The sequence below is a fragment of the Brevibacterium sp. UCMA 11752 genome (genome assembly GCF_021532235.1).
In the GTDB taxonomy this organism is placed as follows: domain Bacteria; phylum Actinomycetota; class Actinomycetes; order Actinomycetales; family Brevibacteriaceae; genus Brevibacterium; species Brevibacterium antiquum.
Window position 1 is genome coordinate 1,092,692 of sequence record NZ_JACBOS010000003.1, and the last position, 230,686, is coordinate 1,323,377.

Here is a 230,686-nt window from a genome sequence, read left to right on the forward strand (position 1 = left end):
ATGCAGGAGAAGAAGGGCGGCTTCACGATCCCTGCGGGTAAGTCCCTGAGCCTCAAGCCCGGTGGCGATCACATCATGGTCATGGGGTTGGCGAAACCGATCAAGCCAGGCGAGGAGATCTCGTTGGAGCTCGTCACCGCCGATCAGCAGAGCTTCCCGGTGACCGCCATCGCCAAGGACTATTCGGGTGCGCAGGAGAACTACGCCCCGGGCGAGGCCGATGACGAAGGCGACGGCGCCGACCATAAGGACATGGACCATAAGGGCATGGACCATAAGGGCATGGACCACGACGAGATGGACCGCGGGGACAGCGGTGACCACTGAGCCCGAGTCCAGAGGCGCCTCTTCTGATTCTCACGGCTTCAGCCGCCGACGCCTCATCGCATCGGCAGCCGCGGCCGGAGGGACGGGAGTGGTCGGCGCCGTCGCAGGCTTCGGTGTGGGACGGTCCGGTGCCGACGGCCGTGCCGAGGCCGCGCCGTCCCGGGATCTCAGCGGAGCCAACGGCCCGGTCACCGAACCGTTCTACGCCCCTCACCAGTCCGGGGTGGAGACTCCTCCGCAGGCTCATGCGCACTTCCTCGCGTTGACGCTGAACCCCGGCATCAACGCCGCCGAGGTGGTCCGCTGGCTGCGCCTGCTCACCGCAGATGCCGCCGCCCTGACGCAGGGCAGCGGTCCACTGGCCGACTCCGAACCCGAACTCGCCCACGATCCGGCGCGACTGACCATCACGTTCGGATTCGGCCGCGGCCTGGTGAAGCTGGCGGGGCAGAAAGCCGTGCCGAAGTGGCTGGGCCCCCTGGAGAAGTTCCCAATCGATGATCTCGATCCCGACCGGTGCACCGGAGATCTGCTCCTCCAGATCTGCGGTGACGATCCGCTGACCTTGGCACATGCTCGAAGGATGCTGTGGAAGGATTCCCGGACCTTCGCCGAGGTGGCCTGGCAGAGGGATGGGTTCCGCCGCTCCTACGGCAGCAAAGCAGAGGGAAAGACCCAGCGGAACCTCTTCGGACAGTTGGATGGGACAGCCAACCCCGGGTCCGGATCCGAAGACTTCGCGCGCATCATCTGGGGACAGGGCACCGGCCGGGAAGATGCGGTGTACTCCGCGCGCGGGGAACCGCCGGACGACCTCGGCGCGCATCTGCCTGAGTGGATGCGCGGGGGAACGACTCTGGTGCTGCGCGATATCGCGATGAACCTGGACACCTGGGACAAGGCTGACCGGCCGGCACGCGAGTTCGCGACGGGACGGACCCTCGATCAGGGTGCACCGCTGTCAGGAACTGACGAGTTCGATGCTCCCGACTTCACCGCGGTCGACAAGCGCGGCCTGACGAAGATCTCGGCGGCTTCGCATGTGGCCAGGGCTCGCGATGGGCTGGGCCCGGAGACTCAGATCCATCGGCGAACGTTCAACTATGAGACGGGCGCGGGGGAGGGGGCCGGGCTGCTGTTCGCTTCGTTTCAGGCCGACATCGACCGGCAGTTCCTGCCGATCCAACGCCGCCTCGCCGAGGTGGATCTGCTCAATGAGTGGACCACGCCGATCGGGTCGACGGTGTGGGCGATTCCGCCAGGCATCACAGAGGGAGAGTACATCGGGCAGAGCCTCTTCGAGGGGTGAATCGGTTCAGAACAATGGGCGAGGGAGTGCATCCTCGAACTCGAGCAGCCAGCGTTTCGTGGCCAGCCCCTCGCCTCGACGGCCGCCGGAATAGCCGCCCAAACCGTCGCTGGCTACGACTCGATGGCAGGGGATGACCAGCGGGAGTGGATTCAGGCCCATGATGCTGCCGATTGCCCGTGCGGGGATCCCCGTCCGGCTGCGCCGGGCAAGCTCGCCGTAGGTGACGGTGGTGCCGGGCTCAACCGTCTCGTCGAGAGTGGTGAGCACTGTCCGCGCGGTCGCGGAGATCTGTCCCAGGTCCAGGGGCAGATCGAAGGTGGTCAAGGTTCCGTCGAAGTAGGCGCGAAGCTGTCGCAGTGCTTCGCCGAGAAGCGGGTCAGTGTGGTCAACGTCGGGTCCAGCAGTACCCAGACCGGTGTCGCCGAGCTGGCCGGATTCTGTGTCCGTTTCTCGCCAAGTGACTCGAGTGATGGATCGCCCGTTGCTGGTGACGGTGATGGGGCCGACCGGAGTGCCCGTCGTCGCTTGAGAAGAATCATCCTCGGCATGGAACTCGTGCGAACTCATCGTCACGCATCTCCTCCCTGTTAGTGCAAAGGTAGCGCACTATTGCGGCCGGGCCATAGTGCACTGTGAGAGTCACAGCGCTGAGCTCGTTCAAATTCAGCGAAAGACCCTCCGGCTCATGTGAATGAGCCGAAGGGTCTTTCGAAAGGGTTGGATCACTTCTCTTCGTCGGTGATCTCACCTTCATAGGCGTCTGGGTTCGCCTTCAGCCATTCTGTGATGGCCTTGTCGCCCTTGTCCTTGTATTTGTTGACGACCAGGTCTTCGAGGTCGCCGTACTGAGCATCATCGAGCTTGATCTTGCTGATGTAGTCAGCAGCCTCGGAGAATTCGTCGCTGAAGCCCTTGGTGGCTGTGAAGTGAAGCTTCTCAGGATCACCCATGGCACCCTTCGGGTCCTTGAGGTCCTTGACCGGGTAGGCATTGTTCGCCCAGAACGGACGCCACAGTGTGACGACAATGTCCTCTTCGGCGTCGGTGGCGTTGCCGAGCTCGGTGAGCATGGCTGCGGTCGAGGAGGTGACGAGTTCGTACTCCTTGTCCAAGCCGTACTTGGGGATCATTCCCTTCGTCGCCTTGGTCAGACCGGCGCCGGGCTCGATGCCGATGATCTTCCCGTCGAAGTCTTTGCCCTTGCCCTTGAGGTCTTCGATCGAGTTGATGTCCTTCATGTACTTCGGCACCGCAATGGTGAGCACGGCGTTGTCGTAGTACGCGCCGACGTCTTCGAGCTTGTCGCCGTACTCGTCCATGTACTGCTTGTGCGTGACCTCAGGCCACGACGAGGGGTACATGTCGACATCTCCGTTGGCGACTCCGGCATAAAGGACAGCAGCGTCACTGAAGGTTTCGGTCTCGACGTTGTAGCCGAGCTTGCTGAGCTGGTTCTCCAGCAGCAGCGAGACGCTCTGGCCATCGGTCCAGCCGGTGACGTAGCCGAGCTTGATATCGCCCTTGTCTCCGCCGCCTCCGTCGTCCTTCGCAGCTTCCTGCGAACAACCGGTCAGGGCCAGGCCGAGAGCTGCCACTCCGGCGACGAATGTGGTGAGGAATCTATTTTTCATTTCGTGTTCCTATTCTCTTGTATTCGACATCTTCTGTCCGTGATGGCTTGGGTCGTTCAGGCTTGCGCAGCGACGGCCTTGGTCTTCGCCTTGCGCTTGCGCATCATGGCGACAAGCGAAGTCGGAAAGTCCTTCGCAGTGCCCAAAGCCGCGGTCACTCGATCGAGGTAGACCGCGATGATGACGACACCGAGTCCGGCCTCGACGCCAAGGGGCAGGTTTTGAGTGGCGACGGCCTCGACGACGTTCTTGCCCAAACCGTCGGCACCGACGAACCCGGCGATGACGGCCATAGCCAGGGCGAGCATGATGACCTGGTTGATGCCGGCCATGATCGTCGGCGTGGCCAGAGGCAGTTGGACGCCTCGGAGAATCTGACCCGGTGTGGCTCCGAAGGATTGACCGGCTTCGACCGTCTCCGAGTCGACTCCGCGGATTCCAAGTTCGGTGAATCTCACACCGGGAGGGAGAGCAAAGATCACGGTTGATACGAGTCCGGGCACCACGCCGATGCCGAAGAAGGTCACAGCCGGGATGAGGTAGACGAATGAAGGCATCGTCTGCATGAAGTCGAGCACGGGCCGGATGGCGGAGGATGCCCTGTCGTTCCTGGCGGCCAGGATGCCGACCGGAACCGCGATGACGATCGCAATGACTGCCGCGATGATGACCAGTGCCAGGGTCTGCATCGCCGGCACCCATTGGTCCATCGTCATGATGAAGAAGAGTGTGATCAGTGTGCCGATCGCCATCTGCCAGGACCGCAGGAGCCAGCCGATAAGCGCAAGCAGGACGATGATGACGAACGGATGGAGGTCGACAAGCACATTTGTCAGCGTGTCGATGAGGAAGTTGAAGAGGAAGGTGACGAAGTCGAAGAACCACGAGACGTTCTCTTTGAGCCAATCGAAGAGGGTATCGACCCACGCTCCCACCGGGATTCTGATGTTCTCCATTAGAGATCGCCCCTCCCACTTGCCGCACCGGCTTCTGACGCATCATCTGTCTCGGCGAGGATTTGGTCGATGAGTCCGGTGTCCACTGGTGCAGTCCACTCCAGGCTGTCGTCATCGGGGGTCTGCTCTCCGTCTCCGTTCTGGTTGCCCAAGGCGGCGAGCAGGGTCGCTCGAGGGACGACCCCGACGAGATGCCCTTCGTCATTCGTCACCGGTACAGGAAGAGGGGTCTCCGAGGACGGTAGGAACAGCTCGATGAGCAGATCCTCGGGTGATGCTGATGTCGACATCGGTTGGATGATCTCGTCCAGAGTCTTCCCGCCGTTGCGGAGATGGTCGATGCAGTCGCGATCGCTGACGACACCGAGGAATTTGCGGTGGCGATCGGTGACGTAGATCGCCGAAGCGTTGCTCTCACGCATGTTGCGCAGAGCGAGTCGAGGCCCGTTCTGGTTGGTCACGACCTGTCGTGCCTTTTCCATCACGTTGCTCGCTGTCAGGACACGGGCACGATCGACGTCGTGGACGAACTGTGCGACGTAGTCATTGGCGGGATCGGTGAGGATCTCTTCTGGTGTGCCGACTTGGACGATGCGCCCGTTGCGCATGACTGCGATCCGATCACCGAGGAACATTGCCTCGTTGAGATCGTGGGTGATGAAGATGATGGTCTTCTTGAGCTCACCCTGCAGCTCCACGAGCTGCTCCTGCATCTCGCGTCGGATGAGCGGATCCAGGGCAGAAAATGCCTCGTCCATGAGCAGGATGTCGGTTTCGGCGGCGAGCGCTCGTGCCAGACCCACACGCTGCTGCATGCCGCCGGAGAGCTGCTCGGGGTACTTGTCTCCCCAGCCTTCGAGGCCGACGGCTTTCAGCCAGCGGTCAGCGACTTCGTCGCGCTTTGCCTTCTCCGTCCCTCGGATTTCAAGTGCATAGGAGGCGTTGTCGCGAACCGTCCGGTGCGGGAGCAGCGCAAAGTGTTGGAAGACCATTGAGACGTGTTCGCTGCGTACCTTGCGCAAAGCTGCCGCATCGATCTTGGCGATGTCTGTGCCCAGGACTTCGACTGACCCCGTGGTCGGAGCCCACAGCCCGTTGAGTGTGCGGATCAGAGTGGACTTGCCCGAACCGGAGAGTCCCATGACGACGAAGATCTCACCCGCTTCGACCTCAAAGCTGGCATCGATGACCGCTGCTGTGCCGAGCTTTGTGAGTTCGTCGCGATCTGCACCTTCTTCGAGACGCTTGACGACTTCCTTCTGGCGCTTGCCGAAGACTTTGTACACGTTTGACGCTTTGACTACGCTCACGTGATTCCTCCTTACATTCTTGAACTTCCGCAAGAACGAGAGGCTTCACCCCCGTTTTTCGATGCGGTGGTGGTCGATCCGAACTGGTTGGATCGCACACTCGCCTCACCGCACACGGATATCTCACTCCCTATTGTAGTTTTGTTCAGGGTTTTCGGTACAGGCTTTGTCGATAGAACGCGGTGTGGCGGACTTGACGACCGCTCTGACCAGGGACGATGTGAAATCATGCGTTACTTGATTGTTACAAACCGCTCTTGAGGCATATAGGTATGGCCTTATCCGATTTGTTACACAATGCGGATTTTTGATGGTGAACGAGGTTGGCAGCTCTCCGGGGAGATGCGGCCGTGAGCCAGGGCTATTCAGGAACGTGAGTCAGGGACTCTTCCGGAAGAGGTGTTCAAGACCCAGCGCTCAGGAACCCAAGGATCTCAGGGGTGACCACCTCGGCGAACTCTTCGAAGAAGCCATGCCGACCACCAGGGCAGATGCGGATACGAGAGTGCGGTATGCGCTCATGCAGAAGGTGGGCGTTGGCGACGGGATTCATGAGGTCGTCGTCGCCGTGGACGATGAGTGTCGGTGCAGTGATCTCCGGCAGGCGCTCCCACGCATTGTGACGGGCACTGATGCGCAGATGAGCCGCGGACTCCTGGGCGGTCATCGTGTCATCGCCGAGGAGTTTGCTGTACCTCGGGGCCGCGGTCCAGTTCGGAGTGTAGAAAAGTGAGAACAGGTACTGCGTATGTTCACGACCGCGCAGTCGCGCCAGATTCTGGCCCACCTCCCGGGGCCGTCTGACGGAATTCGGACCTCCGGGTGTTGTGCACCCCAGAACCAGCGCGCCGACGCGATCAGGGAAGTCCACGGCCAGCATCTGAGCGACGCGGCCACCCATCGACGTCCCGTAGACGGCAGCGCGGGTGATGCCCACGTGGTCGAGAACCTCGGCGGCGTCGGCGGCGAAGCTTGCAGTCGAGAGTTCATTCAGTTCACCGCGGCTGCCGCCGGTGCCGCGGTAGTCGAAGGTGACGGTGCGAAACTGAGGTTCGAAGTCCGAGCGCAGTTCGTCCCACCATTCGTGAGAGTTCGACTGCCCGGGGAGAAGGAGCAGGGCTGGTGCCTCCGGTGGGCCGCTGACCTGGATCGCGAGCGGAAATCTGTCTCGAGCGGTGATGGTGAGCTGGTCCCTGGTCTCCACGTGGTGTTCCTCTTCGCTGGTGCGCCGACCCAAGCACCTAGGCTGGGGCCATGAAGCAATTGCCGTTCCTCAATGATGCCGCAGATCCGCAGCGCCCGGCCATCATCGTTCCCGTCCAGGCAACCTCGGCGGAGGACATCGCACGGCAGTGCGGCGCCATCGCCGATACAGCTGTCGTCGATGTCATCGAATGGCGCATAGACTCCGTGATCGGCTGCGTCGCGGGTGAGAGCAGCCAGGGGACCGTCGCGATTGATCCCCAAAGGCTCGCCGAGGCGGTCCTGGGCTTGGCGGTACACGTGAGCACGGCTGGACTGCCGGTTCTCATCACACTGCGGACGGGGTTCGAGGGCGGCAGCGCCGAGGTCAGCGAAGACGTCTACACAGAGATCATCAGGGCTGTCATCACTGGACTGCCTGAGAAGTCCGGGATATCCGAGGCGCCGGATGGGGCTGCGGGTGTCACGTGGGCACTCGATGTCGAAATTGATCGCCGAGGTGCGGCAGAGCTCATTGACTTGGCGCATGACCAGGGCCTGTCGGTGGTGGCCTCACACCACAACTTCGCCGGAACGGACTCGGCAGAGGCATTGGCAGCCACATTCACCAGGATGGCTGCGGCCGGGGCAGATGTGGCGAAGATAGCGATGATGCCGGTGACCCGTGCGGATGTTGCGGAGCTCCTGCGAGCCACCGCGCTCGCCGAGGAGAATCTTGAGATTCCCGTGCTCGGAATCTCGATGGGTCAACTGGGCAGAACCAGTCGCGTCATGGGTGCGGATTTCGGAAGCTGCGCAACGTTCGCACAACTGGGGCAGGCGTCGGCACCCGGCCAGATCGCCGTTGCGGATCTGGCCGGGATCATCGACTCGCTCTACGGCTGAAGGGCCAGCGGGACTGAGTGATCAGCGATGCCGACTGGTCAGTCGACGTCTTCTTCGATCTGCTTGCGGAACTTCTTGGGCAGAGCGTCGTCGCCGAAGCTGTTGCGCACGGTGCTGGCGGCGATGCGCTGCACGACGAGCTGTGCCACTGCCACGCCGACACCGGAGACGATGGTCCAGGCCAGAGCCTCGGACATCGAGATCTCGTCATCGACGGGGTTGTTCGGTGCTGGTCGTTTGGTCGCCTTCTCCCAGGTGAAGGTCAACGCCTTTCGAGCCGCGAATGCTGCCACGATGGGCGCTCCGACGCCGATGACCTGCCATGCGAGCTTTCCCATGCTCGTGTCCTTTCGTTAGACGCTGTGCCTGCGGCGATGATGCGCCGCGCAGATGTCGCTGGGGTGCGAATCCGTACGTGACCACACTAGCGCAGGAGACCCATTCATACGCAGGAGGCAGAACTTCATACTTTCGAGGGATGTGGCGCGCGCATGCGAGCGATAGATTGAAGCTTCAGCGCACGAGAGGAGCTGGAATGCTCAGCAGATGGAAAGTCGCGGTCATCACCGGGCTGTTCGCCTTCGGCGCGCTGAGTTTCGTTCTGGGCCTCTTCCCGCTGCTCGCCGACATCTTCTGGATCCTGTGGTTCGCCGGCTGCGGAGCATGCATCCTCGCGCTGGTCCTGACGGTGGTCGTGCCGTCTCCTCGGTCCGCAGCGAACCGGCACGCACCGAGGTCTTCGGCAGCGGATTCGGCCGACGGCGTCAGCCCGCCATGATCAGTCTCTGAAGCTCCGCTGTCAGCTCCTCGTCTCGCGGGATGGGGTTCCCGTCAAGCTGATTGAGTGACACGGCCGTGCGCATCGACGACACATACCAAGCGCCATCGGCCCCGACCACCTCGCTCAGACCGAAGTCCGCATATTCGGCATTGAGCCCGAGCTCTCCGGCATGGTCGAAGATCAGGCGCTGGGTCGTGCCCGAGAGCAGACCTGCTTCCGGATTCGGCGTGAGGAGTCGGTCGCCTCGGCGAATGATGAGGTTGGAAGTCGGACCTTCGAGGACGACTCCATCATGGGAGACGAACAGGGCCTCGTCTGCGCCCTGCTCCGCCGCGTATCTTCCGGCGGCCTGGTTGACCGCATAGGACAGGGTCTTCGCCCCGATGAGCAGCCAAGGTGCCTTGCTTCCCAGGTAGGCGTCGTAACCGCGATCGAGGCTGACGGCGGAGATGCCCTGTGCGCGTGCTCGCGTGATCTTCTCGTCGACGGGAACGTTGAAGGCCCAGCCACGTGGGCTCTGGCTTCCATCGGGGTTCTGGGTGCCGCGTGACAGTGCGTAGCGGACCCCGAACTCGGTGAGGCTCGGATCGGCCGCGCGCACCTCGGCGATCACGGTATCGAGCCCGCGGCTCCACAGCTCCGGTTCCGGATCGGGCAGGCCCAGCGCCGAGGCGGATGCGCAGAATCGTGTGAAATGGCGATCACGAGACACCACGGTCACGCTGTCGCCGATGCGCACGAGAACGGTCTCGAAGATGCCGTCACCGCGATGGGCCGACAGGTCCGTGACGGGGAGCTGCGGGGCACCGAGATCGGCCACCTCGACGGTGGACGCGGCTGGGTCGATCAGGACAAGTGCATCGGTCATACGGACAGTCTAGGTTCTCGGAAAACCTGCGCCGAGAGGATGCCGCGCTCAGCCTGTGCGCAGCAGAAGCCGTGGTCAGCCTGCGCTGACGCCGAACAGGAGGCCGAGAGCGTATGTCACGGCTGCTGCACCGAATCCCACTGCCAGCTGTCTCAGGGCGCGGGGTCCCGGAGCGGTTCCGGAGAGCAGGCCGACGGTGCCGCCGGTGAAGAGGAGTGCGATGCCGACGAGGCCGGCAGAGAGGAACACGGCGGGCAGGCCGGACATGCCGAAGATATAGGGCAGGATCGGGATGAGGGCGCCCGAGGAGAAGAAGGCGAAGCTCGACAGCGATGCCCCCAAGCCGGTGCCCAGCTCGTCGCGGTCGACGCCGGAGTCGAGGCTGGGCAGCTGAGGAGCCACGTTCTTGTTCTTGGCTGCCGCGATCGTCCGATGTGCCCGAGCATCGGCTTCAGGGGAGTCCATGCCCCTGGCGCGGAAGACGAGAGCGAGCTCGTTGGCGTCGATGTTGAGATCGGCCAGTGCATGGCGCGATTCAGGATCCGGCGTCGAGGCATCGAGCAGCTCGCGCTGGGACCGCACGGAGATGTACTCCCCGGCCGCCATGGACAGGGCTCCGGCGAGCAGGCCGGAGACGCCGGTGAGCAGGATGACGTGGTTGCCCACCCCGGCGGCGCCGACACCGAGGACGAGCGCGAGGTTGGACACGAGCCCGTCATTGGCGCCGAAGACCGCGGCCCGGAAATTGCCCGACAGGCGGGCCCGGGAGCGGGCGGCGAGAGCGCGCACAACTTCGGCGTGGATCCGCTCGTCGGCGGCCATCTCTGCCGATGCCGCCTCGTCGTCGTCGTAGGGTGAACTCGTCTCCGACTGCTGCGCCAGAGCGAGAATGAAGACTGACCCGAACATCCGACCCAGGAACGCAAGGCTCAGGGTGACCAGGTCGGGGGCCCGCTTCTTCTGCGCATGCTCGCCGAGGAGGTCGATCCAATGTTCCTGATGCCGGGATTCGGCGGTGGCCAGAGCGAGGAGGATCTCCCGATCTTCGCCGGTGCGACGATCGGCCAGATTGCGGTAGACGCGCTCCTCAAGCCGCTCGTTCGCAAGATACCGCTGCCAGCGTCTGATCGTCCGGCGGTCGGGCTCATGGACAGCGCCGGGGGGTGTCGATTCGTTGTTCATCACTGGTCAGATTCTACGTGGAGTAGGCATTTGAATTCAACACTTGCGCAATCGACGAAGTGTGGGTTGTTATCGATTCGTTACCTCAACGACCCGAGGGATGGACTAGATTAAAGCTCAATGTGAGTTGTGTCACCGTTTCGTTATAGATGTATGTATTTCGTTACCAATGGCGAAGACATTGCGAAACGTGAGAATCAAGCTTCCCCTTGAGCTCGACCGGTTGCCACCGCTGCTGTTGCGAACTTCTGACAGCAGCGATGGCAACCGGTCAGCGCTCAGCTATTCGTGTGCTGCGATTACCCCGTGGGTGACGTTCGGTCGACGACCGGGCGCGGTCAGAGATGCCCGCTCGCGAACGTGTGCGAAAAGCAATCATGGTTCGTCTGGCACCTGAGGAGCGAAAGGAACTCCATGAAGTTGCGTACCAAAACATGGTTGGCGGTCACCGCCGCCACCGGTCTGGCTCTCGGCGGATTCAGCCCGGCACTGGCGGCTGGGAACGCGGGACCGACCGAGCACACCGATATGGGCGTCACCGGCGACGCCGTGATGGATCATCTGCAGAAGATCTCCGATATCTCGACCTCCCACGCCGATGAGGGGTTCCGCGCGTTGGGGACTCCCGGCTATGAGGAGTCGGTTGAATACGTCGAACAGACGCTTGAGGCAACAGGTGCCTTCGACGTCGAACGGCAGGCCTTCGAGGTCGACGATCAGACGTTCGGCGAGGTCGCGGTCAGTGTTGACGGCGAGGAGGTCGAGGCCACCCCGGCCAGCTACACCGAGGGCACCGAAGAACCGCTGACCGATCTGTCGGTGGCGCTGCCGGTCGACGATGACTACAGCGACCTGGACGGCGGTCAGCTGGGCTGCGCGGCCAGCGACTTCGATGACAGCGCCGAGGGCGCACTCGTCCTCGTCGCCCGCGGCACCTGTTCCTTCGGAGAGAAGACCCAGGCGGCCACGGATGCCGGAGCCGCAGCGGTCATCCTCTACAACAACGACACCTCTGCCCCCGATGAAGCACTCAACGCCACCCTCGGCGAACGTGTCGAGAACGGAGCGCCCACAGTCGGCGTCAGCTACAACGTCGGCAATGATCTGCTGACAAAGATCGAAGGTGCCTCCGAGGAAGAGCCGCTGCTGGCGGACTTCACTCTCGAAACCGAATACACCACCTCGACGACCTGGAACGTCGTTGCCGAGACCAAGGCCGGCGACCACGACAACGTCCAGATGTTCGGCGCCCACCTCGACGGTGTCCGCGAAGGTCCGGGAGCCAACGACAACGGGTCCGGCTCAGCTGCACTGCTGGCCAGCGCCGAGGCTCTGGCCAAGCAGCCGACCGAGGCCGACAACGCCATCCGCTTCGGCTGGTGGGCCGCAGAAGAGGTCGGACTCGTCGGTTCGACCCACTACGTCGAAAGCCTCGGCGACGCCGAGCTCGCGAAGGTCAAGTCGTACATGAACTTCGACATGATCGGCTCCGACAACTACATCGTCGGCACCCTGGATTCGGACGGTTCCGATGTGCCGATTCCGGACGGCGTCAATGTGCCCGAAGGGTCGGCGGAACTCGAGAAGATCTTCACCGACTACTTCGCCGATAATGATCAGCCCAACGTCGGAACCGACTTCTCCGGCCGTTCGGACTACCAGGCCTTCATCGACAACGGCATTCCAGCCAGCGGCCTGTTCTCCGGTGCGGATGGAACGAAGACGGAGCAGGAGGCCGAATGGTTCGGCGGAACCGTTGGTGACAAGCACGACACCAACTACCATCAGCCCACGGACACGATCGAGAACGTGAGCCAACAGTCTCTCGACATCTTCGCGCCGGCCATCGGCTATTCGGTGCACACACTCGCATACGATCTCAGCGATGCGCCGGACCCGACCGATCCGCCGACCACCCCACCGACGGATCCTCCGACGGAGACTCCTACCGAGACGCCGACGGATGACCCGACGGAGGCCCCGACGGATGATCCGACGGAGGCCCCGGGCGAGCGGAGTCTGAGCATCGATCCGAAGACGATCGACCAGGCTGACTTCGTCGGTGAGAAGGGCGTCCAGGTGGCAGCTGCCGGCTGTACCCCAGACACCACCGCCACGATGACCGTGGAGCCGCAGAACGGTGAGATCGAGACATTCGAGCAGACCGCGACGGCAGATGCCGATTCAGTGGCCAAGTTCGGCGTACGCGGTCTCGACGAGTCCAAGGCCGCAACCTACGTCGGCAAGTACGAGGTCACGGTCGACTGCGAGGGCGGTGACCCGCTGTCCGGTTCGTTCGAGGTCCTCGCGGAGGACAGCGATGGCCCGGGTGCCGGTGATGGCGGCGGAGACCTGCCGCGCACAGGCAATGAGGCCCTGCCCCTGGTGATCTCGGCTGGTGCACTTATGGTGCTCGGCGTGATCATGACAATGGGAGCTCGCCGCCGCAGGGCCTGAGCATCCCCCGAATGCCACGCGGGCCGGTGACTGAAAAAGTTCACCGGCCCGCGTGCCCATTCACAGCCTTCAGCACCTGCTCATCTTGGTCAGGCAGAATTGGCTCGTGACTCCCAAACTCTTCTTCAAGACCTTCGCCATTGCAGAGACCATCACCTGGACTCTGCTCATCATCGGCATGATCCTCAAGTACACCCATATCACCGAGATCGGGGTGCGCATCGGCGGCGGCATCCACGGGTTCGTCTTCATCTGCTTCGTCATCGCCGTCATCGGCGTCGGCACCTCGCAGATGTGGAGCAAGAAGCGCATCGCCACGGGCCTGGCCTCGGCCATCATTCCCTACGCCACGATTCCCTTCGAAAGATCCGTGGAGAAGACCGGAGCACTGGAGGGCGGCTGGGGACTGGGCGCGAACGGTCGTGCCCCGCGGAACTGGTTCGAGAAGCTCACCTCCTGGGCGATCCGCTCACCATTCCTGGCCATCGGTGCGGGAATCATCTTCGTCATCATCATCTTCAGCGGACTGCTGTTCCTCGGCCCTCCCGGCGAATGGGGCAAGTGAACCTCGCATAGCCTCGGTGGCCTGTCCAGGACACGGCGGGCCTGTCCAGGACATGCAGACTCGCATAGGATGACCACAACGGGCGCCGTGGTCTCACTGCGCCTGGTCCCTTCCAACCCAGAATCTCGGAAAGGCTCATGTGGATTTCATCCTGGGCGCCGTAGTCATCGGTGTCATAGTCATCATCGCCCTGATCGCGTTCTTCGTGATCATGCGCTCGATCAAGATCGCCTCCCCGTCTGAGGCGCTCATCATCACCGGCCGTAATGCCAGCAGTTCGGGTGGCACCGGTCGCATCATCATCGGTGGGCGCTCAGTCGTCTATCCGATCGTGCAGAAGGCCTTCATCCTGTCGCTGTCCTCGCGTCAGATCGCCGTTGCGATCGACGGCATCTCGATGAACGGCATCGCCTTGCGCCTGCACGGAGTTGCGCAGGTCAAGGTGGGTGGCACCGAGGAAGACGTGCGCAAGGCAGCGCAGCGCTTCCTCGATCAGCAGGATCAGATCGAGCCCTACAGCACAGAGATCCTCTCCGGTACGCTGCGTGCCGTCGTCGGTACGCTGACCGTTGAGCAGATCATCCAGGATCGCGCTTCCTTCGCCTCGCAGGTGCAGGAGGAATCCGCGCACTCGATGAACAATCAGGGTCTGGTCATCGACACATTCCAGATCTCCGCGGTCGAGGACGAGGGCAGCTACCTGAAGGACTGGGGCCGCCCACAGGCAGCCGAGGTCGCGAAGAACGCCGCCATCGCCGAGGCGAACGCCAGTCGCGCCTCGGCCGTCGAGGAAGCGCTGCAGAACGAGTCAACCCAGAAGCAGCAGGCCCTGACAGATCAGGCAATCGCCGAACAGCAGCAGCAGCTCGCGCTGCGGCGTGCGGCGCTGAAGGAAGAAGCCGATCAGCGTCAGGCGGGTGCCGATAACGCCGGTCCGCTGGCGAACGCGGCGGAGAAGCAGAAGCTGCTCGAACGCGACCGAATCGTCGCGAAGGAAGCCGCAGAGCTGCGTGCCGAACAGCTCGATGCGGAGGTCAGGCGTCCGGCCGATGCGGAGCGGTACCGCCAGCAGGCAGAGGCCGACGCGCGAGCCTACGATGTCGAAGCCCAGGGCCGAGCCGAGGCAGCCGCCGAGCTGCATCGTCGTTCGAAGGACGCTGAGGCTATTCGTCTCGAGGGCGAGGCTCAGGCCGATGCGATCAGGGCGCGCGGTGAGGCAGAAGCTGGAGCCCTCCAGGCGCAGGCCGAGGCCTACAAGAAGTTCAACGATGCCGCCGTGCTGTCGAAGGTCCTCGAAGTTCTGCCGACCATCGCCGGCGAGCTCGTCGCGCCCTACGCGAACATCAAGGACCTCTCGATCGTGTCCACCGATGGTGAGTCCAAGCTCGCGAACTCGGTATCGAACAACCTCGCTCAGGTACTCGAGGTCGTTCGCGGCACCACCGGAATCGACCTCAGCGATCTGGTCAGCAAGGCCCAGAACCAGGGCGGATCGAAGTCCGCGACCGGCTGGGGCCGCGATGACTCGACCGAATCCGACGACGCGGGTGACTTCGCCGGGTCGGGTTCTAAAGGCGGTGGAGCCGACGACAACGATCAGGTCGTCGAAGGCGAGATCTCCGAGGGCCACGGCGGCCAGCCGGGTCGCGGAGATCGCTCGGGCCGCGGAGGGGCGAAGCCCACTGGTTTGGGAGATCCCAGTGCATGGTCGAGTGGGAACTTCGACCCGAAGGACTACCTCGACGAGAACGGTGAGCTCGACCTCACCCACATCGGCGATGACGTGAAGAAGGCCACCGGAATCGATGTGCAGTCCTACATCGCCGAGGCGCTGCGCCGACGCGACGGCCGTGACGGCGATTCGGACGGGCAGGGCGGTCCCGACAAGAAATAGTCTGTGCCGTGATCGGCATTCACACAGCCCGGCTGTGACCCGCGAGCAGTGTGCAGAATTGATGCGTACGTGCTTGGCAGCAGATGCCGGGCACGTACGCTTTCTGCGTCTGCGTCTGCGTCTGCGTCTGCGTCTGCGTCTGCGTCTGCGACCGGGGCCGCTGCCCTGGCCCGACTCGGCGGCAGTTGGAAGTCGGAGCGGGATGGGCGGCGGAAACCGGTATGCCCTGAGCTCGGGTGATGAGACACTCATTCATAAAGACATACGCATATGTTAATGTGATTGCGGAGGAGGTTTCCATGGCTCATGATCACTCGCACAGCTCAGGATCGCGTCGACGGTTGGCGATCGTCTTCGGCATCGTCCTGGTGATCTTCGTCTTCCAGGTGATCGGCTCGATCATGACGGGCAGTCTGGCGCTGTTGATCGACACCGGACATAATTCCGTCGACCTCATCGGAATCGGGATCGCACTCTTCGCCGCCACCTTGGTCCGCAAACCGCCGAAGGGTCAGAAGACCTGGGGGTTTCGCCGAGCCGAGGTGCTTGCCGCCGGGGCGCAGGCGACTCTGCTGCTGGGACTCGGCGTCTACAGCCTCATCGAGGGCATCCGTCGCTTCTTCGTCCCGCCCGAGGTGCCGGGCCCGGAACTGATGGTATTCGGTGCCGTCGGACTTCTCGGCAACATCGTGTCGATCATCATCCTCAGTTCCTCCAGAGAACAGTCACTCAACCTCAAGGCCGCATTTCTCGAGGTCATCGCCGATGCATTGGGATCCGTCGCCGTCATCCTCGCCGCCGTCTCCATCTGGCTCTTCGACTGGACCCGCGCCGATGCCGTGGCAGCTCTGTTCATCGCCGCGCTGATCGTCCCCAGGGCCTTCTCCATCCTGAAGGAGACCGGATCGATTCTGCTTGAAGTCGCCCCCAGGGAACTCGACCTCGAGAAGGTCAAGATGCACATTGAGGGAGTCGAGCACGTCCAAGAGGTCCATGACCTTCACGTGACGCGCATCGATTCGAACCTCCCCGTGCTCACCGCCCACGTGGTCCTCGCTGACGAGTGCTTCTACGACGGACATGCCCCGCGAATACTCACCGCGCTCCAGGAGTGCCTGGCTGAGCACTTCAAGGTCGCCATCGAACACTCGACCTTCCAGTTCGACAGAGCGAAGGACGCGGCTCAGGAGACGCACACCCACACCTGAGGCCGTCTTGGACGGTGGCTCAGCTCGTTCTGTGGCTTTGCCTGCAGGGCTCACTTCGCAGCGGACGGAACCGAAGTCTTCGCGTGGATCTCCTCGAGCTGAGCGACGATTGCCTCCGTCATCTCAAGTGTGTTGGAATCTCCGCCGAGGTCGCGTGGGAGGATGCCCGCGCCGGTCACGTTCTCAATGGCCTGTCGAATCTGCAGGGCCTCGGCGGTCAGCCCGAACTGGTCGAGCATGAGGGAGGCAGACGAGATCGCTCCGATCGGATTGGAGACTCCCTGCCCCGCGATGTCGGGTGCCGAACCATGGACGGGTTCGAACATCGAAGGAAATCGCTTCTCAGGATTGAGGTTGGCGCTCGCAGCGAGCCCAAGGCTTCCGGCCAAGGCTGAGCCCAGATCGGAGAGTATATCGGCGTGGAGGTTGGAGGCGACGACGACGGAGAGGTCCTCTGGGTGCAGGACGAACTTCGCGCTCATGGCATCAACCAAAACGCTTTCGGTCTCCACGTCCGGGTATTCCTCGGCGATTCGGGTGAAGACCTCGTCCCAGAGCACCATTCCATACTGCTGCGCATTCGACTTGGTGACGCTCGAGACCTTTTTGACTGCTCTTGTCCGCGCCAAGTCGAAGGCGAACCGGATGATTCGTTCGCAGCCCTTCTCAGTGTGCAGGCTGGTCTGCAGTGCAACCTCATTGCCGGGGCCGCGACCGCTGAGGTTGCGGCCTCCCATGCCGGCGTACTCGCCTTCACTGTTCTCTCGGACGACGACCCAGTCCAGGTCGGTGTCATCGGCTTTTCGCAACGGGGACTCGACGCCGGGCATGAAGGTCACTGGGCGAATATTGGCCCACTGGTCGAAGGGCTGCGTGATCGCGAGGCGAAGGCCCCACAGGCTGGTGTGGTCAGGGACCTCGCTCGATCCGACGGCGCCGAAGTAGATGGCATCGTGTCCCTGCAGCTCCTCAAGGCCGCCTTCAGGGATGTAGTGTCCGTGTTCAAGATAGTACTCGGAGCTCCAGGGATACTCGGTGACGTCGAAGGCGATTGTTCCCTCCGAGAGCTTGGCGACAGTGTCGAGGACCCTCAGCCCGGCGGCGACTACCTCACCGCCGATGCCGTCACCGGGGATGGAGGCTATGGAGAATGTCTGCGTCTCGGTCATTGTTCGTCCTGGTTCTGAGGGGCAGTGGGTCGTCTCCATTGAGCAGGGAAAACGTACATAAGTCCAAGACTCAATAGCAATCCCACGTATAGGTCGAGACTATGACCCTAGGTCACGGGCTGATTCGAGGAAGCGTGCGGCTGCGGGTGTCAGGCCCTCCTGGCGCGCAATGGCAGACACGTGAAGCGAAGGTGCACCTGTGATGGAGTGCAGGCGGACCTGTCCGGCGTCCGCGAACGTCTGCCAGGAAGCGGGTAGTACAGCGTGGCCGATGCCGGCTTTCACTAGCGGCAGGATCGATGTTCGATGGGTGACCTCCGCTGCGATGTCGATATCAATACCGGCGGCGATCAGCTCGTCGACATAGGCTCGCATGAGGGACCCTTTGTGCGAGACGACCAGCCGCGTCCCCGAGAGGGGTTCGGGACTCACCGACTCGGTGTCGGTGAACTGGGAGACCTCGGAATTGTGGGCGAGCATCAGCGGCTGATCGGCGAGCTGGATGACCTGCAGGTCATTGATCTGCAGCGGATCCCGTCCACCGAGGAATCCGACCTCCGAGCGACCATAGCGAACGGCTTCGATCGTTTCATCAACAGTGAAAGTGCCGTTGAGGTCGAACGCGATCTGTGGGTGGGAACGGGCGAAGGTCGCCATCAGGGTTGTCAGCGGTTCGATGCTCGGAGAGGGCATGGCGGCGATCTGGATCCGACCGGACTGGAGTCCGCGCAGGCCCTGCACGTGGGCCTTGGCAGTTTCGAGATCGCGGACGACGAGTCGGGCCGGCCCCTCCAGTTCCTTGCCCGCCTCGCTCAGGCTGACAGTGCGACCGATGCGGTGAAAGAGCGTCACGCCCAGTTCTCTCTCGAGGCCCTTGATCGTCTGCGATAGCGAAGGCTGTGCGACAAGGAGGGTCTCGGCTGCCTTGGTGAAACTCCCAGTGTCGACGACGGCGAGAAACTGGCGAAGCTGACGAATGTCCATAGGCATATCCTATTGGTTGCATTGGAAATGAGCCTTGGACTATTTCGCCGCGGTCCGCCAGGGTGAGACCAAAGCGATGAAAGGACCAATGACGGTGAATATTTCGCATGAACGCGGCAAAGGCGGCTCGTCGATTCTGAAGACAGATGTTCGCGAAGCACTTCTGGGAGGCAAAACCTTCCGAAGTTTGAGCGAGCAGAAGCTCTCGCCTCGGGAAGAGAAGTTCGAGCGGGCGAGGATGACCTCCGGGTTCGTGCTGGCGCCATTGGTGGCCATCGTATTTGCCCTCATACCCATGGGTCTGACCTACCAGCAGCAGATGTTGGCAGCGATCCTGCTGGCTGTCATCGTTCTCTGGATCACGGAGCCGGTGCCGATCCCCATAGGAGGACTGCTCGGTGTCGGCGCAGTCGTCGTCTTGGGAATCGTTCCCGCCGCCGATGCTGTCGGACCCTTCGGGTCATCGACGATCTTCACCTTCATCGGCGCCTTCATCTTGGCGCAGGCGATGCTGCACCACGGGATAGCTCAGCGGCTTGCGCTGACTGTCCTCTCGCTTCCTGGAGTCGGCAAATCTGTTTACCGGGTCATCATCGCCTTCGGACTGATCACCTGCATTCTTTCCGCTTTCGTCTCGAACACGGCAACGGTGGCAATGCTGATGCCGACCGCACTGGGAATCCTTGCTGTCATCGCGGAGCTTATGCAGGAACGTGGAATCGTCAAACAGGACTTCGACCCGCTGCGACTTCGGGTCGGCGCCGCCCTGCTGCTGATGCTGGCCTACGGCGCCAGCGTCGGAGGACTGCTCACTCCTGTCGGTTCGCCGCCGAACCTTATCGGGCGTGGGCTGATCGAGGAAGCCACCGGCACGAAGATATCTTTCGGTCAGTGGATGGCTGTTGCTCTTCCCATCTGCATTGCGATGTTCATCATCCTCGCGATCGTGCTGCTGCTGTTGAACAAGCCGGAGATCCACAAGATCGAAGGTGTCGAAGAGTACGTACGAAAAGAACTGGCGGAACTCGGCCCCGTCTCTCGGGCGGAGAAGAACACATTGTTCGCCTTCGGCGTCACAGTCGTGCTGTGGCTGCTGCCTGCGTTCGCCGCATTGTTCACCGGCACGGATTCGGCCATCTACGATTTCCTCGACTCCCGGCTCGACGAGGGCATCGTCGCCGTGATCGGAGCTGCTCTTCTGTTCATCCTTCCGGTTGATTGGAAGCGCCGCGAACCTACCTTGACGTGGACCCAAGCAGCCAAAATCGACTGGGGAACCATCATCCTCTTCGGCTGCGGGATCATCTTCGGTTCGCTTCTGGCTGACACCGGCTTGGCCGAAACGATCGGTACCGGTTTCGCGGATGGCATGGGCGTCACCAGCCTGTTGGCGATCACCATCGTCTCTGTGGTCTTGGCGATTCTGATCTCGGAGACGACGTCGAACACCGCGGCGGCTGCAGTCATCGTCCCGATCGTCATTCCGCTGTGTCAGGCAGCGGGCATCGACCCCTTCGTCCCAGCCATGGCTGCCACCTTCGCTGCTTCCTTCGGCTTCATGCTCCCGGTCTCGACTCCGCAGAACGCGATCGTCTATGGCACCGGCGCAGTTCCGATCACGAAGATGATACGAACGGGATTCTCCTTCGACATCATAGGTGCCATCCTCATCGTCGTGCTGGTGCCCGTCATGATCGGAGTCGTCGGTCTGGGATAGTAGCCATGAGATATGAGTTGCGGAGGCACGACGGTCGCTTGAACGCACAACGGTCGGTAACTCCTGGTCGAATCCGCTGCTTCCTGCGACCAGGAGTTACCGACTGTTGAGTTCAGAACACGGGCACACGTACACCAGGGCGCCGGCGGCTCAGCTCTGCGGCAGGATCTGCAGCGAGTCGGTGCGGAACTTCTCGAGCTTCGCGGGGTCGATCGAAACGCCGAAGCCGACACCTGTGGGCACGTCGACCTTGCCGTCGTACATGACGATCTCTTCGGTGATGTCCTCGCGGAAGAAGCGATTCGATCCGGAGATGTCTCCGGGCAAGGTGAAGCCGGGCAGCGATGCCAGGGCGGCATTGGCGGCACGGCCCAAACCGGTCTCGACCATTCCGCCGTGCCAGACTGCTACACCATGTGCGGCGCAGAGATCATGGATCTTCTTCGCCTCGATGAAGCCGCCCACTCGCCCAGGCTTGATGTTGATGACGGCTGCCGCACCCATGGAGATCGCATCTGCGGCGGCTTCAGCGGAGTCGATCGACTCGTCCAGACACATCGGAGTCTCCATCAGCTTCGCGAGCTCGCCGTGCTGGCGGATATCGGCCTCTCCCAAGGGCTGCTCGATGAGGAGGAGGCCGTACTCGTCCAGCCTGCGCAGGTGGGAGGCATCGACGAGGGTGTAGGCGGCGTTGGCATCGACCTGGAAGCCGAAGTCATCGCCGAAGGCCTTGCGCACAGCGGCGATTGGGGCAATATCCTTACCCGGCTTGATCTTGAGTTTGATGCGGGCATAACCCTCGTCCAGATACCCGCCGATGACCCGGACCGTCTCTTCGACAGAATCCTGGATCCCCACAGAGACTCCGGAGGGGACGGAGTCGACGACGCCGCCCAGGTAGGTCTTGAAGGACTGGTCGTTGAGTTTGAGCTGGGCCTCGATGACCGCCATCTCCAGCGCCGACTTCGCCATCGGGTGACCGATCACGTGACGCAGATGCCAGGCCACGGTCTCCGCGGTCAGATCGTCGACGTCGAAGAGGATCGGAGCCAGCCACCGCTTCGTCACATCGATACCCGAAGCCACGTACTCAGAAGAGTAGAGCGGGGAGATCATCGCCACCGACTCACCCCAGCCCGTGATCTCACCCTTCGGGGTGTCGAAGGTGGCCTCGACGAGGTAGCAGTCCTTCTCCGTCTCCCGCATGAACGAGGTCTCGAAGGGGGTGACGAGGGGAATGGACACCTGGTGGAGAGTGACCGAGTTGAGTTTCATGCGCCATGCACCTTCTTTGTGTTCGGGGCTGATGATCCTGTGGCCCAGCCTATAACCACTCGCAGGACCACCTCGGCGGGCATTGGAGTATGGGACAGCGGTGGGCATCCGAAGTGCGGAACCCGCCGATTTCGGTGGACCAGAATGGTGGGTTCCAGCGGTGAGATCGACATGAGTCTCCCGCGGAATACTCCGACAGGATTCCTTGTGGCCGCCCGCGTCTCGCAGCACCCGTCTCACGCGCCGGTCTGCCGCTGGAGCGCGTGCGCCCGACATTGGTACTGTGAGTCAAAGATCCTGCTCAACTCAAGGGAGAGCTACGTGAACGACTACCTGCGGTCGCTCAAAGGCCGGAAGCAGAAGTGGTTCGGACTCAAACTGCCAGTCAAGGCTGCACTTGCGCAGCCGTATCTCCACCCGATGCTGAGGACGGTGGCGCCCCACATCAACGGCATCAAGGTCGGCAGGCTCCCCGCACCGATCGGACTCACCGAGGTTCGCGGGCGTGCCGGAGGCGCCGGCTTCTACCTCGTCGATCCGTTCCGCTGCGAGATCGCCAAGGAATTCTACTGGGGCAAGGGCCGCCGGACGGAGGCAGAGGACGCCTTCGCGCTCGACCTCATGGTCGAACTGTCCCGCGACGCGGACGTGTTCCTCGATATCGGCGCCTACACCGGGGTCTTCACGATGGCGGTGCTGGCAGCGAATCCGACCGCGGTCGCCCACTCGTTCGAGATTATCCCCGCCGTCGTCACCGGGTTGGAGAAGAACGTAGCGCGCAACCACCTCGGCGATCGGGTGACTGTTCATCCGACGGGCGTCGGCAAGCCCGGCACCACGATGCAGGTGCCCACCGGCGACGGAGGATCGGCATTGCCGTCGTTCTATGGGACCGGCATGGACTTCGACTCCGGTGCGCAGGTGCGCTTCACCTCGCTCGACGAGCTCCTCCCGGATCTGCCGCCCGGCCGTCCGCAGGTGACCGTGAAGATCGATGTGGAAGGTGCGGAGAATGACGTCCTCGACAACGGTCGGGAACTGTTGGGCACACTGCAGCCGGACATCCTGTGCGAGGTCCTCGACGACCGGGCACAGCCCGAGCAGCTGATGCGCATCCTCGACCGCTTCGACTACCACTACTACCTCGTCGGCGACGACCACCTCAGCGCTCATGACGAGATCGTTCCCGACCCGCATTTCCGCGACTGGCTCTTCACGACGAAGAACCCGGAGGATATGCGGGTAGCGGGCTACCCGGTCAGGTGACCGACCAAGTCAGCGCAGCGCGCTGAAACTCGCTTCAGCTCTGCGGCGAAGGCTGGTCTCAGCCCTGGAGCTGACCAGTGAAGTCAGCCCTGGAGCTGATCGGCGATGAGGGCAGCGAGCAGGGCTGTGCGCGGGGCGATCTCAGCGATGACCGCGTGCTCATGCTCGGCATGCGCTCCATCGCCCACAGCACCCAGGCCGTCAAGTGTCGCAATGCCGTCACCGGCGGTGAAGTTGCCGTCCGAAGCGCCGCCCACGGACACGCCCTCCGGAGCGGGCAGGCCGAGCTCAGCAGCCAGGGCAGTGGCACGATCGAAGAGTTCAGCCGACTGCTCACGTTCGAACGGCGGACGGTTGACTCCGCCGATGACCTCGATCGACGAGCCTTCCAGCTGCGGGCGGGTGGCGAGTTCACGCATGGCTGCATCGACTCGATCGAGTTCGGCAGCCGTGCGTGCACGCACATCCACATCAACGCGCGCCTCGGCGGGAACCGTGTTCGAGGTGGTGCCCGCACTGACCACGGTCGGGACCACAGAGGTGCCCGCTGAAGCATCGGCAAGATCTGCGACAAGGGGCAGGTGCAGGGCCAGAGCCATGCCCGCGTTGATCCCCTTCTCCGGTTCGAGCCCGGCGTGAGAGGCCTTGCCCGTGAACACGAGAGTGTAGTTGCTCGTGCCCTTGCGCTCGAGCTTGAGCGCACCGCCGGCGCTCGCCTCCATCACATACACGGCCTTCGCCTCGGCCGCCTCGGCGCGAATGAGATCGGATGACGAGATCGACCCGATCTCCTCATCACCGGTGACCAGAATCGACAGTCCCTCAAGGGCTCCCTCGCCGAGGTGCTCGCGCAGAATCGCGCTCGCGTGGATGCTCATGATCGCCCCGGTGAGCATGTCGAAGCTGCCCGGACCGCGCAGAATCCCCTCGTCGGTGGAGAAGGGCTTGCGGTCCAAGGTCCCGTGCGGCCACACCGTGTCCTGATGGTTGAGGAGGACGACGCGGGCCGGGCCCGAACCGAAGCGCAGGCGCACATGGGCGGTGTCATCAACGGTGATGACCTCAGCGGTGGCCCCGAGGCGCTCGTGCAGCAGTTCGACGAAGTCCTGGGCACCGGCGGCCACGGCTGCTTTGTCGTGTGACGGTGTCTCCTTCGTGATGACGCGTCTGATGTCTTCGAGGATGAGTGGGAGACGGTCGGCAGCCTTCGATACGAGGTCAGCGGACTGGAGATCTGAGGATAGTGAGGTGGTCATGCGCCGATTCTACGATGTGGCCTGCAAGGGCGGTTGCGGCGTCCGCATCATGCGACGTGGCTGAGCCTATGCGGGTCGAGAAAAGTCGGACTTCGCACACGCGCAAACCGGGTCAGTCTGTGGTTTGCTTGACCCATGGGTGAGGCAGTCAATTCCAAGCGGTACACGCCGGAAGAACGCACGCTGTATCGGGAGAAGCTCGCGGAGAACCTCGAGCTCTTCGACACGTATCTGCGCCATGCGGAGTTCAAGTCCGCGGGCACGATCGGTCTGGAGCTCGAACTCAACCTCATCGACTCCGACAATCAGCCGAGCCTGAACAACACGAAGGTCCTCGAGCGCCTCGACGACGAGTACCAGTCGGAGATCGGCGGGTTCAACCTCGAACTCAACCACCCGGTGCTGCAAGTGGCCGGGCGTGGGCTGAAGACTCTGGAAGCGGGCGTGGCGCACCGGCTGGGCAAGGCCCAGAAGGCCGCCGAGGCGGAAGGGCTGAAGGTCGCATCGATCGGGACTCTGCCGACCCTGAGCACCCAGTTCCTCACCGAAGAGACATGGATCACCGAAGAGAATCGCTACGAGGCGCTGAGCAACTCGATCGTCGACGCTCGGGGCGAGTACGTCCGCATCGAACTCGACGGCGAGGAGAAGTACAAGCACGAATTCTCCGATATCGCCCCGGAAGCATCCTGCACCTCGATGCAGCTGCACCTGCAGGTCGCACCCAACAAGTTCGCCGAGGCGTGGAACGCCTCCCAGGCGATCGCGGCAGCCCAGGTCGCGATGAGTGCGAACTCCCCACTGTTCGTCGGTCGCAAACTCTGGCACGAATCCCGGATTCCGGTGTTCACCCAGTCCATCGATACGCGCACCCCGGAACTCGTCAACCAGGGAGTTCGGCCCCGAGTCTGGTTCGGGGAGCGCTGGATCACGAGCGTCTTCGACCTCTTCGAGGAGAACGTCCGCTACTTCCCACCGCTGCTGCCCGAGATCAAGGACTTCGTCGAGTTCAGTTCGGCCGATGCTCCGAAGCTCTACGAACTCAACCTGCACAACGGCACCGTGTGGCGCTGGAACCGACCCATCTACGACTCCTCGGACTCCGGAGCCCATATCCGTGTGGAGAACCGACTGCTCCCGGCCGGCCCGACGCCCGTCGACATGGTCGCCGATGCCGCTTTCTACTACGGTCTGGCCGAATTCCTCGTCGGAGAGAACCGCCCCGTGTGGTCTCGGATGTCGTTCAAGGAGGCGGAGGAGAACTTCTTCGCCTGCGCCAAGGACGGCATCCATGCGCGCGTGACCTGGCCGAAGATCGGCCACATCGATGTCGCGGATCTCGTACTCGATGTTCTCATTCCGCAGGCGCGCAGGGGGTTGAGCCGATTGGGCATCGACAAGGACGTCATCGAAGAGTACATGTCGATCATCGAAGGCCGGGCCGAGAAGCGGACCAACGGTGCGACCTGGCAGCTGAAGATGCTTGACCGCTTGGCCCCGAACAGTGCGCCGGACTCGCCGGAGCGCCGCGAGGGACTCAAGCAGATGATGGACGCCTACGTGGCGAACCAGGCTTCCGGCGAACCCGTCCACACCTGGGACGTGCCCATCTGAGCGTTTGCCTGTCCGAGCATTCGTCCGACCGAGGCGATGCGGGCCCGCTGCGGCGCAGCCACCAACGGCGTCGCGCGCATCCGACATCGCTTAGGTGGTCGAAATGGTGCGGTCGTGAGCAGCGCAATGCGTCCAAAATGACCACTTAGGGCCCAATCAGGGACGGCCGGCCTCATGAAGGGGCAGTCAGAGGCGTTCCACCTCGACGAAGACGATGTCGTCGGTGCCATCGGGATTCGAGACCTCATGTTCGGATCCTGCGGCGCGTGTGTAGCTGACTCCTGCTTCGAGGTCCGCGACGATCGACGTGCCATCCGAGTTCCGCACGTGCATCGCATCGGTGACCATCGGAATGACGACGTACTCAAACTCATGTCTGTGCATCGGGATGACCCCATCAGGCTGGATCGTCCACCTGGTCACGCGGAAGACTCCGTTGTCGAGCTGGACCTCACCTGTCGAACCGGTGTTCTCATCGCTCATGATTGACACTCCTTCTGGTCGTCGCTGATGGTCTGCTCCTCACCCTAGCCTTCAGCACAACAGCATCCCAGCCCTGCACGTGACCCGCGGCACACAGGAACCGCCTCGACGGTTAGCATGAGCAGTATGCGATACCCCTATGCTGACATCGACGATGTCGAAGACGATATCCGCGAAACCATCCTGGCCGTGTCAGAGAAATCGGGCTTCGTGCCCAATGTCTTCCTCTCCCTGGCCCGGCGGCCGGCCGAGTTCCGAGCATTCTTCGCCTACTACGACGCTCTGATGGAGAAGGAGACCGGGAACCTGACCAAAGGTGACCGGGAGATGATCGTCACGGCCACCTCGGCGGTCAACAACTGCCTCTACTGCGTCGTCGCCCACGGAGCCGTGCTGCGGATCATGGAGAAGAAGCCCCTGGTCGCAGACCAGGTGGCCGTCAACTACAGGCAGGCCGACATCACCGACCGTCAGATGGCGATGCTCGACTTCGCGATGACGGTCTGCACAGAGCCCTGGGCGCTGTCCGACGCTGACTTCGCGGCCCTGGCCGAACACGGGTTCGACGACGAGGACGCCTGGGACATCGGTGCCATCACCGGATTCTTCGGCCTGTCCAACCGCATGGCACACGTGGGCGGAATGATGCCCAACCCCGAGTTCTACCTCATGGGCCGCGTCCCGCGCGAGAGGAAGTGACCAATGACCATGAGCACTCAGACGAGCGCACCCCGCGTCTCTGACCGGGCCGGACTCGTCCAGCCCTTCGCCGCCATGAATATCGTGGCCAAGGTCCAGGAGATGTCGCGCCAGGGCCAAGACACCATCGCCATGTGCCTGGGCGAACCGACCCAGGGTGCACCGGGGCCGGTGCGCAGGAGAGCCGCCGAGGTGGTCACCGACGGCACGAACCTCGGCTACTCCCGGATCTTCGGCATCCCTGAACTGCGCACAGCCATCGCCGGGCACTACCGCGACTGGTACGGCGTTGAGGTGCCCACGGAACGCATCGCCATCACCACGGGTTCCTCCGGTGCTTTCCAAACGGCCTTCCTGACCTGCTTCGACGCAGGTGACCGCGTCGCGCTCGCCCGCCCGGGCTACGGCGCATACAAGAACATCCTCGCCGCATTGAACTGCGAGATCGTCGAACTCGACTGCGGTGGAGACCATGGCTTTCAACCGACCGTCGAACTCCTCGAGCAGGCACATGCGAAGGCCCCGCTCAAGGGACTCATGCTCGCCTCGCCGGCGAATCCGACGGGGACGATGATCTCAGGCGACCACCTCGGCGAACTCATCTCCTGGTGCGCGGAACACGGTGTGCAGGTGATCTCCGACGAGATCTATCACGGCATCAGCTACATCGGCACGCGTGGTGAGACCGCGTTGGCCCATGATGACAATGCCATCGTCATCTCCTCGTTCTCGAAGTACTGGGCGATGACCGGATGGCGGCTCGGCTGGGCTATCCTGCCCGAAGAGCTGACAGATGCTGCCCAGAACGTGACCGGAAATCTCTCGCTGTGTGCCCCGGTTCCCGCCCAGTATGCGGCCGTGGCGGCCTTCACGGAGGAGTCCTATGCCGAATGCGAGGCGGCGGTCGAATCCTTCGCCCGTGCCCGCAAGCACGTTCTCGACGCCACTGCTGACCTGGGGTTCTCCGATATGGCCCCGCCCGATGGGGCGTTCTACATGTATGCCCGCATCGACGAGATCCTGCAGCGGTCGAGTGACGACATCGTGACTGCGACCGATTGGTGTCAGGCGCTTCTCGACGCTACCGGAGTCGCCTTGGCTCCGGGTGATGACTTCGACTCCCTCAACGGGTCGCGTTCGGTGCGGCTGTCGCTGGCTGTCGGTGCGGACAAGACCGCCGAGGCGCTCGACCGGATCCTTGACTTCATGCGATGACCCCGAACTCGGCCGCGGCCCATGGCGAGGAACCGCCCGTACAGCCGCCTGCGCCCTCGGGGTCACCAGCCGCCTCAGAACCGTCGCCTTCAGGGCTGCCGACACTGGGCATCATCGTGTCAGCACTGCTCCTGGGTTCGGCCGGTCTGTTCGTCATCCTTGCCGAGGCGAGTGCTCCGACCGCGGCATTTCTGCGCTGTTGGATCGCTGTCATCGTCTTGGCGCCCTTGGCGATCCTCGAGCTCCGACGCCATGGGCTCCTGCCGTCCAGGGCCCTCATCGTCGCAGCTGTCTCGGGTGCGGCACTGGGCATCGACTACGTGCTGTGGGCCCAGAGCGTCCTCGATGCTGGAGTCGGCGTCTCCACTGTCCTCATCAGCATCCAGGTCATCGTATTCCCGGCACTGGTATGGGTCTTCGGAGGAACGCGGCCCGGGTGGCTGTTCATCACGTGCATTCCCATCATGATCATCGGCATGCTGCTGACCGGAGGCGTCTTCGGCGCCGATGAGGGAGCGGCGAATCCGGTGCGCGGCGCGATCTTCGGAGTGCTCTCGGGAATTCTCTACGGCGTCTACATCTTCGGCATCCACCACTGTCGGAAGGCGGCACCGAACTTCGTGGTCGCGCCCGTGGCGGTGGGCACCATTGCTGCGGGAGTGATGACAGCGATCGCCGGTGTCGCACTCGGCGGGCTCGACTTCGACCTGGGCTGGGACGGGTGGGCGTGGATGGTGGCGCTGGCCGTCTTCGGCCAGGCTCTGTCATGGGTGCTGCTGAGCATCTCGAGCCCGCTGGTGACGGTATCGCGGACCGCCGCCCTCATGCTGCTCCAACCGCTGTCGGCAGTGGTCCTGGGGTCGGTCATCGCCGGAGAGCGGCTGCAGTCGCCGCAGTGGATCGGTGCGGTGCTGGTCGTCGTGATCGTCTGGATCGTCGGTGGTGGACCGGAGGCACTGCGCAGACGACGCTGACGTCGGGGCGAGGCCCGAAGACTTGTTCAGTGCTCGTGACCTTCGACGGTGTGGGCCAGAGCGTCGAGGATGATGTGAGCGACGTGGTCGTCCTTGAGCGAGTAGTAGGCTTCGCGGCCGATTCGGTTGACTCCGACGAGGTGGAGGCCGCGCAGGAACTTCAGGTGTTGGGAGACCAAGGGCTGCGAAAGCTCGGTGGACTCAACGATGTGCGTCACTGTCGCCTCACCGTGGGCGAGAACCAACAGCATCTTCAGCCTCGATGGTGTGGCCAGTGCCTTGAATAGGTCGGCGGTCTCTGAGATGGCTTCGAGATTGCCCTCGGGGTTGCGCAGGAGCTGCTTGACTGCGGCATTGACCGGGGTGGAATCTGAAGTGGAGGCCATGGATAGAGATTACCGGAAATTCTGCGGCGAACTCACCGTTCAGCTCAGGGCTTCGACGTCGTCCTGACTGCCGATGAGGTCGTCGGCCAGAGACTCCCACTGCTCATAGGCGTCAGGCAAGGCGGACCGTTGGACGGCCTGTGCCGCCTCGGTGGGGGCCATCGTGTGCCAATCATCGATCTGTACGAGTCCCGGGTTCTCGATGTCCGGGTTGATTCCGTAGAAGGACTTCGTGGCAAAGATGGGGTCGTTGAGGCGCTCCGGTTCACCCCAACCCTGCGACGGGCGCTGCTGGAACAGACCGATCGAGTCGCGGTCACCCGAGTCGAGGTTCCGCAGCGAGGATTCCTGGAGCGCGGTCATGAGAGCGATTCTGATGGCACGGTCATCGAAGTCGCCGCCGCGACCGATGCCGATGATCAGTCGGGCATTGTCGATCTGCTGTTCGGTCAGTTGATTCACTGAAGCCATCTGCATCTGCCTGATCGTAGTCGAGCCGAACGAGACCGGTGAGTTGATGATGACGACGGCAGCAAGGGCCAAAGCCGCCACCGCTGCCCCGAAACCGATCAGGGCACCACGAAGCACGGACCGAGAGCCCTTGCGGTGTCGAGTCGTTCCAGCCATGAATATAACGATAATGCAACAAACTGAGGGATGCATGTGTCCACGCCGTGCCTTTTGTCACAGAACGGTCACGGAAGTGAACTTTTTTGTGTACCTCGGAGGCGATGCTACCTGTTCCAACTCTGCGACATCTCCTCGGGGCGAATCGACCAGCGTGCTGACTAAGATCGGATCATGATCTTCGTGAGACGACGCAACCCGAGATCTCGACTCTTCGGATGCCTGGTGGGTGTGATCGCGGCAGTCATCATGGTGGTCGTTGTCATCGCAGTCGTCGCCGCAGTGGTTCTTGTGGGCGCTGGCACCGACAGGTCGGGCGGGAACTCAGACGCGGACTCGGGTGGGCGCGACGCACCGAGCGGCGCCCCGGCCTCCCGCGGGCACTGGTCCAGCGGCGGCTGAGCAGCCGCGCGGCTGGGTTGCTTCAGCTCTCAGTCCTGCTGCCGGCGACTGATCGCCGGGGCAGTTCTCGAGATGGTGGTCTTTCGTTTCGCCATGGCCTTGACCTTGACACGATGTCAAGGGCTTCACTGGTCTCAAGGAGGTGGGATCAATGACCAACCCACACAGCACCACGCAGACATATGAGGGCCAGGAGCCCGTCATCGCGGCCTTGGCGTCGTCGAACCCGCAGCAGCGACTGCAGGCGGCGCTGTCCGTCGGAACCACTGCCGAGGACCGCCACCTCGGCGCTCTCATCCAGCGGTGCAGAATCGAACCGGACTTCTTCGTTCGTGACATGCTCACCTGGGCGATGACTCGGATGCCCGCCGAGGCGACCGTGCCGCTGCTCATCGCCGAGCTGAGCTCCGATGTGCCGCAGGCCCAGAGTCAGGCACTGCACACTTTGTCGAAGATCGGTGATCCCCGCGGCTGGGAGGCCATGGACCCGGGAGCTATCGGAGACAGGCTGATCGCTCATGCCGACACCGAGGTGGCCCGCAGCGCGTGGAGGGCTGCCGTGGCACTTGTCCCCGGTGGTGACCGAAAGCGGTTGGCATTGTCCCTGGTCACACAGCTTGGGAAGGGTGACATGGAGACGCAGAAGAGCCTCAGCCGAGCCCTCGTCTCTTTGGGTGAGGATCTCGTGTCAGTGCTCGATGGAAGACTGCAGGCAGAGGAAGAAACAGTGCGGACACACGCCGTGGCGACCCGGGACATGTTCACCGATCCGGACGCCGGCTTCGCTCACGCCTTGAGCGAAGCCAAGCGCGTGGTCGCACTGGGGTCCGAGGCGTCAGCATAGGTCGATTTTGGGAAGGGTCGGCCGAGGCGGCACTGCCGGGCGGGGCAAGCTCGCGCAGTGCTGCGTGCGACACCTCGGACTCCTTTCTCATGAACTGGATGCGGCTGATGGCGCAGCCGTGACAGCGTGAGCTGTCTATAGTGGAAGCGGGAGAGGGGTGCTGATGCTGATCGGCGAGGTGGCCAAACGGTCAGGCGTGAGTGCCCGCATGCTGCGGCACTATGAATCCTTGGGGCTCATTGATCCCAGTGAGCGCACCTCGAGCGGGTATCGGGAGTACTCGGCAGCCGATATCGGACGCATCTTCCACATCGAAGGGCTGCGCAAGCTCGGAATGTCGCTGGCAGAGATCGGGACTCTCCTCGATGATCCTGCGTTCGATCCGCGTCGTGTGATCCGCGAGCTGGTCGAGACGTCGAGGCGACGCATCGCAGCCGAACAGGAGCTGCTCTCCCATCTCGAGCGCATCGACCGTCTCCACCATGCCGACGGGGAGGCACTGCTGCTGACCATCGATCTCATGCGCTCCCTGGAATCCGGCGACGTGATCCAGCGGCATAAGGCGGCACTGGGCAGCGGCGTCGACGGTACTGTGCCCGTGGAGTCCCTGTCGGCGGCCGCTCTCAACGAACCTGTGCTCAATGCTGCCGGGGCCATGCGCTGGGCCTTGGCCAAGTCGGGACCCGAAGCGGTCCGCTATCTGGCGAAGGGAATGGGCGACCTCTCCGTCGACGTCCGTCGCAACGCGCTCCAGGCGCTCGACGAGATTCGTCGCAATACAGGCAAGGACGAGCTCGGGCCCGTCGCTGAGGCGACCATCACCGAGGCCCTGCGCTCCGGACTCGGCGACACTGATTTTCAAGTGCGCAGCGAGGCCGCACTCATTCTGGGGCAGATGGGCGATCTCGCTGCAGTCGCGGATCTGCTCGAAATCGCGATGGAGGGCCCTAAGGACATCGAGGCCGCCGAGGCGCTCGCCGCCTTCGTCAACGAAGCCCCGGAAGCAGGGGAGCGTGCTGAGGTCGCGACGCGGATCATGTCGGATCTGCGTCGGCATGCGCGGTCCCCAGAGGCGGCTGTGCGGTTCCGAGTGCTGCAAGTCCTCATCGAGATTCCGGGTGCCCAGGTCGATGATTTCATTGCCGAACTCAGCACCGACGAAAATCTTGAGGTCGCGGCGATAGCGACTGCGACCCTGAATCGTCGCCGCGATCATTAAACTTGTCCCATGACGTCCGGAACCACGACGCCCGAGCCTGGGCCCGACCGCTCGGATGCCTCGTTGAAGCGACGACAGAGGCAGCCGTTTGCGTTCCGCCGTCACCGTTTCACCGTCACCGGGGTTCTCGATTACCTCTTCTTCCTCTTCGGGGGTGCATCGTCAACGTGGTTGGCGATGCTGATCCTGTTCGAGGGGTTCTCGCTCGGGTGGTGGCAGGTGCTGACGCTCCTCGTGTTCTGGGGAGTGGTCTCGTACCTGGCGCTTCCACGGCTGCATCGCATCCTCTCCCAGATCTACGTCCCGAACTATTTCATCGGTCGGGCCCGAACCTCGGACGGACTGCTCGGTGACCCGGTCAACCTCGCATGGCGCGGTGACGAAACGCAGATCCATCACGCGATGAAGGCTGCGGGCTGGATACTTGCCGATGGCATCACACCAGCCTCAACCTGGGAGATCATCAGATCCACTCTGACGCGGAGAAGCTATCCCAAAGCTCCGGTGTCGCCCCTGCTGCTGTTCGGCAGGCGCCAGGACTTCGCCTATCAGCAGGAGGTCGACGGCGACCCCGGACAGCGCCACCATGTGCGGTTCTGGAAGTGCCCCACCGGTTGGATGCTGCCCGGTGGGCATCAGGCGGACTGGTTGGCGGCGGGCACCTATGACAAGAGCGTCGGGATCTCACTGTTCACCCTGCAGTTCACCCACAAGATCGAAGAGAACACCGACGTCGAACGTGACTACATCGTAGACACGGTGGCTTCGGCCGATGAGGCGATCGTCGTCCAGCACATTGAGGACTTCTCGACCGGTTATCACTCACGCAACGGCGGTGGCGACGCGATCATCACGGACGGGGATCTGCCGATCATCGAAGTCACCGAGGTGGCCGCCGACGAAACAGATACTCCTGACCGACTCGAACTCGCCCTCGATGCGACTCAGATCTATTCCGACGCACGCTCGGTCAGAGAAGTGACGAAGACCCTGTGGCACAAGCGGCCGCTGCAGACGGTCGTCGGTGCCGCCCTCGTCCTGGTCCTGCTCATCTTTCAAGCGTGGGATGTGCTGGGCACAGTGCTCGACTGGGATGGGCTGCGCACCGAGGTCGTTGACTACAGCGAAGACATCGAAACCCTCGCCGATGAAACCGCAACACGAATCGTGGCAGGAGTTCTCATCGGACTCAGCCTCCTCATCGGGTGCCTGCAGGTGATCGCGAGCATCTCCGTTTTCCGCGGCAGCAATCGGGCTCGACTGTGGATCCTGACTCTTTCCACGGTGTCCGTGATCGTGTCGATGACGAACTACTTCACGGGAGACCGCGATCTCGCGACCAACATGTACGCGCTGACGACGATCGCGATGCAGGTCGCCGTGCTGCTGTCGCTGTCCAGCGATTCCTCGCGGCTCTTCACTCGCTTCAGCACCGCGGAGCTGCGGGCCGAACGTCAGGAACAGGCACTCGAGGACTGAGTGCCGGTTCCGGGCTCACCGGCACAGAAATACCTGGACTGAGCAAGAAGCTGTGTATCCTGACGGCGACTGCATTACGGCGGGGCGAACCTGCCGACGGAACCGGACACCAGCGAAGAGGCGGAACCCCATGACCGAGCCGACATCCAACTCAACTGCTCCCACTGAGTCAGCTGCTGCCACCGACGCGAAGGTCTTCGACACGATCGACGCAGCGCTCAAGGTGGTCAGTGCGGAAATCGAGATCGCCGCACCCGCCTCGGAGATCTTCGAGCTCATCGCGGACCCTGCCCGCCAGCCCGAATGGGACGGCAACGACAATCTGGGCACAGCCGCCCAGGGACAGCGGCCGACCAGCGCCGGCGGATCCTTCATCACCACTTTGACCAAAGGCGTGGATCGAGAGAACCATATCGTCGCCTTCGAGGAGGGCAGGCTCATCGCCTGGAAGCCCTCGGAGGTCGATGGTGAACCGTTCGGCCAGAAGTGGACATGGGAGATCGAAGCGGCAGGAGAACGCTCAAGCCTGGTTCGCCAAACCTATGACTGGACCGAGTTGAGAGACCCCCTGCGACTGCCACGCGCGCAGTCGACGACGTCCGAGAATCTCTTGGCGTCGCTTGAGAGACTCAAGACGCTCGCCGAAAGCTGAAGCGAAAAGCTCCTCACCGAGGCCAGGCATCTGCCAAGCGTGAGAGCAGCTGTGCCAGGAGCGCACGCTCCTCATCGGTGAACCCGTCAAGGGCCAGGTCGACACTCTCACGTTGGGCTCCCCGGAACCTGTTCGAGATCGCTCGCCCCTTCTCCGTCAGCGCAATGAGAGTGCGACGGGCGTCATCGGGGTCGGCTTCACGTTGGAGCAGCCCCAGTTCGACGCCCTGTGACACGAGGCGGGAGGCGCGAGGCTGGTCGACGCCGATGGACTCGCCGATCGCACTGACGCCAAGTGATCGGCCGGCCTGAGCGAGGGCGATGAGCAGTCGCAGCTGCGCTCGCCCGCCGAGGTGGGCGCCGAGTCTCCCTTTCCAGTCGTGTTCCTCCTCGTGCCGACCGCGACCGAATGGGACGTCGCCCCGTCCTGGACCGCCGAACCCGGGATGGCCACCGAAGCCTGCCGCACCGCCCGGAAGTCCGAATCCGCGCGGACCGCCGCCGGGGCCGCGCCTCCACTGCAGGCGCGTCAACGCCTCGGCGATCCTCTGACTGGCATTGTCCGTACCCTGATCGCTGTCTCCCTGATTGCTCATACTCCGATTTTACATGTTGATTGACATGTACCTGAAATGCATGTCATGCTACATGTACATGTCAGATGACAAGCAAAGGAGATGACATGAACTCGCACTACAACAGCGAACAGAATGACAGCACCACCACCAGCACCACCACCAGCGACAACAGCACCACCACCAACAGCGGCCAAGAAGGTCGCGACGACCGTGCAGACGATCGTAGTGAGAATCCCAGTCAGGAGAGCATGAATATGAACGATGGAAACGAATTCGACGAGGCAGGCCCCGCCGAGGGTGGCCATTCCGAATTACGTGACGAGACCCCAGAGTTGACGGACCTTCTCAAGCAGGCGAGCCGTCTGCTGCGCCGAACGGCCTTTGCCGCAGGTGCGGCGGGGGAGTTCGGAAGCCGCGGCCAGGCGATCCGTGAACAGGTCGATGCCGTGATCGACGAGGCGCTGTCGGATGAGGAGCTCGAATCTCTGACAGAGAATCTGGGCAAAATCGTTGACGCGTTCGACGGGAATGCAGGCGGCGCAGGCGATGAATGGAATGATCGCCGAGACTTCGCCGGTCGGCGCGGCTTCGGACCCGAGTTCGGACCCGAGTTGGGACGCGGGCTCAAACATGGATTCGGTCCTCGCCGCGACCGGGGGCAGCGTCCTGAGTGGGCTTCGCGTGGTGGCTGGTACTCACCCGAGGAATGGGGCGAAGACATGGCAGACGAAGGCCGTTTCAGCCACCACCGAGGTCATGAAGAGTGTGGACCAATCACTCACGGCGCCGACCACCGAGGTCGCGACCATCGTGGACATGGCCACCGCGCTGGCAGCCGACGCCGAGGCATGGGCAGGATGGTCGGGGCTGCCTTCGACCACGGATTCGCAGCAGGCTACAAGCGCGGCGTCCGGTCCTGAACGCTCAAGGACTCAGAGCATCAAGGGCTCAGCTGCGCTGGAGCACCGACTCCAACGCCTCGAGCACTGCAGGGTCCTCAATCGTCGAGGGCACGGCCGGGGAGTCGACTCCGTCGGCGATCTCGCGCATCGTCTTGCGCAGGATCTTCCCCGACCGAGTCTTCGGCAGGGCAGAGACGATATCGACCTGCTTGAAGGCGGCGACGGGGCCGATCTCCTTGCGCACCAGCGCCACCAGTTCGGCGATGACCGCATCCGGATCGGTCGCCTCGGCGGAATCACCGAGAACGACCAGTGCGCGCGGATTCTGTCCCTTCGTGTCATCGTGAACGCCGATCACGGCGGTCTCCGTGACCGCAGGATGAGAGGCGATGACGGCCTCGATCATGCCCGTGGACAGGCGGTGGCCGGCGACATTGATGACATCGTCGGTGCGGCCCATGACGAAGACGTATCCCTCTTCGTCGAGGTAGCCCGAGTCGCCGGTGAGGTAGTAGCCGTCGAACGCGGACAGATACGAGGACACGAATCGGGAGTCGTCGCCCCAGACGGTAGCCATCGTTCCCGGCGGCAGGGGCAGCTTCATGACGATGAGGCCCTCCTCGCCGGCCGGCATCGGCTTACCGGTCGGATCGAGGACTTCGACCTGGAAGCCCGGCACCGGCTTCGTCGGGGACCCGGCTTTGAGGGGGAACTGAGTGAGACCGAGCGGATTGGCCGCGATCGGCCAGCCGGTCTCCGTCTGCCACCAGTTGTCGACGACGGGAATGTCCCGACCGGTCGCCTCGGCGAGGATCTTCGTCGTCCACTCATAGGTGTCCGGGTCGAGGCGTTCACCGGCGAGGAATGAGGCCCGCAGGCTGGAGAGGTCGTACTTCTTGATGAGCTCGCCGTTCGGATCTTCCTTGCGGACGACGCGCATGGCCGTCGGCGCCGTGAAGTGAACGTTGACCCCGTGGTCTTCGATGATGCGGAAGAAGGTGCCCGCATCGGGAGTGCCGATCGGTTTGCCCTCGAACAGGACCGAAGTGACTCCGGCCAGCAGCGGCGCGTAGACGATATAGGTGTGGCCGACGACCCAGCCGACGTCGGATGCGGTGAACATCGTGTCGCCGGGATTGAGTCCGAAGATATTGGGCATCGAGAATGCCGATGCCACCGCGTAGCCGCCGGAATCGCGCACGATGCCCTTCGGCTTGCCCGTCGTGCCGGAGGTGTAGAGGACGTAGAGCTCATCGGTGGCCAAGACGGTGACCGGATCAATGCCCTCGGGAGTGTTCGCGAGCAGCTCGGCGTAGTCGAGATCGTTCTCGCCCATCTCGCAGCGGTGCTCCTCGCGTTGGACGATGACAGTGAACTCAGGTTTGTTCTCGGCGATGTCGATCGCCTCGTCAACCATGGGCTTGTACTCGAGGACGCGACTCTTCTCTACCCCGCACGAGGTGGAGATGACAGCCTTCGGTGAGGTGTCGTCGATGCGAACAGCCAGCTCGTTGGGGGCGAATCCGCCGAAGACCACCGAGTGGATCGCGCCGAGGCGGGCGCAGGCGAGCATGGCCACGGCGGCCTCGGGGACCATCGGCATGTAGATGATGACCCGATCGCCCTTGACCACGCCCTTGTCGGACAGCGCCCTGGCGAAACGGGAGACCTCGCCGAGGAGTTCTGAATAGGTGATCGTGCGAATCGTGTCGGTGACCGGCGAGTCATAGATGATGGCCGCCTGATCTCCGCGTCCGGCCGCTACGTGGCGGTCGACGGCGTTGAAGCACACATTGAGCTCGCCGTCGGGGAACCAGCGGTAGATGGGAGCGTTCGCGTCGTCGACTGCGCGAGTCGGTTCGGTGACCCAGTCGATGTGTCGCTTGGCCTGGTCGAGCCAGAACTCTTCAGGATCGGCATCGATGCGAGCGATGACATCGTCGTAGCTGGGGGATTGGTCCTGTGCGATCGTGTTCATGGTTCCATTGTGACTCATGGCACAGATCCGCACAGGGGGCGGGCGGGCCGATTTGGTGGTCCGTGATGGTTGCGCGCGAGCTGTTGAAGGGCTAAGGCGACAGCTGAAGGGCTATACAGCGACAGCGTGTCCTGGCGGGGAGAGCGTCTCCTGAGCGCACATGGTGAGACGGCGTTGTTGAAAATCTCCCCTGTGCCACACTGACGCCATGACGCAATCACATGACAGCACGCAGAAGGTAGCAATCGTCACCGGAGCATCGTCGGGAATCGGCGCTGCCACAGCCGCCGCGCTCGCGCAGGACGGCTGGCAGGTCATCGTCGCCGCTCGTCGCAAAGACAGGATCGAGAAGGTGGCTGCCGACATCGGAGGCACTGCCATCGAACTCGACGTCAGCTCGGATGATTCCGTCGCCGCTCTCGCCGCCCAGGTCGATCGAGTCGATCTGCTGGTCAACAATGCCGGCGGTGCCAAGGGACTTGACCCAGTGGCCGAGGCCGACCTCGAGGACTGGCAGTGGATGTTCGACGTCAACGTCCTCGGCACCGTCAGAGTCACCAAGGCCCTGCTGGACAAGCTCATCGCCTCCGAAGGCCACATCATCAACACGGTCTCCATGGCCGCCTTCACTCCCTACGCCGGCGGTGCAGGGTACAACGTTGCGAAGTTCGGCGAGGGCGCACTGACCCGTGTGCTGCGCTTGGAACACGTCGGCGACCCCATCCGAGTGACCCAGATCGATCCAGGGCGGGTCGAGACCGACTTCTCCCTCAACCGGTTCAACGGCGATGAGGACAAAGCGGCCAAGGTCTACGCGGGCAAGCTCAACCTGTCCGCCGACGATGTCGCCGAGTCGATCCGCTGGGCCGCCTCCCTGCCGAGTCACGTCAACATCGACCACATCCACATCATGCCGCGCGACCAGGCCTGAGTCCGATATTCGGAAGCCGCCGACACATCTGGGGTCGGTGGCCGTTCGGGGTTGCCTGAACGACCGCCGACGGGCTGAACGTGCGCCCAGCCCGCACAGAGTTCGTGCGAACTCGTCCTCATAGTTTCTGCGAACTCATCCTCATCACGACAGGTATTGTGCCGACATCACCTGATTGCGTTCGCAGACAAGGCACAATGGGACCATGAGATATCTTGTTGCTCTGGTCATCGGCATCGGCGTCCTGTTCGGCATCAACGCCTTCGCCGACCTCTTCTCCATGCCGCGTCCGTGGGGTTCGCTGCTGATGGGCGCCACCGTCGGAATCACGATGGTCGTCGTTCTCCTGATCTGGGAGCTCGTCAAGCCCAGCAATAAGGGTGCCGCTCCGGCGAAGCCGGCGGTGAGTGAGGAGGAGCGTGCGAAAGCACGCGCTGAACGTCGCTCCCAATTGGCCGCCGAGGCGGGTGTGAGTCTCGACGACACCGAAGTAGGCGACACCAAGGCTGGAGACAGCGAAGCAGGCGACACCGTCGTGCAGCCGGAGACAGAAGACAAAGGCACCGGGATGAAGACTGACTCCAAGGCCGCCGAGTCGACTGAGTCGAAGACTGAAGGTCAGACAACTGTGCCAGCTGCGAAGCCAGCCGATGACACTCCTGTGCCAGCGGCCCCTCCGATGCGATCGGCGGGTGTGGACGACACGGCAACTGAGGCAGACGAGTCGTCGATCGAGGCAGAGCCGGATGACGGCGACGATTCGCGAGACCGACAGAAGGCGATCGATGTCGCACAGGATGAGCCGGAGACCCTGGCGCCGGATGAGTACGACGAAGGGGCCACAGGATCATCTCTGGAGAGCCCTCCGACCGGAGAGCCGGGAATCTCCGTCGACGCTCTTGAAGACGCCGAGTCGGCAGACACCGATGGGGCTGCCGATGATGATCCCGTCGACGACGAACCCGCGGCCGAAGACCCCGACCCGAAGCGCTGAGCACGAGCTGCGCTGAATGACCCTACTGCGCGTAGTGAGCGGCGAGGAGCTCTAGCCCCTCTTCGATGCTGACCCGCGGCTTCCACCCGAGGACTTCCTGGGTGCGGCGCTGGTCGAACCAGTGCGCCGTTGAGAGCTGCTCGGCCAAGAACCTCGTCAGGGGCGGCTCGTCATCATGCTCGCCCAGATCCCACACCTTCTCCACGACCGAACCGGCCGCCAGCGCGGGACCCACGGGAACACGCAGCTTCGGCACCCCGGCGCCGCCGGCGATGGCGATGCGTGACATGAGCTCCCCGATGGGGCGCGGCTGACCGTTCGTCACCACCAGCGACTCACCGTGTGTGGACGCGACGGCGTCGACGGCGGCAACGATCGCCTCGACCGCATTGTCGACGAACAGGGCATCGACGAGTGGTGCACCCGACCCCAGCACCGGCATCCGGCCGGCCCGCGCGCGATCGATGACGCGCTCCGTCAGCTGAGTGTCGCCTGGCCCCCACATGAGGTGTGGGCGCAGGACGAGGACCTTGAAATCCTCGGAGTCGGCGGCCAAAGCGATGAGCTCACCGGCGGCCTTCGTTCGTGCGTACTCACCGCGCGCCAGTTCGGGGGACGCCGGGCCCGCGCCCTCGCCGATGATCGAGTCCCCGGTGTGCGCTACCGACGGAGAGGAGATGTGGACCAGCCGCTGCACCCCTGCGGCCACAGCAGCATCGACGAGAGTGCGCGTGCCGCCGATGTTCACAGCCTCGAACTCACTGGGGTCGCCCATCATCGACACCTTCGCTGCCAAGTGCACAACAGCCTCGGCGCCGGTGAGAGCTTCGGCGACGCTGCTCGGATCGGTGACCGACCCGATGACATCACGGACGCCAGCCACCGAGGAGGGGCGACGCTGCAGAGTCGTGACCTCGTGGCCGCCTGCCACCAGTGCGCGAGCGACGGACGAACCCAGGAGCCCGGAGGCCCCGGTGACGGTGATCTTCATGAGGACTCCTCAGACGGTTGGGATTCAGACCTTGGTACGCACCGAACCGCCGGATAGGACGTGATCGGCCCAGGTGGCCAACCGGGATCGGTCGATCTTCGAATTGTGGCGGATGTCAGTTGGGAACGTGGGAGCGACGAGCACCGCGGTGAGGTCATGTCCGAGGACCTCGGCAACCAGCTCCCGCAATCTCGACGTCAGGTCCAGCGGTGCCAGGCCAGGGGAGAGATCGGTCCCTTCGGCATCGAGGACAGCAACCAGAGACTGTGTCCCGGTCGGGCCGATGCCCACGATCGAAGAACGGCTGACCTGCTCGTCGGAATCGATGAGCGCTTCGAGACCACCGGGGCCCACCGGCCCGCGAGGTGTGGTGACCACATGCTGCAGACGGCCTTCGAGCCAGACCCGGCCCTCGTCATCGATATGGCCGATGTCGTTCGTCCGGTGCCAGGTCCGATCGTCGAGGTCATCCCGAGCCGAGGCCGCGGTGGTGGCCCAGAGGTTGTCGTAGCCGGACTTGATGTGGGCGGCGCTGACGACGAACTCGCCCAACCGGCCCTGCGCCTCAATGCCTTGTTCCAGTGTGTCTGCGGACGCACCCGAGTCGTCGATCGCAGCCAGTGCCAACTCGACGCCGTCGATGGGTCGGCCCACGCACACGCCGAGGTTGGACGTGGCAGCGGCCGCGGTGACACCGGCACGGTCGATGTCGGTCAGCAGGAGGCCCTCGGTCATCCCATACGGCGAGTGGATGCTCGCGTTCGGGAACACCTCGGCGATGGAATCCATCAGATCCAGCGGTACGGGAGCCCCAGCCGAGAGCACGAGCTCGACGCGTGCGCATGCGGCCTTCTGCTCCTCATCCAGGTCAGAGGCGGTGGCGGCGACATTTTTGTACGCAGCGGGTGAGGCGAAGACCATCGTGGAATGACCGGCGATGATCGCATCGGAGATGGCGCTGGCCGTCAGTGTCTTCGGTTTGGTCACCGACATGTCCGGAGTCACCGAGGTGGCCCCGATGGCCGGTCCCAACAGAGCGAAGGGCGGGAAGCCGGCGACCAGGCCGGTGCCTTCGTGCACGTCGAAGACCCGGGTCAGGACTGCTGCAAGGGCGGAGATGTCGCCATGGGTGTAGCGCACGCCCTTGGCCGGTCCCGTCGACCCGGAGGTGAAGAGGATCGCGGCATCGACGGTGGCTGCCGGGGTGGGCAGCTGCGCGTGGTGTGTGGTGCGCGAAAGCGCGGTCAGGCTGGTCTCCACCTTGAGCAGTTTGGCCTGCACCGGTCCCAGAGGGGACACGGAGATGCGCCGGCCGGGCCAGTTGAAGGCACGGGCGAGGCTGAGTCCAGGCAGTTCCCCGATGATCCACGCCGGATCCGCCGAGGTGGTCGCCCGGGTCATGCCCTTCGGCCCCAGTCCGGCATCGGCGACGACCGCGACGGCACCGATCTTCAGACACGCGTAGAGGGCTGCGGTGAGGTTGTTGCCGGGCGGGACGAGCATGGAGACCCGATCGCCGGGGCGCACGCCGAGTTCGAGCAGGCCGCCTGCGATGCTCGTCGTCACATGCCAGAGGTGGCGCCACGTGATCTGCTGCGCCGGATTCTGTGCGAAGTCCACCGAGGCGATGGATTCGTCGTCGTGGCGTGCGTCGAGGATCGCGGTGACTCCACGCGCAGGAGCTGCCGCAGGCATGTTTTCGGCAGCGGATGCGCCGGAGGCGGCGTCAGCTCCATCATCGCCGACGGGGAACTGTGTCTTCAGCCAGTCGGTGACGACGCCGGCCACGTCGTAGTCCTCGCTGACTAAGTGTGAGCCCAGTTCGAAGCGGTGCACGTCGGCCTGGGGCAGGCGCTGACGCAGGTCACGCAGATAGCGTTCGAGGAAGACCGGGTCCTTCGGTCCCCACACCAGGAGGGCAGGGTGCTCGTAGGCCGCGATATCGGCACCTACGCGCTGCAGCTCCGAGTAGGACGGGTGGTTCTCGTTGACGGGGATGTCGGCGACGAAGCCGCCGATCCCATGGCGCTGTGAGGCGGTCTCATACGGGGAACGGAAGGCGCCCTTGATCTCTGGATCGAGATCGCCGAGGCTCATCGTCACCCGCAGGAACCCGTCGGTGACCACGGTGGCAGTCGGCAGCATGGGCCCGGCCAAGGTTGCCCGCAGAGGTGCCGGGATCGGGGCGTCCTCGGGTTGGTGGACGGCCGTGTTCAGGCTGATCGAGGCGGAGACGAGATCGGTGTTGCGTGCCGCCCATCCCAGGGATAGGACGCCGCCCCAGTCATGACCGATCGTCACGATCGGATGCTCTGCCGACGCGGCTGCGTCGTCGGTGGCAGAACTCCCGGCCTCCTCGGCGAGGAGAGACGTGACGACGGCGTCGAAGTCATCGATGCGCTGGGACATACGGCGCACCTCGGTGCCGTGCGGAGTCGGCAGAGACTCATGCGCCAGCCGCTCAGAGAAGCCCATGTCGAGCTGGTCGGGAGCGATGAGCCGCCACACGCGTCCACCGGACCGGGCAGCGCCCACCGTTGCCTGGGCAAGATGTCGCCACAGGTACGACCAGGTCGGGTTGCCGTGCAGGGCAAGGATCGTGCCGCTGGGTTCGAGCCCGTCGGCGCGCAGTACCTCGAGGGTGTCGAGGACATGGAAGGAATGCGGGCCCTCGGGTGTCTTTGCCTCGACGATTCGGGACCAGGCCGGGTCCCACTCGGGCAGCTTCGGGGGAGCCTGAGCCGGCCGTGCAGGAAATCTCATTGAACCTCTACCACTCGATTTCGGTCATTGCGGCGTTGAGTCCCGACCCGACTCCCATGCACAGGATGCGGTCGCCGGGTTTGAGGTGTGATGCCTCACGGCTGAGCGTGATCGGCAGGGAAGCCGGTCCCACATTGCCGAGTTCGGGATAGGTGACCGGAATCCGATCGGGATCGAGGTTCGCGGCCTTCGTGATCGAGTTGACGTGCACGTCGGAGACCTGGTGCATGACGTAGCGATCCATCTCGCGCCAGTTCCAGCCGTCCTCGTGGGCTTCTTCCCACGCGGCGACGACGAGTTCCATCCCGCCGGCCAGCAGACCCTTGGTGTCGGTGAACATTCCGTTGTGATCGCCCACGCACAGTTCGTGGTGCTGGGTCGCGGCGCGGGTGATGCCGCCCAGGATGCGGTGGCCCTCCGGGTGCTTGTCGGCTGGCCCGAGGACGGCGGCGGAGGCACCGGACCCCAGTGTCAGGGATGCGAACTCGTTGAGGTATTCCTCGCGGCTGATGCCGGGACGGGTCAGTCGGGCCAGTGTGGCCTCTTGGACGCGGGAGGCGTCTTCGCCGGCGACGACGAGGGCGTATTCGATCTGACCGGCGTCGATCATGTTCGCGGCCAGGGTCATTCCGTTGACGAAGCCCAGGCAGGCGTTGGCGATGTCGAAGTTCATCGCCTGGGAGCCCAGGCCGATGCCGGCGTGCACGCCGACGGCCACTGAGGGCTCGAGGTGCTCACGCGTGACCGAGGTGTTGACCATCAGTCCGATCGAGTCGGGGGAGACCCCAGCCTCGGCGAGGGCCTTCTTGCCAGCGGCGATCGCACCGTCGGCGAACTGATTCGGCTGATCCCAGTTGCGTCGCGCGTAGACTCCCGCAACGCGCTGCAGCAGCCCGGTCGGCAGGTTGAGCATGGACAGGGTATCGGCGAGGCGATCGTCGAATTCTTGAGAGGTCACTTCGTTCGGGGCGAGGATCTCAGTCAGGCCGAGAAGCGCCACGTTCGAGTGCCGGAATGTTGCGTTGCCATTCGCCAATTGAGGTTCTCATCCCTTTGCGGGTCGTTCGTCGTCGTCTGCTGAGGGCCGATGCGACGCACTCTTGGAGCGCGCCACGACGGGGAAGTCCGGAGACTATCTTATATCCATCAGGCTGAATTGTTTCTCAGCGAGTGAACCAGGTGAATCCGTCATAGGCCATTCCGGTCGCGCAGAGGACCGCGATCCCGGCCAGAATGATCGACGTCACGGTGTGCGAAACCTTCGAAGACTGGAAGCGAACGGCACGCGAATGGGACATGGGGCGGTCGGTGACGAAGCGTCCGAACTGGACGAAGATGCGCCAGTCCATGACGTCGATGAGTGACTTGGCCGCCAGAGTGAAGACGATGATGCAGCCGACGCCCATGAGGATCAGGAAGATGAAGCCCATGAACCCGAATTCGCGGAAGAACTCGACGACGCGATCGGCGATGGCGGTGGCGAAACCGGTGAATCCTTCGCTGAAGGGCAGTGCGGCGAAGGAATCGGTGATGCGGCCCAGTGTGAATCCGTCGCGTTCGGTCTGCTCGGCACCGATGAACATGGCGACGGAGGCGGCCAGGGCCACGAGGAGGTTGATGATGGTGATCGTCGAATTGTCCGGCCAGAATTCGAGGGACTTCAGCGTGTAGGTCGATGCCAACGCCACGCAGATGATCGCGCCGGCCAGTGCGCCGACCGTAGCGGGGAGGAGGAGATTGTTGAAGAACACGAACGCGATGACGGCGATGAGGGCGGCGCCGAAGATATACGTGAACACCGCCAGCGTGTCACCGTTCGAGGAGGTGGCCGCGCGACGGTTCGTCTCGACCATCTGCCCCGACTGGCCGATGTTGTCTCTGAGTTCAGCCTTCGTGGCCCGTGGATCGGTGTCGGCCCCGGTCGCGGGCAGCACACGAGTCTCGTCCTCGCTCATGCCGTAGACGCGCTCGGGCTGTTGGGGATAGGCGCGAGTCGTCTGATCATAGGCCTGCGTCGGCTGAGTGTAGGCACGCGTCGACTGATCGTAGGAGCCGCCTCGCGGTCGTGCTCCCGGCGCGTAGCCCTGCTGACCGTAGCCGCCGGGGCCGTACCCGGGCTGCTGCGGCGCCTGTCCTCCCTGGGGCCGACGCTGCGGAGCAGGCTGCCATCGCCCGATTCGGGACGCGATCAGGTAGATGATGAGAACGACGAGTGCCGCGAGGACTCCGATTGAGATGCTGGCTCCGAGCTCGCTCATGAGGGACTTCCTGGGGATGGACAACGATGGTCGTGTGCTCAGTCTAAGGAGGATCGGCCAGGTAATCACGTTTGAGCGCCGCAACACACCCGGCGACCGGTCAAGACGCACCCGAGAATGGCATCGGTGCCCCACCGCGCGGGTAGGGTGAGATCACGACCGGATATGACCTCGGCACCGCCGAGGACCGCCCAGCATTCGAAGGAGAATCGCGATGAGCAACGCCCAGGCATTCACGACATCGGCCATGCCCTTGGACCAGCAGGTCGTCCTCGTCACCGGGGCCGGCCGCGGGGTCGGATCATCCATCGCGAAGGCCTTCGCTCATGAGGAATCAGCGCTCGTCATCAACTACCGCTACTCCGCCGAAGCAGCGGAGGAACTCGCCGAGGCGGTCCGTGCTCGCGGTGGGCGTGCAGTGGCCATCGAGGCTGATGTCACCGACTCGCGAGCCGTTGACGCGATGTTCGCTGCCGCGCACACCGAGTTCGGGGCGCCGGTGTCGACCGTGGTCAACAATGCCCTCGTCGATTTCTCCTTCAACGGTGAGGAGCGGCAGCCGGCGGATGAGATCGACTTCTCAGATTTCGCCGACCAGTTCCGAGGTGCCGTCGGTGCCGCCCTCAACACCGTCCAGGCGGCGATGAGCGGATTCCGCGAGATCGGATCGGGGCGGGTCATCAACATCGGATCCAACCTCGTGCAGAACCCCGTTGTGCCCTACCATGACTACACCGCAGCGAAGGCAGCCCTGCTGTCCTTGACGAGGACCTTCGCCAAGGACCTCGGGCCAGCGGGAGTCAGAGTGAATATGGTCTCCGGTGGGCTGCTGCGCACGACCGATGCCTCCTCGGCGACTCCGGAAGAGGTCTTCGACCAGATTGCGGCCCAGACTCCGCTGGGACATGTGACGACTCCGGAGGAATTCGCCTCGGCGGTGGTGTTCTTCGCATCACCGGCCTCACGCGCGGTGACGGGCCAGAACCTCGTCGTCGACAACGGACTGGTGATGGGCTGAGGTCGCGCCACGGTTGAGGAGCGTCGCGGCTGAATCGGGGCTGAGGAGCGTCGCGGCTGTCGCCAGCATCTGCCCCAGCAGCGGGGTGCTCGCTCCAGCCGCATCGAGCGGACCACTTAGCGTCGAGGGGGCAGGGTATAAAGTCGCCCGTTGACGCTAAGGTGTCCGCGCGGTGCTCAGCGTCCCACTGCCAGGTCGCTCAGTGTCCCACGGCCAGGGCGGCCGGTGTCCCACTGTCAGGTCGGCCGGTGTCGGCGACTCAGACCCGGTCGAGGAACGCCAGACTGCGGTCGAGGAGCAGCTGCGCGCTGTCCCCTCGGTAGTCAGCGACCAGCGGATCGCTGAAGAGGTGACTCCCGCCCGGGTAGAGGAAATACTCCGCCTGCGCCCCCGCTCGGGTAGCCGACTCCAGCAGAGTCTGTGGCGCAGCTGCGTCTCTCCACTCGTCATCGACTGAGAAATGGATCTGGACGGGCACATTCTCCTGCCATCGCGTGGGCTTGGGGAAGCCGCCGCCGTGGAAGAGGAGCGCGCCCCGTGCCCGCGCGTCGTTCTTGCCCATCTGCTGGGCGATGCCGGCACCGAGGGAGAGCCCGGCGAAGACGATCTCACCAGTCAGGTCAGCACAGGCCGCGGCAGCCCGATCGACCAGCTGAGAGAACCCGACGTCCTGCGAGTGACCGACCCCGGCCTCGGCGGTGGTGAACGTGCGTCCCTCGTAGACATCGGGGGTGAGCACGGTGTGCCCGGCGGCTCTGTATCGATCGGCGATCGCTTCGACGCCGGGAGTCTTGCCCAGTGCGGAATGGAGCAGAACGAGGGTTGCCATGGCGATCTCCTGTTGTCTCAGTTGAATCCAGCACTGCCGCGGCTCAAGGTATGACTCAGCGGCTGCGGCCGTGCGGGATGGCGAAGGAGTCGACCTGTGCCGTCTCCCAATCGGCAGCCCAGTCATCGGGAGCGCCGCTGAGCAGCTCGCCGGGCTTGAGCCAGTCGTAGAGACGAGCGTAGGACCAGGACTCAGACTCCGAGACATTGCGACGCAGCATCGTCGGTTCCAGCTCATCCGGATGGGCCACGCCCATCGAAGCCATCAGGCGCACGGCCTCGGTGACGGTGCCGTCGTGGTAGTTCTTCACGCGAGTCGACTTGTCGGGAACATCGATGGCGCGAGCTCGGCGAGGATCCTGTGTGGCCACGCCGACGGGGCACTTGCCTGTGTGGCAGACCTGAGCCTGAATGCAGCCGACGGCCATCATCATGGCACGAGCTGCCATCGTGAAGTCGGCACCCTGGATGAGTCGCTTGACGATGTCGGAACCGGCCGCGATCTTCCCTGCCGCACCGATCTTGATGCGATCCCGCAGTCCCGCACCCATGAGCGCGTTGTGCACGATCATCAGGCCCTGTGTCAGGGGCAGGCCGACGTGGTTCTCGAATTCGAGCGGCGCAGCTCCCGTGCCGCCTTCAGAGCCGTCGACGATGATGAAGTCTGGAGTGATGCCAGTCTCGACCATCGCCTTGCAGATGCCGAGGAATTCGGTGCGCGAACCAACACAGAGCTTGAAACCAGCAGGCTTGCCGCCGGAGAGCTTTCGCATCTGCTCGATGAACTGCAGGAGCTCGATCGGCGTCGAGAACACGCTGTGGTTCGGTGGGCTGACACAGGTCTTGCCGACGGGAATGCCGCGGATCTCTGAGATCTCCTCGGTGACCTTCGGGCCGGGCAGGACGCCGCCGAGGCCGGGTTTGGCACCCTGGGAAAGCTTGAGAGAGACCATCTTGACCTGTGGGTCCTGTGCTTTCTGGGCGAAGACGTCCGGAGCGAATTCGCCCTCGGGGGTTCGGCAGCCGAAGTAGCCGGTGCCGATCTCCCAGATCAGGTCGCCGCCGAACTCCTGGTGATAGGGCGTGATCGAGCCTTCTCCGGTGTCCTGGGCGAACCCACCCAGGGCGGCGCCTTTGTTGAGCGAGCGCACCGCATTGTCACTCAGCGATCCGAAGCTCATGGCCGAGACGTTGAGGAGCGAGATGTCATAGGGCTGTGTGCATTCCGCCCCGCCGACACGGATCCGCGGGGGAGTGGGGGAGCTCGTGATCGGAACCGTGGAGTGCATGAGGGCCTCGTAGCCCGTGCGATTGACATCGCGTTCAGTCCCGAAGGCGCTTTCGGAGTGCTTGCCTTTGGCGCGTTCGTAGATTATTGCGCGAGTGTTGCGATTGTACGGACGGCCATCCCAGTTCCGCTCGATGAAGTACTGCTGGATCTCTGGGCGAATCGACTCGAGCAGATACCGTGCGTGACCGGCGACCGGATAGTTGCGCAGGATCGAATGCTTCTTCTGGGTCACATCCCAGGCGGCGAGGGCGCCGAGGCCGAGCGCTGAGACGGCGGCAGCGGCCTGAGCCACGCGCTTTCCTGTTGAGTCTCCTCCGAGCTGGCTGACCATGGGGTACCGACCTTTCCTTGAACTTCTTCGGTCTGTGCTTGATGCGAGCCTAAACCGAGAACACGGGGATTTCAGGAAAGGGTGGGCTAAATTTCCGCCCGTCTGGCTCAGAACACTCGTATGAGCAGCGCCTGGACCAGTTCGTCGAGCTGGAGGGAGTAGCCGATGATGAGGAGGAACCCCGTGGCGATCCACGCGACTTCCTTCCAGGAGTCGTAACCGCTGAGGGGACGGTTGTCGTAGCGAAGTCCGCCGGCCATGACGATGACGAGGTCGATGACCCACCACAGGCCCAGTCCGCCGAGGCTGACCAGCTTGAGCCCGCCGGTGAGGAAACGTCCCGTGTAGAGGCGGTCGGCACCGAGGAAGCCCAGCAGGAGCGATAGGAGCCAGGTGACGAAGAAGGAGCGGTTGGGATGGTTGTGCTCGGCCTCATTGTCGGAGTTCGGTCGTTTCACGGAACCCGGACGTTCAAGGGAGTCAAGGGAATTGAGGGAATCGAAGGGGTCGATGGAGGGCAGTTCGGGGACCAGAGGCGACACGGACACGGTGTTCTCCTTCTCTTGCGTCGCCGCTCTCCGGGGAGCGATCGACGTGATGTGATCGACGTGCCGCGGAGAACCGGGGGATGGGCGTCAGGTGGGGGATCTGAGTACAGCCTAGGAAGCACGTGAGTGTTCGCGCATTGGGGTTTTCCCCAGTATCGGCATAGCGTTGGGACTATGAGTACTGGTGAGCCGAGCGCGACGAGTACTCGGCGAACCATCGTGGCGGTGTTCTTGGCCGGAGTCTCGGTCTTCCTCGTGCTCTATGAGACGCAGGGACTGCTCCCCGCCATCCGCGGCGCCTACGACATCGACGCTCCCACAGCGAGCCTGACGGTCTCCGCCACCAACGTTGCCATGGCCGTCTTCCTCATCCCGTTCTCCATGCTCGCCCCGCGCATCGGGCATGCCAGGCAGATCGCCGGCGGCGTGGTCCTGGCCGCGCTCCTCGCGCTCATCCTGCCGTTCATGCCGAGCCCCGAACTGCTCATCGCGGTCCGCTTCCTCCAAGGCGTGGCGATCGCCTCGGTGCCTGCCACCGCAATGGCCTATCTTTCGCTGCGGCTGCCGGCGAAGGCGCTGCCCGGCGCTATCGGTGTCTACATCGCCGGCAATACGATCGGCGGACTCTCCTCCCGGCTCCTGACCGGTCTTGCCGCGGAGGGCCTCGGCTGGCACGGCGGCCTGGCGTTCACCGCGGCAGTCTCTCTGGTCTTCGGGCTCATCGTGGTCTGGCTGCTCCGCCACGATCTCTTCACCACCTCACGAGTGATCGCCGCCCGCGAATCGTCGATGACTGCGCCGGAACCGGCGGCGACAGAGCAGGAGTCGACGTCCGATGCAGAATCCTCGGCAGCAGCGGACACCGCGCAGCCAGCTCGGCGGGCGATCATTCCGCTGAGATCGGGGCTGTGGCGGATCTACCTCACCGGCTTCCTGTGCATGATCGTCTTCGGCGGCTCCTTCACGATGCTCGGCACTCGGCTGCAGCATGATCCCTGGCGGCTGAGCGAAGGCGCAGTCGCACTGTTCTTCCTCATCTACCTCGTCGGCACCGTCGTCACCACGTACTACGGTCGGTTGGCCACGAGGCTCTCGCGCACCTCGTTGACACTGATCGGGATGGTCACAGCACTTGTCGGCGCCGGACTCACTCTCGTCGATGATCTGCCGGTGATCATCATCGGCATGTCTCTGCTCACCGGCGGCTTCTTCCTCGGCCACACGGGCGCATCCGCGTCAGCCAGCGCCTCACGGCCCGGTGTCGACTCCACCCGATCGGCGGCCATCTATCTCACCGTCTACTATCTGGGCACCAGCCTGGGCGCCTGGCTGTCGGCGGTTCTGTTCACCGTTTTCGCGTGGCCGGGCGTGGTCGTGATGTGCATGACCTCATTGTTCGCCGTTCTGATCTTGACGTTGACCGGGGCTTCGATAGGGTTCAAAAAACGCAGCTGATCATTCGTTCAGCTTAAGAACCGGAGGACTTCATGCCCCACGCAGCACATTCGAACGTCACCTATACGATCGACCGGGGCGTCGCCCATGTGGAGATCGACCGCGCCGAGAAGCTCAACTCACTGACCAGAGAGGTGTTCGAAGACCTCGTCGAGGTCGGCCTCGCGCTCAGGGAATCGACTGAGGTCAGGGCCGTCGTGCTCTCCGGCCGCGGGCGGGCGTTCAGTGCTGGCCTGGACTTCACCGAGATGTCCAGGCTCGCGGAGGAAGGCACCGCGACGACCTCCGCCGAGGCGGGTGCGGGGTCCGAGTCACCGACCGAAGGCGCCGTCGACGTGGGTGAGCGGCTCGGGTCCGCTCGGGCACTGGCGCAGAAAGCCGTACACGTGTGGTCCCTGATCGAAGTTCCGGTCATCGCCGGACTCAGGGGTCCGGCGCTCGGCGGTGGGATGCAGATCGCGCTGGGCACGGACATCCGCATCGCCGGACCCGACGTCCAGCTTTCGCTGATGGAGATCAAATGGGGGATAATCCCGGACATGTGCGGGACTCAGCTGCTGCCGCGCCTGGTCGGGCCCGGAACGGCGAAGAAGCTCATCGCCACAGGCGAGGCCATCGGCGCCGAGGAGGCGCTGCGGATCGGTCTCGTCGAAGAGCTGGCCGAGGACCCGGTCGAGCGAGCTCTCGAACTTGCCGCCGACATCGCGGGGAAATCACGCTCGGCACTCGTGTGGGCGAAGAAGCTCGTGGACCTCTCCTATGAGGCTGACCTGGCCACGGGCCTCGATGCAGAGCAGGAGGCGCTGGCCTCACTCATCGGCACCGACGAGCAGCGCGAGGTCGTCACAGAACGGCTGGCGCGCATGGCCAAGCGGTCGAAGGGCTGAGGCGCAGCGACGCAGTTGTGATGTGCCGGCCGCTCAGCTGACGGTCCGCCGCGGCTCAGCCGTGACGACCCGCCGCGGCTCAGCCGTGACGGCCCGGCGAGGCTCAGCCGTGCTTGCCGGGGAACTCCGGGCGGACCGGGTCGATGCTCCGGGCGGATCCGACCACCTCGGCGGCGGTGTCGAACGTGTCGAGCTCGCGCATGAGCACGAGCGTCGGGCGCATCAGCTTAAGACGCTCCTCGGCTTCGTCGGTCAGGATCTGGGCCACCGACATCCATTCACTCGAATGCGCCTCGGTGGTCTGATGATGGGCCGACTCAAGGTCGCCGGCCGAGAGCGCGTAGAAGTAGGTGTCGAATCGCTTCGGGCGCCCTGCCGGGGTCACCCAATTCGCCCACGGCTTCAGCCCTGCCGGGTCGAGCACGGCTCCTGTCTCCTCTTCGACCTCACGCACAGCGGTGGCGAGCAGGATGCGCCAACCATCGGCCACCTCGGCGATGGTGGAGTCCTTCCACGCTGCCTGATGACTCTGCGGATCGGGGACCGCGATGGAGGCCGCAGTCTGCTCATCGATGGGATCGACGCGGCCGCCGGGGAAGACGACGACGCCGGCGGCGAAGTCCATCGTCGACACCCGATGCTGGACGAAGACCTCGAGCCCCGTGGCACCGTCGCGGATCATGAGCACGCTGACGGCGGGCTTGATCGGCACGGCCGAGGGGTCGGGCACATCGGGCCCGCGGCTGGAGGAATCGGCGAGGTCCGAACGGTCGGACCCCTCGGGGGAGATTTCTCGAATCACTGTCAGCACCTTCGCCTCTGTGTCTGCTCGTCACCTTCCATTATGACTGTGACTGTTGTCCTCGGCGGAGGCGGGGTGGGCCGCTGGGGCGAACTCATTGGAAATCATGCGGCAGGATACGATGGTGCCAGACGAGACCGACGGCGAGTTTCTCAAGGCAGCTTGAGCTCTGGTGCCTGGGAGTCTGAGCGCGGCACCCGGCGTTGACGGCCCGCAGACCGGAAGAGTAAGGACATGACCAGATTGGAGAACTATCTTTTCTTCTCAATCGATCAGGCGTGGCCGAACTGGCTGATTGTCACACTTCTGGCGATCGACATGATCATCCGCATCGTTGCGCTGGGCTGGATTCCGCACAACCGCAGACCATCTGTCGCGCTCGGCTGGCTGCTCGCAATCTTCCTCATCCCCTACGTCGGAATTCTCGCGTTCCTGCTGCTGGGCTCAGCGAAGCTGCCGAAGAGGCGGCGGGACAAACAGGTGCTCGTCAACGACATCTTCCGGGACCAGACCGACGATCGGGCGATCATCGGCGACTCCGCCCACATGCCCGAACCGCTGAGCACCGCAGCGCAGCTCAACTTCGAACTGGGCGCGCTGCCGATGACGCACGGCAACGCCTTCGATCTGCAGATCGACAACCACGCCTGCATGGAGGCGATGGCCGACGAGATCGATGCGGCCACTCGGTTCGTCCACTTCGAGTTCTACATCGTCGCCATCGATGACACGACGAGGCGGCTCTTCGAATCGCTGCTGGCCGCGCACGAGCGCGGGGTTCGGGTGAGAATCCTCATCGACCATCTGGGTTCACTGGGATATCCCGGCTACTCGGACCTGGTCAAGCGGCTCAACTCATCGGGAGTGGCGTGGCGCCGAGCCCTGCCGATCCGTCCCTGGAAGGGCGAATACCAGCGACCCGACCTGCGCAACCACCGGAAGATCCTCGTCGTCGACGGCGAGGTCGCCTTCACCGGGTCGCAGAACATCATCGACCGGTCCTACAACAAGCGACGCAACCTGCGGAAGGGCTTCCAATGGATGGACCTGTCGCTGAAGTGCAGCGGCCCAGTCGTCGATGAACTCGATGCGGTCTTCATCACGGACTGGTATTCGGAGACGGGGGAACTCTTCGACGAAGCCTCGCAAGGGGAACTCCGGGCACCGCAGAACGGCGGCATCCAGGCGCAGGTGGTGCCGTCTGGACCAGGGTTCGAAGACGAGAACAATCTGCGTCTGTTCAATCACCTCATCTACAACGCGAACCGCAGCGTCGTCGTCTGCTCACCGTACTTCGTGCCCGACGAGTCGCTCATGCACGCGCTCACGACAGAGGCCCGGTCCGGAGTCGACGTGCGCCTGTATGTGGGGGAGACGAGCGACCATTGGGTGACGCAACGGGCCCAGCAGTCCTATTACGCCGATCTGGTGCGAGCCGGAGTCCGGATCTTCCTGTACCACGCCCCGACCGTGCTGCATTCGAAGTTTCTCTTGATCGACGATGAAGTCTCGATCATCGGATCCTCAAACATGGATGAGCGATCGTTCGCGATGAACATGGAGGTCACCATGTTCATCGTCGACAAGGAGTTCACCCAGCGGATGTACGACCTCGAAGCGCAGCGGTACGCGCCGAACTCCGTCGAGCTCGACGCCGAACGTTGGAACGATCGGCCGCTGCTGCACAAGTATGTGGAGAACGTCGCCAGACTCACGAGCTCGCTGCTCTGAACTGCCACGAGCTCGCTGCTCTGAACTGCGCCGGATATGACAACGCTCCCGCACACTGATCAGTGTGCGGGAGCGTTGTCTTTGACGAGCCTCAGGTGTCTTCGGAGAGTCCGGATGGGCCTTCGTCATCGAGATCGCGCATGGGGTCTGCCATGACATCGTCCTTGACCTCGGGGGTGTCCGTGGAGGTGGCACCTGGGGTCCCAGCGGCGGAGTTGACCTTGTCGGCTGCTGTCTGCACGGCATCGGCGACGGCCGGTGACTTCTCGCGGATCGACTGGTTGGCCTTCTCGACGGTGTCCTGCACTCGCGGGTCGGCCCAGAGATCCTGTGCCTGGGCCTTGAGCTTTTCGTAGCTCTGACGTCCGGTGCGTGATCCGAGCACGTAACCGACTCCCAGACCTGCCAGGAGAATCAATCGCTTCTTCATTTTCCTGCTCTCCTTCTCAGCTTGCCGTGACTGCATGCAACACGTGTGAGTGCGCAGACCGACGATGATCGACGATCGTGCGCATCGGCACTGTGCCCTGGTTCACCACCTTATACTGCCGATGGTTCCACAGTGAAAGGATATCGTCCCAGATTTGTGGAGAAGATACAGTTATTCGGCGTTCAGTCCACCGTGGGCTGCTGCTGGGTGATGCAGTGGATCCCACCGCCGCGGGCGTAGAGTTCGCGTGCATCGACGCCGACGACCTTGCGCCCTGGGTACACCTTCTCGAGCACGGCGACCGCTTCGGCGTCCATCGGATCGTCGAAGGTGCAGGCGATGACCCCGTCATTGGTGACGAGGTGGTTGACGTAGGAGTAGTCGACCCAGTCGTCATCATCGCGCAGCACCTCGGGGGCCGGAATCGGCACGACGTCGAAGGGCTGGCCTTCGGCAGTGGTCTCGGCGGTGAATCGGGTCTTGAGCTGCTGAGAGAATTCGAAGTCCGGGTGTTCGGGATTGCGCTGATCGTGGATGAGGATGACGCCCGGGCTGGGCATGGCCGCGACGATGTCGACATGGCCGCGCGTGCCGAAGGTCTGGTTGTCGCGGTAGAGGCCGTGGTCGAGCCAGATGACCTTCTTCGCCCCGATGGTACGGGCGAATTCGGCCTCCACCTCGGCCTCGGTCAGGTCGGGATTGCGACCAGGATCCAGCTGTACGCTGCGCGTAGCCAACACGGTGCCCTGTCCGTCGACGTGGAAGCCGCCGCCCTCATTGCGCAGCTGGGAATCCACGATCGGGACGCCTGCCTGGTTCGCGACGAAGCGGCCGATGTGCTCATCGTGATCCCACTTCGCCCACTCCTGGGCACCCCAGCCGTTGAACACCCAGTCCACCGCGTGCAGTGCACCGTTGTCGTCGACGACGAAGCTCGGTCCGATATCGCGCATCCACGCATCGTCGAGTTCGGCATTGACCACAGTGATCGGATGACTGATCCCCTCGCCGAGGTGGTGCCGTGCATTATCTGTCTGCGAGGTCGAGACCACGACGGTCACCGGAGTGAACTCGCTGGTGGCACGCGCCACCGCGGCCCAGGTGCGGCGGGCGGCTTCGGCCTCGTCCTCGGTGTCGCCCAAGGCATAGCCGGAGGATGGGAACGCCATCCAGATGCGGTCATGGGCAGCGGTTTCCGCGGGAATGTGAAACGTCATCGTTCATCCCTTCGAGTCAGGCTGACTGGTGAGCCTCGTGGTCGGTTGAGCTTCGCACCGCAGTGAACTCTCCCCGGTGCCGCAGGCAGCAGTTGGCTTGTCCCGAGTGTAGCGAGGTTCGGCTCGTGGGGGTCAACGGATTCCGTACCTCCCGGGGCCGGTCTGCGGCGGGAGAAGTCCGTATAGTCTGGCCTGGAGGACAGGACGCCTGGATATCAGGGGTCGAACGCGCCATGGGAGGCAGCACGTGGAACAGCAGTATCTGCAGGAACTGTTCGGTCGGTCCGGGACCGGCCCGTTGGCGGGAGTGGTCGTCGCCGATTTCTCGCGTGTGCTGGCGGGGCCCTACGCGACGATGATGCTTGCCGACCTCGGTGCCACAGTGATCAAGGTCGAGGGCAGGACCGGTGACGATACACGGCACTGGGCGCCACCTCGGCGAGGTGATGATGCGACGTATTTCCTCACGGCGAATCGGAACAAGCATTCCGTGGTCCTTGACTTCAAGGACGATGAGGAGCTGGGTCTGGCGCAGGAGCTGGCCAGGCGGGCCGACATTCTGGTTGAGAACTTCAAGGCCGGCGGGCTGGCGAAGTACGGGCTCGACTACGACACCGTCAAGGTCGAGAATCCGGGCATCATCTACGCCTCGGTGACCGGGTTCGGCCGAGATAACCCGCAGCCCGGCTACGATCTGCTCATCCAGGGACTGTCGGGTTTCATGAGCGTGACCGGTTCGCAGGAGTCGGGCCCGGTCAAGGCAGGGGTCGCCGTCGTCGACGTGTTCACCGGCTTGCACACGACCGTCGGCATCCTCGCCGCGCTCGCCCACCGCAAGGACACCGGTGAGGGGCAGCTGGTGGAGACGAATCTCCTGTCCTCGGCACTGTCGGGGCTGGCGAACCAGACCTCGGCGTACGTGGCCGGCGGTGTCGTCCCGCAGGCCATGGGCAACGCCCACCCGAGCCTGTACCCCTACCAGCCGATGCCCACCGCCGAGGGGCAGATCATCATCGCAGTCGGCAACGACAACCAGTTCCGTTTGCTTGCTGCGGTGCTGGGCCATCCCGAGTGGGCCGAGGATGAACGCTTCGCGAACTTCTCCGACCGCAACGAGAACCGGGCCGAACTCGAGCCCGAACTCATCGCTGCGCTGAGTGAGAAGACGAATCAGGAATGGTTCGACATCCTGTCGGACGCCGGTCTGCCGTGCGCTCCGATCAACACGATCGCCCAGGGTGTCGACCTGGCGAGTTCGCTGGGTCTCGAGCCCGTCGCCGAGGCGGGGGCCGGGGGCCGTGTGATCCCGACGGTGGCCAATCCGATCCGTCTGTCCCAGACCCCGCCCAGCTACGATCTCGCGCCCCCGCAGCTGGGGGAGAACACGGAGGCAGTCAAGGACTGGCTGCGCGGCCCGCGCTGAGAGCAGTCATTTCGCCGTCATTGTTCAGGCCATGCCCGGAGCATTGTCCGGGTCACACCCGGAGTTATGCCCAGCATTGCCCGTGTGTCGGCTCCGGCTGATGGCAGTCATGCGTTCTCACAGCTGTTCTGGCAGGTCGGGTTCGTGAAACACGGGGGATGCTCGGGCTGAACTTCCGGATTCACTGACGTACCCTAGAGTCTGTATGAATGCACCCTAGCCACTGGGGAGATCCTGAGCAGTCCAGTTCTGGTCAAGGCGGATTTCGCAAAGTGGCGCACCAGATTCCAGGACTGAGATGGACACAGACAAGACTGAGACGAAGGCCGCCAAGCGGCCGGTCGTCAAACGCGTGCTGATGGTTGTGGCCATGCTGCTGACAGCGTTTCACCTGCTCGCAAGCTTCCTTTGGATCGCTCCGTCGTCGACGGCGCGGGAAGTCTTCCCGGGGAACCTCCTCTCCGAGTACATGATTCCGTTGTGGGGCCAGTCGTGGAGCGTCTTCGCACCCGAACCGATCAACGGCGACTACTACTTCGATGTTCGCGCGGTCGTGAAGACTCCCGACGGTGGAGAAGAGGTCACCGATTGGGTGCGTGCCACCGATGTCGAACTCGACCATTCGACCTACAAGCTCTTCCCGCCACGCTCGGCCGGACTGGGCATCGGGGTCGCCTCCGACATCAAGGGGTCGTGGGAGGACCTGCCCAACGATCAGAAGGCGATCGTCAAGCTCGACTACTTCAAGGGTGCTGATTCCGTCGACCGGTTGACGACGAAGTTGGAAGAGTACGACGATCCCGACGGCGCCGTGGACGGATATCTGGAAAGCGAGCACCTGGCCACGGCCTACGCGACTCAGGTGGCCAAAGCGATCTGGGGTGAGGACGTCCAGCGCGTCCAGTACCAGGCGTCGAGACAGAATGTTGTGCCGTTCGCACAGCGCAACGACGACGGTGCCGAACGGCCGAACGTCCAGCCGGTTCCGGTCGGCTGGAGAGCACTGGTGACCGAACCTCACCAGTCCGATGAGGAGTTCGCGAAGTACTTCTGTGCCTCCGACGAAGTGAGGTGCGCAGATGAGCAGTGACAAGGACACCCGCGTCAAGGGCGAAGAAGTCAAGGGCGAAGACATCGGCGCGCACGGATCGAAGTCCGGGAAGGCAGAGCCGACGAAGACTGCGGCGCCGACGACAGCGGATTCGAACGAGCATATTCCGATGTCTTCCCGTGTTCTTGGGAGCATCTCGCGAGGCTGGAATTGGCTGGAGGAGATGCTGACCGGTCGCTATCACGCGACATACGGCCTCGCGGTGACGCGTATCCTCATCGGCGTGACCGGACTCGGCCTGCTGCTGACGAACTTCAATGCCAGGCACTATGCCTTCGGCGTGGGCAGCGCCTGGAACGGGGAGATCGCCGAACCCAAGAGCGACTTCCCGAACATCTGGCTGTTCTCGCTCTTCCACAGAGCGGTGACCAACCCGCCGCTCTTCACCGCCATGATCATCGGTCTGGCCATTCTCGCCGTCGTCATCATCCTCGGATGGCGGACCCGCATCGTTCTGCCGTTCTACCTGGTCCTGTGGGTGAGCTTCATCGAGCTCAACGACGGTGCCGGCGATCAGGGCGACAACGCCTATCGCATGTTCATGATCGCGATGCTCTTCGCCGACACCACCCGGCGGTGGTCGCTGGATGCCAGGCGCAAGAGACAGCAGAACCCGGAGTTCCCCGAGACCGACGGCGGCAGCTACCGCTGGGCCCTCATCATGGCCAACAACCTCGCGATCGTCGTGCTGGCCTTCCAAGTCTGTGCGATCTACATGTCGGGTGGACTGTACAAGGCAGGCGGTGCCGCATGGCAGCACGGATTCGCGGTGTACAACCCGCTGCACACACAGCAGTTCGGAACCTGGCCGGTGCTCTCGGACCTGCTCACGGCCTGGGGGCCGATGGTCGTCGCCGTCTCTTGGGCCTCGGTCCTGTTCCAGTGCGCGTTCCCGTTCATGCTGTTCAACCGGTACACGCGAATCGTCGGCCTGGTGGGCATCCTCTCCTTCCACCTGGGCATCGCTCTGCTGATGGGACTGCCCTGGTTCTCGCTGACGATGATCGCCGTCGACGCCATCTTCATCCGCGATCGCAGCTTCGAAAAGCTCCACAGACTGGTGGGACGCTGGTGGGCGTCGACGACCGACGGCATGGAACGCGCGAAGGTGAAGCCCTCGCGCTGAGCGCGTGAGCGTCGTGAGCGCGTTGGATCTGAGGCTCGCGGTCTGCGGAAACGTTGGTGAATCACCAGTCGAAGTCAGACTGAGTGGGTTGCAACCCACTCAGTCTGACTTCGACTGTCGCTGGGCGCCGGTACGCTCTGCTTCGGCAAGCGCCGCACGCCCCGCCCCGCGCCGCACGCCCCGGGCACATCACCGCTTCGGGCGCAGCTCCAGGCCGGTGGTTTCCGGATCCTCGGGCAGGCCGATGACGATGTCGTCGCCGTCGGCCACGTCGCCGGACAACAGGCCGCGGGCCAACTTGTCTCCGATCTCGCGTTGGACCAGCCTGCGCAGAGGGCGGGCGCCGAAGGCAGGGTCGTAGCCTTCGAGGGCGAGCCAGTCCTCGGCGGCATCGGTGACCTCGAGCGTGATCCGCCGTTCGGTCAGGCGAGACGCCAGTCGCTGGATCTGCAGGTCGACGATCGAGGACAGTTCCTCGGTGCTCAGCGCGTCGAAGAGCACGATGTCGTCGAGGCGGTTGAGGAACTCGGGTTTGAACGTCGAATGCACGACGCCCAGCACCGCATCCTTCTGCTCCTGGGCACTCAGCGACTTGTCGACGAGGAACTGCGAACCCAGGTTCGAGGTCAGGATGAGGATCGTGTTCCGGAAGTCGACCGTGCGACCCTGACCATCGGTGAGGCGACCGTCGTCGAGGACCTGCAACAGGATGTCGAAGACACTCGGGTGCGCCTTCTCCACCTCGTCGAGGAGGACGACGGAGTAGGGACGACGACGCACAGCCTCGGTGAGCTGACCGCCCTCGTCATACCCGACATAGCCCGGAGGGGCACCGACGAGACGGGACACGGTGTGCTTCTCCCCGTACTCACTCATATCGATCCTGATCAGGGCCTTCTCATCGTCGAAGAGGAAGTCCGCGAGGGACTTCGCGAGCTCCGTCTTGCCGACGCCCGTGGGGCCGAGGAACAGGAATGAACCCGTCGGGCGGTCAGGGTCGGCGATGCCGGCACGTGAGCGACGGATCGCATCGGAGACCGTGCCCACGGCACTCTTCTGGCCGATGAGACGCTTGCCGAGGACATCCTCGGCGCCCAGCAGCTTCTCGATCTCGCCTTGGAGCAGACGACCCGCGGGGATGCCGGTCCAGGACGCGACGACCTCGGCGATGTCGTTGCTCGAGACACGGTCGCTGACCATCGGATCGGTCTCGGATTCGGCATTCGCCTCTTCCGCTTCGGCAAGGTCGATCTCCTTCTGCACGGCTGGGATCTCCCCATACAGCAGGCGGGATGCAGTCTCTAAGTCCGTGTCGCGCTGAGCCTTGTCGGCTTGGGAGCGCAGCTCGTCGAGCTTCGTCTTCAGATCGCCGACGCGGTTGAGGCCGGCACGCTGGGATTCCCAGGTGGCCTCGAGGCCGTGGAGCTCCTCTTCCCGATCAGCCAGATCTGCACGCAGGGCACCGAGGCGCTCCTTCGAGGCCGTGTCCGTTTCCTTGGACAGGGCCATGTCCTCCATCTTCAGGCGATCGACGGTGCGGCGGAGCTCATCGATCTCGACCGGAGCCGAGTCGATCTCCATGCGCAGCCGGGATGCTGCTTCGTCGACGAGGTCGATGGCCTTGTCCGGCAGCTGACGTCCGGTGATGTAGCGATTGGACATCGTTGCTGCGGCGACGAGCGCTCCGTCGTTGATCGAGACCTTGTGGTGGGCTTCGTAGCGTTCCTTGAGTCCACGCAGGATCGCGACAGTGTCCTCGACGCTGGGTTCTCCGACGTAGACCTGCTGGAACCTGCGTTCCAGAGCCGGATCCTTCTCGATGTTCTCGCGGTACTCGTCGAGCGTGGTCGCGCCGACGAGGCGCAGTTCACCGCGGGCGAGCATCGGCTTGAGCATGTTGCCGGCATCCATCGCGGAGTCTCCGGTGGCGCCGGCACCGACGACGGTGTGGAGCTCATCGATGAACGTGATGATCTGACCATCGGCGTTCTTGATCTCGGCGAGGACGGCCTTGAATCGCTCCTCGAATTCGCCGCGGTACTTCGCGCCGGCGACCATCGCGGACAGGTCGAGGCTGATCAGCGTCTTGTTGCGCAGGGACTCGGGTACGTCTCCGGCCACGATCCGCTGGGCCAGTCCTTCGACGACGGCGGTCTTGCCGACGCCGGGCTCGCCGATGAGGACAGGGTTGTTCTTCGTCCTGCGTGAGAGGACCTGGATGACCCGGCGGATCTCCTTGTCGCGTCCGATGACCGGGTCGAGTTTAGCCTCACGCGCGGTGGCCGTGAGGTCGACACCGTACTTCTCCAGCGACTGCATCGTGTCCTCGGGATTCTCCGAGGTGACCTTCTTGCCTCCGCGCAGCTCCGGCAGAGCCGCCAGCAGGGCATCGCGACCGGCACCATTGCGGCGCAGGGCTTCACCTGCCCCGTCCTTGCCTGCGGCGGCGGCGAGCAGCAGGTGTTCTGTCGACACGAACTGGTCGCCGAGGCTGGTCATCTCCTCCTGCGCAAGATTCATCATCTCGAGTCCGGCCCGTGACAGCCCCGGTTGGGACACGGTCTGACCGCTGACGGTGGGGAAGCCGTCGATGGCCGAGCGGACCTCTGCCAGCACGGTTCGTGTGTCGGCACCGACCTTCGTCACCAGGTTCGAGGCCAGCGAGTCCGGCTGGTCCAGCAGGGCCGCGACCAGGTGGGCGGGCTCGATCTGATTGTTCCGCCGAGCCACGACGTCATTGATGGCCGATTGCACCGTCTCGCGAGATTTGGTTGTCAGCTGTGCGTCCATGCGCATCTCCTTCACAAATGTTCTTCGCAGCTGTTCTGTGAACAGCTTTTGCTCTCTAAGAGTTCAACACCCACAAAGTTGAGTCTATTCCACTCAACTTTGAAAAAGCGAGTGGGTCTGCGTCACCTCAGCAGCACGGATTGGAGATCGAATCGGCGCAGCACTCTGTCGGCGATCTCCGGATCGGTGCCGCGTTCGCGTCGGGCTTTGAGCACTTCCGTGCGGGCGGACTGCAGTGCCTTGGTCTGCACCATCGCCATCGCCTCACGGTTCTCCTTCAGGGTCGTCGCCTGCTCCGAGCTGACCTGGTCGTCAGAGGTCCCCAACAGCTGCGAATAGAGGACCTTGAAGCGTGCGCGCAGAGGCTCAGCCACCTCGTCGGGCAGGCTGTCGTCGTTCTTGATCTGGAGGAGCGCGGCCTTGTACGCGCGGCGTGCGATCTCCGCGGTGTCCGCTCGCTCCTTCTCCGCCTCGTCGTCGATGCCGAGGACGTTGACGATGGTGGGGAAGGTGAGTCCTGCCAGCACCAAGGTGACCATCAGGATCACGGCAGCCGCGACGAGGATGTAGGAGCGGCCGGGGAACGGCTCCCCGGTCGCGGTGGTCGTCGGAATCGACAGAGCCAGGGCGATCGTCGCCAAGCCGCGCATTCCGCCCCAGGTCATGAGGGTGGCATCCCTGATATTCAGTGGTGCGGCATCCGGATCCTCCTCCCGGCGCTTGTTCTCCAGCATGGTTCCGATGAGCAGCCAGCCGAACCGCACTGCGATGACGATGAGCGCGATGCCCAGTCCCACCAGCACCGCTCGACCTAGGTCGGCATGCTCTGATTCGACGACCATGCGCAGGTCGAGGCCGATGAGGCCGAAGGCGATGCCGGTGATGAGCATCTCCAGGACCTGCCACGTCGAGGCCTGGGTGACACGTTCGGCTGAATTGGCTTCGACGTCGCGTCGGCGCACCTCGAGAGCGGCCACGACGACGGCGATGACGCCGCTGGCATGGAGGTGCTCGGCGATGAGGTAGACGCCGAAGGGCAGCATGAGCATGAGTGAGGAGCGGGCGATCGTATGGTCGATCTTCTCCATCACCCACCACACGATGAACACGACGACGAGACCGACCGTGATGGCGATGATCGCAGAGATGAGGAAGGACAGGGCCAGCTGCCCGAAGTCCACCTCGGTGCCGGCCATGGCCGCCGCCATCGCGGTCTGGAAGATCACGAGTGACGCGGCATCGTTGAACAGCCCCTCGCTCTGCAGCGTCGACATGATCCGCCGAGGTATCGACACGGTTCCTGCGACCGCATCGACGGCGACGGGGTCGGGCGGGGCGAGCATGGCTCCCAGCGCCACCGCGGCGGCGATGGTGATTCCGGGAATGAGGAGCACCGCGGTCCCGGCCACGGCCGCCACCGTCACACCGACCAGCGCGACAGCCATTCCCAGGATCGTGCGCCAGCGGATGGCGAAGAGTGCCCATGACGTCTTCTGTGCTGCCGCGAACAGAAGCGGGGGCAGGAACAGGGGCAGGATGAGCTCGGGCTCGATGGTGATCTCAGCGAACGTGGGGATGAACGCACCGGCGATGCCGATGACCACCATCAGAGCAGGCCAGGGGAGACGCAGCTTCTGGCCCAGGCCGACGACCACGCTGGTTGCGGCACCGAATCCGATGATCATCAGCAGGGTTGTCATGGCCGTCTCCCTCGGTATGGGTGGCATGTCTGCGCACCGCCAGCTGAGGACATCGAAGGAAATCCCCGTCAGGTTTCCGCGCCGGACCAACGATATTTTGGCAGAATGCTGTTATGTCTGACTCAATTGTATTCTCTCTGGCCGACGACGCAGTCGCGACGATTTCGATCAACGAACCGGAGACTCGGAACGCGCTGTCTCGTGCGGTGATGAATGAGCTCATCGGCGCCCTCGCCGAGGTGGGGCAGCGCACCGACGTCCGTGCAGTGATCCTGTCCACCGCAGGACACGTATTCAGCTCCGGCCATGATCTCAAGGAGATCCATGGGGCCGAGCTGGAATCACAGCAGGAGACCTTCGCCGTCTGCTCGCAGCTCATGCAGCTGATTCAGTCGATCCCGCAGCCGGTCATCGCGCAGGTCCAAGGCGTGGCGACCGCGGCCGGTTGCCAGCTTGTCGCTAGCTGCGACCTGGCGGTGGCTGCGCAGTCGGCCCGATTCGCCACACCGGGCGTGAAGATCGGCCTGTTCTGCTCCACGCCCATGGTGGCGCTGACGCGGGCAGTGCCGGCGAAGACGGCGATGCGGATGCTGCTGACCGGAGACTTCCTCAGCGCTGCCGATGCGCTGACATTCGGGCTGGTCTCCGATGTGGTCGCCGATGACGAACTTAAGACAGCGACTGCCGAGCTGGCGCGGAAAGTCGCGTCAGCCTCGTCGGCTACAGTGGCAATAGGCAAAGTAGCGTTCTACGAACAGCGTGATCTGCCTCTGGCAGAGGCCTATGCGCACATGTCGGAGGTGATGGCGCACAACGCCGTCGCAGCCGATGCACAAGAGGGAATCGACGCATTTCTGCACAAGAGAGAACCTCAGTGGCAACATCGGAACTGACAGTGTGATTTCCTATGATTGTGGACTTGTTCGGATCAACCGGATGAGACGCGTCAGACGAAGATGGAGGATCAGACGTGGCGGTAATCGTGACCGGAGCCAGCGGCTTCATCGGTGGCGCCATCGCCCGTGCCCTGGCGACCAGGGACGAGACGGTCTATGCCCTGGGGCGGCGCGATCCTGAGATCCCCGGTGTGAATTTCCAAGCGTGGGATATCACGGAACCCGCGGACGGTGCGGTGGAGTCTCTGGCGAAGAAGGCCACCGCGGTCTTCCACTGCGCGGGCATCGCCGAGGTCAGTGCCGACGACGATGAGCTGTACAAGGTCAAGGTCACCGGGACCCGGAACGTGCTCGACGCTTTCCCGAAGGCGCGTATCGTGCACATCTCCTCGACGACGGTCTACTCCACGAACAAGCCTCATACGGACCTGTGGGAGGAGGCCGGTCCCAAGGACCCCAATGACTTCCACGACGCCTACTCGAAGACACATGCCCTGGCAGAGCAGCTCGTGACACGGATCCGCCCGGACGCGGCCATCCTCCGCCCCGCCGCGGTCTACGGCCCCGGCGAGTCGATGCTTATGCCGTATCTGAGCCGAGTGGCGAAGAAGGGGGTCCTGCGACTTCCCGGCGGCGGCAGGCAGAAGCTCACCCTGACCCACATCGACAACCTCGTGCGAGCGGCGATCGCCTGCGTCGACGTGCCTTCGGCCTCGGGCCCGTTCAACATCGGCGATCCGACTCCGTACAAGCTCAAGGACGCCGTGTCCACTCACTTCGCGCGCATGGAGTACGACCCAGTCGTCATCGAGGCGATCGCCAAGGACAAGGCGCTCTTCGCTGCGAAGCTGGGGCTGAAGATCAAGACATTCTTCAAACGCGGCAACAGCACCGAGCTGTTCCTCGTCGAGTACCTCCAGCACGATCGCACCTACAACCTCACTCGTCAGCAGCGGGTGCTGGGAATCTCGACGACACAGTTCCTTCTGCCCTCACGTTTCCAGTAGCCGCGCTCGGGTTGGCTGACGCTCGGGTCGGCTGCCGCTCTCGGGTCGGCTGCCGCTCTCGGTTAGCAGCGCCAGCAGCTCCAGCAGCCCCAGCCAGCCCAGCCAGCCCAGCCAGCCCAGCCAGCCCAGCCAGCCCAACCAGCCCAGCCAGCCCAGCCAGCCCAGCCAGCCCCGGCAGCCCCAGCCGCTCAGCGTGACCTCAGCGCCGAGAGCCACGGCCGTGGGATCGTGGGAAACTCACCGCTTGAGCCCGTGCTGGCCGGCGATGATCCGCGACACCACGCTCCGCGGAAGTGCTCGTTTGAGCAGGAACGGCAACGGTGACCGGCTGCCCACAGCATAGAATTCGCGAGGTCTGACTGCGTCAATGGCCTTGACGATGGTTGCGGCGACGGTCTCGGGCGAGATTCCCTGCCGCTCATTGTCATCGAGGTGCGAAAGCATCGTGGTCACATCGTCGGTGTAGACGGAGCCGGGGTTGAGGTACTTCGTGCGCCGGTTGCCGATTCCGGTGGCGATGGACCCGGGTTCGACGACGCTGATCCAGACCCCGAACGGTGCGAGCTCTTGGCGCGCGGCCGTGGCGAATCCGCGCAGGGCCGCCTTGGCCGCGACATAGGAGCTGCGATGCGCCAAAGGGAAGCTCGCGAGCATGGAACCGACCATGATGACCCGGCCGTGTCCTCGTCTGCGCATGCCGGGGAGGGCGAGTTGGCTCAGCCGCACCGGCCCGAAGACATTCGTTCGGAACAGGCGGTCAACGGCCTCGGGCGGAAGCTCCTCGAAAGGACCGGACTGGCTCTCGCCGGCGTTGTTGACGAGAACGTCGACCTCGGCGACCTCGTGTCTGAGAGTCTCGACGCTGTCGGGATCTGCGAGATCCAATTGAAGATAGCGCACGCCGGGAACCCGCTCCGATTTCCCAATCTGCTCAGGGTCTCGGCTCGTGGTCAGGACCGTGCAGCCTCTGTCTGCCAACACCCTGACCAGTGCGGCACCGATGCCGGAGGTGCCGCCGGTGACCAGCGCCGTGAGATTTGTGTTCACCATGGTCAGCGCTCCGCTCCCATGCCTTTTGCGACGGCTCGTCCGGCGCGCATCCCGGAGAAGATGCACCCGCCCAGGAAGGTTCCTTCCAGCGCGTTGTAGCCGTGCATTCCTCCGCCGCCGAAGCCTGTGACCTCACCGGCGGCGTAGAGCCCGGGAATCGGTGTGCCGCTTCCACCGATCACCTGGGCGTCGAGGTTCGTCTCCAAGCCGCCCAGCGTCTTGCGTGAAAGCAGACTCAGTCGCACCGCGATGAGCGGCCCGTGGGCGGGGTCGAGGATCTTGTGTGGTTTCTGCACCCGTACGATCTTGTCGCCGAGGTAGTTCCTGGCATTGTGGATCGCCTGCACCTGCGCATCCTTGGAGAATGTGTGGTCCATCTGCCGATCACGCTCGACGATCTGTTCGACGAGGTGGTCATGATCGATGGCGGGCCCCCGGGAGCGCTCATTCATCCCGGCGACCAGCTCTTCGGTGGTGTCGGCGACGACGAAGTCGGAGCCGAAGCGCTTGAACGCTTCGACCGGGCCTGGCGCATCGGAGGACCGGACACGGTCGAGGGTCACACGCCAGTCCTTTTTCGTGATGTCGGGATTCTGCTCCGAGCCTGAGAGCGCGAACTCCTTGCGGATGATCGACTCGTTGAGCACGAACCACGAATAGTCGTGGCCGGTCGAGAGAACGGTCTTCATGGTCCGGTTGGTGTCGAAACCGGGGTAGTTCGGCGCGGGGAAGCGATTGCCCTCGGCGTCGAACCACAGCGACGAGGGTCCTGGAATGATACGGATCCCGTGGTTCGGCCAGATCGGATTCCAGTTCTCGATGCCCTCCGTATAGGCCCAGATCCGGTCCCGATTGATCAGGCTCGCACCTGCGTCCTCGGAGATCTGGAGCATCCGTCCATCGACATGGGCGGGCACTCCGGCGAGCATCGTCTGCGGGAATTCGCCGAGGCGCTCGATCGGCCAGTACTGACGCATGAGTTCGAAATTGTGTCCGATGCCGCCGCTGGTGACGATGACCGCGGGAGCACGGAGTTCGAAGTCTCCGAGCTCCTCGCGGTTCGAAGCAACCCCTCTGCCGGTGTGGCTGGGGGCAAGTGTCCGTCCGCGAACCCCGAGGACACCGCGTCCGTCGCTATGGCCGTCCGCACCGTTGCCGCCGTCCTCGACGATCAGCTCATCGACACGATGCCGGAAGCCCATCGTCACGAGGCCCGCGGATTCCGCTCGCTCCACTGGTTCGCGGAAGACCCTGACCACCTCGGGGCCGGTGCCCCAGGTGAGGTGGAACCTCGGCACGGAATTCCCATGCTCGGAGGCACCGGACCCGCCTCTTTCCGCCCACCCGACGATCGGTGTCAGGCGCAGCCCCAGATCGTGCAGATAGCGGCGTTTGTCTCCTGCGGCGAACTGCAGGTATGCCTCGGCCCACTGCCGGGGCCAGTTGTCCTCGTCTCGATCGAAGCCCGCCGAGGTGGCCCAATCCTGGCGCGCCAGGTCGAGGGAATCGTGGACACCGAGTCGGCGCTGTTCGGGGGAGTCGACGAGGAAGAGGCCGCCGAGGGACCAGAAGGCCTGACCGCCGAGGTTGGCCCGATTCTCCTGGTCGAGGATGAGCACTCTCTTCCCGGCGAGACTGAGCTCATGGGCGGCAACAAGTCCCGCGAGGCCGGCCCCGACGACGATAGCGTCGTAATCCTCGGTGCCACCGTGCGCGCTGTTGGTGCCGGTCGCTTCTGAACCGGTGGCCGGTGAAGTGATTCCCATGGGCGACTCCTTCGTCGATGTGTGGGCCGTGCGACCCGTGCATACTCAGACTACTGTTCTCCGGGCCGGCAGAACCCCCACGCGCCAGGCTTGAAAGTGGACTCCCGTTCGATATCAGCAAGGATATCGAACGGGAGTCCACAATCACGACGGCTACGCGAAGCTCGGCACGATCGCGGCTACGCGAAGCTCGGCACGATCGCGGCGGCTCGAACTCAGCGGCTTCAGCCGTTCAGCGTCGAATCCAGCCAAGCGGAGGCGGCCGCGAAGGAGTCGTCCGTGGTCGTCGGGTCGAGGGGCACCGTGGTCTTCGACGCACTGGGATAGCTGCCGAGGAAGCTCAGACTGCGGGTCACTCGGTGGACTCCTTGCAGGGCATCGGCCATTCTGGCCTCGTGCACATGGCCCAACAAGTCAATGGAGAATTGGTAGAGGCCGAGCCCGTCACCAGTGGGCCGAGATTCGATGCGCGACATGTTCACACCTCGGCTGGAGAACTGTTCGAGCATCTCCAGCAGCGCACCGGCGCGGTCTGAGCGCAGTGAGGCTACCACCGTGGTTTTGTCCGACCCTGTCGGCGCGGGAATGGTGCCGGGACAGGTGACGACGACGAACCGGGTTTCGGCGTCCTGGCGTTCCCCGATGTCGTTGGCGAGGATCTCGAGGCCGTAGCGTTCGGCGGCGATGGCAGGGCATACGGCCGCCACATGGTCGGCGGCGTCGTTGGCCAGATCCCGTGCGGCCGCGGCCGTCGATGAGGTCGGGAGGTAGACGGCATCGGGGAAGTTCGCGGACATGAACGTGCGTACCTGTGCCTCACCGTGCGGGTGGGACCCGAACGACGTCAGCGTGCTGGGATCGGTCCCCGGCTTCACCGCCAGGACGAAGCGAACGGGCACGACCACCTCGGCGATGATCTGCAGCCGACCATGATCGGTCAGGGCATCGATGGTGGCGGGAACACCGCCCTCGATGGAGTTCTCGATCGGCACCACAGCAGCCAGGCAGTCGCCGTCGAGGACGGCGTCCAAGGCTGCGGCTCCATTGCGCATGGGCTGGGTCCACGCGCTCGAGCGCAGGCCGTGGGAGTCGAGGTACTGCAGGAGTGCTGCTTCGGTGAATGTGGCCTCGGGGCCCAGGTAGGCGTAGCGATCGGCGTTCACTTCGACGACTCCTTCTGAGTACGCGGCTTCTTTGAACGCAGCTTCTCAGCGCGCAGTCTGCGGACGACGATGGCGCGCGCGACGTCGCGGTACTGGGCCGCACGGTGCATCTGTGCTTTGAGGTCCTTGCCGGTGACGCGGTGGTGGAGATCGCATTCGACCTCTTCGACACGAAGCCCGGCATTGATGACGTCGATCGTCATTGCTGTTTCGACGCCCCAGCCGGCGGCGAATGGCAGCGCCGCGTCGAAGGCCTCACGGCTCAGGCAGCGCATGCCCGAGAGCGGCTGGGTCGCTTCGAATCCGCTGAGCTCGGCGATGCCCTTCTTCGCGAGCCCGACGACGAAGCCGAATCCGCCGCCCTTGCGCTTCTGGGCGGGCAGGATTGCAATCGTCATATCGGCGTCACCGGCGAGGACAGGTGCAGCGAGCGGGGCCGTGTTGAGTGCTGAATCCTCCAGATCGCCGTCGATGAAGAGGAGAGCGCGATGGTCGGGGTGCTGGTCGGGATCCGAATCGGAGATCTCACGATTGCGGATCGCGAACGCACCGGTCATCATCGCCGCGGCCTTGCCTTTGTTCTTGCGGTGGGTGACCACCTCGGCGCCGGCCCTGCGAGCGAAGGCACCGGTGTCATCGGAGGAACCGTCATCGACGACCATGATGATGTCGACACCGGGAATCTGTTTGGTGCTGCGCACCGTCGCTGCAATCCGATCGGCTTCGTTCATCGCGGGGATGATCGCAGCGATCGCGCGCGGAGCAGTCGCCGAGGAGGCATCCGGGTGTGCGGGATTCGACTGTTCGGGCATGGAAACTCTTCTCCTGTCCGGCTCGCGCACCGGCGGAGTCGAATCGACTCCCGCCGGTGGCCGTGGCGACGGAACTCAGTGGATGGTCAGCTGGCGGGCAATGATGCCCGAGCGTGCACGACGTGCCTCGGTGCTGAGAGGTTCACTCGTGTTCATCGCGTCCTCGATGCGCTTGCCGAATTCGGCGATGGGCTCTTCGATGTCATCGACCTGTGTGCCGAACTCCAGTTCCCAGACGGGCACGACGATGCCGTGCGCGCGGAAGTAGCCCAGGAACGTGCCGGGGCCGCCGAGGTCGTTGAGGCCCTCGACCTGAAGACGGGCGAGAGCGTCGACGAGTGCATCCTCGCCCTCGGGCCGTGCCCAGCGCACGTAGGTGCGGCCGGACATCTCGGTCCAGTACGCGGACTTCACGGAGACGACCTTCTCCGTGGGGGAGATGGAGTCATTGGCCTGTTCGAGTGCCGCTGCGACATCGGAGTCCGTCTCGGCTTCTGGCAGCTTCCAGTATTCGAAGGTCTCGAGCACGCGGATCTCGAACGGGTGGTCGGTGTCGAGGATGTCCTGGAGACGCGGACCCTGACCGGGTTCGGTCGTCGCCTCGATCGTGGTCCCCGGCTGCGCCTCGATTGCGGCGAGGATGCCGTGCACGACATCGCGGGAGGCATCGGTGGATGACACCGGAACCTGCATTCCGGCCAGGACCTGGCCGTCCTCACGGTGCCAGGCCTGCCACGCGGCGGGCAGCAGAGAGGTGACCGTGATCTCCTGACCACCGAACTCCTCTTTCAGCTTCGCCGAGGCGGTCGCCGCCGGCACCAGCTCGCGCAGGCAGATGAGGTCCGCCTCGAACGGCAGGCCCTCGAACGGACGCGCAACGAAGGCCGTGGCCTCTGCACGTGCCAGTCGCTTGGCAATGACATCTTCTTTGGAACGCTTCGACTTCTTACCCATGGAAAACAAGTCTAGTCGGTCTGGCGACTCAGGATGCATCCCGTTCACCGGGACGAATCAGCGCTGCACGGCCACCGGGATGAATCAGCGCTGCACGGCCACCGGGATGAAGTAGCGGGTGGTGTTCGACTCGTCCATCGTCACCTGCAGTTTGTCGCCTGGGCTCGGAAAGGCCGACCTCTCGGGGTTCTCCGGAGTGAGTCCCAGGTTCTCCAGGCGGATGATCCCGTGCCGACCGACCTCGTCGGCGGCGAGGACATAGGAATGATTGAGCTCGCGGATGGTGACCTCTATCGACGGAACCTCAGCCGCGGCATCGATATTCGTCACAGTCCGAGGTGGTGAGGCGTTCCCCATTCCCAGATAGGCGCCGACATCGTCGGCGATATAGCCGGCAACCACATCGGCCTGGGCCAGAAGCCCGGAGAGGACGACGGAGAGACGCTCCTGCTGGGCATCCGATTTCAGTGCCTGACCGGGCTTGAACAGGTGCTCCTCGGCGAGCACGCACCACGCATCCTGCATGATCGTGCGCAGCTGCAGCTCAACGAGCACCGATGGTTCGGCGTCGAAGGGAACTTCGATGATGAGATGGCGCCCGCGATAGCCGGAGGGCTTGGGCTGGGCGGAGTAGTCCCGCACCTCGGCGACGGAGAGATTCGATTCGTCATTGCTGTCGGTGAGCAGATCCCACAGCGCCGTCTGTTCACGCTCGGTGCGGCACACGGCACGAGCACCGACGACATCGATGACTTGGTTCTCGACCTCGACGGCCTCATGGATCTCGTCATTGGCATCGGCAAGTTTGCGGCGCAGCTTCTCCCCGGCGCGGAGTCGGTCCTTGATCCGTCCGCGGCCGACAGCGACTCTCTCACCCGACAACAGCGCGGAGCCCGAGCACGCGGCCTCGACCCAATCGTTGACCGTCTCCAGGGCGGCCCTCCACGTCGACTCGCGCCTTTCGTAGGCTTCGTCGACCAGTTCGCGGACTGTTGCTGACATCCTCGTCACCTTCCTAGCTCCTGATTCAACTTCACCAGAAGACGAGGTGGATGTCCATGCTTTCCGCGCGAAGCTTTCTTCGTGAAGATGCGGGCGGTGCTTTGAGCGACGGCTCAGCCGTCAGCGATCGGTGGGGAGGTACCCATATTCGTAGCCGCGAGCCAGCGCATCCCGACGATTGCGGACGCCGAGGCGCGCGTAGAGATTCGACAGTTTGTTCTTGACCGTACCTTCGACAAGGCTCAGTTCAGCCGCGATGGCGGACACCGACGACTGGGTGTCCAGCAGGGCCAGGAGCTGCCTCTGCGAGGGGCTGAGCAGGGTGTGACCGGCGCGGATGCGAAGTGTCTCCCCGAAGCTCAGCAGCCGCTGCCGAAGTCGCTCCCCGGCACCGAGTCCGCCGGGCCCGCCGATGGAACCGTCGCCGAAGCGGGTCTCGCCCAAGCGGAGGTCGTCAACAGGTCCGGCCCCGTCAGCCAGTCCGACTTCGTCAGCTGAACCAGGGTCGTCAACAGGTCCGGGTCCGGTCGGAAAGACCGGTGCGATCAGATCCCACTCGGCGGCGTTGGAACTGCGCTCGATCAGCTGATCGCGCAGAGACTTGGGAACCATCGCAACGGGAATGAGGCTGGCCGCGATCCTGCAGTACTCGAGCGCGTCGACGAACGCAGAATCTGACTCGACCAGTTCACCCTTGCCCAACAGGCTGGCAGCCTGAACCGCTCGAGCAGAGGCCTTGGCGTGCAGATCGAGTGAATTCTGAGACAGAACTCTGTTCGCCAGGTGCGCCGCGGTCCCGTGTTCGCCGATGGTCAGATGGAGCTGAGCTCTGGCCAGGATGATGTACGGCGATTTGGTCTCGGCATCGAGCAGAACGTTCTGGGCGAGGTGAGTCTGCCCCTGAGCCAGGTGGAGGCAGACCAGAGTGAGCTGCAGAGTATGCAGCAGGAGTCCGTCAGCCGGCAAGGATGAGCGATTGGTGTCGATGATCTGCTGCAGCCGTTTGGCCTCGATCCCGACATCGCTGTGCAGAATGCCGAACAGTGATCTGTACTGAACGACTCCGAGCCACGAGTGATGACCCAGAGATGGGTCGGCCAGACGTGCCGAGTACTGACGTGCCTCGTCGAGGTCCAGTGCGTCCATGGCACGAATCATGCGGGCCAGAGAGTAGGCGGTGAGCGTGTGGGGGCTCGTGAAGCGAGTCCGCTCCTTGAGCTCGTCGAAGTGGCGCAGGTGCACGTCACTCGATGGCCCGTTTCCGAGCATCGCGTGTGCCAGGGCGCTGTAGGCGTGCGCCGGGAGCAGGAGATAAGGGGAGGACGCGGAGGCGAGCTCTGTGATGATGATCGACCGACGCAGCAGTTGGGCACTTTCCGTGAGATCGCCGACGAACATGCTGGTGATCCCATATTCGAGGTGAAATCGAGCGTCGCAGAGCCGGCTGGGTGCCGACTGGAGATGTCGGGTGTCGTTGATGAGTTCCTGGGCCGCTCGGGCGATGTGGACGCCCTGGTCCGACTGGCCGAGCAGCTTCTGGCGCCGCATCGATGCGATGGCCATGATCATGATGTCATCGACGGTGAAGTCGCCGTCCTTGATCCGTTCCAGCCGCGAGTCGAGCGTCGGGACTGCCGCATGCTCGAAGTTGACCTCGTTGAGAACGGTCAGGGCGTCGTTGACGCCGAGGCGCCGTCTGACTTCGTCGACCTGCAGGCAGTCGCCCAAGGCCTCGGCCAATACCGCCGAGTTGTGAGCCTGGGCCTCGGGGACCTTCGAGAATGCCTCGAGCGTCGCATCGAAATGGTCGACCATGAGCGCATGGCCCCGGTTTGCCCAGAGTTCCGTCAGTGCCTTCCACTCTCCGGCCTCCGCGACCTGCAGCAGAGCTTCGTCGAAGCCCTCGGACTGATACGCGGCCGGGGCCTGCAGCCATTCGGCGGCGCTCGCACCAAGTGCTCGGCGGGACCGTGATTCGCTGTGTCGATCTCTGGCGTCGTAGAGGCGCCTCAAGATCGTTCTCATGACAGGAGCAATCGTGTGGTGACCGGTGCGGTCCAGAGTTGGGAGCAGTACGCCGTCTTCGTTCAGTTGCGCTGAGAGGTCAGAGACCTCGAATGGACGTGTGTCTTCTGGAGCAGCGGGTATGGAAAACGATCCCAGATGGGGCATGGCGCCGGCGGCGATTGCGAGGGTGTCGGCGTTGATGTCGCGCATGAATGACAGCAGATGGGCAAACCTCAGCTCGGGGCTGTCCGGTGCTTGACGTCTGATCTGTGTGAGAACGTCGGCGGAAGGAAGATCCGAGTAGTGATCGGCATCGACTGCAGAGAGGTCTTGTCCTATTGAGTCAGCGCCCTGCAGAACGGCCTGGCCCGCGAGGAGGTGGCCAGACGTCTGTTGGAACAGACTCTTCCACACTGTGTCGGGCAGTTCGGGCGCGATGTCGGCGAGACCAGCTGCGAAGGAGCGGACCGTCGTCGCGCGCTCGCCGGGAAAGACGCCATCACCTGGCGAGGGGGCCGTCGGGGAAACGGGACCGCTCTGGTCAGCGGAATCATGCATGGTTGGGGGCCTCTGGCAGTGGGGATACGGGGATTATCTACCACTGAGTAATCTATCCGATCTCCATGATCGAATTCTGCTTACTCAATGTCATTATGATGTGATTTTCACTAAGCCTGTGTTCAAAAATGCCTGCATAGCGTTTCGGGGAGTGAACAGCGACACATTTTCCTCAAGGATCACCTTTGAAGTGATGTTTCGTCAATACGGATCAGCATTGACAGGGATCCGCATCGGTGCCGAGCATCTCCGTGGCGGCCGCGGTAGGAGTGTCGACTGCGGAGTTCAGCGGCGTGCGGCGAGGGCCGAGGTGACAGTGGAGTGCGGCTGAGGGAGCACTGCGGTGAGAGAAGCCGTAGGGTGCGGCTGGTTCTGCGGTGGGTGAAGCTGTGAGGCGTGGTTGCGGTGTGACGCAGCGGCTCACACGTCGAAGTCGACGATGACGGGTGCGTGATCGGACGCGCCCTTGCCCTTGCGTTCCTCGCGGTCGATCTCCGCGCCGGTGGCCTGCGCGGCCAGGGACGGTGAGGCGAGTTCGAAGTCGATGCGCATGCCCTTCTTCTTCGGGAAGGCCAGCCTCTGGTAATCCCAGAATGTGTAGACCCCGGGGCCAGGTGTGAACTGCCGGGTGACTTCGCTGAGCCCCGCGTCCAGGAGGGCGTTGAAGGCCTGGCGCTCGGGTTCGGACACGTGGGTGAGTCCGTCGAACTCCTCCATGTCCCAGACGTCCTCATCCAGAGGTGCGACATTGTAGTCGCCGCACAGGACGAGCTTCTTATCAGGAGTTTCGCGCAGCTGCGCAGAGATATCGGCAGTCAGCGCCCGATACCATTCGAGCTTATAGGTGTAGTGAGGGTGGTCGAGTTCACGACCGTTGGGGACATAGAGCGAATACACCCTGACTCCGCCGCAGGTCGCTGACAGGGCACGGGCCTCGACCACGGGCTCGTCGTCGCCGAACGAGGGAATGTCGGCGAATCCGATCTCGGGGTCCTCAAGGCCCACCCGAGAGGCGATTGCCACGCCGTTCCACTGGTTGAGGCCGTGGAAGCTGACCTCATAGCCTCGGGAGGTGAACAGCTCCTTCGGGAACTGTTCGTCCTTGCATTTGAGTTCCTGGATGGCCAGGACGTCGACGTCTGAGCGATCCAGCCAAGCACCGATTCTGTCGTGTCGGGCGCGGATCGAGTTCACATTCCAGCTCGCGATTCTCACTCTCCCACCCTAAGCTGTCCCGGCCGCAGGCCCAAGCTCAATGGGCAGAGCAAGCCAGCAGAGGCACCCGCTGGCCCCATCGCCTCGGCGCCGGTCCGATACCGATAGCCTGGGTTCATGCCTGAAGCACGCAATGAACATCTCGGCCACGACGGTGCCGCCTGCCCCGATTCCTACTATGTGCGCACGGCACCGGAGGCCTTCGTCTCGACGCTGCACAGCCAGGGCGCGTGGCAGCCGGGCGAACAGCATCTGGCCCCGGCCGCGGGGCTGGTGTTGGCGGAGATCGAACGCAGGATGCCTTCGGACAAGCTGGTCTCGCGGGTCAGCTTCGACATCCTCGGCGTCATCCATTCGGGCGAATTCACCATCGACGTCAACGTCATCCGACCTGGTCGGACCATCGAACTCATCGAGGCCAGCATGCGCCACGGTGAGCGCACGAGCGTCCACGCCAGAGTCTGGCGCCTGCTGCCGGGCGACACCGCAGACGTCGTCGGCGACGAATGGCCGACTCTGCCGGAGCCCGAAGAAGCTCCAGCCGTCCCATTCACCGGCCGCTGGGGTGGAGGCTTCATCGCCTCGTTGGGCGGCGGTCAGTTCGCCGACGCCCGTCCCGGATTCGCTCGTTCCTGGATCAGGTCCCCCTATCCGCTCGTCGACGGGGAGGACGATCCCGCGACCGCGGCCTTCGTGAAACTCGTCGACACCGCCAATGGGCTGGCCGTGAGAGAAGACCCGAAGACGACGTTCTTCCCCAACGTCGACCTCACCATCCACCTCACCCGAGTACCCGAACCAGGTTGGGTCGGCTTCGAGACGAAGGTTGCGTTCGGCCCCACCGGGATCGGTGAGACCACAAGCGTCCTCAGCGACGTGAACGGGCCGATCGGCACCGCTGCGCAGTCGTTGACGGTGCGCGTGGGCCAAGGCGCGAAGTGACGAGACCGCGCGCACTCGTCACCGGTGCCAGCTCAGGGCTGGGGCGCGGGTATGCACTTGCCCTCGCCGCCGATCAATACGATCTGGTCCTCGTGGCCCGTGATGAGGCCCGGCTGCAGGAGCTGGCGACGAGCATCGAAAACGACAGCGGCACCCACGCCGAGGTGGTGGTGGCCGATCTGTCGACCCGAGCCGGCATCGACGTGGTCCGGACGTTGATCGAGACCTCGCGGATCGATCTGCTCATCAACAACGCCGGATACGGACTCAAGCAGGGTCTGCTCGAGTCGGAGATCTCGGAGCTCGAGGACCAGGATATGGTGCTCACCGGCGCGGTGCGCGAACTCTCTCTGGTCGCGGTCAGGCGGATGCGCGAGCGTGGTCGCGGCGGCCTGATCAATGTCTCGTCAATGGCGGCGCTGACGACGATGGGCCAGTATGCGGCCTCGAAGATGTCGACCGTGATCTTCACCGAAGCTCTCGCCGGTGAGCTGCGCGGAAGCCCGGTGACGGCCACCGTCGTGCTGCCCGGATTCATTCGCACCAGGTTCCACGAACGACTCGGCGTCGACCGACCGGGACCCGGAGGGATCTGGCTGAGTGTGGAGCAGGTCGTCGCCGCATCCTTACGCGATGCGCGACGCGGCAAGGTGGTCTCGATCCCGGGGGCGAGCTATGGGCTGGCGGCTCGGGTCGCTCGCTTCGTTCCCCGCTCTCTGGTGCGCTGGGGATCGACCGGTTTTACTCTCAACAGGCGAGACGATCACTGAGGTCGCAGCAGCGGAATTGCGACCCGCCGTATGAAGTTGAGTCTTGAATTATTTTCAGTGAACCCTGTGACCTGGGGTTTTACCGGGGGTCAGGGGTCGGTGAAGCGTCCCAGCGCGATTCAGACGGGGCGGAACAATCTTTACAAGTGGGATCGATGTGTGATCCAATAATGGTGTTCGCCCGGTGGGGATCGGGTGGACACAACGGACGTATGGGGATGCGTCCGGGTACTCGAGGGGAGTGCTGCGAGGACCCCGGGATGTCGCGATTACGCGCCCCGGGGTCTTTGTCATTCACAGCTGAACACTGCGCTGCCTCCTCTGACGTGACCGGGCGATTCCGATCTCCACACCTACAGCGGACAGTGGAACGCCAAGGGCGTGACTGGCGTTGGCGGTCACGCGATCTGCGATGTCTACGACGACGGCATCGACGTCGGCACGTTCGTCGACATCGACATGGAGCACGAGCTCCGGTCGTCGCGCCGTTCCGCGCAGAATGGCCTGCGCATCGACGACTTCAGGGGTGTCTTCGAGGTCATCTTCCACGGCAGCTGCAATGACGTTCGCCGTCACCGTGGTTACGCCGCTCCGAGCATCTTCCTGCATGCGCAGGGGTTTGGCGGAACCCTTTCGCGGGACCTGGGCGGCGAGCCATCGCACTCCGATGATCGCCAGGATGAGAGCTGCCGCCAGCGCGATGACAGCGGAGTACGGCAAGGCGAACACCGCGGCGACGGGCTGCAGCTTCGCATCCGGGGTCAGGCCGGGGGCCACCGCTGCCGCCAAGCCGAAGCTGAGCGCGAGCACGGCGAGTCCGGCCACGAGGAAGATCAGCCCGACGACGATGAGACCGCTGCGATTGGCCCCTGCCGCCAGTCGTTTCATGCCGGTCTCCTCTGTGCGCGAACCTTGACGGTGGGTGTGCGGTCGAACGCGATCGAGGCGAAGCGCTGGGTGACTGCGGCGTCGACATCGTGGCGGATTTCGTCACTGTCACGCACTGGGGTGGAGAAGGTGACATTCGTCGACGAAGCATTGGACGCGGCACGCACGCTCGAGACTCCGTCGACGGAGTCCGCTGCCGCAGCTGCCAGGTTCGACAAGGCTGAGGTTGGCAGAACCACCTCGAAGCGATCGATGTGCTCTGGTGCCTGCGCGCGGTAGCCGATGTTGCGCTTGGCTCCTGGCGAGATCCCGATGATGAGGAAGATCAGCCCGAGGACCGTGATGACGGCTCCAGCGGTGATGATCGCAGCCGCGGCCCACGACATTGTTCCGAGAGCCGCGAATCCTGAGAATCCGGACGACAGCGCCGAGCTGCCAGAACCGTCGGAGACGATGGCGGCAATGGCCGCCCAGCCGAGGGCGACGGCGATGGCCAGGATGAGGATCGCGAGGATGACAGCGGGCACCACGCGTGCCGGGCGTGCCCGAAACAGTCGTGTGCTCATTGCAGATTCCTCACTGATCTTCCGGTTCCTGAAGCGTTGGGTCTGAGCCATTTCACGTCGACGTCAACCTGACGGACGCTGACTCCGGTGAGCGCTTCGACATCGGCGCTCAGGCGACGACGGACCGATTCGGTCGCCTCGGTGATGGGGGAGGGATACGCCAGCCCCAGCTGAACCTCGAGGGTGCAGCTGCGACCCGAGAGGGTCACGTCCACGCTGGGACGGCTGTCGAGGTCGGCATTCGAACTGAACCCGAACAGGCCCGACTTCGCGCCGCCGACCCCGGGCAGACCCTTGAGGATCTGGGCGGCCGTCTTCTCGATGACTCGGTCTGCGATCGTGAGGCCACCACCTGATGAAGCCACGATGCTACCTCCGGGTCGTCGAGCGCGAACTCAGCGCGCTGAGATCGAGGCGTCCGTCAAGGACGAGGCCGATGACCAGTCCGAGCCCGCCGCAGATGGCGACGATGAGGAACGCGAGGAAACCACCGAAGAACGCAACGATGCCCAGCGTCAGTCCGACGAGCAGCCCGATGAGTGTTTTCGACATGTCAGTCCTTCGTCTCAGTTGAGTTCGACGGTGTCGTTGGTGTTCTGCTGATCATCGTCATCGCCGGGGAGGTGGACGTCAGTGACCTCGATGTTGACCTCGACGACCTGGAGCCCGGTGCCCTGCTCGACGGCACGGATCACGTTGCGACGGATCGCCTCGGCGACGTCGACGATCGACGTTCCGTACTCCACGACGATGGTGAGGTCGATCGCAGTCTGCTTCTCACCCTTCTCGACGGAGACTCCGCCGGAGACATTCGTCTGCGAGCCGGGGATGCGTTCGGCGAGGGCGTCGAAGGTGCGGCGTGCGGCATTGCCCATCCCGAACACGCCGGGAACCTCACGGGCGGCGATGCCGGAGAGCTTGGCGACGACGTTCTCGGCGATCGTGGTGTTGCCCATGTCGGTCACGAGAGGGCTGCGCACCGAATCGTCGGTCCTGGACTGCTGGGAAACGGTGGACTGCTTGTCTTCTGGCATGTGTCTTCCTTTTCGCTTCGACGATCCTGTTGCGAGTACAGGCTAGTTATGAGTACAGACGCGCATGACGGACAAACCTCACGCATGATTGCGAAAGAATCTTCTCGCCAGTGAAAATGTTCTCGCCGGTGAAACGGGTTCGTCCCGACGTGGCGAACATGCTCACGGCGATTGCGGTCGCATACGATGTGGATATGACAAGGCACGATGATCGCTTCGATATCGTCACCCTCGTCGTGCGCGCGAGAGAGGGCGATATCGACGCCTTCGAGGCGTTGGTTGACCGGTATGAGACGAAGCTCCTGCGATTCTGCCTGCGCACGCTCGGTGACCGGCAGGACGCGGAAGACGTCGTGCAGGACACGCTGGTGCAGGCGTGGAAATCGATGAACGCTCTGACCGAACCGGCCGCTTTCGGCACGTGGATCTACCGTCTGGCATCGAACAAGTGCACCGACCTGCTGCGCAGGAGGATGGCCAGGCCTTCGGACGCGCAGGATCCCGACGATATGAGCATCCACGCGGATGGGCGGGCATCGGTTGAGAAGTCCGTCGAGGCGCGTACGGCTCTGCAGCATTTCTCAGACGTTCTCCAGACGCTCTCATCAGAACAGCGGGTAACGTGGGTACTCCACCAGATGGAGGGCCTCAGCTACGCCGAGGTGGCGACAACTCTGGGTATCAGTGAAGGCAGTGTGCGCGGCCGAATTCACAGAGCCCGCACTGCCATCATGGAGGGGATGGAAGGATGGACGTGAACGAGCAGGTCGGCTCCGGCGCTGAACCCGACCTGACGAGTGCCGAATCCCAGCGGGAGTCAGACGCCCAACTTCGCGGTGTCATCGACGAATACATGAGCACGTTCCAACCCGAGCCCGAAGATACGGCCGGAGTGCGTGAGCGCATCCTGCAGCTGGTCAGAGACGATTTGTACCGGGGGCCCTCGACCAATCTGCAGACAGGGCAGGGACACCCGTTCTCGATCTCGACCGCTTCGGTGCGCTCAATTGTGCGCAATGCCGTTGACGCGGTGGACGGGATCCGAGCCCGCAGCGTCGACGTCGAGCCTGCCGGGGATCCGAAGGGGAGTGCGGCGACGGTGTCGCTGACGGTGGCCATGCGCGCCGGCATCTCCTTCGCCCCCACCGCCGAGGCGATCCGACGATCCGTATCCGCCGAGGTCCTGGCCGAGCTGGGGATCCCCGCGAACCGGATCGATATCAATGCTGAGGATGTGTACGTTGACTGATCGTGGCGAGTCGAAGGACCTCAATCTCGTGTACAGCGGCAATGGCTCTGTCAACGGCAAGGAGGTTGTGGAGTCGGCCCGACTGGCTGACTCCGTGACCTCGATCGCCGGGGTCAGGGCCCTGGCGCCGGGACTGCGCGACCTGGTCGCCACCGCCACGGCCAAGGTGCTGCGGCGCACCGGCGATGAGCCCGTTGGTGTTGACGTGGCCCGCGGTGGTGACGGTGTGAAGGTGAGGATCGACGCCCACCTTGACCACACCCGTTCGGTCGCCGAGGTCGTCGATGAGATCTTCTCCGTCGTCGAGGCCGACATCGCTCGCGGGGCCGTGGAGGTCAGCGGGCGGCTCGACATCGACCTGCGCGTCGTCAGCCGGGGGTAGTCGCGCGACCAGCCGTCAGCGACGGCGGGTGACAGCTGCGACTGCCGATGGCAGTTGGGACTGCAGGTGACAAATGGGACTGCGGGTGACAGCTGGGACTGCGGGTGAATGTGAAGAGGCCCGGAATCCAGTGCTGGATTCCGGGCCTCTTCACACGTTGGGCGTGACTCGACAAGAGTCGAATCGCGTCTGAATCAGACCATGATCAGGCCGCTTTGTCCTTCTTGCCCATCTTGTTGGTGATGAAGCCCCAGATGATGAGGACGATCAGCGCGCCGCCGATCGCACACAGCCAGGAGGACAGCGAGAAGAACGCATCCATCTGGACTCCGAAGAGTGCGCCTCCGATCCAACCTCCGAGCATGGCTCCGATGACGCCGATGATGAGTGTGGCGATGATCCCGCCGCCCTGCTTGCCCGGCAGAATCGCCTTGGCAATGGCGCCGGCAATGAGTCCGAGGATCAAATATGCGATGAAGCCCATGAGGTTCACATCCCTTCTGAAGTAGCTGATGATCGGGCATGTTGGGTGGATCTGTCTCCCATGGTAGATCCGATTCTCACGGAACGTACAGCTTCGCCCGATCTTTTATGACATTGGTACAGACGTTCGCTCGGCGGAAACCTCACGTACGGATTCCATTCGAACGCCGTGAACCCCATCACCATTTCGGCGAGTGCAGCGAGTGATCATGACGACCTAGGCGTGGGCAGGCAGTGCCCATGACCATCTCGGCGTGGGCAGTCAGAGCCCATGCCGCCTCGGCGTGGGATGACCCTCCTATGGGAGACCTTCTTATGAAGGGTGTGGGAGCCCGTGACAGCCTCGATGTGAAGAGGCCCTGGGCGTGTGTGACGGCCCTGGTCTGCGCAACGGCACTGGCCGTTTAGACTTGGGGGCATGACCGATAGTGCAGACACCCGCCGACAGTTGCTCGACCTCATCGACGAACTCGCTGTTGTTCGTGGCAAGGTGACCCTCTCATCTGGCAGGGAAGCTGACTACTATCTGGATCTGCGCAGGGTCACTCTCGACCATCGCTCCGCACCACTGATCGGTGATGTGGTGCTCGATCTCCTGGCCGCCGAGGGGCTGCTGGAGAAGGTCGATGCCGTGGGCGGGCTGACGATGGGTGCCGATCCGGTCGGAACCGCCGTCATGCACCGCTCAGTCGTTCGCGGCACTCCGGTGGATTCGTTCGTCGTTCGCAAGGAGGCGAAGAAACACGGGATGTCTCGTCGAGTTGAGGGCCCAGACGTCAAGGGCAAGCGGGTCGTCGCCGTCGAGGACACCTCGACCACTGGCGGTTCCGTGCTCACCGCGGTCGAAGCCCTCAAAGAGGCCGGCGCCGAGGTGGTGGCCGTGGCCGTGGTCATGGACCGGGACACGGGCGCCAAGGAGCGCGTCGAGGCAACAGGCATTCCGTATCTCACGGCGTTGACGACAAGCGATCTTGGGTTGGATTGAGACGTTTCTCGGAGCTTCACGGGTGGATCTCCACCCGTCGATCACCAGCTGGGACTCGACTGGCAATTCTGTCGTAATCGGGATCCTGGTTTGAAACATCGTGGTCGATTCAACACGATAGATGAGACACTCCCACAGTACTGCTTCAGGAAAAGTAAGGATGACGCGTGCTCACACTGAAAGAGGTTTCCCTGCGCAAGGGAAAGCGAACTTATCTCGACGAGGTGAGTTTCACCGCACAGGCAGGCCGGATCACCGCAATCGTCGGAACCCGTTCGGCCGGCCGGACCGAGCTGGTTCGCGTCATCATGGGGCTGATCTCGCCCGATGAGGGCACCGTCAAGCTCGAGGACTTCGAGCTCGACTTCGGCGATCGTCAGAACTTCGGATATCTGCCCGCCGAGCGCGGCGGCTACCCGAACATGCGTGTGATCGATCAGATCGTCTACCTGGCGCGTCTGCACGGCATCACGCTCGGTGCCGCAGAGCGCAACGCGCTGACTCTGCTCTCGCGCCTCGAGCTCGCCGATCGCGGGTATGCACCGCTGAAGAACCTCAGCGGCACGGAGATCGCCCGCGTCGACATCGCAGCGACACTGGCCGCCGACCCCGATGTCGTCGTCATCGACGACGCCTTCTCCGGCCTCGACTCACAGTCAACCGAACTTGTGATGTCTCTCCTGCGCGCCCACGCCGCCTCCGGGGTGCCCGTCATCCTGGCCACCGACAATTGGGAGGCCGCGCAGACCCACGCCGACGATGTCATCGTCCTCAGCCAGGGCCGGACCAGCGTGTCCGGCAGCGTGGAAGAGCTGCGCTCGGACGTGAAGTACCGTGTGGAGCTTGCCGACGCCGAGGCGGCCGCCAAGTCATTGGAGAGCCGCGCGGGCATCAGCGACGTTGCGGTGCTCGATTCCGCAGACAACATCGTCAGCTTCCGGGCAGCCGATGCAGACTCGGCCGCACAGACCGTGGCAGCACTGAATGGTGTGAAGAGTTTCGAGAGTGTTCGCCCGACATTGGCCGAGCAGTACAAGGAGGCTTTGTGATGGCAGGCAAGGACGAAGGCCAGGACGGGGACACCCCGGAGCCGCAGGTGTCGAAGGGCACTGCGGGAGAGAACATCGATGATCTGGGCACACCCGTCGGCGACGACGTCGCGGTGACCGACAACGATGCAGACTCAACACAGGGCACAGGCGCGAAGTCGGCTGAGACCGCGAAGTCGGCGAAAAAGGCCAAGGGTGCGAAGCCCGCAGCGGCTGCCGACGATGCTGACGCAGTGGCTGCCGACGACGGGCTCGACGAGGTTCCGTTCGAACTTGCCGAGGACCGGCCATCGGCCGATGAACTTCCCGAGACCGGTCTGGTCTCCGAGTTCGTCGACGTGAACAGGCGTCAGGCCGCCTGGCTGGTATCGAACAGGGAGAGCACGACCGCATTGCGCAGTCCGTTCTTCCTGGTCACCGGTGCAGTCATCGTGCTCGGAATCCTCGCTGCGATCATCTCGGGCGTCGTCGCTGGATCCGACTCGAAGTCGGGCACTCCGAGCATGGCTATGGTCGGTGTGGGTGAGCAGGCTGCCATGTACGAGCAGCAGCTGGGCGTGAAGATCACCGACGCCAAGGACGCTCAAGCCGCCGAGAAGCTGGTCAAGGAAGGCAAAGTCGACGCGGCCTTCATCCAGGACCCCAGCGGACAGGCACAGCCGACGATCATCGCCTTGGACGAACAGCCCGAGGCGCTGCTGGAGAAGCTGGCACCGAAGACTGAGGCCACACTGCTGAACTCGCCGGCGGTCGGCGACGAGGTCGCCACTCCGCTGCTGTGGGCCATGGCAGTGTTCGCACTGCTCGTGGTGGCCACACTCGGCACCGCGCTCTATCAGAACCTGCGCCTGGAGCAGCGCAATCGGATCACCGAGATCATCGCCGCCACGATCCCCCCTCGCGCCTCGGCGTCGGGTCGGATCACGGGCATGCTGTCTCTGACAGCTGTCCACCTTGTCGTCGCGATCGTTGTGGCCGAACTCGGACTCTCCATCACAGGCAAGACCTCACTGGCGTTCGCCATGCTGCCCGGCCTGGGCTGGTTCGCACTGACGCTGCTGTTCACCGCGTGGGCGATCTACGCGCTCCTCGTCTGGGCATCGACGGTGTCCGGCAGCAAGGCGCGCAAGACCTTCGTCTCGATCATCGGCGTCATCACCGTGGCCGGCTTCATCGCACCCGTCATCGTGGGAGCATCGGGAACAGTTGCCAAGGTGCTGTCGTGGACTCCGTTCACCTCGCCGCTGGGAATTGCCGGACGCTTCTTCGGCAGCCCACCCGCATGGTGGGAGGGCCTCGTCGCCGCAGCCATTGCTGCCCTGGTCGCCCTCATCATCCACTCCTTGGCCAGCAGCGCCTACGTTCGCGCGGTGCTCACCGGCGGAGGACGCGGCGGCAAGACCGTGAAGATGAGCAAGCGTGCCAAAAAGGTCTCCGTCGGCTCAGCTGGCAAGAAGGCTGGTTCTAAGGACGCTGCGGCGGAATCGGACATTGTTGCAGACTCCGACTCCGACTCAGACTCTGACTCTGACTCCGTCTCGGACGATGGGATCGACTCGGACGCCGACGACACCTCGGCGAAGAAGACGAAGGTTGCTGAGTCAACGGATGAAACCGATGACAAGAAGTGACTGAAGACAGCACGCCACAGGTAGGGGTCGGTCCGTGGACCGGCCCCTGGCCTGTGTCTGAGCACTTTGATCCCGAGCTGCTGGCTGAGGGCGATCGTCGCAATGTCGTCGACAGATACCGCTACTGGAAGCTCGATGCGATCGTCGCCGATCTCGACACGACACGGCACGAATTCCATGTCGGTGTGGAGAACTGGCAGCACGACCTCAACATCGGGTCGGTGGTCAGGACGGCCAACGCCTTCAACGCCGCCGCGGTGCACATCGTGGGCAGGCGGCGGTGGAATCGGCGTGGGGCGATGGTCACCGACAGGTACCAGCACATCATCCACCACCCGAGCATCGACGACCTCCTGCAGTGGTGTACCGACAATTCCGTACCGCTGATCGGAATCGACAACTTCCCGGACTCGGTGCCGTTGGAGACCTATGACCTGCCGCGACGCAGCCTGCTGCTCTTCGGGCAGGAGGGGCCAGGCCTGAGCGAGGAAGCGCACCAGGCGAGCACAGCGGTGCTGTCGATCGCACAGTACGGTTCGACCCGGTCGATGAACGCGGCCGCCGCTGCGGCGATCACCATGCACTCCTGGGTCCGCCGCCACGTCTACGACCAGCCGGTGGACTGAATCCTGCCAACGTGATGAGGGCGGTCGAAGGGCGCGCAGCAGCCCGTGTGTCGAACGTCGACGGGTACTCAGCAGCCCGTGCGCCGAGCGCCGACGGGTGGGCAGGGCTCTACTGTGCCCCCGCCGGCACTTTTGGCCCCAACGGTTGGTAAGTCCTGGTCGATCGCAGCCCTGGGATCGACCAGGACTTACCAACTGTCCGGTGGTTCGTCGATGCTGCTGGGGCAAAAGTGCAGGAAAGGACGAAGAAGGGGCGTCCCGCGTTGCTTCCGGTATGGAAGAACACGGAACGCCCCTTCTCTTCTGCAGAGATTTCGACGCCCGACAGAGACTTCGACGCCCGACGTGAGCGAATGCTCGGCGTCGCGCTGTGGCCTCAGTTCAGGTCGGCCGCCTGGGGCTCGATGAGCCCACCGATCTCTGCCAGCTCGGCAGTCAGCGAATCAGCATCATCGAAGGTGCGCGAGATGACGGTCAGGCGCTTTGCGTAATGACCGATCGGGTACTCCATCGTCATGCCGATTCCGCCGTGCATCTGAATCGACTCCTGGCTGATGGTGCGAGCCGACTGATCGATGATGATCTTGGCCGCGATGACATCACGGTGGCGGTCCTTCTCGGAGCCGGCTTCCTCGTTGGTGACAGCAAGTCGTGAGTACAGGGCCATGCTGCGCGCATACTCGAGGTCCGCGTAGAGGTCGGCCGCACGGTGCTGCAGGGCCTGGTTCGCACCGATCGGGGCGCCGAACTGCTCACGGGTCTTGAGGTACTCGGCGGTCATGGTCAGCGAGGCCTCCATGACACCGACTGCTTCGGCCATGATCGCAGCGTTCGCGGTGTCGAGCAGCTCAGCGACGACGGCATGTGCATCGGCGGCACCGAGGCGCTGGGCCGGTGCGTTGTCGAACTTCACGCTGGCGCTTCCCTGGCCGTCGGCCTGACGGTGTATGACGCGGGAGACTCCGGTTGCCGTCGCGGCGACCAGGAACAATCCGAGTTCGCCGTTCTCCGAGGCTGTGACGATGAACTGGTCAGCGACGTCGCCGCCGAGCACGCCGTTCTTCTCGCCGCTGATCGTGAAGGCACCGTCAGCGCCCGCCGAGGCGGTGGTGGACGGAGTATCGACCGCGTAGCGCAGGCCGGGCTCGAGGGCCGCAAATGCGAGGAAGGTCTGGCCTTCGCACACGGAGGGCAGGATCTCCTGCTTCTGCTCTTCGCTGCCGGCGGCGGCGATCGCATTGGCGCCCAGCACTGCTGTGGCCAGGAACGGCTCGAGCACGAGTGAACGGCCGAATGCTTCCAAGACCACAGCAACCTCGGCGAAGGTCATTTCTGCTCCACCGTAGTTCTCCGGGATTGCCAGGCCGAGCAGGCCCATCTCTGCGAACGCCTCCCACTTCTCGCGGGAGATGCCCTCTTCGCTGTGCAGAATGGCTTCGCGGGCTTGGGTGTCGTACTCGCTGCGCAGGTACTTGTTCAGGGTGCTGGCGAGTTCTTGCTGAATGTCGTTGAGTTCAAGATCCATTGTTGTCCTCTTCTTAAGTGTTCTGGGGTCGCAGAGACCTCAGAGACCAAGCAGTGCTTTCGAGATGATTCCGCGCTGCACCTCGGACGAGCCGCCGTAGATGGTGACCTTGCGGGTGTTGAAGTACGCGGGAAGGGCGTCGACTGCTCCGAGCGGAAGGTCCGAGAGTCCCTCGCCCTGAGCGCGGTCGGTGACGAAGTCCAGGCCCTGGGGACCGAGGACGTCGACGAGCAGCTCGCTGATGTCTTCCTGCAGCTGTGAGCCCTTGAGCTTGAGCACGGAGGAGCGTGGATCCGGCTTGTCAGATCCGGCGGCCTGAGTCGAGAGGATCCGCAGTTGGGTCATCTCGAGCGCGGTGAGCTCGGCTTCGATCCGAGTCAGGCGGGCGGAGAACAGCGGATCGTCGAGCAAGGTGCCGCGTGCCGTCTTCGTCACCGCGGCGTAGGCCTTGGCACGGGCCAGGTTGACCTTCGAGCCGCCGATCCGGGCGATGCCGGTGCGCTCGTTGCCGAGCAGGAACTTCGCGTAGGTCCAGCCCTTGTTCTCTTCGCCGACGAGGTTCTCGACGGGAACCTCGACATTGTCGAAGAAGACTTCGTTGACCTCATGGCCGCCGTCGATGAGCTGGATCGGGCGAACCGTGACCCCGGGCGTCTTCATGTCGATGAGCAGGAACGAGATGCCGGCCTGCTTCTTCACATTCGGGTCGGTGCGGACCAGGTTGAACATCCAGTCGCCGTACTGGCCCAGGGTCGTCCAGGTCTTCTGTCCGTTGACGATGTACTTGTCGCCGTCACGTACCGCGGAGGTCTTCAGCGATGCGAGGTCAGAGCCGGCATCGGGTTCGGAGAAGCCCTGTGACCACCAGATGTCGATATTGGCGGTGGCGGGAAGGAAGCGCTCCTTGATCTCCTGGCTGCCGAAGGTCGCGATGACCGGGCCGACCATGGAGACATTGAAGGGCAGCGGCTGTGGAACGCAGGCCAGCTGCATCTCTTCAAGCCAGATGTGGCGCTGTACCGGAGTCCAGTCCTGGCCGCCCCATTCGACGGGCCAGTTGGGTACGGCGAAACCGTGCTGATTGAGGATCCGCTGCGAAGTGACCATGTCCTCCTTGGTCAGCTCCTGGCCGGTGGCGACCTTGAAGCGCAGCTCCTCGGGGATCTCCGTGCGATAGAACTGACGCATCTTCTGAGCGAACTCGCGCTCCTCTGCATTCAGCAAGGTGTCCATGAAAACTCCTGATTGATCGTTCGGTAACTTAGCTCCAATAGTACGGTTCGGTGTTCGGGCTCACAAGTGGGGAGGTGAGAGAAGGTGTCTGCGAGTGGCGGAGAATGCTCGCCGAGGGGGCAGCTGCACCGGATGGTCCGGAGTGGAGGACGGTTGACGGCAAGAGGTGTTGAAGGCTTCGCCTGCGCCGAGGTGGCCCTCCCGTCCGATCGGATGTTCATGTCACAATCGGCTAACTTTATTTCAAAAATGTATTACTACACCTATCGCGAGTGGTAAGAATAATTCAGGAATTTCATTGTTGAATCCGAAATGAGAGCACATCCGGAGTGAACCCCGTGCCGATGGGCTCCGCATTCCCCGCCGCAGAACATCCCCAGGGGTACGGAAAGCTGAGTGACGTGTCAGGTCGGACTACACGCATCCCCCCGGTCGCACCGTCGCGCCGACTCTTCGGATATGGGTCCGAGATGTCGACGGTCGTCGATGCGATCGCCGGTGAGAAGCATCTGGGAGCGCTCATCATCGGCGCGGCGGGCGTCGGGAAGACCGCGTTGGTCAACGCCGCACTCTCACGCCTCGACGCCGATCTGTCGGTCACCCGCCTGCGCGGATCGGGTAAGGCTCGAGTGCGAAATCTCGGAATCTTCGAAATACTCCTCTCTCGGGAAGGCCTCGGCACCGACCTTCCGCCCGGTCGAGCGCTGTCGGTGATCGGCGATCTCTTCGAACGCAGATCAGCGGGAGGATGCCCTCTCGTCGTCGTCGACAATGCTGATCTCGTCGACGATCATTCTCTGGCTGTGCTGGCGCAGCTCACGGACGCGCGTCGGATCAAGATCGTCATCGCTGCCGAATCCGCGCGGCCCCCGGTCGATCTCATCGCCGGGCTGTGGTTGACCGGAAGTGTCGTCAGGGTTGATCTGGACGGAATCGACGAGGCCGATGCGATTGCGATGATCAACAGCGTCGGACTCATGGAGACAGAGACGAGATCGGTCTCAGAACTGAGCGCTCTTGCCCATGGCAATCCGCGGCTGCTCGAGAGACTGCTCTTCGGGCGCAGCCGGACCAGTGGAGTCGAGACCGCAATCGCCCGTGCCGATCAGCCCAGCCGAGAGATCATCGAAACCGTCTCGCTCATCGAAGCAGTGCCCTATGACGTGCTCGTCGGACTGACCAGTCCGCAGATCATCGATTCTCTGGCCGAGGATGGGCTCCTGGCGATTTCGAAGGGGAGAGGCGGAGAGGTGAGCATGCATGAACCAGTCACGGCCGAGAACGTCCGCGCTGCGGTCCCGCCCTCTCGCAGCCTCGAACTGCTCACCCGGTTCGATACCGGAGTCGACCATTCGGCTCTCCACGGAAGGGCGCTCTTCGGTTATGCAGCGTGGTCGATCTCCTTGGGGCGGGTGCCGACTCCCAAGCAGGTGTTGGACGCCGCAACCTGGGGAAACTCACGCGGCAGGTACCTCGAAGCCGCGGAGATCATCCGCACCAGCGGGTACCGCGGGCCCGAGCTCGACCTCGAACTCTCCCGTTGCGAATGGGGCGCCGGCCGACTCCGACAAGCCAGGGAGATCATCGACCCGCTCGTCTCCGAGGCCTGCCTGGACCCAGAATCTGGCGCAGAGGAATACCTGTCTCGGCTCGCCTCGATGGAATTGCGGCTGAAGGACCCGCGCGCTCCTGAACGACTGCAGTTGGCATGGGTCCGAGACCGGCTGGCCTCGCCTGCTGATCTCGGCCGGCTCGACGCCACGCGGGCCCGATTCGAACTCAAAGGAGGTCGGATCGCAGCTGCCTGCTCTCTGGCCGAAAGCGTCTATCTCAACCATGCCAGTCTGGTGCGCCACCGCCTGCGGGCATGCGCGTTCCTCGGCGTTGCCGAAGTGTTGGCCGGCCGGATCGAACTGGGACTGAGCTATATTGCCCAAGCCCGGCTGATGTTCGAACTTCCAGGGCCCGAATCCTTCGAACGGGAAGACGCCGTTCCACAGTTCTTCGTGGCGAACTTCGTCGCCGGAGACTGGGCCGATGCGCGAACCGCCATGGACGAACTGACCTCCAGCCGGCGGCTGACCAGATTGACGAACGCGCTCATCGACCTGCGCACCGGAAATGTGGCGAATGCCCACCGCACCCTCAGCGCACTCAATCTCGTCAGCGACCCATCCGACGTCGTCGATATAGCGGGAATGGCCAGGTCGGCGCAGAGTCTGTCTGCCGTGCTGACACACCAGCAGACCGACGTCATCTCAATCGCTGTCGACGACGAGGCCGAAGCCAGCCGGCATTCGTGGTGGGCTTCATTCGAAGCCAGACTCTTCGATCTTCAAGCACTGGCGCAGACCTCGCCGGTACCCGCGGCACCACAGCTGAATGATCTCGGAACGTGGGCCGAAGAACACGGCGCGCACACTCTTGCCTGCCTCGCGTGGCTCGAAGCAGGTCGACTCGGCCATGAACAGGCCATCTGCCGCTTGTCCGCATCGGCAGGCAGAGTCGATGGCGCACTCGGTCGCCTGCTGCGTGCCATGGCTCATGCCTTCAGCACAGACGATCTGCGGGCCCTCATCGCTGCGGCGCGTGAGGCACTTCTGTTCGGCGCGGTCGTGCTCTGTGACCAGCTGTCCGGCGAAGCCCGAAAGCGCGCTGTTGCCGCAGGCGATGCCACAGCCGCCAAAGAAGCCCGGGCACTCCTGGGGAGGAGCCGACGTGTGCTCGACTTCGACGCCGACGGGAACCGATTCGCAGAGAGCCTGAGCGAACTCGAGCACTCGATCATCACCGGCGTCGTCGAAGGCCGGACGAGCGCAGAGATCGGAGAGGAGCTGCATCTGTCGGCCAGAACCGTCGAATGGCACCTCGGTCGTCTCTACCGCCGGACGCATGTGGCAAATCGGCACGAGCTGCGAGAGGTGGTGGCCGAATGGCTGAGGAAGTGAGCAGTGCATCGGCCGCGAGCACCCAGAGCGGGACGAAGATCTTCGGGCGCAGGGCCGAACTCGATCTGATCCATGAGTCTCTGCGCTGCTCGGAATGCTCGGGCATCCTCATCGAAGGCGAAATCGGCGTCGGCAAGACCCTCCTGGCGCGAACGACCTTCGAAGACAGAAGCGACGCAATTTGGATCCGCGGAGACCGGGTGCATCAGAACGTCGAGTTCGGTGTCTTCGGTCTGCTCGTGGACCTCGACGGAGACCCGTCCACGCTCCTGGGGCGTATCGTGTCACGACTCACCTCGACCCGCGCACCGCGGGCGGTGTTCGTCGATGATGCCCATCTGCTCGATTCCCGCTCGCAGGAGATCCTGACGGGCCTGGCCAGCGTCGGATCGATCAGGCTCGTCGCGATGTCGCGCACCAATACCGACGATGGGCTCATTCCGTTCTCGGCCCTGGTCGAAGACCATGTGCTCCAGCATCTCGTCCTCGGCCCGCTGCCGCGCGAGGACTATCGGTCGATGATCGAACACCGCCTCGGCCATATCGTGTCCCAAGCCGTAGTCGACATCGTCGACTTCCATTCGAAGCGCAACCCCGGGAGGCTGATCGAACTGCTTGAGTACACCGGAAGGCGTTCGCGTTTCCTCATGCGTCGAGGAGTGTGGATTCTCGACGGACTCGACATCGACTACGATGCGCGTGCCCGTGACTATGCACGGATCGGTCTTGGCGACCACTCGCCGAAAGAGACAGAAGCCCTCGAACTGGTCGTCCTCGCAGGAGAGGTGGAGCTTGCGACACTGATCACGGCTGGACTCGGGGAAGCCGCAGACGAGCTCGTGGCCGCCGGAGAGCTGAAGATCGATCCGAGGAGGTGCCAGATCTACGAGGCGGTGGAGAACCACACCTCGGACACGATCAGATACACAACGCCGACCGGTCGGAGCCGAGAGTGGTTCGATTTCATCGACGCGTGTGGAGATGCACCTTCGGAGTGGGCGCAGACGGTCAGGGCCGAATGGGGACTGATCTGCGGGGCAGAGATCAGCGAATCACGGACCATCGAAGCGGCACTGATCGCTGCCCGCCTCGGGGATTGGCATCGGGCCATGCGGCTGATCGCGGCGATCCCGACGGAGCGGATGGGCCCGCACGACCTGTTCGCGTTTGCTCTGCTCTATTGCGGATGCAATAAGATTCCGCTCGGCCTCGACCTCGTGGCCCACGGTGTTCGCACCGCCTGCTGTGCACAGCTCGTCGTCGACTCCCTCGTGGTCTGGATGAACCGTGCCTTCAGCACGATGTCTCCCGCTCTGCGGCTTGCGGATTTCCGCACCGCTCTGGAACGGCTTCAACACGATGGTGACGGGCATCCCGGAGCGGGAGTGGATGCAGAGTTCGGGCTCAGGCTGCTTGACCGAGTCGCTGCAGTCGTGGCTGAAGGCCGACCGCTCACCGTCGATGTCTTCGACGGGCTCTCCCACGAGAGTGCGGCACCGGGCAACTTCCACCTCCTCGATACCATGCTGCATGCAACGGACATGCTCGACTCGGGCCTCACCGTGGAAGCACTCGCCCTCCTCGAATCCACTCAGACCGAATTCCACTTCGAAAGCACAGGAGTGCTTCACCTGATCATGCTGCGGGGGCGTACGCTGCTGCAGCTGGGACGGATAGCCGAAGCGAAGGAGATGATGACAGCACTGCCGACACATGACATCGCATATCTGTCAGCCCGTTCGGGTCCGGTCGATCTGCTGTGGGCGCAGACCCACCTGCTTGAGGGCAACCTCCCAGGGGCGATGAAGGCACTCCGTGCAGCGATCGAATCGCTCACCTATTGGAACCAGGGCACTCAGCTCGCCATCGCCTTGGCCGAGGCCGAATATGCGGCTTCACGTGTCGGAACCCCGGCTGAGGCCGATGACCTGCACGCCCGTTTCGACGAGCTGCCCGTCACGGCTGTCTACCACGAATACCGTCGGGCACTCGTGCTGCGAACCACTGCACGAGCGATCCGAACAGGGGAACCCCGGTACGAGCACGAGCTGCGACGGAGGCTGAGAGAAGCCGAAGCCGATGGAGCCGCAGCGATCGTCGTGCTCATCCGGCTGCACCTCTTCCTGCACTTCGACGAGATCGCGCCCGAGGCGATGTGCGAAGCGGCCGCGCACGGAACCGGGCGGGAGTTCGATATCGTCGGCCGCCTCGGCGCAGCTCTGCGGAACGCTGATCGGGCAGCGCTGACGGCTCTCGCGGAAGAATACGGGCCGTCGATGCCCGACCTGGCAGGCCGGTGCATCGCACTGGCTGCGCGATTCGGCGCTCACGGAGTTCAGAATCGCGGATCAGGCGGTCGGCTCGCGGAGCTGACTGCACGAGAGAAGCAGATCAGCGCACTCATAGTCGCAGGCCGATCGAATGCGGAGATCGCGTTGGAACTGGGGGTGCGGGTACGCACGGTCGAGGGCCACACCTACCGACTGTTCCGCAAACTCGGTGTCGAGCGCAGAGAACAGGTCGCCGAGGCGATGCGGAATTCCGAAGGTCGAATGCGGGCCTGAGCCGGAAGCGAGTATCCGCAACTGCGGGATTTCGGCCACGAGCGAGTACTCGATGCGATGGTCCAGTGGTGACCCGGTGGTGACTGAGTAGTGACCTGTTGGGGACTCCCGTGTCGGCCACCTGGTTTCGGAGGGCTCCCGGCGAGCACCATCGGTGTATGGACATCAACCTTCAGCCTCTTCTGCGAACCATTCCCCGCGCTGCACGAACGGCAGCGTCCGTCCCCCGACCGGGAATCATTCTCCGAATGATCTCCCCGGACTCCCTGACGGGAGGTGGATCATGCGTCAGGTGATTCGTCGCAAAGAGGTCGGCGACCTCCGCTCCCTCCTTTCCCGGCACCGCTCCGCAGCTCTGACCGGCGGCTTCGGGACCGGCAGGCGTTCGATCCTGCGGGCACTCGAATCAGAGTGGGAGGGGACAGTCATCAGAGTGGCATCGAGCCCGTTCGACGAGGACAGCCTCTTCTCCGGGATCGGCGGTCTGCTGGCCGCCGTCAGCGCATCCGCCGACGGATCCCCGGATCCGGCGGAGCTCGCCGCCGATGAGATCGTGCCGAGCATCATGACGGCCCTCCGATCGATCCCGGGAGAGGAGGACACGCTCATCCTCGTACCCAATGCCGACGAGATGGACATGGACTCGCAGCGGGTGCTCGGGCAGGTGCTTCGCCGTCTGAAGACCGGACGCCTGCATATCGTCATCACGGCACGGTCGATCGATGATGACGGTCCGTTCGCCTCGGTGCCGGAGATCGAACTTGCGGAGCTGAGCATCGCCGAACTCATCGAGCTTGCCCGCGACCTCGCGCTCGCCCGCTTCGGACACACGATGATCGCCGAGGAGGCGGCCCAGATCGCCGCCCACGCCGCGTCAGGTCGGCCCTTGGCAGTCAGCCACATCCTCGAGGAGATGGCGCCGAGCGAGATGCGCGGTGAGATCGCATTGTCGATCCCGGTGCGAGTGGGGCCGGCCAGTCGTCCGATGATCGCCGACTATGTCGAGGGGCTGACGCCCGAGGCCGATGCGCTGCTCAGATGCCTGTCCCTGTCTCCGCTGACTCCTCTGCGGCCCCTGGCCAGGAGGATGCCCGGATTCTGGGAAGCTGTCGACGAGCTGGAGTCGCGCGGAACGATCGAACGCCGGGGAGCTCTTCTGCGGATACCGCACGGATTCGTCCGCGCCATGGTGCAGCAGTCGATGGGGGCGAGCGAGCGCCGCAGAACCCATCTCACACTGGTCGAGGACTGTGCCGATACCTGGCCGCAGGTCGAGGCGTGGCATGTCTCGTTCGTCGATCCGGGTGAGGAGACCGCGCAGCATCTGGCGGCGCACGCTCTCGGACTGGTCCGACGCGAACTCACCGCCGGCGGCGTCGAATTCGCCGAACGAGCCATCCGAGTCTGCAATGATCTCGAAGAGCTGCGCGGTCAGCTGGTCGAGATCGCAGAGACATTGTCCGATCACGGGCAGTTCGTCTTCTCCCGTCGCTATGTGCGGATCGCCTCCCGATCGAACCGGGCAGCGGTTGTCGTCCGCGCTCGGGCTCTCGAAGTCCGCAACGTCTTCCTTGAAACGCAGACATTGCCTTCCTCACTGTTCACGTCGTGGAGCAGGGACGAATCGGAACAGGCGCCCTCCGAAGTGGCACGCCTGCAGCTGACTCTGGCGCTCTGCCACTGTGAACGAGGCGAATTCCCCCGAGCGCAGGAGCTCCTGGCGCTCGCCGAGGCCACCAGCGAGCACTTTCGCGCAGGCGAGCAGCAGCTTGCGCAGGCGGTTCGCATCCTGCTCGACAGCAACAGCGGGGAAGACGGATCGGCGCTCGCCGGATTCGCGAGCCTGCAGGAACACCAGGATTCGATCAGACCGAGCTTCGGGCTCGCTGTCGCCACCGGGCTGATGCTCACCGAACATTACGAAGCCGCCGCAGCTGTGCTCGACCACATCGGCGAGACATGCGCGGCGAACCGAGTCTGGAAGCGACAGGTGGACTGCGTCCGCGCAGACCTGGAAGTGCGTCTCGGTCGCGTCAGCCAAGCCGTTGCCATCATCGACAGAATCATCGCGGAATCGGCCGCCGACAAGAGCAGAGGACTCGCCGTCGTCCGTCGGGACCGGACTCTGCTGCTGCACGCCTGGAAGCTGCTGCTGACCGGACGCGCCGGAGAAGCGGGGTCGGTCGAAGAACAAACCGCGGCTCTGGCTTCGGCGACGAACAATCAACGCCTGCTGGCCGAACTCAATGCGCTTCAGGGCAGATACCTGCTGCGCACCGACTGTCCCGCCGAAGCCCTCGGCCACCTTCGGCGCTGCGAACAGCTCTCTGCGGCTGTGACCAATCCGAACGTGCGTCGCTTCGAAGGCGACCTCATCGAAGCGTTGGTGGGTGTTGGCAGACGGGAACATGCGACTCTTCTGCTCCAGAAGCTGCGTGACCGCGCGAAGGTATGCCCTTCTCGGTGGGTCGACTTGGTCGTCGGGCGGAGCGAAGCGCTTCTGGCCGCTGGGGAGACTGCCACCGATCTGTTCGGGCGAACACTGCGGCAGGCCAGCACCTCTGAGTTCGTCTTCGAGAAGGCAGTCACTCATGCTGCTTTCGCCTCGAGACTGACCGATAACGGCTCGAAGCTGAGAGCACGTGAACAGAGGCTCGCCGCCGCGGCACTGCTTCGCGAAGTCGGGGCCGGGCGTCTCGCCGAGCACCTTAGCAACGGGCAGATCGTTGAGGAGCCGAAAGTACCGACGATGCCTGGCCTGCCGCGCCTCGGCGAACTCAGCGATGAGGAGCTCAAGGTCGTCGAGCTGGTCCGTGCCGGACTGAAGAACCGGGAGATCTCCGAACGGATCTTCGTCTCCCTGCGCACCGTCGAACTCCGGCTCACGGCCGTCTACCGCAAGCTCGATGTCGGTTCGCGAACCGAACTCGTGTCCCGTTTGGCGGGCAACCCGCGTCTCGCCGCCGTCTGAGCACCGGCGGAGGAGGAATCCGCTGAGCGGCATACCGCACGGCCGTCGCGGATGACCGCAGTCCCTCCTCCGCAAGCGGCAGAGCAGTCACAGTACCCCCATAGCGTGAAGTCGACGCATTCCGCAGTTGGAATCGCTGCATCGCCGGCTCGCTCCGACGATGTCCGTCAGCCACAAGGACTGGGCCGGAACAGCCGAGCATGGGAGATCACGATGACTGTGTCAGAACATCCGAATCCACTCACCCGGATGGGTGCTGTGAGCGAGGCGCCGCCGGCCCCGGTGACTTCTGGTGCACCCTGGTCGGCGCGGATGTCGATGCGGATCTGGAGGAGCAAGACCAGATTCCAACTAGTCTTCGATGTGGCAGCCTGGGCCGTTGCCGGACTGTTCGCCTCGGCAGTTATGGGCGCGGGTGTCGTCAGCGCAGTCGAACTCGCCTCCGCAGTCACGGCCGCAGCGATTCTGCAGCTGCTCCTCGGCTTGCTCATCGGGCTCTATCGCAGTCGCTTCCATTATGGCAGCTTCGCCGAATACGGCGGCATCGCCATCATCGCCCTGATCATCGCGTGCGGTCTGATGGCTGTCACGTTGGGGGATTCCCCGTTCGTTCTGCTCACCGTGTTCTCCGCCGTCATCTTCATGACCGGCAGCCGTTACCTCGTCCGCTGGTCCCACCAGATCGCCACCCGCCCGCTGCAAGGGGAGCGAGTGCTAGTCGTCGGCGCCGGTGCCGCGGCTGAGTCCCTCATTCGGCAGATGCTCTCCGATCCTGACGGTGCCTATCTTCCCGTCGGGCTCATCGACGATGACCCGCACAAACGTCATCTGAGCGTCCACGGGGTCCGTGTCCGCGGAACGAGCGAGGACATCGCCGAGGTGGCCGGATGGCTTAACGTCTCCGGCGTCATCGTCGCGATCGCCGATTCCGAAGCGGAGTTCCTGCAGACCTGCCGCGATCGTCTGCAGCCGACAGGGAAATGGCTGAGGACGATCCCACCGCTGGCAGAGATGGTCAATCGAAGGGTCGAGATCGGCGATATCCGCGATATCAAGGTCGAGGACCTCATCGGCCGTGCCCCGGTGCACACCGATCTGGCAGAGATCGCTGAGAAGGTGGCCGGCAAACGGGTGCTTGTCACCGGAGCCGGAGGATCGATCGGCAGCGAACTCTGCCGACAGCTGTTCTCTCTCCACCCTGAGAGCCTCGTCATGCTCGATCGGGATGAGACCGCGCTGCACGGAGTCGAACTCATGCTCTACGGCTCGGCGCTGCTGATGTCGCCGAACACCGTGCTCGCCGATATCCGCGACAGGAGCGCCCTTGACCATATCTTCGCCGAGGCGAAGCCGCAGATCGTCTTCCACGCAGCGGCACTCAAACATCTGCCGATGCTGCAGCGATTCCCCGAGGAGGCCTGGAAGACGAATGTCCATGGCACCCTCAACGTCCTCGAGGCCGCACGTGCGGCCGGAGTCGAAACCTTCGTCAACATTTCGACGGACAAGGCCGCCGCCCCGACGAGCGAACTCGGTCGGAGCAAGAGGATCGCCGAAAGACTCGTCAGCGGATTCGCAGCGAAGTCGCCCGGTACCTACCTCTCGGTCCGCTTCGGCAATGTCCTCGGTTCTCGCGGATCGGTGCTCCTGTCGTTCCAGGAGCAGATCAGACAGGGCGGTCCGATCACGGTCACCGATCCGGAGGTCCGACGCTTCTTTATGACGATCCCGGAGGCCTGCCAGCTGGTGCTGCAGGCGGCGACGATCGGTGAAGACGGCTACGTCATGGTCCTCGACATGGGTGAACCCGTGCGCATCGTCGATATCGCACGGAGCCTGGTGGCGATGTCGAATCAGAATACCGAGATCGTCTATACCGGCCTGCGTGAAGGCGAGAAGCTCGACGAGGAGCTCTTCGGCGACTATGAGGGCACGGTCATCCGCGTCCACGACAAGATCAGCAGAGTGGAGGCGCCGGTCCTCTCGTCCGCTGAGCTGCCGATCGATATGGCCGAGCGGAGCATCATCGAAGAATTCTGCGACCGCAGCTGCCGTCCCCAACCGGAACTCGGTCATCAAGTGGACCGCCGAGAACCCGCCGGCGGAGCTGTCCGCCTGTCGGTGCCGACCACATTGATTTCGGACGAGGTCAGGCCATGACGATCTCGGACGCGGCACCGACGAAGCCGCAGACCGCACTGGAGCCTCAGCCTGTCCCGGCCGTCAGCCGGATCCTCCTGTCGGGCCCCGACGTCGGGGAACTCGAAGAGGAATTCCTGTTGCGCGCGTTTCGCAGCGGCTGGATAGCACCTGTCGGTCCGGACCTCGAAGCGTTCGAGACCGAGCTTGCGACAAAAGTCGGAGTCTCTTATGCGGTTGGGCTCTCATCCGGCACGGCGGCTCTCCACCTCGGCCTTCTCGGCCTTGGAGTGCGGCCGGGAGACCTGGTGATCACGTCGACGATGACATTCGCCGCAACGGCGAACGCCATCACCTATTGCGGAGCCGAACCTGTATTCGTCGACTGCTCCTCGGACGGAAACATGGATCCGGCACAGCTGCACCGGGCTTTGAAGAACTCGATCCGAGGTAAGAAGAAGCCGGCGGCAATCGTCCCGGTCGACCTGCTCGGACGGCCTGCCGACTACGACCGGATCTTGCCGATCGCGGCCGAATTCGAAGTCCCCGTCCTCGTCGACGCCGCCGAATCGCTGGGATCCCGCTATGGAGCTGCCACCTGCGGCAGCTTCGGCGACGCCGCGGTCGTGTCATTCAACGGCAACAAGATCATGACCACCTCGGGTGGTGGAGCACTGCTCACCGATGATGCCAGCTTCGCCGACTACGCGCGATATCTCTCGACCCAGGCCAGAGAACCTGTTGCCCACTATGAGCATCGTGAGATCGGCTTCAACTATCGGTTGAGCAATCTGCTCGCGGCACTTGGCCGGGCACAGCTGACGCGGCTCGATTCGATGGTCGCGAGACGACGGGAGATCCGGTGTCGCTACCGCGACCTGATCGTGTCGATCGACGGGGCCGCGCTCTTCGGCGATGACAACACTCACCGTGACAATGCTTGGCTGACCACGATCCTCGTCGATCCTCGAACTGCCGGGTTCAGTGCGCCCGACCTGGGCGCGTGGCTGGCCGAACACAATATCGAGACTCGGCCGCTGTGGAAGCCGATGCATCTGCAGCCGGTGTTCTCCGGAGCCCAGATGTACGGGGGAGGAGTCTCTGAGAGTCTCTTCGCCACCGGCCTCGCTCTGCCGAGCGGTTCGACGATGGGCGAGGCAGACATTGAGCGGATCATCGCGACTGTCACGGAGTTTCTCAAAGCACGAGTTGCGTCGGCGGGACGACAGACACCGCAATGAAGTCTCAAGACAGAGAGAATCCGGCTCGTGCTCCGCACCGCAACGACGCCGAATGAAACAGATATCCAAACGAGGAGAAGTGAGTCACAATGCTGTCAACGGTACGCAGATACGCAGCGCAGATGCTGCCGAAAGGGCTGTCATCGGCAGTAGTCGACGACGTCTATTCGGCGCTGAAGAGTCCCGTTGCTCCCCATCGACCCGATGCGCTGGATCGGATTGCGCAGCATGCACGAACTCATGTGCCCTTCTACCAGCAGCTGCCGGGGGAAGGCTTCGATTCGCTGCCGGTCGTCACGAAACCGATGATGGTCGAAGATCGGCGGCAGTTCTTCGACCGGAGTGTCGACCCTGACCGCCTCACGACCCGATTCTCGTCGGGCACTTCCGGAATCAGCTATATCTCCTATTTCGATGCCGACCGAATCTCTCACCATCGAGCCGAGATGGTGGCAGTTCACAAGTACCTCGGCGCCGATCCCTTCGCAACTGTCGTTCACGGGACATCGTGGCTTGACGTGTCGGCTCGAACCAGAATGGCGTTCCATCTGCAAGGCAAGAGGATGTACGCCGGAGCGAGTGATGAGAGGAGCATCCGGAAGATCGCGAATTGGCTCAGACGCAGACGCGGAACGATCATCGTCGCCCTCTGTTCCTATCTGGACGCACTCTTCGAAGGGTTCCGAGAGTGCGACATCGTGTTCGAAGAGGGAGTCGTCGGAGCCGTGCTTGGAATCGGCGAACCGGCAACCAATTCACTCGACCAGTTGGTGCGGACTCACGCCGGAGTCAACCTTTTCATGCGGTATTCCAACACCGAGAACGGAATCTTCGGAATCTCGGACGGCGCGCTGACTCGTTACACCCTCAACACTTCGACGTTCCACTTCGAGATCCTCGAACTGGATTCGGACGCACCCGTTCAACCCGGCGAAATCGGGCGGATCGTGGTCACCGATCTGTTCAACCGTGCCTCGCCCTATCTCAGATATGACACCGGGGATCTCGGACGATTCGCCGTCGACGAGACCGGTGCGGCGAATACTGCCATACTGCAGGAGCTCCGAGGACGAAAGCGCGATTTTCCGGTCGGAGGCACAGTGGAGGCACCACGGAGGCTGCTCTATATGGAAATCCTCGAACACGTTGATCGGATGACGGACATCAAGCAGTTCCAACTGCGTCAGAACGATATCGGGAAGTTCACCTGGGTGCTCAACGCACCCCAATCGGCCGAGATCGAGGCACGGCTGCGCGCCCTCCTCAATGAGAGCGTCGGAGACATCGTGCGCTGTGACTTCTCGTATGACTCCGAAGAACTCGTTGTGGGTTTCGGGAAACGCCAGCACTTCATCAATGAGATGCCGGATCCTGAGCAGCACTTCCGTTCCGGGTCACTGCGCTGAGTCGGGTGGCGAAGCCGATTCCCGCGCCGTGACGCGGACGCTTTCGTACTTGGCCGAAACGACGCCGGTCTCATAGAGTCTCCACTGTTGCCCGATGTCGATGCCCATGGCCTGCGCCAGATAGTACAGCGGGACATCGGCTCCGGCAAGATGGGCGAATGGGTATCCTCCGCCGAAGCGCGGATTGATGTCGATGACAGTGCTGCGTCCCTCCTCGTCGAGGAACATGTCGACATCGATGAGTCCGGTGAGCCCAGCAGCTTCCGCGATGAGAGCCGAATTCGCGACGAACGGTGCAGGATCCACCGTAACCGCTTTGTCCGTCTCGCCCGCTCTCATCCGCAGCTTGCGTCGGGCAAGGACAGCGGCGAGGTCACCGGGGGCGCGGAGGGCACCGACGATGTCGACACCGTGTTCGACGCCGGAGAGTTTGGGCTGGACCACGACATCGTCGGCAGTCGGCTCAGTGTCTGATCGTGCAGGCGCGGTGAGCAGTGATTCGGCCACAGCCTCTTCCGCACGGTCAGCGGAGACGATGGCGAGGCCCGACGAGCCGCTGCCGAACCGATGTTTGACGACGACGTCATCAGAATTCGATGCAAGAGCCGACAGCCCGTCACGGTCTCCTCCGCTGACGGTTGGTGCCGTTGGTACGCCGATGTCGGTGAGCATCTGCGCCGTCTGCAGCTTGTCGACGCAGCCGCGCTGCCATTCGGCGGACACACCGGGGACGAGCACTCCCGACTGTCGCATTCGGTCCGCGAGGTCCGTATTCACATGGAGATGAAGGAGCTCATAGTCGTTGACGGAGATGAACAGCTGTGGTTCGAGGTCGGCGATGAGGTCCAACAGGGCGGTCTCATAAGCAGGGTCCGAGTACTTCGGCATGATTCTGCCGATGTCGCCATAAGTCGCGGATGAACTCGTCTTGTCGTTCTCGGTCACGACCACTCGACTGTCGATCTCGAGTGTGTCGAAGGCTTGCCGGAACCAATCGATGAGATACAGGCGGCGGCCGGCCGAGCCGATCACGACTGTGGCTGGAATCGACGTCATGTGGTCCTCCTGCGATCACTCAGCGTAGTGCGAGCTATGGGCGTATGTTTCCTCGGCGCGAAGAAGGCTGACACCTTTGAACGACCGTCGTCGGCCTGTTACTCAGAAGCTTATCCGCCTCTGAGACGACGAACCAGGATTCGCTGCGCTCCAGGCCCGTTCGAGCGGGTCACCGCAGGGTCACTGCGGGTCACCGCAGGCTCATGTAAAGCCCCGGTCCGAGCTCCTTCCACGCCGGTAGCGTGAACCGCGAAATGCCGAGCTTTCCGAGCCGGTTAGAACGGTGCAGAAGAGTCTTTGAGAGCTCGCCGGTGTCGTCGGTCGCAATCATCGACAGCAGTCCTGCGCGCAATGGTTCCGCAGTGTGAAAGGACACGTTCATGGGCAAGTTCGAAAGGGATCCGCTGTCGTCGGTTGCTGTCGACGCAAAGGTGACGATGCAGAGTACGGAGGAGCAGTGACACCTCAGACGTTCAATGTGCTCGCGGTCTGCACCGGCAACATCTGTCGGTCGCGCATCGCGGAGTCGGTGCTCGCGAAGAGATTCGCCGACATCTCCGAGATTCGTCTGCGTTCGGCCGGGACACGGGCCGCCACTGGGTGGCTGATCCCGGAGGAAGTGCGAGAGATCGCCGGTTACATGGGAGTCGACGAAATCCGTACCCGCCGCACGAAGCAGGTGAGCGAGCAGGCTCTTGGTGACGCCGACCTCGTCCTCGTGATGACTCGAGATCACCGGCGGGAAGTGGTCGAACTCAATCCGCGAATCGTCCGCAGAACCTTCACGATCCGTGAACTCGCCAGCCTCGCCGCGGTGACCCGCGACGCCGACATCATAAGCGAAGGCGGCGGGCCATCAGCAGACCGGGCCGCGCGCCTGCGCGCCGCAGTCGGAGCAGCCGGCCGGCGACGCAGCCGGCGCCGGTCCCCGAAACAAGTCACAGTCGACGATGTCATCGATCCTTACGGCTGCGATCGTGACACCTACGCCCGATCGGCGCTCCAGCTCGCTCCCGCGGTCGAAGGGGTCGCGGCTCTGTTCCAAAGGGCGCTCAACCTCGGGGAGGGAGAATGATGGGCGAGTTCGATCCGAAGACGCCGAGCCGGCGGCGAGGTCACCCGACCGTGGTACGCCGGAGGCGGCCGTATGACACGGTGAAGCGGACGATCGATGTCTGTGCCGGCGCGCTCGGAATCATTGTGACGGCACCGGTGCAAGCGGGACTCGCTGTGATCGTCCTCGTCGTGCACGGTCGGCCGGTGATCTTCCGCCAGCCTCGTCCGGGGCGAGGGGAGGAGATCTTCGAGATCCTCAAGTTCCGGACCATGCTCCATCCCGACGACAAACATGTCACCGACGGCCAGCGCCTGACCCCGCTCGGACGGTTTCTGCGGGCTTCGAGTCTCGATGAGCTGCCCTCGCTGTGGAACGTCCTCCGGGGCGATATGAGCCTCGTCGGACCGCGGCCGCTGCGGGTCGAATACCTCGAGCGCTATACGCCGGAGCAATCGCGACGGCACGAGACTCTGCCGGGAATCACCGGTCTGGCACAGGTGCGAGGCCGCAATGAGCTCGACTGGGATGACAAGTTCCGCCTCGATGTGGAGTACGTCGACCGCCGGTGCCTGCGTCTCGACCTGCACATTCTGCTGCAGACGGTGCAGACCGTGCTGGGCAGACAGGGCATCAACAAAGGCGGATTCGATACGATGCCGACGTTCACCCGAGAGAAGGACCCCGGCGATGAACGTACGTGACCGATTCGGCGGCGCCAAGCTCGCCGCCGCGGTGCTGGTCGCTTCGCAGGTGTTGGCCGCCGGCGGCGCCGTGGCAGTGAACCTGTTGGCCGCTTTCGTGCTCAGCCCCGCCGGGCGCGGTGATCTCGCATTCGCACTTCAGCTTGCGTACTTTCTCTCAGTCTTCGCGATCATGGGCCTCGAACGCCCCTTCATCGCGGCGCGCTCCGGGGGATTCGGCACCGAGTACCGAGTCTTCTCCAAAATGGTGACACCGGGAACTCTCTGCATCCTGCCGGTCGTGGTCCTTGCCGCCATGTTCTCGCCATTCAGCACCGACTGGCTGTGGCTGGGCGTCATTGCGATCGCCGGCTATGTCGCACTCAATTCCTTGGTGCGGGCACTGCGCGTCGCCTATGTCTGCAGCCGTGAATGGAAATGGTTCACGGTCAATGCGGTCGCCACCCAGGTCATCATCGTCATCGGTGCCATGCTGCTGGTGCTTTTCAAAGTGGACGATCCGGTGCTGTGGATGTGGGCCTACGCCGCCTCGGCGCTGCCAGCCGTGGCGCTGCTGTTCCTCGTGCCCAAGTCGTGGAAGCCTGCGGCCCCGTCGCGGGAGGAGAGTCGGGGGCTGCGCCGCCGCGGCTTGGTCCTGCTGCCCTCGGATTTCAGCAACACTGCAATGCTCCGCTCGGACCGACTGCTGCTGCCCATGCTGAGCAGTTCGGCGGCGCTGGGCCTCTACGTCACCGTGGCCACTGTCCTGGAGATGGCGACCTGGCCGGTGCAGCAGTGGGTGGATGCCTCCCTGCGCAGCTGGTCGACGTCGTTCGCATCGGGTCCGCTCCCCGTCGTCAGGCTCATCGGCGGCAGCCTCCTCCTGCTCGCCGCCTCCGCCGGGCTGCTCGGGGCCGCAGCCTGGGCCATGATCCTCTTCGTCCTCCCGGAGTCCTACCTTCCGGCGACCACGGTGATCATTCCCCTCGCAGTGTCTGCCATCGTATTCGGCCTCACCCGTGTCCAACAGGGACTGCTCATCGCCGCGGACGCGCCGGGAACCGTGTCGATCGTCGAGATCGTCGGCACCGCAGCCTCGCTGCTGGCCTACCTCGCTCTGATTCCGCCCTTCGGGATGCTCGGCGCGGCCTACGGATCGATCATCGGCTACAGCGTCTGCGCTGCGGCCGGTGCGATCGCCCTTGCCAGGGTGTTACGCAGCAGAAGTGAGGGAACGATGCGAGCACAACCACCGGACTGCGAGCCGGTTGGTGCGGTGGGCGACGCAGAGACGCCCGCGCTGATGGCGGCGACCGAGGAGTCTGCCCCTGAGACGACCGACCGATTCACAGACGAGACGAGGAAGTGAACCCATGGACATCGTGATGATCGCTCATTTCACCGGCGGTGGAAGCCACCCCAATGACCGTTTCGACGCCTTGGCGAGCATACTCGCCCGGCGTGGAGCGCAGGTGGAACTCGTCACCTCATCTTTCCATCACCTGTCGAAGTCGCAGCGGGACCTCACTCTCATCCGGAACCCGCAGTATCTGACGACGTATCTGGCTGAACCGGACTACCGAGGCAATGTCTCCATCGGACGTCTGCGCAGTCATCGTGTGCTGGCCAAGAGACTCAACGAGTATCTGCAACAGCGCAGAGTCCCTGATGTCGTCTACTGTGCCGTCCCCTCTCTCGAGGTCGCGCAGGTCGCTGCCGACTATGCCGAACGGCACGGAGTGCGATTCGTCATCGATGTCCAGGACCTGTGGCCAGAGGCCTTCGAAATGGTGCTCAGACCGCAGTGGGCAGGTCGTCCTCTGTTCGCGCCGTTGCGCCGAACGGCCGAACGGATCTACCAGGCAGCCGACGCAGTGATCACCGTCTCCGAGACCTATTCGAGCCGAGTCGCCGATGCACGCGGTGACGATTCAGCAGTGAGCACCGTCTACCTGGGAACGGATCTCAGCCGCTTCGACCGATTCACAGCAGAGCGACCGAGCGACGACGGATACGTCGAACTCGCCTATATCGGGACCCTGGGCCACAGCTATGATCTGCCCACCGTCTTCGGTGCTGTCCGCAAGCTGAACCACGATGGCATCCGCATGCGGCTGCACGTCATGGGCACCGGGCCGTTCGAAAGCCAATGGAGGCGTGAACTGGCCGATCTGCCGGACGAAGTCATCTTCTACGGACGACTCGAATTCCCGGAGATGGTAGCCCGCCTGCGCGGCTGCGATATTGCGATGAATCCCATCGTCGCCGGGGCCGCACAGTCCATTACTAACAAGATCGGTGACTACGCGGCGGCGGGCCTGCCCGTGGTCAACTCTCAGGAATGCGAAGAATACCGCGACCTCCTCGAGGACTACGGTGCCGGCATCAGCTGTGATCCGAGCATCGAATCCATGTCCCAGGCCCTGGTGGAGATGGCGGCCGACAGGCAGCTGGCCGAACGCGGACGCGGATCCCGCCGCATGGCCGAAGAACGGTTCGATCGTGTCGTGACCTATGAACGACTGGGTGAGGTGGTCCTCGATGCCAGCTGAACTCGCACACCCCAGCATGCTCCACCGAAGCAGAGCCGGGAGCCCAACAGACAACCATCAGAATCCCTCCAATGGAAAAGGCCGATCATGAGCGTTCAGCGTTATCTCACAATTCTCCGCGAGCGGTGGGTTGCCGCATTGTCGACGGTTATTCTTGTATTGGCCGCCGTCGGTGGGGTGACTGCACTGCAGCCGCCGACCTACGAGGCATCGGCGAACGTCTTCGTGCGCACGGACCCCGGAAGCTCTGTTGCGGACCGCTCCGCTGCCGCCGATTATGCGCGCCAGCAGATCTCCACCTACGCCGACCTGGTGACCACTCCGATCGTCCTCGATCCGGCGATCGACTCGCTCGGACTGACCACCGATGCCGGAGAACTCGCGAAACGAGTCTCGGCCACGGTTCCAGAAGACACCCTTCTCATCTCGATCACGGCTCAGGCCGGCGACGCCCGATCCTCGGCAGAGTTGGCGAACGCAGTGGCAGCGAGTCTCCGGTCGCAGGTGGCGGAGCTCGAAACGGCGAGTGGACCGGCAACCGTCCAACTCACGGTCGTCACCCCCGCCACCGCTCCGAGCAGTCCGGCGTCACCGAACCTGGTGCAGAACTTCGTCCTCGGTCTGCTCGCCGCACTGCTGGCCGGACTCCTCGCTGCTGTGCTGCGAGATCTCCTCGACAACAGGGTCCGCAAGAGCAGCGATGTCGAGGCTCTGACCGATGCAGCGGTCATCGGCACCGTGGCCCGGATGACGGCAGGAGACGACCACACCCTCGTTTCGCAGTACGGAACTGAAGATGATCAGTCCGAGTCCTATCGGGAACTGCGATCCAATCTGCGGTTCCTCGAATTGGGCGAGACGAGTCGCTCACTGCTCGTGACCTCATCGGTGAAGGGAGAGGGTAAGTCGGTGACGTCCATCAACCTCGCTGCTGCGCTCGCCCGTGCCGACTGCAACGTCCTTCTCGTCGACGCCGACCTGCGGGATCCCTCACTGCACAACTATCTGGGGCTCGAAGGAGGAGCAGGACTGTCGACGGTGCTCATCGGCGATTCCGATCTGGACAATGTGGTTCAGCCCGTGGAACTGCCGAACCTCACTGTCCTGGCCAGCGGTCAGGTTCCGCCCAACCCCGCTGAGCTCCTCGACAGTGACCAGATGACGGCCTTCCTCGACGAAGCCGCAGCCCGGTATGACGTCGTCATTCTCGACTCAGCTCCGCTACTGGCGGCCACAGACGCTGCCGCGCTTGCACGGCGGGTATCCGGGACGATCTTCGTTGCCGGCAGCGGAACCGTCCGCCGGACGCAGATGTCGCAGGCACTGCGGAAGCTGCAGCTCGTCGATCGGCGCCTACTCGGCGTGGTGCTCAACGGAATGCCGAAGACCGACAGCACGACCTATTCGCAGATCTACAGAGACGCCTATGCCGCACAGGCCCCGCAGACTGAGGAAACGGCAGCGCCACGACGTCGTCTGCGCCGTCGAGCGCGCGCATCGGAACAGCGTGCAGACGAGTCAACCGTCGAATCGGATGTTCGCGCAGCTGTGGACGAACTGACGGAGAGTCTGCCGGGACGCAGCCGGAGTCGACATTCGGCATCGCACGGACTGTGGGCTGCCGGCGATGACTGAGCACCTGGCGGTCCATACAGCAGAGAGAGCGGCAGGAGGTGGATGGTCGTGTCCCTGACACTGGTGGAGAAGAAGCTGTCAGCTGATCGCCCCGCTGCCTCGGATCCGCCCGTCCATTCTCCGCTCTTCGTCATCGTCTTCACGGCTGCCTGCCTCTTCGTCGTCATCGTTGCTCGTCTGTGGTTCTCGACAGACGCCTCAGTCGTGAACGTCTCCAGCGAGGTGATGTCGATCGTCTCGTTCGTCCATGGAATGACGCTGTTCGTGTTCCTGGGCCGTGACCGCATCACGCTGCCCGGCTACTTCATGGCCTCCAGTGCCGCCATCATCGGGATCAGCGGACTGCTCGTCATCCCCGACCCCTACTTCATCGAAGGAGCTCGCCCCGAGGTCTACCTCAATGCGGCACTGTTCGCCAGCACTCTCACTCAGATCGGCATCGGAGCGCTGTGCCTGCGATCAGACTCGACAGGACGCCCAGAGCCGGTGATGCTGCCGCTGCGAACGGTGCAGTGGGCGCAGGGCGCCGGAGCCGTCGTGCTCACAATCGCAGCGGTCCTCGGTGACCGCCTCGAGCCCGTGCTCGACGGGGTCGGGTTCTCAGCCATCCTGCTCATCTGTGTCGCGACGCTGCTGAGCCCGAAGGGGCTGCAGAGTGTTTGGAACATCGTCCTCGTGCTCGGCGCCCTCGTGACCTACCCGACGCTGATCATCTCCGGTACGGGCAGACTGCGAGCGATCGCTCTCATCTTGGCCCTCGCCTATGTCTTCTTCCTCCGCTACGGACGGCGCTGGATGAAGACCGCGGGTGTCATCCTCGCGCCCATCCTCTTGGCGGGGTTGGGGGCCTGGAGGAAAGAATACGAGGTGTCCTTGAGCGGGGACTACGGCAACGATACCGGACTGTCATCCATGTTCGTGGCCATCGGCAACTTCGGCTCGTTGGTCCATGACTCCGAACTGGGACGCCTCCCCACCCTCGGTGCTTCTCTTCTGTCTCCGCTGCGATCGGCACTGCCCGACGACCTGGCCCCGCATTGGATCCCCGAAGCCATCGGCTACGAACTCGCGGCACTCACCGATCCGGAACTCTACGGGACCGGGTTCTCCACCGTCGCCTCCATCTACGGCGACCTGTGGTGGAACTTCGGAGCACTTGGACTGGTCATCGGGGTCCCCCTGCTCGCTCTGATGCTTGACCGCATCGATGTGTGGACGGTCCGCAGCTATCGGAGAGCGGCACAGGGCCCGCGCGACCTGCTGTACTTCGTGTTCTTCGCCTCGCTGCTCGGCGGGGTCGGCGACATCGTCTGGGCAGGATTCCACACCTGGATCGTGCGCATGTACGCCCGGATCGCAGCACTGCTTCTGCTCTGGGCGGTCACGTTCTATTCCCCGGCGCAGAACTTTCCCTCCTACGTGTCCTTCGGAACGCAGGGACGGCGCACAACGCCCAGGTGTTCGCTCTCGCGAACTTCGATTCACAGTGAATGAAGGACTGTCCATGACCGTTACCGAGCCTCTCACAATCGCCATCGCCTCCGCCGCCTATCGAGCGCACTATGTTAACTGGTTCAAGGATGCTCTGGCCTCGCAGGGCATTCGGGGTGAGGTGATCGCGCTGGAGTATCGGTCATCGGCGCCGACGTTGGCAGCAGCAGACTGCAGCGTAATCCTGCCCGCTTACAACTCACCGGAGTATCGCGGCGCAGTGCTGGAGTGGGCCCGAAGCGAGTCTCCTGACCTCTTCATCTCGCTCAATGACTATGAACTGCAGATCCTTGCGGATGGTCTTGCCGATGATCTCCGGGAACTCGGATGCACGGTGGCCTCCCTCGGCTCGGCTGCCCAGAAGATCGTCCTCGACAAACGCCTCTTGGCTGCGACTCTCCATGACTGCGCCATCCCGACTCCCACGACGTGGCTGGGCAGCGAAGCCGAGCAGGCGATCAGCGTGAACCCCAGCGGCGACTTCGTCGTCAAGCATCGGTTCGGCAGCGGTTCGGCAGGTTTGGGATTCGCCTCCGCGAAGACTCTTCGCGCGGCTGTCGACGAGTCGGCGCAATCCGCGAAGAGCCCGGACGGCAGAACGAGTTCGGCCGGTCTCGACGCAGTGATCATCCAAGAACAGCTGCCAGGCACCGAATACGGTGTTGACGGAATCTTTTCGCTGCACGGGACCGGAGAGCTGCGCGGAGTGCTGGCACGCCGCAAGGATCGCATGCGGAACGGAGACACAGACGTTGCCACAACAGTGCCCGCTGAACGATTCGCGGCCTCCCTGGCTGCTCTCGGCAGAGTCCTCACACCGGTCGGTCCCATCGACGTCGATTTCAAAGAGTCAGCTGATGGTGAGCCGCTCATCATCGACGTCAATCCGCGTTTCGGAGGAGGCTACCCGTTCTGCCATCTCGCCGGAGCCGATGTCCCCGCTGACATCGTCAGAACGTTGGCCGGGTGGGACGATGATCCGTCTCTGCTGCGGTGTGAACCCGGACTCACCTCGGCCCGACGAGACGACTTCATGGTGCTCGGCCAGGCCTGAAGGCTTCGCGGTGCTCGGCTAAGCCGATTCTGACCAGATGTTTCCTCTCAAGCAGTCTTCTGCGGTGCCCTTTCTCCTGACCTGTTCCAAGGACTCTCCTTGACGGACGAAGACCGCGGGCGGAAACTCGATGAATGACGACTGATAGGACATGGTGTAGGCGCCCACACGCTCGAAGATGATCTGATCGCCTTCGCACAGCAGCGGGGCGTCTTTGAGGACGGTCAGCCGGTCATTCTCCATGCAGGTGAATCCGCAGATTACCTGCTCAGGAACGGACTCCGTCGATGCCGTTTCAAGGCGGAGTCCGAAATCCTTCTCGCGCCGGAACTGCGGATCGATGTCGGTGCGGCTCGCATCGGTGATGACGAAGCGTTGACCTCCGATCTTCTTCACATCGATCACCTGTGCGTGGAATTCGACGGCAACAGCAATGAGCGACCCTCCGGGCTCAACGATCAGTCGAGTCTGTTCGACGTCGATCGTGCCATCGAGTTCTTCGCGGATGGCAGACACATACTGACCGAAAGTCGGGCTCCCTCCGGGACTGTTGAAGAACCCGCCACCGATGTCGATCCAATCGAGGCGAAGCTGATGAGAGGTGATGACCTCTGCGGCCACCGCCGCTGCGGCGCGGAAGACCTCGAGGCTCTGCGTGCGCGAGTTCCTATGCATATGGAGGCCCGTGACTTGCACTCCAGCGGACTCCAATGTGGTGATCGCCTGACTGAGCTCTCCGCTCTCAGCATTGAACCCGAAACGGCTGCTGGCCCCCGCCAAGGTGTTCTCTCCGGGGCAGCGGGCATCAAGATCCCAGTTCACACGCAATCCTGCACGCAGCACACGGTCCGGCTCTTCCGCCGCCAGTTCGGCCGCCCAGCGGACCTCCCGCTTCGAATCCAGATTGATCACGGCCCCGTAGAGCAGTGCCTGCCGGAGACGATCACGGCCTTTGACCGGACCATTGAAGACGATCCGATCAGGTGAGAAACCGACCGCCAGCGCCAATTCGTACTCGGAATCCGAGACCACTTCGGCCCAGACCCCTCGTCTGTGCATGAACGAGAGCAGCCAGGGCAGGGAATTGGTCTTGAACGAGTACGACAGAATCGCGTTCGGCCAGTGACAGTCGAGCGCACGGCGAAAACCACCGACCTGCTCTTCAAGGGCCGGGAGGTCGAGGACATACGACGGTGTCGGCGGCTCACCCGGTCGGACCAGTTGCTTCAGCGCATCAGCCATGCTTCTCTGTTCCTCATTTCCGGGCAGCAGGTGCAACCAGTTGGGCACACCTCGCTGCCAACGTTCGGCACTTCTTGGGGGCTCGCAATCGCTGCTGTCGGGGATTGGACCGACCTCGGTATGTGCGTGGTCATCTCCGCGACAGAGGCCAGCGTCCTGAGCAGACGAACCTGGGCAGACGGTCCTGGGCAGACATGAGAACAGCGATAGTGAAGCGGCAGACCACGATCGGCTTCCGCTGATTTCGACGGTACCAGGATGGGTGCTCCCCAGCGGTTCGTGCACCCGCATTCCCATGGCGGACTACCGCAGAAGAGGCATGGAGCGGCACATAATCGTCTGCTGAGCGGGCACATTGGTAGTCCGAGACGGACCGCAGTCGATGGGCTGATGGAGCAGTCGGGTCAGGTTGGGGAGGAGCGGGGGAGTTGAGATGTACGTCGACGAACACGACGCGGGCTTGATCCGCCGAGATGAAGGATGGGTGGCCGTGAGCTCGAACGCCGAGGGTGGGAGGCAGGATCCTCGTCGCAGTCTGGGCGACTTCATCGTCGAGCTCGAGTCCGCAGGCACCGGCCCGGTCGACCCCGAGCTCTGTCGACGACTCTGGGTCGGGAGTGCCGGTCGTGCTCGATTCGCCAAGTCAGTACTCCGCGCTGCAGCAGCGGCCGGCGTCAGCGTAGATCCTGAATCTGCGACCTTCTCCGAGTGGGTGGCGGAGCTGTGCCCGCCGTTGACTTTGGAGCTCGGTCCCGGCGACGCAATCGCAGCGGCAGTGCTGGCGCAACTCAGCACCGTATCCGAGTCGACCACTCTGCGAGTACTGACGGCGGTGTCCGATGATCTTCTCGTCGGCACCGGTTTCCGTGATCCGGAAGGAGTCATCGACAGGCTCGAGTCCAACGGGGTCCTCATCCGAGTCGACGACGTCGCGCGCGGAACGCTGCTGCAGATCCCGACTCTCATCGCGGCCAAGCTGCGTCACGATCTCGCCGCCGAGGCCGGGGCGGGACCGGTGGTCGCATCGCTGCTCGACGTGCTCATCGACCACATGGAGTCGGCGGGAACCGTCGACGCGGACCTTCTCGGGGATGTGCTGCTCCTGGCTCGACACGGTGGACACTGGGCCCTGCTGCAACGGGTGACCGAGGCGGTGGGCATACCGATGTTCCTGCTCGCACCCCGGCCCGCCTGCACCGCGTTTCGCCTCCTGCCGCCCAAGGTCCGTGCGGCCTGGTCGGGTCTCGAATTCTTCGGAACACTTGCCGAGGACATCGCTGCAGGCACCACTGCCGGAACGCCCGCTGAGATTCGGACGGCGACAGTGAGACAGACAGGGCCGGGAATGCTGAGATCACGGTTGCCCGGAACACTTGATGCGCTGGATCCCGCGACGGTCGAGCTCGGAGATGTCAGACGAGAGGAACAGCCGACCATATTCGTCGGCACGGTCCGCTCGATGATCGGACTGGCCGATGCCGGCCGTCATGGTGAGGCTGCGGAAATGGGAATGCGGGCCGCCGCGACTATCCCCAGCGCACGTGCGCGTTCCATCGTCCGGCTCCTCACCGCGATCGCTCTCCACCACGCAGGAGCGTCCCGCCGCGCATTGTCCCTTCTCAATGAGATCGAAGGACCGGCTCGTGCCGGGCATATCGACGGCGACTTTCTTCTGCCGACTATCATCGCCTGGACGGCCCTCATCTCGGCGATCAGCGGCGATCATGAACGAGCCGATGCGCACCTGGTGGCGGCCGTGGAGCCGTCGAGTGAAATGCGATCCGGTCCCGGCCCGGGTGAGAGCTCAGCCGACCCGGTGCCGCAACCTGCAGTCATCATCGACGAACTGGTCACCCCAGCCAGACGCATCGCTTCAGCGCTGCGGGCCCTCGACCGACTCGATCTCGACCGGGCGAAACGCGAACTCGATGCGCTCTCGACGTATCCGGAACTGCGGACGCTGTGGGTCTACCTGCCGTACATCGCCCGGTCACTGGCGGTTCTGTCGGCCGAGGCGGAGTCCGGGCTGCTGTTCGTCAACGACGATGCGGAACGGTTCCGAGACTCCGGTGTCCTGTCCGAGGCGGAGAAAGATCTGCTGGCGCTCGGGCGCAGCATGGTCTTCATCGCCCTGGGGCAGCTGCGGTGGGCCGAGATAGACCGTGAACGACTCTCTCCGGCCTGTGACGCCCGTATCGTCCTCGACGTCCGTTCGACGCTCGTCGCCGGTCGAAACGACGAGGCGATCTCATGCGCAGACACATGGTTCTATCACCACCCGCTGAGCCCGCGCAGCCGGGCTGAGCTCGCTGCCATCAGAGCAGCGGCCAAGCTGCGCCGCGGGGATGAAGATGCGGCACGGAGCGACTTCTCCACGGCAGTGAGCCTGTCGGCGTGGGTGAGTTCGCTGCTCCCGCTCGCGCTCCTTCCCCTGTCCGACCGCAAGCTGCTCGTCGAGCTCACCGCCGACTCGCCCGCATGGGCGGAAGCTGCGGCGGAATTCTCCGACACCTTCGCAACGCCGGAAGAACTCATCACCCGGCTGCGCACGATCGGCCCGGTCTCCGTGGACATAGCGTCGATGCCCCAGCTCAGTGCGGGAGAGGCCCAGCTCATCGACTTTCTGGCGCGAGGTCTGACCGTCGCCGAGATCGCCGTCGAACTGCAGCAGGTCACCGGCACCGTGAAGAACCGGCTCTCGGCGCTCTACCGCAAGTTCGGGGTGTCGAGCCGGGCGGAAGTGCTCAGTCGTGCCAGGTCTTTCGGCTACCTCGCCTAGGAACACAGTCGAGGCCCAATGACCCTGCCACCTCACGCCGTGACGAGGTCCCGCCTCCGGAACCCGACCGTCCCCGCCCCGACGAGGACCACAGCGATCCCGACGAACCACAGGACCGCCTCGGCGGAGAGATCCTGAGCCGGATACTGCCCGATATGGGTGAACAGGGAGAGGTCGAGGACCGCGTCGTCGAGTTGCATCATCCCGCCGAAGAGGGCGAGCACCGCCGACGCTCCGAAGATGATCCAGCTCAGGCTCATCAACCGCGGGGCGAAGCCGTAGAGCAGGTAGGCGAAGCCGAGCAGGGCCCAGATCGACGGCGTCTGCGCGAGGTGCCCGAGGGTCGTCGGCCACAGCAAGGACCAATCGTCCATCGACACCGCCGCACCGAGACCTTCGCCGAGACCGGCCATGGCCATCAGCCAGCCTGCGCCGACCAGCGTCACGGCGGCCCAAGAAGCCAACCAGCCGCTGGGGGAGACTGCGGTCGCGAGCACCGGTTCGGTGTGGAAGGAGGATTCCTCAGAACGCAGCCCACCCGCGGCGATGACCGCATACGCGCCAACGATGATCGCGAAGTACAGAGCCATATAGCCGAGGTAGCCGTCGACGATTCCGGACCGTCCGCCCATGATCGCCAGAATCTCCGGCGGCATTCCCGCCGCGCCCTCGTCCATGGCTCCCGTGAACGAACCGAACACCACGCCCATGACCAGCATGCTGATCGACCACCAGATCAGATTCGATGCCTGCAGGCGCAGCGCCAGACCGAGAGGTGTTGCCAGCAACGGTCCTGCCCGCGATCGGCCCAGCCGTTCGGCGATGATCCCTGCGCTCAAGTCACGACGTGACTGCAGCACCACGGCAACGACGATGAGGACCGCGAACAGGCCGGCCGAGTACAGCAGCGGCCACCAGCGGTCGAGTGTGAACGGTGCCGTCTGCTGCGCCCACCCCAAGGGGGAGAGCCAGGACAGCCAATCGAGCGAACCCCCGGACACCGCCGACATATCGCCGATACCGCGGACGACGAAGCCGAGCGCAAACACCGCACCGGCCATCGACGAGGCGGCCCTGGCGAAGGCGCTCAGCTGCACGGTGACCGCGGCAACCGCCGCGAACACGCATCCCACCGCGCCGATCCCGATCGCGAACAGCACTGTCGCCGACCACGATTCCGGCTCGGCCTGCGAGAATCCGAACGCAGCAGCCATTCCCGCGCTGAGCAGGACATTCATGAACACCGTGAGCACGAGGGCCGCGATGAGCTGAGTGTGCCGACCGGTGACCCCGGCGCGGACGAGTTCGGCCCGCCCGGTCTGCTCCTCCGCGCGAGTGTGCCGAGAGACGGTGAGGATCGACATCAGTGCCGACCCGATCATGAGGAACACCCCGTACATTCCGACGATGAACCGGGGGATCGTCACCTGATCGAGCCCGTACCCCGGCCCCGTGATGAGCGCCATCACCGGATTCTTCGCAAAGGCCGTCATCGCCTGCAGCGAATCCGAGTCCATGACCACAGCGATCGCATTCGCGAAATATGCGGTGAGCGCGGAGAGCGCGAGCACCCAGATCGGCAGCCACAGCCGGTCCCGTCGCAGCATGAACCTCAGCAGGTGACCCAGCCCAGCCAGGCTTCCCTCGCCGAGGCGGCCGCCCCGCTCGCGTTCATGTGCACCATGATGGCGCCCGGACCGTGGTGCCGTCGCCCCACCGCTGTGGACGGGACGATCTCCGTCTTCCGTGTGCGCAGCCAGCAGATTCATGGCTCATTCCTCCTTGCCGTAGTGCCGCAGGAGCAGCTGTTCGAGGGTCGGCGGGGTGGCGGTGAGCGATTCGACATCATGCTCGCCGAGTGCCCGCATGATCTGCGGCAGCTGAGCGGTATCGGCGCTGAAATGCAGCCGCGAACCCTCGCGCACGAGGTCATGGACTCCTGCCATCTCGGACAGAGCGGGCACATCGTGTTCGAGTCCGACGGTGATTGTCGTCCGCGACAGGTGGCGCAGATCTGCCAGGGCACCGGATTCGACGATCCGTCCTGACCTGATGATCGATACCCGATCGGCCAGCGCCTCCACCTGAGCCAGGATGTGGCTCGAGAGCAGAACCGTGCGGCCCTCCTCCTTGGCCTCTCTGATGCACTGTTGGAATACGGCCTCCATGAGTGGGTCGAGGCCAGCCGTCGGTTCATCGAGGAGCAGGACGTCGACATGGGAGGCCAGCGCGGAGATCAGTGCGACCTTCTGCCTGTTTCCCTTCGAGTACGTCCGGCCCTTCTTGCGTGGGTCGAGGTCGAAGCGCTCGATGAGTTCGTTGCGTCTGCTGATGTCGACCCCGCCGCGCAGGCGGGCGAACAGGTCGATCGCCTCACCGCCGGTCAGGCTCGGCCAGAGTTCGACATCACCGGGAACATAGGCGAGTCTGCGGTGCAGCGACACCGCCTTCGCCCAGGGATCCTCTCCGAGGAGCCTGATGCGCCCCGAATCATGTTTGAGGATTCCGAGCAGAATCCGGATGGTCGTGGACTTTCCGGCGCCATTCGGTCCCAGGAAGCCATGGACCTCGCCGCGGGCGACGTCAAGTGACAGTCCGTCGAGTGCGCGAACGCGTCCGAAGCTCTTGACGACGTCCTGCATGGAGATGGCCGCGGTGTCGTGGTCGGCGGTCGCCGAGGCGGGGCCCGGGGTGTTCGTCGTCGTGGTCATGATTGATCGCCTCCAAGGGGATCGGTGGGGTCGGAATCTGTGTCGGCACGATCAGGTCGGGCATCGTCGGAAACGGGTTCGGTGTCTGCACGATCGGGCTGCGACGGATCGGGCTGTCCCTCGGGCGTCGCTGAGAGGACGCCGTTGAGGTAGAGGTCGAGCAGGTGAGGCGCGAGACGTGTCATCGTCTCAGCCGTACTGTTCGTGCCCAGGGACGTCTGCAGCCGCTGGGCGAGTATTGACGGGGAGAGCGCGAGGGTCGCGATCGTCGCCGCCTGGCCGCGCGGGTCGTCGCTCTGGCGGAAGGCGTACCCTGCGAAGCCGTGGGAGATGTAGTCCTCAACCAGGTCGACATAGTGCTCGAAGTAGCGCTGGCCGTGTTCGCTGGGATCGAGCAGGGACTTCATGAGGTAGTCGATCTTCGTGCTCATGTCCGGATCGTCGAAGATCATCTGCATGGCGTGGACCGCGTACTCGGCGTTCTGAGCCTTCGACTCGGCGATCGCGGCGAAGACATGATCGTCACAAGCCGTGCGCAGACCTTCCTTCGACCCGAAGTGGTGGATGACGAGCCCAGGAGAGACCCCAGCCGCCGAGGCGATGCTGCGGATCGTCGATTTCGTGAACCCGTGCTCGGAGAACTCTCGGACCGCGGCCGTGAGGATCTTCTCCGCAGTCTCCGGCGAGGAGTTGGGGGAACGAGTGGGCTTCGCCCCTGACGTGCCCTGCTTCTTCGTAGTTCCCAGCTTCTGCGGAATCGAGTCATCATGTTTTGAACGCATGTTTAATATTAAACGCATGTTCAATGCTGGAGTCAATGGGTAGCGGATGAATTCATTCACCCCTTGACATACAACCTTATGGTTGTATGATTCGATGTATGGAAGCACTTCTGGACGATCAGGTGGATGCGATGTTCCAGGCATTGGCCGATCGGACGCGTCGGGACATTGTGCGGCGAGTCATGGATGAAGAGCTTTCAGTGTCCGAGCTCGCCGAGTCCTATGAGATGAGCTTCGCAGGGGTGCAGAAGCACGTTGCCGTGCTCGAGCGCGCGGGACTCGTGTCGAAGCGACGAGTCGGCAGGGCACAGATCGCTCGAGTCGAGATGAGCGCGATCCGCACCGTGGCGTCGCTGCTGAACGAGCTCGAGGACATGTGGCGTGCGAGAGTCGCGCGCATCGATGACCTGCTTGCCGACGACGAGGCGGCCGGTCGATGAAGTGACCCGATCCCGTCAAATGGGCGGGAGATGAGACATTCGAGGAGAAGCCATGCCAGTTCTGGACACCACTCATGATGAAGAGACGCTGACCCTGACGATGGTCGCTGAATTCGCGGCGCCGCCGGAGCGAGTCTGGGAGGTCTACGCCGACCCACGCCAGTTGGAGAGAGTCTGGGGGCCACCCACCTATCCGGCCACGGTCGTCGACCACTCGCTGACCCCCGGCGGCAGGGTCACCTACTACATGACCAGCCCGGAAGGTGAGAAGTTCTGTGGCCTCTGGGAGGTCTTCGCAGTCGAAGCCCCGAAACGATTGGCCTTCCGCGACTATTTCGCGGATGAGGAGTTCAACGTTGACTCATCGATGCCAGGAAGCAGCAGCGTCTACACCTTCGAAGCGATCGACGGTGGGACTCGCGTCACCTACGAATCCACTTTCGATTCCCTTGAGGGCCTCAAGACCGTACTCGATATGGGCATGGTCGAAGGTGCCACAAGCGCGATGGCCCAGATCGACGAGCTGCTCGCTCAGGACTGAGGCTGGCCTGTCTCGAGATGCCGGCCCGGCATAGGCGTGTCGGACTCGAGGTCCTCATCCCTGGACCTGTGCCTGCATCGAGCGGCGCGGGGCATCGGGCCTGACCGGGATGATGAGGAGCAGACCGATGAAGAGCACGAGCAGGATCCCCAATGTGCCGGCCCGTTGGAAGCCGAAGATCGAAATCGAGACCGCGAACATGGCCGGGCCCAGGAAGCTCACGGCACGACCGGTCGTGGCGTAGAGCCCGAAGTTCTCACCGGCGCGTTCGGGCGGGGTGATCCTGGCCAGGAAGGACCTGCTCGACGCCTGCACAGGTCCGACGCAGAAGCTGAGCACGAGCGCGCAGACCCAGAACACGACTGCGGTATCGCTGAAGAGGATCGGCATGCCGCCGAGGAGGATGATGATGAGTCCGGTGATGATGACGGGCTTCGGGCCGAGCCTGTCATCGAAATAACCGGCGATCATGGCACCGGTGCCGGCTGCGACGTTGGCAGCTACGCCCAGGATGATGATCTCCGAGGCTGAGAATCCGTAGCTGCCTGCCGCGAGGACACCGGCGAAGGCGAAGATCGCGGCCAGGCCGTCGCGGAACACCGCCGAGGCGATGAAGAATCGCAGCGTCTGGTGCTCTTCTTTCCACATCCGCACGAGGCGGCGGACCAGCGCGCCGTAGTCGGCGATGAACGCCCGGATCGGGTGTCCCGACGATGGATTCGTGGCCTTGGCGCTGGGCGCCGTGAACAGCACCGGCAGGGCGAAGAGCGCGAACCAGACTGCGGACAGGGCGGCGACGACGCGGAATCTCATTCCGCCCTCGTCGCCGGCTCCGAAGAGCCCCACTTCGGGCTGGATCACGAGGAGGAGAAGGATGACGAGGAGCACGAGACCGCCGGCGTAGCCCATGCCCCAGCCGAAGCCGGAGACCTTTCCGACGTTGTCAGGCTGGGTGATGCGAACCATGATGCCGTTGTAGGACACCTCGGCGAATTCGAAGAACACGCTGCCCATGGCGATGAGGAGGAGGCCCAGCCACAGATATTCGGGGGAGTCTCGGACGAAGAAGAGCCCGAACATCGTGAGGATGACGATTCCGGTGTGGACTCCCAGCCACAGCTTGTGCCGCCCGCCGGAGTCGGCCCGAGTGCCAGCGGCCGGAGCCACCAGGGCGATGACGAGTCCGGCCGCGGCCGTCGACCAGCCCAGGGCCGAAGACCCGGCCTCCTCGGTCGCCGCCACACTCTTCGTCAGATAAGGGGCGAAGACGAAGGTGATGATGACCGCGTTGAAGGAGGCCGACCCCCAATCCCAGAGTGCCCAGCTGAGAATTCTGAACCGGGGACTCCCACGGGTGCTCGCTTGTGTCTCCATGGTTGAACTGTACGCAATCATTGTCGGTGCAGCTGTCTGTGACCGGGGCCAACCGCTGAGCTGTGAATATCGACCGCTGAGCTGTGAATATCAACCGCTGAGCTGTGAATATCAACCGCTGAGCTGTGAATATGGGGACTTTCCGGGCAGTTTTCTGGGAATAGCTTGATAGCAAGGGTGAGGTGCGGCAGAGTGGATTGACGTTCACGCCCACTCAATCCGAAAGGCCTCATGGATACCTCCGACGAGAAGGAGAGCGTTGGGGCGGAAGAAACGTCCGCCTCGGCGCCGACAAACGATCGTGACCACCCGCACATGCTGGTCGAGGGGCCGGATCCGATCAGACTGCACCTGCCCCGGAATGTATCGATCTCCGAGGACGATGACGATGACGCGATCACCGCCAAGCTGCGAGCTCAAGGCGTGCGCATCGGCAAGGGGATGGTCGCCCCGGCCGTGTTCTGGCCCGCCCTGATCACCATTCTGGTCATCGCGGTGTTGGCGATCGTCCTGCCCGATGGCACCAGCAAGATCCTCACGAGCATCAACGACTGGATCGTCGCCGACCTCGGTTGGTACTACATGCTCGTCATCGGCGGCCTCGTCATCTTCTCCATCGTGCTCGGATTCTCGAAGTTCGGAAAGATCACGCTCGGTCGTGACGGGGAGAAGCCCGAATTCGGAGTATTCTCCTGGTTCGCGATGCTCTTCGCCGCTGGCATGGGCATCGGACTGGTCTTCTACGGCGTCGGCGAGCCGCTGTCCTACGCCACCTCTGACCCCAAGCCGGGTTGGTCGGGCAGCGAGGCGGATGTGTCCAAGCTGGCGATGGCGCAGACGTTCATCCACTGGGGGCTGCACCCCTGGGCGATCTACGCCGTGATCGGTTTGGCGCTGGCCTACGCGATCCACCGTCGCGGACGGCCGGTCTCGATCCGGTGGGCTCTGGAACCGCTGCTCGGACATCGTGTCAAGGGATGGATGGGCGATGTCATCGACGTCCTCGCCATCTTCGGCACCGTGTTCGGCATTGCGACCTCTCTCGGTCTCGGTGTCAATCAGATCTCGTCCGGTCTCAAGGAGATCGGCGTCGTCAGTGATTACGGCGACTGGTTCCTCGTCATCCTCATCGTCATCATCACATTCCTGGCCACCTTGTCTGTGGTCTCGGGAGTCGGTGCGGGAATCAAATGGCTCTCGAACATCAACCTGTCGATGGCGGGTCTGCTCCTCATCGCAGTGCTGCTGCTCGGCCCCACCCTGTTCCTGTTCCAGAACCTCATCGAATCTCTCGGCGTCTACCTCGCGAACTTCTTCAACATGACCTTCGACGTCGGTGCCTACACCGGTGAAGAGGGCGCCACGTGGAGTTCGACGTGGACGATCTTCTACTGGGGCTGGTGGATCTCCTGGGCGCCGTTCGTCGGTGTGTTCATCGCCCGCATTTCGCGTGGCCGGACCGTGCGTGAGTTCATTGCCGGTGTGCTCCTTGTGCCGACCGTCGTCGGGTTCATCTGGTTCGCGGCACTCGGCGGCACAGGAATCTACCAGGAGCTCTTCGGGTCCGGCGGACTCGTCGATCCCGAGGACGGAGTCGTCGCAGAGAAGGTGCTCTTCGACGTGCTCGGCTCTCTTCCCATGGGCAGCATCCTCTCTGTGGTGGCCATCATCTTGGTGGCGATCTTCTTCATCACTTCGTCGGACTCCGGATCGCTGGTCGTCGACATGCTGGCCTCCGGCGGACATCCGAACCCACCGGTATGGTCCCGCATCCTGTGGGCCGGACTCGAGGGCGCGCTGGCGATCGGGCTGCTCCTGGCGGGCGGGCTTGGCGCACTGCAGGCGGCCTCTCTGGCTACGGCTCTGCCCTTCAGCATCATTCTGATACTGATCGCGGTATCCACGGTGCGGGCATTCCAGCTCGAAGCCGCTCGAACCCGAGAGATCGAGACCGGACAGCGCTACCACGAGGTCGGTGAACACATCGCCGATGACTTCGACGAGTACCTCGGCGATAAGGTCGATGCCCGCATCGACTACCGCTTGTCGCGGACCAAGGGTGTCCTGGGCAGGAGGCCCAAGGAGGACCGGAAGTCGAGGGACGTTCACTAGGCAGCCGGCCAGAGACGGCACTGCCGAAACGACAGAGGCGACTTGGGGTGAACCCGGGTCGCCTCTGTCGGCGCACAGGCCGTCGACGAGAATTTGGTGTGCACGGCGGGGAGTGCTTCTGTCGCCCGCTGGAGACCGAGTAGTCTGGGGGCAACCGAAAGCGCATCGAATCCACCGATTAAGGAGCCCCTATGCCCATTGCAAGCCCCGAAGTGTATTCCGAGATGATCAACCGGGCGAAGTCGGAGGGCTTCGCCTATCCCGCGATCAACTGCACCTCCTCCCAGACGATCAACGCGGCCATCCGCGGCTTCGCTGAGGCCGGATCCGACGGCATCGTCCAGATCTCGACCGGAGGTGCCGAGTACATCTCCGGCCCGACGATCAAGGATCGCGTCCGCGGTGCGATCGCGTTCTCCGTCTTCGCCGCCGAGGTGGCCAAGAGCTACGACGTCAACATCGCACTGCACACCGACCACGCCCCGAAGAAGGAGGTCGAAGAATGGGTCAAGCCGTTGCTGGCTCTGTCGACCGAACGCGTGAAGAACGGCGGCGAGCCCTACTTCCAGTCGCACATGTGGGACGGTTCGGCCGTTCCCCTCGATGAGAACCTGGTCCTCGCCGAGGAGCTGCTCGAGCTCTCAGCGGCAGCTCACTCGATCCTCGAGATCGAGGTCGGCGTCGTCGGCGGCGAAGAGGACGGCGTTGAGAACGAGATCAACGAGAAGCTCTACACCTCGGTCGCCGATGGTCTGGCCACGGTCAAGGCCCTGGGCTCCGGCGAGAAGGGCCGCTACCTCACAGCGCTGACCTTCGGAAACGTCCACGGCGTCTACAAGCCGGGCAATGTGAAGCTGCGTCCCGAGCTGCTCGGTGAGATCCAGACCGATGTCGGCGCGCAGGTCGGCAAGGACAAGCCCTTCGACCTCGTCTTCCACGGCGGCTCGGGTTCGAGCGCAGAGGAGATCGCCGAAGCCGTCCGTCACGGTGTCGTGAAGATGAACATCGACACGGACACTCAGTACGCTTTCACCCGCCCCGTCGTCGAGCACATGTTCCGCAACTACGACGGAGTGCTCAAGATCGACGGTGAGGTCGGAAACAAGAAGATCTACGACCCGCGCGCCTACGGCAAGGCAGCAGAGGCCGGCATGGCCGATCGCATCGTCGAAGCCTGCCAGAACCTCGGCTCCGCCGGCACCAGCCTGAAGTAAGCGGCACCAGCCTGAAGTAAGCGGTACACGCCGACGCTCCTGAGCAGCACTGCAGCTTGTGGGGACACAGCAGCACTGCAGCTTATGGGGACACAGCAGCACGGCGGCGTGTGGAGAACACACAGCAACAGCGGTAAGACGCGAGGTCCGGGACGCCATTGTCCCGGACCTCGCGAGCATTCATCGCTGTGTATTCAATTGTGGTGCCGATGCCGATGCCGATGCCGACCTGCGATCGGCACCGACGGCATGTGATCAGCCTTCGGAGACTCTCTCTCCCGCGGCCACCTTGGCGATGCGCTTGTCCCAGAAATCAGCGTTCCTGATGTTGAGCGCTTTGGGATCGAAGACCGGATCCAGGCCCTGCTTCCTCTGACGCTCGAAGTCCCGGAGGAGCTTGAACGCCGGACCCTGCAGGATGAGGATCGCGATGATGTTGAGCCATGCCATGAGTCCCACGCCGATGTCGCCGAGCGCCCAGGCACTGCCGGAGGCCGACATCGCGCCGACGGCGACGGCGATGAGGATGAGCACCTGCAGGACGCGCTTGCCGATGGTCAGCGGCAGGGTGTTCTTGAACCGGCCCAACAGGTAGACCAGGTTGGTCTCGGCCATGTAGTAGTAGGCGACGATCGTCGTCAGGGCGAAGAGGAAGATCGAGATCGCGATGAAGCCGGCACCGAGGCCGGAGATCATCGTGTCGAGACCGGCCTGGGGCCACTTCTCGCCCGGAGTCGCAGCGATCGACTCGACCATCTGTCCGCGGCCGGTTCCGATGATGGTCTCACCATCGTCACCGAAGACCTTGTACATGCCGGTGGAGAGGATCATGAATGCGGTTGCGGAACACACGAACAGGGTGTCGATGTAGACCGACCCCGCCTGGACGAGGCCCTGCTTCGACGGATGTGAGACCTCGGCGGCGGCAGCAGCGTGAGGTCCGGTGCCCTGACCGGCTTCGTTCGAGTAGATTCCGCGCTGGACGCCCCACTGGACTGCCATGCCGATGATTCCGCCGAAGGCGGCCTCTGGTCCGGCGTCGATGCCGAAGGCGGACTTGAACACGAGCTCGAAGACCGGGATGATCTGGTCGGCGTTGATCAGGGTCACGGCGATCGCGGCGATGATGTAGATGACGGCCATAAAGGGCACAGCCAACGAGGCGAAGTGCGCGATGCGCTTGACTCCGCCGATGACGATGAAGCCCATGATCACGGCGAGGATGATCGCAGTCACCCAGGTCGGAGTGCCCCAGGCGTTCTCGACGGCACCGGAGATCGCGTTGGACTGGATGCCCGGGAGCATGAAGCTCATGGCCATGACGGTCACTGCTGCGAAGACCATGCCGTAGACCTTGAACAGGCCTCTGGCCTTGGTGTGGCGGTAGGCCTTTTCGATGTAGTAGGCCGGGCCGCCGCGGTATTCGCCGGTCTTGGGGTCCTGCTCTTTGAACACCTGGCCGAGAGTGGATTCGACATAGGAGGTCGACGCGCCCAGCAGTGCGGAGATCCACATCCACACGATGGCACCGGGCCCGCCGAAGCCGATGGCGGTGGCGACGCCGGCGATGTTGCCGACTCCGACACGACCGGCCAGCGAGATCGCCAGGGCCTGGAACGAGGAGACGCCTTCATCGGAGCTCTTGCCACGGAACATCTGCGTGAAGATCGCTTTGATCTGTCGGATCTGGACGGCGCGGGAACGGATCGTGAAGTAGACACCGGCGCCGAGGCACAGGTAGACGAGAGCAGACGACCAGATGATGCTGTTGAGCCATTCGAGGACTGCGGACATGCTTCTCCTATCAGGAGGCAAAAGACGGGTTTGACCAATGGGCGGGATCCGGCAGTGAGCTGGATCAAGCATTTATATGGGCGATCACCGAAAGGGGCATGGGCTTTCGCTGTGATCGACCTCATAAGTCAAACGGATTGTGACCCGTGACGCAAATCCGGTGGTCACGGCCCGGAAAATCAGCCCGGACGCCGATTCCCTCAAGACCATCGGCACATTTCAATGTGATGACAGAGTGGGACGAATCATACTGTGCAGTTCACTATTTGGGACGCGAACCGTAAGATGTGGTGCGGATCTCTCCGAGCAAAGACGACACGGAGAGCACTTTGGATGACAAGGAACACAATGAAACGTCGAACTGGTGCAAAGGCAGTGGCCATCGCCGCTGCCGGCGCTTTGCTACTCTCGGCATGCTCAACCTCGACCACTGGTGGAGACGGCGAAGAGGGCGGTGGTTCCCTCACAGTGGGCACCACGGACAAGGTTGTCGCTCTCGACCCGGCTGGTGCCTACGACAACGGAAGCTCGCTCGTCGAACAGCAGGTCTACCCGTTCATCTTGGCCTACAAGCCGGGCACGGCAGAGCTCAATCCCTCTATCGCTGAATCAGCGGATTTCAGTGAGCCGACGAAGTACGAGGTCAAGCTCAAAGAAGGGCTGAAGTACGCCAACGGAAACGAACTCACCTCCTCGGACGTGAAGTTCTCCTTCGAGCGACAGCTGAAGATTCAGGATCCGAACGGACCTTCGTCCCTCCTCGGCGGACTGAAGTCGGTCGAGACCCCGGACGAACAGACCGTCGTCTTCAACCTCAAGCGCAAGAACGACCAGACCTGGCCGGGTGTGCTGGCCAGCGCCGCGGGACCGATCGTCGATGAGGACGTGTTCGAGCCGGACAAGATCACCGAAAACCAGGCCATCGTCGATGGCAAGGCCTTCGCTGGTCCCTACACGATCGACGGCTTCAAGTTCAATGAGCTGCTGACCTACAAGGCCAACCCCGACTATGAAGGCTTCATCGAGCCGGCGAAGACCGAGACCGTGCAGATGAAGTACTTCTCTGACGCGAACAACATGAAGCTCGAGGTCCAGGAGGGCAAGATCGACGTGGCCTGGCGATCGCTGTCGGCCACCGACATCGAAGACCTCGGCACCAAGGAAGACCTCAAGGTCCACAAGGGCCCCGGTGGCGAGATCCGCTACATCGTGTTCAACATGGACACGATGCCCTTCGGCGCGAAGACCGATGAGGCCGATGAGAAGAAGTCGCTGGCAGTGCGCCAGGCAATGGCCGATTCCGTCGACCGTCAGGCCATCGCCTCGCAGGTCTACAAGGACACCTTCACCCCGCTGTACTCCCATGTCCCCGACGGACTGCCGGGAGCCGACGAGCCGCTGAAGTCGGAATACGGAGACGGGAAGGGAGGCGCCGACGTCGACAAGGCCAAGAAGGCCCTCAAGGACGCCGGCGTCAAGACCCCGGTCAAGCTCAACCTCCAGTACAACCCCGACCACTACGGTCCCTCATCGGGCGACGAATACGCCTTGGTCAAGGACCAGCTGGACAAGACGGGGCTGTTCAAGGTCAACCTCCAGTCGACCGAATGGGTGCAGTACAACAAGGACCGCACCGCCGACTCCTACCCGATGTACCAGCTGGGTTGGTTCCCGGACTACTCGGACGCCGACAACTATCTCGTGCCGTTCTTCTACGACACGAAGGAGACGCCGAGCTTCCTGGACAACAACTACAGGAACAAGTCGATGAACAAGGCGCTGAACGCTCAGTCCTCCATCGACGACAAGGGCAAGCGCGCGGAAGCGCTGAAGAAGATCCAGGGTCAGCTGGCTGAAGAGCTGCCGACCCTGCCGCTCCTTCAGGGCAACCAGATCGCGGTGTCCGGCAAGGACGTCAAGGGCGTCGATGACACCCTCGACCCTGCGTTCCAGTTCCGTTTGGCACTGCTGAGCAAGTGAGAGCGCGAACCACACGCGTCGCCAACGGCGTGAGAGTGCGCACGGCGAAGCTCCGACGATCAACGAACTGATCGTCGATACGAGGTGCAGGTGAGCCGTCTGGCCCACCTGCACCTCGTGGTGCGTTCGCACCGGCATCAGGCCGTGTCCGCACCCTGTGGCACCGAACGAGAACCACGTCGGCCTGCGAGATCCTGAAGCGTCGACGCCAGCAACGAAGGAACACATGACTGCAGCCATCAGTGAACCAGGGGCAGAAGCCGCCGAGACCTCGGTCGCGGTGCAGAAGCCCTCGGGAGGCGGACTGGGACGCTACGTCCTCATCCGATTCCTCCTCATCATTCCTACCATCTTCATCCTCACCACACTCGTCTTCTTCCTGATGAGGATCACCGGTGACCCGATCTCCGCATCAATGGGCGGGCGCCTGACGACGGACCAGCTGGCCGAGCGCATCCATGCCGCCGGCTATGACCGACCGATCCTCGTCCAGTACTTCGAGTACATGGGCAATCTGCTCAAAGGCGACTTCGGCACCGCGATCTCCGACGGACAGCCGGTGTCGTCGATCCTCCTCAACTACGGAACCGCGACCGTCGAGCTCGTCTTCTATGCCCTCATCGTCGCGTTCATCATCGGCATCCCCCTCGGGATGCTCGCCGCCTACCACCGCGACAAGGCACCCGATGCCGCGCTTCGCATCCTTGCGATCCTCGGCTACGCCACCCCGGTGTTCTTCGCCGGCATGATCCTCAAGCTGGTCTTCGGCGTCTTCCTGCCCATCCTGCCCGTCGCCGGTCGCGGCACCACCGAGACCGAGTACATCATGTCGGGCGTGGTCGGTCCCACCCGGTTCTACATCATCGATGCGATCCGCATCGGAAACGTCGAGGTCCTCGGCGATGTGCTCGCCCACGCGGTTCTGCCTGCCATCGCCCTCGGCGTGCTCACCGCGGGAGTATTCCTCCGGCTCGTGCGTACGAACCTCATCGGCACGCTGGGTCAGCAGTACATCGACTCGGGCCGCTCCCGTGGCATCTCCGAATTCCGTCTGGTCACCAAGCACGCCTACCGTCCGGCGCTGATCCCGATCATCACCGTCATGGGCATGCAGATCGCCCTGATGCTCGCCGGCGCCGTGCTCACGGAGACGACGTTCGAATGGAAGGGACTGGGCTTCAAGCTCGCCGAATACCTCACCGCCCGTGACTTCGTGGCCGTCCAGGGAATCGTGGTCTTCCTCGCCATCATCGTGGCGCTGACCAACTTCCTCGTCGACGTCATCGCCGCCTTCATCGACCCCCGAGTGAGGTACTGATGTCCACTCCAGACAACACATCACAGGCTCCAGACAACAACGGGAACGTCGCCGAGGCGGCCCCCGGTTCCGGTGTTCCTGCCGTCGCGTATGACGACAAGGCCAAGAAATCCTGGTTCAATCGCTTGCCGATCGTCTCCCATCTGAGGCAGTCGGTCGGGCTGCAGCGAGGAATGCTCATCACGGGACTCATCCTGTGCGGCATCGTCCTCATCTGCGCAGTATTCGCCCCGCTCATCGCCCCATACGGATTCAATCAGCTGGGCACCGCCGAGGGCAACTTCGGATCGAAGCTGCCACCCGGCGGAACCCACATCTGGGGCACCACAGTAGGTGGCTACGACGTGTTCTCCCGCGTGGTCTGGGGAGCCCAGACCGCGGTGGCCGTCATCATCGTCGCCGTGATCATGTCGCTCTTCGCCGGTGTCATCCTGGGACTCGTCTCGGGCTACCTCGGTGGCTGGCTTGACCGAATCCTCGTCGTCATCGCCGATGCGGTCTACGCCTTCCCGACCCTGCTGCTGGCCCTGGTCATGTCGATTGCGATCTCCGGGGGCCAGTCGAGCGCGTGGGGCGGCATCGCCGCGGCCGCGTTCTCGATCACCGTGGTCTTCATTCCGCAGTACTTCCGCGTCGTCCGCGCCGAGACTCTGCGACTCAAAGCAGAGCCCTTCGTGGAGTCCGCGATCGTCCTCGGGGCTTCGAAGACCAGGATCATCTCGAAGCACATCTTCCGCAATGCCACACGCACCCTGCCGCTGATCTTCACCCTCAACTCCTCCGAGGCGATTCTGACATTGGCCGGACTGGGGTTCCTGGGCTTCGGAATCGAACCCACCTCGGCGTCGGAATGGGGCTATGACCTCAACAAGGCACTGCCCGATGTCACCAGCGGTGTGTGGTGGACTTCGGTCTATCCGGGTCTGGCCATCGTGCTCACGGTCCTGGGCATCACCCTGGTCGGTGAGTCGATGAACGACCTCAACGATCCGCGTCTGCGGGTGCGCCGCAAAGCGAAGACGAAGGATGCCAAGTGATGAGTGAGAACGTGAACGAAACGAACACAGCCAAATCCATCCTCGACGTCGAGAGCCTCAATGTCACCTTCTCCACCGACGGTGGTGATGTGCACGCCGTCAAGGACGTGTCTCTGTCGGTGACCCCGGGCGAAGTGCTCGCGATCGTGGGCGAATCCGGCTCCGGCAAGACCGTGACCGCACGCTCCATCCTCGGGCTCCTGCCCGAGACCGCCCAGCGTTCGGGCGCCGTGATCGTCTCTGGCAAGGACGTGCTCAGCGTCTCCGGGGAACAGCTGCGCAAAATGCGCGGAACAGATGTGTCGATGGTCTTCCAGGAGCCCTCGACGGCACTCAACCCCGTCTACACGGTGGGATGGCAGATTGCCGAAGGGCTGCGTGCGCATAACCGAAAGGCGAGCAAGGCCGAATTCAAGGCCAAGGTCATCGCTGCCATGGAACAGGTGGGCATCCCCGATGCGCAGAACCGCTTCGACTACTACCCGCACCAATTCTCCGGTGGACAGAAGCAGCGCATCGTCATCGCTATGGCGCTCGCCCTCGGTGCCGAGCTCATCGTCGCCGACGAGCCGACGACTGCCCTCGACGTCACCGTCCAGGCAGAGATCCTCGACCTGCTGCGCGACCTGCGCGATGAGACGGGAACAGCGATCGTGCTCATCACCCACAACATGGGCGTTGTCGCTGATCTCGCCGACCGCGTTGCCGTGATGTATCGAGGAGACCTCGTCGAGGTGTCCTCGGTCAAGCAGCTCTTCAGCGATCCGAAGGAGCAGTACACGCGCGACCTCCTCGGCGCCGTTCCCCGCTTGGGGTCAACGGTCGTCGGCAGCCGCAAGGCCGCTGCCGCCTCGGCGAATCAGGATCGTGCTGACGAATCCACCCGCGAATCCACCGGCGCTGATGCGGACCCCGGCGAGCCTCGGGATGAACGCGATTCCATCGTCGTTGCTCGCAACCTCGACATCGTCTATCCGGGAGGATTCGGACGGTCGGACTTCCAGGCAGTGTCCTCGGTCAGCTTCGACATCAAGGCCGGCGAGGTCTACGGATTGGTCGGCGAATCGGGATCGGGCAAGACCACGATCGGGCGTGCCATCGCAGGCCTGACCATGGCCAGCGGAGGCAGCCTCCAGGTGCTCGGGCACGAGATGGTCGGATTCAAGGAACGCGCCTTCTCTCCGATCAGGCGCCGCATCGGGTTCGTGTTCCAGGATCCGGCGGCCTCGTTCAACCCGCACCTGACGATCGGTGAGTGTGTTGCGGAGCCGTTCGCCATCCACCAGCGGGACATGTCGCCGAGGGATCGTGAGAAGCGCGTGCTCGAACTGCTCGACTCGGTGCAGCTGCCGAAGGCCTACGGTGCCAGGTACCCGCACGAACTCTCGGGCGGCCAGCGCCAGAGAGCTTCTCTTGCCCGCGGTCTCGCACTCGATCCGGAGCTGCTCGTCGCCGATGAGCCGACCTCTGCCCTGGACGTGTCGGTGCAGGCCAAGGTGCTCGAGCTGTTCGTCGAGCTGCAGAACAGGTTCGACTTCGCCGCCTTGTTCATCAGCCACGATCTGGCTGTCGTCGACATGCTCTCCGACCGCATCGGAGTGCTGTTCCACGGTGAGCTGCTGGAAGAGGGCACGGGTGAACAGGTGCTCGGGTCACCGAGTAACGACTACACGAAGCGACTCATTGCCTCTCTGCCGGTGCCCGACCCGGACGAGCAGGCCACGCGCCGCGGACTCGCCCGCAGCCTGCGCAGCACGGCCGGCTGAGCGGCGGTCCAAACTAGCGACAAAAAATACCCAAAGGGACTAAACACGCGCGGCGCCGTGCGTGTTTAGTCCCTTCGGGTGAGTACAGCGACGTGGGCCCGGCCGTCGCGGGGTCAGGCCTGGTCGTCGGCGATGAAGTCGAGCATGCCTGCCTGGTTGACGGGCAGGGCCAGCAGGCGGTCGAGCTCGGTCGTCGAGGGGTCGATGCCGAGGATGCGCAGCGAGTATTGCGTGAAGTCGCGTTCGATGTCGTCGGGCGTCAGGTCGCCGGTCGGGCGGTACCAGAGCGAGAGCGAATTGCAGATCGAGTGGATCGCACGTGTCGCAAGCTGGGCGCTGTCGACGTGGAATGCTCCGGCGTCGATGCCTGATTGGACGATGTTGCCCATGATGACTCGCGCCTCCTGTTGGAGCTCTTTGACGCGGGCGGCGTTGTCACCGGTCAGTCGCTCCGTGTCGCGCAACAGCACTGTGGACACCGATACATTCTCCATACGGTACCGGGCCAGATAGCGCACGGCCACGGTCAGCTGCTCGGTGGGATCATCTCCTACCTCGGAGATGACGGCTCGGCTGTGCTCGCTGTACCAGGAGTATGCCGTGTGCACGAGCTCGTACAGAGCTTCCTGCTTGGACGGGAAGTAATAGTAGAGTGCGGACAGGCTCAGTCCGGCAGCCTGCGCGATATCGCGGATGGACGCGCCATCGAAGCCCTTCGCCGCGAATGTGTCCCGAGCCGAGCGGAGGATGTTGTTGCGGCCGTTGGTTGATCTCACGGTGCTTATGCTCCTTGACGGTCGGATATCGAACAATCTTTCACTTGCCAACCGAGGATACATGACGTTGGGCTGACATTGGCCGTTTCCGGCCAGAATTCGCGGATCTCGCGCCGCCGAGGTGTGCGCTGGCTGCGTCCGGCAAGTGCGGGGGTCACCCCATACAGGCAGTCGGAAGTGACGCCAATCACAGCGCAGAACGGGAATGATTGACAGTTCAATCATGTTGGGCAGATGTGGATGGCACGGACGAAGACTGCCGGTGCCGATCACCTGAAACTAGCATCACCTGACATTGCACCCTATGAATGAACTGAGGACGGACATGCTCAACATCGCCATCATTCCCGGAACTTCGCGCCCGCAGGCACTCAATCCGCAGGTTGTTGCCTGGGCCAAGGACCAGCTGGCCGGTCGCGAGGACGTGCGCGCCGAGATCGTCGACTTCGGTGAGTTCAATCTGCCGCTGCTCGACGAGGTCATCCCGGCCGGCGCGAACATGTACCAGAACGACCACACCAAGGCGTGGGGCGCCAAGCTCGCCGAATTCGACGCCTTCATCTTCGTCACCCCTGAGTACAACCACTCGATCTCCGGATCGCTGAAGAACGCCCTGGACTTCGTGGCCAGCGAGTTCAACCACAAGGTCGCCGGCATCGTGAACTACGGCGCCGACAAGGGTGTGCGTGCCGCCGAGCACCTGCGTCACATCCTCGCCAACTACAAGCTCGCTGTCGTCCGTGACCAGGCCTCCTTCAGTCTCTTCACCGACTTCGCCGATGGCGTCTTCACCCCGACCGAGGTCTCCGCGACTCCGTTCGCTTCGATGGCCGATGACCTCGTGTCCTGGGGCGAGGCCCTGAAGTCCGTGCGTGAGGATTCCGCTTCCGAAGAGCAGGCAGCCTGACCTTCATCAGCGCACCCTGCGGATGAGGCAGTCCCTCCTCAGCAGCTGACACGTCCGAAGCCCGCCGCACCGAATGGTCGGCGGGCTTCGTCGTGTCCGGACCCGACGGGCTTGCGTTAAAGTCGAACCAACTCACACGTTCACTTCAGTCATGCGAAGGATGCTCATGGATCTCAACAACACAGTCGCACTCGTCACCGGCGGTGCCTCCGGGCTCGGCCGCGCCACCACGGAACGGCTCCTGGCCGCCGGCGCTCAGGTCGTCATGGTCGATCTCAACGCCGAGGTGGGCCAGCAGGTGGCATCGGAACTGGGCTCCAGCGCCCATTTCGTCTCCGCCGATGTCACGAACGAAGAGCAGGTTCAGGCCGCCGTCGACAAGGCGACCGGTCTCGGGCAGCTGCGCGTCGTCGTCAACTGCGCGGGAGTTGCGACTCCCGGCAAGCTCGTCTCGCGCAAGGGCCCACTGGCTTTGGACGCGTTTTCGAAGGTGCTGGGCATCAACGTCGTGGGCACGGTCAACGTGTGCCGCCTCGCCGCCGCCGCAATGCAGGCGCAGGAGAATGTGGGTGAGGAACGCGGCGTCATCGTCAACACCGCTTCGGTCGCGGCCTTCGACGGTCAGATCGGACAGATCGCCTACTCCGCGTCCAAGGGCGCAATCGCCTCGGTGACGCTGCCGATGGCGCGCGAACTCGCCTCCTCACAGATCCGTGTCGTGACGATCGCACCGGGTATCTTCGAGACCCCGATGATGGCCGGTCTGCCCGAAGAGGCCCAGGAGTCTCTGGCGAAGTCGATTCCCCATCCCTCTCGGCTGGGCAAGCCCGCCGAGTACGCGCAACTCGTCGAATCGATCGTGGCCAACCCGATGCTCAACGGCGAGACCATCCGCCTCGACGGCGCCATCCGCATGGCCCCGAAATGATCTGATCCACGTCGCGCTCAACGCCACTCGTTGACGAGCAGGGCCAGCTGGACCCTGGTGCTGACGTCGAGCTTGTCGAAGATGCGCGCCAGATGGGTCTTGACCGTAGCCGTTGACACGAACAGCGCCCGCGCCACCTGAGCGTTCGTCATCCCCTGCGCGACAGCCTCGGCGATCTCGCGTTCACGTGAGGTCAGCGGCTCCAGCGGATCCGGTGCGTTCGGGTTCCGCGGCACAGCGGCTCCGCCCGCATCCCGCGCCGAGGTGGTGGTCCGTCCCAGCAATGTGTCGATCGCACTTGGTGACAAGGTTCGTGTGCCGTTCGCCGCTGCCCGAACCGCGTGGATGAGATCTTCTGGCGGAGTGTCCTTGAGGATGTAGCCGGCCGCTCCCGAGCGCAGCGCCTGGAGCACGAACTCGTCGGTGCCGAAGGCCGTGAGGATGAGAACCTCCGGATGAAGAGTCTGCGCCATGAGCGTCCGGGTGGCCTCGAGTCCGTCCATGATCGGCATGCGGATGTCCATGAGGATGAGATCTGGACTCAGCTCGCGGGCGAGTTCGATGGCCTCGGCGCCGTTGGCCGCCTCGGCGACGATTTCGATGTCATCGGCTGCGCCGAGGAGCAGGCGCAGGCCCGAACGCATAAGGGACTCGTCGTCGGCGATGATGGCTCTGATGCTCATGCGTGCGTCTCCTCCACGTTCTGGACGGGGATCCGGGCGCGCAGTTCGAAGTCGGGGTAGTGCGTGACGTCGAGATCGCCTCCCATCGCCTCCATCCTTTCCTTGAGACCTAGAATCCCCAGGCCGGAGCCGGCGATGTACTGTTTTCGGCTGTGCGCTTCGTGCACCGTGGAACCGAGCGGGTTGTCGGGGTAGCGATTGCGTGCGGTCAGTGCAATCCAATCGCCGGCGGCCTCTCCTTCACCGTCGCTGATGGTGATGGCCAGGGACTGTCCGGGGGCGTGTTTGAAGGCGTTGGTCATCGCCTCCTGGACGAAGCGGTAGATCGTCGTGCGTTCGAGGGTGCCAAGGGAGTGCAACGACTCGGAGACCAGAGGCTGGGCGTAGTCGAGCGTCACTGTGTCCGGGCCCTCGGCGACGAGGCGGTCGATGTCGGGGTCGATCACTGTGCCTTGGTCGTCTCCGCGCAGCATCGTGAGCACTTCGCGCAGTTCGATTCCGGACCGTCGGGCGCTGCTGGCGATGAGCCGGGCGCTCTCATGGACGGACTCGGGATCGAGGTCCCGGCGAACGGAGAGCGCACCCGAGTACATCGCGATGACACTGAGATGGTGTGACAGCGAATCGTGCATGTCACGGGCGATGCCTTGGCGCACCTCGGCGACGGCGCGGTCCTGTCGGGATCGTTCACGCAGCAGCGTCTGGGCGGCGGTGTCGATGAGCCCCTGCTCACGGGCACCGCGGATGACGCCGATGACGACGAGGGCCGCGAACACGGTGCCGTTGACGAGGAAGAGCGGGAGCTCGAACTGTCCGATGGCATTGGGGGTGAGGACGTAGCCGGCGGCCTGGGACAGCATCGAGACCAGCAGCGCCCCGAAGCTGAGCAGCCAGCTCTGCCGTGCGGCGAGTGCGATGGTGAGAATCGAAGCAGCCGCGACGCCGAGGAGGCTGATCGTGCCGAGGAAGATGCCGATGAGTCCCAGCGTCACCGGCACCCAGCCACCCGTGCGGCGCTGCAGGGACTCGACGGAGCCGTCGTGGGTGAGGAAGTCCTCGCCTCCGCGACCGCTCGTGGTGAGGAACTCTCTCAGCTTCTCCGCCGCCAGCACCTTCGGGCGCAGCGTCTTCCGCGGCAGGGTCCTCCCGTCGAACCAGAGGACGACGGGCAGGATGACCAGGGTGATGATTCCGAAGAAGATGTGGACGGACAGTTCGCGGCTGAGCGCAGCACGGTCGGCGCCGGCGTCTTCGTAGGCAGGCCATTCGGCGCCGATGACAATGAACAGGATCGCACAGCCGAGCACCAGTGAAACGCCCGTCCAGATCAGGGCGTGGGCAAGGGGACGACGGGTCGGTGATGGGGTCACAATCCGAGGCTACAGCTCGCGCTGGGCGGGTGCTGTCGTCCGAAAGGATGAAATCAATCGCACCGCTGGCCGACAGCGCTCGCCGAGGAGGGGCGAGAGTCTGGAGACATGTCAACGCAATACATTCGTCAGTTCAGATCACAGTCCAACCACAGGTGGTACAGCCCGCTTCTCGTCATAGTCCTTGCCGCGCTCTTCTACGGGGCCGCCCTCATCGTCCAGTTCGCCGGCTTCTTCATCTGGGCGCTGATCGTCGTCGGAGACGGCGACTTCGATGCCTTCGCCGACTCCATGATCGATTTCAACACCGCCGGCGGAATGGCAAACGGGCTGATCAGCGTCATTCTCATGTGGCCTGCGCTCGAGTGCGCGACGCGCGTCGTCTACCGTCGGTGGTTCTGGCCGATGATCTCGACCGGGCACGGAATGCGCTGGAGGCAGCTGGGGCGCTGGGTGCTGCTTGCCCTGCCGGTATGGGCCATCGCCGCGCTCGTGATGATCGTCTTCTCACCGGGTGCGATGGGTGATCTCATCTCGGACGTGCAGTGGAATCCTCGCGCGGCCACCATGCTCATCGCCGTCATCGTCCTCGTCCCGTTCCAGGCCGCCGCAGAGGAGATCGTCTTCCGCGGGGCGGCGATGAACATCATCGGCAGCTGGCTCAAGCACCCGGCCTGGGCCGTGCTCATCCCCGTCCCGTTCTTCGTCTACGGCCACCTCTATGATCTGCCGGGACTCATCGACGTCGCGATCTTCGCCGTCATCGTCGGCACTCTCACGGTCTTCACCGGCGGACTGGAGGTCGGCATGGCCTTCCACATCGTCAACAACGTCTTCGCCCTCGGCCTCGGAATCCTCTCCGGCGCCGACCTCAACGCGACCAGTTCACCCACGGTTGAGACCGTCATCTCGATCAGCGCACCGATCGTCTTCGCCGCACTCGTCGTCATCGACACTCGCCGTCGGGATCAGGTCGCGGGCAGGCCCGCACGGACCTCGAACCCGCCTTCGCTCGTCGGCCCGACCTGAAGGGTGCCTTCGAGCGCCTCCACGCGTTCGCGCATCCCCTTGAGACCGAATCCACCGCCGAGGTGGCCCACCGTCCCCGACCGATCGCCGGCCCGTGCCGCAGCCTGGTCCGGATCCGGTGCGCCGTTGACGACCGAGATGGACAGGAGCTCATCGTCGATGTGAACGCCGACGCCCACGGGCGCTCCGGGGGCGTGGCGCAGGGCGTTCGACAGTGCTTCCTGGACGAGGCGGAACGCGGTCAGCCCGGTCGTCGGGTTGAGCGAGATCGGTCCTGCTGGGAATTCGAGATCAACCTCGGCGCCCGAACCGCGAGTGGACTCGACGAGGGCGGGGATGTCATCGATCATCGGCTGCGGAGCCAGATCGGCATCGCGGCCACCGCGCAGAATCGCCAGCAGACCGCGCATCTCATTGAGCGCCTGTCGAGCGGAGCCAGCGATCGAATCGAATTCCTCAACGCTTCGGGTATCGAGTTCGGGCAGTCGGTAGCGGGCCGTGGTGGCCTGGACGCTGATGACGGACATGCTGTGCGCGACGACGTCATGGAGTTCCTGGGCGATCCTGTTGCGTTCCTCGAGCTCCTGACGCTTGGCCAGCTGCTCGGCACTGAGCTGTCGCTCCGTGGCCAGCTGGGTGCGACCGCGAATCCACAGATTGCCGACGACCGCGACGATCGAGATCCCTGCAGTGAGCGAAACGGTCGTGATGACATTCGCCAGCGCCCCCGACAGCCCTCCCGCATGGGGCAAGGTCAGGCTCAGCGCGCCGAGCACCGTGGACAGTGACCACAGGATGACGAGATGGAGCCAGCTGTGCCGCAGCCCGATGATGAGGTGGAGGAAGAGCAGTGAGAGGATCGACGTCGCCGTCCATGGCCACACCAGACCGAAGGAGTCTGCGGTGAGGATGATTCCGGCCGCAGCCGAGACCAGCCCGACGATGATCGCGGTGACCGGTCTGCGCACGGCGAGCACCAGTGCACCGCTCTGGCCGAGGGCGACGAGCATCGCAATGACGGTCGACGATTCATACAGCGCTGCAGTCACTGGCCATCCGACGGCCACGAGCACCACGCCGACGAAGATGCTGATCAGCCAGAACCAACCCTCGCCAGCGGCCCGCGTCAGAAACGAGTTGGCTGCCGGTGACCCCAGGACTCTCGATCCCGCGGAAGTCGCCGAGGCGGTTCCGTCGGGAGCGTGGTCCGTTGGATCACCGGCTCGTGCTTTTCCCGCCGAGGTCACCTCATCGTGGCCGGGCGCCAGCCCTGCCGTGATCGCTGCGATCTCCAACCGGGCCATGGCATGCAGGACGAAGGGGAAGGTGACGAAGAGGATGAGTCCCGCGATGAACTGGAAGGTCGCCTCGGCGCCGAATCCCAGAGCCACCACGGAGGTGTCGTTCCACCATGCTGCGATGAAGCTGATGAGATCGGTGTTGTCGTAGGGAAGGAACCGTCCCCAGAAGAAGTAGGTCATTCCGCCCAGGGCACCGAAGAACCAAGGGATCACCACGGAGAAGGTGAAGAGTCGGATGGGCAGTGCGAAGACCGTCTCGAAGAGCAGATCGAGCCAACGCCGTCCTTCGGCCATAACACCGAACCATCCGCTGATTCCGCGTCCACGGGGACGATGGACCACCTCGGCGATGGGAGCTCCCCACTGCCGGGCACGGGCCCGGGACACGTTCGCGAACCCGGTCGCCACGAAGAGCGTCAGCGGCAGGAGCAGGGCACCGATCCAGATGATGATGGTGGAGATTGAGACCGAGAACATCGTGATGAGAACGACGAACCCGATGAGGGAGATGAAGAATCCGGGGAGGACGAGGATGGCGTCCCGGCCCAGGTTGTGCCATATCCGCGACCACCATGACCGGGTCTGCGGCGGCGTATCTGGGTGACGGGGCACGTTCTCAGAATACGTGCTCGGCCACGAAGGCGCATCAGTGTATGTCTGGTTCATGATCGGATTCCTTGGTTATTGCGAGCCGGTGTTCGCGGCTCTGGTGAGAGGTGTGCGGGAACGTCTGTGGGGATGCGGCCTGTGGAGGCCGTTTTCGATTCGAGGACGCGGGGATGGAACTGTGAGAGCATCCAGACCCCGGCGACCCCACCGCCCGCGGCGAGCAGCAGCAGGCCGATGGCCATGGGGGTGAGGCCGGCATACTCGCCGAAGAAGGCGGCGCCGATGACGACTGCCACGATCGGGTCGATGACGGTCAGCCCTGCGAGCACCGTCTCTGGAGGGCCAGAGGCGTAGGCGGTCTGGACCAGCCAGAATCCCACCGCCGAGGCGAGGGCCACGGCTGCCAGCATCATCCACCACCGCGAGCCCGATGTTTCGAAATCGGGCAGGCCCTCGGTCACAACGGTCCTGGCGAGGACGTGGGTCGCGGCGGCGACGGTGCCGAAGATGATGCCGGTCATGATGACTCGTGGGATGTGCCCGGCCCGGCTGAGTGCGAAGAGTGCGCCGAAGACGCTGAGGGCGACGAGGAGCGCCAGCAGCCAGGTCACCGATTCCTCCGTGGCGACGAGTTCGTGGGAGAACTGCGCCGAGGTGGTCACGAATGCGAAGATCGAGAACATCGTCACCCCGATGCTGATGAGCAGTGGGGCGCCGAACTGCAGGCCGAAGTACCGGCGGCTGATGAGCGCGGCGAAGACGAGGGAGATCGCGCCGATGGGTTGGACGATAGCGACGGGGCCGAGTCCCAGGGCGATGACGTTGAGGACGGTGACCATGCCCATCAGCCCCAGGCCGGTGACCCAGGTTGCCCGACGTTTGGGCCCGGGTGTCATGGTGGCGACGGCGTACTGCTGGAAGTGCGTACCGAGTGCCAAGGCGAAGGCTGCGAGCGTGGCGAGGATTATCGCGGTGATGATCATGGTGTGCACGCTAAGGACCCGGTGTCATGGGGCGCATCATACGAAGGAGTGATTGTGCCGACGCAGGAGTGCTACTTTCGGATGAAATCGGCGCAGGCAGGGAGTCGTTCGCCTGATTTCACGGGCTTTCGAAGGTCTCCGGCAGTGCGGGTCGGGTAGCGTAAGAGTATGCCAGAAGCAGGAGCGTCAGGTCCGAGTCCGAGCCCAACGCCGAGTCCCGCGCCGGGAGCGATTGCGCGTGATGGGGTGCCGCCGCCCTCGTCCGAGACGACGCGGGTCGCCATCGTTGATGACCAGGCCATGGTTCGCCAGGGGTTCGGAGCCCTTCTCGATGCCCAGCCGGATATGAGTGTCGTCGGCAGTGCTGAGGACGGTTCGCAGGTCGTCGACCTCGTGCGCAGAACCTCGCCCGACGTCATCCTCATGGACATCAGGATGCCGAAGCTCAACGGCTTGGATGCCACCCGGGCGGTGTTTTCGATGCCTGGGGGCCACCCGAAGATCATCATGCTCACCACCTTCGATGCCGATGAGTACGTGTTCTCGGCACTGCGCGCGGGAGCGAGCGGGTTTCTGCTCAAGGACGCCACAGCCGAAGACATGATCACAGCTGTGCGCGTGGTCGCCGACGGTCAGTCGCTCTTGGCGCCGTCAGTGACCCGCCGTCTCATCTCCGAGTACGTGAGCGGGCCCAAAGTCGCCAAGGACACTGCCGTCCTCGGGCAGCTGACCGACCGTGAGATCGACGTCATGACGCTGGTGGCCAAGGGCCATGCCAACGCCGAGGTGGCTGCGCACCTGTTCCTGGCCGAGCAGACGGTGAAGACCCACGTGTCCCGGATCCTGTCGAAGCTGGGACTGCGCGATCGCACCCAGATCGTCGTCGCCGCCTACGAATCCGGGCTGGTCGTCGCCGGCAGCTGAAACTCTAGGGAGTGCCCGAGTTCCCAGCGCCCGAGAGCCGCAGGCACGCTCGAAGTGCTCTTAGCTGGACGTTTTGGGCAGAAGAATCACTGCTAGATCCGACCAAAACGTCCATCTAAGGTCCTCCGGGCACCAAGTCCCCGGGTAACGAGCCACTGGGTAGCCCGGCCTCGCGAATCGTCGAGGAGTGCTCAGCTCCGGGCGAAATGGGCGCCGAGCTCTTTGACGATCGTCTCCGCTGAGCCTGTCCGGGCGCTGCGGTAGCCGGTGCCAGCCCAGAGGTGCAGCCCCTGCGGATCGTCGGTCTTCTTTGCGTGGGCGCGGAACGTCTTCGTCAGATGATGGACCGCTGGATAGGCGTCCACCGCGATCGGGTCGAACTTGCGCACGAAATCATTGACCAGCGCACGAGCCGGTCGGCCGGTGAACGCCCTGGTCAGCTGTGTCTCGTCGAAATCCTCGGACTGCAGGGCCGCCCGATGGGTCGGCGCAGTGCCTGCCTCATCGCTCAGGAGCAGAAGAGTGCCCACGACCACGGCGCTCGCCCCAGCCTGCAGCAGCTCGTCGACGGACTCGGGGCTGTCGACTCCACCTCCAGCAGCCAGGGGCAGATCCACCTCGGCGAGGACATCTTTCACGAGATCGACGGTGGCCCGATCCTCGATGGACCGTGTCGGATCGGCGGTGCCCGAGTGCCCGCCGGCGCGAGGCCCCTGGACGATGAGAGCGTCGATGCCGCGATCGGCAGCCGTGCGCGCCTCAGCGGCGGTCGTCACGGTGGCCACCACTTGAGTGCCGACGGAATGGAGACGATCGACCACCTCGGCGGTGGGGATGTTGAACGTCATCGACACCAGGGGCACGGGGTTGTCGACGAGGTAGTCGACCTTGTCGGTGTAATGATCGTCGTCATCAACGGGCTCGGGATCGATGCCGACGCCGCGATCGGCGGCAACGGGCTCGAGTGCCGAGACGAAGGCGTCGAAGGCCCCGCGATCGATGGGCACAGAGTTCGGGGCGAAGAGATTGACGCCGAAGTTCTCGGTCGTCTCCCTCATGCGCTCGACCAGAGGAGCCAATGCTTCGGCGCTGAGATACCCGCCGGCCACGAATGGGAATCCGCCGGCACGGGCGACCGCTGCTGCGAGCTCGGGTGTCGTCGTTCCGCCCGCCATCGGGGCTCCGATGATGGGCAGGTCAGTGGTCTCGAAGGCGATCGTCGTCATCGTTGGGCGCTCCTCAGTAGGACGTTCGGGACGAGTCAGGTCCCTGATCGGGTGATGCTCTCGTTGCCATTCTTGCACTCACGTTGGGCCGAGGCTCTCGGAGGGCGGGGTCGATGAGGGTACGGAGTCGGGGCGTTCCGACTCACCCGAAAGTAGTGCTTGGGCGGGCTCAGGTCGGAACTCAGAGGTGATGTGTGGGTGGCGATCGCGCCCATAGCTTCGGACATATCGAACGACGAGCTCCGCACTCCGTGCAATCAGCGGAGCTCAATCCGACAAGGAGCCGACATGTCACTGACCCTCAGCAGGCCGCCCGAGGCCGGGGTGAACCACCTTCCCGTCCCACCCAGCGGCGCTGCGCAAACACGCCCCCATCTGGATGCCGCTCGTCGACCGCACCGGGACCGGGCGATCGATCTGATCCGCTTCGGCTGCCTCGTCGTCGTGGTGATCCTGCATTCGATGATGAGCGCCGCCGTGCTCGGAGCAGACGGTGACGTTGTGCCCACGGTGTCGCTGCTGCATACCGCAGGCTTCACGGCCGCCTCGTGGTTCTTCCAGATCATGCCGCTGTTCTTCTTCATCGGCGGATACGCCGCCATCAACGGCTGGCGACGCACCCAAGCCACCGGAGGCACCTGGGCCGACTATATTCGTGCCCGTCTGCGCCGCCTCGTCATTCCGGTCGCCACCCTCATCGGCCTCGCCGGCGCAGGACTGTCGATCGCCTCGGAACTGGGTGTTCCCGCAGACCTGCTCGCCGAGGCGAGCACTCGCATCGGGCAGCCCCTGTGGTTCCTCGCCGTCTACGTCGGGCTGACCTCCCTAGTCCCCCTGGCGGTGCACTTTCATGAAAGGGCGCCGAGGCGGACGATCGCAGCGCTCGCCGGTGCTGTGGTCGCGGTGGACGGCTTGGTCGCACTCACAGGAGTGACCGGTCTGGGATATCTCAACTTCCTGTTCGTCTGGCCCCTGATTCAGCAGTTCGGCTTCTTCTACGCCGACGCCATTCATCGACCTGTGCGGACCTGGTCCGCCTGGACCATGATGGTGCTGTCCCTGGTGAGCCTCGGAGTGCTCGTCGGACTCGGGGTCTACAGCCCGAATATGCTCATCAACCTCAACCCGCCGACCGGTGCCTTGGTGCTGCTGGGCATTGCGCAGATGTGCATCCTGCGGCTGAGCCATGCGCGTCTGAACGAGATCGTGTCCGGTGGTTCGGATCGGACTGCGGCCGGACACGAGTACCGTGCCCGCATCTGGGAGCGCGTCATCTCCTGGGGCAACACCTACGGCATCCAGGTCTACCTGTGGCACATGCCGATAGTCATCACACTCATCGGAGCTCTGGGCTACGCAGCTCAGCTGCTGTCTGGCGTGTCGGCAGGCGATGGGCTGTCGGCAGCTGGGATCGTACTGCCTGAGATCGAATCGAGCTGGTGGTGGCTGACCAGGCTGCCATGGCTGATCACGGTGATGGGACTGGCTGCGCTTCTGGCAATGGCCATGTCGAAGATCCCGTTCCCCAGCGAGGCGAAGTTGGCCAGATTCGGGCGCGCAGTTACGAGGGTTGTGCGGGAGAGCTTCTCGACTTCCGAGGCTCGAGGTCAGTCCCGAATCAGCATGTCGCGCATGGCCGTGTCTCGACTGGGTGAGCGCCTGTCGAGTCCTGTCCCTCGGGCACTCACCGCGGTCGCTCTGGCAATAGGCGGCATCGCGATCGCTCTCCTCGTGGGAATCGCCCCACTGATCTGGACGTTCGTCTCCGTTGCGGCGCTCCTGACTTCACTGGTGCTGGCCGCCACCATGAAGGCGCAGATTCCAGCGGATAGTGAAGTGCCGACCGTGACGGACCGTGGCAGGGCGACGGCCAGCCTCGGCTGAAGCCGACTGCCGCACGTGCTGCCGCCTGCCCCGTCGGGCCCGCCTCACTCCACCGATTTCGCCAGCTGCTCGGTGACGGTGCCCCAGCCGTCGAAGAAGCCGAGCTCCTCGTGACGGGCGCGCTGCTCGGGGCTGCCATGGCGGACGACGGCCTGATAGTCGGTGCCGTCGGCACGATCACTCAGGATGATCTCGGTGGTCATGGAGACAGGGTCGGGAAAAGCCGGGTGCCAGGAACTGTTGACGGCGTTGGTGAATACGAGGCGGTTGTTGTCCTCGATGACGAGGAAGACTGCGTCAACGTGCGGCACAAACGATTCGCCGTCCTCGCTCATCATGGTGGAGAAGGCCCCTCCGGGACGCAGCTCCAGTGATTCGACGCGGAGGGTGAGCGGTTCTGGAATCCACCACTTCGCCAGCTTCTCGGGATCCGTCCATGCGGACCAGATGGTCTCTTTGGGCGCTCGAATCACTCTCTGAATCGTGAGGTCGAGAGCGGAGTCGAAATGCCGGGTGTGAGCGAGATGTGCGGTCATGATTCTTCCCTACTGTGAGTGGTGTCGCTATCGGCGGATGTGTGTGGTGTCGCTGTCGCCGGTGACGAACTGCTCGAGACGATCTGTGCTGGCCTCCCAGATGAGTCTCTGCTCGGCGAGCCAATCATTGAGCAGTGTCAGGCGATCGCGGTTGAGTACGCAGGTGCGCACTCGTCCTGACTTCCGTGTCCGAATCAGCCCACACGATTCCAAGGTGCGCACATGCTTCATAAACGACGGGAGCGAGATCGACAGGGGCTCTGCCAGCTCTCCGATGCTCGCCGGTCCGTGGCCGAGGCGATGAATCACGGTGCGCCTTGTGGGATCGGCAAGTGCGGTGAACATCGCATCGAGCTCCTCCGAATACTTAGCCATGAAGCTAAGTATTACATGGCTTGGGGAGAAAAGAACCACGGGTCGAGAAATTTCCAGTGCAGACCCTTTCGTGACAGAAGATGACACCGAAAGACCCGAACATTACGGTCGGTGACATCCCAGGTCATGCTCGAAGACAACGAGACCACGAGCGGTTGAGACTGGTGGAACTTCGGCAGCGAAGTCGAAGCGTCATCAGTGAAGGAAGGACCCGCCGTGAGCATCACCCAGAACAGAATCTCAACCCGCTCGGTGCATTCGGGCGCCGACCCTGAATCGCACACCGGTTCGGTCGTCGCCCCTATCTTCCAGACCTCGACCTTCATGATGGACACTCCGGGCCAGACCCGCGCCGGCTTCGACTACGCGCGCACCGGAACCCCGAATCGCAGCGACCTCGAGCAGGTGCTGTGCGAACTGGAGAATGCCTCCTTCGCAGCGGCGGTGAACTCGGGGACTTCTGCCGAGGTCGCAGTCTTCTCCGCATTGTTGGGCCCCGGCGATGAGATCATCATCCCGTGCGACATCTACGGCGGCACCTACCGACTGCTGAAGAACGAATACGAGCGCTGGGGTGTGCGCATCCGCACCGTCGACCTCACCGACACCGAGGCGTTGGCCGCCGCCATCTCGGCCAAGACCGCGATCGTCTGGGTCGAGACCCCGAGCAATCCCGGTCTCGACATCGTCGACATCGAGGAGACGGCCAAGCTCGCCCACGCGGCGAACGCCATCCTCGCCGTCGACTCCACCTTCGCCACCCCGATTCTGCAGCGCCCCATCGAGCTCGGCGCCGACGTCGTCATCCACTCGACGACGAAGTTCATCAACGGCCACTCCGACGTCATCGGCGGTGCCGTTCTCGCCGGTGACGGTTCGACCTGTCCCCGTGCCGCCGAGGTTGTCGAACGTCTCGAGTCCTACCTCGCATCCGTCGGGTTGGGCATCGCCCCCTTCGACGCATGGCTGACTCGCCGCGGCATCAAAACCCTGCCGGTGCGGATGGCCAAGCACTGTGAGAACGCGCAGGCCGTGGCGCAGTGGTTGGAGAGCCGCCCCGAGGTCGCTGAGGTGTATTACCCTGGTCTGACATCCCACCCGGGCCATGAGGTCGCGAAGAAGCAGATGAGCGGCTTCGGGGGAGTGGTCTCATTCCGCACCGACACCGAGGCAAGAGCCCTGTCGCTGGTGAAGAGCACGAAGCTCATCACCCTGGCCGAATCGCTCGGCGGAGTCGAGTCCCTCATCGATCATCCTGCGACCATGACTCATCTGGCGGTCGCCGACTGCGAACTCAGCGTCTCGCCGACGTTCATCCGCCTGTCCCTGGGCATCGAAGACATCGCCGACATCCTCGCCGACCTCGAATCGGCCCTCGCCGCGGCGGCGCAGACTCCGGGCGGCGTGAGCTCCGACGGGGAGGTGTTGGGTGCGGAGGTTTCAGCTGCAGACCCCTCACCGTCAACTCTTGAACACCCTGTTGCAACGGTATGAATTGATACTCGCGGTGCCACGCGCAGTGCCAGCGTTGGCGCGTGGAGGTGTGGGTAGGATTCACCGCTGGCGGTGCGTGGTGGGACGGTAGGAATCGCAGCTTGCGGTGCGTGGCGCGTGTGTTCGTGGTCACGGGGCGTGGGGAAAACCCGACGCAGGGTAGGCGGTCAGCGTGCTGTTGGCAGCTTGTCGACTCCCGTAGCGTTATTGCTATGAGTGAGAACACCCCCACGAACCCACACGAATCGGAGTCGCAGAGCGCCGATTCCTTGGAGTCCCAGACGCCAGAAGAAGTGCCAGAATCGGACAGGCCAATCAGCGCCGAGGCGATCGTCAACGCGCCCCCGACCGCAGAGACTCCCGCGGCTGCAAAGGCCCCCGAGGCCGACGAGTCCGCAGACCGCTCCGAGCCTGCGGGCAACGGCGCAGCCGACGAGTCCGCAGACACACCGTTGGCGACGGAGGCCGGACAGTTTCGGACGGCGCCCATGGATATGGAGGTTCCCTTCAGCCGCGGTGCCGCCCAGCAGCACGGATCGGCTCAGCAATACGGATCGGCTCAGCAGCACGAAACGGCTCGCGACCAGGAATCGCCGGCGACTGACCACCCAACGCAGCAGTACACGCAGGCCTATCCCCAGACCCGCGTGATGAATGCGAACTCCCCGCAGGGGTTCTCGCAGCAAACACCCTCACAGCACCCCACTCAGGCGTACCCGCCCCAGCGCACCCACTCTTCCGGACCGGGCACTCTCCAACAACAGGGCACTCTCCAGCAGCCCGGCTACCAGCCGCGCACCTACTCCGCCCAGCAGCAAAGCCCACAGCAGGGCCAGCACCCCAATCAGCTCCCTGCGCCAGTGCCCGGTCCCAACGGCCAGATGCCGATGCAGCCGATGCAGCCACCTCGGCGGAAGAAGCCGAAGTCGGAGAACGTCACGTACGCACCTGCGACGGGGGCGATGCCGCTGACGCGTGAGGAAGGCACCGAGATTCCCGCCGACGGTCCGATCGAATGGCCGCAGAAGCGAGTCGGGATCGTCGGCGTCGCGAACCTCGTGCTCTCCGCCGTGATGGCTGTGGTCTGGGCCTGGATCCCGCTTGGCCTGCTGTTCACCGGCTTCGGCGGAATATTCGCACTCGGCCTCGGTGTGCTCGCACTCGTCGCCTGGGTCGTCGTCCAACAAGGCGCGAACGTGTTCGAACGTTACCGGGCCGAACTCATCTACGGTGATCGGATCCCTGTCCCGAAGATCGAACGCAGCACCCGAGAATCCGCCTTCGGCCGCTTCTTCCACAATCGATGGCTGCACGTGAAGTCGGGATCCTTCTGGCGCTCGACCGCCCACCACTACGTGAAGATGCTGCTCGGCGCGATCATCGTCGGCGGCACCATCGCCGGCATCTGCGGTGCAATCATCGGCATCTTCAGCGCCATCAATCCTGAGGGCATCACCGACTTCTTCTTCCGTGGAACCACCGGTGGGCTGGGGCGCACCGGCATCGCCATCGGTTCTCTCATCGTCCTCGCCAGCTCACTGGCGATCCTGTGGTTCGCCCCGTACCTCGACAGGGCACTCGACCGCAGCCTCCTGCCACCGGCACGCACCGCTGCCCTGCAGGCCGAGGTCACCGATCTCGACCGGGCCCGCATGGCCGGGATCGAAGCTGCGGGTGCGGAGCGACTGCGCATCGAACGCGACCTCCACGACGGAGCCCAGCCACGACTCGTTGCCCTGAGCATGACGCTGGGCATGGCGAAGTCGAAGATCGACAAGGATCCAGAACGCGCCAAAGAGCTCGTCTCCGAAGCCCACGCCGAGGCGAAGGGCATCGTCAACGAACTCCGCCAACTGGCACGTGGAATCCACCCTGCTGTGCTCACAGACCGCGGCCTCGACGCGGCCGTCTCCGCATTGGCCGGACGCTCGACGATTCCCGTCGAGGTCGACGTTCGCCTCGCCGGGCGCATCGATCGTGAGGCCGAAGCCGTGGCCTACTTCGTCGTCGCAGAGTGCCTGACGAACATCGCCAAGCACTCGGGTGCAACACATGCCCGGGTCTTCATCGCCCCCATCGAGGCGGGAGTCCAGATCGTCGTCACCGACAACGGTCAGGGCGGTGCGCGCATCGACCGTTCGGGCCGTCACACCGGGATCGCAGGTTTGGTCGATCGCGTCGAAGCCGCTCGTGGGACACTGAACCTGACCAGCCCTGCAGGTGGGCCAACTACTGTCGTTGTGGAGGTGCCATGCGCATCGTAATTGCCGAAGACTCTGCCATCTTGCGAGCCGGACTCGAGAGGCTTCTGGTCGATGCCGGGCATGAAGTGATCGCCGCCGTCCCCGATGCCAACGAGCTCCTCGCCACAGTCCACAACACGCCGCCGGACCTCGCCATCATCGACGTGCGCATGCCGCCGACGTTCACCGACGAGGGCATCCGCGCCGCAGTCCTCATCCGCAAGCAGAACCCCGACGTCAAGGTGCTCGTGTTCAGCCAGTACGTGGAGGAGCAGTACGCATCCGAACTCATCGCTGAGAACACCGGTGGCTTCGGATACCTGCTCAAGGACCGGGTCGCCGATGTCGAGGACTTCCTCGCCGCCGTCGACGAGGTCGCCTCCGGCGGCACGGTCCTCGACCCCGAAGTCGTCTCGCAGATCCTCGTGCGCACACGCAAGAAGGATGGGCTCTCCACCCTGAGCCCGCGCGAACTCGAAGTCCTCCAGCTCATGGCCGAAGGCAAATCCAACGCCGCGATCGCCCGCACCCTCTACCTCAGTGCGGGAGCAGTTGAGAAGCACATCAGTTCGGTCTTCACCAAGTTCGGCCTCACCGCCGACACCTCTGACAACCGACGCATCCTCGCCGTCCTCACATTCCTCGGAGCATAGAATGCCTGCCACAGTCCACGTCAGCGAATCCACCCGCGCGAGCATGCGAGTGATCATCACGATCGCCGCGCTCGTCGTCCTCCTCGTCCCGATCGCCTTCAGCGTCGCGCACGGAGCCTCTCGTCTGAACTACGCGAAGCTCGACGTCACGAAGCCGCTGTCGACCTCAGTCACGGATCTGAAGTTCCTCCTCGACACCACCGCATCAGTGACCGTCAAGACCACCGAGACCGGTGAGCCGACTGTCCGGCTCACCGCCACCGGGCCCCGCGACGAAACACCGACGCTGCAGGTGAGAGAGGCCGGGGACTCGTCGACGGTGTCCGTAGACGATCACCGAAACCTCGAGAACGCTCAGATCGAGGTCACCCTTCCTGCGAAGACCTCGAAGGAGATGAAACTCGACTTCAACGGCGGCTACGGTGCCATCGACGTCGTGGGTGATTACCAGGAGATTGTCGCGAAGACAGATGGCGGCGCAGTCGATGTCAGCGGCTCGGCCGAGCGTCTGCAGACATCGACCGACTACGGAATGACTGACCTGAGCGGGACCTTCGACACCATCGAATCCAAGACCGGTGTGGGCACACTCAACGGTTCGAATCTCAACGTTCGCGATCACGTCGACGCCGTGACCTCGACGGGAACGATCGATCTCGATTTCACCAACGACATGGTTCCGATGTCCGGCATCGTTGCCAAGGCCGACGAAGGCACGATCGACATCCGCCTGCCGCGCTTGGACCTGGCCCAGGAGAGGATGGCCGCCGAGGCCGCCGCTTCCAAGGATGACGACGGCAGTGCCGCTGACGCCAAGGATCTGTTCTACCGCATCAACGCGAACTCGAATGAGGGGAGCGTGGATCTGGCCAAGGACGTCAAGAAGTACGACGCTGCACGGTCCTCGAAGGATGCCGAGGGCAAAACGGTCATCCCCGTCTCGGCGAGCACCGACATGGGTACGATCACCATCGAGCAGAACTAGACTGGTCCATACGGTGCCCGTCGGCGCAACCGCCGGCGGGCACCGCCATCCGCCCAGCTGTCGACGGGCCGTGTGACTCGCGCACTCGCCGATCCACCGAATCCAGGGGATGAGACATGCAGATCACCGTCTATGGAGCCACCGGCACATTCGGCCGCAGACTCGTGGCACACCTGCGTGAACGTGAGCACTCGGTGATCGCGGCCCACCGCGGAATCGGGGTCGACACCTATGCCGGAGAGGGAGTCACCGAGGCGGCCGAGGGCAGCGATGTCCTCGTCGACTGCGTCAATTTCATGACGAACAACCGCCACAAGGCACTTGACTTCTTCTCCCGCAGCTCACGCTCGATCGCCCTGGCGGCGGCAGAGAACCCAGGGGCCGCGATGGTGTGTCTGTCCATTGCGTTCCGACCCGAGGTCGCCCAGTCCAAGTTGCTCGGCTACTACCAGGCCAAAGAGCTGCAGGAACGGGTCTACCGCAGGCTGATCCCTGCCGACCAGCTCCTGATGTTCCGATCAGCCCAGTGGTTCGAGCTTGTCGACACAATGACGTTCACCGCGGGTCCGATGGCATTCGTGCCGAAGATGCGAGTCCAGGCACTGGCCGCCGACGAAGCCGCTCGAATGATGGCTGAGGCCATCGATGCAGGAGAACGCGGAACCATCGAGGTCGCCGGCCCCGAGGTCAGCGACTTTCCGACGATCGCCGGCAGGATCGCGGCGGCCGAGGCAGACTCGGCCGTGGGTGTCGGAGCAGGTCCGAGAGGCGGATCCCGTACGAGGGGCATCCCGAAGATCGTTTCCGTTCCGATCCCCGGGCCGATGTCCGGCAATGGCCTGATCCCCGATTCGCCGAGGCTCTCCGCCGTCACCGTCGATGAATGGATCCGTTCCCGCTGAGCTGCAGGCTTGAAGTTGTAGTATCCAGTCGGGAGGAAATACATGGACTGGCTGGAATTCGGACTCGACGGCATCGATGCGGTGAGGATCGTCGTATCCTGCATTGCCTTCTACCTCGGAATCATTATTCTCGTCCGCGTATTCGGCCAACGGACCCTCGCGAGCCTCTCGAGTTTCGACCTCGCCGCCATCATCGCCTTGGGTGCGATCATCGGTCGTTCGATCCTCGGTGACACTCCGACCCTCATCGCCGGTCTCCTGGCCTTGGCCACCCTGCTGATCCTCCAGGCACTGACCGGAAAGGCCCGCCGTTTCCACCGCATCGCAGGCATCGTCAACAGTCCCGCGATCGTCCTCATGGCCGGCAGTGAGCTGCTGATCGACAACCTTGCCAGGGCCCATGTCGACCCCGCCGAAGTGTATTCGAAGCTGCGCATGGCAGGAATCCGACAGCGCGCCGAGGTGGCATGCGTGATCCTCGAGCCCACAGGTCAGATCAGCGTCACCCGGAGAGGGGCGCCGATCGATGACGAGATGCTGCGCGGCGTCATCGGAGCGGAGCGAATTCCCCGCGAGAACTGAGCCCCGCCGCCACACGGAGACTGAGATCTCTGCCGCTCAGCCATCGACTCTAAGGACGCGCTCAGCCATCGAGCCCGAGGACCCGCGCTCCGTTGCGCCACAGCACCGAGCGCATCCAATCGTCCCCGAGGTCGAGTCCGGCCAGCCCTGAGATCTGATCCGCATAAGGGTAGGGAATGTTCGGGAAGTCCGAGCCGAGGATGATCTTGTCCTGCAGACCGGCCAAGCGTTCACGGTAAGCCGGGTCCACCTCGGCGGGGGAGGAGAAGAACCCTGACACGTACATCGTCGTGTCCAGGTGGACTCCGCTGTAATCCTCGGCGAGGCTGGCGAAGGCATCGTATTCGGGCATGCCCATGTGGGCGATGACGAAGCGCAGGGAAGGGAACCGCTCAAGGACCTTCGCCACCGCCTGCGGACCGGTGTGGGCACCCGGCAGCGGTTCGGAGCCGGCGTGGATGACGATGGGCACCTGCGCCTCGGCGAGTGCCGCCCACGCCCGATCGAGCACCCGGTCATCGGGGGAGAAGCCACCCACCTGGATATGGACCTTGAACAGTCGGGCACCTGCTGCCAGAGCCTCGGGGACATAGTCGGCGGACTCCGGTTCGGCGTAGAGAGTCGCGCAGTGGATGACATCGTCATGGGCGGCGGCGAACTCGCGGTTCCACTCGTTGAGCCAGGCGGCCATGCCGGGTTTGTGCGGGTAGGTCAGTGCCGGGATGGCACGGACGCCCAGGTCACGGACGATGTTCAGGCGGGTTTCGGTGTCATAGCGGTAGTGGATCGGCCACGGATAGCCATAGCTGGCTTCGGCGGCGTCGAAGTAGGCCCATACTTTGTCGAGGACGTTCTGCGGCAGGAAGTGGATGTGGATATCGGCGAGGCCCGGGATGCCCAGCGCCTCGAGGTAGGCCGGGACGTCGGCATCGGTGCGTGGAGGTTCCGCCGCGGTCGCCTTGCTGTGATGAGTCGCGTCCTTGCGATTGGGGAGTGTGAAGTCGTCCATGCCCACCACCTTAGGCGGTGGACGCTGAGCGGGCCGAAACGGTGGACGCTGAGCGGGCCGAAACGGCGGGCAGCGGCTTGGCAGTATCGGTGCCTGCGAAGCGGACTCGTGTACGTCCAGCCCTCACTCATGACATGTACTTAGACTGCCCGTATGGAGTTCACCGATCCGTACGAGATCGACGTCCCACCCGGCACACGACACGTGGGTCAGGGGCCCTTCTGGACGCCCGGCGATACCGTGACGTGGTCGTTTCGACGCTTCGATTTCGACCGCGACCACGCCGAGGTGTGCCGGCCGATGCGTGTGATCGAGGACGGACCGGCCGGTGCCGTGCTGTGGATGGCCGGAGGCACCGAGACCACCGACACGAGAATCGTCGGCTGGGAGGAATGCAACCCCCACGATGTTCCGCTCAAGGAGCGTTTCCGCCCGCCCGCCGAGGCGCCTCGACGGATCAAGGCGCCCGGCAGCTGGCGCGGGCTCGGGGTGCTCAAGGTCGTCCCGCCCGGAGTTCCGTTCTCCGTGTGGGTGCTGCTCAAACCCGGGGGTGCAGGGACTGCTGCCGGAGACGATGCTGTCGGCGGCTCTGCTGCCAGAGACTCTGCTGTCGGCGGCTCTGGTGCGATCCGCGCGGACTGGTACGTCAATCTCGAAACCACCCATCGCCGCACGGACGACACCCTGTATACGAGTGATCACATCCTCGACATCACATTCCCCGTCGACAGCATGCCCCTGCACACGAAGTCCGGGCACACGCGATCCGGGAACACGACGTCGGGGCACACTCTTCTCAACCCGAACGGAGCGGTGTTCAAGGACGTGGACGAACTCGCCGCCGCGGCGAACTACGGCGCCTGGCCACGTGAATGGTCGGACATGATTCGAAGCAATGGATCGGAACTTCTCGACCACCTCGGCGAGTTCACCTGGGCATTCGACCCGAAGTGGGAGACGAAGGCTCGGGAGATCGCGACAGAATCGTCGGTCTCGGATTCTTCGCGAAATCAGGAACATCATCGGATCCGAAATGGTTGCTACGACAAGGACTGGATCTAGGCGCTGCCGCCTCAGCCCCCAGAGGTTCAGCCCCACAGACACGATACGACCGTGTGCAGACAGTGCGCGGCGTCGATGAAAGGAAGCATCTCGATGACGACAAACCACAGGATTCGCCTGAATTCTCGTCCGGTCGGAGAGCCGAAGGCCGAGAACTACCTCCTCGACGAGGTTGAACTGGGGTCGCCGCAGGACGGCGAGGTACTGCTCCGGACCCTGTACCTCTCGCTCGATCCGTATATGCGTGGTCGGATGTCGGATGCGAAGTCCTATGCGAAGCCGGTCGAGGTCGGCGATGTCATGGTCGGCGCCACGGTCTCCGAGGTCGTCGAGTCGAATTCGTCGGATTTCTCCACCGGCGACACCGTCCTCGGCTACGGCGGCTGGCAGGAGTACTCCGTTGAGAAGGCCACGCACCTGCGCCGTGTCGATCTGGAGGTCGCCCCGGTCAGCACCGCTCTCGGCGTGCTGGGCATGCCGGGCTTCACCGCCTACTCAGGACTCCTGGAGATCGGCCGTCCGCAACCCGGTGAGACCGTGGCCGTTGCTGCCGCCACCGGTCCCGTCGGCTCCGTCGTCGGTCAGATTGCCAAGATCAAGGGTGCGAAGGCCGTCGGCATCGCTGGTGGCCCTGACAAGGTCGCCCACCTGGGAGAACTCGGCTTCGATGTCGCGCTCGATCACAGGACGGGCAACCTCAAGAACGAACTCAAAGAATCGGTTCCACAGGGCATCGACGTCTACTTCGAGAACGTCGGCGGAGACGTGTTCAAAGCAGTGCTGCCACGTCTGAACACCTACGCACGCGTGCCCGTCTGCGGACTCGTCGCCAACTACAACCTCACCGAACTGCCCGAAGGACCGGACCGTTCCGGTGCGTTGATGGGCAACATCCTCACGAGGTCACTCAATGTCCGCGGCTTCATCCAGACGGAATTCGTCGAGAAACACCACGAGAACTTCCTGTCCGACATGAGCGGCTGGGTCAAGGAAGGAAAGGTCCGCTACCGCGAGGACATCCGCCCGGGCCTGGACAAGGCTCCCGAGTACTTCAACGACCTGCTCAACGGCCGCAACTTCGGGAAGATGGTCGTGGCCGTCGGCGCCGAGAGCTGACATAAGCTCCCTGCGTCGCAGCCTCCCAGCGGCGCTGTAGCGGCGCTGATGCCGCAGAAATCACAAACGGTCGGTAAGTCCTGGTCGAATTTCGTATTATTTTCGACTAGGACTTACCGACTGTTTCAGTTTCAGGCCATCTTTCACGCCCGAATGTCAGTTACAGGCCGTCATTTATCCCCGAATGTCGCCGTTGGCTCAACCGGACATGACTGTGCGGCCAATTCGGGCCGCCGACAATCGGCACACAGCAGTGCGTTCTGCGAACCGCCTCCGACGACGCGGACCGTGTCGGCCGTTACCCCGGCCAACGCCTCGGCGGCATCGATGGTGCGGGCATCGGCCTCGGCCACGGATTCGGGTGGACGGTTGATCGGCTACTCCGGGGTGGGCCAACCGTACTCGGCGAGTGACAAAGGGATGTTCAGGCGTGGTGCTGTCGAATCAATGCCGGAGGAGGATGGCTCCTGGCTGACCCCCACGCTCACGCGAATGCCGCGAACACCTCGGCGGGGTCGAGTCCCAGGCTCAGAGCCAAGGTCAGGACGATGCGGGCCTTGCGGGCGTCGAGGATCCCGGCCGGGATGAGGCCAGACTCGAGCAGCCCGATCTCGCCGCCAGGATAGCCGTAGGTGCGAGTCAGGCTCGCGCCCGAGCCTGGCCGCGATGCCAAGATCACGGACATCTCTTCGCCGAGGCGGGTCAACGCTGGCACCAGATGTTCAGGGACGTGGCCGCCACCGACACCAGCGATGACGACACCGGAGAAACCGGAGCCGAGGAGCTGGGTCAGAGTCTCCTCAGGCTCGCCCATCCCCACCTCGGTGAGGGCGACCTTCGCAATCGTGTCCGGCCGGGGCAGCCCCACGAACGGGGAGACGCTCGCGGCGGGCGCATGGGGGAGGCGGACCGTGTCCTCGCTGATCCACCCGATCGCGCCGAGGACCGGGCCGGAGGAGAATGCTGCGGTCGAGGTCACGTGGGACTTGCGGACGAAACGCGGGTCATGGATCTCGTCGTTGAAGACCAGACTTGAGGGCAGTCCCATGCTCAGAGGAGAGAGCGCCGTCAGCGCGGCGGCGCGCACATTTGCCGGTCCATCGGCGCCGGGCAGGGTCGGGTTGCGCATGGCTCCGGTGGCTGCGATGTGAGCAGCGGAGTCGTTGAGCAGCCAGAGGGCGAAGGCGCTCTCCTCGAGAGTATCGGTGCCCTGTGTGAGGACGATGCCGTCGGCTTCGCTCGCGTGGGCCAGTTCGCGGACCTCGAAGAGCATATTGAGGGTGACATTGGCGCTCGAGACCTGTGACACCTGGGTGAAGTCAGCCTGCAGGTCCCGCCAGATCTGGTCGAGGCCGGCGGCTGCGGCGATCTCGGCTCCGCTCAGGGCCGGGGCCACGCCTCCCGACTGGTTCGAGGTCGATGCGATGGTTCCGCCGAGGGCGGCGACAAGGAGGCGGGGAGCATTCTGCGACATGGGCACGATTCTATCGGCACTGCTCTGAAGGTCCGACGCTTGTGAGCGGGTTCGGTGTCATGGCCGTTTGCTAATCTCCAGGCATGGATCCTGACACCGTGCTCACCCTCGCTCATGACCAGGCGATCCAGTATCCGTCGGTGGAGATCGAGCATCCGTTCGGGCCGGAGTACGACGTGTTCAAGGTGAGAGGAAAGATGTTCATGATGCACTTCGATCTGCGCGGTGTGGCCAGCATGAATCTCAAGATCGATCCGCTGGACGGGGAGGTGCTCGGTGATGCCTATGAGGAGATCACTCCCGGTTATCACATGAACAAGAAGCACTGGATCACCGTGGCGGGTGCTGGCACGGCCGAAGGAGAGGGCCCCGAGGGCGCGACGGGAAACATCCTCGACGCTGACCTGCTCCATGATCTCGTCCTCGAGTCCTACTGTCTCGTTGTGGCGAAGCTGCCGAAGAAGGACCGACCCGTCGACCCGACAACCTTCGGCGGGAGGGACGCGACATGAATTGCTCAGCGCCCCGCATCCCTCAGGCGGCTTCGACGAGTGCCGTTTCCTCACGATGCTCGACGGAGCCCGGTTCTGCGCTCTGCTGAGGTCTCTTTCTTCGGTTCCCGGTGACCCAAGCACCCAGAGTGACGGCGGCCCAGCCGATCACCATGCCGGCGATGTCATCGAGGATGTAGTGCCAGCCGAAGTAGAGTGTGGCGATGACCGTGGCCCCGAAGAATATCCATACCAGCGCCCGTAGCAGAGGCCTCTGCTGAGTGCGCATCATAAATAGGGCCGCTGCGAAGGTCACGGAGACGTGCAATGAGGCGAACGCGGCCACGCCCTGAATCTGTCCGCTGCCGACCGGGTCGGCAAGAACATCAAGACGAGTGGTGATCAGTGACTGCTGCAACTCGGTGACCCCGGTATCGGCCAGGCCGCGATAGAGTTCAGGCCGGGCAAATGCAGGCCCAAGAGCAGGCATGATGTAGTAGCTGACCGTACCCAGCACCCAGTTGAGACACAGCGTCGTGGCATACCAGGCACCGATGGCGAGGTTGCGACTGAGGATGAGAACCGCTCCGAGGCTGATGGGGATAAGCGGGAGATAGGCGAGATAGACGACGGAGAACACCTCGGCCATGAACCCGGTGCCGAACAGATCGTGCAGGAATACAGCGGGATTGATTCCCCCGCCGAACCACAGATCGGAATGCGACAGCTCTTGGTCGTAGAGAACTCCCTCCCGGTAGGTCGGAAGGTCACTCTTGAGATTTCGGTAACTGAGATAGCAGATGTAGAAACTCATCATGCCCGCGGTGATGCACAGAATACGACGGAGACTCCACTCGTTTCTCACGACTTCGAGCATCCCGTTGGGCAGATGCTTCCAGCCGCTCGTCCTCACCGCATCCACGACGATGCCCACGCCGAAGAACAGCAGCGCCAGCAACGGCATCCGGATATAGGCGGGTCCGAGGAAGCCGTCCGGGTCCCTGAGCGGCCGACCGAGGTAGATCGAAGAAGCCAGGGCAACCATTGCGATCACAATAGAGAGCAGCATGGCGAAGGTATAGGGCCATCGTCGTATCCGAGTCATCGACACACGGTATAACAATTCGGTATCGTTATGCCGAATCCAGTGGCCCGTGTCACGAGCTGAACAAAGCATGAATATTGGCCCAATAATCGACTACTTGTGCGCCCTCCGAATACGACCTGCGCGCTGCCTGAAGACGAGTCGTGCACGATGCGGGAGGCATGCACGCCTCGATCCCCGTGGTCCGCGCACCCGAACTGCACCCGAAATTGGCAACGGGCCCCACCGGCGCAGAGAATAGGTGATATGTCCGCCCTCAGCTCCGCGCTCGCCTACCGGCGACTGCTCGATGCGAATGCCACCTTGCGCATGCTGCGGGCCGACCACCTCCCGGTGATGGCAGCGACACTGGGCACTCACTTGGGCAAGCCCGGCACCCGAATCTCCACCGAAGACCTGCACGAGTCCATCGACTCGGACCTCGAGGAGCTGCGCGACCACTTCGAGCTGTCCACGCGGACAGCCAAGGTCTACTGCGACGATTGGCGTCGGGCGGAGATCCTCGTCCGCCGACCGGCCACCTCGGCGAGGGGCGAGACCTACGAACTCTCCGCGGCGGGATTCGACGCCATCCGAATGCTCGAACAGCTGCGCACCCCGCCGCAGACCGCGACAGAATCGCGACTGGTCAGCCTCGCCCAATCGGTACGGCAGCTGGCCATCGACACCGACCCGGACAGCTCCCGTCGGTTGGAATCCCTGCGCGCCGAACGCGACCGCATTGATGCTGAGATCGCCCGCGTCCGCCGAGGAGACCCCCGTTCGATCGTCCTAGACCGGCGCCGGGCGAATGAGCGCGTCGGCGACATCCTCCAACAGGCGCAGGGTCTGCCCGCCGACTTCGCACGTGTCCGCGCCCGCTTCGAAGAGCTCAATCAGGAACTGCGGATCTCGATCCTCGCCGCCGAGGACTCACAGTCCCAGGTACTCGACGAGGTCTTCCGCGGCGTCGACCTCATCGAATCCTCTGATGAGGGCAGAACCTTCTCCGCCTTCTCCCAGCTCGTCCGCGATCCCGAGCAGGCCTCGGCCTTCGACGAAGATATCGCAGCGATCCTCGACCGTGACTTCTCGGCCACGCTGACGGCCGAGACCCGGCGCTCACTGCGCACCCTCATGCGGCAGATGAAGGACGGCTCACGCGAAGTCTCCGACATCCTGTCCGAATTCGCCCGCGGTCTGCGTCGCTACGTCCACTCCCACGAATTCCAACGCGACCGTGTCATGCGCACCCTGATCCAGGATGGCTTGGCCGCGGCAGCCCCGGTCTCACAGGTCCGCAAACCCTACGACAACCTCGGCGTGGATCTCGAGCTTTCGAGCGTCGCATTGGCCAGCGTCGGGGAGGTCGTCCTCCACGACCCCAGCGAGTTCGATGCCGGTGCCGAACTGGGCGAGGCGACCGAGACCGAGGTCGACTTCGCTGAACTCATCGCCGTCGCCCGGGAATCCGAGATCGACTTCTCTGAACTGTCCGACAACGTCAATCGGGCCATCCATGGAGCCCAGCAGATCTCCGTCGCCGAGGTGCTCGACCAGTTCCCGGCCTCACAGGGCCTGGCAAGCGTCGTTGGGCTCCTGTCCCTGGCCAGCACCTACGGACACGTCGATTCCGAAGCGCGAGACCGACTCGAATGGGCCGGGGTCGACGGAATTGCCCGCAGCGCCACGATCCGCCGCCATTACTTCACCGAAGGCATCACACTATGAACGATTCCGCAGACACACCTACCGAGGCTGAAGAGTCCGCCCAGAATCAGGCCGGGCTGTGGTTTCAGGACACAGGGACCTTGGGAGAGCGCACTCGCAGGGTGCTGCTCGAACTGCTCAAGGGCCCCTATGTCTCCGGTGCACAGAGTCCCCAGCTGTGGTCGGCTCTGGTCGCCGACGAGTCCATTGTGCGATCACGGCTGCACGACCTGTTCCTCGAACTCGTCATCGACAAGATCGACGAATTCGCCTTCACCCGCAAGGTGGTCACCGAGGAGATCGACGTGCCTGCAGCGGTGCGCAGCGAACGGCTGACCTTCCTCGATACGGCCATGCTCCTCGTCCTGCGCCAACTGCTGCTGGCCGCACCAGGCGAGCGGCGTGTGATCGTCGATCGGGAAGAGGTCTACGAACGTCTCGCAATCTATCGCACAGGCGACGAATCGACGTTCCAACGCAATCTCAACGGTGCCTGGAGCCGGATGAGCAACCGTCTGCGCGTCCTCCACAAAGCAGGCGAGGACCGCTTCGAAATCTCGCCGATGGTGAAGTTCCTCATCGACGAGGACCAGGTGCGCGAGCTCATCGACGTCTACGAACGCATCGCTTCGGGAGAGGCCAAGGGCTCCATCGCCGAGGCGGGGCTCGGCTCCGATGAAGCCGACGATCCCGACGACTCCGATCCTGATTCCGGACTCGGTCCCGACGACACCGAGGAGGACGAAGCATGACCGAGGCGCTCTTCCCGCTCGACGCCGCACTCATCGCTGACCAGGCCCGCGCTTGCGGCACCGATCGTCCCGACGTCGGCAGCCAGTGGAGGCTGTCTGAGATCCAGATCGCGAACTGGGGCACCTTCGACTCGGACATCCACCGCATCCCTGTCTCCCACAAGGGCCACCTGATCACCGGGCCTTCGGGTTCGGGCAAGTCCTCACTGCTCGACGGCATCGCCGCCGTGCTCACTCCGGACAAGTGGCTGCGCTTCAACGTCGCAGCCCAGACCGCGGGCAGTCGGGTCGATCAGCGCAGTCTCGTCAGCTATGTCCGCGGTGCGTGGACCCGCACTGCGGATTCCGATGAGGACCGTGTCGTGAGCAAGTACCTGCGTCCGCGTGCCACATGGAGCGGCATCATCCTCCGCTACGACAATGGCACGGACCGTCCGCTGTCGCTGGCCAGGCTCTTCTTCATCAAGGGCTCGGGCACGAAGATGACCGACCTGTCCGATGTCTGCATCCTCGAACGGGCAGGCCTCGACCTCGCCGACCTGCAGCAGTATGCGCGGAGCGGGCTCGAGACCAGGAAGCTGAAAACCGAGCACCCCGAAGCACTCATCACCTCAAACGGTTCCCACGCCAGGTTCTACGCCCGGATGCGCAAGGTCTTCGGTATGGCCAGCGAATCGGCGCTGCAGCTGCTGCACAAGACCCAATCGGCAAAGAGCCTCGACAGCCTCGACCGCCTCTTCCGCGACCACATGCTCGAACCGCCGGTCACCTTCGACCTGGCAGAGACCGCGGTCAACCAGTTCGGAGACCTCAAGGACGCCCACGACCATGTGGTCGAACTGCGCCGTCAACGCGACCACCTCCTGCAGCTGCGCGAGGCCTCGAACCGATACGACTCCGCCCACGAGTCCGCGGCGAAGTCGATCGCCCTCAACGATGCCCTGCTGCCGTTCCAGAAGCGGCGCGAACTCGACCTCATGCGCTCAGATCTCTCAGCCCAGCGCCGGGAGCTCGTCGAAATCGAAGTCGCTGCCGATCGGGCCAGGAAGGACTATGACGCCGCGGTCGACGAATACGACCTCGCCCGCCGTGCGACCCTCGACCTCGGCGGTTCGGAGGCCGAACACCTGCAGCAGCGCATCGCCACGGCCGAAACCGAACGTCGCGCCACCGCCGACCGATGGGCCAGCCTCGAACGACAGCTGAAGCAGGCAGACATCGAAGCGGTGCCCACCTCGGCGACTGAATTCGCCGAACTCCAGGCCCAGATCGCCTCCACCCTCGACGAGGAGACCCGGGCCGTAGGACCCAGCCATGCCGACCACGACCGTTTCTCGAAAGCCCGCGCACAGGTCAGAGAACTCGAAGCCGAGATCGATTCCCTGCGTCGTTCCGGTTCGACGGTGCCGGGCAACCTGCTCCGGATCCGACAGGAACTGGCCGAGGGCACCGGACTGAGTGAGAAGGCGCTGCCCTTCGCCGCCGAACTCATCGAAGTCGACCCCGACCAGGCCGCCTGGACCGGGGCGATCGAACGCGTGCTGCGCCCGCTGGCGCTCACGGTCCTCGTGCGCAGCGAGAACCTCGGCGCGGTCCGGTCCTGGGTCGACTCCCATCGGATCAAGGGACGACTCGTATTTGAGGAGATCCCCGCGCACGCCGCGAAACCACGACCCGTCAACAGCACGAGGTCCCTGGTCAACAAGGTCACTGTCGCCGAAACCGGATTCGGGGAGTGGGTGCATTCGACCTTGTCCGAACGCTTCGACTTCGCCTGTGTCGAGCGCCCCGACGAACTCGATGACCATCCCCGTGCTGTGACTATGAAGGGCCAGGTCAAGACCTCCCGGACCCGCTATGAGAAGGATGACCGGCGGCGCATCGACGATCGCAGCCAGTGGGTCCTCGGTGACCGGGAGAACAAACTCGAGGCCCTCATCTCCGCGTTGAAAGAGGCTCAGGCGGAACTCGCCGAGGCGCAGGCCATCGTGGAAGCCGCGAACGCGCAGACCGCACAGGCCCACCGCCGGAAGGGCATCCTCGCCGGAATTCGCGAACAGTCCTGGCGAGATGTGGACCTAGCAGGAGCCAAAGAGACGATCGCCACCCTTGAAAAGGCGCTGCATGACCTCGAGGACGCTGACGGTGACCTGCAGCAGGCGATCGGGGCCGAACGCGAAGCCCGTGCGGCGAAGGAATCCGCCGAGGCAGCCACCCGAGACAGCGACTACGCCCTGCGTCGGGCGAATGAAGAGATCACAGGGTTGCGGGCCGGTCTCAGTCGTCTTGAGGATGACGTCAGCGCCGGGCGCATCCCCGAGGTGGATCCGACGATCGCCGAGCAGCTCGAGGCCCGGTTTGCAAAGATCCAGCGCAGCATCAAGCGCGAATCTCTGCCCGAAATCGGCCAACAGGTCTCCCAGGCTCTGCAGGCGGAGAAGGACAAGGCGCAGGCGTCGGCGAGCGAGGCAGGTCAGGCCGTGACCAGGCTGGCCGCTGAGTTCAAGGCCGCGTGGTCCTCGGTCGCCTCCGATCTCACTGCCGACGTCGCCGATCGACACGACTACTTGGCGATGCTCGACGAGATCCTGGCCCACGGGCTGCCCGATCATGAGAACAGATTCCGGGACCTGCTGCGCGAGCGCTCCCGCGATCTCATCGGCGAACTCCTCAACGAGATCCATGCCGCCCCACGGGAGATTGAGGATCGGGTCGCACCGATCAACTCCTCCCTGCTGCGGTCCCAATTCGATGAGGGCCGCTACCTGCGGCTGAAGGTCAAAACCCGACGCAGTGAGACCGTCAATGCCTTCATCGCCGACCTCCGGAAGGTCGCCGGTGGCACCTGGGGCGAAGAGGACATGTCCACCGCAGAGGACAAGTACGACACCCTCGCCGAGGTGATGCGTCGTTTCTCCTCGAGCGAGCACGTTGACAAGGTGTGGAAGAACCAATGCCTCGACACTCGTCTGCACGTGAGCTTCCTGGCCGAGGAGATCGACGACCACGGTCGCGCCCACGCCACCTACGATTCGGGTGCGGCAATGTCCGGTGGCCAACAGCAGAAGCTCGTGATCTTCTGCCTCGCGGCGGCTCTGCGATACCAGTTGGCCGATCCAGACGAGGCGATCTCGAAGTACGGCACGATCATCCTCGATGAGGCCTTCGACAAGGCCGACACGAGGTACACGCGTATGGCGCTGAACATCTTCATCGAGTTCGGATTCCACATGGTCCTGGCCACCCCGCAGAAGCTGCTGCAGACCATCGAACCCTATGTCGGTGCGGCGACCTCGATCGAGAACCCGAGTCGACAGAAGACCCTTGCAGCGACCATGGTCTGGGACACGGAGAACAGCGAAGAGCCGGGCGGTGAAGCCCAGGCGGACGAGGCGGCTGCCGGCGCTGACGAAGCGGCTGCCGTCGATGACGAAGCGGCTGCCGTCGAAAACGCACATACAGGTGAGCCCGACGATGAGAGCTGACCGGGGGAGGCGACGATGACCATGCTCACCGTCGCCGAGGCGCGGGCGAAGGCGCGTACCCGCCTGCGCTCGTCGATGTCGACCTGGGCCACCCAGACAGACTCGAACTGTGTGAGTCCAGACGACGGCGCAGAGACTGGCCTCGACGTCAGCGTTCCTACCTTCGCAACTGTCGAGATTGCTCTGCATCCGCCCACGGAGAAGCACGTGCTCGAGGATCAGCAGGCCGCAATGGAATGGGCTGCAAGCTGGCGGAAGATCGCTGCACCCGGTGTCAGTGACTCGAGGTTGGAGAACCTCAGCAGTCCGGTCATCGACTGGGCCGAACGCTCCTGGGTGCGGGTCGGGCGTCAACAGGTCCCGCTGCGCCTGCGGTTGCGTACACCGGATGCTGTGGCAGACTTCGTCGGTGGCGACGAGGCCGGCCAGTGGCGTCGGCTGCGGGATCGGACCGCGACGATCAGGTCACGATTCGACGATCAGCACAGTACCGCCTCGGCGATCAAAGCTCATGCGAAACGGATCCTCGGACTTGAACACACCGAGTTCGACACGCTCCTTGACGTCGTCGCCTGGTTGCGCCATCACCCCGTGGGAACCCTGCGGCCCCGACAAATGCCGATCCGCGGGGTCGACTCAAAATGGTTCGAAACACACCGCTCCCTGGTCACGGTGCTGCTGGAGGCAACTGGGAGACCCGATGCGGTCGACGTTCTCGACGCTGAACCTCGGATTCGGATGCGCATCCTCGACCCGGAACTCACACCGTCAGGACTCAGCGACATCAGCGCGCCAGTAACTCAGCTCAGCGATCTGGTGATCGCGCCGCGGCTCGTCTTCGTCTTCGAGAATCTCGAATCGGTGCTCGCGATGCCCGATTGGGCCGATGCTGTGGCTGTGCACGGATCGGGCTACGCGGTGGACAACGTTGCCCGTCTGGCCTGGGTGCACGGAGCGCGAGTCATCTACTGGGGTGACCTTGACTCGCATGGGTTCGCGATCCTCTCTCGGCTGCGCAGACACGTGCCGCACGTGGACTCGACGCTCATGGACGAGGCCACTCTCACCGACCACAAGGACCTGTGGGTCCAGGAGCCGAAACCCCACACAGGAGTGTTCCCGGAGCTGACTGGGACGGAAGCGCGGGCGCTGAACCGCCTCCGTGCCGAGGGCGACGTTCGACTCGAGCAGGAGCGGATTCCCTGGGCCACCGCGCTCGCCGCACTGAAAGCAAAGGCCGCCTCGGCGGGGGAGTCTGCAGACGCGGCGAATAAGTCTTCGGCCTCGCCAGGGGAGCCGACAACCTCGGCGAGTGAACTCGATGCCCCGCGAGGGGTACAGGGATGACCGACCGGCCTCGCGGAGGGCTGGTGGCCCTCTGCATTGCCGAATTGGCCAGCTGGGGTCTGCTCTATTACTCGCTGCCAGTGGCGGTGACTCCGATCTCTGCCGATATGGGCTGGAGCCACACCACTGTGACTGCCGCACTGACCCTCGGGCTCATCGTCTCCGCGCTCGCCGGCGTCCGCGTCGGAAAGCTGCTCGACGCGCACGGGCCCAGAACGCTCATGAGCATCGGCACGCTCATCGGCATCGTCGCGCTGCTGCTCGTGGCAGCAGCACCGAATCTCTTCGTCTTCTTCCTCGCGTGGGTGCTGGCTGGATTCGCCCAGGCCGCCACCCTCTATCCGCCGGCCTTCGCTGTCGTCACCCGCTGGTACGGAGCCGAGCGAACCAAGCCACTGACAACGATCACGCTGGTCGGCGGCCTCGCCTCGACGGTGTTCGCCCCGATCATCGCCTGGCTCATCGACTCGTGGGGCTGGCGACCGGCCTATGTCATCCTTGCCGGCATCCTGGCCGTGACGGCTCTGCCGATGCACTGGTTCTTCCTCAACCGCGGGTGGACCGATGAGATGTCGCGGAATTCGACGGTGCCGTCGCGCGCGGAGATCCGCAGCATCACCCGATCCCCGACGTTCGTCATCCTCCAGATCGCAGTCGCGCTGGCGACCTTCACCCTCTTCGCCGTCACGATCAACATCATTCCTCTTATCATCGAGCGTGGAGCCGGGTACTCGCTCGCCGCGATCGCTCTGGGACTCGTCGGCTTCGGGCAGGTTTCCGGACGGTTCTTCTATCCGGCGTTTGCACGGCGCACGAGTTCACGGGCGCGAACCGTGCTGCTGCTCGGCGCTGGAGCTGTCGGACTGTGGCTGCTCGCCTTCGTGCCCGGACCTGTCTGGCTGCTCATCGGCATTGCGATGATCGCCGGTGGTGTCCGTGGCTGCATCACGCTGCTGCAGGCGACTGCCGTGGCCGATCGGTGGGGGACCGCAAACTTCGGGGCGATCAACGGCGTCTTCGTCGCTCCCATCACTGCCGGCACCGCTCTGGCGCCGGTGGCAGGTCCGGCTCTCGCTGGAGTCGTCGGCGGCTATCCGATGATGGCGATCGTCATGGCCGCGCTCCTGACTGGTGCGACGGTGCTGTCGGCACGGACGTGAATTCGGCACCGGCACGGGCCGTGGAACAGAATCTGAAAGATGCCTTGCACGAGTTACCACAAGAACGCAGCAAATTGCTTGTCATATTCGACAGGCGTCGAACTCCCTTTCATCTCATGGTGTTCACACTCTGAGTTGCCCGGCGCCCTAGTCGCAGATGTCAGGCCTGTCTCTGACTTCACACCTCCAGACCGCTGGTCTCGGGGCTAGACTGAAATCGCGGTACCAGCCTGCGTCGGCACTCTGACTGGGATGCTGACCGGGTCCACCCAGGAGCTGAGAGAGCTCCACGTGTTTCAACGGAAGGAATCCTATGCCCACCGTCGCCAGAAACATCGTCGATACCCTTGTGGCCAGCGGAGTCAAGAGGGTCTACGGGATCCCGGGAGATTCGCTCAACGGTTTCACTGATGCCCTGCGCGTCAACCCACAGCTCGAATGGGTCCAAGTCCGCCACGAAGAGGCGGCATCCTTCGCCGCCAGTGGCGAGGCCGCACTGACCGGTGAACTCGCCGTCTGCGCAGGCAGCTGCGGGCCGGGAAACCTCCACCTCATCAACGGACTCTACGACGCCCAGCGCTCCCGCGTGCCTGTTCTCGCGATCGCCGCTCACATCCCCAGCGATGAGATCGGCTCGGGCTACTTCCAAGAGACCCATCCAACCGACATCTTCCGCGAATGCAGTGTCTACCTCGAACACGTGGCCACCGCGGAGCAGATGCCCCGCCTGTTGCGCATCGCCATGCGCGAGGCCATCGAGAAGCGCGGAGTCGCTGTCCTCGTCATCCCCGGCGACATTGCCCTGACAGAGATCAATGCCGCCGCCGAGGTGGTCAAGTCCTATCCCTCGCATATGATCCCCGCAGAATCCCAAGTGGAGGCGGCTGCGAAGGCACTGAACAAGGGCAAGAAGACCACGATCCTTGCCGGTGCCGGTACGGAAGGTGCCCACGACGAGCTCATCGCCATCGCGGAGAAGCTGCAGGCGCCGATCGTCCACGCGCTGCGCGGCAAGGAATTCATCGAATACGACAACCCGTATGACGTGGGCATGACCGGACTTCTCGGCTTCTCCTCCGGCTATCACGCACTCAAAGGCTGCGACACTCTGCTCATGCTGGGCACCGGTCTTCCGTACCAGCAGTTCTATCCTGACGATGCGACGGTCATCCAAGTCGACATCCGAGGCTCCCAGATCGGACGGCGGACTCAGGTCGACATCGGGCTGGTGGGTACGGTCGCTGATACCGTCGACTCCCTCCTTCCCCTGATCAAACCGAACCGCAGCAGCTCGCATCTCAAAGCGATGACCAAGCACTATGCGAAGACTCGTAAGGAACTCGATGAGCTCGCGACTCCGTCGAAGCGGACGATTCACCCGCAGTACCTGACGCGCCTGATCGACGAGATGGCCGACGAAGATGCTGTGTTCATCCCCGATGTCGGATCCCCCGTCACCTGGGCAGCCAGGTATCTGACCATGAATGGCAAGCGCCGCCTGATCGGTTCCTTCAGCCACGGTTCCATGGCTAATGCCCTCTCGCAGAGCGTCGGTGTGCAGTCGGCCTACCCTGACCGGCAGGTCGTCGCTCTGGCCGGTGATGGCGGGCTGGCCATGCTCCTCGGTGAGTTGCTGACCTTGACTCAGAACAAGCTGCCGGTCAAGACCGTCGTCTACAACAACTCCTCACTGAACTTCGTGGAGCTGGAGATGAAGGCCGCCGGATTCGTCACCTTCGGAACGGAGCTGGACAACCCGGATTTCTCCACCATCGCCGAGGCGGTCGGCATCAAGGGCTTCCGTGTCGAAAAGTCCAAGGACCTGCCGAAGGTCGTCAAGGAGTTCCTCGCTTACGACGGTGCTGCGGTTCTCGATGTGGTCACCGAACGGCAGGAGCTGTCGATGCCGCCGACGATCACCGCCGAACAGGCCAAGGGCTTCGCCCTCTACGCGGTCCGCACGGTGATGTCGGGCAAGGGCGACGAACTCATCGACCTAGCCCAGGCAAACATCCGCCAGCTGTTCTGAGGGTCGCGCCCAAACGGTCGGTAAGTCCGAGTCGAATCTGAGCTTGTCAGCGACTCGGACTTACCGACCGTTTGAGTTGCAGCGTTTTCACGCGATCAGGTACTCCGCCAGAGCCTGCGCGGTGACCAGGGCGGCGGTCATGGCTTCGTGGCCTTTGTCTTCCTGAGAGTCTTCGAGTCCGGCACGGTCGAGTCCCTGCTGTTCGGTATCGCAGGTGAGCACCCCGAAGCCGACTGGTTTGCGGGAGTCGATAGCGACGCGGTTGAGTCCATCCGTGGCGGCTTGGCAGACGTAGTCGAAGTGCGGGGTGCCGCCGCGGACGACGACGCCGAGCGCGACGACCGCGTCGAAGTGCGGAGCCAGACGTGCCGCAGCCATAGGCAGTTCGAAGCTTCCCGGGACACGAATCAGGGTGGCCTGGGCTCCTGCTTCGGTGGCTGCCCGCTGGGCTCCGTCGACCAGACCGTCCATGATCTGTGTGTGCCAGGATGCTGCGATGATGGCGACTCGAGTATCGGCCGCAGAGACGGTGAGCTCGGGTGCTCCGGAATGTGCCATGGGATTGTCCTTTCGTGCCGGCCGTGATGGCCGGAAAAGTCAGTGGTGATGAGTGCGAATCGGTTGAAGTGCCTGATCAGCAGTGGCGCCGATCAGCAATGGTGCTTCTCAGCGATGGACGACGAGGTTCTCAGGACACGGCGGTGTCGGCCGGCCTCGTGCCGACCACTGAGGGCAGGGTCAGCGTGTGGTGCATGCGCTCGCGCTTAGTGTTCAGGTAGTTCGAGTTCTCAGGCCGCGCGGGGATCTCGAGCGGAACCACGGCCTCGATCGTGATTCCCAGTGCTTCGAGCGCCCGGGTCTTGTCCGGGTTGTTCGTCAGCAGACGGATGCGAGTCAGGCCGATGGAGCGCAGGATCTCCGCGGCTGCACGGTAGTCACGGTCATCGTCGTGGAAGCCGAGCTCACGGTTCGCATCCACGGTGTCCAGCCCCCGATCCTGCAGGGCGTAGGCGCGGAGTTTGTTGCTCAGCCCGATTCCGCGGCCCTCGTGACCGGTCATGTAGATCACGGCACCACCCTCGTCGGAGATGCGTTGCAGTGCCAGATCCAGCTGCTCCCCGCAGTCGCAGCGGTGAGATCCGAAGACATCCCCGGTCAGGCATTCCGAATGTACTCGCACCAGAGGAGCAGGCCCGCGCAGCGAAGATCCCTGACTTGTCGACTTGGCGGCAACGGCGGCAGAGTCCAGCCCGGAGAACACGCCGAGGTGGTCGTGTCCGTCGATCGTGAATGCGCGGGCCCTGAAGCTCCCGTGCTTGGTCGGCAGTGGAACTTCTGCCGAGGCTTCGATCGCTCGCGGGTTCGCATCCGCTTCTTGCGTCGAACCGTGAACCGTTGATTCGGTCTCGGATCCGAGGTTCGCATCCGCTTCGTTCAGGTAGGCGATGAGTCCTTCGATCGAGACCATGACCAGCTTGTGGGCATCGGCGAACTCGTGCAGGGAGTCGAAGCGCATCATCGAACCGTCGTCATGGACGACCTCGCCGATCATCGCCACGGGAGCAGCCCCGGCCAGACGGGCGAACTCGACTCCGGCCTCGGTGTGGCCTGGACGTTCACGGACTCCACCGGACTTGGCGATGAGCGGGAACACGTGCCCGGGGCGCGTGATCGATGCCGGGTCGGGGACTGCCGCGGCAAGGTGGCGTCCGGTCAGGGCTCGTTCGGCGGCACTGATGCCGGTGGTCACGCCGACCGCATCGCAGCTGATCGTGTACGCGGTGCCCTTCGGGTCTTCGTTGGTGGAGACCATGGGCGGCAGCTCGAGCGCGGCGGCACGCTCAGCATCCATCGGCGCACAGATGACACCGGAGGTGTAACGGACGAAGAAGCCCATGGTCGCAGCCTCGGCGAACTCGGCGGCCATGATGAGGTCGCCTTCGTTTTCGCGGTCCTCATCATCGACGACGACGATGGGCTGGCCCGCAGCGAACGCAGCGATCGCGTCCTCGATCGGGTCGAGCCGCGCAGCGGTTGGGTCGGTATCAGGCATTGTCGGCTCCTTGTCGAGTGCTGCTGTCAGTTGAGTTGAAGAGAGTGGTTGTCTCGGCAGATGTGGCAGATGTGGCAGATGTGGCAGGTTCCGCAGGAGCGGTGACCTCTGTGCCGAAAGACAGAAGGCGAGCGGTGTACTTCGCGAGCACGTCCACCTCGACGTTGACCGGATCGCCGGGGGCCAGATCACCGAACGTGGTGTGGGTCAACGTGGCCGGGATGAGTCCGACCTCGACCCAGGCGCTGGTCTCGCCGGGTTCTGATACGGCGGTCAGCGTCAGCGAGACGCCGTTGAGGGCGATGGAGCCCTTGGTGGCGGTGTAAGGAGCCAGAGAGTTCGGGATGCCGATGCGCAATGTCGACCACTCGTCGAAGTCGTCGCGGCTCAGCAGTTCACCGCACCCGTCGACATGTCCCTGCACCACATGCCCATCGAAGCGCCCCGAGGCGGGTGTGCACCTCTCCAGGTTGACCCGGTCCCCGGTGCGCAAGGCTCCCAGCCCGGTCAGTCGCAGGGTCTCGCCCATCACTTCGGCGGTGAAGGGCCCTTGCACCTCGGCGGTGAAGGTACCCGGCGATTCGCCGGGCGCATTGTCGGGCGGTGAGGATGCTTCGTCCCTGACCGAAGTCAGGCACACGCCGTTGACGGCAAGTGAGCCGCCGAGGCCGAGGTCGTCGACGAGTCCCTTGGCGTCGATGGTGATGACTGCCGAATCGTCCATGCGGTCGATGGCTGCGACGATGCCGAGCTCTTCGATGATGCCGGTGAACATGTGCCCTCCGAGTGAGTGTGCGTTCAGTGAGTAGTTGGTGCGTCAGATGGTGTAGTTGTCAGTGGTGCCGAAGCTGGTGTCGCCGCTGACGAAGTGGAGAAGTACGTCGGGTCCGAGCCGCGCGACTGCAGGTTCGGCGGTCTCGTCGGGAACCAGACCGACCGCCTCACTCAGCGTCGACGTGCTCAAGCCCGACAAGCTTGATCTCCCCGCGCCCACCAGCAGCGGAGCCTGATAGCAGAAGACCTCGTCGACTGCGCCGGCGGCGAAGAAGGCACCGAGCACGCTGGGCCCACCCTCAACCAGGATGTGGCGCATACCGCGGGCATGCAGTTCGCCCAGTGCTGCAGTGATGTCGCGTGTGCGAAGGTGAACCGTGTCGGGGTTGAGTGCGAGGAAAGATTCCTCAGGCAGGGAGGTCAGCCCGAGCACGATGGGCACCGGCTGGGTTTGCAGCGGTTTACCGCCTGGTCCCCTGGCATTGAGTCGGGGGTCATCGGCCAGGACCGTTCCGGTGCCGACGAGGATGCCGTCGACCCGCGACCGAAACTCATGTGAGTGCTCTCGCGATTCCGCCGAGGTGATCCACTGGCTGGTCCCATCGGAGGCAGCGACCATGCCATCAAGACTCTGCGCGATCTTCACCGTGACGAAGGGACGCTCGGCATCGACGGCACGACTCCACCTGGCGTTGAGAGCCGAGGACTCGTCATGGCCCAGGCCCGAGCGGACCCGGACCCCCGCCTCGGCGAGGGTGGCTCCACCACCGGCGGCGACGCCGTTGACATCCGGTAGAGCGAAGACGACGTCGGGGATGCCGGCGTCGATGATCGCCTGGGTGCACGGCCCGGTCCGGCCGGTGTGGTTGCACGGTTCCAGGGTCACGAACAGGGTGGAGGCGGCGAGGTCAACGCCGAGGTCGATGGCCGTGGTGATGGCGTCCACCTCGGCGTGGGGACTGCCTGCGCCTGCATGATGGCCGACGACGATCTGCGAGTCCCTCGTCAGGATCGCGGCTCCCACCAGCGGATTCGCACCCCGGTGACCATTTCGCGCAGCCTGCAGAGCCGCGGACATCGCGGTCGTTTCGAGTTCGGTGAACTCCGCCTGCATGAAAAAACCTCCCGAGCCGATGCCGGGAGGGAGGATATTGCGGGTGCAACCATCAGAGCGTGCGGACGTGTGCGACAGTGCATTGGGATGCACCGAATCACAGCGACCGCGGTCGCCATGCTCCTCCCATCCAGACTCTGACTGTCGGTCTCGGAATTTCACCAAGTCAACCTCCTGCACGAATGCAGTCGGCTCGCGGACTATCACCGCCGGTACGGATTTTCACCGTCCCCGGAACATGTGACCACAGATTAGCATGCCCCTCGCCGAGGTGGCCATGATGTCCGTCACATGAGAACGGCAGGTGCCCTGCCGCATTCCTGCCAGGGGCGTTCTTGCGAGCGACGGCAGCTCCGAAGGCAGAAAGTGGCCCTTGCGATATTGCATAACTTGGGTATATACCTGAGTTATGGATGATGTTGATTCGGCAGAGCTCGTCTCTGGCCTCGTTGTCGTTTCCTCGCGCCTGACCAGGGCGCTGAGGCGAGTGATCGGTGATGAAAGCGACCTGGTCACATTGCGTGGCCTCGGCGTAGTCGAGCAGTACCAGCCCGTGAGGGTCGGTCATTTCGCACAGGGCTACCTGTGCTCTCAGCCGGCTGCGACGAAGATCCTGGCCCGCCTTGAAGAGGCGGGATATGTGCTGCGCGAAGCCAGCGCGAGCGACAGGCGAGCATCACAGTTCTCGTTGACCGATGCCGGGCGGGCGCGGTTGGCCGAGAACCGCAACATCCTGGCCGAACGGATGGAACCCTACTTCGAGGCTCTGACTCCCAAGGACCGACTCAGCGTCCATCGGGCGCTGGGCCTGGTCTCGCAATACCTGCAGGATCAGCATCCGGTGGATGCCGATGAGGTTCAGCCGGACGACGAGCAGACCGGCTGACGACGTACCACCTCGGCGGCAATCACATCGAGCCGAGGAATCACATCAGACAATCGACAGCGAACCACAACATATTGACGAAAGGGTGCGCAGGAACAGCAATGAGCGTGTCACCAGGTAATGAAGCACAGACGAAAGACGGGGAGGGCGCGGAAGCATCGATTCTGCGTCAACCACGAGCAGTATGGGCGGTCGCGTTCGCCGCGGTCATCGCGTTCATGGGTATCGGTCTGGTTGATCCGATTCTGCCCGCGATCTCCGCCGAACTCCACGCATCCCCGTCGCAGTCGATGCTGCTGTTCACGAGCTACCTGTTCATCACCGGCGGCATGATGTTCTTCACGAGCTTCGTGTCCTCCCGGATCGGTGCGAAGACTACGTTGCTCATCGGCCTCATCCTCATCGTCGCGTTCTCCGCCCTGGCCGGATTCTCCGGCAGCGTCGACCAGATCATCGGCTTCCGCGCGGGCTGGGGATTGGGCAACGCGCTCTTCATCTCCACCGCTCTCTCAACCATCGTCGGTGCCGCCTCCGGTGGTGCCGACAAAGCGATCATTCTCTACGAGGCGGCTCTGGGCATCGGCATTGCGACCGGGCCTCTGCTGGGTGGCCTGCTGGGCGGAATCTCGTGGCGCGGACCGTTCTTCGGCACAGCTGTGCTCATGGCCATCGGCTTCATCGCCATCGTGATCCTGCTTCCCGGAGGGAAGACGGACACCGGCATCAAGACCGCGCCTGAGCCGATCAAACTCAGCGCCACCTTCCGGGCGCTTGCGCGTCCCGGCGTCCTCGTGCTGGGCATCGCCGCACTGCTGTACAACTTCGGCTTCTTCATCCTCCTGGCCTACAGTCCATTCCCTGTTGAGGCGGCCGCAGCGAAGGCCGGCATCGAGGACTTCGGGGCCATGGGCCTCGGCTATGTCTTCTTCGGCTGGGGCATGTGCGTGGCAATCACCTCCGTTTTCGGGGCGCCACTTCTGACCAAGCGCATCGGGCGTCGCCGCAGCCTCGTCGTCGCGTTGATCGCACTGGCTGTGCTGCTGGCTGTGATGGGATTCCTGGTGGAGTCCTTCGTCGGAATCATCGTCTGCGTCATCGTCGCCGGACTGGTCCTGGGCGTGCTCAATACTGTCTTCACCGAATCAGCGATGGAGGTCAGCGACCTGCCTCGCCCTGTGGCTTCAGGGACCTACTCGGGTGTGCGCTTCATCGGCGGTGCCGTGGCACCGATCGTGGCCGGCGTCGTCTCCGAGTCGATCAGCACCGGCGCACCGTACTTCTTCGGCGCCGGCGTGGTGCTGTTGGCCGTCGTCATCATCGCGATCGGCTGGAAGGCCGTGCGCCGGGTCGATGGTCACCTCGACGAAGCGCCGGTTGACGAGGCCTATGCGCTGACCGGAGGGGATGCCTGACCTGAGAATGTTGCGAGGCAGGGATCGCCGCAGCGGCTTCAATCGGCCTTCACATTGCATTGTTCATGTGACGTTCCAGATCTGGAACACCACGAATGTTAGATTCTGGGAAGGCATGTAGCACAATTGATATCGCACTTCCTGTGCAGAGACGATATTTTCCCTAACACGAAGGTCACCATGTCCTACGACGCGAACAACGCATATCCCGCAGGCCCCGGTGCCACAGGTCCAGGAGCAATGGGACCTGGCGGCCAGATCCGCGGAGCCGCCAGCCCAGAAGATCTCTCCCTCCCGCTCTACGGCGCCTCGTTCGGCCAGGCCGTGAAGCGCTTCTTCAAGAACTACACGAAGTTCAACGGCCGTGCATCACGCAGCGAGTTCTGGTGGGTGGCGCTGTTCGGTTTCCTGCTATCGCTCGTTCCTTACCTGCTCGTGGTTATCGGCTCCGTGATGACGGCAAGCTCTGCAGCATCGGTCGACCCTTATGATCCCGTAGCTACGCAGGCGGCGACATCGGGGCCGGGCATGGCGCTCATGGTGATCGGTGGCATCTTGCTGTTCCTCATCGCTTTGGCGATGATCGTCCCGACCCTGGCGATCAACTGGCGTCGTCTCCACGACGCGAATTTCTCCGGATTGTTCTACCTGTTGACGCTGACCTCCATTGGCGGAATCGTCGTCTTCGTCATGACGCTCCTGCCTCCCAAGCCAGAAGGGCAGCGCTACGACGCGTGAGCGCCTGAAAGCTTACGTTGGCGCAGGACTCTCATGGGAGTATCCGCGCCTCTAACGAACTGAAGCTGCCGCATGCATCCCCTGCATGCGGCAGCTTTCTCTTTGCAGATCTGTTCGTCAATGCATCGCCAACTCATGCATTCGGTGCCGTTTAGCACGGCTCCCGTTCACTCATACATTTCGCTTCGCAAGAGGCCTCGTCGGCTCCGTTGCCTACCGTTGCAACTGTATGTCGTGAAACGGGCTGGGCGTGATGCTCGCTACCGCCATCAGGGTGTTCATACTTATTGCGGTAGATAGAGTACGTGGGGCGGAGATGAAGGATCTTCTGCTTGCTGGCAGGGCCTGTGGGGCGGGAGTGACGAAATGCTCCGCCAATCGACAACCTAACGTTGCGCGACCGACGGAGCGATCCGCTGTTCCTGGTCAAGTAGGGTGACCGCCTGAGATGCCGTTGCTATCGCCGCAGCCGACGTGATCACCTCGGGGCGACCTCAGGCAGCGGAGATGCTCGGGAACCAGGTGACGATCGCGGGTACGCAGACAAGGAGCACGATAAGTGCAAATTCTATGAACAGGTACGGCACCGCCCCTTTGACGATGTCGGCAATGTCCAGTTCTGGGACTACCGACTTCATCGTGTAGAGGTTGAGTCCAACCGGTGGGGTAATCACAGCGGTTTCAAGAGTCACGACGAGGATGACACCCACCCAGAGCGGATCGTAGCCGAGGGCCGTGAAAATAGGCAGCACGATCGGTGTGACCACGAGGAGCAGCGAGGCTGCATCGACGAGGCACCCGAGCATGGCAATGATCAGCAGGACGATGATGGCGATGAGCACTGGGGGCAGGCTCAGCGAACTCACCGCACCTGTGATGGCTTCCGGTGCTCGGACGACGACAAGCAGCTGGGTGAAGGCGAACGCTGCTCCAACGATGATGAGCAGACTGCCGGAAATCTTCGTCGTCTCGACAAGAATTTTCTTGATGTTTGCCCAGGTCAGCGCACGGTCAATTAGACCGACAATGAGTGCTGCACCAATAGCGCCGATCGCGGCTGCTTCGGTGGCGGTGGCCAAGCCGGTGTAGATCGAGCCGAGGACAACGATGATAAGCACCATGGCGGGAATGATCTTCACCAGAGACGAGAATCTCGATGTCCAAGTGATCGTCTCCGTCGTCTTCGGGGCGAGGTCCTTCTTGACCGTGGCGACAAGGACAACGAAGCTCATCATCAGCACCGCCAGGAGCAGGCCCGGTATTAGCCCGGCTGCGAAGAGCTCTCCGACGCCAGCTCCACTGATCGACGAATAGAGGATGAACATAAGGCTCGGGGGAATGAGCATCGCCAATGCACCGGAGGCGACCACTGAACCCGAAGCAAAACCAGGATGATAACCACGGCGTAGCATCTCCGGAACAGCCATGCGACCGACGACCGCGACCGAAGAGATGGATACACCCGACATGGCGCCGAAGACGGTCGAAGAACCAACCGAAGCGAGCGCAAGGCCGCCGGGTACCCGTGCCAACCATTGATGCGCTGCCCTGAAGATCGCCTGGCCCAGTCCACCGACGACGAGAATCTCGCCGAGAAGGATGTACATCGGAGCGGCCACGAGCGAATAGTTCTCTAGTTGGCTGACGAACGCGATTGGCATCTGCTGAATGCCAGAGAAGCCCTCGACGACAAAGAGACCGAGCAGTCCGGAAACACCGAGGGCGATGAAGATCGGTGTGCGGATGATGATGAGGAACAGCAGGAGGATCACTGCTGCGGTGACGACAAGAGCTTCAGTCATGAGTGCCCCCTCGGGCAATATCGGTGCTGTCGTCCTCAACTTCCTCGGCAATTGCCGAGGTGCGGGTCTGCCAGGGCGAGAGGATGACGACAAGAGCGAGTACGAGCAGGCCAACAGCGACGACCGCGTAGTCAATCCACACAGGAAGATTGAAGTTTCCCGAGGTTCGCAGTCCTTCAACGAGGAAGTTCGTCGAAGCGCTCGCCGCAGTCAGTCCGACGACGATGCTGAATAGAAGGGTGGCCGTGTTCGTGATGATGTCGGCGACGAGTTTCCCTCGCGGGCTGAACTTACGGTAGAAGAGATCCATGGCGATGTGAGATCGCTGAGCCGCAATGTTGGGAATGGCGAACATGACGATGATGACTAGCCCGAGCATGCACACTGGCAACGACCACGATAGTGGTTGCGCGAAGACATATCGCATGATGACGTCATACCCGGTGATTAGCATGATGATGACGATGATGACTCCGGAGAGAATCCGCATCCCTGCGGTGACGGCCACCAACGCATCTGCGAGTGGTCCGAGAAGTCGGTTGTTCCGCCTCGGCGATTTGGAGGGCTGATGGAAGATCCGACGTTGTTCGGGTTCGTTGCTCATGCTGACCTCACCAACTTGAGTGCCTTTTCTGCCAGCTCGGGATCATCGACCTTTTGCTTCCACCACTCAAGGACCGGAGTCGTAGCCTTCCTGAATAAGGCAATCTGCTGCTGGTCGAGTTTGAGGATCTCAACTCCTGAGTTCTCGATAATCTCGCGATATTCGTCCTCGTATACAGCGACTTGATGGTCTGTCCCTTGCTCGGTCATCATCCTGCCTCCGTCCTGGAGCGCCTTTTGAGTCGTACTCGGCAGGGCGTCGTACCAGTTGACATTGGCGTATGCGTCGACGCTGTAATCGCCGAAGTGAGCGTCGGTGCCGTACTTGAGGACGTTCTGCAAGTCGCGGGATATGACTGTCCCCATGTAACTGACCATGCCGTCGATTGTTCCGCGTTCGAGGGCTTCATAGAGCTCGGACGATGACATAGACACAGGTGATCCGCCGAGAGTCTTGATCATTTCGCCCTCGACCTGCCCTGCTGTTCGGATGCGAAGGCCGCGCACGTCCTCGGGCTTCTCGATTGGACGGTCGACGGTGAACAGCCACTCTGGAGTAGTCGGCATTGCACCGAGGCTGATGAGCCCTCGCGGGCGCAGTGTCTCATTGATGAGCTGGGACAGGGGGCTATCAAAAGCCAGCGCTCGCCGGATCTGCTCGAATCCTTCATTGACGAATGGAAGCTCGCAGACACCGAGGATGGGGTAGCTCGTCGAGACATAAGAGCTTGTCTGTACCACCACGTCGGCAACGCCCTGAAGCAGCCCTGGTATCGACTGTTCAGCGTTGAGCAGGGTGCCCGAATCGTAGAGATCGACGCTGACACCATCGGCTTTGGCCGCGGTGTCGACAAGCATCTCGATGCCGGGAAACAGATCCTTGTACGAGGGCGTGAGATAGGTGGCGACTCTGATATCGGATACTGAGCGGCCGCCTCTGGTCACAGAGTTGGTCCCGACTGCTCCACAGCCGGCAAGCAGCAGTGGAAGGCTGGCCAGAGCCAAGATGCTGCGCCGGCCGACCGGAGCGCTGGAAATCGCTTTCGAAGTGGAACGGTCCATGTGAATCTCCTCCTTGAAATTTCTGGACCAATTGTGGTTGCAGCAGAGCTCAGAATGAACGCGGCATACCTAGGACGTGCTGTCCGACGAACGAGAGGATCATGTTCGTCGAGATCGGAGCGACCTGGTAGAGCCGAGTCTCCCGGAACTTCCTTTCGATGTCGTATTCCGTGGTCATTCCGTAGCCTCCATGAGTCTGCAGAGCGGTGTCCGCAGCTTTCCAGGAGGCATCGGCGGCTAGGTATTTGGCCATGTTCGCCTCGGCCCCGCAGGGTTGACCCGCGTCGAAGAGGTCCGCTGCCTTCCACCGCATGAGGTCTGCGGCTTCGACATCGATATAGTTTCTGGCGATGGGGAATTGAATGCCCTGATTCGCACCTATTGGGCGACCGAAGACCTCGCGTTCTTCGGCGTATTTCGATGCTCGATCGACGAACCACCGGCCATCGCCGATGCACTCCGAAGCGATGAGAATCCGTTCGGCGTTCATCCCATCGAGGACGTACCGGAATCCGTGCCCCTCCTCTCCGATGAGCGCAGAGGCGGGTATCCGCACGTCGTTGAAGAACAGTTCGTTCGTCTCATGATTGACCATAGTCTTCAGCGGGTTGACCGTGAGTCCTTCCAGCTCGCGGATATCGATGATGAACAGCGAAAGCCCCCGGGACTTCTTTTCGACTTGGTCCAACGGAGTGGTCCGGGCGAGTAAGATCATGAGGTCCGAGTGCTGAACGCGGGATATGAACACCTTCTGGCCGTTGACGAGGTATTCGTCGCCGTCGCGGACTGCTGTCGTACGCAGGCTCGTCGTGTCCGTGCCTGCAGTGGGTTCGGTGACGCCGAATGCCTGCAGCCGCAGTTCGCCGGAGGCGATGCCGGGCAGATACTTCGCACGCTGTTCATCGCTGCCGTGACGCAGCAGGGCAGCCATCGTGTAGAGCTGTGCGTGGACCGGTCCGGCATTTCCGCCGTTGCGATTGATCGTCTCAAGGATCACCGAGGCATCACCGAGCCCAAGCCCGAGCCCGCCATACTCCTCGGGAACCAGAGCACCGAGGCATCCTGTTGTTGTCAGTGTGTCGACGAAGGCTTCGGGATAGGCCTTCTCCTCATCCATCTGTCGCCAATACTCATCTGGGAAGTCGGTGCAGATCTGATTGACTAGACTACGCAGATCATTACGGATGTCGGTGGTGGTATCGATGCTCATTCTTCAGTTCTCCTCTGATGTCGCAGATGTGCTCGCTTCGGCGCGAGGGCCGAAGCCTTTGCGGTAGACCATGACGGTCCGTTCGAAGCTGACGACGATCTCCCCGCGCTGATTGAATCCTTCTGTCGCCACACCGACGATGCCGACGCTGGGTCGCGAGCTCGACTCACGACGATCGAGGACCGTGGTGCGTGAGTGCAGGGTGTCACCTTCGAATACGGGGTTGGGAAGCTTGATCTTGTCCCAGGCCAAGTTGGCGAAGACATTCTGCGACACGTCGCCGACAGTCTGGCCAGTGACGAGGGAGAGTGTAAACGCGGAGTTCATCAGCGGCTGACCGAATTCCGTCTTCTTCGCGTATTCGTGGTCGAAGTGAACAGGAGCCGTGTTCTGGGTCAGAAGGGTGAACCACATGTTGTCCGTTGTGGTCACCGTTCGACCCAGCGGGTGCTCGTAGACGTCGCCGATGACGAAGTCCTCGAAGAATCTGCCGTGCCAACCTGTGTGCGTGGTCATGAGTGAACTGTCCTTTCGGATATGGGTTCGTGGTCGTCTTGTGAAAACTCCGTCAGCACGGATTGAGTGTGTTCGCCAAGGCGGGGTACGCTCCCGTACTCTCGTCCTTTTGGTCCTGGTGTCCATGGTGGAAGCAGAGTACGGACTGGTCCGACCGGAGTCGGGGTGTCGATCCATCGGTCACGCGCCACCAGCTGTTCGTGGTGGGCGAGGTCGGTGATTCCGTTGAGACGGGCCACCGCGATGTCGGCTTCTTTGAGCAGGGCGAGTGCTTCGAGCTGGCTGAGTTGAGAGAGCCGAGCGTTGATGATCTCGTCGAGCAGATCGGCGTTGCCGACACGTGAATGCTGGGAGTCGAAGCGCGCATCCGAAGTCAGAGCCCGATCCGACATGACGATTTCACAGAAGCGCGCCCATTCCCGTTCGCTCTGAACAGCGAAGATGACGACGTTTCCGTCGCCGGTGGTAAAGGCACCATAGGGGGCGATCGTGGCATGAGATGTGCCGCGGCGGGCTGGTTCTCTGCCGCCGTGGAGAGCATAGTGCAATGGATAACCCAGCCATTCGGATAGTGCGTCGAAGAGGGAGATCTGCACGAGTTCGGCTCGTCCGGTACGGAACCGGTGGAGCAGTGCAGCCAGAATCGAAGAGTAAGCGTAACTTCCGGCGGCGATGTCCGCGATCGAGATGCCGACTTTTGCCATCATGTCGCCATCCCCTGTGAGAGCGATCATTCCTGTCTCACCCTGGATGAGCAGGTCGTAGGCCTTCGCATCTGCCATCGGTCCGGTCTCCCCGTATCCCGAGACAGAACAGGCGATGACGTTCGGATGTCGGGCCTGGACGGACGTCGGATCCAGCCCAGCCCGGCGGGCTGCGGAGGGTGAGAGGTTTTCGATGAAGACATCGGCTCCAGCGATCAGCTGTTCCAGGGACGCCTTCCCCTGCTCGGACTTGATGTCGAGAGTGACGGACTCTTTGCCCCGATTGAGCCAAAGGAATGCTGATGACAGGGTAGGCGCCTCGTCTACCTCAGCAGGTAGAGCAGCCGAGATGGACTCTGAGCCCTCAGCAGTGCTGTCCTGCGCGGCTTTCGCAGTATGTATCACTGTGCGGTCGTAGCCGCGAGCGAAATCACCGCCGTCAGGTCGTTCGACTTTGATCACCCGGGCACCGAGATCTGCCAGCTGACGTGAGGCGAATGGTGCGGCGACGGCCTGTTCAAGAGCGATTACGGTGATGCCAGCCAGCGGGAGGCCCTCGGTAGATTCGGCGCTCATGACAGGGTCTTCGCAGTGGGGGCCACTGAGGACACGAGAGCTTCGGTGAAGGTAGTCATGGATGGTTGAGAGGATAGATTGCGCAGAGCAGAATAGATCTGGTCATTGGCGGAGAACTCGGCGAAGGCAAGGCAGTGGTCGAATTTCGCTCGGAGCCGATCCTCGTCGAGCGGCCGAGTAGCATGTCCACGAGGGCGATCGACGCGAAGTGTTCGCGTCTGCCCGTCTATTGTCGTTGCGGTGACGACCGCATAGCCGTCCGTCCACTCAGATGAGCCGGTCGGTGGCAGATCCTTCGTCACCGAGGAGATGCGGGGGATGAGGTCTTGTGCGTCGCGGCGATTGACCGAGCCGTCGGTGAATGACTGCGGAGTCAGCTCATGGTCGAGGAGCATCGCGGCCAGCGCGTACTCCATACTGAATTTGCCTTGCAAACCGGTGACTGGGCGATGATGGATGAGGGGGACTAGCCCTCCGGGCTGTGCACAGACTTCAAGGGTGGAAACGTCGTCGGCCTGCAGACCGGAATCGATGAGATCCGAGACTGCGTCCGCCGCGGCTTGGATGTAGTAACAGCATGGATAGGCCTTGATGTTGAGGCCGATAGGTTCGGTCACGGACTCTTCAATGGTGACGTCGCTGCCCGCGGATGCGGTCGAGCCGTCGCGATTGGTCGCACCAGATTCCGGCGAATGCAGGGCAAGAAAGCCCAAGGGGCTCTCGAGCTGTGCTTCGTCGGAGGTGAATCCGCCTTCCGCAAGAAGAGCTGCGACGATGGCGTTGCTTGCTGCCACTCCAGCGTGCAATGGTTTGGTCATTGTGCCGAAGTTCTGTCGACTGCCAGCGGCAAGGGACCCCGCGATGCCGAGTGCATACCGGGTGGCGCCGGCATCAAACCCGAGAAGACGGCTTGTGGCCACCGTTGCCGCGACAGTGCCGATCGTCGACGTTGAGTGCCAGCCCAGTTCATAATGGCCGTCGATGCCGATGCCAGCAGCGATGATGCGTCCTGCAACTACCCCTCGGACATAGGCGTCGATGACAGCCTTTCCAGACAGATCGCGAGCTGTGCCCAGGGCCAGAAGTGCGGGTACGAGGACAGCACTGGGATGGCTGATCGTAGCGTCATCGACATCGTCGTAATCAAGCGCATGCGCAGCCAGTCCGCCGAGCAGGGCTACCGTCTGAGGGGCGGAATCGGTGGAGTAAGGAAGGCCCAGAGGCTGCGAGGGCGACACCTCGGAAGCGAATGCACGACCTGCGATTCTCACCGCGTCCTCATCCTGAGCGGCGATTGCGCAGGCGAGAGTATCAACGAATGCGCGTTCCGCAGCGTCGCTCGACTCGGCGGGATGCGGATTCTGCCAAGTCGTAGCCAAGTGCGTCAGACGGTCGGTCAGAGAGGCCACTGCGTCGTCCAGCGGTCCGGATGAGCTCATATCAGCGGCTGCAGTGGATGAGGGTGATTCTCGGTGCATCAGATGCGGCTCCTTTGCCGGGTTCGCGCGAACTATGCTATCGTTCCACTAGTTGGAACGATGTTCCGTTCTGGGTTTATCATTGACGAGGTATCGTTCAAAGTCAAGACCCTCCTGAATGGCAAGATGACGGAGGATAGCACGAAGGGGTGTTGTAGGTGACCGGTTCGAACTCGGCAGGCCCGATCCGTAGCGTAGTCAATGCACTTCGGGTTATTGAGGCCCTGGCCGGACATAAAGCGATTGGAGTCTCAGAGCTTGCCCGTCGACTCGAAATGCCCAAAACCTCGACCCACAGAAGTCTCGAGACGCTGGCTCATGCTGGGTGGGTCATTTCGACTGGAGAAGACCAGGCTCGCTGGTCGCTGACGAATCGCGCACTCATCGTCGGTCTTAGCACTGCTTCGGCGGGCAACCTCACGGAGTTGGCGGTTCGGGAGATGAACGCTGTGCGCGATGTTGTCGGAGAGACCATGCACCTGCTCATGCTCGATGGGCTCGAGCACGTGGTCGTAGCCAGGGTCGATGGGACCAATCCAATCCGGACTTTCCTCGAGCTCGGTACCCGTCCGATGTTCCACTCGACATCGAGCGGGCGTTCACTGCTATCTGTCATGGACGAGGCTGCTGTGAGTGAGGTGATCGATGGAGAGGCGCTTGAGCAGGACTTTGATCGAGCTGAGGTGTACAAAGAGGTTCGTCTCACACGTGAGCGGGGGTACGCGCTCAACCATGCGGAATGGCGGACTAACATTGCGGCCGTCGGAGTTCCTGTCGTCACTCAGCAGGGCAATCCTCTCGCTGCAATCTCCATTTCGATGCCGCTGACGAGCTTCCTCGAGCACGATCACGAAAAGGTGGGCCAGTTGCTCATCGAAGCCAGCTCTCGCATCACCGAAGCGTTGATCGGGTAGTCGAATAGCCCGCTCCGCTAGTTCCGAGGCGTCGCTCTCAGGCCGCTGCAGTGTCAGTCGAACCCCGCGCACTCATGGACTTGATGAACGACCACACCATCGCGGCGAAGACAATCGCCCAGACGGTCAAGGCAATCCAGTACCACTGGGCGCCGATCCAGGAGATGATCGGCACACCGTCGACTTTGCCCACATTCGTGCTCGCCACGGAGTACATGCCCAGCGGGAAGACCATGCTCCACAGTCCGGCCGAGTATCCCAAGGGAATGCGGTGACGGAAGTGCCGCCACAGTCCGGCGATGACAAGCGCAGGGATGAGCCAGGTCGAGATGGCCCACAGGATCGCCGAGGCGCCTGCGACTATGACGGTCGTTGCCGAGAAGATGGGAGACGTCCCGCCTTCGAGGATCTTCGAGCCCGCGACCACGGAGATGGCCAGAGCGCCCATCATCACCCAGTACGGGGCGTCGAGGTCCTCTGGGCCGATGCGATGGAGCAGTGCCCTCATTCCCACGGAGACGGCGCAGACGAGATAGAGCCCGATGCCGACGCTCCATGCGATCACCGCGATGACCGCGAGCATGGAGCCGAAGCTGGCTCCAGACGCGGTACCTTGACTCGGCAGATTCGCCATCAGCCCGGACGCGGCGACGGCAACGGACTGAGCCGCGACCACGCAGACGAACCAGGTTCCATTGACCTGCGTGAGTATTGGAGAAGTCGACGACCCGAGCACAGCGGAGAAGGGGATGAGATAGCCCAGGATCAGCCAAGCAATCAGGCCGAGGCTGAAGATCGTCAGAGCGAAACGAAAGTGGTCTTGCCCCTCCAGCGCGGTCGCAAGGACGTTGGTTGCTGCGACGAAGGTGAAGAACCCGAATGCCTTCGACGGGTTGTGCAGATCTGTGCGCAGCTCCTCGCTGTGCGAGCAGGCACGCCAGATGACGAGCGTCAGGAAGAAGATGTAGAGAACCACAGCCAGCCAGAACAAGATGGTCGAGAGGACCGCTAGGCCCTTGAGATGCGCACCGACGGACATGATTCCGGTGGCCATGACTGAGGCGAAGCATCCGGGAGAGACCGTGCCAGGGCTCAATCCCCACTTCGTCTGCAGGTATGCCAGGCTCGTCTGTCCGTTGCTCATCCCTCCATTATCGACTTTTTGTGGGATTGGAGACATTCGAGGAAAGATGGGCAGAATATTCAGCTTCGACCACTATAGTTACTTGTGAGTAACTTGACCTGCGTCAGATGGAACGGCTTTGTCAGGCCCCAGGTGGCGTAATGTGCTTGGCAGAGGAGCGCGAGTGACCCGCGTTTCTGGCGTCAGCGGCCAGCACAGACGGTCGACATAGTCGCACACCTTGGGAGCAGTAGAAATGCAGAGCACTTCACAGGCGCTCGTCGACGAGACGGAACAGGCAGTCAGCCAAATCAGCCTCCGCGAATGGGGAATGTCGGGAAAGCAGGGAGACGTGTTCTCCGGAATCGACCTCGACGTACCTCCCGGAGCAATCTCCATCATCCAGGGCCCTGCCGGCTCGGGCAAGACATCCCTGCTCCTATCGATCGCCGGACGCATGCGCGTGGACACCGGCGAGGGTCACGTGGGCGAACTCGACATTCGCAAACAGGCCCGTCGCGTGCGTGAACAGGTGTCCGTCGGCCACGTCGCTGGTCTCACCGACCTCGAGAACGACTTCACTCTCGCCCAGCACCTCGCCGAGCGACTCATCATGCTTCAGCCCTGGTACAAACCCTGGGTCTCGAAGTCCTCCCTGCGCGAGGTCATCGAAGTTATTCGCGAGACCTTCACCTCCGCCACCGAGGTGATCGACCGGCTTCCCGAGGGGAACTTCTCCGCATCTGACGCCAAAGACGCCGACTTCCTCATCGATGACGAGGGCAAGGCCTTCGTCTCCGAACTCAGCGAGCTGCAGAAGTTCCTCCTCGAACTCGGCCTCGCCAGCCTCGCCCAGGCCCCGGTCGTCGTCCTCGACAATATCGACTATCTGCGCGAGCGCGAAGACCGTGCCCGCGCATGGGCGGCAATCCTCATCTACCAGGAGCTGCGACGCAAACGCGATCCAGAGCATCCGCTCACGGTCATCGCCTCCTGCGAAGATTCCTCCGACGTCGACCTTGTCCTCGACGCACTGTCCACGGAGGTCTCACCCACCTCGGTGGGCAAATTTTCCCTAACGCGGCATCCCCGTCACTGAGGTACCTGCCTCCATCAGCTTTTCCGAATCAGACCCGACAATAAGGTGTTTCTGCGATGTTCTCTCTGCCTTGGCTCGAACTCTCTCGCTTCAAGCGGCACACGATCACTCGACTGGCGATCATCGTCGTTGCCGTCATCCCCGCGATCTACGGCGGGCTCTACCTGGCCTCCAACTGGGCACCGACCGACAACCTCGACAAGCTTCAGGCAGCCGTGGTCAACACAGACGAAGGGGCCGAGAAGCCCAGCTCCGAAGGCGAGAAGCTCCAGGCAGGTGATGAGCTCGTCGACCAAATCACCCCCAAGGGCGAAGGTGGATTCGACTGGCAGGAGACATCCCTGGAGGAGGCCAACGACGGCCTCGCCGAAGGCAAGTACTTCGCTGTCCTCGAGATCCCGAAGAACTTCTCCGAGCGACTAGTATCGACCGGCGGAGACGATCCCGAGCAGGCAGGACTGAATCTGCGCACCGATGATGCGCACAATTTCATCGTGGGGCAGATGGCGGGAACCATCCTCAACGAGATCAAATCAGGGTTGAACGAGACCACCACGGCCGAATACGTCTCCGAGGTCTACCTCGGCTTCAACGACATCCATTCCTCGACGAAAAAGGCCGTCGACGGGGCGAGGCAGCTCAACGACGGTGCCGTCGATCTCCACGACGGAACGGGCGAGCTCTCCGACGGTGCGCATACCCTCGACAAGGGAGTCGGCACGCTGCAGACCGGCATCGGTGACCTCGATGAGGGGGCTGGTGAGCTGAAAAAGGGCAGCGGCGATCTGAAGACCGGCGCAGATAAGCTGGCCAAGAGCACGACCGAGGCGAAGAACGGTTCGAAGAAGGTCGCCGACGGTGCCGGGCAGGTCGCCGACGGAACGGGCCAGTTGCGCGATACAGCTGACGAGGCCACGGACAGGGCCGAGGAGCTCAAAGACAAGGCCGACGACCTCGTCGACGGGACGCGGCCCAAGCTGAACCAGGCGGAGGACGACTTCGACTCGGCGCGGAACACGGTCAACGGCGACATGGATGACCGGGTCGCACAGCTGCGCGAAGACTACCCCGACGATCCGAATGTGGCGAAACTAGCCGATGACATGGACAACCTCGGCGGGGATCTGGACAAGGCCCACGGACGAGCGTCGAAGGCGGCAGATGAGGCTAAGGATCTCGAAGATCCGGTCAAGAACGCCGTCGACGACGTCATGGGCAAGATCAGGGAGGCCGACAAGAAGATCGGCAAACTCGACGACGGCGCACAGAAGGTGGCCACAGGAGCCGATGATCTGCACTCCGGGCTGATCAAACTCGACGCCGGTGCAGGCGACTTGGCCAAGGGTGCCGGCGACCTCAATGACGGCGTCATACAGCTCAAAGACGGCACCGAGAAGGCCAAGACGGGCGTTGCCGACCTCAAGGACGGCTCCTCACAGCTGGCTGACGGCTCAGATGAACTCGACAAGGGTGCGAAGAAGCTCGTCGACGGTTCCGGGGAGCTCGCCGACAAGCTGGCCGATGGCCTCAAGCAGATCCCGACCTATGACAAGTCCGACCGCGAGAATCGCTCGGACGTCGTCGCTGTGCCCGTCGATGCCCAGAAGCTCAAGGACAACTCCGTGGACGCCTACGGCGAGGGCCTGGCCGCGTTCTTCGTCTCCCTCGCCCTGTGGATCGGCGGCATGATCACCTACATGGTCATCAACGCGATCCCGTACCGTGCACTGATGTCATCGGCGAAGTCCTCCCGAATCGCCTGGGCCGGCTACGTGCCCGGCCTCCTGTTCGGGGTAGCCCAAGTCGCGGTGCTCTACGGAGTCCTCACCTTTGCTCTCGACTTCTCCGCCGGCAGTTGGTTGTGGACCCTATTGTTCTCGATCCTCGTGGCGGCCAGCTTCCACGCGGTCCACCAGCTCTGCGTCGCGGCCTTGGGAGGTGTCGGCAGGCTTGTCGCCCTGGTCCTGCTCATGGTCCAGATCGCCTCGGCGGGAGGCACCTATCCGGTGCAGACGGCGCCTGGCATCTTCCAGATCATCTCGCCCTTCCTGCCGATGACCCACGCGGTCAACGGCCTGCGGACCCTGATCGCCGGCGGAGACATGTTCATCGCCGCTCAGGCAGCAGTCGTCCTGCTGCTGATGACCGCGATCTGTCTGGTGGCAACCATGCTCGTCTGCGGTCGGAAGCGCACGGTCACGCTGACCCAACTGCATCCGAGCCTCTCGCTGTAGGGCCTGATCCTCGCCGAGGCGGCGGTGCGTCGGCGCGCACCGTCGTCCCGTCATCCCCGTTGTCCGGGGCGGCGAACGGGTCAATCGTCATCGAAATACCGCAGGTATCGCTGTGGTTCCTGGAGGAAACGCCTCCAATGGTCGACCATGTCGAGCCGATCCCATGTGGATTCGCGCAGCCCCCATTCCCCGACCTCGACGAGTTTGGCGCCCTCTGCGCGGGCGAGGACGGGGGAGTGGGTGGCCATAATGGTCTGCAGCCCCGCGCGATCTCGCGCTCGGATGAGCTGCAGCAGGGTGAGCGAGGCGGTGAAGGACAGTGCGCTTTCCGGTTCGTCGAGGACCCACAGCCCCAAGTCCATGAACTTCCCCGTCAACATCTCGATGAACATCTCACCGTGTGACTGTTGCGAGTAGTGGTGGCCGCGGCCGGCGCCGATCTCCATCAGGTAGGCCATGTTCTCGTGCATTGTTTCGGCGCGGAGGAAGAATGCGCCCCGTTTGGAAGCTGCACCGCGGACGATCTGCACGTGTTCGCTCAACTCCGGGATTTCCTCGGCATGGTCTCGAACCTCCCATCCCGTGCCGCCTCCGTGCGGAAGGTCGAGGGAGGTGGCCAATGCCTCGATGAGCGTCGACTTGCCCGAGCCGTTCTCGCCGACGAAGACGGTTGTGCGCTCGAACTCGAATCCGTCCAGAAAGTCAGGCACAGCAGGAAGGTCATGCAGCCATGGGCTGAGCTCTGGCGGAGAGTGCGCATGTTTGGTCACCGACCGCAACGGCAGATCTACCCGGGAATCCATGTGTACGAATGTAGACGACGGTATGGACATGACGCTTCTGGGCAACGGCACCGAGACTTGCGAGCAGAAGTATCGCGACAATCTGCTGGATCGACGGACAGCAGCGAATATCGCTCCCGGTGCCGGCCAATAGACTGGTGGACATGGATGAGCGAGCAATCGCACTGTTGCGTGCGCGCGGGTGGAGGCCCGGCGAAATCCTCGGCTCGGGCATGGACGGCACGGTCGTCGACCTGTCTGCCGACGAAGTCGCAAAGGTCTGGCACGATCGCCGATCGGCAGACCTCGAGCCGCTGCTGCGCTTCGGTTCGGCATTGGAGCAGTCGCCGATTCCCTTCCGCTGCTCTCGGACGATTGAGATCCTTGGCGAGGATGGTCTCACAATCACTATCGAGCAGAAGGTCACAGGTCGCCCTCTGCGCATCGACGCACTGCCGAATGCACCGGTCGTTACCGATGAAGAGATCCGTCTCATGGGCAACGCGTTGGCAGGACTGTCCCAAGTGGGCGCCGGTGATTTGAGCGCTCTCCCGATCCTCCCCACTGAACAGCCGTTTTCCCACACGAGGAGCTTCGGAGCCTCACTCGCAGATCTTGCTGAGCGACGGTTTGCAGAGGGTCCGGGATTCCTGCGGCAGGAGATCGGCGATATCGACGAGATCGTCGCTGCGCTTCTGCGCGGACTGCGAGACCTCCCCGACCTCGAATCGAAATGTCTGATACACGGGGATCTCATCCCCGCCAACGTACTGATCGACGAAGGCGAAGTCTCCGGAGTGGTGGATTTCGGGTTCCTGACCACTGTCGGCGACCCACGATTCGACGCGGCGATCGCGGCAAGCAGCTTCGACATGTACGGTCCGAACGCCCGTCGCTCGGAGAACGTCCTGAGCAAAGCCTTCAGCGCTCGGTTTGGCCATGATCCCACCATCTATGGCCTTTATCGCGCAGCATACGCGGTGATCACGAATTCCTGCTTCGCCACAGATGGGCAAGACGGCCACTTCCTGTGGTGTGCGCAGATGCTCAGACGCGAGGATGTCAGAGACGCAATAGGCAGCCCCCGCAACTGACCCCTACCCGAACGCAAGCCGCAGCGCCAGGATCACCAGCACCACCGCGATGAGGATGTCGAGGACCTGCCACACCCGCGGCCTGGCAAGGTAGCGCGAAAGACCGCGGGCACCGTAGCCGATGCCGAGGAACCACGTGAGAGATCCGAACATCGCCCCGAGCGTGAACGGCAATGCTCCTCCCGGACCCTGCTGATTCGCCAGGTTGCCGAGCATGACGACAGTGTCGAGGTAGACCCCGGGATTGAGGAAGGTCAGCGCCAGAGTCGTTGCGATGATGGACTTCAGACTGCGCTGATGCGTATCCGCCGTCAGCCCTGATGCCTCGCGTGCCGAACGCAGGCTGCCCCACGCGTACCAGAGCAGATAGGCCACACCCAGCCACCGCAGAATCTCCAAGGCCCACGGTGCCAGGAGCACGATCGCTCCGATGCCGACGGTGCCCGCGCCGATGAGAAGGACGTCGGCGAGGATGCAGATCGTGAGCACCACGCCGAGGTGCTCACGGCGAATACCCTGCCGCAGGACAAGGGCGTTCTGCGGTCCGACTGCGATGATGAGCGACCAACCGGCGAGGGTTCCGCTGATGAGATGAGTGAGCACCCGAAAAGACTATGACGCGCACGTTGATAAGAAAAACAACAGAATCTTCATCTGATGCACAATTGCTTCATGAACATCGATCACGTCAAAGCTCTGGCCGCCGTAGTCGACGAAGGCACGGTGGAAGGCGGGGCCTTCGTTCTAGGTGTCACACCATCGGCGACGAGCCAGCGCATCCGCACCCTCGAATCCCGCATCGGTCAGGTGCTCATTCGCCGCACGAACCCCATCACCGTCACCGAGGCGGGGGAGGCGGTCCTGAAATATGCGCGCGAGATCGAGCTCCTCGAGTCCGAAACCATGGATCGTCTCCATGGCATCGACGTCGGGGCCCCGGACGGGGTCGGTTCCGCCCCGGCCCACGGACGCAGGAGGGTCCCGACGGTTCTGCGGATCGGGGTCAACGCAGATTCGCTGGCGACCTGGTTCCGCCCGATCTTCGCCGAGGTGGCGAAGTGGGACGATATCGTCATTCGCATCGAGGTTGCCGACCAGAACGTTGCCCTGCCCCTGCTGACTTCGGGGGAGGTGCTCGGCACCATCACCTCTGCGGCCTCCGGCGGCTACGGCACTCAGGTGCAGAGACTCGGGTCCATGCGCTACGTCGCCGTCGCGTCGAAGGGGCTCCTGAGCAGACACCATGGGCTCGGCGGTCAGGTCGGGCCCGGTGAGATCAGGTCCGGTACCGACACCGAGGTGGACCTCGGGTCCCTGCCGATGGTGAATTTCGGTAAGGACGATGATCTGCAGTTCGCCTTCCTACGCAGGGTGGGGATCACCAGCATCCCTCCGATGTCAGTCGTGCCCAGCTCCTCGGAATTCGCAGTCGCGGTCGAGGCCGGGGTCGGCTGGGGGCTGATCCCCATCCTGCAGCTGGGAGACCTCAGCGATGACCTCGTGCCGATCTCGGCGGATCCGACCATCGACGTGGACCTGTACTGGCATCACTGGAATCTCGCTTCTGAGAAGCTCGGTCGACTCACCGAGGCTCTCCATCAGGCCGCAGCCCAGATGAGGTGAGTCCGCGTTCGGTCAGAGAGCGAGGGCATTCGTTCGCATGCCTGTCGCATCATCGACGGCTCAGCTGCTTGGTTCGAGTACTCTCGCGATCAGCCACCTGAGCTGATCGAGCGCGGCATCGACGGTGACGCGCTCGGGAGTCACGATCGAGTGCAGAGCCAGCCCGTCGAGCATGGTGAATAGCGCAACGGAGGTGGAAGCCACCTCGGCGGGGTCGATATGCCCCTCCGTGGCCAGGATCCCAAGCCAGCGATGCAGGCACTCATAGGTGAAGTCGTGGCCGTACTCGAGGAGCCTGCGGGTCACGGCCCGGCGTTCGGGCCCGAGGGCGCTGATATGCATCGTGAGCCACAGCTCGAGCTGCATATCGCGGTGCTCGTGGCTGGGCAGGAACTGCGCGCAGCACTCGAAGAGGCGATCGACCGGGTCCAGGCCGGATTCGGAGATCGAGAAGTCCTTGACTGCGGTTCGCATGGAGCCGCGAGCGATGGCCTCGTGCAGGTCAGCCTGGGTGGGGAAGTAGTGACGCAGCGTCGAGGCGCCGATCCCAGCCTCTTTGGCGACCGCCCGCACACTGAGGTTGGTCTGTCCGGGCGGAGCCTGCTCAGCCAGACGGATTGCCGCAGAGATGATGTCATCGCGTCGCGACATTCGTGCTCCTCTCGGCCTCGCGCATCATTGCTGTTTTCTGTATAGTACAACGTACTAGCACGCTGTGCCAGAAGGACGGGATCCTGCGTCGAGATTGACCATGACCCTCGCGTGCGCCACATCGACAGAGACTCCGAGCCAATGAAAATGGAGCCCCAGAATGATCGAAAGCATCCAGGAATTCGCCGGATCGATCCCCGACTGGCTGCAGTGGGCAGGCATCATCCTCGTCTCAGCGATCCCGTTCGTCGAGTCCTACTTCGGTGCCGTCATCGGCGTCGCGATCGGTCTGCACCCCGTCGTTGCGATTCTCATGGCCGTCATCGGCAACGTGGTGTCGATGCTCGCCGTCGTCTACGGTGCCGGAGCCATTCGCGATAAGGCGAGGAAGAACAGAGACAAGAGCGAAGAGCCCTCGCAGAAGCGCCAAAGGCTCAAACGCATGTTCGACAAGTTCGGTGTCCCCGGGGTCTCTCTGCTGGGACAGACCCTGCTGCCGTCTCAGATCACTTCGATGGCGATGGTCGGATTCGGTGCCGATCGCAACGCCGTGGCATTCTGGCAGATCATCTCGATCATCCTGTGGGGTGTGCTCTTCGGCGTCCTCGCCACCCTGGGCGTCGAACTCGCACTGCGCTGACAGCTCGGTCGCGCGAGCTCGCGCTGAGGTGATGGATCAGGGGCTGGGCGGCTGCGTCAGTGGCGACATCTAGACTGTGCCCATGACCGAATCCACCCCGACTGCAACGACCATCGACGCCGACGAATTCGCCGTTCAGGCTCAGCGCATCCTGGCCGAGCTCACTGCGAATCCCGAGGCCCAGTTCCGGGACGGCCAGCTCGAATCGATCCGCGATCTGGTCGTGGAGAAGAAGAGGGTCCTCGTGGTCCAGCGGACCGGGTGGGGCAAGTCGGCCGTGTACTTCGTGGCGACCAGAATGCTTCGGGCAGCTGGCACCGGTCCCAGCCTCATCATCTCCCCGCTGTTGGCGCTGATGCGTGACCAGATCGCCGCGGCGCAGCGCGCCGGGGTGCGCGCAGCCAGCCTTAACTCCTCCAACGTCACCGAATGGGACACCGTCCTCGACGATCTCAGGGCCGGCAGCCTCGACGTTCTGCTCGTCTCGCCCGAGCGGCTGAACAACCCGCAGTTCCGTGACGAGGTCCTGCCCCAGCTCCTGGCCTTCCTCGGCCTCATCGTCGTCGACGAGGCGCACTGCATCTCCGACTGGGGCCATGATTTCCGTCCCGACTACCGGCGGATCGGACACATCCTGGCCGAACTGCCGGGCAACACCCCTGTCCTCGCCACAACAGCCACCGCCAACTCCCGGGTGGTCACCGATGTCGCCGAACAGCTCGGCCACGACACCACCGTCGTCCGCGGCGAGCTCGCCCGTGACTCCCTCCGGCTCGGGGTCCAACCCGGACTCGACGCGAGCGCACGCATCGCATGGCTGTGTGCCCACCTCGGTGATTTCACCGGTTCGGGAATCATCTACACGCTCACGGTCAGTGCGGCCGAAGACATCACCAGAATTCTGCGCGACCGGGGTCACGAGGTCCGTGCCTACACCGGCCGGACCGATGCTGAGGAGCGGGCCGAGCTTGAGCAGCAGCTCAAAGACAACCGGATCAAGGCGCTCGTGGCCACCTCTGCGCTGGGAATGGGGTTCGACAAACCGGACCTCGGCTTCGTCATCCACGTTGGTGCGCCATCATCTGCCGTCGCCTATTACCAGCAGGTTGGCCGTGCCGGTCGTGCCACGGACTCCGCGGATGTCCTGCTCCTGCCCGGTGCTGAGGACCAGGAGATCTGGAATTACTTCGCCACCGCCTCGATGCCCAATCAGTCCGACGCGAATGCCGTGCTTCAGTCCCTCGCCGAGGCGGACGGCCCCCTGTCCGTGGCTCGCTTGGAGACGCTGGTCGGGACCAAACGCACCCGCCTGCAGCTGCTGCTGAAGACCCTCGAAGTCGAAGACGCCGTGACCAAGATCAAGGGCGGTTACATCTCGACTGGCCGAGGTTGGACCTACGACCAGGAACGATATGAGAAGGTCGCGGCCGTGCGCGCTGCTGAGGCGCAGGCGATGCTCGACTACGAGTCCACTGGCGAATGCCGAATGGAATTCCTCATTCGCCAACTTGATGACCCCGACCCCACACCCTGCGGACGCTGCGATAACTGCGCCGGAATGTGGTGGTCGGCCGAGATCTCGGACGAGAACAGGCAGGCAACGGCAGGAACTTTGCATCGCGTCGGCCTGCCCATCGACCCGCGCAGCACCTGGCCCAGCGGCATGGCCAACATCGGAGTCCCGCTCAAGGGCCGCATTCCCGCCGGAGAGTTGGCGGCCGAGGGTCGAGCCATCGCACGGCTCAGCGACTTGGGGCAGGGTCAGACCTTGCGATCATTTCTCGCACCGGACGCTCCCGATGCCGAAGTGCCCGCACAGATCGGCAAATGGTGCCTTGAGGTCCTGGCCCAATGGGACTGGGAGATCCGCCCTGAAGTCGTCGTCTCGGTGCCAAGCGCGCGCAGGCCCACGACAGTGAGATCCTTGGCGGCGAATCTGGCCTCCGCCGGACGACTCATCGACGGGGGAGAGCTGCTGCAGGTTCATGACCACGGCACCCCCGAGGTCAACAGTGCCTTTCGGGTGAAAGATCTCTACGATGCGTTCGTCGTCCCGCCCGAGGTCGAGGAGGCAGTGGCCGGAAAGGCGGTGCTTCTCGTCGACGACGAGGTCGTCTCACGGTGGACGATGGCGATCGGGGCGCGACTGCTCAGGCAGGCGGGGGCGACTGCGGTGCTGCCGTTCGCACTCGCACTGCGTGCCTGAGGAAGATCATCAGCAACTATCTCGGACCCGAATCTCACCGGGTGGGCTGGTTACCTCAGGGCTGCCCGGATGTCCTTGACCAGAGTGGGGGTCCTCCACTGGCTGACCTCTGAGGCCCACCGTGTCCATGGGTAGGCGAGTCGGACGAGGTAGTAGTTGACATATTCGACGACTCCGAACGCCCAAACGACGACCACGACGACTGTGGCGATCGTCCCGGAAGGTGCGTTGACGATCACACCGACCAGACCCGTGATCAGGGCGACCGGGGTGATCAGCCTCAATCCGCGAAAGCACCGCGCGGCCATGTGCGGCATTCGGTCCGGGGCGGCCTGGGCCTTTCCGACGGGCATCCGGGAGCGCATCAGCAGCCAATAGGCGCTGGCCTGAAGCAGGACGAACAGCAGAGGAAGAAGAGCCCACCACAAGGCCGCGACAGCGCCGGAGGATTCGAGTCGGGACCGCCACATGAGTGCGACCAGCGCGAACACTGCTGCAGCCGCGAGCTCGCCGAGCCCCAGATTCAGGTACCGGGAGCGCGGCTATGAGAATCGATCGCTCACGGATTCTGCTGGAGCTGGAACGTCGCCCCTTCCGGATCGGTGACGGTGGCGATGCGGCCGTACGGTGAATCTTCGGGACCGGCGAGCACCTTGCCACCGAGTTCGGCCACCCTGGTTGCGGTGGCATCGGTGTCCTCGACGTTGATGTAGTCACGCCAGAAGGACACTTGGGTCCATTCGCTGGCATCGCAGATGCCGGCCACCGCGTTCTCCTCGGTGCCATGTGTCGAATACGGGAACCCCTCCATCGCCACGATATCGAAGGAGAAGACGGTGCGATAGAACTCCTGCGCGACGGGATAATTCAGTGTCATGAGCTCGAACCACACCGGAGTCCCGGGCGTGAGCGGGGTGTCGAACCCGGTGAACTCGCCGGGCTGCCACATGCCCACACCGGCACCGGTGGGATCGGTGATGACCGCCATCTGGCCCAGAGGTCCGACGGACATCGGTTCGGCGATCGGAGCCGCACCGGCGGTGAGCGCTGCCGCGTAGGTGTTCGCGATGTCGTTGGTATGAAGGTAGGTCGTCCACATCGCCGGGATCATCGGGTTCGGAGTGCCGTCCATGTTCACGGCACGCATAGCGCCGCCGACAGCTGCTCCGTCCTTTGTGATCATGTTGTAGTGGCCGAAATCAGGTCCCTGATCCTCGAACTTCCACCCGAAGATCTCGGTGTAGAACTTCGTCGTGGACTCGAAGTCGTGGCAGGTGTAATCGATCCAGACGGGCTGTCCTTCACGGAGATTCTCAGGCATTGCGGCTCCTCATCATTGCGGTTGGCGATCTGCTCAGTGATTGTGGTCGACGGCCGCGGGATCAGCGGCTGTTGTCAGTGCCAGTTCCTGGTGAACTTGGCGAAGTAGTCATACATCGTGGCTTGCAGCAGAGGCCCGAAGGTCACACGCTTCACCCCCAGGTCCTGCAGCTGAGAGAGGTCGAGTTCGTCGGGCACGGCACCCTTGACCGGGTGGGCGGTGACATTCAGCGGCAGTCTCACCTGCGACAGTACGGTTTTGAGAGTCTCGGTGTTCGGCAGCCTGACGGGATAGACGGAATCCGCACCGGCCTCGGCGCACAGGTTGAGGCGTCGCACCGCCTCGGCGGTGGGATCCTCGAAATCATCGGGATTCTTGAACACATCGGTGCGGGCATTGATGACCACGTGCACCCGTTGCGCGTCAGCGGCGCGACGCAGGTCGCCGATGTACTCGGCGTGCTCCTCGGCGCTGCGCAGTCGTCCTTCGCTGTGGACGGTGTCCTCGATGTTGACGCCCACAGCGCCGGCCTCGAGGAGCCCGGCGATGAGATCCGGCGCCGCAGTGTCATAGCCGGATTCCAGATCGGCGCTGACCGGCACATCCACAGAGCCGCACACGCGGGCGATCCCCGCCAGTGCCTGGCTGAGACTCATGGTCTCGCCGTCCGCGGAGCCCACGGAGTCGGCGAGAGGATGGGAGCCGATGCTCAGGGCTTCGAAGCCGGCATTGACCATGGCCTGGGCTGACCAGGCGTCCCACACTGTCGGCAACACGATCGGACGATCCTGATGATGGGCTTCGAGTAGAGCGGACGCGCGTTCAGCAAGAACAGAGAAATCGGTCATGTCCAACACTGTTCCACCGATTGCTGGCTACGATCCAGTAATCTGGCGAGTTCACCCGAAGGTTTCAGACTTATTCACACAGTGATCGAGGCTCTGATATCATTTAGTGAACGATGTACACAAAATGAGACTTCGGCGCGCGGGCAGGTTGAGGAGGGGTCATGAAGGTGCTCATTCTGGCCCCGGGGTCCTGGGGCGACGTTTCACCGGCGATCAGAATCGCCGTGGACCTCATTGCCGACGGGCACACGGTCACCATGGTCGTCCATGCCGACTATGCGGCGGCTGTGGAACGATCCGGGTGCGCCGCGGCACGATACACGGCTGCCCTCACGCCTCCTCCGTCCGCGGATGGAGGCGCTGGCCCGGGTGTGCGGGGGTACCTCGATCATCTGCGCGGCTACATGATGGACCACGCTGAAGCCGCCCTTATGACAGTAGGCGCAGGCGCCATCGACGTAGTGCTCACCAATCCCATCTCGCCCTACGGCCACGACATCGCCGAGGCTCTCGGCATCCCATCAGCCGAAGCACTGCTCCAGCCCTCGAGGCCGAGTCGGGCCTATCCGCCGATGATCGCTTCGGCGATCGACTTCGGACCACTTCTCAACCGTCCGATCGGACGCGTGGTGCAGAGAGTACCCGCGCCCTACATCCCTGCAGCGGCATGGGTTCGGGAACAGCTGGGCCTGCCTGCGAAGAAGTTCACCACAACTCTGGACGAACGAGCACGGGCCGCGGTACCCGTCCACCATGGCATCAGCCCCGTCATCTTCCCGCGCCCGAGCGATTGGCCTCAGCACCTGAGCCTCGACGGCTTCTGGTGGCCGGTCGACGACGAAGAGTGGACCGCACCGATCGAGCTCGCAGACTTTCTCGCCAGCGGGCCTCCTCCCGTGCTCGTGACCATGGGCAGCGTTCCAGAGGGCAGCCGAGCCGCGGATGCGCTGTCCGAGTTCGTGTCGTCGACCCGCCATCGTGTCATCGTCCAGGGTGCGGCCGGCCCCATTCTCGCCGAGGCGGCTCCCGGCCGGGTTGTCACCGCGGGCCCGGTGCCCCACTCCTGGCTGCTGCCGCAAGTTGCGACCGCGATCCACCAAGCAGGTGCGGGGATCACCGCGGCCTGCCTGCGTGCCGGAATTCCGAGCGTCCCATTCCCTCAGCACACGGATCAGTTCTTCTGGGCGCGGACCGCCGCAGGACTCGGAGTCGCAGCACCGGCATTGAGCAATCGCAGAGTGACTCCCAGCGCACTGCACTCCAGCGTGGAGTCGGTGACCGGGTCGGGAGAGATGCTCCGAGCCGCGACCACGATTGCGAAGTCGCTGGAGCGATCCGAGCGCGACCAGGGCGAGAGCACCCTGTCACTGCGACGCTGGATCGCCGAGCCCTTTTCACCAAAGGCAGGAGGGCGGCAGTGACTGAGGGAAAGGTCGGCAGGCCCGCTCGCCTGGACCGGGTGAGCATCGCACGAGCGGCCATCGCCTTGGCTGACCGGACGAGTCTGCCGCAGGTCACGATGCGGGCCCTGGCTGCAGAGATCGGGAGCGCGCCCGCCGCCCTCTATCGGCATGTCGACGACAGGGACGGACTCGTCGCTCTGATGATCGACGAGGTGCTGGCAGAACGGACCGCAGTTGAGGCAAAAGGTTCCTGGCGGGCGGATCTCTCCATATTTGCCGTCGGAATATTCGCTCTCCACAGCGCGCACCCCTGGCTGTCGACAGGGGTGCTGCCGGAGACGATGGGCCCCGGTCTCGGCGAGGTGATGGACGAGGCTATCGGTCTGCTGGCCTCTCATCCGGCCCCGGCAGGACGAAAATACTCCGCCATCGCGGTGCTGCTCGAGCTCGTCGCCGGACATGCCCGAGCTGCGGCACGACTCGAAGATTCGGCAGCCGTCATCGTCGAAGATGCTGGCTCGTCAGGCTCGGTCGACGAGACGGGCCACGGTGCCGACGAAGACTATGCGACTGCGGTGATCATCGCGGCAGTGGGCGGGATTCTCAACTCCGAGGACCTCTGAGCTCTCACTCACAGCCTGGGCGTCTGCGGCGGCTCCTCGCGTCGATCACCGGTGGCTTCGAACGCTGCAGCGAGTTCGATGAGCTTCGAGTCATCCCAGCCGCGGCCTGAGATCGTCAATCCGATGGGAATCCCGGTGTCGGCCATTGTGCCCATGGGCACCGTCACCGAGGGGATGCCCAGATGCCGTGGCACCAGGTTGCCGTTGGCGACCCAGGTGCCGTTGCGCCAGCCGAGGTCCGCCGAAGCCTCGTTGACATCCATATCGGCCGGTCCCACATCGGCCATCGCCGGGTAGACGACTGCGTCGAGGCCGTTGACGTCCATCCACTCTTCGAGATCGATCCGACGAGTCACCTCGAGACCTCGGATGCCGTCTTCGAGATCGGGGATCTCCGTCACCGAGGTGTAGGGCCGATCCTTGGCCAGCTGCGGGTATTCGGCGATGTCATCGTCGAACCCGGTGTAGCGATCCGGCAGGGCACCGTCCGGGTGGGGGAAGATCCTCGTCCCGTCCACCTCGGCGAGGGAGGACAGCTTCGGGTCACCGTTGGCGGCCAGGAAATCGTCCCAGGCCCACGCGGAGAGGTCGTTGATCTCCCGATCAAGGTAGTCGGTGCTGACGATGCCGCGCGTCCTGATCGTCGGAGCACCGGGGCGATCGCCCTCGTAGTTGCTCACGACTGGGAAATCGGTCTCGACGACCTCGGCACCGGCGGCCTCAAGATCACGGCGGGCTGCCTCCCAGGCGGCGATCACCGAGGCGCGGGTTTCGACCCGCTGTCCCGTGGGCCCGCCGATGCCGCCATCGGGGTTCGTCCCGGCCTCGGGGTCGGCGTTGATGTACATCTTCGGGATGCCGAAGCGTTTGCCGGCCAGAGTCGAAGAAGCCGCCTCGGCATCGGTGGGAAGCAGTGCGGCATAGGAATCGGGGCGAATGGCGGAAGCGGCGGGAATCTCGACCCAGGGCTGGACTCGCCAGAAGTCGCCACGAGTCTCGGCGTCGTCGGCGACGATGACGTCGAGGACCTCGCACAGATCGGCCATCGACCGGGTGTGGGGGACGGCGACGTCCATCGTGGGCACCAGAGACCAGTTGCCGCGCACCGAGATGACTCCGCGGGAAGGGGTGTAGGCGATGAGTGCATTGTGCGAGGCTGGAGCCCGCCCTGAGGACCAGGTCTCCTCGCCGAGGCCGAAGGCGGCGAAGTTCGCGGTCGTCGCGGTACCGGAGCCGTTCGACGAACCGGAGGCGAAGGCGCTGGTCAGCCACTGCGCGTTGTAAGGGCTTTCGGCCCTGCCGTAGAGGCCACGCTGCATGCCGCCGTTGGCCATCGGCGGCATATTGGTCAGCCCCAAGCAGATGGCACCGGCGCCGCGCAGGCGTTCGATCGTGAAGGCGTCCTTCTGCGCGATGAGGTCGGCGAACGCGGGGGATCCGGCGGCCACGCTCAGCCCGGTCACCATGTAGCTGTCCTTGGCGGTGTACGGGATCCCGTCGAGGGGGCCCAGCATCTGGCCATGGGCGCGTCGTTCGTCGGAGGCGGCCGCCTCGGCGAGGGCATCCGGATTGGCCACGATCACAGAGTTCAACTTCGTGCCGGTGTCGGGTCCGTCGAAGGCGGCGATGCGAGCTTGGTAGGACTCGACGAGCCCCACCGAGGTGGCGGTTCCGTCCTCGAGCGCCTGTCGCAGTGAGGCGATGGATGCTTCGACAACATCGAACTTCGTCATTCTCGATTCCTCCGTGCAATTCCGGTGCGAACGGGCGCCGTCGCCGGGTCGACGATGCCCCGCTGGATGCAGCCCGCCATGAACTGGTGATGTCTCACAGTATTGCTCACCTGGATCGGAAATGTCGTGCGAATCCCGTTGCCGCTGAGGTCTTAGCGCGTTGGATCATGCTGTCCTCGCGCGTAGGATCGGGGCATGTCGATCAGGGCGATCATTCTCAGCGGAGGCCGCTCGAACCGCTTCGGCGGCGTCCATAAACCCGCGGTGGAGCTGGGTGGGACCACGGTGATCTCACGGATCTTCGGCGCTGTTCGCACTGCTGATCCCGACGCCGAGGTGTGGGTGGCCGGACCATGTGATGGGCTGACTGCGCGGGAGCAGGAATCCGTGCATTCCGTCGTTGAGGAACCTGCCTTCGCCGGTCCTCTGGCTGGCATCGCAGCGGTATGCGCCGCGTTTCGGGACGCTTCCTCCGCAGCGTCTGCGGGTGTGACTCTGGTGCTGGCAGGGGACATGCCGCTGATCACTGCGGACCACCTCGGCGATCTGATCGAAGCCTGTCAACGGACAGGGACGCCGGCAACTGGGACCGACGACCGGGGGAAGACGCAGTTCCTGTGTGCCGCATGGCCGACAGAGCTTCTGCTCTCGCGTCTGGACGACTTTGGCGATCCCACGAACGGCGCGGTGAAATGGTTGTTCTCCGGGCTCGAGCTCAGTCTCGTTGACGTGGAACCGGGAGTCGTCGCCGACTTCGACACGGCTGAGGACCTCGACCGCATTCACACCCGCATCGACGAAGCCGCCTCGACCGACGAAGCCGCCTCGACTCAGTAAGCGTCGAAGCGGCTTCGAGGGCGAATCGGCCAAACGGGCTCAGTCGTCGACGAGCTGAGTCTGTTCGATGGCTTCGACCGACTCCGCTGGCGAGAGTCGGCAGCTGATGCCGACGTAGAAGACGACGACGGAGAAGATCACGGTGATGAGCTCACCCCAGATGAAGCCCATGATGTCGAGTCCACCGCCGTAATGGCCGATGAGGCTGAGAACGACCAGGCCGACCATCCACAGGATCATCCACCAGCCGGAGCGCATCTTCAGGTCCGGCAGACGCGCTTTGTCCTTGGCGAAGATGTGGTGGAGGATCATGACGACGTAGCCGATGGCCACGGCCAGGAAGAGCTTCCAGTTCGTCTCCCAGCCTGTCCAGTACACGATGAGGTTGGCGCAGATGAAGCCGATGATGGGCAGCACATCGTTGCCGGGCAGTTTGAACGGACGCTCCTGATCGGGCAGCTGACGGCGCAAAGCGGCGACGACCACCGGACCCGTGGCGAACGAGAGCACGGTGCCCGAGGTGATGAAGCCGACCAGTTTCGCCCATGAGGGGAACGGGAGGAACATGATGCAGGAGACGATGAACACGACGAGCAGAGAAATCCACGGGACGCCGTGCTTGTTGAGCTTCGCCAGGGCGCGTGGGGCATTGCCGACCTTCGCCTGGGAATAGGACAGTCGCGGGGCGAGTGCAGTGTAGATCAGGCCCGTGTCAGCGGGGGAGACGATCGCATCACCGTAGAGGATGACGGCCAGCCACACGGCACCCAGCAGCAGCGAGATCTCAGCGAGAGGACCTGCGTCGTTGGTGAAGGCCAGGTTCTTCCATCCGCCGTCGAGGAGATCCGAGGGCAGCGCACCGATGAAGGCCGCCTGCAGCGCGATGTAGATGACACCGGTGACGAGGATGGACCCGATGACTGCGAAGGGGACGTTCTTCTGCGGATTCGTCGTCTCACCGGCGAACTCGACTCCTTGGCGGAAGCCGAGGTAGGAGAACACGATTCCCGCGGCAGGCAGCGCCGCGAAGATCGGTCCGATGCCGTTGGGTGCGAAGCCGCCGAACTGCTGGCTCGCGAAGTGACCGGGGTTGAACGAGAGAGTGAAGAACACGACGATGACCAGCACGATGACGGCGAGTTTCCACCACACGAGGACGTTGTTGAACCGAGCGAAGAGCTGGACTCCGTAGAGGTTGATGAAGCTGAAGACCAGCATCAGAGCGATGCTCACGGCAATGCCCGGGCCGGTGAGGACGGCGACGTCATCGACGGTGTGCATGAGCCAGGGAAGGTAGCTCGAGGCGTACTGAACGGCGGCCATGACCTCGATGGGGACAGTCGCAGCCACAGAGAGCCAGGTGATCCAACCGCTGGTGAAGCTCGCGAATGAGCCGAAGGAGAAGTGGGGGAAGCGGATGACGCCACCGGCGACGGGGAACATCACGCCGAGCTCCGCGTAGTTCAGCGCCACGAAGATCATCATGACGGCGCCCAGCGCCCAGGAGATGAGCGATGCCGGACCGACCATCACCGAGGCATTGAACGCACCGAAGAGCCAGCCGGAACCGATGATCGAACCGACGCCGGTGAATAGAAGACCGATCTTTCCGATGTCTCTCTTGAGCCCCTTATCGGCCCGGACCTCGACCTTCGTTGGTTGTCCGGATGCCGGGGGAATGATTGTGGACATCATTGCCCTTTCGATTGTGCTAACAGCTTTCAACTGTTGAAGTTTGCTCCTTTTGAATAGGTGATGTCAATCACTCCGATGGTGATTTCGGGTCATCGAGAGATCCTTTATATACCTTATGTGACCAGCGGCGATACGCAGGATTCTGTTCGACATCGTCAGCTGAGCTCGATTGGATCCAATGTCGGAGCAGTTATCGGCGGAACCTCGATTGATATCTGGAGTCGTTGAATGCTTACTTGTCGGATTGGATCCAATGACGTGCGAAACTCCCAGCCGACAATTCTGCATATCGGAGTGTCCTCGGTCGAAATGGCAGCAGATTGCAGTTTGATTGCAATCAGCAAGGCGTGTCTCTATCCGATGGTCATTGTGCGGCCCTGGGCGCGTATTCTCACGGCTTGAGGGGGCTATGCTTCACGGCAGAAGGTGGATGACTGAAGGGTAGGAGATCGCCCGGGGAGCGTGTCCGAGGGCGATGTCTGGATGAGAGCGAATGTCCAGGCGCGGGCACCGCGAGCGATGGGAGGGAATCGAACTGTGACACACGATCAGGCGGCCAGTGCCAGAATCGCGGCCGAGCTGAGGTCGCGGATCATCCAGGGAGTTCTCGTCCCCGGGACCAGGATCAGGCAGGAAGAGATCGCCGAGGAGTTCGGTGTGAGCAGGCTGCCGATCAGGGAGACCCTGCGAATCCTCGAATCCTCAGGGCTGGTCACTCTTGTGGCCTCGACCGGAGCGTGGGTTTCCGCCCTCGATCTTGACGAATGCCGGGAGATCTACCTGATGCGCGAGCGGCTGGAGCCGCTGCTGCTGAGAATGGCAATGCCCTCGCACACGGCCGAGTCGTTCATCGGGTTCGAAGCCAGCGCCCAGCGGGTGGAGGCGGCGACCTCGCCCGGTGAGTTCCTCGAGTGCGATCATGACTTCCATCGAGCGCTGATGGCGGGCCCGACGACGATCAGGCTCCACGACACTGTCGACCACCTGTGGAATCTCACCCACTACTACCGCAGGCAGCTGCTCGCGCCGAACGCAGTCACCCGACGCTCGCGACGAGAGGACATCTTCGCCGAACACCGCATGATCCTTCGGGCCGTCATCGACGGCGATGTCGAATCCGCCGAGGCGATGCTGGCGCTGCATATTCGCCACACCCGAAAGCTGGTCGAGCTCTACCCCGAGATCTTCACTCACGGCGGTGCGGGCGGCCCCGGGAGTTCGCGCTGAGCTCGGATCAGCCCTGACGTGCCTTGAATCGGGGGTTGAGCTTGTTGATGACATAGACGCGGCCGCGTCTGCGCACGACCTGTGAACCCGGCTGCTTCTTGATCGAGCGCAGGGATCTGCGAACCTTCATGACTGATCTCCTTAATGAGAATGAGTATTGTTAGACTTAACAATAGATTCTTTGAGGGAAGGATGCCAATGCCGGAGTCAAATGACGCCGATATCGATGTGATTGCAGTGACGGGCGCATGTGCCCAGGAGCGGGGCAGCTGCGCCCGGAGCATAGCGGAAGCCAGGGGATTCGTCTTCGTCCCTGCCGAGCAGACGGGTCAAGGGCTCGAGGCGGTCGACAGGGCAGTCACTCTGATGCGCAAGGCGATCCACGTTCCCGGCGTTGTCCTGGAGTACCCACTGGAAGTGCCGGTGATGGAGATCGTCGGCTCCCTGACGGCTCCGGAGGCGGGGGCGACTCTCATCGACCTCGTCTGCGTTCTCGACGTGGGATGCATGCTTGCTGATCTTGACTCCGAGGAGTTCATCAGAGTCCCCCTGACGAGTGATGCGAACGACGGAGGCGTCATCACCTCGAGGGCTGAGCTGCTCGTCGCGCAGATCGAATTCGCCTCGACGATCGCAGTCGTCAACGGAAGGTCGCTCCAGCCGAAGGTGCTCGAGCGGGCGACCTCGCTGCTCAGCCATCTAGCCCCAAGCGCTGAGCAGAGACTCGTCGCGAATCCCTGCAGCTGGCACGGTCGCGACGGTCTCGGTGGTCGCGACGGTCTCGAGGTGCCTGGTCGTGCCGGGAGGACCTACGCGCAGCGGCCGCCGGATGCCGGCTGGGTGGCGATCCTCAACCAAGAATTTCCACCGCAACGGCAATCCTGCGTGGTCGAAGCCATTCGGTACGAGCAGTATCGCCCCTTCCACCCAGGTCGCTTGCATCACGCGCTGCAAGCATGCCTGTTCCAGGGGCACTGCGGACACATTCTGCGCTCGGCCGGATTTGCACGATTGGCCACACGTCCGCACATCACCGCCCAGTGGGATCAGGTCTGCCGCATATTCACGCTGTCTCCATTGGCGCTCGACGACAGCCTCGGCGCCGAGGATGAGTTTCTCGCGTTCGGTCAGGACTTGGCGTTCATCGGCACCGGACTCAACGAGCTCCGGCTGCGGCAGGTCCTCGACGAGGCCGCCCTCAGCGATGCGGAGCTGGAGGCCGGGCCTATGGAGTGGGCAGGCTTTCCCGACCAGTTTCCGGCGTGGAGCACAACGGCGAGATAGGTTCGTCGATGCCGTCCGCCGACGACTGCAGCCGGCTCTTCGCCGCCGACCGCTATCGGTTCTTCGCCAGGGCGGCGCACTCGGCGCAGAGTCCGAAGATCTCGAACACATGTCGGGTGTCTTCGAATCCATGTGAGTGAGCCGTGGTGGTGATCCAGTCCTCGCTGGGCGGTTCCACCTCAACGGCCTTGCCGCAGTTCTCGCACACCAGGTGGTGGTGATGCTCGTCCTGGGCGCAGGCGCGGAACAGCTGTTTCTCGGCAATGGTGATGGAGTCGGCGTGCCCGGATTCGCTCAGGGCGTTGAGCTGTCGGTAGACGGTGGCCAGCCCCACTGTGTGGCCCTGATCCTCAAGCGTCCGATGGAGCTGTTGGGCGGAGACGAAGCGCTTCTCGCTCTCGAGCGCGGAGCGGATCACGGCCTTCTGGGCCGTGCTGCGGGTCTTCTTGGGTTCTTCAGCCGTCATGTCCTTGTGCCTCCGACGCTGCAGCGCAGTTGGTTCTGTGAGCATATGCGCATACGTTGATGTGTTCGGGTATTAATGAAAAACGTTACCATTAGCGGATGACGATCGTCCCGATGGCAGATGTGGAGGAGATGTGAACAGGAAGCAGTCCGCAGGAGCCGTCCCGGTGATCCTCCTGACCGGCTACCTGGGGGCGGGCAAGACCAGTCTGCTCAATCACCTGCTGCGCCATCCCGATGCACGCATCGGTGTCGTCGTCAATGACTTCGGCGACCTCAACATCGACGCGGGCCTCGTCGTCGGGCAGGTCGATGAGCCCTTCTCCATCTCGGGCGGATGCATCTGCTGCCTTGATGATGACACTTCGCTCGAAGACGCACTCACCGCACTCGCGAAACCGCGCCTGCGTCTCGACGCCATCATCGTCGAAGCCAGCGGTTTCGCCGAACCGCTGACACTGGCACGGATGGTCACCCGCATGGGCCACCACCGCTTCCACCTCGGCGGGGTCATCGACGTCGTCGACGCCACCATGCATGCCGCCACGGTCGATACCGAAACCGCACCGCCGATGCGCTACGCGGCAACGACCCTGGTGCTCGTCAACAAGCTCGATCAGCTCCCCGTCGCGGACCGGGACACGGCTGTCGCTGCGATCCGGGAACGGGTCCATCAGCGCAATCCGCGACTCCTCGTCGTCGGCACCAGCTTCGGCCGTCTCGACCCGGCGCTGATCTTCGACCCCGGCTCAGGGGCCGAACGAGGCGGCGATGGAACACGGTCGGGTGACAGTTCAACCGGGGATGAGAGCGCAGAACCCATCCAAGCTGAACTTCCGATCCGGGAACTCATCCGACAGGCCTACGCCGAAGCCGCTCAGGAAGGCATCGACGGCGAAGGTGAGAGCGTCCCCGTCCACCATCATGCTCAGTCGGTGACGATCACTGCCAGCGGGTGTGCCGACGCCGGCGCCGTGCTGGACTTCCTTGAGGATCTGCCGGCCGGGGTCTACCGGGTGAAGGGCTCGATTCTCGTCGACGACAGGGCCGGACGCCGGCGCTACGGCCTCCAGGCGGTAGGCCCGAACGTCTATGTGTCGACAGTCGCGTCGCAGTCGACAGTCGCGTCGCAGCCGACCGTTGCGCCGCAGCCGACAGCCGTACCGCAGTCGAGGACGGCACCGCAGGAGGAGAGCTGGGACAGCGCGTTGGTCGTCATCGGCGAGTCCTTCGACGAAGCAGATGTCAGGGCGAAGCTCAAGGTCGCGTTGCGCAGCGACGGAGGCGCGAACGGAGTGGAGCGACTCCGCCACTACGTACGCCTGCACAGCTGAGAACGGTGAGGCGCCGATCTGCTCCGAGACCCATCACGCCGACGATTGCGGTGTTTCCGGAATCCAAGACGGAGGAAAACACCCGCGCTCGCAGACTGCTGTGCTCATATGATCGAATCATGACTGATCTCCCATGCCTCACTCAGCCTTTTGGGGGAGGAAGAAGACAACTTTTGGGGGACGCGTCGACCAGCCCGGCCTGAAAGACTGAACTCGTTCCACCCTCGCCCGGACTATCCCCGCCGTCGCACCGATCGCCGGCACACCGCTCCACCAACGCACCGCTCCACGAAGTCACCTGATCACCCATCCGCAGCTCCCGCATGCCCAAAACCCGGAGGAACCCGTGTCCCTGATCACCAGGATGAGTCTGAAGAACCGCCTCATCGTCGGCCTGCTCACCCTTGTGATCGCCGTTTTCGGCGTCATTGCGACCACCTCGCTCAACCAGGAGACGATGCCCTCGGTCGAGCTGCCAGGCACCTCGGTGCAGGTCACGGTTCCGGGAGCCTCACCCGAGGTCGTCGAGGAATCGGTGACCAAACCGATCGAAACCGCGCTCGAAGGGGTCGGCGACCTCGAGACGGTGAGCACAACCTCCTCGCCGGGGTCGATGTCGGCCAACGTCACCTGGCCCTTCGGCAAGGATGCCGAGGAGATGACGGACTCTGTGCGCTCGGCCGTCGACTCTGCGAAGGCAGACCTTCCCGACGGCGCCGAGGCGGAGGTGCTGTCCCAGCAGATCGACGACGTCCCGGTGGTCATGTTCGCCGTCTCCGGGGGCGAGGACTCGCAGAAGCTCGGCGATCTGGTTGAGACTGAACTCGTCCCCGAGCTCCAAAGCGTCGCGGGCGTCTCCAGCGTCGACGTGGCCGGGCAGAACGAGCGGCGAGTCAACATCAGCTTCCGTCCCGATGACGTCAACGATAAGAACGTCGTCACCACCTCGGTGCCCGATGAGCTCACCGCGGCAGGGACAGTTGTTCCCGCCGGGCAGAGTGCAGACGGGAACAAGTCCCTATCGGTCGAGGTCGGCGATGAACTCGACGCGGTCGACCAGATCGAGAAGACCCCGCTGCGCACTGCTGACGGTACGGTCCTGCTAGGCGACGTCGCTGATGTCGAACTCGATTCCGTGGATAAGACCTCGTACTCGCGTGCCGATGGCAAGGATGCCGTGACGGTGTCGGTGACTAAGGGCCAGGATGACAATGTCGTTGAGGTCTCCCACGGAGTCAATGAGGTCCTCGAGAGGATGGGACCCGAACTCGGCGGCGACGTTTCCTTCTCCACGATCTTCGATCAGGCTCCCGAGATCGAGAAGTCGATCCATGACCTGTCGGTCGAAGGTGGGCTGGGACTGTTCTTCGCGATCCTCGTGATCCTGGCCTTCCTCGGCTCGTTCCGGTCCACCGTGGTCGCCGCGATCTCGATCCCGATGTCGCTGCTGATCGCGATGATCGGTCTCATGGTCGGCGAATACACCTTGAACATCTTGACCCTGGGAGCCCTGACCATCGCCGTCGGCCGTGTCGTCGATGACTCCATCGTCGTCATCGAGAACATCCGCAGACGGCAGGGTACGAGCGACCTGACGATTGATGACATCGTCGCCTCGGTCAAGCAGGTGGCCGGTGCCATCACGGCCTCGACCCTGACCACCGTGGCCGTGTTCCTGCCCATCGCCTTCGTCGACGGCATCGCCGGACAGCTGTTCCGTCCCTTCTCCGTGACCGTGACACTGGCTCTGCTCGGTTCGCTCCTTGTCGCGCTGACGATCGTTCCGGTCTTCAGCTACTGGGTCCTGCGGAAGAGCCCGAAGCCCCTGTCGCCGAAGCGCCAGGCTGCCACCGACGCAAGCTATGAGGCGTGGGCCCGGAAGCATCGGGAGAAGGGCATCAAGCGCGCTGAGAAACGACAGTCGAAGATCGACAGGAAGAATGCCAAACGCGGCGCCAAGGGCAAGACGCTGCTCCCGGCGGCGACTGCCGATGCTCCGGTGACGCCGATGCCCGGTGACGGTGAGGCTTCGGACAGGGTCGACCGTCTGCAGCAGCGAAGCCTGCCGGCTATCCTGGCCGCGCTTCGACACCCATGGCGCACGATCGTCATCTCCGTGGCGATCTTCGCCGTGACGATGATGATGGCCAGCTTCCTCAAGACTGACCTCCTCGGGGCCGCAGGGCAGAACTCTCTCTACATCGCGCAGACTCTGCCAGCCGGAGCCTCGCTCGAGGCCAGTGATGAGGCGGCGAAGAAGGTCGAAGACGTTCTCGCCTCCGACCCGGACGTCGACACCTACTCGACGACCGTCAATGGACCCGAAACCGGTTCCGAGAACTCCTTCAACATCACCCTGAAGGACGATTCCGAAGCGGAGGTCGCAACGAACCGGCTGTCGAACCAGATCGACGGACTCGGCAACGAGGTCGGCGAGATCGATCTCCAAGACGCCTCAGGCAGTGCGAATGAGGACGTGGAGATCAAACTCTCCGGCTCTGATCTGTCAGCGCTGGGCGAGGCCGCCGATTCCGTGACGAAGAAGATGAGTGAGACCGAGGGCGTGACGAACGCCCGCAATGACCTCGCCTCCGATCAGCCGATCATCCACGTCGATGTGAACCGGGAGAAGGCCGCGGACTACGGCTACAGCCAGGCCGAGGTGGGGCAGGCCATTGCGGCAGCCCTGCACGGAAGTGAAGCCGGAACTCTGACGCTGGAGGGCAAGGAGCGAGATATCTTCCTCGCCCCGACCCACCCTGATGCGACTCCAGACGAGATCCGAGCTTTGGAGCTTCCGGTCACCGAGGTGCAGACGCAGAACGCACAGGAAGACGCGACCGACGCAGTCGAAGAGAAGACCGACCGCAGAGCCGACGAAGCCAAGGCCAAGGCCGAAGAGGAATCAGCCGATCAGCTCGAATCTGCACGTGAGGCCCGCGACAACGCCGCCGATCAGCTCGAAGAAGCCCGGAAGGCCCTGCGCGATGCCCAGAATCCACCGCCGGCTCCGAGCCCCGGCGACATGGCGGCCGATCAGGTCGAACAGGCAGAAGAAGGCGTCGAACAGGCAGAGAAGGGCCTGAACGAGGCCAACGACGCGATCGACGACCTCGTCGACAGCCAGCGCGAGCAGGAGGAGAGCCAGGCCGAGGAGCAGGACCTCGCCGACGAGCAGGCGGCGATCCCCGACATCAAGGGCGACCCGATCACGGTCGATGAGATCGCCAGCGTCGACGAGACCGAAACCCCCGCCACCGTCACCCGGGAGGACGGCAACCGTCAGGTCACAGTGTTCGCCACCCCTGCCGAAGGACAGCTCAACCCGGTCTCCGCGAAGGCACAGGAACTGACCTCGAGCATGGATCTGCCCGATGGCGTGAGCTTCGACGTCGGAGGCGCGAGCCAGGAGCAGGCCGACTCCTTCGCCCAGCTCGGATGGGCCATGCTCGTGGCGATCGCGCTGGTCTTCCTCGTCATGATCGCGACCTTCCGCAGCTTCGTTCAGCCGCTCATCCTGCTCGTGTCGATTCCCTTCGCCGCTACCGGTGCCGTGCTGCTGTTGCTGCTGACCGGCACACCGCTGGGCATCCCCTCGCTCATCGGCCTCCTCATGCTCATCGGCATCGTGGTGACCAACGCGATCGTGCTCATCGACCTCGTCAACAAGCTGCGCGAGCACGGGATGGGACTGTGGGACGCGATCATCCACGGCACTCGGCTGCGTCTGCGGCCGATCCTGATGACTGCCGCTGCCACGGTCTTCGCCCTCGTGCCCATGTCACTGGGACTCACCGGTGGGGGAGTCTTCATCTCCCAGCCCTTGGCGATCGTCGTCATCGGCGGCCTGACCTCCTCGACCGTGCTGACCCTGATCCTCGTGCCCGCCCTCTACCTCCTCGTCGAGCGGCGCAAGGAGCGCCGGGCGGAGCACAAAGAGGCGAAGGCGGCGGCGAAACATGATGCCGATGAGGCGAGGATCGAAGCGGAGACCGCCGAGGTGGCCGCCCGTCCCGTAGATGAGTGAGGTTCCGTGCGGCGACGGTTCACCGCCGCGAGAGTTCTGGTGAGTGCTCACCCACACGCGAGCGCACCCTGGCGCAGATGGACGACGTGGTCGGCCCGAGCTGCCTGGGTGCGCTCGTGCGTGGCCATGACGATCGTGACGCCGCGGCTGCGCTCGGAGTCGATGGCCAGGGTGATGTCCTCGGTCGCGCGGGCATCGATTCCGGCCAGAGGTTCATCGAGGAGCAGCAGGTCCGCGCGTTGTGCCAGACCTTGCGCCACCAGGGCACGCTGGCGCTGACCCCCGGAAAGTGACCCGAGGCGACGCGAGGCGAGGTCGTCGATGTGCAGCTGAGCGAGGCAGTCGTCGACGATCCGCTGATCATCACTGCTGTGGCGGGCGAAGAGGCCCCGTGCGCTCCATCTGCCCATGGCCACGACCTGTCTGACGGTGATCGGAAGGTGGTCCGGAGCAGAACTGCGCTGTGGCACGAAAGCCACAGTGGACGGCAGGCCGGATATCGATCCCTGTGTCGGTCTGAGCAGGCCTGCCAGTGCCATGAGCACCGTTGACTTGCCTGAGCCGTTGGCGCCGACGAGTGCCGTGACTCGGCCCAGGGGCGCGGCCAGGGTGATCTGGTCGAGAGCGAGATGGGCACCATAGTGAGCGCTGAGGTTGGTGATGGTGATCGGATTGTCCACGCTCTAACAATAATGGTTATCATCATCGAATGGAATTCCTATTCGCGCCCTTCGAGGTGTCCTTCGTCCTCCGCGCCCTCATCGCCGGTGTGCTCGCCGCGGTGCTGTGCGGGTGCATCGGCACCTGGGTCGTCCTGCGCGGCCTGGCCTTCTTCGGGGACGCGATGTCGCACGGGATGCTGCCGGGAGTCGCAATCGCGGCGCTCCTCGGTGGTCACCTCATGATCGGCGCAGCGGCCAGTGCCCTGGTGATGGCGGCCGGGATCACCTGGGTGTCTCGCGAATCGAAGCTGTCCCAGGATGTCGGCATCGGACTGCTCTTCGTCGGAATGCTGGCCGTCGGCGTGGTCATCGTGTCCCATTCCCAATCCTTTGCCGTCGACCTCACAGGCTTCCTGTTCGGTGACGTGCTCGGTGTCCGCGGTCACGACCTGATCGTCCTCGCCGTCGCAGCCTGCCTAGGCGTGCTGGCCTGCACTCTCCTGCACCGACCGTTCCTCGCGCTCGCCTTCGACGAGCGCAAGGCGGCAACTCTGGGCCTGCGGCCCGGCTGGACCCATATTGCGATGCTCATGCTCACGGCCCTGGCGGTCGTCGCATCGTTCCAGGTCGTCGGCACGCTCCTCGTCTTCGGGCTCCTCATCGGACCCCCGGCCACAGCCTGCCTCCTGTTCGACCGCGTCGGGGTGATCATGGCGGCCGCCTCGGTGATCGGTGCGAGCGCGTGCTTCTTGGGGCTGCTTGTGAGCTGGTATGCCCAGACATCTGCCGGCGCGACCATTGCGCTGCTCACCGTCCTCGTCTTCTTCGCAGTGCTCGTTACGAGGCGGGTGAGAAGTGCGCTACGATATTCTCAACACAATGAGAACCATTATCAATAGAAAGATCTCATGACGAGAACAACAGGATTCGCCGCGCCGAGCGCGGCACTGATCGCACTGCTCGCCCTCACCGGGTGCCAGGGTCAGCGATCGGCCAACGGGGCCGGAAGTCCCAGCCAGTCGACGGCTCCCCACGGATATGTCGAAGGCGCGGAGGAGGCCGATGAGCCGCAGCTGCGCCTGGCCGTCAGCGATGCGAACACCGGCGCAGTCTCGGTCGTCGACCTGCTCACCGAGGACGTCGTGGAGACGGTCGAAGGCTCACCGGCGACGACCCTGTCGGGAGCAGATTCCCGATACCTCTACCTCGGTGATGGTGAAGCCGGAACGGTCACAGCCGTCGACACGGGGGCATGGACGGTCGACCACGGCGACCACAGGCACTACTACAAGGCCGAGCCGAAGACCATCGGTGAGATCGACGGTGCAGACCCCGCGCACGTCGTCTCGACGCCGACAGAGGTGGCCTTCTTCTTCGACGGCGAGGGCCGAGCGAAGATCTATGACCGGAGCGCACTCGGCGACGGCGAACTCAACCAGCTCGGCACCGTGAAACCGGGCGCCCACCACGGAGTGACGATCCCCTTCGAAGACCACTTCGTGTCCACACTTCCAGGAGACAAGGCCGAGGATCTGCCCTCCGAACTCACCGTCTACGACGACAAGGGCCAGGCCTCGCCGATCGATGCGAGATGCGACGAGATCCACGGCACCGGCGTCACTCGTGACGGACTGGTCTTCGCCTGCGCCGACGGCGTGATCAGGGTCGACGAGGACTTCGACGCCGAGGTGCTGCCCTACCCCGAGGACACAGATGAGCGCACGTGGTCCGTGGAGGTCGGACGAGACCTCGCCGCGACCCCCTTCGATGATGGTGGAATCGGGATCCTCGATGCGACGACGGACGAGTGGACGTTCGCCGACACCGACGCCGAGGTGGTCTCCGCCGGCATCGCCCCCGACGATTCCGCGGTCGTGGCCCTGGACGAAGACGGGACCATCTATTCGCTGGACCCGGAGACCGGGAAGGTGCTGACGAAGAAGAAGCTCATCGCACCCTTCGACGTGAAGAGTCAGGGCCACGGAGCCGGACCCTCGGTGGCCGTGGACAGCGAACGCACCTATGTCAGCGACCCTGCCTCGGGAACAGTGCTCGAACTCGACCCGGCCGATGGCCTGCGTGAGGCGCGCAGCTTCGACCTCGGCGGGGCACCCGCAAGCCTGGCGGTGACGGGGCGGTGATGGGTACACGACGGCACCACCTCGCAGCAGTGGCGCTCACGCTGGCCACGCTCGGATCACTGACCGCCTGCGCGGAAGGACACGATGAGCCGTCGATCGTGGTGACGACGAACATCCTCGGCGATGTCGTGCACAGCCTCGTCGGAGACCACGCGGCGGTCACGGTGCTGATGAAGCCGAACTCCGATCCGCATTCCTTCGGCATCTCGGCGAAGGAAGCCGGAGCAATGGAGGATGCCGATCTCATCATCGGCAACGGACTGGGGCTTGAAGAGGGGTTGTCGGCGAACCTCGACAACGCGCGCAGCGAAGGGGTGCGCGTCCTTGAGGTCGGTGAGCACATCGATCCCCTTGAGTACACCTCGGGCGGCAGTGCGGGGACGCCCGACCCGCACTTCTGGACCGATCCCGCGCGGATGGTCGCCGCCGTCGATGTCATCACCTCGGCGCTGGGGGAGGAGGTCGGTGATGACCTCGCCGAGGCGATCGAACCGTCCGTGACCTCGTATCGGGGGCAGCTTGACGACCTCGATGCCGAAATCGAAGAGATCGCCGAGTCGATCCCTGCCGAGAACCGGAAGCTCGTGACGAACCATCACGTGTTCGGCTACTTCGCGAAGCGCTTCGACTTCGAGGTCATCGGGGCGGTGCTGCCAAGCGGAACCACACTGGCCTCACCCTCGGCAGCCGACCTCGAAGAGCTTGCCCGCACGGTCGAGGATGCTGGCGTGCCCACGATCTTCGCGGACTCCTCGCAGCCTCAGAAGCTCGCGGAGGCACTGTCTGATGAAGTCGACCTCGATGTCGAAGTGACACCGCTGTTCTCGGAATCGCTGACCGAAGCTGACGGGGAGGCCGGAACCTACATCGACATGCAGCGAACCAACGCGCAGGCCATCGCAGACGGACTCGTGCCCCGCTGACGAGCGCTTCTCCGCGAGGCACACAGCCTCGCACCACCACAGATCACGGACACACCATCATGGAAATAGGGAAGAGAGAAGAATGAGAACACAACGAACCCTGATCGCCCCACTGGCTGCGAGCGCGGCCGTCACCGCCCTCCTGCTGAGCGGATGCGGCGGCACCGGCGCGGAGGCCGACCCCGACAGCGGCGAGCAGGCAGACACAGCGGAAACCTCGGACGCCGAACAGGTCGGGGAGACGCAGCCACGGCTGATCACCACCTATGACGGCGGCATCCTCACTCTGGACGCGAGGACGCTCGAGGTCATCGACGACACGAAGCTCGAGGGCTTCAACCGAGTGAATCCAGTCGGCGACGGACGTCATGCGATGGTGTCGGTGGCCAGCGGATTCCAGCTCTTCGATGCTGGCGTCTGGACCGAAGAGCACGGCGACCATACCCACAGCTTTGCCGGCTCACCGCAGCTGACCGACAGGGTATACGAAACCGATACCCCAGGTCACGTCGTGCGCCACGGCGGTTCGACAGTGCTCTTCGGCGACGGCGACGGGCGTATGCAGATCTTCGACACCGACGCCTTCCATGACGGCGCACCCGAACCCGAAGTCAAAGAGGCAGAGGAGGCACACCACGGTGTGGCGGTGCAGTTGGAGAACGGCAACGTGCTGCACACCATCGGCAACGAAGAGGAGCGCTCGGGGGCGAAGGTCGTTGATGCCGAAGGAAATGAGATCGCCCGCAATGAGGACTGCCCGGGCGTCCACGGGGAGGCCGCTGCCCAGGACGAGGCGATCGCCGTCGGCTGTGAGGATGGAATCCTCTACTACAAGGACGGGAAGTTCACGAAGGTCGACTCCCCGGACAGCTATGGTCGGATCGGCAATCAGGCAGGATCCGATGACTCGCCGGTCGTGCTCGGCGACTACAAGGTCGACGAGGATGCCGAACTCGAACGTCCGGAGAAGGTCACCCTGACGAACACGGAGACCGGGACGATGAAGCTCGTCGACCTCGACTCCTCGTATAGCTTGCGTTCCCTGGCCCGCGGACCCGAGGGCGAGGCACTTGTGCTCGGCACCGACGGCAAGCTCAACGTCATCGACCCGGAGTCCGGCACGATCACCGACTCACACCCGGTCACCGAAGCATGGAAGGAACCTGTCGACTGGCAGCAGCCCCGGCCGACGCTCTTCGTGCAGGGGGAGAAGGCCTATGTCTCCGAACCTGACAAGAGTCAGCTCCACATCGTGGATCTGGCCACCGGCGAAGTTGAGAAGAGCGCCGAACTGCCCCACGCCAGCAACGAAGTCACCGGTGTGACCGGCTGACGCCCGCGCCCATCCGCGCTCCTGTCGGCCCTGCGCTCAGCCGCGCTCCTGCCGGCTCTGCGTCAGGCGCGGCAGGGCGGCGGTGGCTGATCGGATATGGTCTTCGGTCAGCTGCACCGCGTGATCGGTGTCGCGGTCGACGATCGCCTGCATGATCGCATGATGTTCCTCCTGCAGCTGCGCCATCAGAGCGCGCGGATCGTCGACCTCGTGGAAGGCATCGAGGATGGGCCGACGCAGAGAGCCGCGGATGGCCTCCGTGAGATCTGAGAGCAGCTGATTCTCCGAGGCATGGGCGATGGCCACATGGAAGGCGGTATCGGCATCATTGAAGGTCTCCAAGCTCACGCCCGGTGTGTCCATGATCGCCAGTGAGGCATTCATGCCGGCCAAGGCGTCGTCGTGGACCCGTCCGGTCGCCAGGGCGGTGCTTGAGCGCTCGAGTTGGATGCGCGTTTCGATGGCCTCCTCGATGCTGAAGTTCGCCAGGGCCACATGCAGGCGCAGGAACCGAGTCAGGGCCTCCTTGGGCATGGAGGCGATGAAGGTGCCGGCCGACTTGCCGGAGCCGACGTTCGACACGACGACGCCGAGGGACTCCATGACGCGCAGCGCCTCACGCACCGCCGCGCGACTGACCTGAAGTTTGGCGGCCAGCTCACGTTCCGAGGGGAGCGGATCGCCGACGGTGAGGGACCCGGAGGTGATCTGCTCCTCGATCGCATTGATGACGAGCTCGTGGGTGCTCGATCGGGCAACCGGCCTCCAGCTCGGTCCCTGAGGCGCATTGACGGTGTGACCTGCGGCGGTGTCGTCGTCCTTGCTGACTGATTCACTGGTCATGAGTACTCACTTTTCGCACCTCGCCATCATCCCATGAGTGGGACCCTGCCTCATCGGGGGCAGAACCTTGACCTGGATCACATTCGGTCCTACACTCACTTTAGTGGTCTGACCACACAAAGGACATACTGAAACCCATCGAGTATGCATGTTCGGGCGCGTTCAACGTCGAAACGCAGACGCTGTAGTCGAGCACCGGCCGTGCAGGAGAAAATATGTACACTCCTGAAATCGCCCCACTTGCAGACAGCCTCCTGTGGTCATCGCTGGTTGCGCTGCTGCCGCTTCTGACCATCTTCGTCACCCTCGGGTTCCTGAAATGGAAGGCCCACTGGGCCGGACTGGCGGCAGTCGTCGTCGCCCTGATCGTTGCCATCTTCGTCTACGGCATGCCGGTCGGGCTGGCTGGCCTCTCAGCCAGCCAGGGATTCGCCTTCGGGCTGTTTCCGATCATGTGGATCGTCATCACCGCCATCTGGCTCTACGAACTGACGGTGAAGTCGGGACACTTCGAAGACCTCAGATTGGTCATCAACGTCATCTCCGATGATCCTCGCGTGCAGGCGATCCTGGTCGCCTTCTGCTTCGGCGGACTGCTCGAAGCCCTTGCCGGATTCGGTGCCCCGGTTGCCATCACCGGTGTCATGCTCATCGCAGTCGGCTTCACCGCCATGCGTGCAGCAGTCGTCGTGCTGGTGGCCAACACCGCTCCGGTCGCCTTCGGTGCGATCGCCATCCCGATCATCACCGCCGGCAACCTCACCGGGATCGACTACAAGGAGATCGGTGCCATGGTCGGTCACCAGACTCCATTGCTGGCTGCCGTCGTGCCGCTGTTCCTCATCTTCCTCGTTGACGGCAAGCGAGGACTGCGTCAGCTGTGGCCACTTGCTCTGGTCGTCGGGATCGTGTTCGGAGCAGCACAGTTCGTCTCCGCGAACTATCTCTCGGTCGAAATGACCGACATCATCGCCTCGCTCATGGGCCTTGCCGCTGCAGTGATCATGCTCCAGTTCTGGAAGCCCGTCGGCGGCCAGGACGCCCTGGATAAGATGGCCGACGAACGCAGTCGGGAGAAGGCCAGCGCGCCCGATGCCGGTGGAGCAGCCGCTGCCGTGGCAACCTCCGTGGACACGAAGGCGGCACCTCTGACCGGTAAGCGCGTGTTCATGGCGCTCTTTCCCTACCTCATCGTCATCGTCATCTTCTCCGGTGCCAAGCTGATCCCAGTCATCGACAAGTGGCTGGCCAGCACCGATGTCAAAATTCCTTGGCCGGGACTGGACGGGAACATCATGACCGCCGCAGGGGAGCTGTCGACGAGCACGGTCTACAACTTCCAATGGTTGTCATCACCGGGCACGATGCTGCTGGCCTCAGGCATAATCGTCGCCATCGTGTACAAGATGACCGCCAAGGACGCAGTCCAGGTCTTCGTCGACAATGTCGTCAAAATGCGATTCTCCATTCTCACCGTCGGACTTGTCCTGGCACTGGCCTACGTCATGAATCTGTCAGGACAGACGATCACAATCGGCACCTGGATCGCTGGAACCGGGGCGCTGTTCGCCTTCCTCTCACCAATCCTCGGCTGGCTCGGCACAGCAGTGACCGGTTCTGACACCAGTGCCAACGCACTTTTCGCGACGCTGCAGCAGACTGCCGCGACGAAGGCCGGAATCGATCCCGTTCTGCTGGTGGCAGCCAACAGCTCCGGTGGAGTCGTGGGCAAGATGATCAGCCCGCAGAACCTCACCATCGCAGCTACAGCAGTCGGACTCCTCGGCCAGGAAGCCTCGATCTTCCGCCGCGTCATCTGGTGGTCGCTGGGCATGCTCGTCGTCATGTGCCTGCTCGTCGGCCTGCAGTCGACCGTCCTGTCCTGGATGGTTCCCGGTGGGGCGTGAGGCCCAGCGAGCTGAAGACTGAACCCTGACCCCTGAAGAATACGAACTGAAGAGAAAGAGAGAGACTGCGCCAATGGTCAAGAGACAACTGCCCAATCCGTCCGAGATCTTCGAGCTGATGAAGTTCAAGAAGTTCGAGCTCGACTCCCGGAAGCGCCGTCTTGAATCGGCGTTCACGATCGAGGACCTGCGCCAGATAGCCAAGCGACGCACTCCTGCTGCCGCGTTCGACTACACAGACGGCGCGGCAGAAGGCGAAATCTCGATGGAGCGCTCGGTGCAGTCATTCCAAGACATCGAGTTCCACCCCTCCATCCTCAACGATGTGTCGCAGGTCGATACGACGACGCAGATCCTCGGCGGCAGCTCGGCGATGCCCTTCGGCATTGCGCCCACAGGGTTCACTCGGCTGATGCAGACAGAAGGGGAGACCGCCGGTGCCTCCGCAGCCGGCGCGGCAGGCATTCCATTCACCCTGTCCACCTTGGGCACGACCTCGATCGAGGACGTGAAGAAGGTCAACCCGAATGGGCGCAACTGGTTCCAGCTCTACGTTATGCGCCAGCGGGAGATCTCCTACGGTCTGGTCGAGCGGGCGGCTGCGGCAGGCTATGACACGCTCTTCTTCACCGTGGACACTCCGATCGCGGGCGCCCGGATCAGGGACAGTCGCAACGGGTTCTCCATCCCGCCGCAGCTCTCACCCAAGACAGTTCTCAACGCCATCCCCAGGCCCTGGTGGTGGTGGGACTTCCTGACGACGGAGAAGCTGCAGTTCGCATCCCTGTCCGAGACCGGCGGTACGGTCGGCGAGCTGCTCAACTCGGCCATGGACCCATCGATCGACTTCGACGACTTGGCCACGATCCGAAAGATGTGGCCAGGCAAGCTGGCGATCAAGGGCGTCCAGACTGTTGCCGATGCCAGGAAGCTCGCCGATCTCGGCGTCGATGCCATTGTGCTCTCGAACCATGGCGGGCGACAGCTCGACCGCGCTCCGGTTCCCTTCGAGCTGTTGCCATCTGTCGTGAAGGAAGTCGGCAAGGACCTCGAGATCATCGTCGACACGGGAATCCGCGATGGTGCCGACATCGTCGCGGCAATGGCCCTGGGTGCGGACTTCACACTCATCGGCCGGGCCTACCTCTACGGGCTCATGGCCGGTGGCAGGGAAGGCGTCGATCGCACGATCGCGATCCTCAGCGAGCAGGTTGAGCGGACGATGAAGCTGCTTCAGGTCTCAAACGTCGCCGAGCTCAACCCGAGCCATGTGACCCAGCTGCGCAGGTTCAGCCGGGATGGTCAGCTGGACGGTGCGGACCCGGATACGAAGTCCGTGTGACTGCTGTCTGAGCGGCAGAGGTCTTCCTGAGCCGGCAGCGGTCTTCACCTCGGAGACTGCTGCCAGCTCACCCGTCGAATGCTGGTCAGGGGGACGCCTCCTTCGCCAGATATTGTCCCGTGACGCTGTCCTTGGCATCGGCGACCTGATTCGGAGTGCCGGCGACCACGATGCGACCGCCGTCCACTCCGCCACCCGGGCCCATGTCGATGACATGGTCGGAGTTGGCGATGACATCGAGGTCGTGTTCGATGACGACGACGGTGCCTCCCTGATCGACGAGTCGCTGCAGGACGCCGATGAGCACTCGTACGTCCAAAGGGTGGAGCCCGATGGTGGGCTCGTCGAAGACGAACAGGGTGCCAGTCTGCGTCCGATCGAGTTCTGAGACGAGACGCAGACGCTGCGCTTCACCGCCGGACAGGGCCGGAGTCGCCTCGCCGAGGGTGAGATATCCCAGCCCCACCTCCTGCAGTGCCTGCAGCCGTGTGGTGACCTTCCTCAGGTCGGCAACGTGCTCGGCAGCCTCGGCGACGGTCATGGCCATCAGCTCGGGCAGCGCAATCTCACCGTAAGCACCGGGACGACGATGAACCTCGGCGTCGGGACCGTAGCGTCGGCCCTCGCAGTCGGGGCAGGCGATGTCGACGTCGGGGAGGAACTGCACGTCGAGGGTGATCTCACCGGTGCCCTCGCAGCGTGGGCACCGCAGAGAACCTGTGTTGTAGGAGAAGTCCCGGGCGCTCAGACCGGCGGCCTTCGACGAGTCGAGTTTGGCGTAGGCACGCCGGAGCTCATCGAGGATGCCCGAGTATGTGGCGACGGTCGAGCGGACATTGACCCCGATCGGGGTGGCGTCGACGACGCTGGCCTTCTCGATTCCGGCGCCCTCGATCGAGGTGACGTGCGAAGGCGGACGGGCTTGATCCGTTGCGCGGAGTGCGGGAATGAGGCTGTCGAGAACCAGCGTGCTCTTCCCGGATCCGGACACTCCGGTGACAGCGGTGATCCGTCCCCGAGGGATCGTGACGTCGAGCGCATGCACGGTGTGGATGGGGGAGGTGCGCAGCCTGATCGTCCCCTTGTCGAAGACCTGATCGGGTGCCGCAGAGGTGCGGACAAGGCTTTCTTCTCTTCCGGTGAGGAACCCACCGATAAGAGAATTCGGATTGTCGCCGAGGCTGCTTACCGTTCCGGTGGCGACGACCGTCCCGCCGTCGTTGCCGGAGCCGGGGCCGATCTCGATGAGATGATCACAGTCACGCAGCACGAGCGGGTCGTGGTCGACCATGACAACGGAGTTGCCCTCTTCGAGCAGGTCGGAGATGACCCCTTGGAGCCCGCGGATGTTCGAGGGATGGAGGCCGATCGAGGGCTCGTCGAGGACATAGAGGACCCCGGTGGTCTCGTTTCGTACGGCTCGAGCCAGCTGCACGCGTTGGCGCTCGCCGGTGGACAGTGTTGATCCGGCACGATCGAGCGACAGGTAGCTCAGGCCGAGGTCGAGCAGTCGCTTCGACAAGTGCCCGAGTGTGCCGGTCAGTGCCTCGGACATGGAGCGCATCGTCTTCGGCACGGTGTCGGCGACAGTGCCGGCCCAATCGGCGAGTTCACTCAGGGTCATGGCGGTGACATCGGCGAGATTGAGATCGCCGATCTTCGGCAGCAACGCCGCAGGTGCGAGCCGGGTGCCGTGGCACGTGGTACAGGTGTGTTCGGTGAGGAACCGGCTCACCCGAGACAGTCGGTTCTCATCCGTGGCGCGTTTGAGCTCCTCGCTCACGGTCAGTCGCGCATTGCGGAAGGTGAAGTCGAGCTCGTGCAGCCCCTTCTTCGAGGTGACGGCGATGTGCTTCTTCTCTTCCGGGCCATCGAAGACGATGGTCTTCTCCTCGGCGCTCAACTCCTTCCAAGGGATGTCCGTGCGGACGCCGAATTCGCGTGCGATCTGCGGTTGGACGTTGAAGCCGAACATCTGCCATGGAATCACCGTTCCATCGTCGATGCTCATGTCCTCATCGCGGATGAGAGAAGCATCGTCGACCTCGCGCACGATGCCAGTGCCGTCACATGATGGGCAGGCTCCGACCGAATTGAAGGCCAGCTCCTCCGCTCCTGGAGCCTCGACATCTGCTCCACAGGACGGGCAGGCGAACGGCTCCTCTGCCGCAACATTGAGTGTCGGTTCCTGCCGGTGGCCGTTCGGGCAGACATGTGATGCCAGGCGCGAGAACATGAGCCGGACGACGTTGAGCAGTTCAGTGGACGTGCCGAAGGTCGACCTGACGCCGGGGATCCCCGGACGCTGTCGCAGAGCCAGTGCGGCAGGCACGTGACTGACCCGGTCGACGTCGGCACGCGGCGCTTGGCTCATCCGGCGGCGAGTGTATGTGGACAGGGCTTCGATGTAGCGCCGAGAGCCTTCCGCGTACAGGACTCCCATGGCCAGGGACGACTTGCCCGAACCGGAGACGCCGGCGATGCCGACGAGTCTGCCCAAGGGAATGTCGACATCGATGTTCGCCAGATTGTGCACGCGGGCGCCTCGAACCTCGATCACCTGGTGATTGCTCATGGCTCCATTGTCCTCGCGCAACGAAATGAGCGCGACCGAGACGGTACTTGCCCACATCGACTGCGCTTACCGTCAGCGTCTCCTGCATCCCTGCCGGTGACGGGGAGCTGGACATGTCATGTCTCGTTATCTTGTAGCGATACCCAGCTGTGCTCAGACGGAAACCATCGTCTATTACAGCAGCACTCCCGGCCGTCGCCGACCAGAGATCCAAAACAACACAGCGGCCAGCGCCGCGGCGACGAAGCCCAGCCAGAAGGTCACAACGAACCCACCAGGGCTCGGCGCCGCGAATCCGGCCGATGACTCCAGCTGCACCGCCAGCACCATTCCCGTCACAGTTGCACCCGAGCTCGTTCCCACACTGCGCATCAGAGCATTGACACCGATCGCGGAACCAGTCATCGAGTAGGGCACCTCGGCCATGACCAGAGTGGGAATGGCCGCATACCCTATCGCCACCCCTGCCAAGGCGAACACACTGGCGATGATGAGCTGCCAAACTTCGGCGTGCCAGACCACGGAGATGAGGTATCCGACCATAGAGATCACCGAACCCAAAACCGCAGTCACACGAGCTCCGAAACGATCGGTCATGGTTGCAGCGAGGGGCGCGACGGCCATCATCGCCAAGGAGCAGGGCACCAAGGCCATGCTCGCCCACAGGATACTCAGACCCAAGCCTGCTTCGGTGCGAACCGGCAGTTCGAGAATCTGCAGGAACGAAACCTCTTGGACGAAGAAGGCGAAGCCGAGAGCGATTGAACCCAGACTGACCATCAGCAGCGGGAACTTCGACATGATGCGCAGATCGATCAGCGGGTCGCGGGTGCGCAACTCGTGCAGGCCCCAGACGAAGAGCACAACGATCCCCGTTCCGCCGAGTCCAAGCGTCGCCAGCGAAGACCACCCCCACACCGGACCTTGGGAAACCGCCACCAGAATCCCACCCAACCCGGCAGAGAGCATCAACGCCCCAAACCAGTCGAAGCGTTGCCGAAGGCGATCGGTGCTGGGCACAACGAAGAGGACAGCGGTGAGATTGATGGTTCCAAGGACAGCCGTCGCCCAGAAGAGAAGCTTCCAATCTCCGATCTCAGCGATCCACGCGGCGAGTGGCAGACCGATCGCGCCCCCGAAGCCCATGCTGGAGCTGATGATGCTGATGCCAGCGATGCGGATCTTGCGGTTATCGACCAGACTCATCATCGAAATGCCGACAGCTGTGGCTCCCATGCTCACGCCTTGGAGTGCCCGTCCGACGAGCAGCCAGGTCAGTTCGCCTGACAGTGCAGCTATCAGGGAGCCAAGAGTCATCATCGCAAGCAGTGCAATCATGACCCTGCGCATTCCGAGGATATCGCCCAGACGCCCCGAGATCGGAGTCGTGACGGCTGCGACCAGCAGAGCAATGGTCAGTACCCACGCGGTGGCACTCCGCGGAGCATCGAGAAGCTCAGGAAGATGGTTCTGGATCGGAACGACCAGGGTCTGCATGAACGCGGTGCTCGTCGCGACACATGTCAATACGACCACGAGAACCCACGGGCGGCGAAGGAGGAAGTCGCCGTCTGCCACCGGTGTCCTCTCCGTGATGATCCTTGCTGCTTTCCGATCGTCGCATAAACCCTGAGCAATGACCCTATCGTGGAAGGACCCTCGCGATTCCGAACGGAATCGCCCATCGGGTGAGGAAATCAGTGCTTTGTCGCCGCTGATAAGAATGCTCGCGGTCGACTCGATGCCATCATCGATGGAACCTGCAAGCGGTCGCAAAAACTTTTTCTCCCCCGCGGAATAAACCCTCGCTCCGCAAAGTTGAGTCTAGTGTACGCAACTTTCATGATGCCGAGCTTGACTGCTCGGATCACGAAGATAATACTTGAGTGCAGTTGGCTCAATGTGTGCGGTCGAGTGGGTCCACCGCTCGTCCCCGCAGCAGGAAATGCTGTGGAAGCCCGGTGGTGGATCCGCCCGATCGCACACATTCGAGTCGAGATCACTCACGATATGTAAGGAGACAACGTTATGGCACGTGCAGTTGGAATCGACCTCGGAACCACGAACTCCGTCGTCACAGTCCTCGAAGGCGGTGACCCTAAGGTCATCGCGAACGCGGAAGGCGGTCGCACGACCCCCTCCGTCGTTGCTGTCAACAAGAACGGCGACTCCCTGGTCGGCGAAATCGCCAAGCGCCAGGCCGTCACCAACATCAAGAACACCGTCGCCTCGGTCAAACGCCACATGGGCACCGACTGGTCCACCGAAATCGGCGGCAAGAAGATGTCGGCCCCTGAGGTTTCGGCTCGCATCCTGCAGAAGCTCAAGCACGACGCTGAGGAATACCTGCAGGAAGACGTCACCGACGCAGTCATCACCGTCCCCGCATACTTCAATGACGCCGAGCGTCAGGCCACGAAGGATGCCGGTGAGATCGCAGGACTCAATGTCTCGCGCATCATCAACGAGCCCACCGCTGCAGCTCTGGCCTACGGCCTCGAGCGCGGCAAGGAAGACGAGACCATTCTCGTCTTCGACCTCGGTGGCGGCACCTTCGACGTCTCCCTGCTCGAAGTCGGCAAGGACGAAGACGACTTCTCCACGATTCAGGTCCGTGCGACCTCGGGCGACAACCGCCTCGGCGGCGACGACTGGGATCAGCGCATCGTCGATTGGCTCGTCGGTGAGGTCAAGAACGGCTACGGCGTCGACCTGAGCAAGGACGCGACCGCAATCCAGCGACTGAAGGAAGCCTCGGAGCAGGCCAAGAAGGAACTCTCCTCGGCTACCAGCACCAACATCTCGCTGCAGTACCTGTCGATGAGCGAGAACGGACCCATCCACCTGGATGAGACCCTGACCCGCGCGAAGTTCGAGGACCTGACCAAGGACCTCCTCGAGCGCACCAAGGCTCCGTTCCACGCAGTCATGAAGGACGCAGGCGTGTCCGTCTCCGAGATCGACCACGTCGTCCTCGTCGGCGGTTCGACCCGTATGCCAGGCGTCTCCGCCGTCGTCACCGAACTCACCGGAGGCAAGGAGCCCAACAAGGGCGTCAACCCCGATGAGGTCGTCGCGATCGGCGCAGCCGTGCAGGCCGGTGTCCTCGTGGGCGAACGCAAGGACGTTCTGCTCATCGACGTCACCCCGCTTTCGCTGGG

At 63.5% G+C, this 230,686-nt stretch carries 196 protein-coding genes and 1 riboswitch (2 of these 197 cut by a window edge); of the genes, 106 read left to right on the top strand and 90 right to left on the bottom strand.

Features of this window, described 5'->3' with window-relative positions:
- Positions 1-327, top strand: the 3' portion of a protein-coding gene (locus HU144_RS04920) for a copper chaperone PCu(A)C (protein ID WP_235350372.1). The gene continues 297 nt to the left of window position 1, outside the view; the window shows 327 of its 624 coding nt (coding positions 298-624); its start codon lies off the left edge, out of view; the stop codon is at positions 325-327.
- Positions 317-1,636 (top strand): Dyp-type peroxidase, encoded by a 1,320-nt coding sequence (locus HU144_RS04925; RefSeq protein WP_235350373.1) that lies wholly within the window; start codon positions 317-319, stop codon positions 1,634-1,636. The genes HU144_RS04920 and HU144_RS04925 overlap by 11 nt, the downstream gene beginning before the upstream one ends.
- A 6-nt stretch (positions 1,637-1,642) precedes the next feature.
- Here the strand turns inward: HU144_RS04925 and HU144_RS04930 are convergent, their stop codons facing one another.
- The 5 genes from HU144_RS04930 to HU144_RS04950 form a co-directional block, all read right to left on the bottom strand.
- On the bottom strand, positions 1,643-2,206 hold the full coding sequence (locus HU144_RS04930; RefSeq protein WP_235350374.1) for a methylated-DNA--[protein]-cysteine S-methyltransferase: 564 nt from the start codon (positions 2,204-2,206) through the stop codon (positions 1,643-1,645).
- A gap of 155 nt (positions 2,207-2,361) precedes the next feature.
- Positions 2,362-3,270, bottom strand: coding sequence for a glycine betaine ABC transporter substrate-binding protein (locus HU144_RS04935; protein ID WP_198395764.1), 909 nt, complete (start codon positions 3,268-3,270; stop codon positions 2,362-2,364).
- A gap of 56 nt (positions 3,271-3,326) precedes the next feature.
- A complete protein-coding gene (locus HU144_RS04940; protein ID WP_198395765.1) occupies positions 3,327-4,226 on the bottom strand; it encodes an ABC transporter permease in 900 nt (299 codons plus the stop codon).
- Complete coding sequence (locus HU144_RS04945) at positions 4,226-5,536, bottom strand: quaternary amine ABC transporter ATP-binding protein (RefSeq protein ID WP_235350375.1); 1,311 nt, start codon at positions 5,534-5,536, stop codon at positions 4,226-4,228. The genes HU144_RS04940 and HU144_RS04945 overlap by 1 nt, the downstream gene beginning before the upstream one ends.
- A gap of 403 nt (positions 5,537-5,939) precedes the next feature.
- Complete coding sequence (locus HU144_RS04950) at positions 5,940-6,740, bottom strand: alpha/beta fold hydrolase (protein ID WP_235350376.1); 801 nt, start codon at positions 6,738-6,740, stop codon at positions 5,940-5,942.
- A 50-nt stretch (positions 6,741-6,790) separates the two neighbouring features.
- Between HU144_RS04950 and aroD the strand changes: the two genes are divergently transcribed.
- Positions 6,791-7,624 carry a type I 3-dehydroquinate dehydratase gene (gene aroD / locus HU144_RS04955; protein ID WP_235350377.1) on the top strand — a complete coding sequence of 278 codons (834 nt, stop codon included), beginning with the start codon at positions 6,791-6,793 and terminating at the stop codon, positions 7,622-7,624.
- Between the two features lie 38 nt (positions 7,625-7,662).
- Here the strand turns inward: aroD and HU144_RS04960 are convergent, their stop codons facing one another.
- Positions 7,663-7,962 (bottom strand): DUF4235 domain-containing protein, encoded by a 300-nt coding sequence (locus tag HU144_RS04960; RefSeq protein ID WP_198395769.1) that lies wholly within the window; start codon positions 7,960-7,962, stop codon positions 7,663-7,665.
- A 197-nt stretch (positions 7,963-8,159) separates the two neighbouring features.
- On the opposite strand from HU144_RS04960, the gene HU144_RS04965 reads away from it, so the two are divergent.
- Entirely contained in the window at positions 8,160-8,402 is a 243-nt protein-coding gene (locus HU144_RS04965; RefSeq protein WP_235350378.1) for a hypothetical protein, read from the top strand.
- Here the strand turns inward: HU144_RS04965 and HU144_RS04970 are convergent.
- Together HU144_RS04970 and HU144_RS04975 are read right to left on the bottom strand one after the other, a co-directional pair.
- A complete protein-coding gene (locus tag HU144_RS04970) occupies positions 8,389-9,273 on the bottom strand; it encodes an aminotransferase class IV (protein WP_235350379.1) in 885 nt (294 codons plus the stop codon). The genes HU144_RS04965 and HU144_RS04970 overlap by 14 nt on opposite strands.
- A 75-nt stretch (positions 9,274-9,348) precedes the next feature.
- Complete coding sequence (locus HU144_RS04975; RefSeq protein WP_235350380.1) at positions 9,349-10,455, bottom strand: VIT1/CCC1 transporter family protein; 1,107 nt, start codon at positions 10,453-10,455, stop codon at positions 9,349-9,351.
- A 414-nt stretch (positions 10,456-10,869) separates the two neighbouring features.
- Here HU144_RS04975 and HU144_RS04980 point away from each other — a divergent pair, with 414 nt between their 5' ends.
- The 4 genes from HU144_RS04980 (at position 10,870) to HU144_RS04995 (ending at position 16,579) form a co-directional block, all read left to right on the top strand.
- Complete coding sequence (locus tag HU144_RS04980) at positions 10,870-12,912, top strand: M28 family peptidase (protein ID WP_235350381.1); 2,043 nt, start codon at positions 10,870-10,872, stop codon at positions 12,910-12,912.
- A 106-nt stretch (positions 12,913-13,018) separates the two neighbouring features.
- Positions 13,019-13,477: a DUF3817 domain-containing protein gene (locus HU144_RS04985; protein ID WP_235350382.1), complete on the top strand. Its 459-nt coding sequence runs from the start codon at positions 13,019-13,021 to the stop codon at positions 13,475-13,477.
- Positions 13,478-13,616: 139 nt separating this feature from the next.
- The gene (locus HU144_RS04990) at positions 13,617-15,371 is read left to right on the top strand and encodes a flotillin family protein (RefSeq protein ID WP_235350383.1); all 1,755 of its coding nucleotides are present in this window, start codon (positions 13,617-13,619) and stop codon (positions 15,369-15,371) included.
- Between the two features lie 299 nt (positions 15,372-15,670).
- Positions 15,671-16,579, top strand: coding sequence for a cation diffusion facilitator family transporter (locus HU144_RS04995; RefSeq protein WP_235350384.1), 909 nt, complete (start codon positions 15,671-15,673; stop codon positions 16,577-16,579).
- Positions 16,580-16,629: 50 nt separating this feature from the next.
- Here the strand turns inward: HU144_RS04995 and HU144_RS05000 are convergent, their stop codons facing one another.
- Positions 16,630-17,748: a tartrate dehydrogenase gene (locus HU144_RS05000; RefSeq protein WP_235350385.1), complete on the bottom strand. Its 1,119-nt coding sequence runs from the start codon at positions 17,746-17,748 to the stop codon at positions 16,630-16,632.
- 99 nt (positions 17,749-17,847) lie between these two features.
- Positions 17,848-18,732 carry a LysR family transcriptional regulator gene (locus HU144_RS05005; RefSeq protein WP_235350386.1) on the bottom strand — a complete coding sequence of 295 codons (885 nt, stop codon included), beginning with the start codon at positions 18,730-18,732 and terminating at the stop codon, positions 17,848-17,850.
- An 88-nt stretch (positions 18,733-18,820) separates the two neighbouring features.
- On the opposite strand from HU144_RS05005, the gene HU144_RS05010 reads away from it, so the two are divergent.
- A complete protein-coding gene (locus HU144_RS05010) occupies positions 18,821-20,449 on the top strand; it encodes an SLC13 family permease (RefSeq protein WP_235350387.1) in 1,629 nt (542 codons plus the stop codon).
- Positions 20,450-20,599: 150 nt separating this feature from the next.
- On the opposite strand, the gene menC is transcribed toward HU144_RS05010, so the two are convergent.
- Positions 20,600-21,724: an o-succinylbenzoate synthase gene (menC, locus tag HU144_RS05015; RefSeq protein WP_235350388.1), complete on the bottom strand. Its 1,125-nt coding sequence runs from the start codon at positions 21,722-21,724 to the stop codon at positions 20,600-20,602.
- 321 nt (positions 21,725-22,045) lie between these two features.
- Here menC and HU144_RS05020 point away from each other — a divergent pair, with 321 nt between their 5' ends.
- Positions 22,046-22,990 (top strand): FkbM family methyltransferase, encoded by a 945-nt coding sequence (locus HU144_RS05020; RefSeq protein ID WP_235350389.1) that lies wholly within the window; start codon positions 22,046-22,048, stop codon positions 22,988-22,990.
- A gap of 83 nt (positions 22,991-23,073) precedes the next feature.
- On the opposite strand, the gene HU144_RS05025 is transcribed toward HU144_RS05020, so the two are convergent.
- Positions 23,074-24,246 carry a M20 family metallopeptidase gene (locus tag HU144_RS05025; RefSeq protein ID WP_235350390.1) on the bottom strand — a complete coding sequence of 391 codons (1,173 nt, stop codon included), beginning with the start codon at positions 24,244-24,246 and terminating at the stop codon, positions 23,074-23,076.
- Positions 24,247-24,381: 135 nt separating this feature from the next.
- On the opposite strand from HU144_RS05025, the gene HU144_RS05030 reads away from it, so the two are divergent.
- On the top strand, positions 24,382-25,860 hold the full coding sequence (locus HU144_RS05030; RefSeq protein ID WP_235350391.1) for a glutamate-cysteine ligase family protein: 1,479 nt from the start codon (positions 24,382-24,384) through the stop codon (positions 25,858-25,860).
- A gap of 186 nt (positions 25,861-26,046) precedes the next feature.
- Here the strand turns inward: HU144_RS05030 and HU144_RS05035 are convergent, their stop codons facing one another.
- Positions 26,047-26,343, bottom strand: coding sequence for a cupin (locus HU144_RS05035; RefSeq protein ID WP_235350392.1), 297 nt, complete (start codon positions 26,341-26,343; stop codon positions 26,047-26,049).
- A 117-nt stretch (positions 26,344-26,460) separates the two neighbouring features.
- Between HU144_RS05035 and HU144_RS05040 the strand changes: the two genes are divergently transcribed.
- Genes HU144_RS05040 through HU144_RS05050 form a run of 3 tightly spaced genes read left to right on the top strand, consistent with a single transcriptional unit; the run spans position 26,461 to position 29,231 of the window.
- Positions 26,461-27,042, top strand: a complete 582-nt coding sequence (locus HU144_RS05040; protein ID WP_235350393.1) for a peroxidase-related enzyme — start codon at positions 26,461-26,463, stop codon at positions 27,040-27,042.
- 9 nt (positions 27,043-27,051) lie between these two features.
- Positions 27,052-28,257, top strand: coding sequence for a pyridoxal phosphate-dependent aminotransferase (locus HU144_RS05045; protein WP_235350394.1), 1,206 nt, complete (start codon positions 27,052-27,054; stop codon positions 28,255-28,257).
- Complete coding sequence (locus tag HU144_RS05050; RefSeq protein WP_235350395.1) at positions 28,254-29,231, top strand: DMT family transporter; 978 nt, start codon at positions 28,254-28,256, stop codon at positions 29,229-29,231. The genes HU144_RS05045 and HU144_RS05050 overlap by 4 nt, the downstream gene beginning before the upstream one ends.
- A 26-nt stretch (positions 29,232-29,257) precedes the next feature.
- On the opposite strand, the gene HU144_RS05055 is transcribed toward HU144_RS05050, so the two are convergent.
- Positions 29,258-29,617, bottom strand: a complete 360-nt coding sequence (locus tag HU144_RS05055; RefSeq protein WP_143923918.1) for an ArsR/SmtB family transcription factor — start codon at positions 29,615-29,617, stop codon at positions 29,258-29,260.
- Positions 29,618-29,656: 39 nt separating this feature from the next.
- Positions 29,657-30,244, bottom strand: coding sequence for a peptidoglycan-binding protein (locus HU144_RS05060; protein WP_235350396.1), 588 nt, complete (start codon positions 30,242-30,244; stop codon positions 29,657-29,659).
- Positions 30,245-30,418: 174 nt separating this feature from the next.
- Here HU144_RS05060 and HU144_RS05065 point away from each other — a divergent pair, with 174 nt between their 5' ends.
- From HU144_RS05065 to HU144_RS05085, 5 genes are all read left to right on the top strand, one after another.
- Entirely contained in the window at positions 30,419-30,646 is a 228-nt protein-coding gene (locus tag HU144_RS05065) for a hypothetical protein (RefSeq protein WP_235350397.1), read from the top strand.
- Between the two features lie 151 nt (positions 30,647-30,797).
- A complete protein-coding gene (locus HU144_RS05070) occupies positions 30,798-31,490 on the top strand; it encodes a HEAT repeat domain-containing protein (protein ID WP_235350398.1) in 693 nt (230 codons plus the stop codon).
- Positions 31,491-31,653: 163 nt separating this feature from the next.
- On the top strand, positions 31,654-32,709 hold the full coding sequence (locus tag HU144_RS05075) for a MerR family transcriptional regulator (protein WP_235350399.1): 1,056 nt from the start codon (positions 31,654-31,656) through the stop codon (positions 32,707-32,709).
- A 9-nt stretch (positions 32,710-32,718) separates the two neighbouring features.
- Positions 32,719-34,188, top strand: coding sequence for an LssY C-terminal domain-containing protein (locus HU144_RS05080; protein ID WP_235350400.1), 1,470 nt, complete (start codon positions 32,719-32,721; stop codon positions 34,186-34,188).
- Positions 34,189-34,318: 130 nt separating this feature from the next.
- Positions 34,319-34,840 carry an SRPBCC family protein gene (locus tag HU144_RS05085; RefSeq protein WP_235350401.1) on the top strand — a complete coding sequence of 174 codons (522 nt, stop codon included), beginning with the start codon at positions 34,319-34,321 and terminating at the stop codon, positions 34,838-34,840.
- A gap of 13 nt (positions 34,841-34,853) precedes the next feature.
- Here HU144_RS05085 and HU144_RS05090 read toward each other — a convergent pair whose 3' ends face one another.
- Positions 34,854-35,435, bottom strand: a complete 582-nt coding sequence (locus tag HU144_RS05090; RefSeq protein ID WP_235350402.1) for a MarR family winged helix-turn-helix transcriptional regulator — start codon at positions 35,433-35,435, stop codon at positions 34,854-34,856.
- 86 nt (positions 35,436-35,521) lie between these two features.
- Here HU144_RS05090 and HU144_RS05095 point away from each other — a divergent pair, with 86 nt between their 5' ends.
- Positions 35,522-36,337, top strand: coding sequence for a hypothetical protein (locus tag HU144_RS05095; RefSeq protein WP_235350403.1), 816 nt, complete (start codon positions 35,522-35,524; stop codon positions 36,335-36,337).
- Between the two features lie 28 nt (positions 36,338-36,365).
- Here HU144_RS05095 and HU144_RS05100 read toward each other — a convergent pair whose 3' ends face one another.
- Positions 36,366-38,297 carry an acetate--CoA ligase gene (locus HU144_RS05100; RefSeq protein ID WP_235350404.1) on the bottom strand — a complete coding sequence of 644 codons (1,932 nt, stop codon included), beginning with the start codon at positions 38,295-38,297 and terminating at the stop codon, positions 36,366-36,368.
- 208 nt (positions 38,298-38,505) lie between these two features.
- Here HU144_RS05100 and HU144_RS05105 point away from each other — a divergent pair, with 208 nt between their 5' ends.
- Positions 38,506-39,228: an SDR family oxidoreductase gene (locus HU144_RS05105; protein WP_235350405.1), complete on the top strand. Its 723-nt coding sequence runs from the start codon at positions 38,506-38,508 to the stop codon at positions 39,226-39,228.
- 205 nt (positions 39,229-39,433) lie between these two features.
- On the top strand, positions 39,434-40,222 hold the full coding sequence (locus HU144_RS05110) for a hypothetical protein (protein WP_235350406.1): 789 nt from the start codon (positions 39,434-39,436) through the stop codon (positions 40,220-40,222).
- A gap of 22 nt (positions 40,223-40,244) precedes the next feature.
- On the opposite strand, the gene HU144_RS05115 is transcribed toward HU144_RS05110, so the two are convergent.
- The 4 genes from HU144_RS05115 to HU144_RS05130 all read right to left on the bottom strand — a co-directional run bounded on the left by HU144_RS05115 (position 40,245) and on the right by HU144_RS05130 (position 46,234).
- Positions 40,245-41,213, bottom strand: coding sequence for an NAD-dependent epimerase/dehydratase family protein (locus tag HU144_RS05115; protein ID WP_235350407.1), 969 nt, complete (start codon positions 41,211-41,213; stop codon positions 40,245-40,247).
- 24 nt (positions 41,214-41,237) lie between these two features.
- Complete coding sequence (locus HU144_RS05120) at positions 41,238-43,976, bottom strand: alpha/beta fold hydrolase (RefSeq protein ID WP_235350408.1); 2,739 nt, start codon at positions 43,974-43,976, stop codon at positions 41,238-41,240.
- Positions 43,977-43,983: 7 nt separating this feature from the next.
- Positions 43,984-45,012, bottom strand: a complete 1,029-nt coding sequence (locus HU144_RS05125; RefSeq protein ID WP_235350409.1) for a 3-oxoacyl-ACP synthase III — start codon at positions 45,010-45,012, stop codon at positions 43,984-43,986.
- A gap of 127 nt (positions 45,013-45,139) precedes the next feature.
- A complete protein-coding gene (locus tag HU144_RS05130; protein ID WP_096178010.1) occupies positions 45,140-46,234 on the bottom strand; it encodes a hypothetical protein in 1,095 nt (364 codons plus the stop codon).
- Positions 46,235-46,448: 214 nt separating this feature from the next.
- Between HU144_RS05130 and HU144_RS05135 the strand changes: the two genes are divergently transcribed.
- The gene (locus tag HU144_RS05135; protein WP_235350410.1) at positions 46,449-47,252 is read left to right on the top strand and encodes a 3-oxoacyl-ACP reductase; all 804 of its coding nucleotides are present in this window, start codon (positions 46,449-46,451) and stop codon (positions 47,250-47,252) included.
- Positions 47,253-47,511: 259 nt separating this feature from the next.
- Here HU144_RS05135 and HU144_RS05140 read toward each other — a convergent pair whose 3' ends face one another.
- The 3 genes from HU144_RS05140 to HU144_RS05150 form a co-directional block, all read right to left on the bottom strand.
- Positions 47,512-48,081, bottom strand: coding sequence for a dienelactone hydrolase family protein (locus HU144_RS05140; RefSeq protein ID WP_235350411.1), 570 nt, complete (start codon positions 48,079-48,081; stop codon positions 47,512-47,514).
- A gap of 55 nt (positions 48,082-48,136) precedes the next feature.
- Positions 48,137-49,702, bottom strand: a complete 1,566-nt coding sequence (locus HU144_RS05145) for an FMN-binding glutamate synthase family protein (protein ID WP_101638891.1) — start codon at positions 49,700-49,702, stop codon at positions 48,137-48,139.
- Positions 49,703-49,809: 107 nt separating this feature from the next.
- Entirely contained in the window at positions 49,810-50,250 is a 441-nt protein-coding gene (locus HU144_RS05150) for a TM2 domain-containing protein (protein ID WP_235350412.1), read from the bottom strand.
- A 174-nt stretch (positions 50,251-50,424) separates the two neighbouring features.
- On the opposite strand from HU144_RS05150, the gene HU144_RS05155 reads away from it, so the two are divergent.
- Both HU144_RS05155 and HU144_RS05160 read left to right on the top strand, forming a co-directional pair.
- Entirely contained in the window at positions 50,425-51,705 is a 1,281-nt protein-coding gene (locus HU144_RS05155; protein WP_235350413.1) for an MFS transporter, read from the top strand.
- A 32-nt stretch (positions 51,706-51,737) separates the two neighbouring features.
- Entirely contained in the window at positions 51,738-52,592 is an 855-nt protein-coding gene (locus HU144_RS05160) for an enoyl-CoA hydratase-related protein (protein ID WP_235350414.1), read from the top strand.
- Positions 52,593-52,695: 103 nt separating this feature from the next.
- Here the strand turns inward: HU144_RS05160 and HU144_RS05165 are convergent, their stop codons facing one another.
- Positions 52,696-53,394, bottom strand: a complete 699-nt coding sequence (locus HU144_RS05165) for an NUDIX hydrolase (protein ID WP_235350415.1) — start codon at positions 53,392-53,394, stop codon at positions 52,696-52,698.
- A 234-nt stretch (positions 53,395-53,628) separates the two neighbouring features.
- Here HU144_RS05165 and cls point away from each other — a divergent pair, with 234 nt between their 5' ends.
- The gene (cls, locus tag HU144_RS05170) at positions 53,629-55,125 is read left to right on the top strand and encodes a cardiolipin synthase (protein ID WP_235350416.1); all 1,497 of its coding nucleotides are present in this window, start codon (positions 53,629-53,631) and stop codon (positions 55,123-55,125) included.
- A gap of 91 nt (positions 55,126-55,216) precedes the next feature.
- On the opposite strand, the gene HU144_RS05175 is transcribed toward cls, so the two are convergent.
- Together HU144_RS05175 and HU144_RS05180 are read right to left on the bottom strand one after the other, a co-directional pair.
- Positions 55,217-55,555, bottom strand: coding sequence for a YtxH domain-containing protein (locus tag HU144_RS05175; RefSeq protein ID WP_235350417.1), 339 nt, complete (start codon positions 55,553-55,555; stop codon positions 55,217-55,219).
- Positions 55,556-55,737: 182 nt separating this feature from the next.
- On the bottom strand, positions 55,738-56,772 hold the full coding sequence (locus HU144_RS05180) for an agmatine deiminase family protein (protein WP_235350418.1): 1,035 nt from the start codon (positions 56,770-56,772) through the stop codon (positions 55,738-55,740).
- 247 nt (positions 56,773-57,019) lie between these two features.
- Between HU144_RS05180 and HU144_RS05185 the strand changes: the two genes are divergently transcribed.
- The 3 genes from HU144_RS05185 (at position 57,020) to HU144_RS05195 (ending at position 60,432) form a co-directional block, all read left to right on the top strand.
- Entirely contained in the window at positions 57,020-58,195 is a 1,176-nt protein-coding gene (locus HU144_RS05185; RefSeq protein ID WP_235350419.1) for a CaiB/BaiF CoA transferase family protein, read from the top strand.
- Between the two features lie 298 nt (positions 58,196-58,493).
- Entirely contained in the window at positions 58,494-59,285 is a 792-nt protein-coding gene (locus tag HU144_RS05190; RefSeq protein WP_198395805.1) for a DUF5819 family protein, read from the top strand.
- Positions 59,275-60,432 (top strand): HTTM domain-containing protein, encoded by a 1,158-nt coding sequence (locus HU144_RS05195; RefSeq protein WP_235350420.1) that lies wholly within the window; start codon positions 59,275-59,277, stop codon positions 60,430-60,432. The genes HU144_RS05190 and HU144_RS05195 overlap by 11 nt, the downstream gene beginning before the upstream one ends.
- Positions 60,433-60,621: 189 nt before the next feature.
- On the opposite strand, the gene clpB is transcribed toward HU144_RS05195, so the two are convergent.
- Together clpB and HU144_RS05205 are read right to left on the bottom strand one after the other, a co-directional pair.
- The gene (gene clpB, locus HU144_RS05200; protein ID WP_235350421.1) at positions 60,622-63,222 is read right to left on the bottom strand and encodes an ATP-dependent chaperone ClpB; all 2,601 of its coding nucleotides are present in this window, start codon (positions 63,220-63,222) and stop codon (positions 60,622-60,624) included.
- Between the two features lie 122 nt (positions 63,223-63,344).
- Positions 63,345-64,922 carry a Na+/H+ antiporter gene (locus HU144_RS05205; RefSeq protein ID WP_235350422.1) on the bottom strand — a complete coding sequence of 526 codons (1,578 nt, stop codon included), beginning with the start codon at positions 64,920-64,922 and terminating at the stop codon, positions 63,345-63,347.
- A 113-nt stretch (positions 64,923-65,035) separates the two neighbouring features.
- On the opposite strand from HU144_RS05205, the gene HU144_RS05210 reads away from it, so the two are divergent.
- A complete protein-coding gene (locus HU144_RS05210; RefSeq protein WP_235350423.1) occupies positions 65,036-65,815 on the top strand; it encodes an enoyl-CoA hydratase in 780 nt (259 codons plus the stop codon).
- A gap of 77 nt (positions 65,816-65,892) precedes the next feature.
- Positions 65,893-66,825 carry an NAD-dependent epimerase/dehydratase family protein gene (locus HU144_RS05215; protein WP_235350424.1) on the top strand — a complete coding sequence of 311 codons (933 nt, stop codon included), beginning with the start codon at positions 65,893-65,895 and terminating at the stop codon, positions 66,823-66,825.
- Here HU144_RS05215 and HU144_RS05220 read toward each other — a convergent pair.
- From HU144_RS05220 to HU144_RS05260, 9 genes are all read right to left on the bottom strand, one after another.
- Positions 66,811-67,041 (bottom strand): hypothetical protein, encoded by a 231-nt coding sequence (locus HU144_RS05220; protein WP_235350425.1) that lies wholly within the window; start codon positions 67,039-67,041, stop codon positions 66,811-66,813. The genes HU144_RS05215 and HU144_RS05220 overlap by 15 nt on opposite strands.
- A gap of 21 nt (positions 67,042-67,062) precedes the next feature.
- The gene (locus tag HU144_RS05225) at positions 67,063-67,875 is read right to left on the bottom strand and encodes an SDR family oxidoreductase (protein WP_235350426.1); all 813 of its coding nucleotides are present in this window, start codon (positions 67,873-67,875) and stop codon (positions 67,063-67,065) included.
- A 2-nt stretch (positions 67,876-67,877) separates the two neighbouring features.
- Positions 67,878-69,641, bottom strand: a complete 1,764-nt coding sequence (locus tag HU144_RS05230; RefSeq protein WP_235350427.1) for an FAD-binding dehydrogenase — start codon at positions 69,639-69,641, stop codon at positions 67,878-67,880.
- Between the two features lie 224 nt (positions 69,642-69,865).
- The gene (gene pheA, locus HU144_RS05235) at positions 69,866-70,804 is read right to left on the bottom strand and encodes a prephenate dehydratase (protein WP_235350428.1); all 939 of its coding nucleotides are present in this window, start codon (positions 70,802-70,804) and stop codon (positions 69,866-69,868) included.
- Positions 70,801-71,616 carry a glycosyltransferase family 2 protein gene (locus HU144_RS05240; protein WP_235350429.1) on the bottom strand — a complete coding sequence of 272 codons (816 nt, stop codon included), beginning with the start codon at positions 71,614-71,616 and terminating at the stop codon, positions 70,801-70,803. Before HU144_RS05240 ends, pheA begins: the two co-directional genes overlap by 4 nt.
- A gap of 75 nt (positions 71,617-71,691) precedes the next feature.
- Positions 71,692-72,570, bottom strand: coding sequence for a DUF5926 family protein (locus HU144_RS05245; protein ID WP_235350430.1), 879 nt, complete (start codon positions 72,568-72,570; stop codon positions 71,692-71,694).
- An 84-nt stretch (positions 72,571-72,654) separates the two neighbouring features.
- Positions 72,655-73,572 carry a GTP pyrophosphokinase gene (locus HU144_RS05250; RefSeq protein WP_235350431.1) on the bottom strand — a complete coding sequence of 306 codons (918 nt, stop codon included), beginning with the start codon at positions 73,570-73,572 and terminating at the stop codon, positions 72,655-72,657.
- 120 nt (positions 73,573-73,692) lie between these two features.
- Positions 73,693-76,137 (bottom strand): response regulator transcription factor, encoded by a 2,445-nt coding sequence (locus tag HU144_RS05255; protein ID WP_235350432.1) that lies wholly within the window; start codon positions 76,135-76,137, stop codon positions 73,693-73,695.
- A gap of 420 nt (positions 76,138-76,557) precedes the next feature.
- Positions 76,558-77,352: an exodeoxyribonuclease III gene (locus tag HU144_RS05260; RefSeq protein ID WP_235350433.1), complete on the bottom strand. Its 795-nt coding sequence runs from the start codon at positions 77,350-77,352 to the stop codon at positions 76,558-76,560.
- Between the two features lie 117 nt (positions 77,353-77,469).
- Here HU144_RS05260 and HU144_RS05265 point away from each other — a divergent pair, with 117 nt between their 5' ends.
- Together HU144_RS05265 and HU144_RS05270 are read left to right on the top strand one after the other, a co-directional pair.
- Complete coding sequence (locus HU144_RS05265; RefSeq protein WP_235350434.1) at positions 77,470-78,294, top strand: thioesterase family protein; 825 nt, start codon at positions 77,470-77,472, stop codon at positions 78,292-78,294.
- A complete protein-coding gene (locus HU144_RS05270) occupies positions 78,291-79,064 on the top strand; it encodes an SDR family NAD(P)-dependent oxidoreductase (RefSeq protein ID WP_235350435.1) in 774 nt (257 codons plus the stop codon). The genes HU144_RS05265 and HU144_RS05270 overlap by 4 nt, the downstream gene beginning before the upstream one ends.
- Positions 79,065-79,358: 294 nt before the next feature.
- Here HU144_RS05270 and HU144_RS05275 read toward each other — a convergent pair whose 3' ends face one another.
- From HU144_RS05275 to HU144_RS05295, 5 genes are read right to left on the bottom strand one after another with little or no spacing between them, the layout of a single operon-like run.
- Positions 79,359-79,952, bottom strand: a complete 594-nt coding sequence (locus HU144_RS05275) for an alkaline shock response membrane anchor protein AmaP (RefSeq protein ID WP_235350436.1) — start codon at positions 79,950-79,952, stop codon at positions 79,359-79,361.
- Entirely contained in the window at positions 79,949-80,518 is a 570-nt protein-coding gene (locus HU144_RS05280) for a DUF6286 domain-containing protein (protein ID WP_235350437.1), read from the bottom strand. The genes HU144_RS05275 and HU144_RS05280 overlap by 4 nt, the downstream gene beginning before the upstream one ends.
- A complete protein-coding gene (locus tag HU144_RS05285) occupies positions 80,515-80,883 on the bottom strand; it encodes an Asp23/Gls24 family envelope stress response protein (protein WP_235350438.1) in 369 nt (122 codons plus the stop codon). The genes HU144_RS05280 and HU144_RS05285 overlap by 4 nt, the downstream gene beginning before the upstream one ends.
- Positions 80,884-80,887: 4 nt before the next feature.
- Positions 80,888-81,070, bottom strand: coding sequence for a DUF2273 domain-containing protein (locus tag HU144_RS05290; protein WP_143920952.1), 183 nt, complete (start codon positions 81,068-81,070; stop codon positions 80,888-80,890).
- A gap of 14 nt (positions 81,071-81,084) precedes the next feature.
- On the bottom strand, positions 81,085-81,552 hold the full coding sequence (locus tag HU144_RS05295; RefSeq protein ID WP_204233413.1) for an Asp23/Gls24 family envelope stress response protein: 468 nt from the start codon (positions 81,550-81,552) through the stop codon (positions 81,085-81,087).
- Between the two features lie 194 nt (positions 81,553-81,746).
- Between HU144_RS05295 and HU144_RS05300 the strand changes: the two genes are divergently transcribed.
- The 3 genes from HU144_RS05300 to HU144_RS05310 are packed head-to-tail and all read left to right on the top strand — an operon-like array spanning position 81,747 to position 83,183.
- Positions 81,747-82,310 (top strand): RNA polymerase sigma factor, encoded by a 564-nt coding sequence (locus HU144_RS05300; protein ID WP_198395823.1) that lies wholly within the window; start codon positions 81,747-81,749, stop codon positions 82,308-82,310.
- Positions 82,301-82,801, top strand: a complete 501-nt coding sequence (locus HU144_RS05305) for a hypothetical protein (protein WP_235350439.1) — start codon at positions 82,301-82,303, stop codon at positions 82,799-82,801. The genes HU144_RS05300 and HU144_RS05305 overlap by 10 nt, the downstream gene beginning before the upstream one ends.
- Positions 82,794-83,183: a hypothetical protein gene (locus HU144_RS05310; protein ID WP_235350440.1), complete on the top strand. Its 390-nt coding sequence runs from the start codon at positions 82,794-82,796 to the stop codon at positions 83,181-83,183. Before HU144_RS05305 ends, HU144_RS05310 begins: the two co-directional genes overlap by 8 nt.
- A gap of 205 nt (positions 83,184-83,388) precedes the next feature.
- Here HU144_RS05310 and HU144_RS05315 read toward each other — a convergent pair whose 3' ends face one another.
- Positions 83,389-83,667 carry a GlsB/YeaQ/YmgE family stress response membrane protein gene (locus HU144_RS05315; protein WP_198395826.1) on the bottom strand — a complete coding sequence of 93 codons (279 nt, stop codon included), beginning with the start codon at positions 83,665-83,667 and terminating at the stop codon, positions 83,389-83,391.
- Between the two features lie 417 nt (positions 83,668-84,084).
- Between HU144_RS05315 and pyrE the strand changes: the two genes are divergently transcribed.
- From pyrE to HU144_RS05335, 4 genes are all read left to right on the top strand, one after another.
- The gene (gene pyrE, locus HU144_RS05320) at positions 84,085-84,651 is read left to right on the top strand and encodes an orotate phosphoribosyltransferase (RefSeq protein ID WP_235350441.1); all 567 of its coding nucleotides are present in this window, start codon (positions 84,085-84,087) and stop codon (positions 84,649-84,651) included.
- Between the two features lie 167 nt (positions 84,652-84,818).
- Positions 84,819-85,700, top strand: a complete 882-nt coding sequence (locus tag HU144_RS05325) for an ABC transporter ATP-binding protein (protein WP_235350442.1) — start codon at positions 84,819-84,821, stop codon at positions 85,698-85,700.
- Positions 85,700-87,331: an ABC transporter permease gene (locus HU144_RS05330; RefSeq protein WP_235350443.1), complete on the top strand. Its 1,632-nt coding sequence runs from the start codon at positions 85,700-85,702 to the stop codon at positions 87,329-87,331. Before HU144_RS05325 ends, HU144_RS05330 begins: the two co-directional genes overlap by 1 nt.
- A complete protein-coding gene (locus HU144_RS05335; protein ID WP_198395830.1) occupies positions 87,328-87,957 on the top strand; it encodes a TrmH family RNA methyltransferase in 630 nt (209 codons plus the stop codon). Before HU144_RS05330 ends, HU144_RS05335 begins: the two co-directional genes overlap by 4 nt.
- 376 nt (positions 87,958-88,333) lie before the next feature.
- Here HU144_RS05335 and HU144_RS05340 read toward each other — a convergent pair whose 3' ends face one another.
- Both HU144_RS05340 and HU144_RS05345 read right to left on the bottom strand, forming a co-directional pair.
- Positions 88,334-89,482: an acyl-CoA dehydrogenase family protein gene (locus HU144_RS05340; protein WP_235350444.1), complete on the bottom strand. Its 1,149-nt coding sequence runs from the start codon at positions 89,480-89,482 to the stop codon at positions 88,334-88,336.
- A gap of 39 nt (positions 89,483-89,521) precedes the next feature.
- Entirely contained in the window at positions 89,522-90,715 is a 1,194-nt protein-coding gene (locus HU144_RS05345; RefSeq protein WP_198395833.1) for an acyl-CoA dehydrogenase family protein, read from the bottom strand.
- A 2,537-nt stretch (positions 90,716-93,252) separates the two neighbouring features.
- Here HU144_RS05345 and HU144_RS19510 point away from each other — a divergent pair.
- The 6 genes from HU144_RS19510 to HU144_RS05375 all read left to right on the top strand — a co-directional run bounded on the left by HU144_RS19510 (position 93,253) and on the right by HU144_RS05375 (position 103,984).
- Complete coding sequence (locus HU144_RS19510; RefSeq protein WP_226829671.1) at positions 93,253-93,663, top strand: helix-turn-helix transcriptional regulator; 411 nt, start codon at positions 93,253-93,255, stop codon at positions 93,661-93,663.
- Positions 93,648-96,227 carry a helix-turn-helix transcriptional regulator gene (locus HU144_RS05355; RefSeq protein ID WP_235350446.1) on the top strand — a complete coding sequence of 860 codons (2,580 nt, stop codon included), beginning with the start codon at positions 93,648-93,650 and terminating at the stop codon, positions 96,225-96,227. Before HU144_RS19510 ends, HU144_RS05355 begins: the two co-directional genes overlap by 16 nt.
- Before the next feature lie 283 nt (positions 96,228-96,510).
- Positions 96,511-99,198: a helix-turn-helix domain-containing protein gene (locus tag HU144_RS05360; protein WP_235350447.1), complete on the top strand. Its 2,688-nt coding sequence runs from the start codon at positions 96,511-96,513 to the stop codon at positions 99,196-99,198.
- 213 nt (positions 99,199-99,411) lie between these two features.
- A complete protein-coding gene (locus HU144_RS05365) occupies positions 99,412-101,358 on the top strand; it encodes a nucleoside-diphosphate sugar epimerase/dehydratase (RefSeq protein WP_235350448.1) in 1,947 nt (648 codons plus the stop codon).
- Positions 101,355-102,578 (top strand): DegT/DnrJ/EryC1/StrS family aminotransferase, encoded by a 1,224-nt coding sequence (locus HU144_RS05370; protein ID WP_235350449.1) that lies wholly within the window; start codon positions 101,355-101,357, stop codon positions 102,576-102,578. The genes HU144_RS05365 and HU144_RS05370 overlap by 4 nt, the downstream gene beginning before the upstream one ends.
- A gap of 89 nt (positions 102,579-102,667) precedes the next feature.
- The gene (locus tag HU144_RS05375) at positions 102,668-103,984 is read left to right on the top strand and encodes a hypothetical protein (RefSeq protein ID WP_235350450.1); all 1,317 of its coding nucleotides are present in this window, start codon (positions 102,668-102,670) and stop codon (positions 103,982-103,984) included.
- Here HU144_RS05375 and HU144_RS05380 read toward each other — a convergent pair.
- The gene (locus HU144_RS05380; RefSeq protein WP_235350451.1) at positions 103,973-105,040 is read right to left on the bottom strand and encodes an ATP-grasp domain-containing protein; all 1,068 of its coding nucleotides are present in this window, start codon (positions 105,038-105,040) and stop codon (positions 103,973-103,975) included. The genes HU144_RS05375 and HU144_RS05380 overlap by 12 nt on opposite strands.
- A 457-nt stretch (positions 105,041-105,497) precedes the next feature.
- On the opposite strand from HU144_RS05380, the gene HU144_RS05385 reads away from it, so the two are divergent.
- The 7 genes from HU144_RS05385 (at position 105,498) to HU144_RS05415 (ending at position 113,509) form a co-directional block, all read left to right on the top strand.
- On the top strand, positions 105,498-106,115 hold the full coding sequence (locus tag HU144_RS05385; RefSeq protein ID WP_235350452.1) for an arsenate reductase/protein-tyrosine-phosphatase family protein: 618 nt from the start codon (positions 105,498-105,500) through the stop codon (positions 106,113-106,115).
- A complete protein-coding gene (locus HU144_RS05390; RefSeq protein WP_235350453.1) occupies positions 106,115-106,798 on the top strand; it encodes a sugar transferase in 684 nt (227 codons plus the stop codon). The genes HU144_RS05385 and HU144_RS05390 overlap by 1 nt, the downstream gene beginning before the upstream one ends.
- Complete coding sequence (locus tag HU144_RS05395; protein WP_235350454.1) at positions 106,785-108,146, top strand: lipopolysaccharide biosynthesis protein; 1,362 nt, start codon at positions 106,785-106,787, stop codon at positions 108,144-108,146. Before HU144_RS05390 ends, HU144_RS05395 begins: the two co-directional genes overlap by 14 nt.
- A 4-nt stretch (positions 108,147-108,150) precedes the next feature.
- Positions 108,151-109,329 carry a glycosyltransferase family 4 protein gene (locus tag HU144_RS05400; RefSeq protein WP_235350455.1) on the top strand — a complete coding sequence of 393 codons (1,179 nt, stop codon included), beginning with the start codon at positions 108,151-108,153 and terminating at the stop codon, positions 109,327-109,329.
- A gap of 87 nt (positions 109,330-109,416) precedes the next feature.
- On the top strand, positions 109,417-110,964 hold the full coding sequence (locus tag HU144_RS05405) for a polysaccharide biosynthesis tyrosine autokinase (RefSeq protein ID WP_235350456.1): 1,548 nt from the start codon (positions 109,417-109,419) through the stop codon (positions 110,962-110,964).
- 48 nt (positions 110,965-111,012) lie between these two features.
- On the top strand, positions 111,013-112,458 hold the full coding sequence (locus HU144_RS05410) for a hypothetical protein (RefSeq protein ID WP_235350457.1): 1,446 nt from the start codon (positions 111,013-111,015) through the stop codon (positions 112,456-112,458).
- A 10-nt stretch (positions 112,459-112,468) separates the two neighbouring features.
- Positions 112,469-113,509 (top strand): ATP-grasp domain-containing protein, encoded by a 1,041-nt coding sequence (locus HU144_RS05415; RefSeq protein ID WP_235350458.1) that lies wholly within the window; start codon positions 112,469-112,471, stop codon positions 113,507-113,509.
- Positions 113,510-113,527: 18 nt separating this feature from the next.
- Here HU144_RS05415 and HU144_RS05420 read toward each other — a convergent pair whose 3' ends face one another.
- A complete protein-coding gene (locus tag HU144_RS05420; protein ID WP_235350459.1) occupies positions 113,528-114,751 on the bottom strand; it encodes a hypothetical protein in 1,224 nt (407 codons plus the stop codon).
- Positions 114,752-115,184: 433 nt separating this feature from the next.
- Here HU144_RS05420 and HU144_RS05425 point away from each other — a divergent pair, with 433 nt between their 5' ends.
- Entirely contained in the window at positions 115,185-117,530 is a 2,346-nt protein-coding gene (locus tag HU144_RS05425; protein ID WP_235350460.1) for a helix-turn-helix domain-containing protein, read from the top strand.
- 32 nt (positions 117,531-117,562) lie between these two features.
- On the opposite strand, the gene HU144_RS05430 is transcribed toward HU144_RS05425, so the two are convergent.
- The 3 genes from HU144_RS05430 to HU144_RS05440 are packed head-to-tail and all read right to left on the bottom strand — an operon-like array spanning position 117,563 to position 121,023.
- Positions 117,563-119,299, bottom strand: a complete 1,737-nt coding sequence (locus HU144_RS05430) for an ABC transporter permease (protein WP_235350461.1) — start codon at positions 119,297-119,299, stop codon at positions 117,563-117,565.
- A gap of 3 nt (positions 119,300-119,302) precedes the next feature.
- On the bottom strand, positions 119,303-120,241 hold the full coding sequence (locus tag HU144_RS05435; RefSeq protein WP_235350462.1) for an ABC transporter ATP-binding protein: 939 nt from the start codon (positions 120,239-120,241) through the stop codon (positions 119,303-119,305).
- A complete protein-coding gene (locus HU144_RS05440) occupies positions 120,238-121,023 on the bottom strand; it encodes a TetR/AcrR family transcriptional regulator (RefSeq protein ID WP_235350463.1) in 786 nt (261 codons plus the stop codon). The genes HU144_RS05435 and HU144_RS05440 overlap by 4 nt, the downstream gene beginning before the upstream one ends.
- A gap of 98 nt (positions 121,024-121,121) precedes the next feature.
- Here HU144_RS05440 and HU144_RS05445 point away from each other — a divergent pair, with 98 nt between their 5' ends.
- Positions 121,122-121,463, top strand: coding sequence for an ArsR/SmtB family transcription factor (locus tag HU144_RS05445; protein WP_235350464.1), 342 nt, complete (start codon positions 121,122-121,124; stop codon positions 121,461-121,463).
- 52 nt (positions 121,464-121,515) lie between these two features.
- The gene (locus HU144_RS05450) at positions 121,516-122,004 is read left to right on the top strand and encodes an SRPBCC family protein (RefSeq protein ID WP_235350465.1); all 489 of its coding nucleotides are present in this window, start codon (positions 121,516-121,518) and stop codon (positions 122,002-122,004) included.
- A gap of 54 nt (positions 122,005-122,058) precedes the next feature.
- Here the strand turns inward: HU144_RS05450 and HU144_RS05455 are convergent, their stop codons facing one another.
- The gene (locus HU144_RS05455) at positions 122,059-123,378 is read right to left on the bottom strand and encodes an MFS transporter (RefSeq protein ID WP_235350466.1); all 1,320 of its coding nucleotides are present in this window, start codon (positions 123,376-123,378) and stop codon (positions 122,059-122,061) included.
- A gap of 315 nt (positions 123,379-123,693) precedes the next feature.
- Between HU144_RS05455 and HU144_RS05460 the strand changes: the two genes are divergently transcribed.
- Entirely contained in the window at positions 123,694-125,490 is a 1,797-nt protein-coding gene (locus HU144_RS05460) for a BCCT family transporter (protein ID WP_235352662.1), read from the top strand.
- A gap of 191 nt (positions 125,491-125,681) precedes the next feature.
- On the top strand, positions 125,682-126,704 hold the full coding sequence (fbaA, locus tag HU144_RS05465) for a class II fructose-bisphosphate aldolase (protein ID WP_143920916.1): 1,023 nt from the start codon (positions 125,682-125,684) through the stop codon (positions 126,702-126,704).
- A 255-nt stretch (positions 126,705-126,959) separates the two neighbouring features.
- Here fbaA and HU144_RS05470 read toward each other — a convergent pair whose 3' ends face one another.
- Positions 126,960-128,498 carry an alanine/glycine:cation symporter family protein gene (locus HU144_RS05470; RefSeq protein WP_096178045.1) on the bottom strand — a complete coding sequence of 513 codons (1,539 nt, stop codon included), beginning with the start codon at positions 128,496-128,498 and terminating at the stop codon, positions 126,960-126,962.
- Positions 128,499-128,846: 348 nt separating this feature from the next.
- On the opposite strand from HU144_RS05470, the gene HU144_RS05475 reads away from it, so the two are divergent.
- The 4 genes from HU144_RS05475 (at position 128,847) to HU144_RS05490 (ending at position 134,599) form a co-directional block, all read left to right on the top strand.
- Complete coding sequence (locus HU144_RS05475) at positions 128,847-130,478, top strand: ABC transporter substrate-binding protein (protein WP_096178048.1); 1,632 nt, start codon at positions 128,847-128,849, stop codon at positions 130,476-130,478.
- Between the two features lie 226 nt (positions 130,479-130,704).
- Entirely contained in the window at positions 130,705-131,796 is a 1,092-nt protein-coding gene (locus HU144_RS05480) for an ABC transporter permease (RefSeq protein WP_235350467.1), read from the top strand.
- The gene (locus HU144_RS05485; protein ID WP_235350468.1) at positions 131,796-132,833 is read left to right on the top strand and encodes an ABC transporter permease; all 1,038 of its coding nucleotides are present in this window, start codon (positions 131,796-131,798) and stop codon (positions 132,831-132,833) included. Before HU144_RS05480 ends, HU144_RS05485 begins: the two co-directional genes overlap by 1 nt.
- A complete protein-coding gene (locus HU144_RS05490; RefSeq protein WP_235350469.1) occupies positions 132,833-134,599 on the top strand; it encodes a dipeptide ABC transporter ATP-binding protein in 1,767 nt (588 codons plus the stop codon). The genes HU144_RS05485 and HU144_RS05490 overlap by 1 nt, the downstream gene beginning before the upstream one ends.
- A gap of 113 nt (positions 134,600-134,712) precedes the next feature.
- On the opposite strand, the gene HU144_RS05495 is transcribed toward HU144_RS05490, so the two are convergent.
- Positions 134,713-135,375, bottom strand: coding sequence for a TetR/AcrR family transcriptional regulator (locus tag HU144_RS05495; protein ID WP_096179021.1), 663 nt, complete (start codon positions 135,373-135,375; stop codon positions 134,713-134,715).
- A gap of 304 nt (positions 135,376-135,679) precedes the next feature.
- Here HU144_RS05495 and HU144_RS05500 point away from each other — a divergent pair, with 304 nt between their 5' ends.
- Together HU144_RS05500 and HU144_RS05505 are read left to right on the top strand one after the other, a co-directional pair.
- Entirely contained in the window at positions 135,680-136,282 is a 603-nt protein-coding gene (locus HU144_RS05500; protein WP_226833596.1) for an NADPH-dependent FMN reductase, read from the top strand.
- Positions 136,283-136,448: 166 nt separating this feature from the next.
- Complete coding sequence (locus HU144_RS05505) at positions 136,449-137,210, top strand: 3-hydroxyacyl-CoA dehydrogenase (protein WP_235350470.1); 762 nt, start codon at positions 136,449-136,451, stop codon at positions 137,208-137,210.
- A 17-nt stretch (positions 137,211-137,227) separates the two neighbouring features.
- Here HU144_RS05505 and HU144_RS05510 read toward each other — a convergent pair whose 3' ends face one another.
- Positions 137,228-137,893 carry a response regulator gene (locus HU144_RS05510; protein WP_235350471.1) on the bottom strand — a complete coding sequence of 222 codons (666 nt, stop codon included), beginning with the start codon at positions 137,891-137,893 and terminating at the stop codon, positions 137,228-137,230.
- A complete protein-coding gene (locus HU144_RS05515; protein ID WP_235350472.1) occupies positions 137,890-139,263 on the bottom strand; it encodes a sensor histidine kinase in 1,374 nt (457 codons plus the stop codon). Before HU144_RS05515 ends, HU144_RS05510 begins: the two co-directional genes overlap by 4 nt.
- Before the next feature lie 108 nt (positions 139,264-139,371).
- Between HU144_RS05515 and HU144_RS05520 the strand changes: the two genes are divergently transcribed.
- A complete protein-coding gene (locus tag HU144_RS05520; protein WP_235350473.1) occupies positions 139,372-140,292 on the top strand; it encodes a CPBP family intramembrane glutamic endopeptidase in 921 nt (306 codons plus the stop codon).
- Here HU144_RS05520 and HU144_RS05525 read toward each other — a convergent pair.
- Positions 140,232-142,259 (bottom strand): sensor histidine kinase, encoded by a 2,028-nt coding sequence (locus HU144_RS05525; RefSeq protein WP_235350474.1) that lies wholly within the window; start codon positions 142,257-142,259, stop codon positions 140,232-140,234. The genes HU144_RS05520 and HU144_RS05525 overlap by 61 nt on opposite strands.
- Positions 142,256-143,185: a hypothetical protein gene (locus tag HU144_RS05530; protein ID WP_235350475.1), complete on the bottom strand. Its 930-nt coding sequence runs from the start codon at positions 143,183-143,185 to the stop codon at positions 142,256-142,258. The genes HU144_RS05525 and HU144_RS05530 overlap by 4 nt, the downstream gene beginning before the upstream one ends.
- A gap of 168 nt (positions 143,186-143,353) precedes the next feature.
- Between HU144_RS05530 and HU144_RS05535 the strand changes: the two genes are divergently transcribed.
- The gene (locus HU144_RS05535) at positions 143,354-144,109 is read left to right on the top strand and encodes a response regulator (RefSeq protein WP_268825813.1); all 756 of its coding nucleotides are present in this window, start codon (positions 143,354-143,356) and stop codon (positions 144,107-144,109) included.
- A gap of 191 nt (positions 144,110-144,300) precedes the next feature.
- Here the strand turns inward: HU144_RS05535 and HU144_RS05540 are convergent, their stop codons facing one another.
- Positions 144,301-145,335: a nitronate monooxygenase gene (locus tag HU144_RS05540; protein ID WP_235350476.1), complete on the bottom strand. Its 1,035-nt coding sequence runs from the start codon at positions 145,333-145,335 to the stop codon at positions 144,301-144,303.
- Positions 145,336-145,623: 288 nt separating this feature from the next.
- Here HU144_RS05540 and HU144_RS05545 point away from each other — a divergent pair, with 288 nt between their 5' ends.
- Entirely contained in the window at positions 145,624-147,219 is a 1,596-nt protein-coding gene (locus HU144_RS05545) for an acyltransferase family protein (protein ID WP_235350477.1), read from the top strand.
- Between the two features lie 44 nt (positions 147,220-147,263).
- Here the strand turns inward: HU144_RS05545 and HU144_RS05550 are convergent, their stop codons facing one another.
- Both HU144_RS05550 and HU144_RS05555 read right to left on the bottom strand, forming a co-directional pair.
- Positions 147,264-147,755 carry an SRPBCC domain-containing protein gene (locus HU144_RS05550; protein ID WP_235350478.1) on the bottom strand — a complete coding sequence of 164 codons (492 nt, stop codon included), beginning with the start codon at positions 147,753-147,755 and terminating at the stop codon, positions 147,264-147,266.
- Positions 147,756-147,782: 27 nt separating this feature from the next.
- Positions 147,783-148,130 carry an ArsR/SmtB family transcription factor gene (locus tag HU144_RS05555; protein WP_101556599.1) on the bottom strand — a complete coding sequence of 116 codons (348 nt, stop codon included), beginning with the start codon at positions 148,128-148,130 and terminating at the stop codon, positions 147,783-147,785.
- Positions 148,131-148,346: 216 nt separating this feature from the next.
- On the opposite strand from HU144_RS05555, the gene HU144_RS05560 reads away from it, so the two are divergent.
- From HU144_RS05560 to HU144_RS05585, 6 genes are all read left to right on the top strand, one after another.
- Positions 148,347-149,624: a trans-sulfuration enzyme family protein gene (locus HU144_RS05560; protein WP_235350479.1), complete on the top strand. Its 1,278-nt coding sequence runs from the start codon at positions 148,347-148,349 to the stop codon at positions 149,622-149,624.
- A gap of 212 nt (positions 149,625-149,836) precedes the next feature.
- Positions 149,837-151,888, top strand: a complete 2,052-nt coding sequence (locus tag HU144_RS05565; protein WP_235350480.1) for a sensor histidine kinase — start codon at positions 149,837-149,839, stop codon at positions 151,886-151,888.
- Positions 151,876-152,520 carry a response regulator transcription factor gene (locus HU144_RS05570; protein WP_009881760.1) on the top strand — a complete coding sequence of 215 codons (645 nt, stop codon included), beginning with the start codon at positions 151,876-151,878 and terminating at the stop codon, positions 152,518-152,520. The genes HU144_RS05565 and HU144_RS05570 overlap by 13 nt, the downstream gene beginning before the upstream one ends.
- Position 152,521: 1 nt before the next feature.
- Positions 152,522-153,505 carry a hypothetical protein gene (locus tag HU144_RS05575; RefSeq protein ID WP_235350481.1) on the top strand — a complete coding sequence of 328 codons (984 nt, stop codon included), beginning with the start codon at positions 152,522-152,524 and terminating at the stop codon, positions 153,503-153,505.
- A 116-nt stretch (positions 153,506-153,621) separates the two neighbouring features.
- Complete coding sequence (locus tag HU144_RS05580) at positions 153,622-154,407, top strand: SDR family oxidoreductase (RefSeq protein WP_235350482.1); 786 nt, start codon at positions 153,622-153,624, stop codon at positions 154,405-154,407.
- A gap of 42 nt (positions 154,408-154,449) precedes the next feature.
- Positions 154,450-154,989, top strand: a complete 540-nt coding sequence (locus HU144_RS05585) for a DUF421 domain-containing protein (RefSeq protein WP_235350483.1) — start codon at positions 154,450-154,452, stop codon at positions 154,987-154,989.
- A gap of 61 nt (positions 154,990-155,050) precedes the next feature.
- Here HU144_RS05585 and HU144_RS05590 read toward each other — a convergent pair whose 3' ends face one another.
- The gene (locus HU144_RS05590) at positions 155,051-155,998 is read right to left on the bottom strand and encodes an amidohydrolase family protein (RefSeq protein ID WP_235350484.1); all 948 of its coding nucleotides are present in this window, start codon (positions 155,996-155,998) and stop codon (positions 155,051-155,053) included.
- A gap of 153 nt (positions 155,999-156,151) precedes the next feature.
- Here HU144_RS05590 and HU144_RS05595 point away from each other — a divergent pair, with 153 nt between their 5' ends.
- Positions 156,152-157,060 carry a DUF402 domain-containing protein gene (locus tag HU144_RS05595; protein ID WP_101556594.1) on the top strand — a complete coding sequence of 303 codons (909 nt, stop codon included), beginning with the start codon at positions 156,152-156,154 and terminating at the stop codon, positions 157,058-157,060.
- 93 nt (positions 157,061-157,153) lie between these two features.
- Positions 157,154-158,176 (top strand): NADP-dependent oxidoreductase, encoded by a 1,023-nt coding sequence (locus HU144_RS05600; protein ID WP_235350485.1) that lies wholly within the window; start codon positions 157,154-157,156, stop codon positions 158,174-158,176.
- A gap of 484 nt (positions 158,177-158,660) precedes the next feature.
- Here HU144_RS05600 and HU144_RS05605 read toward each other — a convergent pair whose 3' ends face one another.
- Positions 158,661-159,650, bottom strand: coding sequence for an asparaginase domain-containing protein (locus tag HU144_RS05605; RefSeq protein WP_235350486.1), 990 nt, complete (start codon positions 159,648-159,650; stop codon positions 158,661-158,663).
- An 83-nt stretch (positions 159,651-159,733) separates the two neighbouring features.
- Here HU144_RS05605 and HU144_RS05610 point away from each other — a divergent pair, with 83 nt between their 5' ends.
- Positions 159,734-160,162 (top strand): MmcQ/YjbR family DNA-binding protein, encoded by a 429-nt coding sequence (locus HU144_RS05610; protein ID WP_235350487.1) that lies wholly within the window; start codon positions 159,734-159,736, stop codon positions 160,160-160,162.
- Between the two features lie 22 nt (positions 160,163-160,184).
- Here HU144_RS05610 and HU144_RS05615 read toward each other — a convergent pair whose 3' ends face one another.
- On the bottom strand, positions 160,185-161,210 hold the full coding sequence (locus HU144_RS05615; RefSeq protein ID WP_198396085.1) for a phosphatase PAP2 family protein: 1,026 nt from the start codon (positions 161,208-161,210) through the stop codon (positions 160,185-160,187).
- Between the two features lie 282 nt (positions 161,211-161,492).
- On the opposite strand from HU144_RS05615, the gene HU144_RS05620 reads away from it, so the two are divergent.
- The 6 genes from HU144_RS05620 (at position 161,493) to poxB (ending at position 171,708) form a co-directional block, all read left to right on the top strand.
- Entirely contained in the window at positions 161,493-162,956 is a 1,464-nt protein-coding gene (locus HU144_RS05620) for a DUF3375 domain-containing protein (RefSeq protein WP_235350488.1), read from the top strand.
- The gene (locus HU144_RS05625) at positions 162,953-163,687 is read left to right on the top strand and encodes a DUF4194 domain-containing protein (protein WP_198395885.1); all 735 of its coding nucleotides are present in this window, start codon (positions 162,953-162,955) and stop codon (positions 163,685-163,687) included. Before HU144_RS05620 ends, HU144_RS05625 begins: the two co-directional genes overlap by 4 nt.
- Positions 163,684-167,172, top strand: a complete 3,489-nt coding sequence (locus HU144_RS05630) for an ATP-binding protein (protein ID WP_235350489.1) — start codon at positions 163,684-163,686, stop codon at positions 167,170-167,172. Before HU144_RS05625 ends, HU144_RS05630 begins: the two co-directional genes overlap by 4 nt.
- Positions 167,173-167,187: 15 nt before the next feature.
- The gene (locus tag HU144_RS05635; RefSeq protein ID WP_235350490.1) at positions 167,188-168,519 is read left to right on the top strand and encodes a Wadjet anti-phage system protein JetD domain-containing protein; all 1,332 of its coding nucleotides are present in this window, start codon (positions 167,188-167,190) and stop codon (positions 168,517-168,519) included.
- Positions 168,516-169,679, top strand: coding sequence for an MFS transporter (locus tag HU144_RS05640; protein WP_235350491.1), 1,164 nt, complete (start codon positions 168,516-168,518; stop codon positions 169,677-169,679). Before HU144_RS05635 ends, HU144_RS05640 begins: the two co-directional genes overlap by 4 nt.
- Before the next feature lie 313 nt (positions 169,680-169,992).
- On the top strand, positions 169,993-171,708 hold the full coding sequence (poxB, locus tag HU144_RS05645) for a ubiquinone-dependent pyruvate dehydrogenase (protein WP_235350492.1): 1,716 nt from the start codon (positions 169,993-169,995) through the stop codon (positions 171,706-171,708).
- 87 nt (positions 171,709-171,795) lie between these two features.
- On the opposite strand, the gene ribH is transcribed toward poxB, so the two are convergent.
- The 4 genes from ribH to ribD form a co-directional block, all read right to left on the bottom strand.
- The gene (gene ribH / locus HU144_RS05650; RefSeq protein ID WP_235350493.1) at positions 171,796-172,266 is read right to left on the bottom strand and encodes a 6,7-dimethyl-8-ribityllumazine synthase; all 471 of its coding nucleotides are present in this window, start codon (positions 172,264-172,266) and stop codon (positions 171,796-171,798) included.
- A 130-nt stretch (positions 172,267-172,396) separates the two neighbouring features.
- Positions 172,397-173,761 (bottom strand): 3,4-dihydroxy-2-butanone-4-phosphate synthase, encoded by a 1,365-nt coding sequence (ribB, locus tag HU144_RS05655; protein WP_235350494.1) that lies wholly within the window; start codon positions 173,759-173,761, stop codon positions 172,397-172,399.
- Positions 173,754-174,536, bottom strand: coding sequence for a riboflavin synthase (locus HU144_RS05660; protein WP_235350495.1), 783 nt, complete (start codon positions 174,534-174,536; stop codon positions 173,754-173,756). The genes ribB and HU144_RS05660 overlap by 8 nt, the downstream gene beginning before the upstream one ends.
- A 42-nt stretch (positions 174,537-174,578) precedes the next feature.
- A complete protein-coding gene (ribD, locus tag HU144_RS05665; RefSeq protein ID WP_235350496.1) occupies positions 174,579-175,649 on the bottom strand; it encodes a bifunctional diaminohydroxyphosphoribosylaminopyrimidine deaminase/5-amino-6-(5-phosphoribosylamino)uracil reductase RibD in 1,071 nt (356 codons plus the stop codon).
- A gap of 114 nt (positions 175,650-175,763) precedes the next feature.
- A riboswitch (FMN riboswitch) is annotated at positions 175,764-175,892 on the bottom strand.
- A gap of 166 nt (positions 175,893-176,058) precedes the next feature.
- On the opposite strand from ribD, the gene HU144_RS05670 reads away from it, so the two are divergent.
- From HU144_RS05670 to HU144_RS05680, 3 genes are all read left to right on the top strand, one after another.
- Positions 176,059-176,535 carry a MarR family winged helix-turn-helix transcriptional regulator gene (locus HU144_RS05670; protein WP_193078665.1) on the top strand — a complete coding sequence of 159 codons (477 nt, stop codon included), beginning with the start codon at positions 176,059-176,061 and terminating at the stop codon, positions 176,533-176,535.
- 101 nt (positions 176,536-176,636) lie between these two features.
- Positions 176,637-177,947 carry an MFS transporter gene (locus tag HU144_RS05675; protein ID WP_235350497.1) on the top strand — a complete coding sequence of 437 codons (1,311 nt, stop codon included), beginning with the start codon at positions 176,637-176,639 and terminating at the stop codon, positions 177,945-177,947.
- Positions 177,948-178,187: 240 nt separating this feature from the next.
- Positions 178,188-178,685 carry a DUF805 domain-containing protein gene (locus HU144_RS05680; protein ID WP_235350498.1) on the top strand — a complete coding sequence of 166 codons (498 nt, stop codon included), beginning with the start codon at positions 178,188-178,190 and terminating at the stop codon, positions 178,683-178,685.
- Between the two features lie 494 nt (positions 178,686-179,179).
- On the opposite strand, the gene HU144_RS05685 is transcribed toward HU144_RS05680, so the two are convergent.
- The 7 genes from HU144_RS05685 to HU144_RS05715 are packed head-to-tail and all read right to left on the bottom strand — an operon-like array spanning position 179,180 to position 186,636.
- Complete coding sequence (locus tag HU144_RS05685) at positions 179,180-180,487, bottom strand: TRAP transporter large permease (RefSeq protein WP_235350499.1); 1,308 nt, start codon at positions 180,485-180,487, stop codon at positions 179,180-179,182.
- On the bottom strand, positions 180,480-181,091 hold the full coding sequence (locus HU144_RS05690; protein ID WP_235350500.1) for a TRAP transporter small permease: 612 nt from the start codon (positions 181,089-181,091) through the stop codon (positions 180,480-180,482). Before HU144_RS05690 ends, HU144_RS05685 begins: the two co-directional genes overlap by 8 nt.
- Positions 181,088-182,152, bottom strand: coding sequence for a TRAP transporter substrate-binding protein (locus HU144_RS05695; protein WP_235350501.1), 1,065 nt, complete (start codon positions 182,150-182,152; stop codon positions 181,088-181,090). The genes HU144_RS05690 and HU144_RS05695 overlap by 4 nt, the downstream gene beginning before the upstream one ends.
- Positions 182,153-182,201: 49 nt before the next feature.
- Positions 182,202-183,362 carry an acyl-CoA dehydrogenase family protein gene (locus HU144_RS05700; RefSeq protein ID WP_235350502.1) on the bottom strand — a complete coding sequence of 387 codons (1,161 nt, stop codon included), beginning with the start codon at positions 183,360-183,362 and terminating at the stop codon, positions 182,202-182,204.
- Between the two features lie 3 nt (positions 183,363-183,365).
- Positions 183,366-183,878 carry a MaoC family dehydratase gene (locus HU144_RS05705; protein WP_235350503.1) on the bottom strand — a complete coding sequence of 171 codons (513 nt, stop codon included), beginning with the start codon at positions 183,876-183,878 and terminating at the stop codon, positions 183,366-183,368.
- Complete coding sequence (locus tag HU144_RS05710) at positions 183,875-185,158, bottom strand: CaiB/BaiF CoA transferase family protein (protein WP_235350504.1); 1,284 nt, start codon at positions 185,156-185,158, stop codon at positions 183,875-183,877. Before HU144_RS05710 ends, HU144_RS05705 begins: the two co-directional genes overlap by 4 nt.
- Positions 185,155-186,636, bottom strand: a complete 1,482-nt coding sequence (locus tag HU144_RS05715) for an MmgE/PrpD family protein (protein WP_235350505.1) — start codon at positions 186,634-186,636, stop codon at positions 185,155-185,157. Before HU144_RS05715 ends, HU144_RS05710 begins: the two co-directional genes overlap by 4 nt.
- A gap of 158 nt (positions 186,637-186,794) precedes the next feature.
- On the opposite strand from HU144_RS05715, the gene HU144_RS19380 reads away from it, so the two are divergent.
- The gene (locus tag HU144_RS19380; protein ID WP_328284275.1) at positions 186,795-187,550 is read left to right on the top strand and encodes an IclR family transcriptional regulator; all 756 of its coding nucleotides are present in this window, start codon (positions 186,795-186,797) and stop codon (positions 187,548-187,550) included.
- A 37-nt stretch (positions 187,551-187,587) separates the two neighbouring features.
- Here HU144_RS19380 and HU144_RS05725 read toward each other — a convergent pair whose 3' ends face one another.
- Positions 187,588-188,694: a tellurite resistance/C4-dicarboxylate transporter family protein gene (locus HU144_RS05725; protein ID WP_235350507.1), complete on the bottom strand. Its 1,107-nt coding sequence runs from the start codon at positions 188,692-188,694 to the stop codon at positions 187,588-187,590.
- Positions 188,695-188,929: 235 nt separating this feature from the next.
- Between HU144_RS05725 and HU144_RS05730 the strand changes: the two genes are divergently transcribed.
- Complete coding sequence (locus tag HU144_RS05730; RefSeq protein WP_198395903.1) at positions 188,930-189,772, top strand: ATP-binding cassette domain-containing protein; 843 nt, start codon at positions 188,930-188,932, stop codon at positions 189,770-189,772.
- A gap of 56 nt (positions 189,773-189,828) precedes the next feature.
- Positions 189,829-192,006, top strand: a complete 2,178-nt coding sequence (locus HU144_RS05735) for a YhgE/Pip domain-containing protein (protein WP_125188442.1) — start codon at positions 189,829-189,831, stop codon at positions 192,004-192,006.
- A gap of 80 nt (positions 192,007-192,086) precedes the next feature.
- Here HU144_RS05735 and HU144_RS05740 read toward each other — a convergent pair whose 3' ends face one another.
- Entirely contained in the window at positions 192,087-192,716 is a 630-nt protein-coding gene (locus tag HU144_RS05740) for an AAA family ATPase (protein WP_235350508.1), read from the bottom strand.
- Positions 192,717-192,952: 236 nt separating this feature from the next.
- Here HU144_RS05740 and HU144_RS05745 point away from each other — a divergent pair, with 236 nt between their 5' ends.
- A complete protein-coding gene (locus HU144_RS05745) occupies positions 192,953-193,882 on the top strand; it encodes an aminoglycoside phosphotransferase family protein (RefSeq protein ID WP_235350509.1) in 930 nt (309 codons plus the stop codon).
- A 3-nt stretch (positions 193,883-193,885) separates the two neighbouring features.
- Here HU144_RS05745 and HU144_RS05750 read toward each other — a convergent pair whose 3' ends face one another.
- Complete coding sequence (locus HU144_RS05750; RefSeq protein WP_235350510.1) at positions 193,886-194,485, bottom strand: LysE/ArgO family amino acid transporter; 600 nt, start codon at positions 194,483-194,485, stop codon at positions 193,886-193,888.
- 69 nt (positions 194,486-194,554) lie between these two features.
- On the opposite strand from HU144_RS05750, the gene HU144_RS05755 reads away from it, so the two are divergent.
- On the top strand, positions 194,555-195,505 hold the full coding sequence (locus tag HU144_RS05755) for an ArgP/LysG family DNA-binding transcriptional regulator (RefSeq protein WP_235350511.1): 951 nt from the start codon (positions 194,555-194,557) through the stop codon (positions 195,503-195,505).
- Positions 195,506-195,565: 60 nt separating this feature from the next.
- Here HU144_RS05755 and HU144_RS05760 read toward each other — a convergent pair whose 3' ends face one another.
- Positions 195,566-196,156: a TetR/AcrR family transcriptional regulator gene (locus HU144_RS05760; RefSeq protein WP_125188438.1), complete on the bottom strand. Its 591-nt coding sequence runs from the start codon at positions 196,154-196,156 to the stop codon at positions 195,566-195,568.
- 160 nt (positions 196,157-196,316) lie between these two features.
- On the opposite strand from HU144_RS05760, the gene HU144_RS05765 reads away from it, so the two are divergent.
- Together HU144_RS05765 and HU144_RS05770 are read left to right on the top strand one after the other, a co-directional pair.
- On the top strand, positions 196,317-196,796 hold the full coding sequence (locus tag HU144_RS05765; RefSeq protein ID WP_125188436.1) for a hypothetical protein: 480 nt from the start codon (positions 196,317-196,319) through the stop codon (positions 196,794-196,796).
- 82 nt (positions 196,797-196,878) lie between these two features.
- Positions 196,879-199,002, top strand: coding sequence for a RecQ family ATP-dependent DNA helicase (locus tag HU144_RS05770; protein WP_096159890.1), 2,124 nt, complete (start codon positions 196,879-196,881; stop codon positions 199,000-199,002).
- A 50-nt stretch (positions 199,003-199,052) separates the two neighbouring features.
- Here the strand turns inward: HU144_RS05770 and HU144_RS05775 are convergent, their stop codons facing one another.
- From HU144_RS05775 to HU144_RS05785, 3 genes are all read right to left on the bottom strand, one after another.
- Complete coding sequence (locus HU144_RS05775) at positions 199,053-199,493, bottom strand: hypothetical protein (RefSeq protein WP_235350512.1); 441 nt, start codon at positions 199,491-199,493, stop codon at positions 199,053-199,055.
- Positions 199,494-199,561: 68 nt separating this feature from the next.
- Complete coding sequence (locus HU144_RS05780) at positions 199,562-200,323, bottom strand: VOC family protein (protein WP_096159887.1); 762 nt, start codon at positions 200,321-200,323, stop codon at positions 199,562-199,564.
- 74 nt (positions 200,324-200,397) lie between these two features.
- Positions 200,398-201,171: an isocitrate lyase/PEP mutase family protein gene (locus tag HU144_RS05785; RefSeq protein ID WP_235350513.1), complete on the bottom strand. Its 774-nt coding sequence runs from the start codon at positions 201,169-201,171 to the stop codon at positions 200,398-200,400.
- 161 nt (positions 201,172-201,332) lie between these two features.
- On the opposite strand from HU144_RS05785, the gene HU144_RS05790 reads away from it, so the two are divergent.
- Both HU144_RS05790 and HU144_RS05795 read left to right on the top strand, forming a co-directional pair.
- Positions 201,333-202,592, top strand: a complete 1,260-nt coding sequence (locus tag HU144_RS05790; RefSeq protein ID WP_235350514.1) for a glycosyltransferase — start codon at positions 201,333-201,335, stop codon at positions 202,590-202,592.
- Positions 202,589-203,197 (top strand): TetR/AcrR family transcriptional regulator, encoded by a 609-nt coding sequence (locus HU144_RS05795; RefSeq protein WP_235350515.1) that lies wholly within the window; start codon positions 202,589-202,591, stop codon positions 203,195-203,197. The genes HU144_RS05790 and HU144_RS05795 overlap by 4 nt, the downstream gene beginning before the upstream one ends.
- A gap of 8 nt (positions 203,198-203,205) precedes the next feature.
- Here the strand turns inward: HU144_RS05795 and HU144_RS05800 are convergent, their stop codons facing one another.
- A complete protein-coding gene (locus HU144_RS05800) occupies positions 203,206-204,930 on the bottom strand; it encodes an amidase (protein ID WP_235350516.1) in 1,725 nt (574 codons plus the stop codon).
- Between the two features lie 195 nt (positions 204,931-205,125).
- Here HU144_RS05800 and mobA point away from each other — a divergent pair, with 195 nt between their 5' ends.
- Positions 205,126-205,767, top strand: coding sequence for a molybdenum cofactor guanylyltransferase (gene mobA / locus HU144_RS05805; RefSeq protein WP_235350517.1), 642 nt, complete (start codon positions 205,126-205,128; stop codon positions 205,765-205,767).
- Positions 205,768-205,806: 39 nt separating this feature from the next.
- Here the strand turns inward: mobA and HU144_RS05810 are convergent, their stop codons facing one another.
- On the bottom strand, positions 205,807-207,462 hold the full coding sequence (locus tag HU144_RS05810) for an APC family permease (RefSeq protein WP_235350518.1): 1,656 nt from the start codon (positions 207,460-207,462) through the stop codon (positions 205,807-205,809).
- 537 nt (positions 207,463-207,999) lie between these two features.
- Between HU144_RS05810 and HU144_RS05815 the strand changes: the two genes are divergently transcribed.
- Positions 208,000-208,689 carry a GntR family transcriptional regulator gene (locus HU144_RS05815; protein ID WP_235350519.1) on the top strand — a complete coding sequence of 230 codons (690 nt, stop codon included), beginning with the start codon at positions 208,000-208,002 and terminating at the stop codon, positions 208,687-208,689.
- A 7-nt stretch (positions 208,690-208,696) separates the two neighbouring features.
- On the opposite strand, the gene ykgO is transcribed toward HU144_RS05815, so the two are convergent.
- A complete protein-coding gene (ykgO, locus tag HU144_RS05820) occupies positions 208,697-208,819 on the bottom strand; it encodes a type B 50S ribosomal protein L36 (RefSeq protein WP_096162004.1) in 123 nt (40 codons plus the stop codon).
- Positions 208,820-208,887: 68 nt separating this feature from the next.
- Here ykgO and HU144_RS05825 point away from each other — a divergent pair, with 68 nt between their 5' ends.
- A complete protein-coding gene (locus HU144_RS05825) occupies positions 208,888-209,973 on the top strand; it encodes a GTP-binding protein (protein WP_235350520.1) in 1,086 nt (361 codons plus the stop codon).
- 52 nt (positions 209,974-210,025) lie between these two features.
- On the opposite strand, the gene HU144_RS05830 is transcribed toward HU144_RS05825, so the two are convergent.
- Positions 210,026-210,484, bottom strand: a complete 459-nt coding sequence (locus HU144_RS05830) for a Fur family transcriptional regulator (RefSeq protein ID WP_235350521.1) — start codon at positions 210,482-210,484, stop codon at positions 210,026-210,028.
- 88 nt (positions 210,485-210,572) lie between these two features.
- On the opposite strand from HU144_RS05830, the gene HU144_RS05835 reads away from it, so the two are divergent.
- Together HU144_RS05835 and HU144_RS05840 are read left to right on the top strand one after the other, a co-directional pair.
- Positions 210,573-211,772: a CobW family GTP-binding protein gene (locus HU144_RS05835; protein ID WP_235350522.1), complete on the top strand. Its 1,200-nt coding sequence runs from the start codon at positions 210,573-210,575 to the stop codon at positions 211,770-211,772.
- Positions 211,773-212,118: 346 nt separating this feature from the next.
- Complete coding sequence (locus HU144_RS05840) at positions 212,119-215,799, top strand: efflux RND transporter permease subunit (protein WP_235350523.1); 3,681 nt, start codon at positions 212,119-212,121, stop codon at positions 215,797-215,799.
- Positions 215,800-215,846: 47 nt separating this feature from the next.
- On the opposite strand, the gene aztA is transcribed toward HU144_RS05840, so the two are convergent.
- Positions 215,847-216,479, bottom strand: a complete 633-nt coding sequence (gene aztA, locus HU144_RS05845) for a zinc ABC transporter ATP-binding protein AztA (protein WP_235350524.1) — start codon at positions 216,477-216,479, stop codon at positions 215,847-215,849.
- 29 nt (positions 216,480-216,508) lie between these two features.
- Here aztA and aztB point away from each other — a divergent pair, with 29 nt between their 5' ends.
- From aztB to aztD, 4 genes are all read left to right on the top strand, one after another.
- On the top strand, positions 216,509-217,360 hold the full coding sequence (gene aztB / locus HU144_RS05850; RefSeq protein WP_235350525.1) for a zinc ABC transporter permease AztB: 852 nt from the start codon (positions 216,509-216,511) through the stop codon (positions 217,358-217,360).
- A 9-nt stretch (positions 217,361-217,369) separates the two neighbouring features.
- Positions 217,370-218,602, top strand: a complete 1,233-nt coding sequence (locus tag HU144_RS05855) for a PQQ-binding-like beta-propeller repeat protein (protein ID WP_235350526.1) — start codon at positions 217,370-217,372, stop codon at positions 218,600-218,602.
- Positions 218,602-219,525 carry a zinc ABC transporter substrate-binding protein AztC gene (aztC, locus tag HU144_RS05860; RefSeq protein WP_235350527.1) on the top strand — a complete coding sequence of 308 codons (924 nt, stop codon included), beginning with the start codon at positions 218,602-218,604 and terminating at the stop codon, positions 219,523-219,525. Before HU144_RS05855 ends, aztC begins: the two co-directional genes overlap by 1 nt.
- 82 nt (positions 219,526-219,607) lie before the next feature.
- The gene (aztD, locus tag HU144_RS05865; protein WP_235350528.1) at positions 219,608-220,858 is read left to right on the top strand and encodes a zinc metallochaperone AztD; all 1,251 of its coding nucleotides are present in this window, start codon (positions 219,608-219,610) and stop codon (positions 220,856-220,858) included.
- Between the two features lie 36 nt (positions 220,859-220,894).
- Here aztD and HU144_RS05870 read toward each other — a convergent pair whose 3' ends face one another.
- Positions 220,895-221,701 (bottom strand): FadR/GntR family transcriptional regulator, encoded by an 807-nt coding sequence (locus tag HU144_RS05870; protein ID WP_235350529.1) that lies wholly within the window; start codon positions 221,699-221,701, stop codon positions 220,895-220,897.
- Positions 221,702-221,916: 215 nt separating this feature from the next.
- Here HU144_RS05870 and HU144_RS05875 point away from each other — a divergent pair, with 215 nt between their 5' ends.
- Positions 221,917-223,608, top strand: coding sequence for an L-lactate permease (locus HU144_RS05875; protein WP_235350530.1), 1,692 nt, complete (start codon positions 221,917-221,919; stop codon positions 223,606-223,608).
- 73 nt (positions 223,609-223,681) lie between these two features.
- A complete protein-coding gene (locus HU144_RS05880; protein WP_235350531.1) occupies positions 223,682-224,950 on the top strand; it encodes an alpha-hydroxy acid oxidase in 1,269 nt (422 codons plus the stop codon).
- A gap of 85 nt (positions 224,951-225,035) precedes the next feature.
- Here HU144_RS05880 and HU144_RS05885 read toward each other — a convergent pair whose 3' ends face one another.
- Both HU144_RS05885 and HU144_RS05890 read right to left on the bottom strand, forming a co-directional pair.
- Positions 225,036-227,525 carry an excinuclease ABC subunit UvrA gene (locus tag HU144_RS05885; protein WP_235350532.1) on the bottom strand — a complete coding sequence of 830 codons (2,490 nt, stop codon included), beginning with the start codon at positions 227,523-227,525 and terminating at the stop codon, positions 225,036-225,038.
- Positions 227,526-227,699: 174 nt separating this feature from the next.
- Positions 227,700-229,103: an MFS transporter gene (locus HU144_RS05890; RefSeq protein ID WP_235350533.1), complete on the bottom strand. Its 1,404-nt coding sequence runs from the start codon at positions 229,101-229,103 to the stop codon at positions 227,700-227,702.
- Positions 229,104-229,553: 450 nt separating this feature from the next.
- On the opposite strand from HU144_RS05890, the gene dnaK reads away from it, so the two are divergent.
- Positions 229,554-230,686, top strand: the 5' portion of a protein-coding gene (gene dnaK, locus HU144_RS05895) for a molecular chaperone DnaK (protein ID WP_198395931.1). It continues 730 nt past the right edge of the window; only the first 1,133 of its 1,863 coding nucleotides appear in the window; it begins with the start codon at positions 229,554-229,556; its stop codon lies beyond the right edge, outside the window.

Bases quoted from the DNA above. Each gene is read 5' to 3' on its own strand.
- HU144_RS05510 (WP_235350471.1), bottom strand. From the start codon at position 137,893: ATGAGCATCAGAGCCATCATCGCCGACGACGAGTCCCTTATGCGTTCG.
- HU144_RS05360 (WP_235350447.1), top strand. From the start codon at position 96,511: ATGCGTCAGGTGATTCGTCGCAAAGAGGTCGGCGACCTCCGCTCCCTC.
- HU144_RS05315 (WP_198395826.1), bottom strand. From the start codon at position 83,667: ATGGGCTTCATCGCATATTTGATCCTCGGACTCATTGCCGGCGCCATT.
- HU144_RS05375 (WP_235350450.1), top strand. From the start codon at position 102,668: ATGCTGTCAACGGTACGCAGATACGCAGCGCAGATGCTGCCGAAAGGG.
- HU144_RS05155 (WP_235350413.1), top strand. From the start codon at position 50,425: ATGAGTACTGGTGAGCCGAGCGCGACGAGTACTCGGCGAACCATCGTG.
- HU144_RS04980 (WP_235350381.1), top strand. From the start codon at position 10,870: ATGAAGTTGCGTACCAAAACATGGTTGGCGGTCACCGCCGCCACCGGT.
- HU144_RS05190 (WP_198395805.1), top strand. From the start codon at position 58,494: ATGGACACAGACAAGACTGAGACGAAGGCCGCCAAGCGGCCGGTCGTC.
- HU144_RS05530 (WP_235350475.1), bottom strand. From the start codon at position 143,185: ATGATCATCACCGCGATAATCCTCGCCACGCTCGCAGCCTTCGCCTTG.
- HU144_RS05630 (WP_235350489.1), top strand. From the start codon at position 163,684: ATGACCGAGGCGCTCTTCCCGCTCGACGCCGCACTCATCGCTGACCAG.
- fbaA (WP_143920916.1), top strand. From the start codon at position 125,682: ATGCCCATTGCAAGCCCCGAAGTGTATTCCGAGATGATCAACCGGGCG.
- HU144_RS05525 (WP_235350474.1), bottom strand. From the start codon at position 142,259: ATGAACCAGACATACACTGATGCGCCTTCGTGGCCGAGCACGTATTCT.
- HU144_RS05415 (WP_235350458.1), top strand. From the start codon at position 112,469: ATGACCGTTACCGAGCCTCTCACAATCGCCATCGCCTCCGCCGCCTAT.
- ribD (WP_235350496.1), bottom strand. From the start codon at position 175,649: ATGCAGGCGGAGTTCACCGAACTCGAAACGACCGCGATGTCCGCGGCT.
- HU144_RS05855 (WP_235350526.1), top strand. From the start codon at position 217,370: ATGACGAGAACAACAGGATTCGCCGCGCCGAGCGCGGCACTGATCGCA.
- ykgO (WP_096162004.1), bottom strand. From the start codon at position 208,819: ATGAAGGTTCGCAGATCCCTGCGCTCGATCAAGAAGCAGCCGGGTTCA.
- HU144_RS05870 (WP_235350529.1), bottom strand. From the start codon at position 221,701: ATGACCAGTGAATCAGTCAGCAAGGACGACGACACCGCCGCAGGTCAC.
- HU144_RS05800 (WP_235350516.1), bottom strand. From the start codon at position 204,930: ATGACGAAGTTCGATGTTGTCGAAGCATCCATCGCCTCACTGCGACAG.
- HU144_RS05025 (WP_235350390.1), bottom strand. From the start codon at position 24,246: ATGACCACCTCACTATCCTCAGATCTCCAGTCCGCTGACCTCGTATCG.
- HU144_RS19510 (WP_226829671.1), top strand. From the start codon at position 93,253: ATGGCTCATGCCTTCAGCACAGACGATCTGCGGGCCCTCATCGCTGCG.
- HU144_RS05830 (WP_235350521.1), bottom strand. From the start codon at position 210,484: ATGCTCACAGAACCAACTGCGCTGCAGCGTCGGAGGCACAAGGACATG.
- HU144_RS05365 (WP_235350448.1), top strand. From the start codon at position 99,412: ATGACTGTGTCAGAACATCCGAATCCACTCACCCGGATGGGTGCTGTG.
- HU144_RS05440 (WP_235350463.1), bottom strand. From the start codon at position 121,023: ATGCGTTCAAAACATGATGACTCGATTCCGCAGAAGCTGGGAACTACG.
- HU144_RS05675 (WP_235350497.1), top strand. From the start codon at position 176,637: ATGAGCGTGTCACCAGGTAATGAAGCACAGACGAAAGACGGGGAGGGC.
- HU144_RS05660 (WP_235350495.1), bottom strand. From the start codon at position 174,536: ATGTTCACCGGCATCATCGAAGAGCTCGGCATCGTCGCAGCCATCGAC.
- HU144_RS04970 (WP_235350379.1), bottom strand. From the start codon at position 9,273: ATGACCGATGCACTTGTCCTGATCGACCCAGCCGCGTCCACCGTCGAG.
- mobA (WP_235350517.1), top strand. From the start codon at position 205,126: ATGTCGATCAGGGCGATCATTCTCAGCGGAGGCCGCTCGAACCGCTTC.
- HU144_RS05085 (WP_235350401.1), top strand. From the start codon at position 34,319: ATGACCGAGCCGACATCCAACTCAACTGCTCCCACTGAGTCAGCTGCT.
- HU144_RS05575 (WP_235350481.1), top strand. From the start codon at position 152,522: ATGCCTGCCACAGTCCACGTCAGCGAATCCACCCGCGCGAGCATGCGA.
- HU144_RS05245 (WP_235350430.1), bottom strand. From the start codon at position 72,570: ATGGGTAAGAAGTCGAAGCGTTCCAAAGAAGATGTCATTGCCAAGCGA.
- HU144_RS05550 (WP_235350478.1), bottom strand. From the start codon at position 147,755: ATGACCGCACATCTCGCTCACACCCGGCATTTCGACTCCGCTCTCGAC.
- HU144_RS05395 (WP_235350454.1), top strand. From the start codon at position 106,785: ATGAACGTACGTGACCGATTCGGCGGCGCCAAGCTCGCCGCCGCGGTG.
- HU144_RS05110 (WP_235350406.1), top strand. From the start codon at position 39,434: ATGAGATATCTTGTTGCTCTGGTCATCGGCATCGGCGTCCTGTTCGGC.
- cls (WP_235350416.1), top strand. From the start codon at position 53,629: ATGACCAGATTGGAGAACTATCTTTTCTTCTCAATCGATCAGGCGTGG.
- HU144_RS05765 (WP_125188436.1), top strand. From the start codon at position 196,317: ATGATCGAAAGCATCCAGGAATTCGCCGGATCGATCCCCGACTGGCTG.
- HU144_RS05785 (WP_235350513.1), bottom strand. From the start codon at position 201,171: ATGACCGATTTCTCTGTTCTTGCTGAACGCGCGTCCGCTCTACTCGAA.
- HU144_RS05535 (WP_268825813.1), top strand. From the start codon at position 143,354: ATGCCAGAAGCAGGAGCGTCAGGTCCGAGTCCGAGCCCAACGCCGAGT.
- HU144_RS05435 (WP_235350462.1), bottom strand. From the start codon at position 120,241: ATGACCACGACGACGAACACCCCGGGCCCCGCCTCGGCGACCGCCGAC.
- HU144_RS05480 (WP_235350467.1), top strand. From the start codon at position 130,705: ATGACTGCAGCCATCAGTGAACCAGGGGCAGAAGCCGCCGAGACCTCG.
- HU144_RS05305 (WP_235350439.1), top strand. From the start codon at position 82,301: ATGGACGTGAACGAGCAGGTCGGCTCCGGCGCTGAACCCGACCTGACG.
- HU144_RS05330 (WP_235350443.1), top strand. From the start codon at position 85,700: ATGGCAGGCAAGGACGAAGGCCAGGACGGGGACACCCCGGAGCCGCAG.
- HU144_RS05670 (WP_193078665.1), top strand. From the start codon at position 176,059: ATGGATGATGTTGATTCGGCAGAGCTCGTCTCTGGCCTCGTTGTCGTT.
- HU144_RS05595 (WP_101556594.1), top strand. From the start codon at position 156,152: ATGGAGTTCACCGATCCGTACGAGATCGACGTCCCACCCGGCACACGA.
- HU144_RS05300 (WP_198395823.1), top strand. From the start codon at position 81,747: ATGACAAGGCACGATGATCGCTTCGATATCGTCACCCTCGTCGTGCGC.
- HU144_RS05340 (WP_235350444.1), bottom strand. From the start codon at position 89,482: ATGGATCTTGAACTCAACGACATTCAGCAAGAACTCGCCAGCACCCTG.
- HU144_RS05600 (WP_235350485.1), top strand. From the start codon at position 157,154: ATGACGACAAACCACAGGATTCGCCTGAATTCTCGTCCGGTCGGAGAG.
- HU144_RS05745 (WP_235350509.1), top strand. From the start codon at position 192,953: ATGGATGAGCGAGCAATCGCACTGTTGCGTGCGCGCGGGTGGAGGCCC.
- HU144_RS05195 (WP_235350420.1), top strand. From the start codon at position 59,275: ATGAGCAGTGACAAGGACACCCGCGTCAAGGGCGAAGAAGTCAAGGGC.
- HU144_RS05735 (WP_125188442.1), top strand. From the start codon at position 189,829: ATGTTCTCTCTGCCTTGGCTCGAACTCTCTCGCTTCAAGCGGCACACG.
- HU144_RS05130 (WP_096178010.1), bottom strand. From the start codon at position 46,234: ATGAGCGAGCTCGGAGCCAGCATCTCAATCGGAGTCCTCGCGGCACTC.
- HU144_RS05680 (WP_235350498.1), top strand. From the start codon at position 178,188: ATGGGACCTGGCGGCCAGATCCGCGGAGCCGCCAGCCCAGAAGATCTC.
- HU144_RS05295 (WP_204233413.1), bottom strand. From the start codon at position 81,552: ATGCCAGAAGACAAGCAGTCCACCGTTTCCCAGCAGTCCAGGACCGAC.
- HU144_RS05470 (WP_096178045.1), bottom strand. From the start codon at position 128,498: ATGTCCGCAGTCCTCGAATGGCTCAACAGCATCATCTGGTCGTCTGCT.
- HU144_RS05175 (WP_235350417.1), bottom strand. From the start codon at position 55,555: ATGAAGAAGCGATTGATTCTCCTGGCAGGTCTGGGAGTCGGTTACGTG.
- HU144_RS05275 (WP_235350436.1), bottom strand. From the start codon at position 79,952: ATGAAACGACTGGCGGCAGGGGCCAATCGCAGCGGTCTCATCGTCGTC.
- clpB (WP_235350421.1), bottom strand. From the start codon at position 63,222: ATGGACGCACAGCTGACAACCAAATCTCGCGAGACGGTGCAATCGGCC.
- HU144_RS05810 (WP_235350518.1), bottom strand. From the start codon at position 207,462: ATGATGTCCACAATCATTCCCCCGGCATCCGGACAACCAACGAAGGTC.
- HU144_RS05205 (WP_235350422.1), bottom strand. From the start codon at position 64,922: ATGACAACCCTGCTGATGATCATCGGATTCGGTGCCGCAACCAGCGTG.
- HU144_RS05570 (WP_009881760.1), top strand. From the start codon at position 151,876: ATGCGCATCGTAATTGCCGAAGACTCTGCCATCTTGCGAGCCGGACTC.
- HU144_RS05400 (WP_235350455.1), top strand. From the start codon at position 108,151: ATGGACATCGTGATGATCGCTCATTTCACCGGCGGTGGAAGCCACCCC.
- HU144_RS05255 (WP_235350432.1), bottom strand. From the start codon at position 76,137: ATGCATGATTCCGCTGACCAGAGCGGTCCCGTTTCCCCGACGGCCCCC.
- HU144_RS05500 (WP_226833596.1), top strand. From the start codon at position 135,680: ATGAATGAACTGAGGACGGACATGCTCAACATCGCCATCATTCCCGGA.
- HU144_RS05605 (WP_235350486.1), bottom strand. From the start codon at position 159,650: ATGTCGCAGAATGCTCCCCGCCTCCTTGTCGCCGCCCTCGGCGGAACC.
- HU144_RS05240 (WP_235350429.1), bottom strand. From the start codon at position 71,616: ATGCCCGAACAGTCGAATCCCGCACACCCGGATGCCTCCTCGGCGACT.
- HU144_RS05390 (WP_235350453.1), top strand. From the start codon at position 106,115: ATGGGCGAGTTCGATCCGAAGACGCCGAGCCGGCGGCGAGGTCACCCG.
- HU144_RS05230 (WP_235350427.1), bottom strand. From the start codon at position 69,641: ATGGGAATCACTTCACCGGCCACCGGTTCAGAAGCGACCGGCACCAAC.
- HU144_RS05620 (WP_235350488.1), top strand. From the start codon at position 161,493: ATGTCCGCCCTCAGCTCCGCGCTCGCCTACCGGCGACTGCTCGATGCG.
- HU144_RS05090 (WP_235350402.1), bottom strand. From the start codon at position 35,435: ATGAGCAATCAGGGAGACAGCGATCAGGGTACGGACAATGCCAGTCAG.
- HU144_RS05000 (WP_235350385.1), bottom strand. From the start codon at position 17,748: ATGACCGAGACGCAGACATTCTCCATAGCCTCCATCCCCGGTGACGGC.
- aztB (WP_235350525.1), top strand. From the start codon at position 216,509: ATGGAATTCCTATTCGCGCCCTTCGAGGTGTCCTTCGTCCTCCGCGCC.
- HU144_RS05555 (WP_101556599.1), bottom strand. From the start codon at position 148,130: ATGGCTAAGTATTCGGAGGAGCTCGATGCGATGTTCACCGCACTTGCC.
- HU144_RS05695 (WP_235350501.1), bottom strand. From the start codon at position 182,152: ATGGACCGTTCCACTTCGAAAGCGATTTCCAGCGCTCCGGTCGGCCGG.
- HU144_RS04965 (WP_235350378.1), top strand. From the start codon at position 8,160: ATGCTCAGCAGATGGAAAGTCGCGGTCATCACCGGGCTGTTCGCCTTC.
- HU144_RS05355 (WP_235350446.1), top strand. From the start codon at position 93,648: ATGGCTGAGGAAGTGAGCAGTGCATCGGCCGCGAGCACCCAGAGCGGG.
- HU144_RS05105 (WP_235350405.1), top strand. From the start codon at position 38,506: ATGACGCAATCACATGACAGCACGCAGAAGGTAGCAATCGTCACCGGA.
- HU144_RS04960 (WP_198395769.1), bottom strand. From the start codon at position 7,962: ATGGGAAAGCTCGCATGGCAGGTCATCGGCGTCGGAGCGCCCATCGTG.
- HU144_RS05445 (WP_235350464.1), top strand. From the start codon at position 121,122: ATGGAAGCACTTCTGGACGATCAGGTGGATGCGATGTTCCAGGCATTG.
- HU144_RS05690 (WP_235350500.1), bottom strand. From the start codon at position 181,091: ATGAGCAACGAACCCGAACAACGTCGGATCTTCCATCAGCCCTCCAAA.
- HU144_RS04995 (WP_235350384.1), top strand. From the start codon at position 15,671: ATGGCTCATGATCACTCGCACAGCTCAGGATCGCGTCGACGGTTGGCG.
- HU144_RS05730 (WP_198395903.1), top strand. From the start codon at position 188,930: ATGCAGAGCACTTCACAGGCGCTCGTCGACGAGACGGAACAGGCAGTC.
- HU144_RS05425 (WP_235350460.1), top strand. From the start codon at position 115,185: ATGTACGTCGACGAACACGACGCGGGCTTGATCCGCCGAGATGAAGGA.
- HU144_RS04940 (WP_198395765.1), bottom strand. From the start codon at position 4,226: ATGGAGAACATCAGAATCCCGGTGGGAGCGTGGGTCGATACCCTCTTC.
- HU144_RS05345 (WP_198395833.1), bottom strand. From the start codon at position 90,715: ATGGACACCTTGCTGAATGCAGAGGAGCGCGAGTTCGCTCAGAAGATG.
- HU144_RS05580 (WP_235350482.1), top strand. From the start codon at position 153,622: ATGCAGATCACCGTCTATGGAGCCACCGGCACATTCGGCCGCAGACTC.
- HU144_RS05180 (WP_235350418.1), bottom strand. From the start codon at position 56,772: ATGACGTTTCACATTCCCGCGGAAACCGCTGCCCATGACCGCATCTGG.
- HU144_RS05160 (WP_235350414.1), top strand. From the start codon at position 51,738: ATGCCCCACGCAGCACATTCGAACGTCACCTATACGATCGACCGGGGC.
- HU144_RS05475 (WP_096178048.1), top strand. From the start codon at position 128,847: ATGAAACGTCGAACTGGTGCAAAGGCAGTGGCCATCGCCGCTGCCGGC.
- HU144_RS05635 (WP_235350490.1), top strand. From the start codon at position 167,188: ATGACCATGCTCACCGTCGCCGAGGCGCGGGCGAAGGCGCGTACCCGC.
- HU144_RS05640 (WP_235350491.1), top strand. From the start codon at position 168,516: ATGACCGACCGGCCTCGCGGAGGGCTGGTGGCCCTCTGCATTGCCGAA.
- HU144_RS05715 (WP_235350505.1), bottom strand. From the start codon at position 186,636: ATGCACCGAGAATCACCCTCATCCACTGCAGCCGCTGATATGAGCTCA.
- HU144_RS05450 (WP_235350465.1), top strand. From the start codon at position 121,516: ATGCCAGTTCTGGACACCACTCATGATGAAGAGACGCTGACCCTGACG.
- HU144_RS05050 (WP_235350395.1), top strand. From the start codon at position 28,254: ATGACCCCGAACTCGGCCGCGGCCCATGGCGAGGAACCGCCCGTACAG.
- HU144_RS05825 (WP_235350520.1), top strand. From the start codon at position 208,888: ATGCCGGAGTCAAATGACGCCGATATCGATGTGATTGCAGTGACGGGC.
- HU144_RS05565 (WP_235350480.1), top strand. From the start codon at position 149,837: ATGAGTGAGAACACCCCCACGAACCCACACGAATCGGAGTCGCAGAGC.
- HU144_RS05615 (WP_198396085.1), bottom strand. From the start codon at position 161,210: ATGCTGCTCTCTATTGTGATCGCAATGGTTGCCCTGGCTTCTTCGATC.
- HU144_RS05760 (WP_125188438.1), bottom strand. From the start codon at position 196,156: ATGTCGCGACGCGATGACATCATCTCTGCGGCAATCCGTCTGGCTGAG.
- HU144_RS05780 (WP_096159887.1), bottom strand. From the start codon at position 200,323: ATGCCTGAGAATCTCCGTGAAGGACAGCCCGTCTGGATCGATTACACC.
- HU144_RS05115 (WP_235350407.1), bottom strand. From the start codon at position 41,213: ATGAAGATCACCGTCACCGGGGCCTCCGGGCTCCTGGGTTCGTCCGTC.
- HU144_RS05725 (WP_235350507.1), bottom strand. From the start codon at position 188,694: ATGAGCAACGGACAGACGAGCCTGGCATACCTGCAGACGAAGTGGGGA.
- HU144_RS05040 (WP_235350393.1), top strand. From the start codon at position 26,461: ATGAGCAGTATGCGATACCCCTATGCTGACATCGACGATGTCGAAGAC.
- menC (WP_235350388.1), bottom strand. From the start codon at position 21,724: ATGAAACTCAACTCGGTCACTCTCCACCAGGTGTCCATTCCCCTCGTC.
- HU144_RS05030 (WP_235350391.1), top strand. From the start codon at position 24,382: ATGGGTGAGGCAGTCAATTCCAAGCGGTACACGCCGGAAGAACGCACG.
- HU144_RS05100 (WP_235350404.1), bottom strand. From the start codon at position 38,297: ATGAACACGATCGCACAGGACCAATCCCCCAGCTACGACGATGTCATC.
- HU144_RS05880 (WP_235350531.1), top strand. From the start codon at position 223,682: ATGGTCAAGAGACAACTGCCCAATCCGTCCGAGATCTTCGAGCTGATG.
- HU144_RS05520 (WP_235350473.1), top strand. From the start codon at position 139,372: ATGTCAACGCAATACATTCGTCAGTTCAGATCACAGTCCAACCACAGG.
- aztD (WP_235350528.1), top strand. From the start codon at position 219,608: ATGAGAACACAACGAACCCTGATCGCCCCACTGGCTGCGAGCGCGGCC.
- HU144_RS05010 (WP_235350387.1), top strand. From the start codon at position 18,821: ATGACGGTGAATATTTCGCATGAACGCGGCAAAGGCGGCTCGTCGATT.
- HU144_RS05080 (WP_235350400.1), top strand. From the start codon at position 32,719: ATGACGTCCGGAACCACGACGCCCGAGCCTGGGCCCGACCGCTCGGAT.
- HU144_RS05280 (WP_235350437.1), bottom strand. From the start codon at position 80,518: ATGAGCACACGACTGTTTCGGGCACGCCCGGCACGCGTGGTGCCCGCT.
- HU144_RS05490 (WP_235350469.1), top strand. From the start codon at position 132,833: ATGAGTGAGAACGTGAACGAAACGAACACAGCCAAATCCATCCTCGAC.
- HU144_RS05065 (WP_235350397.1), top strand. From the start codon at position 30,419: ATGATCTTCGTGAGACGACGCAACCCGAGATCTCGACTCTTCGGATGC.
- HU144_RS05070 (WP_235350398.1), top strand. From the start codon at position 30,798: ATGACCAACCCACACAGCACCACGCAGACATATGAGGGCCAGGAGCCC.
- HU144_RS05060 (WP_235350396.1), bottom strand. From the start codon at position 30,244: ATGGCTGGAACGACTCGACACCGCAAGGGCTCTCGGTCCGTGCTTCGT.
- HU144_RS05225 (WP_235350426.1), bottom strand. From the start codon at position 67,875: ATGGTGAACACAAATCTCACGGCGCTGGTCACCGGCGGCACCTCCGGC.
- HU144_RS05210 (WP_235350423.1), top strand. From the start codon at position 65,036: ATGTCTGACTCAATTGTATTCTCTCTGGCCGACGACGCAGTCGCGACG.
- HU144_RS05145 (WP_101638891.1), bottom strand. From the start codon at position 49,702: ATGGTCAGCCAGCTCGGAGGAGACTCAACAGGAAAGCGCGTGGCTCAG.
- HU144_RS05505 (WP_235350470.1), top strand. From the start codon at position 136,449: ATGGATCTCAACAACACAGTCGCACTCGTCACCGGCGGTGCCTCCGGG.
- HU144_RS05140 (WP_235350411.1), bottom strand. From the start codon at position 48,081: ATGGCAACCCTCGTTCTGCTCCATTCCGCACTGGGCAAGACTCCCGGC.
- HU144_RS05540 (WP_235350476.1), bottom strand. From the start codon at position 145,335: ATGACGACGATCGCCTTCGAGACCACTGACCTGCCCATCATCGGAGCC.
- poxB (WP_235350492.1), top strand. From the start codon at position 169,993: ATGCCCACCGTCGCCAGAAACATCGTCGATACCCTTGTGGCCAGCGGA.
- ribH (WP_235350493.1), bottom strand. From the start codon at position 172,266: ATGGCACATTCCGGAGCACCCGAGCTCACCGTCTCTGCGGCCGATACT.
- HU144_RS05250 (WP_235350431.1), bottom strand. From the start codon at position 73,572: ATGTCAGCAACAGTCCGCGAACTGGTCGACGAAGCCTACGAAAGGCGC.
- HU144_RS04975 (WP_235350380.1), bottom strand. From the start codon at position 10,455: ATGAACAACGAATCGACACCCCCCGGCGCTGTCCATGAGCCCGACCGC.
- HU144_RS04935 (WP_198395764.1), bottom strand. From the start codon at position 3,270: ATGAAAAATAGATTCCTCACCACATTCGTCGCCGGAGTGGCAGCTCTC.
- HU144_RS05625 (WP_198395885.1), top strand. From the start codon at position 162,953: ATGAACGATTCCGCAGACACACCTACCGAGGCTGAAGAGTCCGCCCAG.
- HU144_RS05380 (WP_235350451.1), bottom strand. From the start codon at position 105,040: ATGACGTCGATTCCAGCCACAGTCGTGATCGGCTCGGCCGGCCGCCGC.
- HU144_RS05700 (WP_235350502.1), bottom strand. From the start codon at position 183,362: ATGAGCATCGATACCACCACCGACATCCGTAATGATCTGCGTAGTCTA.
- HU144_RS05075 (WP_235350399.1), top strand. From the start codon at position 31,654: ATGCTGATCGGCGAGGTGGCCAAACGGTCAGGCGTGAGTGCCCGCATG.
- HU144_RS05705 (WP_235350503.1), bottom strand. From the start codon at position 183,878: ATGACCACGCACACAGGTTGGCACGGCAGATTCTTCGAGGACTTCGTC.
- HU144_RS05460 (WP_235352662.1), top strand. From the start codon at position 123,694: ATGCTGGTCGAGGGGCCGGATCCGATCAGACTGCACCTGCCCCGGAAT.
- ribB (WP_235350494.1), bottom strand. From the start codon at position 173,761: ATGCCTGATACCGACCCAACCGCTGCGCGGCTCGACCCGATCGAGGAC.
- HU144_RS05405 (WP_235350456.1), top strand. From the start codon at position 109,417: ATGAGCGTTCAGCGTTATCTCACAATTCTCCGCGAGCGGTGGGTTGCC.
- HU144_RS05875 (WP_235350530.1), top strand. From the start codon at position 221,917: ATGTACACTCCTGAAATCGCCCCACTTGCAGACAGCCTCCTGTGGTCA.
- HU144_RS05755 (WP_235350511.1), top strand. From the start codon at position 194,555: ATGAACATCGATCACGTCAAAGCTCTGGCCGCCGTAGTCGACGAAGGC.
- HU144_RS05265 (WP_235350434.1), top strand. From the start codon at position 77,470: ATGCCTGAAGCACGCAATGAACATCTCGGCCACGACGGTGCCGCCTGC.
- HU144_RS05710 (WP_235350504.1), bottom strand. From the start codon at position 185,158: ATGAGCGCCGAATCTACCGAGGGCCTCCCGCTGGCTGGCATCACCGTA.
- HU144_RS05685 (WP_235350499.1), bottom strand. From the start codon at position 180,487: ATGACTGAAGCTCTTGTCGTCACCGCAGCAGTGATCCTCCTGCTGTTC.
- HU144_RS04930 (WP_235350374.1), bottom strand. From the start codon at position 2,206: ATGAGTTCGCACGAGTTCCATGCCGAGGATGATTCTTCTCAAGCGACG.
- HU144_RS05370 (WP_235350449.1), top strand. From the start codon at position 101,355: ATGACGATCTCGGACGCGGCACCGACGAAGCCGCAGACCGCACTGGAG.
- HU144_RS05430 (WP_235350461.1), bottom strand. From the start codon at position 119,299: ATGAATCTGCTGGCTGCGCACACGGAAGACGGAGATCGTCCCGTCCAC.
- HU144_RS05005 (WP_235350386.1), bottom strand. From the start codon at position 18,732: ATGGACATTCGTCAGCTTCGCCAGTTTCTCGCCGTCGTCGACACTGGG.
- HU144_RS05545 (WP_235350477.1), top strand. From the start codon at position 145,624: ATGTCACTGACCCTCAGCAGGCCGCCCGAGGCCGGGGTGAACCACCTT.
- aroD (WP_235350377.1), top strand. From the start codon at position 6,791: ATGAAGCAATTGCCGTTCCTCAATGATGCCGCAGATCCGCAGCGCCCG.
- HU144_RS05585 (WP_235350483.1), top strand. From the start codon at position 154,450: ATGGACTGGCTGGAATTCGGACTCGACGGCATCGATGCGGTGAGGATC.
- HU144_RS05055 (WP_143923918.1), bottom strand. From the start codon at position 29,617: ATGGCCTCCACTTCAGATTCCACCCCGGTCAATGCCGCAGTCAAGCAG.
- HU144_RS05135 (WP_235350410.1), top strand. From the start codon at position 46,449: ATGAGCAACGCCCAGGCATTCACGACATCGGCCATGCCCTTGGACCAG.
- HU144_RS05420 (WP_235350459.1), bottom strand. From the start codon at position 114,751: ATGGCTGATGCGCTGAAGCAACTGGTCCGACCGGGTGAGCCGCCGACA.
- HU144_RS05290 (WP_143920952.1), bottom strand. From the start codon at position 81,070: ATGTCGAAAACACTCATCGGGCTGCTCGTCGGACTGACGCTGGGCATC.
- HU144_RS05120 (WP_235350408.1), bottom strand. From the start codon at position 43,976: ATGAGATTTCCTGCACGGCCGGCTCAGGCTCCCCCGAAGCTGCCCGAG.
- HU144_RS05045 (WP_235350394.1), top strand. From the start codon at position 27,052: ATGAGCACTCAGACGAGCGCACCCCGCGTCTCTGACCGGGCCGGACTC.
- HU144_RS05455 (WP_235350466.1), bottom strand. From the start codon at position 123,378: ATGGAGACACAAGCGAGCACCCGTGGGAGTCCCCGGTTCAGAATTCTC.
- HU144_RS05035 (WP_235350392.1), bottom strand. From the start codon at position 26,343: ATGAGCGATGAGAACACCGGTTCGACAGGTGAGGTCCAGCTCGACAAC.
- HU144_RS05095 (WP_235350403.1), top strand. From the start codon at position 35,522: ATGAACTCGCACTACAACAGCGAACAGAATGACAGCACCACCACCAGC.
- pyrE (WP_235350441.1), top strand. From the start codon at position 84,085: ATGACCGATAGTGCAGACACCCGCCGACAGTTGCTCGACCTCATCGAC.
- HU144_RS05590 (WP_235350484.1), bottom strand. From the start codon at position 155,998: ATGGACGACTTCACACTCCCCAATCGCAAGGACGCGACTCATCACAGC.
- HU144_RS05790 (WP_235350514.1), top strand. From the start codon at position 201,333: ATGAAGGTGCTCATTCTGGCCCCGGGGTCCTGGGGCGACGTTTCACCG.
- HU144_RS05485 (WP_235350468.1), top strand. From the start codon at position 131,796: ATGTCCACTCCAGACAACACATCACAGGCTCCAGACAACAACGGGAAC.
- HU144_RS05770 (WP_096159890.1), top strand. From the start codon at position 196,879: ATGACCGAATCCACCCCGACTGCAACGACCATCGACGCCGACGAATTC.
- aztC (WP_235350527.1), top strand. From the start codon at position 218,602: ATGGGTACACGACGGCACCACCTCGCAGCAGTGGCGCTCACGCTGGCC.
- HU144_RS05885 (WP_235350532.1), bottom strand. From the start codon at position 227,525: ATGAGCAATCACCAGGTGATCGAGGTTCGAGGCGCCCGCGTGCACAAT.
- HU144_RS05610 (WP_235350487.1), top strand. From the start codon at position 159,734: ATGGATCCTGACACCGTGCTCACCCTCGCTCATGACCAGGCGATCCAG.